This window comes from Mycolicibacter heraklionensis (assembly GCF_001021505.1).
Classification (GTDB): domain Bacteria; phylum Actinomycetota; class Actinomycetes; order Mycobacteriales; family Mycobacteriaceae; genus Mycobacterium; species Mycobacterium heraklionense.
Genome location: NZ_LDPO01000001.1, coordinates 228,660 through 452,627, shown reverse-complemented (window position 1 = coordinate 452,627; position 223,968 = coordinate 228,660). Strand labels below are relative to the sequence as shown.

Sequence of the window (223,968 nt, the reverse complement as noted above, 5' to 3'; positions counted from 1 at the left end):
TCGAGTACCACAGCCCGATCAGGCCCAGCAGCGCCGGCGCGTTGGATTCCAAAGGCGCGGTGCGGAAGTGTTCGTCGACGATATGGAAGCCGGACAAGAACTCCGCGAAGCGCTCCCGGCCGATGACGGCCATCACCGACAGCCCGATCGCCGAGTCCACCGAGTACCGTCCGCCGACCCAGTCCCAGAAGCCGAACATGTTCGCGGTATCGATGCCGAACTCCTCGACCAGCGCAGCGTTGGTGGAGACCGCCACGAAATGCTTGGACACGGCCGCGTCGCCCAGCGCGTCGGTCAGCCAGCGGCGGGCCGCGGTGGCGTTGGTCAGTGTCTCCAGTGTCGAGAACGTCTTGGAGGCGACGACGAAAAGCGTGGTGGCCGGATCTAAACCGGCCAGTTTCGCGGTCAGGTCGGCCGGGTCGACGTTGGAGACGAACCGTGCCGAGATGCCGGCGTCGGCGTAATGGCGCAATGCCCGGTCCACCATCACCGGGCCCAGGTCCGAGCCGCCGATACCGATATTGACCACGCATCTGATGCGTTTCCCGGTGGCACCGACCCATTCGCCACTACGCAGCCGGTCGGTGAAATCGCCCATCGCGTCCAGCACCGCGTGCACGTCGGCGACGACATCCTGGCCGTCGACGTGCAGATCGGCGTTGCGCGGCAGCCGCAACGCGGTGTGCAGCACCGCCCGATCCTCGGAGGTGTTGATGTGGACCCCGGCGAACATCGCGTCGCGCCGGTCCTCCAGGCCCGCCGTCCGGGCCAGATCGACTAGCAGCCGCACGGTCTCGGCGGTAATGCGGTGCTTGCTGTAATCGATATAGAGATCACCGACGGTGACGGTGAACCGTGCGCCGCGTTCGGGATCGTCGTCGAAGAACTGACGCAGGTGGGTGTCGCCGATCTGCTGGTGATGCTTGCGCAACGCTTCCCAGGCCGGGGTGGTGGAGATGTCCGGGATCTGGGTAACGGAGCTCATACCCCGACATTAGCGGCGGGGCCCGGCGGCCGGCTTAGTGGCCGAGCCGGCCGCGGCCCATCCGCAGCAGCAGCATGGCCAGGTCCTTGCCCTCCTGGCCGAGCTCGCTGTAACGCTCGATGACCGTCATCTCGCGGCTGTGCACCAATCGGGTGCCGCCGGAGGCCATCCGGGCCTTGCCGATCTCCTGCGACACCTCGGCGCGGCGCTTCACCGCGGCCAGGATCTCGGCATCCAGACGGTCGATCTCGTGGCGCAGCTCGTCGATGTCGGGCAGCTGTTGGGGTTGGGCAGACATGATCAAAACTCCAGGTTCTCGCTGTTGGTGGTTTCTGGTCCCATCGGCGATCCGGCCTCACACAACAGACGAGCCCCGGGTCGGCGAAGCGGACCGCGGGGCTTGGCGTTGCAGCTAAACCACGGGCACCGCTGACCGGTACCCGTAGAAAAATCGACGCTGCATGTCGAGCACGAACCGAGTGTGCCACTAAGGGCCGTGCCAGCGCAAAGACTGTCGTCGGGCGGCGGTACGTTGGGTTGCGATATGACAGTGCACGCGACTCCGCAGACCGACCACCTCCTCGACGGGCTCAACCCGCAGCAGCGCCGCGCCGTGCTGCACGAGGGCTCGCCGCTGCTGATCGTGGCCGGGGCCGGCTCGGGCAAGACCGCGGTGCTCACCCGGCGCATCGCCTATCTGCTGGCTGCCCGCGACGTCGGGGTGGGCCAGATCCTGGCGATCACCTTCACCAACAAGGCCGCCGCCGAGATGCGCGAGCGGGTGTCGAGCCTCGTCGGACCCCGGGCCCGGGTGATGTGGGTGTCGACGTTTCACTCCACCTGTGTGCGGATCCTGCGCAACCAAGCCTCGGTGGTCCCCGGGCTGAACTCGAACTTCTCGATCTATGACGCCGACGATTCGCGGCGGCTGCTGCTGATGATCGGCCGAGACATGGGCCTGGACGTCAAACGGCACTCGCCGCGGCTGCTGGCCAGCGCCATCTCCAACCTGAAGAACGAACTGATCGACCCGGACCGCGCACTGGCCGACCTCACCGAGGACTCCGACGACCTGAGCCGGGTGGTGGCCACGGTCTACGCCGAGTATCAGCGCCGGCTGCGGTCGGCCAACGCGCTGGACTTCGACGACCTGATCGGCGAGACGGTCGCGATACTGCAGGCGTTCCCGGAGATCGCCCAGCACTACCGGCGCCGGTTCCGGCACATCCTGGTCGACGAGTATCAGGACACCAACCACGCCCAGTACATGCTGGTGCGCGAGCTTGCGGGGCACGGCGGTTCCGTCGAAGGCGGGCAGTCCGACACGGACATCCCGCCGGCGGAACTGTGCGTGGTCGGTGACGCCGACCAGTCGATCTATGCCTTCCGCGGCGCCACCATCCGCAACATCGAGGATTTCGAACGCGACTACCCCGACGCGACCACCATCCTGCTGGAACAGAACTACCGCTCCACGCAGAACATCCTCTCGGCAGCCAACGCGGTGATCGCCTACAACTCAGGGCGCCGGGAGAAGCGACTGTGGACCGACGCCGGCGACGGAGAGCTGATCGTCGGCTACGTCGCCGACAACGAACACGACGAGGCACGCTTCGTCGCCCAGGAGATCGACGCCCTGACCGATGCTGGCACCGTCAACTACAGCGACATCGCGGTGTTCTACCGCACCAACAATGCGTCCCGGTCGCTGGAAGAGGTGTTCATCCGCAGCGGCATCCCGTACAAAGTCGTTGGCGGCGTGCGCTTCTACGAACGCAAAGAGATCCGCGACATCATCGCCTACCTGCGAGTGCTCGACAATCCCGGCGACGCGGTGAGCCTGCGGCGCATCCTCAACACCCCACGCCGCGGTATCGGCGACCGTGCGGAGGCGTGCGTGTCGGTGCACGCGGAGAACACCGGCACCGGGTTCGCCGCCGCGCTGGCTGCCGCCGCCGAGGGCGGCGTACCGATGCTCAACAGCCGTTCGCAGAACGCGATCGCGGCCTTCGTGGCGATGCTCGAGGAGCTGCGGGCGCACCTGAACACCTGCGACGACGACCTCGGCGGCCTGGTGGAGCTGGTGCTGGACCGGACCGGCTACCGCGCCGAGTTGGAGGCCTCCACCGACCCGCAGGAACTGGCCCGGCTGGACAACATCAACGAACTCGTCAGCGTCGCACACGAATTCAGCATTGACCGGGCCAACGCGCTCGCCGACCAGGACGGCACCCTCGAGGAGGAGGATGTGCCCGACGTCGGGGTGCTGGCGGCGTTTTTGGAGCGGGTCTCGCTGATCGCCGACACCGACGAGATCCCCGAGCACGGGGCCGGCATGGTCACCCTGATGACCTTGCACACCGCCAAGGGGCTGGAGTTCCCGGTGGTGTTCGTCGTCGGCTGGGAGGACGGCATGTTCCCGCACATGCGCTCGCTGGGGGATGCCCGCGAGCTGTCCGAGGAACGCCGGCTGGCCTACGTCGGCCTGACCCGGGCGCGGCAACGGCTGTACCTGAGCCGGGCCAAGGTGCGTTCGTCCTGGGGCCAGCCCATGTTGAACCCGGAGTCGCGATTCCTGCGGGAGATCCCCCAGCAGCTCATCGACTGGCGGCGCACGGACGCCACCGCATCACCGAGCGCCCCGGTCAGCGGCGCCGGCCGGTTCGGAACCCCGCGGCCGGCACCGAGCCGATCGAGCAACCGGCCGCTGCTGGTGCTGGCGCCGGGGGATCGGGTGACGCATGACAAGTACGGTCTGGGCCGGGTGGAGGAAGTCTCCGGGGTGGGGGAGTCGGCGATGTCGCTGATCGACTTCGGCAGTTCCGGGCGGGTCAAGCTGATGCACAACCACGCGCCGGTGACCAAGCTCTAGCCTTAGCCGCTCTCCGCCCAGCGCCTGGTGGCCGGGTGCAGTGCCGCCGCGACGGTGGCGACCTCGATGACCGGGATGACGTGCACGATCCCCGGCACCCGGGCACCCGCGAGGAACAGGCTGCCGAAAGTCAGCAGGGCGACCACGGCTCCGACCGCGATCAGGTAGCGGCCGAGCGGGCGCCGCAGCAGCAGCATGATCACCCCGGACACCGTCGTCCCGGCGAACACCAGGCTCAAGAAGCCGACCGCGACGCAGAACAGCCGGTCGGTGTGCCACCAGCTGGCGATCAGGTCGGTGGACACCACCGAGGTGGCCCAGCAGCCGACCAGGGCGAGCACGCAGACGCCGATCGCGACGCCCGCCGCCGGGTATCGCACCGGCAATGGTGCTGGGGTGGGTTGGATGGCCGGCGGTATCCGCCCAGAGTTGGTGACGATCGGGATGGCGCCGGTGGGCGCCCGGCGGATGATGCGGCTGGGAGAACTGACGCCGGTCGGTGGATGGTGGCGGTCGCTCACCGTTCCAGGCTAGCGGCGACTGCAAGCGCGGCGAAGCCGTGCGTGGCAGGTCGACGCCGTCGTATCAGGCGAAATTGATCCCGCGCTTGGCGAGCCAGGAAGCCGGGTCGATCCGGTTGGTGCCGTTCTGCAGCACCTCGAAGTGCAGGTGCGGACCGGTCGAGTAGCCGCGATTGCCCATCTCGGCGATCTGGTCGCCCGCCATCACGCGCTCACCGACGCTGACCAGCGACCGGTTGATGTGGCCGTAGAGGGTCACGGTGCCGTCGGAGTGGCGCAGCTTGACCAGCATGCCGTAACCGGCGCTGGGACCCGACTCGATCACCACGCCGTCGGAAGCCGCCAGGATCGGGGTGCCGATGGCGTTGGCGATGTCGATGCCGGCGTGCAGCACACCCCAGCGGTAGCCGAAGTTCGACGTGAACGCGCCCTGCGTGGGTGCGACGAACAACGGACGCTGCAGCCGGGCTTCACGCTCGGCGCGCTCCTGCGCGAACGCCACGCCCTTGGCCAACTCCTCGTTGTGCACGACGACGTTGGCCGCAGCTTTGACCGTGATCATCTGCAAGCCGTGGCTGGAAGTCGTGGTGGTGCCGTCGTTCAGCGTGGTCTTGCTGGCCGCCAGCACGGCCGGCCGGGCGACGGTGTCGCCGGACGGGTGGGTGGCGGCGTGCGCGGCGGCAGCGGCCGCACCGGCGGCCATCGCCGCGATCATCACGCGACTCTTGACGGCACTGGCGGGCTGACTACGGTGTCTGCCGCCGCGCGGGGGCAGCTGAGCCGCCTCGTGCGGGTGGTAGGAGCGCTCCGGGTAGCCGCCGCGGGGGAATGCCAGCCGCAGGACCGGCATGTTGTCGGTGTCGGTCATGTCGTCGAGCTCAGGGGCCAGCAGCACGTCGGACGCTTCGTCGAACGTGTCGTCGCTGAATGCGTCGTCGGGCCAGCCGAACGCGTTGAACGGAATGATGTCGGTGACCTCGGCGGGGCTGGGTTCCGGAGACCGGATCGCAGCAGCCGTGGCGCCGTTTCGACGTCGAGGGAGAGCCCCGCCGGAAACCGGACGCATCGGTGCACCGTGCTGCATCAGCCTAGAAGTTCCTCTGGTCGTGATCAGAACGTTATAAAGACCTGGACCTGGTGACGGTAACCACTCCCCCTGGGGCCTGGCAAGCTATCGGCCAAATCCCGTCGTTAATGTGAAGCGAATCACGTTTTTCTGGCGGTGAGATGTGCCACAGCAGTGGTACGCGAGGAGGGAACCCCGCCGCACTCTCGATACAGTGCCTCGGGAGCTAAATCTCTCACAATCCGACAGCGCCGGCTTGCCGGCGACCCGCAATAAGACAGTGAGCCCATGGATCTTTTCGAGTATCAGGCGAAGGAGCTGTTCGCCAAGCACAACGTGCCCACCACGCCGGGCCGGGTAACCACCTCCGCTGAGGACGCCAAGGCAATCGCCACCGAGATCGGCCGGCCAGTCATGGTGAAGGCCCAGGTCAAGGTTGGCGGCCGCGGCAAGGCCGGTGGCGTCAAGTACGCCGCCACCCCGGACGACGCGTTCACCCACGCGCAGAACATCCTCGGTCTGGACATCAAGGGCCACGTTGTCAAGAAGCTGCTGGTAGCCGAGGCGAGCGACATCGCCGAGGAGTACTACATCTCCTTCCTGCTCGACCGCTCCAACCGCACCTTCCTGGCCATGTGCTCGGTCGAGGGCGGCATGGAGATCGAAGAGGTCGCCGCCACCAAGCCCGAGCGGCTGGCCAAGGTGCCGGTCGACGCGGTCAAGGGTGTGGACCTGGCGTTCGCCCGCTCGATCGCCGAGCAGGGCCACCTGCCCGCCGAGGTGCTCGACGCCGCCGCGGTCACCATCCAGAAGCTGTGGGAGGTCTTCGTCGCCGAAGACGCCACCCTGGTCGAGGTCAACCCGCTGGTTCGCACCCCCGACGACCAGATCCTGGCGCTGGACGGCAAGGTCACCCTGGACGGCAACGCCGAGTTCCGTCAGCCCGGCCACGCCGAGTTCGCCGACCTGGACGCCACCGACCCGCTGGAGATCAAGGCCAAAGAGCACGACCTGAACTACGTCAAGCTCGACGGCGAGGTCGGCATCATCGGTAACGGCGCCGGCCTGGTCATGTCGACGCTGGACGTCACCGCGTACGCCGGTGAGAAGCACGGCGGCGTGAAGCCGGCCAACTTCCTCGACATCGGGGGCGGCGCCTCCGCCGAGGTGATGGCCGCCGGCCTGGACGTCATCCTGGGTGACAAGCAGGTCAAGAGCGTGTTCGTCAACGTGTTCGGCGGGATCACCGCCTGCGACGCGGTGGCCAACGGCATCGTGGCGGCGCTGGGGATCCTCGGTGACGCCGCGACCAAGCCGCTGGTGGTGCGCCTGGACGGCAACAACGTCGAGGAGGGCCGGGCGATCCTGGCCGAGGCCAACCACCCGCTGGTGACCGTCGTCGCCACCATGGACGAGGCCGCCGACAAGGCCGCCGAGCTGGCTTTCGCAGCCGGAAAGGACGCTTAAGTCATGTCGATCTTCGTCAACAAGGACAGCAAGGTCATCGTCCAGGGCATCACCGGTGCCGAGGCGACCAAGCACACCGCGCGGATGCTGGCCGCCGGCAGCCAGATCGTCGGCGGGGTCAACGCCCGCAAGGCCGGCACCACCGTCTCGCACAAGGACAAGGACGGCAACGACGTCGAGCTGCCGGTGTTCGGCAGCGTCGCCGAGGCCATGAAGGAGACCGGCGCCGACGTGTCGATCGCCTTCGTGCCGCCGAAGTTCGCCAAGGACGCGATGATCGAGGCCATCGACGCCGAGATCCCGCTGCTGGTCGTGATCACCGAGGGCATCCCGGTGCAGGACAGCGCCTACGCGTGGGCCTACAACGTGGACAAGGGTGAGAAGACCCGGATCATCGGGCCGAACTGTCCCGGCATCATCACCCCGGGCGAGTGCCTGGTCGGCATCACGCCGGCCAACATCTCCGGCTCCGGCCCGATCGGTCTGGTGTCGAAGTCCGGAACCCTGACCTACCAGATGATGTACGAGCTGCGGGACTTCGGTTTCTCCACCGCCATCGGCATCGGCGGCGACCCGGTGATCGGCACCACCCACATCGACGCCATCGAGGCGTTCGAGAAGGACCCGGACACCAAGGTCATCGTGATGATCGGCGAGATCGGCGGCGACGCCGAGGAGCGGGCCGCGGCCTACATCAAGGCCAACGTCACCAAGCCGGTGGTCGGCTACGTGGCCGGGTTCACCGCGCCGGAGGGCAAGACCATGGGCCACGCCGGCGCCATCGTGTCCGGCTCGTCGGGTACCGCGGCCGCCAAGCAGGAGGCGCTGGAGGCCGCCGGGGTGAAGGTGGGCAAGACCCCGTCGGCCACCGCGGCTCTGGCACGACAGATCCTCGAGAGCCTGTAGCTGTTTCTCGCGCGAGCAGACGTGAAAGCACCCAAGTTCGTGGCTTTTTGGGGGCTTTCGCGTCTGCTCGTCGTAGAAGGGTGAGCACATGAGCATCGATCCGCGCACTCCCGTCGTCGTCGGCGTCGGGCAGGCCGCCGAGCGTATCGACGACGCCGACTACCGCGCGATGTCGCCGGTGGAGCTGGCCGCGGCCGCCGCTCAGGCGGCCTTGGCTGACTGCGGGGCGAACACAGACCAGGTCGCGTCGGCCATCGATGCGGTGGTGGCCACCCGCCAGTTCGAGATCTCTATTCCGAAAGCCCCTGCGCCGCTGGGCAAGTCGAACAACTTCCCCCGGTCTGTTGCGCGCCTGATCGGCGCGGAGCCGGCGCGGGCGGTGTTGGACAAAGTAGGCGGTCAGGGGCCGCAGAAGCTGCTCACCGAGTTCGCCGGCGAGATCGTGGCGGGCACCGCCGACGTGGTGCTGCTGTGCGGATCCGACGCGACTTCGACGCTGCGCCACTTCGCCAAGGCCGACAATAAGCCGGACTTCACCGAGACCATCGACGGGCAGCTCGAAGACCGCGGCTTCGGTCTGGACGAGTTCGTCGAGCGCTACACCGTGATCCACGGCTTGACCGGTGCGCCGGTGCAGTACGGCCTGCTGGAAAACGCCCGCCGTGCCCGGCTGGGCCTGAGCACGGCCGACTACCTGCAGGCCATGGGGGAGCTGTTCGCCCCGATGACCAAGATCGCCGCGAAGAACCCGTTCTCGGCTTCCCCGGTGGAGCGTTCGGTCGATGAGCTGACCACCATCAGCACCGACAACCGAATGATCTGTGACCCCTACCCGCGGCTGCTGGTGGCGCGCGACCAGGTCAATCAGGGTGCCGCGGTGCTGGTGATGTCGGTGGAGGCCGCCCGCCGCCTGGGTGTGCCCGAGGACCGCTGGGTGTACCTGCACGGTCACGCCGACATGCGTGCCCAGCGGCTGTTGGAGCGGCCTGACCTGAGTGCCTACCCGGCCGCCATCACGGCTACCACCGAGGCGCTCGAGATGGCCGGGATCGGCTTCGGGGACGTCGCGGCCATGGACCTCTACAGCTGCTTCCCGGTGCCGGTGTTCGCCATCTGCGATGCCTTCGGCCTGGTGGGCGATGACCCGCGCGGCCTGACGCTGACCGGTGGACTGCCCTTCTTCGGCGGCGCCGGCAACAACTATTCGATGCATGCGATCGCCGAGGCTGTCGCTTCAGCCCGAAGTGTCCCAGGGCAATTCACGTTCGTCGGGGCCAACGGCGGCATGATGAGCAAGTACGCGGCCGGGGTGTACTCGACCACTGCGGTGCCGTGGAAGCCGGATCGCAGCGCCGAACTGCAGGCCCGGGCCGATACCGCACCGGCCGTGGCAGTCACCGAGAGCGCCGAGGGCCCGGCCACCATCGAGACCTACAGCGTCCGTTACGACTGGGAGACCCGGACCGGAATCGTCATCGGCCGATTGGATGCCGACGGCACCCGGTTCCTGGCGACCACCGAAGACGACGACCTGGTGGCCTTGTTGTCCGACGGCGACCCGCTGGGCGCTGCGGTGACGGTGCACGCGTTCGACTACGGCAACCGCTGCTCGTTGCGCTGATTCCCCACCACCGTCCCGCCGTGAGGGTGCGCAGAATGCCAGCACAACTGGCGTGTCGCCGGACAAACACGCACCTTCGCGCGGAGTGGGGCTCCCGCGTTAGGTGCTGAACGCTAGGTGCTGAGCCCCAGCTTGCCGGCCAGCCGTTCCACGTACGCCGCCACCTCGGACTCGGAGCGGTCCGGCAACCCGAACAGGGTTTCGGTCACGCCCAACTCGGCCCAGTGCGCCAGCTTCTCGGGAACCGGCTTGAAGTCCAGCGCTACGATCGCAGGCGCTCCGTCGCGGCCCGAGGCCGCCCAGGTGTCCTGCAGCAGCTTGACCGGCGCGTCGATGTCGAAGTCACGCGGTGTGGTGATCCAGCCGTCGGCGCTGCGGGCGATCCACTTGAAGTTCTTCTCGGTCCCGGCCGCACCGACCAGCACCGGAACGTGCGACTGCACCGGCTTGGGCCAAGCCCAGCTCGGGCCGAAGTTCACGAACTCGCCCTCGTAGGACGCTTCCTCCTGCGTCCACAGCGCCCGCATCGCCTCCAGGTACTCCCGCAGCATGGTGCGCCGCCGTCCGGCCGGCACGCCGTGATCGGCCAGTTCATCAGTGTTCCAACCGAATCCGACACCCAGGCTCACCCGGCCGCCGGACAGATGGTCCAGTGTGGCGATTGATTTCGCCAGCGTGATCGGATCATGCTCGACCGGCAGCGCCACCGCAGTCGACAGGCGCACTCGCGAGGTCACCGCGCAGGCGGCCCCCAGACTGACCCACGGGTCCAGGGTGCGCATATAACGGTCATCGGGCAGAGACTCGTCCCCGGTGGTCGGGTGGGCGGCTTGCCGCTTCACCGGAATGTGCGTGTGCTCCGGCACATAGAACGTGGTGAAGCCGTGATCATCGGCGAGTTTGGCGGCGGCAGCCGGGTTGATTCCGCGGTCACTGGTGAACAGCACGAGCCCGTAATCCATATCCGTGATTAGAACGTGTTCCTGTTCGACGGGCAACGGGGGGGTCCGGATCGCGCGGTGTTGTCCCACCGAGTAGCCCCGCATGTGCGCTAGCGTGGATGGTCGAAGAGCGCCGCACCGCCCAGAAGCGCCCTGCCCACAAGCACAGGAGAGGTCATGACCTACTCGCCCGGGACTCCCGGCTTCCAGCCTTCTCAACCGTCAGGCTCATACGGACCACCGACCCCGTCGTTCGCCAAAGCGGGCGGCGATGCCGAGAGCAAACTGCCGCAGTATCTCCGGATCGCGGTGGTTGCGCTGGGGCTGGGTGTCTACTTGGCCAACTTCGGGCCGATCGTGACGATCACCGACGTCGACTACCCGCTGGTCCTCGGCGACGCCGGCCACACCGTTCCGCTGGCGGTGCTGGCCGCACTGCTGGCCGCGGTCAGCCTGCTGCCCAAGGCGAAGGTCTACACGGCGGTGGTCGCCGTGGTCTCGGCGTTGGGTGCCCTGCTGGCCATTTCGACCGTCGCCGACGCCAGCGGCGACTACACCATCGGTTGGGGGCTGTGGCTGATCCTGACCTTCAGCGTCCTGCAGGCCGTCGCCGCGGTCGGATCGTTGCTGCTGGAGGCCGGCGTGGTGACTGCGCCGACTCCGCGTCCGAAGTACGACCCCTATGCCCAGTACGGGCTGCCGCCGGGCGGCAACTACTACGGCCAGCAGGGCTACGGACACCAGGGACACCAGGGCCAGCAGGCTCCGCAGCAGCCTGGTTACCCGTCGTCGTACGGCAGCTACCCGTCCGCGCCGTCCAGCGGCGGCTTCGGCGCCCAGCAGGCACCGTCGTCGGGTGCCTACTCCTCAGGCGCCCAGCAGTCGGCACCGCAGGGGCCGCCGACTCCGCCGACCGGATTCCCCTCCTACAACCCGCCGTCGTCCGGTGGTTCGGGGAGTTCATCGACCGGTGGCCACAGCGCATCCGGTTCGGACCAGAGCTCGACGGGCGGCCAGCAGTCGCAGGGCGGCTCCGCCTCGTCGGGGCCGGCGCAGCCCTAACCCGCGCCCGCGCGCCGAGTTGAACGTGCTCGCAGCGTGACATCGGTGACCGGCGGCAAACCAGGCTCGAACCCGACCCGCGACCTGGTACGGGTCGCGTTCGGCCCGTCCGTCGTGGCGTTGACGGTCATCGCAGCGGTGACGCTGCTGCAGTTGCTGATCGCCAACAGCGACATGACCGGGGCGTCGGGTGCCATCGCCAGCATGTGGCTGGGCGTGCACCAGGTGCCGATTGCGATCGGCGGCCGTGACCTGGGGGTGTTACCGCTGCTGCCGGTGCTGCTGATGGTGGCCGGCACGGCACGAACCACCGCGCAGGCCACCGCCCGTGGTGCCTCGTGGTTCGTCATCCGCTGGATCGTGGCCTCGGCTCTGGGCGGCCCGCTGTTGATCGCGGCGGTCTCGCTGGCGGTCATCCACGACGCGGCATCGGTCATCACCGAGCTGCAGACCCCGCATGCCCTGGGTGCCTTCGCGCACGTGTTCGCTGTGCACGCGATCGGCGCGGCACTGGGAGTGGGGACCAGGGTTGGCCGGCGTGCGCTGGCCGAGACGCGGCTGCCGAGCTGGCTGGCGGACTCGGTGCGGGCCGCGATCACCGGCATGCTGGCGCTGTTCGGCCTGTCCGGGGCGGTGACGGTGGTCTCGCTGGTCTGGCACTGGGGCACCATGCACGAGCTCTACGCGATCACCGATTCGCTGTTCGGCCAGCTAAGCCTGACGCTGTTGGCGGTGCTGTATGTGCCGAATGTCCTGGTCGGCGCCACGGCGATGGCGGTCGGCTCGAGCGCACACATCGGCCCCGCGCTGTTCAGCGCGTTCACCGTGCTCGGCGGCGACATCCCGGCGCTGCCGATTCTGGCTGCGGCACCCACGCCGCCGTTGGGCCCGGCCTGGGTGGCGCTGCTGATCATCGGGGCGGCTTCCGGCGTGGCCGTCGGGCAACAATGCGCCCGCCGGCCGCTACCGCTGCTTCCGGCGCTGGCCAAAGTGGCGGCGGCGGCATTCATCGCGGCGGTGTCGATGGCCGTGCTCGGGGCCGCCGGTGGGGGACGGCTGGGCAACTTCGGTGACGTCGGGGTGGATCAGCTGACCTTCGGCCCCGCGGTGTTCGGTTGGTTCGCCGCGATCGGAGCGCTGACGGTGGTGATGATCGGCGGGGTCCGGGCTGATGCGATGGCCGGGACGCAGCGGGTGCTGCCGCCCGGCCCCGCGCGGCCCGCGGAGCCCGAAGGGGTCGCCGAACCGATCCCGGCGCCGATCGTGGACGTCGACCCCGAGGATCTCGTCTCAGCCGGGGAGCTCTTCGAACCGGACGAGCTGTTCGACGCCGACTTCGAACCGGGCTTCCAATCAGACGAGGTCACCGACGGCGGCGAGTTGAATTGGACGCCAGAACCCGAGCCGCCGCGAACGTTTCGGTCGCACGCGCCGACGCAGCCGCCGGGCCCGCTGGAAGACCCCGAAGACCTGATGTTCACCGACGACGACGGGTACGACCGCTAAATCGAGGACTTCAGTCCCTTATATATGTCGCCTGCGGCTGATCGGATGGGAAGTGCCGCCCGTCCGAACTCCAAGGGGACGACATGACCGACGTCGTGAGTACCGAGTCCGCCGGCCAGAACCTCCCGCCTGGCGTGCCGAGGCGGCGGAACCTGCACATGCTGGCCGGCGTCCGGGCCGAAAAGCTGACCGGGCTGATCCTGCCGCCGGGCCATGAGCGGGTGCTCGACGTGGCGGTCCTGATCTGGGTGGACGGCGTCGAGGCCGGCATGCAGATGATCGAGCCGTCGCCGCAGTCGGGCACCATCGGCTTGACCGACGACCTGGCGGAGTCCCTGTACGACGAGCTGGAGAGCGCGGGGTTCTGCAGCGAGTACGACGAGTTCCCGGAGTTGGACGACCCGGACTTTCAGGACCTGGCGTACGGGCGGGTCGCCAAGCTCGGCAAGATGGCCCAGCCGATCGGTCACCCCGAGGTGACCTGGGACATGGTCGAGATTTGGACGGACGGCGTGGCGGCCGCACTTCGGGTAGCCCGCGACCGAGCGCAGCGGTCCGCCTGATCGTCGGGGCCGCATCGTCGCCGGAGGCCAGATCACCATTAGGCTCAGTCACCGTGCAACCGATCCACGTGGCTCCCAGCGTCCCCGCCCGGCTGGTGGTGCTGGCTTCGGGCACCGGGTCGCTGCTCGAGTCGCTGCTGGCCGCAGCGGTGGGGGACTACCCGGCCCGAGTGGTCGCCGTCGGCGCCGACCGGGACTGCCGGGCGGTGGAGGTCGCCGCGGCGGCCGGGTTGCCGGTATTCACCGTCCGGATGGCTGACTATCCGAACCGGGCGGCATGGGACCTCGCGTTGACCGAGGCCACCGCGGCCCACAGTCCCGATCTGGTGGTCTCGGCGGGGTTCATGAAAATCCTGGGATCGCACTTCCTCAACCGTTTTCTGGGACGCACCATCAACACCCACCCGGCGCTGCTGCCCGCGTTCCCGGGAGCGCACGCGGTGCCCGAGGCGTTGGCCTACGGAGTCAAGGTCACCGGCTGCACCGTGCACCTGGTGGATGCCGGAACCGACACCGGTCCGGTGCTGGCCCAGGAACCGGTCGCCGTGCTCGACAGCGACGACGAGGACTCTTTGCATGAACGCATCAAGACAGTGGAGCGCAAGCTCCTGGTTGACGTGCTGGCCGCATTGGCGACCGGCGGCGTGACCTGGAACGGACGAAAGGCAACCTTAGGATGACCGACGGCAAGCGACCGATTCGTCGCGCGTTGATCAGCGTCTACGACAAGACCGGACTGGTCGACCTGGCCGCCGGATTGCACGCCGCCGGCGTGGATATCGTCTCCACCGGGTCGACCGCCAAGTCGATTGCGGCCAAGGGCATTCCGGTGACGCCGGTGGAGCAGGTGACCGGCTTCCCGGAGGTGCTCGACGGCCGAGTGAAGACGCTGCACCCCCGGGTGCACGCCGGTCTGCTGGCCGACCTGCGTAAACCCGAGCATGCTGCGGCCCTGGACGAGCTGGAGATCGCGGCGTTCGAGCTGGTGGTGGTCAACTTGTACCCATTCAGCGAGACCGTGGATTCCGGTGCCGGCGTGGACGAATGCGTCGAGCAGATCGACATCGGCGGACCGTCGATGATCCGGGCGGCCGCCAAGAACCACCCCAGCGTCGCCGTGGTGGTCGATCCGCTCGGCTACGACGGTGTGCTGGCCGCGGTCAACGCCGGCGGATTCACTCTGGCGGAGCGGAAACGTTTGGCGTCACTGGCATTTCGGCACACCGCCGAATACGACGTCGCCGTCGCCAGTTGGATGTCGTCGACGCTGGCGCCCGAGGAGCCCCGGCAGGCGCTGCCGGAGTGGTACGGGCGCACTTACCGCCGGGCCACGCAGCTGCGCTACGGCGAGAATCCGCACCAGCAGGCCGCTCTCTACTGTGACGGCGGTGCCTGGCCGGGCTTGGCTCAGGCCGAGCAGCTGCACGGAAAAGAGATGTCCTACAACAACTTCACCGACGCGGATGCCGCTTGGCGGGCGGCATTCGATCACGAAGACACCTGCGTGGCCATCATCAAGCACGCCAACCCGTGCGGCATCGCGATCTCGTCGACCTCGGTGGCCGACGCCCACCGCAAGGCGCACGAGTGCGACCCCCTGAGTGCATTCGGCGGGGTGATCGCGGCCAACACCGAAGTCAGCGTGGAGATGGCGGAGTACGTCAGCACCATCTTCACCGAGGTGATCGTCGCGCCGGCTTACGAGCCCGGTGCCGTGGAGATCTTGTCGCGCAAGAAGAACATCCGGGTGCTGCTGGCCTCCGAGCCGCTGCGCGGCGGCACCGAATGGCGCCAGATCAGCGGTGGTCTGCTGATGCAGAGCCGCGACGGCCTCGACGCACCGGGAGACAACCCGGTGAACTGGACGCTGGCCACCGGGTCGCCGGCCGACCCGGCCACGCTGGCCGACCTGGTCTTCGCCTGGCGGGCCTGCCGCGCGGTCAAATCCAACGCGATCGTGGTCGCGGCCGACGGTGCCACCATCGGTGTGGGCATGGGGCAGGTCAACCGGGTGGACGCGGCCCGGTTGGCGGTGGAGCGCGGTGGCCAGCGGGTGGCCGGTGCGGTGGCGGCCTCCGACGCGTTCTTCCCGTTCCCCGACGGTCTGCAGACCCTGACCGCGGCCGGGGTGAAGGCGATCGTGCACCCCGGCGGCTCGGTGCGAGATGACGAGGTCACCGCGGCGGCCGCCGAGGCCGGGATCACGCTGTACCTGACCGGGGCACGGCACTTCGCGCACTAGGTGAGCTACTGCAGGGGCGAGCCGCTCGGTGTAGTTAACGACATCAACGTGGAACGGTCGCGGCGGTGGTAAGAGCTCAATCTGCGGCGGCCCGGTAGTGGCAGATCTTGAACCGGTGTCGGAGGCATGGGCGGTCCCGGTGGTGGTGCCGTCACGCCAGCCAGTTGGCGAACGCGATAACGCCCGCGACGACGGCGATACCGCCCAAAATGCCTACCGTGACAGCGCTGAGCGTCGCAGGAAAACCCATGGGCTGCGATTCCGCTTGCCATTCCGGGGAGAGAACTGACTTTTGTGGTTTTGCTGGAGGCGGCTTCAGGGGCGCGACTCCGACTGTGACGATCAGGCCGATAAGGCCGAGAAAAAAGCCTAAGCAGACGCCTTGTCCCCATCCCCGATTTTTGGAACTAGTGATAATCCCTCCACCTAGACCGCAGATCAGCGAATAGAAGATCAGCGATACCCACCAAGCCCACGGCTCCATTGCCAACTCCTTCCTTCGCGCGCAACATTAGGGCAGACTGCGAGGATTTGGCTCGCCGTTGGCTGTGCGGCTTCCAGTTGCCCGATACGGTTGTTGGACTGACTGCGCTGCAGTCTTCGATTCGGTAGATGGCGCGGTCCATGGCTGCGCTGACACGGCGGATGGTTTGGACTGAATGTAAGCCTTGACAAAAAGATTGCAGGCACTCACTATTTATCTCAACTTCGAAGTGGGGAGACGTCGTGGGCTATGACCTGATCATCCGCAACGGACTGTGGTTCGACGGCCTGGGCAACGCCCCCCAGGTGCGCACCCTGGGCATCCGCGACGGCGTCGTCGCCGACATCGTGTCGGGGGAGCTGGATGAAACCGGCTGCCCGGACGTGATCGACGCGGCCGGCAAGTGGGTGGTCCCGGGCTTTATCGACGTGCACACCCACTACGACGCCGAGGTGCTGCTGGACCCGGGGCTGCGGGAATCGGTGCGCCACGGCGTCACCACGGTGTTGCTGGGCAACTGCTCGCTGTCGACGGTCTACGCCGAGTCCGAAGATGCCGCCGACCTGTTCAGCCGGGTGGAGGCGGTGCCGCGCAAGTTCGTACTGGATGCGCTGCAGTCCAAAAAGACCTGGTCGACGCCCGCCGAGTACGTGCACGCCCTCGACGAGTTGCCGCTCGGGCCCAATGTCAGTTCCATGCTTGGTCATTCGGACCTGCGGACCGCGGTGCTCGGCTTGGACCGCGCCACCACCGACGGCGTCGTCCCGACCGATGCCGAGCTGGAGAAGATGGCCACTCTGCTCGACCAGGGGCTCGAGGCCGGACTGCTGGGCATGTCCGGGATGGACGCCCCCATCGACAAGCTCGACGGCGACCGGTTCCGGTCCCGGGCGCTGCCGTCGACGTTCGCCACCTGGCGTGAGCGGCGACGGTTGATCAAGGTGTTGCGCAAGCGTGGCCGGATGCTGCAGAGCGCACCCGACGTCCGAAACCCGTTGACGGCCTTGAACTTCTTCCTGACCAGCAGCGGGATCTTCGGCCGGCGGCGCGGCGTTCGGATGAGCCTGCTGGTCTCCGCCGACGCCAAGTCGGCACCGGGCGCGGTGCGGGTCTTCGGTCCGGGTGCTCGGCTGCTCAACGCCGTGCTCGGCTCCAGCGTGCGGTTCCAGCACCTGCCGGTGCCGTTCGAGTTGTATTCCGACGGAATCGATCTGCCGGTCTTCGAGGAGTTCGGCGCGGGAACCGCCGCGCTGCACCTGCGCGACCAGTTGGAGCGCAATGCGCTGCTGGCCGACACCGAGTACCGCCGCCGGTTCCGCAAGGCCTTCGACCGTAAGAAGCTGGGCCCGAGCTTGTGGCACCGTGACTTCCACGACGCGGTGATCGTCGAATGCCCGGACGCCAGCCTGATCGGCAAGAGCTTCGGGCAGATCGCCGAGGAGCGCGGGCTGCACCCGCTGGATGCGTTCCTCGATGTGTTGGTGGACAACGGTGAACGTAACGTCCGCTGGACCACGATCGTCGCCAACCACCGGCCCAAGCAGCTGGACAAGCTGGCCAACGAGCCGGTGATCCACATGGGGTTCTCCGATGCCGGAGCGCACCTGCGCAACATGGCCTTCTACAACTTCTCGCTGCGCCTGCTCAAGCGAGTCCGCGACGCCGAGGCGGCCGGGCGTCCGTTCATGAGCGTCCAGCGGGCGGTCTACCGGTTGACCTCCGAAGTCGCCGACTGGTTCGGGTTCGACGCCGGCACATTGCGCGAAGGCGACCGCGCGGACTTCGTGGTGATCGACCCGGCGGGCCTGACCGACGCCGTGGACGCCTACCACGAGGAGAAGGTGCCGTTCTATGGCGACCTGAGCCGGATGGTCAACCGCAACGACGACGCGGTGGTCGCCACCGGCGTGGGCGGCACCGTCGTGTTCCGCAACGGGCAGTTCTGCGACGGCTACGGCACCACGGTGCGCTCCGGCCGTTTCCTGCGCGCCGGATCCCGTGAGCTGCAATCGGTCTAGAACCATGGCCAGAACCCAACAGGAGCGCCGCGAGACCACCGTCGCCAGGCTGCTCGACGCCAGCATCGCCACCATCGCCGAGATCGGCTATGCCCGGGCGTCGGCCAAGGTGATCGCCGCGCGCGCCGGGGTCTCCGACGGGGCGTTGTTCCGTCACTTCGGCACCATGGGCGACTTCATGGCGGCCACCGCCCAGGAGGTGCTGCGACGTCAGCTGGAGCTGATCGGTAAGCAGGTAGCGGAGATCCCGCCCGACGGACCGGCGCTGGAGGCGATATTGACCCTGCTGCGTGATCTGACGGCAAACTCCAATAACGCGGTGGTCTACGAGCTGCTGATCGCCGCCCGCACCGACGAGAAGCTGCGGTCCACGCTGTCGGAGGTGTTGGACGAATACGGTGCCAAGATCTACGACACCGCCCGTGGATTTCCCGGTGCCGACGCGTTTCCCGAGGAGCTGTTCCCCAACATCGTTGCGCTGCTTACCAACACCTTCGACGGCGCGGCGATCGTGCGGGCCGTGCTGCCGCAGCCCGAGATCGAGGCCAACCGGATTCCGCTGCTTTTGGCCCTGTTGCAGGGGCAGAGCTAGGCGCCGAGAGTCGACTCGGCGCTCGGCGCAGCGTTGGCCACGGCGTACTCGACGAAGTCGGCGATCTCGGCGACCGCCCGGCGAGCGTCGGGGTTGAAGTCGAAGGTGAGCTGGAACATGTGCAACGCGCGGTCCCACACCTGAACCCAGTTCGGCACGCCGGCGGCGGTCAACTTGTCAGCCAGCACGAAGGTGTCGTTGCGCAGCATCTCGTTGTTGCCGACCTGCAGCAGGAACGGTCCCAGCCCGCGCAGCTCCGCTTCGGGCGGCATCACCGGAAGCTCGCGGGTGCCGTTCACGGTGGCGAATACCCGGTAGATGAACATGAAGGCCATGAACGGGAAGAACGGGTCCCGGTGGGTGCGTGCGGCCTCGCGCTTGATCGCCATGTCTGACGAGGTCAGCGGTGACATGAGCACTTGGCCTGCGGGTGCCGGCAACCCGGCATCGCGAGCGGCCAGGGCGGTGTTCACCGCCATCAGCCCGCCGGCCGAATCCCCGGCCACCACAACGTGGTCCGCGGTGAACCCGGCGTCCAGAACGCGACGGTAAGCGCACAGGCCGTCGGCGACGGCCTCGTCGATCCCGGCCAGCGGCGCGAAGCGGTAGCCGACGTTGAACACCTTCGCGCCGGTGACCGCGGAGAGCTTGCTGGCAAAGCGGCGGTGCGAATTGAGGCCCAGCGTCACCAGTGCCGAGCCGTGGAAGTAGACGATCACCCGGTTTGAGTCGCGGGCGCCCGGGGCCACCACCCACTCCGCCGGGCAGTCGGTCAGCCGCTCCCGTACCACCTCGGTGCCCGGCAGCGCCCGGATGTAGCGCATCGGTTGGTCGATGAGGTCGAGGCGTGCTCGCTGCAGAGCCGCGGGCCAGAACCGGTTGACGACCATGCCGACCAGCGTCAGCACGGCGATCGAGGTGCGCAAAAAGATCGCTGCGGCCGCAGCCAGCAGCTGGGCCTGCCAGGACGCCGGGCCGAAATACGTCTGAGCCGGTCGTTCACGCCATTCCGGAAAGTTCACAGTACCCAGGGTATCGGGTATTGGGTGGCCGATAAACGCAGGACATCGTGACGGACCATCAGACCCGTCGTAGCGTGGAGTGGTGACCGCGCCGAATGCCCCGCACGATCTGCCCAAGACTCTCGGTGAGCTGCGTGCTGCCGGCCACCGGGAAAGGGGGGTCAAACAGGAGATCGCCGAGAACCTGTTGGCCCGGCTCGGCGACGGTGACGACGCCGCGGCCATCTGGCCCGGCATCTTCGGGTTCGAGGAGACCGTGCTGCCGCAACTCGAGCGCGCGCTGATCGCCGGTCACGACATCGTGCTGCTCGGCGAACGCGGCCAGGGCAAGACCCGGCTGCTGCGAGCGCTGACCGGATTGCTCGACGAGTGGACACCGGTGATCGCCGGCGCCGAGCTCGGTGAGCACCCGTATTCGCCGATCACGCCCGAGTCGATTCGACGGGCCGCCGAACTCGGCGACGACCTGCCGGTGGCGTGGCGGCACCGCAGCGAGCGCTACACCGAGAAGCTGGCCACCCCCGACACCAGCGTCGCCGACCTGGTCGGCGACATCGACCCGATCAAGGTGGCCGAGGGGCGCAGTCTGGGCGACCCCGAGACCATCGCCTACGGGCTGATCCCGCGGGCGCACCGCGGCGTCGTCGCCGTCAACGAACTGCCTGACCTGGCCGAGCGCATCCAGGTGGCGATGCTCAACGTGATGGAGGAACGCGACATCCAGGTGCGCGGCTACACGCTGCGGCTGCCGCTGGACGTGCTGGTGGTCGCCAGCGCCAACCCGGAGGACTACACCAACCGCGGCCGCATCATCACCCCGCTCAAGGACCGCTTCGGTGCCGAGATCCGCACCCACTACCCGCTGGAACTCGACGCCGAGGTGGGCGTGATCGCCCAAGAGGCGCACCTGAGCGCGCAGGTGCCCGACTATCTGCTGGCCGTGCTGGCCCGCTTCGCCCGCTACCTGCGCGAGTCCCGCTCGGTGGATCAGCGCTCCGGTGTCTCGGCGCGCTTCGCGATCGCCGCCGCGGAGACGGTGGCGGCGTCGGCCCGCCACCGCGGCGCGGTGCTGGGCGAAACCGATCCGGTGGCCCGGGTGGTGGACCTGAGCACGATCGTCGACGTGCTGCGCGGCAAGCTGGAATTCGAGTCCGGCGAGGAAGGTCGTGAACAGGCGGTGCTGGAGCACCTGCTGCGCCGGGCCACCGCCGATACCGCGGCGCGGGCGCTGGGTGGGATCGACGTGGGCCCCCTGGTGGCGGCGGTCGAGAATGCGACGGTGACGACGGGGGAGCGGATTTCGGCCAAAGCGGTGCTGGCGGCGCTGCCGGATCTGCCGGTGATCGATGCCGTCGCGCAGCGCCTGGGTGCGGAGTCCGACGGGGAACGCGCCGCGGCACTCGAGTTGGCTTTGGAGGCACTGTATTTGGCCAAGCGCATCGATAAGACGTCGGACGAGGGCGAAACCGTCTATGGCTAGACGGCACGCCTCCCGGTATTCGGCCTACACCGGTGGGCCGGATCCGTTGGCGCCGCCGGTCGACCTGGCCGAGGCGCTGGAGGAGATCGGGCGCGACGTCATGGAGGGGACGTCACCGCGGCGGGCGCTGCAAGAGCTGCTGCGCCGCGGCACCAAGAACCTGACCGGGGCCGACCAGCTGGCCGCCGAGGCGCAACGGCGGCGTCGGGAATTGTTGCGCCGCAACAACTTAGACGGAACCCTGGCCGAGGTCAAAAAGCTGCTCGACGAGGCGGTGCTGGCCGAACGCAAAGAGCTGGCCCGCGCGCTCGACGATGACGCGCGCTTCGCCGAGATGCAGATCGAGGGGCTGTCGCCGTCGCCGGCCAAAGCGGTGCAGGAGCTGTCCGACTACAACTGGCGCAGCGGCGAGGCCCGGGAGTCCTACGAGAAGATCAAGGACCTGCTCGGCCGAGAAATGCTGGACCAGCGTTTCGCCGGCATGAAGCAGGCATTGGAAGGCGCCACCGACGCCGACCGGCAACGGGTCAGCGACATGCTCGACGACCTCAACGACCTGTTGGACAAGCACTCTCGCGGCGAAGACACCGCGCAGGACTTCCAACAGTTCATGGATAAGCATGGCGAGTTCTTCCCGGAGAACCCACAGAATGTCGAGGAGTTGCTGGATTCGTTGGCCCAGCGTGCCGCGGCCGCGCAGCGCTTCCGCAACAGCCTGAGCGCCGAGCAGCGCGCCGAGCTGGATGCGTTGGCGGAGCAGGCATTCGGCTCCCCGGCACTGCAGCAGGCGCTGGGCCGCCTGGACGCGCACCTGCAGGCGGCCCGGCCGGGTGAGGACTGGTCCGGCTCGTCGGAGTTCTCCGGCAACAACCCCCTCGGCATGGGGGAGGGCGCCCAGGCCCTGGCCGATATCGCCGAGCTCGAGCAGCTGGCCGAGCAACTGTCGCAGGCGTATCCGGGCGCGAGCATGGACGACGTCGACCTCGACGCGCTGGCCCGCCAACTCGGCGACCAGGCCGCCGTCGACGCGCGTACCCTGGCCGAGCTGGAACGTGCGCTGCTCAACCAAGGGTTCCTGGACCGCAGCTCCGACGGGCAGTGGCGGCTGTCGCCCAAGGCGATGCGCCGGCTCGGCGAAACCGCGCTACGCGATGTGGCGCGGCAACTTTCGGGGCGCCGCGGCGAACGCGACCATCGCCGGGCGGGGGCGGCCGGCGAGTTGACCGGGGCGACCCGGCCCTGGCAGTTCGGCGACACCGAGCCGTGGAACGTCACCCGCACCCTGACCAACACGGTGCTGCGGCAAGTCGCCGAACCGCACGAACCGGGCACCGCCGTCACCCGCGGTCGCCTGTCGATCAGCGTTGACGACGTCGAGGTCTCCGAGACCGAGACCCGTACCCAGTCCGCCGTTGCGCTGCTGGTGGACACGTCTTTCTCGATGGTGATGGACAACCGCTGGCTGCCGATGAAGCGCACCGCGCTGGCGTTGAACCACCTGATCAGCACCCGGTTCCGTTCGGATGCGTTGCAGATCATCGCTTTCGGCCGCTATGCGCGCACGGTGACCGCCGCGGAGCTGACCGGTCTGGAGGGTGTCTACGAGCAGGGCACCAATCTGCACCATGCGCTGGCTTTGGCCAGCCGGCACCTGCGTCGTCACCCGAACTCCCAGCCGGTGGTGCTGGTGGTCACCGACGGGGAGCCGACCGCGCACCTGGAGGACTTCAACGGCGCAGGGGCGGGTTCTACGGTGTTTTTTGACTACCCTCCGCACCCACGAACCATCGCCCACACCGTGCGGGGCTTCGACGACGTAGCCCGGCTCGGCGCGCAGGTGACGATCTTCCGGCTCGGCGACGATCCCGGGCTGGCCCGCTTCATCGACCAGGTGGCGCGACGGGTGCAGGGCCGGGTGGTGGTGCCCGAACTCGACGGACTCGGCGCGGCGGTGGTTGGCGACTACCTGCGGTCGCGCCGCCGTTAGGTGGCGCGCCCAGCGGTCACCGGGACAGCAGCCGGCGCTTCTGCGCGGCGAACTCCTCGCCGGTCAGATAGCCGGCGTCGTGCAGTTCGCCGAGCTCGCGGATTCCGGCCGCCAGCTCCACCACCGAGGTCAGCGGGGAATGCGCCGCCGCCACCGCTGTCTGTTCCGCCGACTCCGACGACGGCTTGCCCGATCCTGAGGAGGCCGTGGCCGCAACCGCCTTCCCGGACTCCGAGCGGCGCTGGTTCATGGCGCCGGCCAAGGCGCTGCCGCCCATGCCGGCCAGGGCCATCTGGCCGAACGCCGTTCCCAGCCCAGCGGGCGTGGTGCCGGCGCTGAGCGGCGTCGAGAAACTGGCATGGCGGATCTCCGGGGCCGCCTCGGCCCAACTGATGGGCGTCGAGAGCGTCCCGAGCGGGAACGACTCGCCCATGGCGACCACCACCGCTTCGTGGGGAACTCGGAGGTTTTCGATCGACGGCAGTTCCTCGTGCACCCCCAGTTGGTCCAGAGCGTTCAAGATGCGTTGCTGGCCGGCGCGGAGCACATCCTGGGTGTCGAAGATCTCTTGGGAGTCCTGCTCCGCGAAATGCATCGCCGCGCCCGCCAGGAAGACACCGATGATCGACAACGGCAGGGCAACGCCGACACCGAGCTCGTCGGCGATCACCCCGAGCCAGTCAAACGGCCCGGTCGGGATGTCGGCCTCCGCCGGCAAGGCCGCCAACGGCGACGAGGCGTCGGACGATCCGGGACCAGACAGCGCCGACGCCAGCCGTGACGACACCGTCTGTGCGAGGTTGCCGGCGGAGTCGCCCTGCGCGCCGCTCTGGCTCAGCGGGCCGGCGGGGTTGGCGGTCTGCGGCGGCGGCGAGAACGGCTCCAGCTCGGAGGCGGTGGTCGACAGGGCCGAGTAGCTGTACATCGCGGTGGCGTCCTGTGCCCACATTTCGCCGTACTGGGCTTCGGTGGCCGCGATCGCCGCGGCATTCTGGCCCAGCACATTGGTGGCCAACAACGTCAACAACTGGGCGCGGTTGGCCGCGATGACCGGCGGGGGCACGGTCAAGGCGAACGCGGCCTCGTAGGCGGCCACCGCCGCTTTGGCTTGCAGGGCAGTCTTTTCAGCCTGAGTCGCGGTGGTGTTCAACCACGCCACGAACGGCGTAGCCGCGGCCGTCATCGCCGCCGAAGACGGGCCGGTCCATGCCACGCTGGTCAACTCGGCGACCACCGATTCGTAACCTGCTGCCGCCGTGTGTAGTTCGGCCGCCAGTCCGCTCCAGGCAGTCGCCGCGGCCAGCATCGGCCCTGCGCCGGCGCCGAGGTACATCAGACCGGAGTTGACTTCCGGCGGCAACGCCGCGAAATTCATTGGCTGTGCACCCCGGGTGCAGCGGGACGCCGCGCTCGGGCAGAGCGGTCCATTGCAGTTGCATCCCTCCGGTCACGGGTCGGTGGTGGTGTGATCCGTCGATCTAACTCGCCCGGCGCTCCACCAGGGGGCTCGACACTCCGGGGCGGCAAACATCTCGACCATGGCGCCAAAGCCCACGATGCGCTGGGCGTACCACCATTCTCCGAGCCCGAACCGGTGACTCGCCATGGTGTTTGACACCCATTCGCACGCCGCGCCAACCCGTATGGACATTGTGTGCCGCGCAGACCAGGGTGGTGGTATGAGCCGTTGGACAGGGCTCGTCGACCGGTTTCGGCGGCGGGCGAGCGCTCCCGCGCGGGGGTTGTTCCGGCGCGTCGTCCTGATCAATGGTTTGGTCTTCACCTTCGGCACCCTGGTGCTGGCCATGTCACCGGCCACCGTTTCGGGGCCCGTCCGACTGGCCGAGATCCCGGTCCTGATGGTGGGACTCGCCGTCGTGGTGGGCGCCAATGCCCTGCTGTTGCGGTCGAGCCTCGCCCCGCTGGACCGGCTTGCCGCGTCCATGCGACGGGTTGACCTGCTCCGGCACACCGACCGGGTGCACGACCCCGGCGCCGGTGACCTGCACCACCTCATGGCGTCGTTCAACGCGATGCTGGACCGGCTGGAGACCGAACGCGCCTCCTCGAGCGCCTTGGTGCTGGTCGCGCAGGAGAACGAGCGGCAGCGGATCGCCAGGGAGTTGCACGACGAGATCGGTCAAACCCTCACCGTGGCCCTGCTCACCCTCAAGCGCGCCGTCGACGCCGCGCCGGAAGGAATACGGGGTGACCTCGCGGACGCTCAGGAGATCGTGCGGGCCAGTCTCGACGAAGTGCGCGGCATTGCGCGACGGCTGCGCCCGGATGCCTTGGAAGACCTCGGCCTCCAGAGCGCCCTGCAGGCACTGTGCAACCAGTTCACCCAGGCGAGCGGCATAGACGTCGTCAAAGACATTGCCCCGCAAGCGGAACGACTCAACCCCAACGTGGAGTTGGTGTGCTATCGCATCGTCCAGGAGAGCTTGACCAATATCGCCCGGCATTCCGGAGCGCAGAAGGTATGGGTGGACCTGCATGTCGATGCGGCAGGAGAGCTGACACTGCGGATCTCCGATGACGGCACCGGCGGCCTGAACGTCGAAGGAGCCGGAATCACCGGAATGCGCGAGCGAGCACTGCTGGTGCACGGCACCCTGACCATCACCTCCTCAGCCGAGCAGGGCACCGAAATCCGGCTGGTGGTACCGGCAGCATCAGGGACGGGACCGTCATGATGCCGACACAGCCGGCGCGCATCCTGCTCGCCGATGATCACGCCCTGATGCGCAGTGGGCTGCGGATGATCCTGGACGCCGAGCCCGACCTGTCCGTCGTCGCCGAGGCCGCCGACGGTTCCGAGGCGCTCGCAGCGTTGCAGGAAACCCCCGTCGACCTGGCCATTCTGGACATCGCAATGCCGCGGATGACCGGATTGCAGGCCGCCCGCGAGATCAACCGCAACCATCCGCACGTGCGGGTGCTGATGCTGTCGATGCACGACAACGAGCAGTACTTCTTCGAAGCCCTCAAAGCCGGCGCGTCGGGCTACGTCTTGAAGTCGGTGGCCGACCGCGACCTGCTCGAGGCCTGCCGGGCGACGATTCGCGGTGAGCCGTTTCTGTACGCCGGGGCGGTGACCGCGCTGATCCGGGACTACCTGCATCGGGCGCGGCACGGCACTACGCTGCCGGAAACCATCCTCACCCCGCGCGAAGAAGAAGTCCTCAAGTTGATCGCCGAGGGCTTCTCGGCGCGAGAAATCGCCAAGACCCTCGGGATCAGCGCCAAGACAGTCGACCGCCACCGGACCAATACCCTGCAGAAGTTGGGCCTGCGCGACCGCCTCGCACTCACCCGGTACGCGATCAGGACCGGGTTAATCGAGCCGTAACGGGGCGCCGCCCTCAATCGTCATGGGTGTTTAACCCCCCGCCGAATGGGGGTTGCATTCCATGGCGCGCGGCCGCTGCACCACAGAGACTGGTTTCAGTGGTGGTGGGAGATGGGTGCGGACGTGTTCTGGGCGCGTCCGCGGTCTCCTCACGATTAGTGCCACGACTGAACGCATCGACTTAAACGAAACGGCCCGTGGAGCGTGATGCTGGCGATACTGCTTGCCCATGTTGTTGGCACGGCTGCGGCACCAGCGTTGGTGCGCAGGTGGGGCAGGGCGGCGTTCTATCCGCTGGGATCGATCCCGCTGGTATCGCTGGGCTGGGTGGTGGCGAACTGGCCGACCGGGCCGGCCGACGACCACCGCGTCACGGTGCCCTGGGTGCCCGGACTGTCGATGGACATCGCGCTGCGGTTCGATTCGCTCAGCGCGATCATGTGCGTGCTGGCGTTGGGGATCGGCGCCCTGGTCTTGTTCTACTGCGCCGCCTACTTCCGGCCGGTCGGGTCGCACACCGAAACCGATCCGCGGCTGCCCAGCTTCGCCGCGAAGATGGTCGGCTTCGCCGGAGCCATGTTCGGGCTGATGGTCGCCGACAACGCGTTGGTGCTCTACGTGTTCTGGGAAATGACGACAGTGTTGTCGTTCCTGTTGATCGGCCACTACGCCGAACGTGCCATCAACCGCCGGGCCGCCACCCAGGCATTGCTGGTCACCACTGCCGGCGGGCTGGCCATGCTGGTCGGCATCATCATGCTGGGCAACGCCGCCGGCAGCTACCTGCTGTCGGATCTGGTGGCCCATCCGCCGTCGGGGACCGTCGTCACCGTCGGGGTGCTGCTGATCCTGGTCGGTGCGCTCAGCAAGTCGGCGATTGTGCCGCTGCATTTCTGGCTGCCCGGCGCCATGGCGGCACCGACACCGGTCAGTGCCTACCTGCATGCCGCGGCGATGGTCAAAGCCGGGATCTATCTGGTGGCGAGGCTGGCTCCGGGGTTCGCCGATTCGCCCGGGTGGCGACCGACGCTGGTGATTCTCGGACTGGCCACCGCACTGTTGGCGGGCTGGCGGGCGGTGCGCGAGTACGACCTGAAGCTGCTGCTGGCCTACAGCACCGTCAGCCAGCTGGGCTTGATGATCGTGCTGGTCGGAGCCGGTACCGGTGATCTGATGCTGGCCGGGTTGACCGCCATGTGCGCGCACGCGGCGGCCAAGGCGACGCTGTTCATGGTGGTCGGGATCATCGACCACGCCACCGGCACCCGCGACCTGCGCGAATTGGCCGGGTTGGGGCGCCGCTGCCCGGGGCTGTTCCTGGTCGCCGCCGCGGCCGCCGCCAGCATGGCCGGAGTGCCGCCGTTCGTGGGCTTCATCGCCAAAGAGACCATCTTCGGAACCGAGGCACATTCCCCGGTCCTGGGTTCCGCCGGTCCGTATGTGCTGGCCGCCGGCGTGCTCGCCTCGATGTTCACCGTGATCTACAGCGTGCGGTTCATCTGGGGCGGCTTCGCCGGCAAGGGCCGGTCCGCGCCGAGCGCCGCCGTGGCGGGCCTGCACCGCCCCGACGCGGCTTTCCTGGCGCCGCCGGCGGTGCTGGCCGCCACCAGCCTGGCCCTGGGGTTGTGTGCGCTCACCCTCGACACCGTTTTGCGCAGCTACGCCGACACCATGCCCGGCGGAACGGGCTATCACCTGGCGCTGTGGCACGGGGTGGGGCTGCCGGTGTTGCTGTCGGCGTTGGTATTGGTGGTCGGCGCCGGTGTCTTCACCGCGCGAGGCCCGCTGCGGCTGTCCCGGCTGCGCCGGCTGCCGGTGGGCAAGGCCGACCGGATCTACGACGACGTACTGCGGCTGCTCGACGTGGCGGCGGTACGGCTGACCGGGATCACCCAGCGCGGCTCCCTGCCGATCAACCAGGCGATGATCTTCACGACGCTGGTGGTGCTCCCGCTGACGGCGCTGGCGCTGGGCGCGCGCAATCAGGTCGAACTGCACCTGTGGGATACGCCGCTGCAACTGACGGTCGCCGTGCTGGTGGTCGCCGGAGGGATCGGCGCGACCATGGCCCGCAACCGGCTGTCCGCGGTGGTGATGGTCGGGGTGACCGGTTACGGCTGCGCCGCGGCATTCGCCTTCCACGGCGCGCCCGACCTGGCGCTGACCCAGCTGCTGGTCGAAACCGTGACCATGGTGATCTTCGTGCTGGTGCTGCGCACGCTGCCGGCGGAAGCGGAGCGGCCCACCATGGCGCTCCACCGGCTGCCGCGCATCCTACTGGCCGGTGCGGTCGGTGTCAGCGTCGCCGTGCTGGCGGCCTTCGCGATGGCGGCGCGCACCCGAGACGGTGTGTCCGAAGCGTTGCCCGAGGCCGCCTACGTCCGTGGCCACGGCGCCAACACCGTCAACGTGCTGCTGGTCGACGTCCGGGCCTGGGACACCCTCGGGGAGATCTCGGTGCTGCTGGTCGCCGCGACCGGCGTGGCCTCGATGGTGTTCCGCAACCGCCGGTTCGGCCGGGCGCCACGGATCGCCGACGCCGGCAGCCCGCGCAAGACCGTGGGCATCACCACCCCCTACAGCCCGGCCATCGGGTCCACCACCTGGCTGCGGGGCAGCGCCTACCACGATCCCAATGAGCGGTCGCTGGTGCTGGAGGTCGCGACCCGGATCATCTTCCCGCTGATCATGGTGGTCTCGATCTACTTCCTGTTCGCCGGGCACAACTATCCCGGCGGCGGCTTCGCCGGCGGCCTGGCCGCCGGACTCGGGCTGGCGTTGCGCTACCTCGCCGGCGGCCGTTACGAACTCGGCGAGACGCTGCCCCTGGACTCCAGCAAGATCCTGGGTGTCGGGCTGGCTCTGGTCGGAGGCACGGCGCTGGGATCGCTGTTCCTGGGGGCGCCGGTGCTGTCCTCGGCGGTGCTGAGCTTCACGCTTCCGGTGCTGGGCCACGTCAACGTGGTGACGTCGTTGTTCTTCGATCTGGGCGTGTATCTGGTGGTGGTCGGCATGGTGCTCGACGTGCTGCGCAGCCTGGGAGTGCGATTGGACCAGGAGCTTGAATCGCAGCCCCCGACCCGACCGCTGGCAGGAGTGTCATGACCGCCCATCTGGTTCCACTGCTGATGGCCGCCGGGCTCACCTCCTGCGGCGTCTACATGCTGCTGGAGCGCAGCCTCACCCGAATGTTGTTGGGCCTGATGATGATCGGCAATGCCGTCAACCTGTTGCTCATCGACGTCGGCGGGCCCGACGGGAACCCGCCGATCTATTGGGCCAGCTCCGGCAAGGCCACCGACGCCGATGCGCTGGCTCAGGCCATGGTGCTGACCTCCATCGTCATCACGATGGGTGTGGGCGCGTTCGTGCTTGCCCTGACCTACCGCTCCTACAACCTGACGACCACCGACGACATCGGCGACGACCAGGAAGCCACCCGCGTCTCGCAGCTGTCCGACGAAGAGGTCATCGCCGCCGAACCCGACCAGGGCGTGCCGGTGGCGGCCGGTGAGCTCGACGCCGTTCCCGAAAGCGAGGTGTCACGGTGAGTCTTGCCGCCGTCTTGATGCCGCTGCCGGTCTTGCTGCCCACGCTGGGCGCGGCGCTGACCCTCATCGTTGGTCGTCGCCCCCGGCTACAGCGGCCGATCACCATCGGTGTGCTGTGCGCGGTGGCCGCGGTCAGCGCGGTGTTGCTGTACCTGACCGACCGCAACGGCACGCTGGTGCTGCATGTCGGAGGCTGGGGGCCGACCGAGCAGGGGTTGGGACCGCTGGGCATCAGCCTGGTCGTCGACCGACTGTCGGCGCTGATGCTGGTGGTGTCGGCGATCGTGCTGCTCGCGGTCATGGTCTACGCCATCGGGCAGGGTGTCCGCGACGGTGACGACCGCCAGCCGGTGTCGATCTTCCTGCCCACCTACCTGACCCTGGCCACCGGCGTCTCCCTGGCGTTTCTGGCCGGTGACCTGTTCAACCTGTTCGTCGGGTTCGAGATGCTGCTGTCGGCGAGCTTCGTACTGCTCACCATCGGCGCCAGTGCCGAACGCATCCGTGCCGGCATCGGCTACGTGATGGTCTCGATGGCCTCGTCGTTGGTCTTTCTGTTCGGCATCGCGCTGGTCTACGCGGCCACCGGCACGCTGAACCTCGCCGAGCTGGCGACGCGGACCGGCGACCTGCCCGGCGGCACCCGCAGCGCGGTGTTCGCGGTGCTGCTGGTGGCGTTCGGCATCAAGGCCGCGGTGTTCCCGCTGTCGGCGTGGCTGCCCGACGCCTATCCCACCGCGCCCGCCCCGATCACCGCGGTGTTCGCCGGGATCCTGACCAAAGTCGGTGTATACGCGATCATCCGGGCGCACTCACTGCTGTTTCCCGACGGGGGACTGGACTCGGTGCTGCTGGTCGCGGCTCTGTTGACCATGCTGATCGGGATCTTCGGCGCCATCGCGCAGAGCGACATCAAGCGGGTGTTGTCGTTCACGCTGGTCAGCCACATCGGCTTCATGATGTTCGGGGTCGCGTTGTCGAGCCAGCTGGGCATGTCCGGCGCCATCTTCTACGTGATGCACCACATCATCGTGATGACCACACTGTTCCTGGCGGCCGGACTGATCGAACGCCAGGGCGGCGCTTCGTCGCTGCACCGGCTGGGCGGTCTGATCGCCAACCCGCTGCTGGCTTTCGTGTTCCTGGTGCCGGCGTTCAATCTCGGTGGTATTCCGCCCTTTTCGGGCTTCATCGGTAAGACCGCCGTGCTGCAGGCCGGTGTGGGTGACGGGTCCGTGCTGGCCTGGTGCCTGGTGGGCGGCGCGGTGGTGACCAGTCTGCTGACGCTGTATGTGCTGGCGCGGGTGTGGACCATGGCGTTCTGGCGCCGCCGCGTCGACGCACCCGAGGGAGAGCTGGTGCTCGCCGCCCCGCCGGTGCTGCTCGACGACGTCGGCGACGTCGCCTATGACGACCGTGATGACGTCGGAAAGATGCCGACGTGGATGGTGGTCCCGACGCTCGCGCTGATCGCGCTGGGCTTGTCGCTGAGCGTGCTGGCCGGCCCGATTTTCGCCTACACCCAGCGGGCCGCCGCCGAGGTTTTGGACCGGGGCGAATACATCTCGACCGTGCTGTCAGTGGGCACACCATGAGGGCCGTCGCATTGAAGATGTTCGCGGTGTCCGCGCTGGCGACGGTATGGGTGCTGTTGTGGGGCCGTTTCACGATCCCCAACATCGTCACGGGGATCGTGGTCGCGGTGGTGATCCTGGTCCTGCTGCCCATGCCGCCCGTGCCGGTACAGGGCCGGGTGCATCTGGTGCCGCTGGTGACGCTGATCGGGCTGTTCACCTGGTATCTGATGGAGTCCAGCGTTCAGTTGATGTGGCTGGCGATCCGACCCGGACCGCCGCCGCTCACCGGGGTGCTACGGGTGCCGCTGACCATCAAGTCCGACCTGGTTCTGGTGCTGGCCGCCAACATCACCACGCTGATTCCCGGATCGATGGTGCTGGAGATCGATCAGGTGCGCCGCATCCTGTACTGCCATGTGATCGATGTCGGGTCCGCCCAGGCGGTCGAACGTTTCTATCAGCAGGTCGCGCAGGTGGAGCGACTGTTGATCGCCGCCTTCGAGCGTGACGACGAGTGGCAGCCCGCGGGAGTAGGCGCATGAACGTGATCTGGGGAACGGCGGGTGTGCTGTTGGGCGTCGCCGCCGTCATCACCATGTATCGGCTGCTGGCCGGACCTTCCACCTTGGACCGGCTGGTGGCGCTGGACACGCTGGCCGCGATGACCATGTGCGGTATCGGTATCTGGGCCGCGGTCAGCCGGGACACCACCGTGACCTACAGCCTCGCGGCGCTGGCGCTGGTCGGCTTCATCGGGTCGGTGAGCGTGGCACGTTTCCGGGTTCCCGACGACGCACCTGATCTGGGGAGGCAGCCGTGATCGTGCTCGACGTGCTCGCCGGGGTGCTGGTGCTCGCCGGGTCGGTGCTGGCGCTGACGGCGGCCATCGGAGTGGTGCGGTTCCCCGACACCTTGGCCCGCATGCATTCGGCCACCAAACCGCAGGTGTTGGGCCTGTTGCTGGTGCTGTTCGGTGCGTTGATCCGGCTGCGCGGCAGCCACGATGCGGGGATGGTGACGGTGAGCATCCTGTTCACCCTCATCACCGCGCCCGTGGTGGCGCACCGGGTGGGTCGGCTGGCCTATCAGGAGCAGGACATGACCGAGGTGCTGACCGTTGACGAGCTCGGCGAGCTGAGCGAGGACGATCAGCTGCCGCTGTGAGCGGGGCGCAGCACCGCGACCAGGAAATCGGAGTTCTCGGTGAACGGCCGCAGGTCCCAGGTGGCCAGCAGTAGATCGGTCGCGAAACCGGCGGCCGACGCGTCGCGCAGGAACTGATCGAAGTCGTAGTCCCGGTCGGCACCGAAGCCGATCACGGTCCGGCCGTCGTCGGCGCAGTGGGCGCGCAACCGGCGCAGGATCTCGACCCGTGTGCTCGGGGCCACGAACGTCATGACGTTGCCCGCGGACACGATGATGTCGAACGGTTCGGAGATGCCGCGGGCGGGCAGGTCGAGTTCGGCGAGGTCGCCCACCAGATAGCGCGGCCCGGGATAGTCCTGCCCGGCGGCCTCGATGAGCTCCGGATCGACATCGACACCGACCACGTCGTGACCACACTTGGCCAGCACGCCGGCGACCCGGCCCGGGCCGCAGCCGGCGTCGAGGATGCGTGCACCGCGTGCGGCCATCGCGTCGATGAAGCGCGCTTCGCCGGCCAGATCCTTACCGGCGCGGGCCATCTCGCGGAAGCGTTCGATGTACCACTGCGAATGTCCCGGGTCGCCGGCGACTTTCTGCATCCAGAGGCTCTGCTCGACCATGAGTGCATTCTCCCAGGGGCGTCACGGGGTGGGCAGGTGGACTTCCAGGGAATCCAGCAGTGCCTGCTTAGCGGCGATGTAGTGGGGGTTGTCGGCGTCGGTGGTCTGCAGGGTGAGCGTGATCGCCCAGATCCGGTCTGCCGTGTTCTGCACCGCGACGAGCAGGCCGGTCGCGGGTCGGCCCTGCAGGTTGTAGGTGATCGTTCTGCTCGGAAAGCCCGACACCGTGCCTGCGACGTCGGTGTCGAGGTCACCGACGAGGTCGATGACCGCGGCGCGCTCCTTGGCCAGGGCCTGCGATGGCAGTCCCACCTGGCCGGTGAGCTCTTCGCACGTCACCACCGCGTTGGGCGTGAAGCCGTGCCGCCGCAGCTCCTGGTTGAACAGGATGCCGCGGATCGACGTCTCGTCTTTGCCCGGCATGAACCCCCAACCCGGCGGCCGGGGGAGGGTGATCGTCGGTTCGTCGGGCGTGCGGGGATCCAGCTGGATGAGTCCCTCGCTGGCTGGCTGACTCTCGGGTTCCACGTCAAGTCCTTTCCGTGCGTCAGGAACGAGAACCAGGCCAGCGCCCGATCGGCCAGCGTTTGCGGACGTAGACGGCGCCGAAGCAGAGGTAGGCGAAGAACGTGCCGCCAGCGACGGCGCTGAGTAAGTCCGACGTTTCGGGGTTCTTCACTGAGCCGTAGAGCGCGACGGCGAACAATGCGGCGCACACCATCGGGCCGATGACCCAAAACAGCCACTTCGACTTCGCGTCCTTGCGTGGATCCACCGGAATTGCGATGAGAAGCCCGACTACCCCGGCGATGAAGATCATGCGCTCTGCGTTGCTGATGGTGATCGTTCTCCCTTACCTGTGGCCCAGCTCAGCCGAAGAGGCTACGCCAAACACTGTGTGACAAATCCGAAATCTCTTCGCCCATCTTCTTTCCGATGTCGCTGCCGATCACGCCGCCGACCACCGCTCCGACGCCGGCGCCGATGACGGTTCCGGCCCCCGGGACGATCATGGTCCCGATCCAGGCCCCCGCTTCGGCCCCAGTGGTGGCGCCGACCAAGCCACCGCCGATATCTCCCACGGTTTTGGCGCCGACGTCGACCAGGGTGGTGCTCAGGGCGGCACCGTTGCTCACGTCGTTGGCGCCCTCGACGATCCCGTTCACGCCGGTGACGAAGTTTCCGACGAAACCCAGCCGTTTGCCGAACCTCTCGACGGTCTCCAACGCAGTACCCATCGGGACGCCGCCCGGAATTGCGGCGCTCGGCGATCCGCCCGGGACGAACTTCCCAACATTGGCGGGTACGTTCGCACGTTCACCTGCCGCCGCGAGGCCGTCGCCGACGTTGCCCCATTTGCCGTTGACCTGGGTGGGTTGGCTCGGCCGGGCCGGCGGACCCCCGGGTGGAATTATCGCCGGGGTTCCGGACGTCAGCCAGGGCGCGATGACCCCGGCGGCGCCGTTACCGTCGGCGCCCGTGGGCGTGCCGGTGGGAGTCGCCCCGGCGCCACCGTCGCCACCGGCGGCGCCCGCGGGCGGGCCGGTGGGAGCCGCCCCGGCCCCGCCGTCCGCCCCGCCGGCCGGTTGGTTCTCGGCGTCGTACTTGCGGATATCGGGGTTATAGCCGTCCTTGACCCGCAGGTTGGTCAGGGCCTGCTTCAGGGTCTTGGAGTAGTCGTTGCGGAAAAACGTCTCGTTGTGCAGGGCCGTCTCGGTGTCGGCCTTGGCTGCCTGACGAACATTCTCGATATCGGCGTCGCGATCCAGGCCCTGGTTCTCCAGGTCGAGGTAGTGGCCGATCAGATAGTCGGCGGTCCCCAGGTTCTCATTGAGTGACTTGATGTTGCCCCGCGAGGTTGCCCGGGCCTGAGCCAGGGCGGCAGCGATGGTCTCCAGGTCGGCGGCGATCTGACCGAGCTGCTCATTGGTGGCATGCAGGCTGTCTTTGACGCGCTGCACCTCGGCCCCGTTGTTGATGGGTTGCTCGCCGTTTTCGCGGTTGTACTGCGTGAAGTGTTCTTGGGCGGCGCGGAAGGACTCTTCGGCGGCGGTGGCCGAACCCGCAGCAGAATGGAAGGCCTGGGCCAAGAAGTTGATCTGGGTGGGGCTGCCGGCCTGCAGACTGTCATCGATCGCCCACGGATCACCACCGGCCTGCGCGACGAGGTCGTCGACGTTCAGGTGCTGCAGCGTGGGACGACTCACTGCTGCGGGCCGGCGACGTCTCGCAACAGTGTGGCGTTGTGGTTGTCCATCTGGGTGAAGCCGGCGGCGGCGGTGCGCACGTTCTCGGCGATGCCGGTGAGGTTCTGGTGGTGGCCCTGCAGGGCGTCGCGATGACTGTCCTTGGCGCTGCCCAGCGCGGCGTGGAAACCGTGTGCGTCGTCGAAATCGCCGAACATCTTGGCGGTCACGCCGGCCACGTCGAGGCGCTGGGCGCCCTCGTTGGCGTGCCCGCCGGCGTCGTCGGACACGTTTGCCCCGGTGCGCAACGCATGGGGGATGACGTGCATCGCCTGTCACCTTCCGTCCGCTGGTGTCGGGATAAAAGCCTACCGACGGGCGCCGAACCGTCAATTCACCCGCAAAACCAAGGGAAAACCCTGTTTCGCCACCGTGCCGCCGAATCCTAGATTCAGCCAAGGGGCCTCCGGGAGGAAGGCCGGGAGGAAGGAGTGAGGCCGTGTGGTTCAAGGGTCTTGCTGTTGCTGCGGGCCTGATCGGGGCCGCTGTCGAATCGGTCGGCCCCGGGCGGCCCGCGCCGCTTTCGGGGACCTACACGATGACCATCACGGACGGCGCCGGCATAGTCCGAGCCGGATCCGCCTATACCTGGTTCCTGGCCCCGTGCGGTGCCGACTGCCTCAACATCCATGACACCGACATCGGCTGGGACAGGGACGCCCACCTTGAGGGCAACCGGTGGGTGTGGACCCTCGATGAGGGCAAATTGACCCATTCCTTCGACCAGAAGACCCTGGCCGGGACGCTGGCCGGCTCGTCAGCCACCATCTGGTGGGTGTTGACCAAGAACGCCTGACGGCGGCGGCGTCACACCAGCGGGCGACCGGCGCGGATGCGACGGTCGAGGTCCCACAGGATCAAGTTGAACGGGAAGCCGCGCAAGAACTGCGGCAGCAGATTGTTGACGCCGCGAAGAGCGCCCATCAACCGGTCGAACCGACGTTGCTTGTCGGCGTCCCACGGCAGCTGCATCTCGTCACGGAAGCGCTGCGGAAGGAAGCCGGTGGTGATCAGCAGCGCGAGCCGCTCGTTGGCCCGCTGCAAGGGGCCGGGCAGGGTCAGGCCCCGCAACCGGCTCGCGGCGATCGGCTTCAGGTATTCGCGGACGGCGTCGTCGATGTGCACTTTGTCCAGCTGCTCCTGCCAGTACTGGTCAAAGGCGGCCCGGTCGGCAGGCCACATGTCCTCGGGCACCTGCAGCATGGTGGCCATCGCCTTGCCCTCATTGTGGTAGTGCCGGTCGGCGTGCTCGTCGTCCATCTCGCCGAGGAAGATCCGGTGGATGTCGACGTTGCCCTTGTACAGGCAGGCCCCCACCCACAGCTGCAGGTCACGGTCGAACGCGTTGTACTTCACCGGGCTGTCAGCGGTGGACCGAACCTGACGGTGCGCACTGTTCACCGCTTCACGGAAGGCGGCCTTCTGCTCGTCGCTGCCCTGGGTGGAGACCACCAGGTAGGTGAACGTGGTGCGAGCTCGCTTGATCGGATGCAGGTCAACCCGGCCGCTTTCGACCTTGCTCTCCATCACGCCGTAGCCCACCCCGGGCCGGGCGAGTTGCATGATCACGTTGGCGGGTCCGGCCAGCAGCGCCACGCCCATCATCATGTTGTCGTCGCAGGTGACCTGCGGCAGCCAGGAACGTCTGGAACGCCTGGGTGGCGCGGGGTGCGCGCCCAGCGAGTCGTTCACCGAACGCTCCACCAGGGGAACCGGCTCGCTGATTGTCATTACTGCACCTCGCTGATTGTGAGAACGTCGGTTTCCTGATATTGCCCAGCTGAGGGCCCGGTGTCAAGATGGTGAACGTGGTTTCTGCCGTGCCCGAGCGCCCCTACCGGGGTGTGCAAGCAGCCGACCGGCTGGCCGAGCGCCGGGAGCGCCTGCTGGCGGCCGGGCTCGACGTGCTGGGCGCCCGTGAGTTGGTCGAGTTGACCGTGCGCGGGATCTGCCACCGGGCCGGGGTGGCGTCGCGGTATTTCTACGAGAGCTTCGCCGACAAGGACGAGTTCGTGGCCGCGGTGTTCGACCGAGTGGTCGGTGACCTGGCGGCCAGCACCCAGGCCGCGGTGGCTGCGGTGCCCTCGGCCGAGCAGACCCGCGCCGGGATGGCTCACTTGGTGGCGGCCATCGCCGGGGACGCTCGCGTCGGCCGGATGCTGTTCAGCACTCAGCTGACCAACGCGCTACTGGTGCGCAAGCGCGCTGAATCCAGCGCGCTGTTCGCCATGTTGTCCGGCCGCCACGTGCAGAACGTCTTGCGGGTGCCGGGCAACGAGCGGATCAAGGCGGTCGCGCATTTCGTGGTCGGCGGGGTGGCCCAGACGATCAGCGCCTGGCTGGCCGGCGATATCAAGCTGGCGCCGGAGCACCTGGTGGACCAGCTGACCGCGCTGCTGGGCCAACTCGATGACCCGGCCCTGTTCCGGGGCTGAGTCCGATGGCGATGGCCCGCTGCTAGCCGAGTTCCCGCGCCATCGCATCGAAGGCACGCAGGGTGTCGGAGAACATCCGCGAGTCAGCCGCGTAGGACTGGGTGGACAACTTGGCGCCGACCACCTCCGCGGCGCGGTTGATATAGATCAGCTGGCCGCACATGCCCTGGCACAACACCACATTGCTGCCCGGGTAGGGGAACCACACCTGATTGCGGTACATCCCGCCGGGCATTCCGGTGTCATCAGGGCTGGCGGCGAACGCCTGACGCGAGTCGGGACCGCCGTCGAGGGTGTCGGCGATCCACGCCGCCGGCACCACCCGCCGGCCGGTCAACGAAACCCCGCCGCGTAAGAACAGCGACCCGAACCGGATCAGGTCGGTGAGGCAGGCGCTGATGCCGCCGTCGAAAAACCCGGTGCCGACCGGGTCCACGCCTATGGTGGCGTCGCATTGGGCACCGATGCGGCTCCACACCAGCTCCGACATCAGTTCGGGCATCCGCTGGCCGCCGGCGACCTCGCAGATCCAGCCGAGTACGTCGGTTTCGCACGAGCGGTACTCGAACGGGCCGCCGTGCGCCGACTTCTGCCGCAACGTCAGCAGGAAATCACACAGAGTGGCCGGACTGTCCGTGCCGCTGCCGGGGGCCCACCCGACCGCCTCGTCGAGGGTGTGTATCTCCGCGGTCGGGTGCAGGTAGTTGTCCGAGAAGGCGATACCCGAGCGCATATCCAGCAGGTGGCGCACCGTCGCGCCGGCGTAGCCGCAGTCCGCCAGTGCGGGCACGTACGCGGTGACCGGTGCCTCGAGGGCGATGGCCCCCGCCCCGTGCAGCGCGCCGACGACGGCGGCCACCATCGACTTGCTCACCGAGAACAGCAAGTGCCGGGTGCGTGCTCCCAGTGCGCCCAGATACACCTCGGCCACCAGCGCGCCGCGGTGGGCGACGGCCCACCCGTCGGTCGCGGTGGCCTCCATGACGGCGCCGACGGCGGCGACGGCTCCGTCCGTCGTGGTCACCGGGACCGAGGCCAGCTCGCCGCCGGTCGTGGGCAGCACCGCGGCGGGCCCGGTCCCACGCGCAATCACCGCGGTCGGCACGAAGTCCTCAACGTGCTGAAACGACCACCGCGAATACGGTTCAGACAGCCAGTTGTCCAGGGAGATCCCGTCCGGGATGCGGCCCGGCGCGGCGTCGCTCACGCGCGCGCGACGAGCCGGGAGACGATCGGCGTGGCCGGTGTCAGGGGTGTTGAGACAAATTTCGCTCTCATGCCTTTGACCCAGCGCTGGCAGCGTTCGGTCAGTCGATAATCGGTGGTCTGCAAGTGTCCGCGGGTGACGAGTACGCCGAGTTGGGCGCCTTCGGAACGCAAGTCGCCGGGTGCCGCGACGCGCATGTAGAACGCCTCGGACCCGTCGAGCAGTGTGGCCCAGTCGTTGGCGGACCGCGCAAAGGACACCCGGCCGTCGTCGTCGATGCGCCACACCCCGGTGCGCGGCGTCGCGGTGAAGAGCTCGACCTCCGGCGAGGTCTCGTTGATGATCACCTGGCCCCAGACCTCGTCCTCTCCATAGCCGCGCTCCCAGCGCGCGTTGATCTCGTCGATGTCGAGCTCATACTCCACGTCCATGTACTCCAGCAGATGGAACAGGAACAGCGGCATGTCGGCGTAGGCCTCGGTGGTCAGGTTGGTCATCGGGCTGGCGCCGGACAGTCGCGGGTTGACCTCGCCGAGGTAGAGCTCGTCGGAGTCCAAGTCGTGCAGCAGGTCCACTTCGAAATAGCCGCGATAACCTTCCCGGCTCAGGATGTCGCCCAGCTTTCGCACCATTTCTCGCGCGGCGTGCGTCTGGTCTGGCGGGAGTACTTCGCGCCAGATGTCGTTGCCGCACCAGGCGCCGGGATTCGGAGTCAGCTCTGAATAACCGACCAGACTGGTCATCGCGGGGCCGATTACGGTGCCGTGGCGGGTCACCGCACCTTCGATGCACACCTCGACATTGCGGATCCGCTTCATGGCTTTGAATTCCTGCTCCGCGGTCAGCTCAGCGGCGTGCTGGTCCCAGTCGGCCTGACCGCGCACAAAGAACGTCCCGCTGCCAGCGTTGCCATAAGGGATGGAGATGACGAGGTCATCTCCTAATCCGGCGTCCCGCGCCAGCGTCAGCAGTTCTTCGTAGGAGCCGGCCCGCCCCATCACGTGCGGCACACTCGGCACGCCCGCCGAGTCGGCCAGGCGCGTCATGATGGTCTTCGAGCCCAGGCGATTGCGCACCGCCACCGAGGGGTGCATGACCTCCAGACCGGCCTGCCGCGCGAGCGTTTGCGTTTCTTCTTCCATCATCACGAAGCAGGCTTTGCCACCGGGGCCCCGGCCCGCGATGAACTCGAGTGTCTCGGGATCGGACAAGAGGTGATTGCACACATCGCCCATGGAGTCGAAATCAAGGCGGTCCCGTCGCCGGGGCACGAACACCCGCGAATGCGTGCCCTCGAACGAGTCGAAGTAGGTCAGGTAGAAGAAGTTTCGAACCCAACGGTCGATGCCCAGCAGGTTGAACGGGGTCGGCGAGATGAAATACAGCGGCGTGGTGTTGGTGTGGAAGAACGCGCGTACGTCAGAGATGCCGGTCAGACAGCGGCGCGGTGTCTCCATGCCCAAAGTGTGCCCTTGCTCCGGCGCACATGTCGAGACCGCCGCGGCTGGTCTCAGCCGCGCGGTTTGCGGTTCTTGCGGCGGATGCCGACCCCGCCCCACAGCGAGAAACCGCGCACCTTGACCGTCGGTGCACCCGGGGTGCCGGTGCCCTCGACCTGCTGGTCGAAGCCGCCCATCACGCCGTAACCGTGGATGTCCACGTTGACCTCCGGCGGCAGCAGAATGGTCTGTCCGCCCATGATGGAGTAGGCGTTGATCTCGACGTCCGGCGAGGTGAAGTCGGCGTAGCGCAGGTCGATGACGCCGCCGCCCCACAGGGAGAATGTGGTCAGCCGCTTGGGCACGTTCCACCGACCGCGCCGCTCGAAGGAACTCATGATCGCCAGCAGCAACGTGGACGGGGCGGGTTTGCAGTCACCGCCGCGGTGCGGGCACACCGAGGAGCCCGGCAGGTCGGCGCGCAGACGGTCGAGCTCGTCGTAGGTCTGCGCCGCGTAGGCCTTGGCGAGCCGGGCCTCGTACTCGCTCATCGGCAGTTGGCCTTGCGCGACGGCGTCGCCCAGCACCTGCGCCAACTGGATCCGGTCGGTGTCAGCGGCGCGCGACTGGGTGCCGTTCGAGTCGACGCCACGCCGGGTTGAGTTCCTCATCGGATACGTAGCCTACGACTAACCGCGTTTGCCGCAAGCTGGGTTGCCCAAAGTGGAGTCAGCCGGCCCAGCTGGGTGGGCGCTTCTGCAGGAATGCCAGCATCCCTTCCCGAGCTTCGTCGGAGACGAACATCCGCGCCGACGCGACGCTGAGCGGTTCGGCGTCCCGGTCGAAACCGGCCAGCACCGCCGCGGTGGTCAGGGCCTTGGACGCCGCCAACCCCTGCGGGGACCCGAGCCGCAGGTTGGCAACCAGACCGGCGACTGCGGCGTCGACGTCATCGGCGGCCAGGGTGATCAGCCCGATCGCCGCGGCTTCGGCGGCGCCGAACTTCTCGCCGGTCAGGTAGTAGCGGGCCGCGGCTCGCGGCGAGAGCTTGGGCAGCAGCGTCAGCGAGATGATCGACGGCGCCACCCCGATGCGGGCCTCGGTCAGGGCGAAGGTGCTGGCCGGCCCGGCGACCGCGAGGTCGCAGGCGCCGACCAGCCCCATGCCGCCGGCCCGCACGTGGCCGTCCACCGCCGCGATCACCGGCCGCGGCGACTCGACGATCGCGCGCAGCAGCGCTGCCATCTCACGGGCCCGGTCCGCGGCCAGCTCGCCGGGTCCAAGCGGCGGTCCCAGCTTCGCCTCTCCTCCGTCGAGCCTCGCTGAACCGCCGGGGTCACCCCCGCTGGCCTCACTCAGGTCCGCACCGGCGCAGAACGTGTTGCCGGTGTGGCCCAGCACCACCACCCGCACGTTCGGGTCGGCCGCGGCGTCGCGCAGCCCGGCGTGCAGCTGGGCGACCAGCTTCGACGACAGCGCGTTGCGGTTGTGCGGCGAGTCCAGGGTCAGCCGGGCCGAACCGTCGCCGGTGTGTTCCGGCCCGGTGTAGGAGACCAGCGTGTCCATCAGTACGACCGCGGCAGGCCCAGCGAGGTCTGCGCGACGAAGTTGAGGACCATCTCCCGGCTCACCGGGGCGATCCGCGCCAGCCGGGACGCGGTGACCGCCGCGGCGATGCCGTACTCCTTGGTCAGGCCGTTGCCGCCGAGGGACTGCACCGCCTGGTCCACCGCCCGGGTCGACGCCTCACCGGCGGCGTACTTGGCCATGTTGGCCGCCTCCGCCGCGCCGAAGTCGTCGCCGGCGTCATACAGCGTCGCCGCCTTCTGCATCATCAGCTTGGCCAGCTGAATCTCGATGTGGTTCTGGGCCAGCGGGTGCGACAGGCCCTGGTGCGCGCCGATCGGGGTCTTCCACACCTGGCGGGTGGTGACGTAGTCCACGGCCTTGCCGATCGCGAAACGGCCCATGCCGACCGCGCTGGCCGCGCCCATGATGCGCTCCGGGTTCAGCCCGGCGAACAGCTGGGCGATGGCGGCGTCCTCGGAACCCACCAGCGCGTCGGCCGGCAGCCGGACGTCGTCGAGGAACACCTGGAACTGGCGCTCCGGGCTGATCAGCTCCATCTCGATGGGCGTGTAGCTCAGCCCCGGAGCGTCGGTGGGCACCACGAACAGCGCGGGCCGCAGGTTGCCGGTCTTGGCGTCTTCACTGCGGCCGACCACCAGCACCGCCTGCGCCTGGTCGATGCCAGAGATAAAGGTTTTCTGGCCCTTGAGGATCCAGTCCGACCCGTCGCGGCGCGCGGTGGTGGTGATCTTGTGCGAGTTGGACCCGGCGTCGGGCTCGGTGATGGCGAAGGCCATGGTCAACGATCCGTCGGCGATACCGGGGATCCAGCGCTGCTTCTGCTCGTCGGTGCCGAACTTGGAGATGATGGTGCCGTTGATGGCGGGCGAGACCACCATCATCAGCAGCGCGCAGCCGTTCGTCGCCATCTCTTCCATGACCAGCGACAGCTCGTACATACCGGCGCCGCCGCCGCCGTACTCCTCGGGCAGGTTCACTCCGATGAAGCCGAGCTTGCCCGCTTCGTTCCACAGTTCGTCGGTGTGCTCGCCGGCGCGGGCCTTCTCCAGGTAGTAGTCCTGGCCGTAGTCGCGGGCCATCGCCGCGACTGCCTCGCGCAGGGCGCGCCGTTCGTCGCTTTCGATGAAGCTGGTGTCGCTCTTGGAATCGGTCACAGTGGATCTCCTTCTGCTTGCGTTGTCTCGGGCTGTTCGACACGGGCCAGCACGGCACCGACCTCCACTTGGTCGCCGGGCTTGACGTCGAGCTGGGTGAGCACACCGTCGGTCGGTGCGCTGATGGTGTGCTCCATCTTCATGGCTTCCAGCCAGATCAGGGGCTGGCCGGCGGTCACCTGGTCGCCGACGGCTGCGCCCAGCCGGATCACGTTGCCGGGCATGGGCGCCAGCAGTGACCCCTGCGCCACCGCCGACTCGGGGTCGGGGAACCGAGGCAACGCCACCAGGTGGACACCGCCGGCGGGGGAGTCCACCCAGATGTCGGCGGAGCCGACGTCGCCGTAGCGGGCGACGGTGAACGTGCGGGCGACGCCGGCCGGGTCGGCCAGTACCACTTCGTCCGGGGTCGACGACACCAGGGTGACGTCGTCGTTGATGATCAATCCCGTTCGGGTGAAACGGTATTCGACGCGGTGTTCGGCCCCGGTGTCGTCGAGGTAGCCCTTGGACTGGAATCCCGACGCCAGGTTGCGCCAGCCGCCGGGAATGGAGCCGAACGCCTGGGCGGTGGCCCGATTATGGGCGGCGTCGGCCAGGGCGGCCGCGATTGCGCTGGCCCGCACCGTCGCGGCGTCGGCCAGCGGCGCCGACAGTTCCGTCAGACCGTGCGTATCGAAGAACGCCGTGTCGGTGGCGCCGTCCAGGAAGGCTGGATGCCGCAGGACGTTGACCAGCAGGTCACGGTTGGTGCGCAGCCCGTGCAGCCGGGTGCGCGCCAGCGCGCCTGCGAGCACGGCCGCCGCCTGCCGGCGGGTCGGCGCGTAGCTGATCACTTTGGCCAGCATCGGGTCGTAGTAAATGGAAACGGTCGACCCGCCGACGATGCCGGAGTCCAGCCGGACGCCGGTGCGCCGGGACAGCGTCTCGAACTGAATCGTTACGCCCGGAACGTCGAGGGCGTGCACCGGCCCGGCCTGCGGCTGCCACCCGTGGGCCGGGTCTTCGGCATAGAGGCGCACCTCGATCGAATGCCCGTGTGCGGCCGGCGGTTCGGCGTCCAGGCGAGCCCCGTCGGCCACCGCGATCTGCAGTTCGACCAGGTCGACACCGGTGGTCTCCTCGGTGACCGGGTGCTCGACCTGCAGCCGGGTGTTCATCTCCAGGAAGTAGAACTCGCCGCGGGAGTCGGCCAAAAACTCCACGGTGCCGGCGCCGGTGTAGCCGATCGCGCTGGCCGCCAGCCTGGCGGCCTCGAACAGCTTGGCGCGCATCCCGGGGGTGCGTTCCACCAACGGCGACGGCGCCTCCTCGATGACCTTCTGGTGGCGGCGCTGAATCGAGCATTCCCGTTCGCCGACCGCCCACACCGTGCCGTGCTGATCGGCCATCACCTGGACCTCGATGTGATGCCCGGTCGGCAGGTAGCGCTCGCAGAACACCGTCGGGTCGCCGAACGCCGACGCGGCTTCGCGCTGAGCGGCCGCCACTTCGCCTGCCAAGGCTGACAATTCGCTGACCACCCGCATGCCGCGGCCGCCACCACCTGCGGAGGCCTTCACCAGCACCGGCAGTTGGTCGGCGGTGACGGTTTCCGGGTCGAGTTCTTCCAGAACCGGCACCCCGGCCGCGGCCATCATCTTCTTCGACTCGATCTTGGAGCCCATCGAGGTCACCGCGGCCACCGGCGGCCCGATCCAGGTCAGCCCGGCGGCCTGCACGGCAGCAGCGAATTCGGCGTTCTCGGAGAGGAATCCGTAACCGGGATGGATGGCGTCGGCGCCGGCCGCCTGGGCTGCGGCGATGATCGCCTCGGCGGACAGGTAGCTGGTGGTCTCCGGCAGGCGTACCTTCGCGTCGGCTTCGGTGACGTGCGGCATGCCCGCGTCGGGGTCGGTGTAGACCGCGACCGTGCCCAGGCCCAGTCGACGGCAGGTGGCGAAGACCCGTCGAGCGATCTCGCCGCGGTTGGCCACCAGAACAGTGCTGATCATCGGCGGTATCCCCTACATCCGGAAGACGCCGAAGTTCGACGTCCCCTCGATCGGGCCATTGGCGATGGCGGACAAACACATTCCCAATACGGTGCGGGTGTCGCGGGGGTCGATCACCCCGTCGTCGTAGAGCATCCCGGACAGCACGAGCGGCAGCGACTCGGCTTCGATCTGCCCTTCGACCATGGCGCGCATGGCGGCATCGGCCTGCTCGTCGACCTGCTGCCCGCGGGCCTCGGTGGCCGCCCGGTTCACGATGGACAGCACGCCCGCGAGCTGTGCCCCGCCCATCACCGAGGACTTGGCCGACGGCCAGGCGAACAGAAAGCGCGGATCGTAGGCGCGCCCACACATGCCGTAGTGCCCTGCCCCATACGACGCGCCGAGCAGCAGCGAGATGTGCGGCACCGTCGAGTTGGACACGGCGTTGATCATCATCGAGCCGTGCTTGATCATGCCGCCCTCTTCGTAGTCCTTGCCCACCATGTAGCCGGTGGTGTTGTGCAGGAACAACAGTGGGGTGTTGGAGCGGTTGGCCAACTGGATGAACTGGGTGGCCTTCTGGGATTCCTCACTGAACAGCACGCCTCGCGCGTTGGCCAGGATGCCGATCGGATATCCGTGTAGCCGCGCCCAGCCCGTCACCAACGACGACCCGTAGAGCGGCTTGAACTCATCGAAGTCGGAGCCGTCGACGATCCGTGCGATCACCTCTCGCGGGTCGAACGGGATGCGCAGGTCTGCGGGCACGATCCCGATCAGCTCTTCGGCGTCGTAGTTGGGTTCGACGACGGTGGCCGGCTTCGGGCCTTTCTTGGTCCAGTTCAGCCGGGCCACGATCCGCCGACCGATCCGCACCGCGTCAAGCTCGTCGTTGGCGAGGTAATCACCCAGTCCCGAAGTGCGCGAGTGCATCTCGGCACCGCCGAGCGACTCGTCGTCGGACTCCTCGCCGGTGGCCATCTTCACCAGTGGCGGCCCGGCCAGGAATACCTTGGACCGTTCCTTGATCATCACCACGTGATCGGACATGCCGGGCACATAGGCCCCGCCGGCAGTGGAGTTGCCGAATACCAGCGCGATGGTCGGGATGCCGGCGGCCGACAGTCGAGTCAGGTCGCGGAACATCTGGCCGCCGGGGATGAAGACTTCCTTCTGGGTGGGCAGGTCCGCTCCGCCGGATTCCACCAGGGAGATCACCGGAAGCCGGTTTTCCAAAGCGATCTTGTTGGCCCGCAGGATCTTGCGCAGCGTCCACGGGTTGGAGGTGCCGCCTTTGACCGTCGGGTCGTTGGCGACGATCATGCACTCCACGCCTTCGACCGCGCCGATCCCGGTGACCAGGCTGGCACCGACCTGGAAGGCGCTGCCCCAGGCAGCCAGCGGGCACAGCTCCAGGAACGGTGAGTCGGCGTCGATCAGCGCTTCGATGCGCTCCCGGGCGGTGAGCTTGCCGCGGGAATGGTGGCGGTCCACGTACTTGGGTCCGCCGCCGGCGAGTGCCTTGGCGTGCTCGGCATCGATCTCGGCGAGTTTGTCGGTCAGCGCGGACGCCGCGTCGGTGTAGGCGGGGGAGTTGGGGTCCAGGGTGGACTTCAGGGTCGTCACGATTGGTATCCCAGGGTCTTGGCGGCCAGTGAGGTCAGGATCTCGGTGGTTCCCCCGCCGATGCCGATGATGCGCATATCCCGATACTGGCGCTCCACCTCGGACTCGGCCATATAGCCCATGCCGCCGAACAGCTGCACCGCCTGGTTGGCCACCCACTCACCGGCCTCCACCGCGGTGTTCTTGGCGAAACACACCTCCGGGATGAGGAAGGCTTCGCCGGCTAGCTGCCGCTCGACGACGTGGCGGGTGTAGACCCGGGCCACATCGATGCGGCGGGCCATCTCGGCCAGGGTGTTCTGCACCGCCTGCCGCGAGATCAGCGGCCGGCCGAAGGTCTCCCGGTCCCGGCACCAGGTCAGGGTCAGATCCAGGCAGCGCTGCGCGCTGGCATATGCCTGCGCGGCCAGCCCGACCCGCTCGGAGACGAACGCCGCGGCGATCTGGGCGAAGCCGGTGTTCTCGACGCCGACCAGGTTGGCCGTCGGCACCCGGGCGTCGACGTAGGACAGTTCGGCGGTGTCCGAGGATCGCCAGCCCATCTTCTCCAGCTTGCGGCTCACCTCGAAGCCCGGTGTGCCCTTCTCGACCACCAGCAGCGACACCCCGGCCGCTCCCGGCCCGCCGGTGCGGACCGCGGTGACGACATAGTCGGCGCGCACCGCGGAGGTGATGAAGGTCTTGGAGCCGTTGACCACGTAGTGGTCGCCGTCAAGGCGCGCCGTGGTGCGCAGGTGCCCGACATCCGAGCCGCCGCCGGGCTCGGTGATGGCCAGCGAACCGATCTTCTCGCCGGCCAGCGTGGGGCGGACGAACTCCTCGATGAGTCTGGCGTCGCCGGAGGCGATCATGTGCGGCACCGCGATACCGCAGGTGAACAGGGAGGCGAATACGCCGCCCGGCGCCCCGGCGTGGTGCATCTCCTCGCAGACGATCACCGCGTCGGCGCCGTCGCCGCCACTGCCGCCGACCTCCTCGGGGAAGCCCGCGCCCAGCAAGCCGACCTCGGCGGCCTTGCGGTGCAGTTCGCGCGGCAGCTCGCCGGAGCGTTCCCACTCGTCGACGTGCGGCAGAATTTCGCGTTCGACGAAACCGCGCACGGTCTTGCGCAGCGCCTCGCGTTCGGGGGTGGTCCAGATACTCACGGGGTCCCTTCTGGTAGGAGTCGTTCGGGTATCTCGAGATGACGGCTGCGCAGCCATTCGCCCAGTCCCTTGGCCTGCGGGTCGAATCGGGCTTGGTAGGCCACGCCCTGCCCGAGGATGCCCTCGATCACGAAGTTCACCGCGCGCAACTTCGGCAGCAGGTGACGGGTGACGGGCAACTCGGCGGTTTCCGGAAGCAGCTTCCGCAACATCTCAGTGGTCAGCGTGTGGGCCAGCCAGCGCCACTGTTCATCGGTGCGCACCCAGACCCCGACGTTGGCCGAGCCGCCCTTGTCGCCGCTGCGGGCGCCGGCGATCGCCCCCAAGGGCGCCCGACGGCTCGGTCCGGCCGGTAGCGGCTCGGGCAGCTCCGGATCGGCGGCCGGCGCCAGCTCAAGAGTTTCCGAGGCGGACGGGATGTCCACCCGGGTGCCGTCGGCGTGCACGGCGACGTGCGGCACCTGCGTGGCATCGACATAGCCCGGGGTGAACACCCCGTAGACCTGGCCGTCACCGGGTGGGGCGGTGACGCAGAACCCGGGATAGCTGGCCAGCGCGAGCTCGATGCCGGCCGCGGAGAACTTGCGGCCCACGTTGGCCGGGTCCGGGTCGCGCACCACACAGTGCAGCAGGGCACTGGCGGTTTCCTCGGTGTCGGCGTCGGGGTGGTCGGTGCGCGACAACGTCCACTCCAGCTCGGCCGGCCGGACGGTCATGGCCGCCTCGAGCTGGGTGCGCACCAGCTCGGCCTTGGCCTCGATGTCCAGGCCGGTCAACACGAAGGTGGTGGAGTTGCGGAACCCGCCGATGCTGTTCAGCGAGACCTTGTAGGTGGGCGGCGGCGCCTCGCCGGTCACGCCGGAGATCCGCACCCGGTCCGGGCCACCGGTCTTGTCCAAGGCCAGTTCGATGCTGTCCATGCGCGCGGTGACGTCGGGGTTGGCGTAGCGCGCGCCGGTCACCTCGTAGAGCAGTTGCGCCGTCACGGTGTCGACGCTGACCAGCCCGCCGGTGCCGGGATGCTTGGTGATCACCGACGACCCGTCGGCGTGGATCTCGGCGAGCGGGAACCCGGGGTGCAGCAACTTCTCGGTGGGTATCTCGGTGAAGAAGGAGTAATTGCCGCCGCTGGCCTGGATCCCGCACTCGATGACGTGGCCGGCGACCACGGCCCCGGCGAGCTGGTCGTAGTCGGTGCGTGCCCAGCCGAAGTGCGCGGCGGCGGGTCCCACGATGACGGAGGCGTCGGTGACGCGCCCGGTGATCACCACATCGGCACCGCCGGCCAGGCACTCGACGATGCCCCAGGCGCCCAGGTAGGCATTTGCGGTTAGGGGACTGCCCAATCCCAGCTCAGCGGCGCGCGGGAGCAGGTCGTCGCCTTCGACGTGGGCGACGCGGGCCGGGATGCCCAGCCGCTGTGCCAGCTCGCGCACCGCGTCGGCCAGGCCGGCCGGGTTGAGCCCGCCGGCGTTGGCCACGATGCGAACGCCCTGGTCGAGGGCCAGTCCGAGGCATTGTTCGAGCTGGGTCAGGAAGGTCTTGGCGTAACCGCGTTCGGGGTGCTTCATCCGGTCGCGGCCCAGGATCAGCATGGTCAGCTCGGCCAGGTAGTCACCGGTGAGGTAGTCCAGTTCACCACCGGTGAGCATCTCGTGCATTGCGGCGTGACGGTCGCCGTAGAACCCCGAGCAGTTACCGATCCGAACGGCTGCTGTCATCCCCAATTCCCATCCCTCAACCAACCGGTAGGTTAGCCGGTACCGCCGGTGTCGCGTCAAGGCGCATCGTCACCGATCGGAGCTATTTTGGAGCCGACGCTGGTCACCGGCTATCCTTTCGGATAGTCCCGCCGCTGGTATCGAGCGGCACTATGCCCACAACAGGAGAGGCTCGACCATGGCCGTGCCGAAACGCAGGATGTCGCGTGCGAACACTCGTAGTCGCCGCGCGCAGTGGAAGGCTGAGGCAACCGGCCTGGTCAATGTGACGGTCGCCGGCCGCGCGCACAAGGTGCCGCGCCGCCTGCTCAAAGCCGCGCGTCTGGGCCTTATCGACCTCGACCGCCGCTAAATAGGCTCCGACACGACCTGCTCTGACCCTCCAGATCGCCTTTCGGATGATTGGATAGCACCCATGGCTACCCGGGTACTGGTTGTTGATGACGATCGCGCTGTGCGCGAGTCGTTGCGCAGGTCTCTGTCGTTCAATGGTTACTCGGTCTCGCTGGCCACCGACGGCGTCGAGGCGCTCGAGGCGATCACCAGCGACCGTCCGGACGCGATGATCCTGGACGTCATGATGCCGCGGCTGGACGGACTGGAAGTCTGTCGTCAGCTGCGTAGCACCGGTGACGACCTGCCGATCTTGGTGCTGACGGCCCGGGACTCGGTCTCCGAGCGGGTCGCCGGCCTGGATGCCGGCGCCGACGACTACCTGCCCAAGCCGTTCGCGCTGGAGGAACTGCTGGCGCGGATGCGGGCGCTGCTGCGCCGCACCACCGCCGAGGACCTGTCCGAATCGGTCGCGATGTCGTTCGAGGACCTGACGCTGGACCCGGTGACCCGCGAGGTCACCCGCGGCGACCGGCAGATCAGCCTGACCCGCACCGAGTTCGCCCTGTTGGAGATGTTGATCGCCAACCCGCGCCGGGTGCTGACCCGCAGCCGGATCCTCGAGGAGGTGTGGGGCTTCGACTTCCCCACCTCGGGCAACGCGCTGGAGGTCTACATCGGGTACCTGCGTCGTAAGACTGAAGCCGAAGGCGAGCCGCGGCTGATCTACACCGTGCGCGGGGTGGGTTACGTGCTTCGCGAGACTCCTCCCTGATGCAATCCTTCCGCCGTCGACAGGGTGAAGAGGCGAAGAAGACCTCCCTGTCGCTGCGCTGGCGGGTGATGCTGCTGGCGATGTCGATGGTGGCATTGGTGGTGGTGTTGATGGCGGTGGCCGTCTACGCCGTTATTTCGGCTGCGCTCTACAACGACATCGACAATCAGTTACAGAGTCGCGCGGAGATGCTGATCGCCAGCGGCTCGCTGGCCGCCGATCCGCGCAAGGCGATCGAGGGCACCGCCTACTCCGACGTCAACGCCATGCTGGTCAATCCGGGCCGGTCGATCTACACCGCCAATCAGCCCGGCCAGCGGCTGCCGGTCGGGCAGCAGGAGAAGGCCGTCATCCGCGGTGAGCTGTTCCTGTCGCGCCGCACCGCATCCGGCCAGCGGGTCTTGGCCGTGCACCTGCCCAACGGCAGCACGCTGTTGATCTCCAAGAGCTTGGCGCCCACCCGGGCGGTGACGATGAAGCTGCGGTGGGTGCTGCTGGTCGTCGGCGGGGTGGGTGTCGTGGTGGCCGCGGTGGCCGGCGGGATGGTCACCAGAACGGGCCTCCGGCCGGTGGGCCGGCTGACCGAGGCGGCCGAACGGGTGGCGCGCACCGACGACCTGAGACCGATCCCGGTCTATGGCAGCGACGAATTGGCCCGCCTCACCGAAGCGTTCAACGCCATGTTGCGGGCCCTGGCCGAGTCGCGGGAACGGCAGGCGCGGCTGGTCGCCGACGCCGGGCATGAGTTGAAGACCCCGTTGACGTCGCTGCGCACCAACGTCGAGCTGTTGATGGCGTCCGCGGCGCCGGGCGCCCCGCAGCTGCCCGAGGAGGAGATGGCCGAACTGCGTGCCGACGCAATCGGTCAGATCGAGGAATTGTCCACGCTGGTTGGCGATTTGGTGGACCTCACCCGCGACGACCAGCGTGAGGTCGCCTACGAACAGGTCGACATCACCGAGGTCGTCGACCGCAGCATGGAGCGGGTCCGGCGGCGCCGCAACGACATCGAGTTCGACATCCAGGTGGTGCCCTGGCACGTGTACGGCGACGCCGCGGGTCTGTCCCGTGCGGTGCTCAACCTGCTCGACAACGCGGCCAAGTGGAGCCCGTCGGGCGGGGTGGTGGGATTGCGGATGCGCCAGCTCGACCCGACGCACGTGGAGATGATCGTGTCGGACGAAGGGCCGGGAATCCCGGAGAACCAACGGGAGTTGGTCTTCGAGCGCTTCTACCGGTCGGACTCCGCACGTGCCATGCCTGGATCCGGGCTGGGGCTGGCGATCGTCAAACAGGTGGTGCTCAAACACGGTGGGGCGATCACCATCGGAGAGACCGTCCCCGGCGGGCATCCGCCCGGCACATCGTTCCGGATGGTGCTGCCCGGCGGGCCCACGTCGGCGGAACAAGTACCGGCCGCAGCAGTCACAGGCGCTTCTCAGTCCACGTAGGCATGGTGGTGAGGCAACGTCGCCGCAGTCGTGTCCCTAGGAGTAGGCAACAAACATGACGAATTACCCCGGGTACCTCCCGCCGCCTCAACAACCGGAACGGTCCAACCCGACCGGTGCACCGGTGGCGGACCAACGCGGGCAGTCCGGTTATCCGGGCCGGGCCGCGCAGGGCTCGTACCCGCCGCCCTACGACTGGCGGTACGCCCCGCACCAGGGCCAGCAGCAGCATCAGCAGTCCGCCTATCGCGCCGCCTATGACGCCTCCTACGGCCGTCCCGGGGGCCCAAGCGGTCCGGGTGGTCCGGGCGGGGCACAGCCGAAGCGTTCCCGCGCCGGGGGCTTGGTGCTCGGGGCGGTAGCGATCGCGGCGATGTCCGGCGTGATGGGCGGTGTGGTGGGTTCCGCGCTGCACTCCGATCACAAGCCGGCCGCCACCGGAAGCCACCCGCCGAGCATTCAGGCCCCGGGTGTGCCGGCCGCGGTGAATCTGCCGGACGGCTCGGTGGAGAAGGTCGCGGCGAAGGTGGTGCCCAGTGTCGTCATGCTGGAGACCGATCTGGGACGCCAGTCCGAGGAGGGGTCGGGCATCATCCTGTCGGCTGACGGGCTGATCCTGACCAACAACCACGTGGTGGCCGCCGCTGCGGCTAAGCCAGACCCGGCCAACCGGCCCGACCCGGGCAGCAAGCTTGACCCGGGCAAGCCCGACAGCGGCGCCAAGGGGGCGCCGAGGACCATGGTGACCTTCGCCGATGGCCGCACAGCGCCGTTCACGGTGGTGGGCATGGACCCGGCCAGCGACATCGCCGTGGTGCGCGTCCAGGGCGTCTCGGACCTGACTCCGATCACAATCGGGTCCTCGGCGGACCTGCGGGTGGGCCAGAACGTGGTGGCGGTCGGGTCGCCCCTCGGCCTGGAGGGCACGGTGACGACCGGGATCGTCAGCGCCCTCAACCGGCCCGTCTCCACCAGCGGCGAGGCGGGCAACCAGAACACGGTGCTCGACGCGATCCAGACCGATGCCGCCATCAACCCCGGCAACTCGGGCGGTGCTCTGGTCAACATGAACGGCGACCTGGTCGGGATCAACTCCGCGATCGCCACCATGGGCGGCGACTCCGCCGAAGCCCAGAGCGGCTCGATCGGCCTCGGCTTCGCGATCCCGGTGGATCAGGCCAAACGGATCGCCGACGAACTCATCAACTCGCCGGACCACACGGCGTCGCACGCCTCGCTGGGGGTGCGCGTGACCAGCGAGCGCAGCCTGCACGGCGCCAAGGTGGTCGAGGTGGTGCCCGGCGAGGCGGCCGCGAAGGCCGGACTGCCCGAGGGTGCGACGGTGACGGCGTTCGACAAGCGCCCGATCGGCAGCGCTGACGCGCTGGTGGCCGCGGTGCGCTCCAAGGCGCCCGGCGACCAGGTGACGCTGACCTATCTGGATGCCAGCGGCACGTCCAAGACTGCGCAGGTCACGCTGGGTAAAGCGCAGCAGTGACGGGTTGGTGAGTTCGGTGTCGGAAACCGGATATACGGTTGCACCCATGGAGCAGTCCCGAGAACTCGCCGGCCGCGCCCTCGTCGTCGTTGTCGACGACCGCACCGCCCACGGCGATGAGGACCACAGTGGCCCGTTGGTCACCGAATTGTTGGCCGAGGGCGGGTTCATGGTCGACGGTGTGGTTGCCGTCGCCGCCGACGAGGTGGAGATCCGCAACGCGCTGAACACGGCGGTGATCGGCGGGGTCGACCTGGTCGTTTCGGTGGGCGGTACCGGGGTCACCCCGCGCGACGTCACCCCCGAGGCCACCCGCGAGATCCTGGACCGCGAGATCCTCGGCATCGCCGAGGCACTGCGGGCCTCCGGGTTGTCCGCCGGGATCGCCGACGCCGGGCTCTCGCGTGGTCTGGCCGGGGTCTCGGGCAGCACCCTGGTGGTCAACCTGGCCGGGTCCCGGGCGGCGGTGCGTGACGGGATGGCGACACTGAACCCGCTGGCCGCGGCGATCATCGGCCAACTGTCCAGCCTGGAGATCTAGGGCCATGCCCGGACTCGAAGAGCATCAGTCGTCGTCGGACGAACGCGACCCCGACGAGGTCCGAGAAGCCGAGGAACGCGAGCGCTGGTTGCGAGACAACATCCCGCCGCATCACGGTTGAGGTTCGACTTCACGAAATCCCCCGTACGGACTCCGCAGCGGCTATTACGGTTCGCCGTAGGCGGCGTGGCGCCGCTTCGCAGTGCATCCGTACGGAAGGGGAGTTGCGGTGCTCAAGGGATTCAAGAATTTCCTGATGCGCGATGACGTCATCACGGTGGCCATCGGTTTGGTGGTGGCGTTGGCGTTTTCCAACCTGGTCAAGGCTTTCACCGACAGCGTGATCAACCCGCTGGTCTCGGCCGCGCAGCCCGACACTGCCGGGCTGGGGCTGGGTTACCAATTGGGGGCGGAGGGTAACGAGGCGACATTCATCGACCTCGGCGCCTTCATCTCGGCGATCATCTACTTCGTCGTGTTCATGGCCACGATCTACTTCTTCATCGTGTTGCCCTACAAGCACATCCAGAAGCGACGTGGGAAGACGGTGTTCGGCGACCCGGCGCCCACCAAGACCTGCCCGGAGTGCAAATCGGAGATCGATCCCGAAGCGACAAAGTGCAAGTTCTGCGCCAGCGTGCAGCCCGCTGCGGCCTAACGGTGTTCAGCGCAGGGTAAGCGTGACGGCCTGACCGAGCGTGGCGCCGGCCACCACCACCGCGGCGGTGGCCGGCAACGCCACCAGGACCACCCGGTCATCGTGATTGTGCTTGTCGGACACCAGCACCACGATCCCGCCGGTGGCGAGCACCCGGGCGGCGCCCGGCGGACCGGCGGCGTCCTCGGGGGCGACCGTCACGACGTCGACGACGTCGCCGGGGCGCACCAGATCGATCAGGGCGGCGTCGGCCGGGTGCACACCCACGATGCGGGCATCGGGTCCGGCGGCGGCCTCGGTGAGTCGGCTGCCCAGCAGACGGACATCGGTGAGTATTTCGCCACGGCGGGCCGGGCCCGCCAGCGTGGTCTGCGCCACCGCCGCCATATCGGTGGCGGCTCCGTCGGGAACCATTTGGGCCAAACGGCTTTCGAGAGAAACATCGTCGACGGTCAGGGCTGTTCCGGGCGCGATGTCGCGGCTTGCCACCACGACGTCGAGCCGGTCGCCTCGCGGGTCGGAGCGGATCGCCGCGACGCCAGCCAGCACCACCAGGGCGGCTGCGGTCACGCGCCGGGCGCGCACGGTGCGGGTCCAGTCCGGGCGCAGTGCCTGCGATATCCGGCTGCTCAGGGTGGGGTTGAGCGAGTCGCCCATGGCGGCACGCTAACCGGTAGGTTCACCGGGCGTCGTCGACCCGGGCGCCGGGCTGTGGATAACGAGCTAGCTGGAGGTGGTCGCCGGGGTTGACGACGCGGTGCTGGCCTTGGCGCTGTCACTGGACTTGGTGCCGCTGTCGGCCGACTTGGTTCCGCTGTCGCCCGAACCGCTGCTCGAGTCGCTGGAGGTGCTGGAGCTGGCGGTGCCGCTGCCGTTGCTGGAACCATTGGACGTTGACTTCCCGGACTTGCCCGATTCCCGGCTGTCGGTGCGGTAGAAGCCGCTGCCCTTGAAGACCACGCCGACCTTGCCGAAGATCTTGCGCAGCCGGCCGTTGCACTCCTCGCAGGTGGTCAGCGCGTCGTCGGTGAAGGCCTGGACCACGTCGAAGCGGTTGCTGCACTCGGTGCAGGCATAGCTGTAGGTGGGCACGCGAAACCTCCGTGGATCGAACAATCGGATTAGCACTCTACCGTGCTAAGTGCTAGAACCACTATGTGGCCTTCCTCATTCCAAGGCCACTTCGGTGTGGGTTCGCCCCGCGGCGGAGCAGGTCGCAACGCCCCGACCGTACCCGGTCCGCCGGACTACCGCGGACGAGACCGCGTGCGATCGTGCGTCCGGCATTGTCGGCGGGCGAGCCGCCGGGCCAGCACCTGCTGCCCGGGGCCGTCCAGCTCCCCGATGGCGCTCTGCCGACCGGAGACCGCCATGAGCACGGCTTCAGCCGGTCCGGTCAGCTCTGGTCCCCTGCCGTGACTCCAGTCCAGGTCGGTCGTTGTCAGGCGTACGCCGCGGGCGAGGTGCCACCCCGGCAGCTCGGGGGTGTGCAGGCTGTCACCCAGCACACAACGCAGCCGCTCGGCCGGGATCTGGCGCGGCAGACCGAGCGGGCGGCGGATGTCTTGATGATGGATGGTGACGTCGAGCAGCGCGAGCCGGCCTCCGAAGGTCGTGGCCAGCCCCTGCGGACGCAGCCGAGCCTGCAGTCGGTCGAGGAGCTGTTCGGTGCTGAGCAATGCGAGTTCGTCGACCCACACTTGATTGGCGTCAATGATCCGGCCGCGAATGACACGGCCAAACATGCCGAGCAGACTGACGCCGTCGAAGCTCATCACATGAGCGACCACGTCGCGCACCCGCCAGCGCTCACACAATGACTGCGCCTCCCACTGGTCGGGCGTCAGAGTCGCCAGCAGATCGGCCAGGTCTCTCCGCTCGGCGGTGGCCATCTCGAGACCGTCCACGGGATCAACTCCTCCTGACCCTGTGTTGACCGGTTCACCGATCATGTGACCTCAGCACTGGAGACGCCAACATGCCGCCGCTCGGAGTCACGCCGGCCGTAGCTGCAGAGCGACTACGAAGCGCGTTGTTGGCCCGGTAACGTTCGATATCCCCAATATTGGTTCGGCCCTTATCGAGATGGGACCATCTTGTCACCGCGCGCCGGGTCGGGCTTGGAATTCTGGGAACGGCGCCGAAGGTTGTCGCCGCTCACGAGCCAGTTCTCACAACACGTTGAGAACCTACATCCGGGGACGTCCCGGGGCCGTTCCGGGCCATTGCGGGTCAGCCCAGTGCCACCAGACCGAGCCCGGGCGTCAGGGCATGGGTCATCGGTACGTCGTGAGCCTCCGCGGGCACCTCGTCGAGAAGCTCCGCGTCACGGACCACCGCTACCAGCGGAATCTGCGGCCGGCGCCACTGCAGCGAGCGGTCGTAGAAGCCGGCGCCGCGCCCCAGCCGCGCCCCCCGACGGTCCACGGCCACCGCCGGCACCACGATCACGTCCGCCTCGGCCAGTGCGTCGGCGGCCAGCCACGGCTGTGGCGGTTCGAGCAGACCGAACCGCGCGGTGGCCAGGGTTTCGGGCCGGTACTCGCCCCACAACAGCGCCATCGGGGTGCCGTCGTCCTCGGTGCGCACCACCGGCAACAGCACCCGCACGCCACGACGCGCCAGGCGGGCCAGCATCGCGGTGGAGCCCGGCTCGCTGCCCACCGGCACATAGGCGCAGACCGTGGCGACGTCGCCCGCCAGGTGCTCCAGATGCTCGGCCAACGCTGCGGCCTCGGCCTCGTGCACATCGGGGGGTACGGCGCGCCGGTCGGCGAGCAGTCGGGCCCGCAACGCGGACTTGGCGGCCACTACCGCGTCGTCGGTCACGGCAACCAGACTGTCAGCAACGGCTCGCCCACCGCCAGCCGAAGAGGTGAAGTGGTTTGCGGTTATCGTGTGAGCAATGCCCACGCCGAAGGTCCCGATTCCGCGCACCGCCATTGTGCCCGCGGCAGGTTTGGGCACCCGCTTCCTGCCTGCGACCAAGACCGTGCCCAAAGAGCTGCTGCCGGTCGTTGACACCCCGGGAATCGAGCTGGTCGCCGCCGAGGCAGCCGAGGCGGGCGCGGAGCGGCTGGTGATCATCACCTCCGAGGGCAAGGACGGCGTGGTCGCGCACTTCGTCGAAGACCTGGTGCTGGAAGGCACGCTGGAGGCCCGCGGTAAGAAGGCGATGCTGGCCAAGGTGCGTCGGGCCCCGCAGTTGATCAAGGTCGAGTCGGTGGTGCAGGCCGAGCCGCTGGGCCTGGGGCATGCCATCAGCTGCGTCGAACCGGTGTTGTCCGCCGATGAGGACGCCGTCGCGGTTCTGCTCCCCGACGACCTGGTGCTGCCCACCGGCGTGCTGGAGACCATGTCGAAGGTGCGTGCCCGCCGGGGCGGCACCGTGCTGTGCGCGATCGAGGTCAGTCCGGAGGAGGTCAGCGCCTACGGTGTCTTCGACGTCGAGCCGCTGACCGACGGCGACAACCCGGACGTGCTGCGGGTCAAGGGGATGGTCGAGAAGCCCAAGGCCGAAGACGCACCGTCGATGTATGCCGCGGCGGGCCGCTACGTGCTGGACCGGGCCGTGTTCGACGCGCTGCGGCGCATCGACCGTGGGGCCGGCGGCGAGGTGCAGCTCACCGACGCCATCGCCCTGCTGATCGCCGAGGGCCATCCCGTGCACGTCGTCGTGCACCGGGGGTCGCGACACGATCTGGGAAATCCGGGCGGCTACCTCAAAGCTGCGGTTGACTTTGCCCTGGACCGCGATGACTACGGTCCGGACCTGCGCCGGTGGTTGGTGGCGCGGCTGGGCTTGGCGGAGAACTGAGCTGACGTCTGCCCTAATCGGACCGAGGCTGCAACGGAGAAAGGCACACCGTGCGTTCGGTTGAGGAGCAGCAGGCCCGGGTATCGGCAGCCGCCGTGGCGCCCCGCCCGGTCCGGGTGGCGATCGCCGAGGCGCAGGGCCTGATGTGCGCCGAAGAGGTGGTCGCCGAGCGACCGATGCCCGCCTTCGACCAGGCCGCCATCGACGGTTACGCGGTGCGCAGCGTCGACGTACTCGGTGCCGACGCGATCGGCGACAGCTCCGACGGGGCCGGGCGCGACGATGCCGTGGTCACCCTGCCGGTTTTGGGCGTCATCGAAGCCGGCGCCCGCACGCCCACCCGGCTGCAACCCAAGCTGGCCACCCGGATCCAGACCGGGGCGCCCATGCCCACCCTGGCCGACGCGGTGCTTCCGCTGCGCTGGACCGACGGCGGCAGCTCCCGGGTCCGGGTGCTGCGCGGCGTACGTCCGGGCGACTACGTGCGCCGGGTCGGCGACGACGTGCAGCCCGGTGACGTCGCGGTGCGCGCCGGCACGGTGGTCGGGGCAGCCCAGGTTGGGCTGCTGGCGGCCGTCGGCCGCGACCGCGTGCTGGTCCACCCGCGTCCCCGACTGTCGGTCATGGCGGTGGGCGGCGAACTGGTGGACGTCAATCGCACACCCGGCAACGGGCAGGTCTACGACGTCGACTCCTACGCGCTGGCCGCGGCCGGTCGTGACGCGGGCGCGGAGGTCAACCGGGTCGGCATCGTCAGCAGCGACCCCAAGAAGCTGCGCGAGGTGGTCGAGGGACAGCTCAACCGCGCCGAGGTGGTGGTGATCGCCGGCGGGGTGGGGGGCGCCGCGGCCGATGAGGTGCGCGCGGTGCTGGCCGATCTCGGTGACATGGAGGTGGCCCGGATCGCGATGCACCCGGGTTCGGTGCAGGGCTTCGGCCAGCTCGGCCCCGAAGGGGTGCCGACATTCCTGTTGCCCACCAACCCGGTGAGCGCGCTGGTGGTGTTCGAGGTGATGATCCGTCCGCTGATCCGGCTGTCGCTGGGCAAGCGCGAGCCGATGCGCCGGATGGTGCGGGCCCGCACGCTGGGGCCGATCGCTTCGATGCCCGGCCGCAAGGGGTTTTTGCGCGGCCAGTTGATGCGCGACGAGGACACCGGCGAGTACCTGGTGCAGGTGCTCGGGGCCACTGGCGGCACTGCGTCGCACCTGTTGGCCACGCTGGCCGAGGCGAACTGTCTGGTGGTGGTTCCCGAGGAAGTCGAGCAAGTAGCCGCCGGCGATTTGGTGGACGTCGCCTTCCTGGCTCAGCGGGGTTGAGCCCGGGTCCATGTTGGTCAACCTGTGGCCGTTCAAAGCCGTTGAGCACCCCGGCTGGCCGAGTGTGCTCGGGCCCCTGCGGGTGGCGGCGGGGGTGATCCGGCTGCGGCCGGTGCGGATGCGTGACGGCGTCGCGTGGAGCCGGATCCGGTTGGCCGACCGCGCCTACCTGGAGCAGTGGGAACCCAGCGTGGAGGTGGACTGGGTGACCCGGCACGGCAGCGCCTCCTGGCCGCCGCTGTGTTCGAGCCTGCGCACCGAGGCCCGCTACGGGCGGATGTTGCCGTACGTGATCGAACTCGACGGCCGATTCTGCGGCCAGCTGACGGTGGGCAACATCGCCCACGGGGCGCTGCGCTCGGCCTGGATCGGCTATTGGGTGTCCAGCGCGGTGGCCGGCGGGGGAGTGGCGACCGGGGCGGTGGCGCTCGGGCTGGACCACTGCTTTGGGCCCGTTCGGCTGCACCGGGTCGAGGCCACCGTCCGGCCGGAGAACGCGGCCAGCCGGGCGGTGTTGGCGAAGGTCGGCTTTCGTCAGGAGGGGCTGCTGCAGCGCTACCTGGACGTCGACGGGGCGTGGCGTGATCACCTGCTGGTGGCGATGACGGTCGAGGAGGTCGCCGGGTCGGTGACCTCGGCGCTGATTCAGTCCGGCCGGGCTTCGCGGGCCTGACGAATATTCGGGCGCGATGTTACCCGTGTGGTAGTTGTGACTAACGAGGTCAGCGAGTAAATTACATCTGTGTAATTGGTTCGGCGCGTCGTCCGAGGTCGTGTGGCTCACACACCTAGCCTTGGCTCGGAAAGGAGCAGGCCAACCATGCCCAGCATCCCGCAATCTTTGCTCTGGATCTCACTGGTCGTTCTCTGGCTGTTCGTACTGGTGCCGATGCTGGTCAGCAAGCGTGACGCGGTCCGTCGTACCAGTGACGTGGCCTTGGCGACCCGGGTCTTGACCAGTGGGTCCAGTGCCCGGCTGCTCAAGCGCGGCGGCCCGGCCGCCGGTCACCGCAGCGATCCCGACTGGCAGCACAGCGCCGACGACCTCGAGGAGCCCGACGACATCGATGATGTCGACGAGGTCGAGGGCGAACCCGCCGAGGGTGGTTCCCGGGTGTTCGTCGCCGCGGCGGCGGTGTTCGTCGCCGCCTCGGAGACGCAGGTGGGCCAGCAGGCCGAGCTCGACTATTTGGACGTCGACGTCGTCGCCGACGACTCCGATGTGCTGCCGCTGTCGGAAGCGGGGCTGGCCGCCGAGGTTGAGGCCGAGGCGCGCGCCCAGGCCGAAGCTCAGGCCGCCGCCGAGGCGGAAGCGCGCGCTGCGGAGGAGGCCGCCTTGGCGGCCGAGGCCTTGGCCGCCAAGGCGGAAGCCGAGGCCGACGAGGAGCCGACTGCCGGCGCCGACGGCCAAGCCGAGGCCGAGGGCTACGAGTATGAATACGTCGAGGACAGCTCCGGGCTGGAACCCGAGGCAGAGTCCACGCGGGCGGGCAGGGCCGGTCTGTCGGCCCGTGGTCGCCGCCCCCGTATCGACACCGCGGCCGCCGTCAGCGCACGCAAGTACGAGTTCCGCAAGCGGGTGCTGATGTCACTGGCGGTCATCCTGGTGCTCTCGGCGCTCACCGCCTTCACCGTGGCGCCCACCGCGTGGTGGATCTGTGGTGGCGCGGCCGGCGCGACCGTGCTCTATCTGGCCTACCTGCGGCGCCAGACGCGTATCGAGCAGCAGGTGCGGGCGCGGCGCGCACGGCGTTCCGAGCGGCCTCGCATGCAGCGCGAGAGTCTGCACACCGACGCGTTCGAGGTGGTGCCGTCACGACTGCGCCGTCCGGGTGTGGCGGTGCTGGAGATCGACGACGAGGACCCGGTGTTCGAGCACCTCGAGTACACGTCGAGCGCCGGCCGGTACGACTGGCGCAGTGACCTGGCGCGTGCCGCCGGTCAGTAGGTCTCGGTTTCAGGGGGCCGGCCGGGGGCTGGTAATCTCCTAGCGGTCAGGGGCTATAGCGCAGTTGGTAGCGCGTCTCGTTCGCATCGAGAAGGTCAGGGGTTCGATTCCCCTTAGCTCCACAGAGAACAGGCTGGTTGACGCGTTGACCAGCAAAGACGCTTCCGGTGGCGTAACAAACGGCGTAACATCGGGGTATGTCGCAACCCGAAAACACCACGTCCGGCGTCCGCTATTACGCCAAACGTGACGATGAACTCACGGGGCCGTTCCCGACCTACGCCGACGCGATCGGTGATCATGTCGGCGTTGCGCGGCGCATTGCGGGCGGCCTACCCGCCGCGCAGGTGCTGCTCGATGTCGGCAGCGTCGGGATGCTGAACGAACGCGCAACCCGGCGACTGCTGATGACCGATCCGTTTCTGTCCGCAGTGTTCGAGCTCGGTCGGCGGCACGAACGTACGACGGATGCACAACACCACGACGACGGCGCGGCGATCGACCGAATGGTGCTCGCCGGCGTCATCCCGGCGCAGGATGTCACCGCGATAGGTCAGCGGCTCGGACTGCCAGCGCCAGAACGTGAGGGCATCGTCTCGGCGATCCGCGCATACGAGTACGCAGGGGACGATCCGCCGCTGGGCACCGACTTCACAATCCATCCGACGACGAAGCCACTGGGGCTCTGATGGCCGCGCACCTCGACCCGGAGATCGGCGCCGCGGCGATGCGGACGCTGCTCGTAAGCGACGACCCGATCGTGGTGTTCGACGCGTTCGTCGTGCTGAACACCGACCCGTCGCTGCACGCTCACTTCGCCGACAACGACACCAACGACGCCGAGCGTGTGCGGGCCGCGATCCGCCGGGCGATCGCACCGACGACCCTCTCCGGCGGCGCTCGGTATCCCCGCGATTCCGGCGGGACGGCGCGATGAATGATCTGGGGCTGGCGCCGGAGGTCGCCGACGCGATCATGCGGCGACTCGTGACGCCGACACCGTCGACCATGCTGCCGCCGATCGCCGCGCCGCGACCGCTGCAGATCCCGTCGACGATCCCGATGACGCCGTGGCAGCGAGCCGTGCTGGCGTACATCACGGCCAAGGCCGCCGAGGGCTGGCGCCTGCCGCCGGGCGGCGTAACGCTGTCGAGCTGGCGCCCGGAGGTGCCATGAGCGGCGTGACCGAGCCACTGCAGCCGTGGGCGGACCCCGACCACGATATCGGCGCCGATCTGCGCCGTGCTTTCGAGGACTCGCGCGAGCAATACTCTCGACCGCCCGAGACCGAATGAGCGTCCATAAGCAGTCGAATCGTCACGGTGACAGTTGGCGCGTGTTCTGGCGGGAAAACGGCAAGCAGCGCAGCCTGTCGTTCGCCGACGAGGACTCAGCGCAACGCTTCCAGACCAACGTCACCGTCCACGGGCCGGCCGAGGCGCTGCGTCTCGTTGAGATCGCCGAGGCCGGTGTGAGCGTGATGTCGCTCGTCGAGTGGCTCAGGACGCACTGCGACAGTCTCACCGGCATCGAGGACGGCTCGGTGAAGCGGTACCGCCGCTACATCGATCTCGATATCGAACCGTTTTTCGACGCCATGCCGATCGTCGCGGTCACCGAGAACAGCATCGGCAAATGGGTGCAGTGGATGGCGGCCAAGCCGGGCCGCAAGGTCAACGGCGAGCAACGGCCGATCTCGGGCAAGACGATTCAGAACAAACACGGCTTCCTGAGCGGCGCGCTCAACGCCGCGGTCGCGCACAAGCCGCCGATCATCGAGTCGAATCCCTGCCTGGGTCGCAAGCTGCCGACGACGGTCGTCGAGGACATGGTGTTCCTCGAGCCCGAGGAGTTCATGCTGATCCACGACTGCATCACGCAGGAGCGTTATCGCAAGCTCGCGTTGTGGTTGGTGTCGACCGGAATGCGGTTCAGTGAAGCGACCGCGCTCGAGCCGCGCCATATCGACCCGAAGACGAAGATCGCGCGGGTCCGGCAAGCCTGGAAGTACGCGCCGAAACGGGGCGATGTGAAGCTCGGGGCGCCCAAGACCAAGCGGTCTCGGCGCGACGTCAGCGTTCCGCAGAGTGCTATCGATGCCCTCGACCTCACCGCGCCGGGGTACCTATTCACCAACGGCGTCGGAAACCCGGTGCGCGCGCAGGAGTTCTACAACCTGGCGTGGAAGCCGGCCCGTGACGCGGCGATCGCGCAGGGGCTTACCAAGGTGCCGCGCGTGCACGATCTGCGGCACACCGCGGCATCGTGGTGGATTCAGGACGGCGTACCGCTGGCGGTGGTGCAGGCGCAGCTGGGGCACGAGTCGATCACGACGACGGTCAACCGGTACGGCCACATCGATCGGCGCAGCGCGGACATCGCGGCCTCAGCCATGGACCGTCGACTGACGAGCGGCAAGCCCGGTGACGCACCCGAGGGTGACGACGGCGGCGGCGACGGCGACGAGTAGAGCCGGAGGTTGCCAGCGCGTGACGTGCTGACTTCGTGACGGTGCCGATTCGGTTGAGATTGTGTCTTGATCCGATGTTTTTGCGGTAACGAACCGTGCAAATTAATGCTTATTCCGGCTATGTTTCAAGGTGTTTCGGGGGCGTCTGACCTGTTGGGAGGCAATGAAAGTGACAGAAGCTCGACGCCTACGCGGTGAGTTGCTTCGACGGCTTGACGCGTTCCCGTTTACGGAGTGGTCAGCCGCTCTGCTTATCGCGGTTATCGGCGTTATTGACCTCGCGGAGCCGTTCTCGATGCGCTCCGAGTCGTCGAGTGACTGTCACCTCACTGTCGTCCGCTGACCTGCGCGGCTTCCCCTTTTTGGGGTCGATGAACGTGAGGATGAGCAGCTCGCCGGGATCGACTCCGTAGACCTCAGCGGCACGAACAACGGTCTCGGCGCGTGGTGGGCGGCCGTATCGCCAGCCGGTGACTGCGCCGGGTGAGACGCCGAGCGATTCGGCGATTTCCTGCTGAGTGTGGTCGCCGTGGAGTTCCGCGAGCGCCGAGATGCGTTTCCACCAGCGGGTTTTCTGTGGCTCAGCCATCCAGCAAATTTACCGCGGTGAATGCAAACTCGCAAAGTTTGTACTGCAATGTTACAAACCGACACGCCGACAGCCCGATGTTGCTGCACTTTACTAAATCGCAGGTCGCCACCCAAAAACCCCACATAATCCCACGTCGCACACCATCTTTCGGATATGCAAACGTGCACCAAGGCATTGCAATCGTGCATCAGATTCACTACGGTGAACTGAACCACAAGCCCACAGGAGCCCGCCGTGCGACGACCGACCCTGACGCCCAACGCTGAGGGATTTAGCCGACTAGCGGCACACGCCGGCATCGCCGACAACTACCTCGCACTCGCCAACCGGATCGGCGTCAACGCCAGCACCGTCTCGCGGATCATGCGCGGCCAGCACGAACCGAGCGGCCGATTCATCGCCGCCGTCCTCAACGAATTCGGCATCAGTTGGTTCCACGAACTGTTCGACGTCCATGGAGGCAAAACCGCATGAAAAAGCAGTTCCACCAGGTACTCGAGTCGCTGATCGCTCAGCAGAAACGCTGCCGCGCGCTGCCCGACGACCACAAGCCGCACCACTGCGCACGCTGCCGGCGCCACATCCGGCACGCCAAGCTGCGCACCATCTCGCAGCGCCGCCAGGACGGAGCCGCACGCAATGCCGCCTGAGATCTACACCGTCGACGAGGCCGCCAAGATCCTCAACGTCTCCGGCACCTGGCTACGCCAGCAGCTCCGCGCCCGGCGATTCACTGCACTAAAAATCGCGGGCCGTTGGCGCATGACCGGCGAGCAGATCAACGAGGCGCTGGCTCAGATGACCAGCACGGCCCTGCCGCCCGCACCGGCGTCACCGTCCGGTCTGGTCCGCAACAGCCGATTCCGGCGGCGCACCGGCAGCACGCGGGCCAGCGCATGAGCCACGACCAGTTCGACGTCCTTACCCGAACACTGTCGGAGATCCGCGAGCACGTCGCCGACCTCGCGCAGCAGGGCGCAACACCCGAGATGCTCGCCCGCAGCGTCCGCTGGCTGCGCCACGAAGCCGACACCGCGCCCGGCGTCGACCACCAGCTCTACCGCACCCTCGCCGACACCATCGAACTCGAAATCGCGGCGATACAGAGACGTCAACCAGTCCAGTAACGCGAAAACCGGCCGCTGCAACGACCGGCTTTCACAACCAACCAGAAAGGGACACAACACGATGCGCACTCGCCCCACCAGGGTAACAGCCCAACACCGCATGCCGCCGCCACCACACACGAAGCTGATCGAGAAGATCGCCCTCGCCGTCACCGGCGCCGCGGCGCTGCTGATCCTCTCGTATGCACTGAGCGGCCTGATCGCACGCGCCGACACCGCGGCCGAGCAGCCCGGGCGCGCGACCTGCAGCACGGTCGACGTCCGCGAGCTGGCCGCGTGACCCCCGCCGACGACGCCATCGTCGACGTCGACGCGCCCGTCGAGCACATGCTGACGCCGTCCGCTGCTCTGCTGATCGACTACGCGCCGACCCGCAACATCGACCGCGTCGCCGACGATGCAGTCGAGATCGCCGAGAAGATCCGCCGCGTCGACCACTACCAGCTCTATGGCGAGCTGGTCGAACTGTGCGCCATGCACCCGGCCAAAGGCGCGCAGTTGCTCATGGCGTTCGCGGCATGGTTCGACCTCGACATGACCATGGTCGACCTACAGATCCGCGCCGAGCAGACCGCCGCCGAGGCGCAGAGCCGGACAAAACGATGACCGCGCACACGTTCTTCTGCGACCTGTGCGACGCGATGTACGTCATCGACGCCGACGACAAGTCGCGGCTCTGCGATCGCTGCTACCTGGTCTGCAACCCGCACCCGCCGATCGGGTCGCTTGTCCGATACGCCGACTGCATGGGCCGAGTCGTCGTCGGCGCCGTCATCGACTACCGCGGCCGCGGGCTGATGGTCCAGCAAAAGGGGCGCATCGGACACTCGATCATCACCCGTTGGGAGCGGGTCGACACATGACGAAACGAAGCCCGCGGCAGCTGGAAGCGTCACGCCGCAACATCCGAATCGCAATGGCGGCGCGCATCGAAAAAGCAGGGGCCTTCCAGGACCGCGCCGACTGTTTCGAGGCCGGACTCGCGGCGGGAATACCCGTATCGGCAGCTCTCGCTGACGGCGGCTGGACCAACGTCGAGGCCGCCAACCGCGCCTACAAACGCCACCGCCGACCGCAACCGACCGCGCTGCGCGCTGCCTACAACGAATGGCAGAACGACCAGGCCAAGGCACGTAGGCGCAGGGGGTGCAGTCGATGACATGCGAGGACGGACACCACGCCTGCGGACCGGACCAAATCTGCTGGCGCTGCGGCGAATACCAAGGAGACGAACAACCATGACAGCTCTCATCGAGCCGGGCAGCCCGGAATGGCTGCAGATGATCACGCCGAGCAAGGTCGCCGCGATCCTCGGCGTCTCGCGCTGGGAGTCGCCGTTTCGACTGTGGCATCGGATGAAGGGCAACCTGCCGCCCGAGCCACCGAAGGACATATTCGAGGTCGGCCACGATTTCGAGCCAGCGCTCGCGGCGATCTGGCGCCGTAAGAACCCCGCATGGCGCCTATCGCGCGGTGAGGTTCAGATCAGCAACCCGGACCTGTCGTTTCCGAACGTGGCGACCCTCGACCGGCGCGCCGTGCGCGGCAGCCTACGTCGGGTCGTCGAGTTCAAAACCGCTCGCCGCATGGAGGACTGGGGCGACGAGTTCACCGACCAGGCACCCGCCGACTACGCCGCGCAGGTCACGTTTCAGATGATCGTCACCGGCTACACCCGGTATCCGGCGCATCTGCTGGTCATGGGTCCGTACTTCAACGATCACGTCTACGAGATCCCCTACGACGAGGACATCGCCTGTCGAATCGTCTACCGCTGCAGTCAATTCTACGAGTCGCTGAAGTCCGACGCACCGCCACCGCTCGACGATTCAGTCGCAACCTACGAGGCCGTTCGACAGCTGCACCCGGACATCAACGCCGGCGAGATCGCCGAGATTGCACCGGCGCTCGCGTGCAACGTCGTCGACTGGCACCGCGAGCACGGCAACGCCGAGAAGTCACTGCTCGGCTACAAGACCGCACTGCTCGACGCGATGGGTAACGCGCAGATCGCCGAGTGCGGCGGCATCACCGTCGCCAAGCGCACACCAGCAGCCCGCGGCGCCGTCGCGCTGCGCATCGAAGCCAAGAACCACGAAGCCCTGCACGACGCCAACCGTGGCGCCTGGTAACCCACAAAGGAGACACCACCCCATGAACCCGATCGACACCACCGATACCCCGAACGTCCACATCGACGGTCCCGGCGTCACCGGCAACACCGCCCGCGCGGTCACGATCCCCGAACCCACCACAACCACCGTCGCGCCCGTAATGTTCGGCGGCCGAAGCGAGTTCACGCCGCACGAGATCGCGATGCTCAGGCAGATCGGCGTCGAGGACGCCGAGCCCGCCGACCTCGACTTGTTCTTCCACATCTGCCAACGCACCGGCCTCGACCCGTTCGCCCGGCAGATCTACATGATCGGCCGCGAGACCGACGTCAAGGTGCGCGTGCAGCTCGAGAACGGCAACAGCCGCGTCGAGACACAGCGGATGATGAAGTTCACCATTCAGACCGGCATCGACGGCTACCGACTCATCGGTGAGCGCGCCGCCCGCGCATTCGGCGACGAACTCGAACACGACGACCCGATGTGGCGCGGCAAACCCGGCAGCGACTACGACCGCTGGCTCGACTACTGGCCCGAGAGCGCCGGCCAGCCCGCCGCCTGCCGCTACACCATCCGCAAGAACGGCCGCCGCTACACCGCCACCTGCAACTTCAACGAATACGTCCAGTACAAGGGCAGCGGCGAGATGACGTCGATGTGGAAGAAGATGGGCGCCAACCAGATCGCGAAGTGCACCGAGGCCCAAGCGTGGCGCAAAGCCTATCCCGCTGATTTCTCCGGCGTGATCCTCGAGGACGCCGCGCAGCCGACCGTCATCGACGCCGACATCGAACCGCCGCGATCGCAGCCACGCAAGGGCGGCCGCGGACTCGACGGCCTCCGCGACGCCGTCGCCGATGACGAGGCAGCACCAGCACCACGAACTGTGGACTCGAAACGCGCCGACGCCGAGGACCGGCTCGCGGAACTGCTCACCGGTACCGAATGCCGCGACCGTCGCGAGGAAATCGTGCTGATCACCGCACTACTCGGTGAACCGTTCGAGCCGCTCGGTCTCCACGGTTTCGACAACCTCACCGACGACCAGATCGTCAAGATCGGCACGAAGCTCGCCGCCTGGGAGAAAGCCGGACGCCTGGCCGACGAAGCCAACGAGGTGCTGAACGCAGCACTGCTCGCCACCGAGGACGGTGCGGAGTGAGCAAATCACCGGCAGGGCACATCGCGCCCGACGATTTCGCGAACCGGTGCACCGTCACGCAGCTCGCATTCCGGCAGCACTTCACCACCCACGAGGTGCAGGAAGCCGCGAGCAGAGCGCTCGCCGCGCTCGACGACGTGACGCGGGCCGTTGATCGTGCCGCACTCCGAAGCCGAATCGACATGAACGAGCGGCAGATCAAGATCGACCGCCGCAAGCTCGCCGAACTCACCGAAGGGACCGAAACCTAATGCGCCACATCAAGATCGCGGCGGCCGCACTGGCATTGGGCGTCGCACTCACCGGTTGCTCAACGCTCAACCGCCAGGAACACCACGCGTGCCTGGTCACCGACAAGACGGTGCTCTACACGACCGTCGACGGCAACAGCAGCCGCACCAAACGCCTCGACACCAGCTGCGGCAGCTTCAACGTCACCGACAGCATCGGCGCCGGCTGGCAATCCTGGGACATCTGGCAACAACTGCACGTCGGCCAGACCTACGACATCACCACCGGCGGCTACCGATTCGCCGGCATGTTCCCGACCGTCGTCCGAGTCCACCGCGTCGAATCGAGAATCGTATGACCGACGACCCCGTCGAAGCGCTCGTGGACGCGCTGGTCGCTGCTGAACCTATTATCCGGCACATCAAGCCGCCCGACGAGATGCGGCAATGGGTGCTCGACGCGCTCGCCTCAATGGACCGGACGCTGCTCGTCGGACTGCCTGAGATCGACGTCATCAACGAGGGCGGTATCGCGTTCTGGTGGACGCCCGCGCAGGTCTACGGTCTACCGCCGCATGTGGGCGCGTCCGACGGCGGCGTTAGCGTTGGCGGTCTGCCACTAATGTCGGCGGACGAAGCCGTCAAGCTCGGTCTCGCGATCCTGGCCGCCGGCAATCACTGCCGGGGAGTCGAACGGCGCTCCGCCCGCGAGCGGTCCCGGCTCATCGGCCGACTGCGCGCCGACTACCGCGAGATCCTGGCCGATGGCGGCGACATCACACCCGGTGCCGACTCGATCGTGATGGCACTCATCGACCGGGGCTGGCGCCCCGCCGAGGACGCATCGTGACCGCGCCCGACGTCTCGTTGTTCCCGGAGATCCCCGCCGACGCCGGACTCTGGACTGCACCCATGCGCCGGCCAGCACCACCAGCACCGACCGTCGACTGCCACATCGCGGACTGTCAGCGATGCCTGGTCGAGCAGCTCGCCGCCGAGCTGGCCCTCGCCGACCCCTACGTCGACGCCGGCTGGTCGGCCGACGTCGTCCACCACTTCCGCGCCCGCAAGCTCATCGAACGCGGCTGGCGCCCAACACAGGAGGACCGATCGTGAACGCTCCCGAATGGGCGGCCGACGCCCACGACCCCCGCACACTCGCCGCACTCGCCAAACGCTGCCCACAATGCGCAGCCACACCCGACCAGCACTGCCGGCCCTACAACCGTGAGCGCATCGTCCACGAGCAACGCGTACCGGCCGGTGCGGCATTCCACCCGGACGGGACGCTCGCATGAACGCCGACATCAACCGCGCCCGCGCAATGCTCCAACGAGTCAACCCGGGACCGTGGTGGTGGGGCGGCAACACCGCCGGCCACGGCGACGTCGCGCTGCACTCCCGCGCGCCCGGTTACGGCGTCATCGACATCATGCGAACCTGCACCGACCACCGCACCGCCGAGGAAATCGGCGCGGAATGGGACCGAACCGGCGAACTGCAGGACTGCATCAGCCGCGACGACTACATCGAACACGAGACCGACCACCCGCAGAAATACCTCGCGTTCATCGAAACCGAGCACATGACCGTGCAACTCGGCCGCGATCACGCAACCTACGAGGTCGCCCGCAACCAGGGACTGCCCGACGACACACCACGCGATCATCCGAAGGTCTACCGCGCCGACGTCGTCGCCGTCCGCAACGCACACGCCGAATTCATCGCCGCCAGCCCGCAACTCGTCGCCGGCCTACTCGCCGCCATCGACCGCGTCGCGGCCGTCGTCGAGGATCTCCGAGCGCACCGCGCCACCACGCCCGATGACGACGACCACGAGATCATCTGCGACGTCGAGAGCACCATCGCCGACCGCATCATGCAGGCACTCACGGGCGGTGACGCCGCGTGATGACCGATCAGCGCGACGAGCGTCTCATCGCCGCCGAGCAGCTGCTCAAGGACGGCAGCGGCTACCGCGAAGCCGCACGCACCGTTCACGTCTCCCGGGGCCAGCTCGCGCAGATGTTCCCCGGATACGGTCTGAGTCTCGCCGACAGTGCGCGACGTGCTCGGCTCGCCCGCGATTTCAATGCCGCACTGCGCGACGCACACACGCAGCGAGCCGCCCATGACTGACTGTCGCGAGCTGGGCCCGACGTCGTGGTGCGCGGCGGGGCGCCATGATCGTTGCGAGCATCGTCCCGGCGGCGCGCAGCACGGCGGCGTCTGGCTGCCCGGCGGCTACGTGTCCATGCCGCCCATGCGCGGCCGGACCGGCACCGACCCCTACCCGGACACCAACGTGGCCGTCGTCGACCGCATCGTGCACCCGAGTCGCACCTACCACTGCCCGTGCGACTGCCACCAACAAGAGCCGACCGGCCAACTCGAACTATTCGGAGCGGCGTCGTGAGCCACTGCGCGACGAACTTCGACGAACTCCGCATCGACCAGGACGTCGCCGTCGTGTTCGGAGCCGGCGACGTCCGGCCCGGCTACGTCGAACGCATCACCGGCGCATTTGCCTACGTCCGACTCAACGACGGCAGCGTCGCCGAATGCCGCCCGTATGCCGTGATAGTCGCCGACCACACCGGGCCGCCGCCGGGGCTGCCGCTGCCGATGCAACTCGATCTATTTCAGGGGATGCCATGACCGCGCCGACGATGACCACCCGCGAGCTGATGGACCGGCTGCAGCGGCATTACATCAAGCCCGGTGCGCCGCTGCCCGGCGGGATCTTCCTGCCCGAGGTCGGCTGGAATGGTGCGGCCGGCGGCGGCTGCGACGCTATCTATGTCGGATTCACCAGCACCAGCGGCCGTATCCTCGTCGGCCACGAGCTCAAGGTCAGTCGCGCCGACTGGCTCAACGAGCTACGCAAACCCGGCAAAGCCGACCGGTGGGCCGACCAATGTCACCAGTGGTACCTGGTCGTCAACGATCCCACGATCGTTCAGGACGGTGAACTACCCGCCGGCTGGGGACTGATGGTGCCCGGCCCGTCGAAAACCCGGATGCGCGTGCTGGTCAAGGCCGAGACCAAGGTCGATCACACGCCGGCGTGGCATGCCGTCCGGTCGATCATGGCCCGACAGGACACCCTGCGCGCCGAAGCCATCCTGAACGGTCAACGTCGCGCCGACGAGCGCGCACGCGCAGACATCCGCGAACAGGTCAATCAGGAAGTCGGACGCCGCGCCGGCATCACACCCGAAGTCCAACGTGCCCGAGAACTAGTCGCCGTCATCCATGACCGATGCGGATACCTGCCAACCGACACCGAAGAACTCGCCGATGCCATCGTCGAAACCCTCAATGGCAAACGCACCCTCGACGACGTAAAGCACCTCGCGCGCAATCGCCTAGCCGCCATCAAACAGGCGACCGAATCCCTCGAATCCAGTTACCAATACCGCGAGCTGAAACGCCGACTCGGCGAGATCGCCCGAGACGAGCGCAGCGCATGACCGGCCCGGATCTCGCCGACTGCGATTTCTACGCCGAGTTGAACGATGCCGGCTATTTCGTCGGCCGCTGCCCGCAATACCCCGACGTCCACGGCCGCTCACGCCGCAACCGGCTCGACGCCCTCGACGACATCATCACCAGCGTCCGCGACCACATCCAACGCCAAACCGACAGGGAAACACCATGAGCGAGAATCGCATTGTTACCCCGCAGGTCGCCGAACTGGTCGACCGCTACGCGGAGCGCGAACTCGACGACGCCCGGAAATTCGACAACAGCACACCGCTCGACGAGTCGGGTATCTACTCGCTGCACATGCTGGCCGCGCGGATCTACGCGTACGGATTCAGCGACGGTGAGCGCGTCGCGATGACACGGCACCAGGGCGAACGACAGCGCGCCCGGAACGCAGAAACGGCCCACGTCTGATGGGCGACTGGCCTGGACACACCACGCGGCCGTGTAAGGCCTGCGGGCACCCCGGCGGTCATCATCAGCCGTCGTGCATGTTCATCATCAACGACGAAGGCCTCGGCCGTTACTGCTGCTGCACCAGCTACAGCTGCCCGGACACACAGCAGCTCGGACTGTTCGAGTCGGCCGAATCCACCAGCTCTGCGGTGATCAGCGACTGCGGCCTGTACCGGTACGAACTGATCCGGCGTTGGGGTGCGGGCAAGCTCGTCGAGTTCATCATGCTCAACCCGAGCACTGCGGACGCTGCGGCTGACGATCCGACCATCCGGCGCTGCATGGGGTTCGCTCGAGCGTGGCGTTACGACGGCATCATCGTGCGCAACCTGTATGCGTATCGCTCGACCGACCCGCGGGGCCTCGTCGCGATCGACGACCCGATCGGGCCACGCAACCGCGAGTTCCTGACCGCCGGCGGCGCCGGCCTCACGATCGTGGCGTGGGGTTCTCATCCTGCGGCATCGCATTGGTGGCACAACTGTCACGGTGACGTCACCGACACCGCGGGCGCGCTACGTCAGCGGGAACTGTGGTGTCTTGGCATCAACGGCAATGGCTCACCGAAACACCCGCTGTACATACCCGGCCGCGTTGCGCCGCGGCGATGGACACCAGCATGAGCGATCCGGCAGTCGAGGCCGCACGACGGGCGTGGAAGGGACGACAGATCCCTATGCCACCCGACCTGATCGTCGCTGCCCGTGAGGCTCTAACGCCGATACGGGAACTGCACCGCCCGTTCACCCGCGACTACCTCGGCGGGGATGGACGCACCGTGTGCGACCACTGCCTAGGCCCGGTCGACTGGCCGTGCCTGACGGCGCGGTTTGCCTACGCCAGCGAGGAACTGCCGTGATCACATGGCTGTCCGACAGGAACGACCCGCGCGTGCAGGCCGCTCTCGAACGATCGTGCGGTGTCTGCACCGCGCCGGCCGGCCACGACTGCCACACGATCATCGCGCCCTGGCGCGCGCTGTCGACCGGCATCGTCCACATGACTCGCGTGCCCAAGCGCGCCCTATTCGGAACGGAGAACCCCGCTACATGACGACCCGCGAGTTCGCGAAGAACCTGTTTTCGCAGTGGTCCGACGACGATTTCACCGCGCAGCCGGTGTTCGACAAGCTGCTGTTTCAGGTGCTCAGCGGTCAGCGTGCGGTGAACGCGGCCGGGGTGCAGCCGATCAACTTCACGCGGTGGGCGAAGGCCATGCGGGACGGTGACCGGCTGCCGACGACCGATGAGCTGCGCGCGGCCCTGGCGCGCATGGAGGCCCGTCGGTATGTGTTCCTCGACGAGGACACCGGAGAACTGTTGATTCGCACGCGGATGCGCAACGACGGGCTCGAGAAACAGCCGACGGTGTTCCTGTCGGCGCTGCGGTTCCTGTCGGTGTTCGACTCACCGAAGTTCGCGACGGTGATGTACGGCGAACTCGAGCTGATGTCCGTGCCTGAGGTGCGCGGCGAGTCCGATCACGCGCAGCGTCTGCGTACGGCGCTCGAGCTGGCGTGCATCGCGGCCCGTGAGCACTTGGCTTCCCTCGCCGAACGGTATGAGATACCCAATGCGGCACCCAACCCGATACCCAATCGGGTACCCAATGAGATACCCAATGCGCGACCTGCGGAAACAGGTGCTGACCCGATACCCAATCGGATACCCAATCCCATACCCTCAGTTTCTGTTTCAGGTTCTGTTTCTGTTTCAAACCCACCTACCGATGTTGGTCCGGTGGGTTCGCGCGAGCGCGCACGCGAGGCCGGCGACGGCGACACGGCCAGCGTTCCCGGCCCGGACGACGAACCCCCCACGCGATGCAAACAACACGCCGAACTACCCGCTGACGCCGAGATCCCCAACTGCGGACCGTGCGCGAACTTCCGGCGAGCCAACGAACGCTGGCACGACCGGCAGCGCCGCCGGCACGCTCAAGCCCAATCCGACGCAGCACACGCAGCCGCCGCGCTCAAAGCCCGCGATATCGCCGACTGCACGCTGTGCGACGCCGACGGCTACCGCAACGGCCGCGTCTGCGGACACAACCCCGAACAGGACGCGATCAACGAAAACGGCTCAGCGGCCGCCAGAGCCGCGCTAGCTGCCAGCCGGGCACAACCACGCCCGGATGACCCCGAAAGCTCGTCCACGCCGCCACTAGCCGACAAAAACATGCCGGAGGATTTAGTTTAGTGAACGAAATCCGACCCGAGGACGTCCTCGCGCGACTCGACTGGCAGACCCTCACCTGCCAATCCGCCCGCGGCTGCAAGAACCCCGCGAAATACGCGATGGAGATCCACGCCATCGACTGCTGCGACGCCCAAGCCACCAACGATTTCGGCAACGTCGTCGTCATCCTGTGCAAGCCCTGCTACGCCGCGCTGATCCGCGATACGAACCGACTCCTGGGCAAGCTCGCATACTTCGGCAGACCGCACTGCATGACCTGCCACGCGCCGCTACGCGCCACCACCGACGCGCTTCGAGCGGCGGTCGCCCTGTGAGCCAGTGCCCGATCCCAAAGTGCGACAACGCCACCGGCACCCGGCGGCGCATCTGCCGCGTGCACGCCGACGAGCTGCGCGACATGCTGCGCTCACTCGTCAGCACCGCAACCCACAGCGGACACCGCGGACCCGGCGCACTCGACTACCTCGACGACGCCTGCAGCGGTGCAACAAAGCTCGGCGAGCAGGCACGCCACATCACCGAGCACGACGCGCCAATGCCGGTCAACTTCAACGCCAACAGCCTGCAGAAAAGCACCGCGATCACCATCATCTCGTGGGCGATCATCCTGCACGCCGACATCCGCACCGACCTGACCATCTGGGGCGGCCACAATGCCGCACGCCAAGCTGCGACGTGGCTCGCAGACAACATCGAAGCCATCGCCTACAACGAGCACGTCGCGCAGCTGCACGCCGACATCAAACGCACCATCACCGCGATCGAGCACTCGATCAACCGGCGCCGGCCGCCGCGCTACTGCGGACCTTGCCCGGCCCCACACCCCGAGACGCCCGACCGTCGCTGCGATGCCGAGATCACCGCACACCGACGCGCCAAGACCATTCGCTGCCGGCAATGCAAGACCGAGCACCAGGTCGACGAGCTGATCCGCGAGAACCTGGACGGCCTCGGGCACTGGCACTTCCACGCCCACGAGGTGCTGCGCATTCTCGACGGTTTCGAGATCCCGATCAGCAAGACGACGTTCTACCGCTGGCGCCGCGAGGGCAAGCTGCAACCCGCGCACTACGACGGCGCCGGCAAGCCGCTGTTTCTGTTCGCTGACGTGCAGAAACTCGTCGAACAAAGCGCCAACAAACGCACCAGCAACACGCCGATACACACGACAGGAGCATGACAATGGACCAACCCGCTGCTACCGTGGCACCTCGAGATGCCAGCGGCACCACTATGTCCGAAGACGAACGTAGTGCCGCAGTCCTCATCGAGAACAACCTCGGCAAGCTACCCGGACGCGACGGCAACGTCATTCGCCTGATGCAGTTCTCCACATTCGGCCGCAGTGACATCGCCGCCGGGCGCATCAACGAAGCCCGACGCGACACCGCCGAAGCGATCGTGCGGTTACTGACCGAACACGGCTATCGAGTTTCGCGATGAACATATTCCAGCCCGGAACTTCTCCGCGGAAACTGACCAACGACCAGGCAATAGAATTCGTTCGCGCCCTGGTTACCGCCATAAACCGCTCCAAAAACGTGCCACTACAAGGAGAACTCAGGTGCGCCGATAACGGCGACTTGATCGTGACTCTTACGCCGACTAGCGGCTGAGAAAACATGGCGCCCAACAAGCGCACCACCAAAGAGAAGGGGCTCGGCCACGCACACCGCGTGCAAGCCGAATACCTCAAGAGCCGGCACATTGAGGGCACGCTCTGCTGGTGGTGCGGCGAGCCCATGTACCTCGTGCAGGGACTCCAAGCAGACCACTCGATTCCGCGCTCGCAAGGCGGCACGGTAGCCGACCGTCTGCTGCATGGTCCATGCAACGGTGAGCGCGGCGACGGCAGCCGCGACCACTTGCGACCCGCGCTCGTGGGACGCAAGCCGCCGACCAACCTCGACGAACTCGGACCGTTCGTCATGCGTTGGCCCTGGTCACAGCAAGATCAGCCCGCGTAAGGCATCAGCATGCCAGCGAACCCTCTCGCCTCAATGACCAGCGGAAACGCCGGACCAGCAACCCCCCCGAACATTTGTTCGACCCCGGGGGGGTGCCGCGACGCCTCGCCCCACGTCGTGCGCCCCCCTCCGTAACGAAAAAAATGGAAAAATGGCAGGTCAGCGGCATTTTTGACCGAAATCGCGCTGACCAGCTTAAATGCCGGAATTGGTGCTGATTTCGATGGAAACGACGCCGCTCGACGACGATGATGACGTCACCGACGTCCGCGACACCATCGACCCCGAATCGGTGCTGCGGAAGTTCCTCGCGGGCGCGACGTACCACGATCTCGCCGAGGATCTCGTCGTCAGCGAGCAGGTCGTCGAGGATGTGCTACGCGCGGCGATGATCCGGCGGGCGCCGCGACGTGAGTTCCTGGCCGAGAACGCCGAGGCCGTCGAGCTCGAGCGTCGCGAGGCGCTGTTCCGATCGCAGTATCGCACCGCGATCGGCATGGGCGAAGATGCGCCGGCGGCGGCCCGGATCTGCCTGAAGCTGCTCGACGGGATGCGCGACAGCCTGGCGGCAGTCGGCGGCGGTGTCGCGGCCAGCACGACCACCGAGGACGCGCTGCGAGCGTTGAAAGTGAAGCTGGCGACGGAGATCGACGCCTGCCGGGACGCCCGCAAGCTGACATCGCTGACGCGGCAACTGCTGACGGTGATGGCCGAGCTGGACGCGAAGTCCCCGCCGCCGCATTCCAAGCGTGACGAGGTGAAAGCGCAGCGTGACAAGCGACGACGAGACGCCGCGCGGCGATCAGACACCCCGGATTCTGGTAGCACCACCGGCTGAGACCAGCGCGGCCCCCGAGGCGATCGCGTTCGTCGAGCAGCTCGGGATGGAGCTCTACCCGTGGCAGAAACTCGCCCTGCATCACGCGCTAGGGGAGACCGACCAGGGCCTGTGGTCGGCGTTCGAGGTTGGGTTGACGGTCCCTCGGCAGAATGGCAAATCCGCGATTATCGAAGTAATGATGATCGCCGGGCTACTGGTGTTCGACGAGGAATTGATCGTCTATTCGGCGCACGAATTCCGCACGGTCAAAGAGATCATGCGGCGCGTCGAGTCCCTGCTGAAAGCATCGGGGGAGAAGTACAAGCCGAAACGCTCGCACGGCGAGGAGGGTTTCGTTCTCGGACCGGACGCGCACGACCCTGAGGCGCCGCGAATGCTGTTCGTCTCGCGAACAGGGGCCGTAACGCGTGGTCTGTCGGGCGATCGGGTGATCCTCGACGAGGCGATGATCATCAAGCCGGAAACGGTCGGCGCGATGATGCCGACGATGAGCGCGCGGCCGAATCCGCAGATCGTCTACGCGGGCAGTGCGGTCGACCAGATCGTGCACGACCACGGCCACGTCTTCGCCGGCGTCCGCAAGCGCGCGATCGACCGCAGCAGCCCGCGCCTGTGTTACCTCGAATGGGGTTGTGAGGACGACGCCGACCCGACGAGCACACGGGAGCGGCTGCGGTCGAATCCGTCTGTCGGGTATGGGTTTATGACTCTCGATTACATCGAGAACGAATACCAGGCGATGCGGTATACGCCGAAAATCTTCTTTGTTGAGCGGCTCGGCGTCGGTGACTGGCCGACCCTCGAGGATCTACAGAAACCGCCGATCACCCCGGAGCTGTGGGGCCGGCTGCACGACATGACGCCCGGCCTGGTGACGCCCGGCCCCGGTGCGATCGCCATCGACCGCGGGCCGTCGTCACGGACATGGGTCATCGTCGGCGCGCAGCGTTCCGCGGGGAAGACGGTCGCCGTCGAGGTCGGGTTCTGCCAGAACGCCAGCGCTACCGATGTCGTCGAGAAGATCGTTGCGATTGTCACCGAATGCGATCCGGCTGTGATCGTGATTGACCAAAAGTCGCCGGCGGCGATCCTGAAGCCGTTCCTGATCGAGGCCGGTCTCGAGCCGCACATGACGAACTTCGGTGAATACCTGGTCGCGTGGGAGGGAATCCTCGAGGCCGTCGATCAGCAGCAGTTGAGTCACAGCGGTCAGCGGGTGCTCGACCAGGCGGTGCTGACGACGCTGAAAAAGGATCTGCCGGACGGTTTGCGGTCGGTGCCGACGCCGTCGGCCGGCTCGTGGATGGGGCCGACGGTCGCGATGATGCTCGCCCACTGGGGTCTGCTCAATTTCTCGGAGCCGCCGCGCAATTCGCCGCCGCCGATGCAGGACACGGGACCGGAGCACGACCGCGGCGACAGTGATCTCGACGTAATGAACGCGCCTTTCTAGCGGCGCCCGATAGCGAAAGGTGGTCGTAGGCAGTGGCTTCGATGACCACCGAACTTGGGTTCACGAACGCATTTCCCGGACTGCTGTCGGCTTACAGTCAGTGGGACCAGTTCGAGCAGGTACCCGAACTACTGTGGCCCGACGCGATCCGCACCTACACACGGATGTGGCGCGAGGAATCGCGGCTGGCGAGCGTCTACTACGCGATCGCACTGCCGATCATGCAAACGCAGTGGCGTATCGACCCCAACGGCGCGCCGGACGCGGTCGTTCAGCACGTCTCAGACGACCTCGGGCTGCCGGTCGTCGGCGAGGACGCCAATAAGCCCCAGCCGCGCACGAAGGGCCGTTTTTCGTGGCTCGAACACCTGCAGTGGGCGATGCGTCACCTGCACTTCGGGCACGCTGTTTTCGAGCAGGTATACCGGCTCGACGACAAGGGCAAGCTGCGACTGCGCAAGCTCGCGCCTCGCCCGCAATCGACCATCGCGTTCTGGAATGTCGACGCCGACGGCGGACTGATCGGCATTCAGCAGTGGCCGCCCGGTACCGGATTCGGGGCCGCCGCCGGCGCCCCGAACTTCCTCGGCGCCTGGGCGCAAGAGATCCCGGTGAACCGGCTCGTCGTCTACACACGCGACCGCGATCCCGGAGTCTGGACCGGCAACAGCATATTCCGGCCGGCATACAAGAACTGGCTGCTCAAAGACGAGCTGATCCGCATCGAAGCCACAGCCGCCCGACGTAACGGCGTCGGTGTCCCGGTCGTGAAAGCGCCGCAATCGGTGTCGGCCGCCCTCGGCTCCGAAGCACTGGCCCCGTACCTGAAGATCGCGCAGCAGTACCGCGGCGGCAACAACGCCGGTGTCGCGCTCCCTGACGGCGCCGATTTCGAGCTGGCCGGTGTTAAGGGCAACCTGCCGTCCGGCTTCATCCGGCAGGCGATCGAATACCACGACAAGCAGATGGCACTCGCGGCGCTGGCGCACTTCCTGAACCTCGATCGCGGTGGCAGCTTCGCCCTGGCCTCGGTGCAGGCCGATACGTTCTCCCAGGGCGTGCAGCAGACCGCCGAAACCGTGCGGGATGTCGCGCAGGCGCACATCGTCGAGGACATCGTCGATACGAATTTCGGCGAGGACTCACCGTCCCCGAGGATCGTGTTCGACGCGATCGGATCGCAGCAGGACGCATCGGCCGCTGCCCTGCAGATGCTGGTCAACGCCGGAATCATCACGCCCGACCCGCAACTCGAGGCGTTCGAGCGGCAGTCGATGGGCCTGCCGGGAGCCGATCCCGACGCGCAGGACGGCGACGACGAGAAGCTGCCGGTTCCCGACAACCGACCGCCGGTCACCGTGCCGATCGCGACCACGCACACGCCCGACGGCATGGCGTTCACCTCGCGGGCACGCGTCACCGCCAGCCGCCGGCCGCGCGCCACGATCTCGAGCGACGGAGAGCTGACGCTGTGGTGAACACGCTCATCGACTACCTGACCTGGCTGCTGCGCTGGCCGCTGTGCCGACTGTTCGACTGCCACGGTCTCGCGTGCCGCGACCGAGAGAATCACGACCCCGAATCTGGAAGGTGGACGACCCGATGGTGAGCCACAACCCCGAAAAGACCGGCTTGACAGTCAACGTCGCGCCCGTGCTCAACGTCGAGGAGCTCGAGGCGATCGCCGAGCAGATCGAGCAGCGCATCGGCGCCGCGGTCGCGGCCGGTCTGCAGCTCGGCTTCGCCACGCTGTTTGCGGCGCTCGGCGTCGAACCCGCGGCGCTCGCCGATAACGAGAACGGTGCGGGCTGATGGTGAACCTCAAGACGGTCAAGGACCGGGAGCTGATGCGCGTCGGCAACTACAAGCTGCGTTCGGGTGATTTCTCGGTCACTCGCGAGACGATCGCCGCCGCGGTGGCCGCGCACGAGGCAGGCATCCTGCGCAAGCCGACGATCCGGCTCGGACACGGTGACCCGCGATTCACCGGAGATCCGGCCGTGGGCTTCGTCGACAACCTGTCCACCTCGGAGGACGGCGACGTGCTTTACGGCGACCTGGCCGGCGTGCCGGAATGGCTGGCCGACATCATGCCGAGCGCGTACCCGTCGCTGTCGATCGAAGGCCAGGAGGACTACACCGACGCCGCCGGCGAGCAGCACGATTTCGTGCTGACCGGCCTGGCGCTGCTCGGCGCGACACCGCCCGGCATCGACACGCTTAAGAGCGTGCAGGACGTCGCCGAGCTGTACCAGGTCGCCGCCGCGCGTGAGATCGGCGGCACCGCTGTCGCGTTCACGGTCGAGGCGTCCACGTTCCGCGACCGCACCGACGCCAAAGAGCCGTGGGGTGACGTCGACTACGCGGACCCGGGCTACCTCGACCGCGACGACCAGCCGGCCGAACCCGGTCACGGCGTGAAGCGGTACCCGCTCAACGATCGCGACCACGTCAAGAGCGCGTGGTCGTTCATCAACGAGAAAAAGAATCAAAAGCCGTACACCGCAACGCAACTCGATCACATCAAGTCGGCGATCGAGAAGGCAGCGGCGAAGTTTTCCATCAAGATCGAAGCCGCAGCCGCGGTTTCCCAACAGGAAGGGGCCGCAATGGCTCTCCCCGAGAAGATCGCCGCGGCACTCGGCATCGCCGCCGACGCTGACGAGGACGCCGTCACGGCTGCCTGGGACGCGCACGTTGCGGCCACCGAAGCCGAGGCCGCGCAGCGCGTGGCAGCGGCCGCCGCGCCGGCCGCCGGCGTGATGCAGATCGAGGCATCGGTGTACGACCAGCTGCGGTCGGACGCCGAGGCCGGGCGCGTGGCGCGTGATCAGCAGATCGCCGACGAGGACACGCGCACCGTTGAGGCCGCGATCGCCGCCGGCAAGATCGCTCCGGCCCGCAAGGATCACTGGCTCGAGGCGCTCAAGGCTGACCGCGAGGGCAACAAGCAGGTGCTGGCGGCGCTGGCGCCCGGCCTGATCCCGGTCGCCGAGATGGGCCACAGCATCCCCGCACCCGAAGGCGGTGAGGACAACGTCGCGCAGCAGGGCTACGAGACGTTCATGAGCAAGCTCGGCTTCAACCCGAAGGGCGGTAACTGACATGGCCGGCACGGACTACATGCCGAAGTTCCTCGGCGGCTGCACGATCACCTGCATCGCGACCGCGGACATCACCGCCGGTCAGCTGGTGGTGAACAGTGGCGACTACAAGGTGGCGCCGGCCTCGGCGGCCGCCGCCAAGCAGTTCGGCGTCGCCGTCCGCACGGTGAAGGCCGGCCAGAAGGTCGCCGTGTGGTTCGAGGGCGTGCACCCGCTGGCGGCGTCCGGGGCGATCGCGGCCGGCGCTCCGGTCATCGCCGCGGCCAGCGGTGCTGTCGCCGCGGCCGCCGTCGACACTCCGGTCGGCCAGATCGTCGGCTACGCGATGGCCGCCGCCGCCAACAGCCTGGTCGACGTCCGACTGTCCTACTGACCCCACCCCCCAATCGAACGGCACCGGATCGTTTCCTCCTTGGCGATCCGGTGCCGTTCTCACTACCTGAAAGGTAAACGGCCATGACCGTTTTGAACCCTCCCGGCGCGCCGACGGGTGATCTGACTACGCAGGACATCATCGCGATTTCGCGGTTCCTCAACGACCCGACCATGCTCTACCGGGCGCTGCGCACCATTGCCGACCAGATGTACGTCTCCGACAAGATCCTCAAGTCGCAGATCTACACCGATTCCGGCTCGATCCTGTACGAGCAGATCGAATCGATCTTCGCTGGCCGGCAGCCGCAGGCGATCGAGCCCGGCGGTGAATACCCGCTGGCCCCGATCCCCACCGGCCCGGCGCAGATCGCATCGACCGTGAAGTGGGGCCTCGACACGCTGATCTTCGACGAGTCGATCGCACGCCAGAACTGGCAGCCGCTGCAGGTATCGCTGGTCAAGCTGATCAACAGCATGGTCGACACGATCGACAGTGTCGCGATGTCCGCGATCGTCGCAGCTATCACCCAGCAACAGGCCGCCGGCGCGAACTCGATCACCAGCACCGCGCCGACCACCAAGCGGTACTGGGACGGCTCGGGTGATGCGGCGGCGAACATTCTGCGCGACGTGATGATGGGCGACCAGGTGCTGCGGAAACTCAAGCAGGGGTACGTCGCCGACACGGTGCTCTGCGACCTCGAGACGTTCGCGCTGGTGTTCAGCGACGAAGCGCTTAACGCGCGGTGGGCGCGTGAGGACATCGGCAGCAGCGGCGTTACCGCGATGCCGGTGTTCGAGGGCCTCAACTCGAGCATGGCAGGGAAGCTGGCCGGCAAGCTGTGGCTCGGCTCCCCGAACCTGCCGACGTCGCCGTACGCGGCTGTGATCGACACGAAGGTGTTCGGCGGCATGGCCGACGAGAAGCTGCCGGCGCCCGGCTACACCGGGGCAACAACGCCCGGTGCCGACGCCGACGGTGGCGCCGGTGCTGGCCGTTCGTTGGTGCAGACGAAGTCGATGCGCGAGGACTCGAACGACCGGTGGCGTGTTCGTGCCCGCCGGATCACGACGCCGTTCATCGTCGAGCCGTTGGCCGCCGTTGAGATCACCGGGATTCTGCCCTCGTGAGCGGTTACGAGGTTGTCGCTCCGATGGTCAACGCAGCCGACCCGGATGGTCGACTGCAGCCGTACTACGCCGGTTCGGTGATTCGGTGGCTCAACGACGTGCAGCGAGCGCATTTCGTGCGTCTGGGGCTCGTCGTGCCGCTCGGCGACCACGACGCCGACGGGCTGCGGGATGACGTCCCGCAGCCCACGGTGCCACCGGGTGCATTCGCGCAGGAGCCGACCACCGAAGCGGCTATTGAGCCGGTCGATCGGCCTGCGCAGGTCGCGTCGAAAGAGCAGTGGGTCGCCTACGCGGTCAGCCAAGGCATGGAGTTCGCCGAGGCCGACGCGATGAGCAAGGTCGATCTCATCGCCAAGTACCGCGACTGACGATGGTGGGGTGAGCGGCGGTGACCAGTCCCGTGCAGCCGTTTCTGGACATCAGCGGGTTTCTTGCCCTGTGGGATGGTCCGCCGCTCACCCCGCAACGTCGCGCGATGGCGACGCTGCTGCTCACCGTCGCGTCGTCGTGGATCTACGACCACAAACCCGGCATCAGCTCCGACGATCCGGCGGCGCAGTTCGTCGTCTACGACGTCGTCAGTAATGCCGTGCGTTACCAGCGCTACGGCAAGCTGCAGACCTACTCGAAGACGGCCGGACACCGCATGGACGCCGGCAGTTTCGCCGAGCCCATGAAAGCGCTCGAGTTCACCGACACGCACAAGCAGCTGCTCGGCATCCCGCTCGAGGCCGTGCCGATGTCGAGTTGCGTGCCGAACGATTTCGACGCCGACGACCGTCACGCGGGCTGGCCTACGCCGTGGTCTGGCGTCGGCACGCCGTGGACGTACCCGTGAGCGGCGAATACCCGGGCGGCGACACCGTTTACGTCGTCACCGACGTCGCCACCGGCCAAAAGGACGGTCTCAACCAGCCGAAATTCGGTGAATCGGTCGCCGAGGTGTTCGGTTGCGTGTTCGACGTGGTCTCGACAGGTCCGACCGAAGAACAGTCGGACACCACGACCAACAGTGAGCGCGCGTGGGTGTTCCTACCGATCGTCGACGGCCAGGGCATCCCGACCGTTGACTTCGACCAGGACGGCGAGCTGGTGTACATCGCCGAGATTCCGAACACGGCCCGGTTGCGGCCGGAGCGCGGCACCGCGCTCGGCCAGCGGGATTACAAGATCATCGGCCGACCCGAGGTGCAATACGACCTCGACGGCCAACCCGACCACGTGTGGATCGTCTGCGAATGGCGCGGCGGCGGAAAGCCGACCGATGGCGGATAAGGCTGAATCAGTAGCCGCGCTCGAGGCGGCGATCGAAGCGGTAGCCGCGCTGATGTTCGACGACGACGAGGTCGTTACCGATGCCGTATTGGTTCTCGGCGCGCAACGCATCGATGACGCCGGCGACCGGATCGGACGCATCGGCAATTTCCCGCGACACGGACCGCAACCGCCATACATCACTGCCGGTCTGCTCGTCGGGGCGATCGACCTGATGAAGAGCCCGAACCGTGGAAGCGATGCCGACTGATGGCGGGTGAGATCGAGGCGATTCTCGCCGCCGCCGGCGCGGCCCTGACGGCGCGCGAGGTCGAGGACGGCCTCGATCACTTCGCCGGCGAGGTCTGCGAATACGCGCGGTCGATTGCGCCGGTGTTCGGCGACCGGCCACCGAAACGCGATGCGCCGCCGTTCGACGAGCCGGGCGGTTTCCGCGATTCGATCCACGTCGAGCACCCGCGGCGGGGTGTGCGGCGTGTGATCTCGCGACTCGATCCGCTCGCACTGTGGCAGGAGTTGGGCACGATCCACATGCCTGAGTACGCGGTGTTCAGCCGGACGGCCGAGCACTTCGGCGGTACAGCACCGGTGATCGGCGATGACGGCGTGATGCACGCGCAGTCGCACCTACGCAAGGCACTCGTCCGGCTCGCCGAGCTGCACGCGGCCGGAGCCGGGGCCGACGAGATCGCCGTGCAGCAGACCCGAGTCCGCATGGCACGTCAGCAGCGATCCGCGGAATTCCGTCGCGGCCAGAACGAACGACGCCGCAGCCGCCGCGCAGCGGGCCGGCCCGGCAAGGGGAGACGGCACCGATGATCGACTACGGCAAGTCCATACCGCCGGAGGCGTTCATCATCGGCGCGCTGATGCCGCTCGGCTACTTCGTTGGGCCAGAGCACGGCAGTGACGACGACCTGCCGGCGTTCGTCGTGACGTCCCTGCACCCGCATAGCGACCGCGTGATGCAGCGGGCGTTGGTGTCGGTCGCGACGCTCGGCGAGACCCGCGATAAGGCATTGGATGTCGCGCTCGAGGGCGACCGCAGGCTGATGTCGCTGACCGCCGGCGACGACGTGGTGCTGCCGAGCGGCCTGGTCGTGCAGGGCCGCGTCGAGCCGCACATGGGGCCGAGGTTCGACAAGTACAGCGACCCGTTCGTCAAACGCTACATCGCGCGCTACGTCGCGGTCCTGCGCAACCAACCAGGCAACTGACCTGTCCACGGCCCAACCGGGCACACATCGAAGGGAATCCATCATGTCTCTGCCCGCTGAAGGCGGTACCTACACCGAGATCGTCGAGCCGAACGTCAACCCGCTGGCGCAGCGGTACTGGCAGACCACAGACGTGTTCATCCGCGACTACTGGAATCCGGACGGTTCGACGTTCGACTGCTCCGATCCGGCCGTTGGCCTGGGCAACCTGGGGCTGCTGACACCGTTCGCGGCTGACGGCTCGATCCGTTCGGATCTGTTCATCACCTCGGACGGCCCGAACCTCGGTTTCTATCACCCGGGAGAACTCGAGCCCGACACCACCGAGATCGCCCCCGACATCACCGTGCAGCAGACACCGACCGCGCAGTCAGTGCGCACTACCCGCAACGTGATCACCAAGCTCGACGACGCGCTGAGTTTCACGCCGCTCGAGGCGAACCCGGTGACCGATGCGCTGCACTTCGAGCTGCCGCTGTACAACCTGCCGGCGATCGGCACGCCCGGCTATCAGGTCAAGCGCGGCCCGATGGATTACCTGCAGGATCGCGTGATCATCGCATTCGGCACCGACGGCAGCGGCCAGCTCATGGCGCGTGTTCTGCCGCGTTGCCAGACCAACAAAAAGGGCAAGATCGACCTCGGCCGTAAGAAGACCGAGTCTGGGCAGCTCACGTTCAATCCGCTGTTCGACCCGAACACCGGTGAGGTCATGTGGATCTGCCGTGACGGTGTGCAGTGGCGCGGCCTGGGTGGCGCGCCGACGTTCTCGTCCACCGCACCGGTCGCCACCGCGGTCAGCGGCGATAAGGCGACCGTGGCGTTCACCACGCCGACCGGTGACGAACCGTACACCTACACGGTGCTGCAGCAGGTCGGCGGTGCGGGCGAGTTCACGTCGGCGACGCTGCAGGGGTCGCCGACGGTCAACGGCAGCACGACCACGCTGACCGTGTCCGGGCTGACGACCAGCAGTGCCTATGTGTTCAAGGTCGTGGCCGAGGGCGCCAACGACCAGACCGCGACGTCGACGGCATCGAACTCGATCACCGCGGTCGCCTGATCCATCGACTCGAGGCGCACCCCACTCCCCGAGGGTGCGCCTCGGGTCGATTCACGAAAACGCAACACCCACAAGGAGATTAGAAAATCATGAGCCAGTACAACAGTGTCGCCGAGGCCCGCGAGCAAGCCGCCGACTACCTCGGATTCGCGGCATCGGTGCGCATCGTCACCGATGGCGGTGTGTTCGAGATCCCGAACCCGTCGCTGCTCGACGACGACCAGCAGCGCCGCTACGACCAGCTCAAGCTGGAATCCGAGGGCTGGGACAAGGACGAGGACGGCAACCTGCTCGAGCCGTACCGCAAAAACGGTGAGCTGGTGGAGCACTACCACATTCAGCTCGCCCGGGCGATCCTCGGCGACCGCTACGAGGCGTTCGTCGCCGCCGGTGGCCGCGGCAACGACGTCAACGTCGCCTGGTGGAAGATGCAGACCGAGCTGGCCCGGCGCCGCCGGGAGGACTCGAAAAGTGCGGGAAGCCTTGGCACTGTGGCGCCTACTCCCGCGGGAGACGGAAGCGGCGCTTAGCCGCTACCACCCCGGACGTCACATCCGGGAATGGCACACCGGAGCCATGAGCAGTCGGGAGCTGCTCGCGCTGCTGTCGGACCTGCCCGAGACGAGCTCATTCCGTGAGCGCGTCGAGCGCACGCACCGGCTCGTCGAGGTCATCGAAGACGGCCAGTCGAGCCTGCGGCTGTATTCGGTGCTGACGCCGCTGCCGGACGGCGCGGTGGTCGAGGCGGAGTTCGTCGACTGGACGTATGACCGCAAGATCGCCGCCCGGACAGCCCTCGAGGTCGCATTGTCACGCGCCGACCGCGGCGGCGAACCGCCGTCGCGGGACGGCCTCGACGAGCCGCTCGTCGAGGCGCTGCGGCGCCGCGAACAACGAAAGCAAGCCGAGATCCGTGACCGCTACCGCTCGTCGGTGCGTGACGCCATCAACCGCGGGAAACGAAGGGAGTAGGGCCGATGCCGATCTACATCGACGTCATGACCCGACTCTCACGCACCGCCGCGATGGAAGCGGCACGCGAAGCCGAAGCAATCTTCGGCCGAGCTGGACGCGCCATCAGCGACGATTTCGCGCGCGCAACCGGTTCGTTGTTCGACGGTGTGCTCGGCCGTGCCGATCGGGTGCGCCGCGACCTCGATGGTTTGCAGGCGACCTATTCGGCGACCGCTGACGCCGAGGCCGCCGCCGCGTCCCGCATGGAACGGTCGCGGCGGCAGGCCGAGATCGCCGAAACGCGTCTGGCCGAGGTTCGCGGTAAGCACGGTGACCTGTCCTCGAAGGCGATGACGGCCGAACTGGCGCTGGCCGACGCCCGGGCGCGCTCCGGCCGCGACGCACGCAACTACGTCGACGCACTCAACGACACCGAGGCCGCGCACCGCGCCGTCACGGACGCGACCGCCAAGAGCGCCGAGTCGGCTGGCCTGTTCGGCGGCGCATTCGCCGGCTTGAGCGGCACGGCGCTCGCCGTCGGTGGTGTCACCGCCGCAGTGGCTGGCCTCGGCATCGCGATCGCCAAGAGCGTTCCACCTGCCGCTGACTTCCAGGCCGAGCTGATGAAGCTGCACACTGCGGCCGACATTCCCGTCGACAAGCTGCAGTCGATTCAGAACATGGTGCTGTCGATGGCGCCGCAAGTCGGCATCGACCCCGGTGAGCTGATGAACGGCGCCTACTTTGTTGCGAAGGCAGGGCACCGCAACGCCGGCGATATGGGTTCGGTGCTCAAGGCCGGTGCGCAGATGGCGGCCATCGAGGACGTGCCGCTGGAAACAGCCCTGTCGGCGATCACCACGCAGATCAGTGATTACCAACTGAAGGCATCCGATGCGGCGTCGGTGGGGTCGCAGATCGTCACCGGCGCCGGCGCTGCCAAGGTGCCGCTGGGCGAGTTCGCGGGCGCGATGCACATCGTCGAGCCGGTCGCGTCGAGCATGGGAATCGGTGCGCCGCAGTGGATGGCGATGGTCGCGCAGATGACGCAGTCGGGGATGCACGCCGACAACGCAGGCCAGGACGTGCTGCACCTGATTCAGAAAATTCAGGCACCGACTAACCAGATGCGAGCCGAATGGGGCGCGCTCGGCCTGGACCCGATGCAGGTCAAGACCCAGTTCTCCGCGGACCCGCTGGGCACGATCCAAAAGCTGGCCGACGCGATCACCGCGCACACCGACAAAAACGGCATGGTCAACATCGACGCCAACTACCAGAACGCGCAGGTACAGCAGTCGATTCAGCAGATGCTCGCGGCGATGAACCCCGAGCAGCGCAAGGTTGCCGATGAGATCCGTTCGGGTGAGCTGACGTTCAAGCAATACCGGAAGTCACGCGGCGACATCGACGACGATGACGTCAAAAAGGTCGAGCAGTTCAACACGCTGTTTCAGCAGTCGCGCGGGTTTTCGCAGTTGCTGGCGTCCGGGCAGGGCTCGCAGCAGACACGGCAGCAAGCGATTCAGGCGCTCATCGGCGACCAGGTGTCGGGGCAGGCGTTCCAACAACTCACCGGTGAAGCCAACGCGTCGGCGCAGCGCACGGCCGCCAGCATCGCGGGCTCCAAGCCCGACGACAAGGGCAACGTCGAGGGCAGCGCCGAAGCCCTCGACACCTACCAGGGCAACATCAAAAAGCTCGGTGCGGCCTGGGACTCGTTGAAAGTGTCGATGGGCACTGCGTTCTTGCCGACGGTCACGTCCGGGCTCGAGAAGCTCAACACGGCGATGAACTGGATAGTCCAGCACCGCGAGGGAATCGGGCAAGCGTTCGGCATCGTGTGGAAGTCGATCGAGCAGGTCGCCCGGCCGGTCACCGGCGCCTACGACAGCTTCATGCACCTGTGGCACGCAGTGAACGACACCTGGCACGCGCTCGACGATTTCGGTCACAAGGTCGGTCACGTGATCGAGACGGCGAAGGCCGATTTCGAGAAGATCAAGGACGCGCACCCGTTTCAGGCGATCAAGGACGGCGTCGATGGGCTGCTGCATTCGCTCGGCGACATCCCCGGTGCGGTCGGTAAGGCGGTCGGCGCGCTCGGTCATATGGCCGCGGACGGTTTCGGTAAGGTCGAGCACTTCCTGCACATTCCTGGTCACGCCGGCGGTGGTCCGATCCGCGGTGACGGACCGGATGGTGTCGACTCCGAGCTGTCGCTGCTGGCGCCCGGTGAGCACGTGTGGACCGCGGACGAGGTCAGCGCTGTGGGCGGCCAGAACGCGATGCTGCGGCTGCGCGCGGCGGCCCGCGCCGGGATGCTCACCGGGTACTCGACCGGCGGTAGCCGCCGCGCTCCCGGCCCCGGTGAGGGCGGCATCGTGCTCACCGACCCGAACGCGCCGCAGGGGCCAGTTGGCACGCGCAACGACCCGGTTTTCATCAAGTCCAGCGACGAGGACAGCAACGCGCATCGCCGGCACCGCAACAGCAATCACGGTGACGATGTCACGCCCGGCCCCGGTAACGACGGTATGGGCGGTATGCAGCGGCACAACGGCCGCCAGGATCTGCCGGCGATGGATTTCGGCGCCGAGATGGACGACGCGTTTGGTCTCAAAGACGGTCTGCCGGGCCTGGCGAAGTGGGTCGTGACGTTCCTGGGCAACATGGCGATCGCGCCGATGGAGGGCGCGATGCTCGGCTCGCTGCTGCGGCCACCGAACGCGCAAGATACTCAGTTGTCGTGGCTGCAGCCCGGCGAGTTCGTGGAGCCCAAGAGCGCCGTTAACGCCGTCGGCATGGACGGCATGAACCGGCTGCGTAACGCCAAGCATTACGCCGGCGGCGGCCCGGTCACTGAGGGCGATGAGCCGGCGTCGACAGCACCGGGGCAGCCGATGGGGTCCACTGGTGGCGGAAAGCCCGGCTTGTCGATCTCCGGCGGCGCGCTCGGCGCTGCCGAGGGTGCCGGTGCGATGGCCGCTGACATGTTCGCGCCCGGCTCCGGTGCGGCCGTGCAGATTCTGTCGCAGATGATGAACCGCACCATCGCCTACGGCGGCCAGCTCGCCGCGATCGGCGTCGAGGGACTCATGAGCACGTTCATGCCGTCCGACTCGCCGTTGTCCGATTTCGGCAACACGCTGCCCGGCAAGATCCTGTCCGGTATCGCCGGGGCCAAGCCCTCATCGCCGATCGTGGCCGGCAACGCGAAGCGTCCGCTCGAGAACGAGAGTGTCCGCAATCAGCAGGAAGATGCGGCCGAGGCGGCAGGTGGCGACACCCACGTGCACATGTACAACCCGACGATCAAGGCCAAGAACGTCGATGACTTCGCCGAGCAGTCGCAGCGACTCGCGCAGACCGCGGCCGGCGGCACGAAGTTCCCGGTAACGAGCCGCATCAAATGATCTTCCCCGACGGCCCGGTAAAGCGTTGGGGTGCACGCGAACTGGTCAAGGGCGACCACGAGATGCTGTATTACACGTCGTGGGACGGCGTCACGAAGTTCCACGTCGCGGGTCCGACGGCTCCGACGCCTGGCGTGCAGGACGGCGTCGTGCTGGTCGGCGACATCAAGAACCTGATGCCGGGTTTCGACCACATCAGCCAGAAAACGGCGCGGCAGGCCGGCTCGACGTGGATGGGCGCGGTCTACGACGAACTGAAAGCATCGTTCAAGGTGCAGGTGCATTCGCGGACCCCGCGCGGCCTGTCCGAGGCTCTGTCGCAGTGGAAAGCGGCGTGGCGACCGGATCGCACCGGCAAACTCGAGTGGATCACGCAGGACCGCGGCTACTGGTACTGCACACCGCGTCTCGGCGCGCCGTGGGCCGACGCGCAGCAGCGGATGCGAGCGGTCGCCGGCGAAGTCGAGCTGACCCACCAGATTCTGCACGACGAGGCATTCTGGTTTGGGATGCCGTCGTTCTCGACGTTCGCGCCCGGCGTCTCGGATGCGCAGGGGTTCTTGACGCTGGCGAACATCGGCGACCAAGACGCGCCCGTGCAGCTCTTGTGCTACGGCCCCGGCTTGTTCTCGTTCAGCAACGGCCCGTCGACGGGCACCGAGACCCCGATCACGTTCGGGCCGCTACTGCCCGGCCAGATCGCGCTGATCGACACCCGGGCGCGTGTCACGCAGGTCGTCGATATCACCGCCGGGACACCGCAGCTCGCGGTGACGCCCGATCAGAAATTGATCGAGTCGATTGTGAATTTCGTGACGAACAACAACGTGCCGCCGGTGCTGCGACAGTTCGAATCGGAGTTCGGTATCGCGCCGCCGCAAGGACCGCTGTACAGCCTGCTTAACGGCCTGTTCACCAACCTCGTGCCGGGTGTCGCGCAGCCGCGCCTGGCGCAGCCGCAGCACATCGCCGTGTCGATCACCGCCGGCTCACCGGCCTCGAAGGTTGTCGCCCGACTAGACCCGATGCGGGTGTCGCCGGAATGAGCGGCAGCGGCGAGCAGCTCGCGGCGATCCTCGGCGATGACCCGGTCGCGGCGTCGCAGGCGGCACGCGAGATCGCCGAGGTCGCGCAGCGGCCACCGACGAACCTGTCGCTGACGGTCTATGACCGGCTGTATCGCGAGCTGGGTCGGCCGAACAACTACATTCGCACGACGGTGAAGCTGCCGCGCCGGGAGATCCCGACCGGCAGCCTGACGCTGCTCGGCAACGACCCGCTGGCCGATGTGGTGCTGGCCTGCGACAAGACGGTCGTGCCGATCAACGTCGACCTGGACGGGCAGCGGGTCTGGAATGGCCGCGTACTCACCGCGCACGACAAGATCAACGAGGACGGCAGCGAGACCGTCGACTGCGACCTGATCCACAACCTCGCGATCCTCGACGCGATCCTCGTGTTCCCGGACCCCGGCTTGCCGATCGAGTTTCAGCCGCTCGAGGCTATGTACACCGGCCCCGCGATCACCGTCATCAAGACCATGGTGGCCGAGAACGCATTTCGCATTCAGTCCGGTCTGAACGAATTCTTGAATCAGCTCGGCTCACTCGACCCGGACTGGCGCACGTGGCTCGGCACGCTGCTCGCCGACTACCAGATCAACCTGACGCAGCTGGCTCAAATGTGCACGACGCCAGTGTGTGTCATCTGGGATGACGAGCTTACCGACACGTCGAATTGGATCAACATCCACGGCAAGATGGATAGCTGCTGGAAGCTGATGAAGGAGCAGCTCGACGAAAACGGGCTGTACGCCACGATCGACCTGTGGATGCCGGGCGACCCGCAGCCGGCCGGCCGCATGTTCGACCTGACAGTGCCCACGTACATCTTCAATGTTCGCGATTACAGCAATGTCACAGGGCCGACGGACACGGTGCTAGATGGCGGCATCAAAAACGCTGTGAGCCTTACCGATTCGGTGTACGGCAAGGTCGCGCAGATGTTCCTGAACCCGAACAACGAGTATGTTCCGCCGGGTTCAAACATCGAGATCGCGCCGGTTATCGGTGTGAATTTCGTGCCGCCGTGGACGATATTCAACGCCGACATAAAAGTCGGCGGCATCGTGAAACTCGATGTGGCACACCATCATCCGCTCGCATGGAAAACGGTCATCGGTGGACGCAGCCCGCAGTGGTTGAACGCGTTCTTCAACGCAACGAGCGCGTACCTGATAGATCTGCTAACTATCGCGATCGGAGTCTCGGGGATTCCGTCGGACATGCTCGACGGAATCATCGATAACGCCGTGCTCGCATTCGAGAGTTACGAAAACTTCGACATGCGAGTCGAAATGGGACCGTACGGCTTCCCGGAAAAGTTCTTCCCGACTCAGTCGACCTACAACGTAGACGCGACGTTTGCCGCGCTCGATGCGCAATATCAGTGCCGCGGGTACCCGGTCGCAAAGCTGACGTTCTACAACGGCCAGCCGTTCCGCCTGTTCCGTGATATCTGGCCGGCCGCGATGTCGTCGGTCGTACGACGCAGCGTGCTCTACACCGACGTCGTCGACGAGATCGAAATCGAGGACTCGCGTGAGCAGTGGGCGCGAGTGACCGCGACCATCGGCGATGGCCGCCGCGATGACTCCGCGGCCATCATCGCGCAACGAAAAATCGTTGAGGCCGAAGAAAACATCAACCTGCTGTTGCTCGCCAGCCCCGGAGGATAGAACGTGACTGCACCCGAGATGAGCGGCGTCTGGGACTTCTCGCCTGTCGGCTATCCAGCAGGCGCCGTGATGTACCGCGGAGACGTGCTATTCCCGGCCGGCATCGAACCCGGCACCACGCAGACCGCAGTGTGCGTGTTCGGACCCGGCGGCGCGTTGATCAACATCCCCCCGCTCGCGGAGGGCCGGCCAGGGCCGTCACCGCAGTTCCGCAAGCTCGACGTCATACCCGTGCCATACGGGCAGCCGCTACCCGACCCGGCCGGCCAATTCATCCCGGTCAGCCCCGGCGGCCCCGGCATCCCCGCGGTCTACGACGTCGTCATCTACATGAACCAAGGGCAGCCCGGCGACCCCGGCCCCGGCAACGACCTGACCAGCGCGCCCGACGTGAACGGAACACCGACCGCCGACGGTTGGACGCTGGCGTGGAACGAAGCCACGAACATGTTCGACTACGTGCCGCAGCTCATCACCGACATCTTCACCGGGCAGCCGATCTCGACGCCGGCGTCGTCGCAGGCGTCGCGCACCCTGACCGAGCTGGCACTGCCGGCGCGGCCCTACGCCTGGTATCCGCAGCCTCACGGGCAGTGCGTGGTGTCCGGTACGCAGAACACACTGATCACGTTGACGGCGAACCTCAACAGTCCGACGGGTCCGCAGGTCGGGGTCGGTTGGGCGATCGGCGGCCAGGCGCAGATCGCGATCAACCTGACGCCGCAGCTGCCGATCCCCGCGACACCGGCCAAGGTCGCGGCCAATGAGACGGCCACGATATTTTTCGTTGCCACGCAGTCGAACCCGACAAACGACACCTGGTCGACGGCGGCATCGCAGACGGCGTTCACCTGCAACCAGATCCCCGCGTTGCTGTGAGCCAATACCCGAAAGCGACGACGCCGGTGCCGTCGGTGCACCGAACTGTGCCGGCGAAGACGCCGCCGTTCAACTCGCCGCAGACGAAGGCGTTCGGCGAGGCAATCGTCGACGAGGTGCTCGCACAGGTGGCGTTCGCGCTCGCCAGCGTCGACGTACTGGGCATGAAGCCGTTCGCGTTCCTGCAGCAATACGGCGAGGAGATGGAAGCGAAAGCGCAGGCCGCTCTGGCAGCAGCGGAGGGCGCCCAAACCACGGCCGCCAACGCGCAGACCACCGCCGACGATGCGCAGACGGCAGCCGGTGAGGCGCAAACCGCCGCCGAAAAAGCCAGCACCGACCTGCAGACACTGATCGATGACGGTCTCGCCGCGATGGGTCTATCGCAGACCGGAGACGCCGCCGATTTCACGCACGCACTTAACGTGTTCATCGGTGACCTGTTCGGTCCGGGCGCGGTCGTCGGCACCAACACGTCGAATATTCAGCACTCGGCTCTGCCGTCGAGCTACGACAACATCCATGTCGACCTGCAAAACCTGTTCAACGACGTGGTTTTCGCCGACGGCCGCGGATGGGAAGACATCGGACCGGATGTGCAGCAGCTCGCCGTCGACATGATCGGCCCGGGCGCCACGGTCACCGTCAACGCGCCGTCGCAGATCCCGCACACCGTGGTCTCGTCGACATCGGGCAACGCGAGCCTCGGCGACGACGTCGCGGGCGCGGTGGCGAGTGCTGCGACCGCGACCGGCACGGCCAGCGCGGCGGCCAGCACCGCCGACGACGCGCACGCCGCGGCCACCGGCGCGCAACAGACCGCGAACACCGTCACCACCGCGGCGAACAATCTGATCAACGGCATCGGCGGGTTCTTCGGAGCCAGCCCGCAGACCGTGGCCGACATCGAGGCCGGAGTCGATCCCGTCATCGACGGCCTGTCAACGTTCTTCACGAACCTGTTCAACCCCGGCGCGGCCAGCACACCGAACCCGGCGACATCTACACAGATCGCGGTGCAGACCGTGCCGGATCTGACGACACCCGGCTCGGAGAACGCCAGCGGTGTACCGGCGATCGCCACCAACGCGGCCACCGCCAGCGCATCAGCGCAGGCCGTCGCCGACGGTATCCACCAGGCCGTCTACGGCGGCAACGCCACCGGCGTCGTGCCCGACACCGCGGCCGTCGTGCAGGCACTGCAGAAGATCCCGCAGCAGAACATCGTCGTCAACACCGCCGCCGGCAGCGACGCCGCGATCACGTTCGACGCCGCGGCCAGCGCCGGCGCATCGACCGGCAGCTACACCGGCACCACGAAGACAATCACCTGGTCGCACACCGTCAGCGCCGCAGCGAACTACCTGCTGATCGGCGCGATCTTCGACAACCCTGAGAACGTCGCGATCGCCCGATTCAGCGCGACCGCCGTCTCATCCGACGGCCTGGTGAACGTGCCTGTGCTGCAGTTCTCGTCGCCCAACGACGTGGTCGGTGTGCTGCTCGGCGCGTTCGTCAACCCGGGCACGTACACGGTGTCACTGACCGTCGAGACCGAGACCAGCGCGACATGGAACGGCTTCGCCGCCACATCGGTCAGCTACTGCGATGTCAACTCGGTCGGTGTCGGTGGCTTCAACCACGGCGGCCAGAGCACGGCCAGCCTGTCGCTGACGACCGGGCAGACCGTCGACGATCCGCGGTCGTTGTCGGTGGCACTGTTCGTCAACCGGGCCGCATCATCGACGGCTGCGGCCCTGTCATCGATGACGGGCGCCACGCAGCGCACCACGAAGGCATGGGCGTCGACGCACGGCCTGGCGGTCGCGATCGGTGATGTCGCGGCCAGCTCGGCGAACAACACGTTCGGGATGACCGCGGCGTCGGGGTCGGGCAACTCGTGGGTCGTGCTCGAGATCCTGCTGCAGGCACCGGACACCGAGGTCGGCTCGTTCGGACGACTCATCCGTGAATCGACCACTCCGGTCACGCTGACGGCGTTCGGCGCCGACAGTAACGGCGTGCCGCCGTTGCCGGCCAACACGTTCGACAATGTGCAGTCGCTGACCCCGGACCTGTCGGCGCCGAACATGAACTGCTTCAAAGTCAGTCTGGCCGGCGCTTATTGGGTCCGCGGCCGGTATGAGCCGACGGCCGCCGACGCCGGCAGTACCACCATCAACAGTGACGGCAGCATCGACGGCACCATGTTCACCGCGAACATGTACGTGGTCGTCAACGGCATCATCCGCACCTACGCCGCGGGCGTGACCACGGCGGCCGGACTGGAATATCAGACCGTTGTGGATCTGAAGCCGGGCGACACGGTGGCGGTCATTCCGGGCGGCTCGTTGACGTCCTACCACACGACCGCGCCCGCGCCGCCGACCTACACCGGCACAACGACGCTCGGGACGCCCGGGTCGTGGCAGATCATCGGCGATTCGAAATGGTTTACGGTCATGGAAATCGCGCTGGCCAACCGAAGTCTGCTGTAGCACAACAATATTCACGAGCCGAAGGCCATCACATGACTTTCTCGCAGGGTCCGAGTGCGAAACTCGACTACACGGTCGACTGGGCGAAGTGGTTGCCGGATGGCGACACGATCGCCGAGTCGGAATGGTCTGTCGAGAACCTGACACCGCCGGTCGCGCTGACGCTGGTGGGCACCGCTAATACCGGGGGTGTGCTGCCGGCGGGCTCCCGTTATTGGGTGATCACCGCGGTCGATGCTAACGGTGAGACCACCGCGTCCAACGAGGTATCGGCGACGTGGGCCGACGCGAACGGGCTGGCGCAACTCGCGTGGCCGAGGGTGCCGAACGCGACCGCCATCAAGGTCTACGCCGGCACAGAATCCGGGCAGGAAAACAAGCTGCTCGTCACGCTTGGGCCGTCGGTTGTCAGTTTCACCGATGACGGCCGGGCGGCGGCCACGACGGCGTCGCCGCCGCTGACCAACACCGCGGCGCTCGGCGTGACGATCGCCGACTCACCAACGCCATCGTCCACCGACACCACAGCGACGGCGTTCGTCGAGGGCGGCACGGTCGGCGTCGTCTACGACGTGACGAACCACATCACGACCGCGGCTGGCCGCGAGGAGTCGATGTCGATTCAGATTTCGATCAACGAGCAGTACATTCCATGACCTGCTGCGCGACTCGGCCGCGCATTGTCACCGTCCCGGCGCCTGCTGGTCGTTCGGCAACGGTCACCGCGGCCGATCGCGACCTGACTGTCGAGGCGCCGCGACCGCGTGTCGTTGCTGCACTGCTGTCGCAGCCGCGCACCGTTGAAATTCCGGTAGTTGATCGTGTTTTCGCGGTTGCGGCGTCCCGACTGCGCGTGTCCGTCGTGCAGGCCGCCGAGCGGATCGCCGAGGTCGCCGCCCGGTCGCGGACGTTCGAGGTCTGCGGACCCTACGGCAGCCTAAACGTCGACGTCGCGGTGCCGACGGCCGAGCTGACGGTGGCAGCGCCGGCCCCGACAGTCGAGCGGTCGACGTCGTTGTTGGTGCCGACCGCGGTGGTCGAGGTGGCTGCGCCGGTTCCGACTGTGATCGTCGGCGTCGACGCCGAGGTTCCGGTTGCCACGGTTACCGTCGCGGCGCCAGCGCCAGCCGTATCAGGTTCGGCCGTCGCCATCGTTCCGACCGCCGCCATCACCGTGCAGGCGCCAGCACCGACCGCCGAGACTCTCACGACCGCGGCAGTACCGACGGCCGCCGTCACTGTGTCCGCGCCGACACCAGTCGCCGTCACCGGCTCGGCTGTGGCCGCGGTCCCGACCGCGACCGTCGAGGTCGCTGCACCCGTACCCGCTGTCGCGGCCATCACCGCCGTCACCGTCCCGACAGCGACCATCACGGTCGCTGCGGACGCGCCGACGGCCAGCGGCTCGGCCGACGTTGAGGTGCCGAGCGCCACCGTCCTCGTCGAGGCCGGTGAAGCCGGCTTCGCGCAAGGTGTTGTGCTTTCCGTGCCGACTGCCAGCATCGAGGTCGCTGCACCCGTGCCGGATGTTGCGGCGATCACCACGATCACCGCACCCAGCGCAGCGGTCATGGTGGCCGCGCCGGCACCGGAGGTCAGTGGATCGGCCAGCATCGTCGTGCCGACCGCAGCCGTCACCGTCGCGGCACCGGCACCGGAGGTCAGTGGATCGGCCAGCATCGTCGTGCCGACCGCAGCCGTCACCGTCGCGGCACCGGCACCGGCGGTCTACATATCGGGCAGCAGCACGATCGATGCACCGACCGCCGAGCTGTCCGTCACCGCTCCGGCCCCGACTGTCACGGGTTCCGCGGTGATCGCAGTGCCTACCGCTGCGGTTACGGTGGCCGCGCCCGCGCCGGCTGCTGTTTCTGGCTCGGCGGTGGCCGCGGTGCCGGCCGCCAGTGTCAGCGTGCAAGCGCCGGTCCCGGCGGTCGCGGCGGTTACATCGATCGCGGTGCCTGCCGCCAGTGTCACCGTCGACGCGCCCGCTCCGGCGGTCGCGGCCATCACAGCGGCCACGGTGCCGACTGCTGCCATCGAGATCGCTGCGCCAGCACCGACCGTCACCGCAGTCACCGCGGTCACCGTCCCGACAGCGACTGTCACCGTAACCGGCATCGGCCCGACCGCGACGGGATCGGCACTCATCGAGGTTCCGGCCGCCACCATCGCCGTCGAAGCCCCGGCACCGGCCATCGCGATCGGAACGCAGACCTACATCTACCTGACCGACACCGACGTCTACGAGATCGACGACGTGGGCGTGAAGACGCAGCTGCCGTTCAGCCTCGCGCTGCCGCTCGGCATCGCAGTCGACACTGCCGGCAATGTGTACGTCGCCGACCAGAGCACCGTAGCGGTCTACACCATCGAGAACGGCGTTCAGACCAGGCTGCCCTTCACGGGGCTCTCATCGGTGAACGGCATCGCTGTTAACTCGATGACCGGCGACGTCTACGTCGCGTCTTATGCCAATGGCGCGGTCTATCGACTGTCGCAGGCTGGCGTGCAATCCACCGTTCCGTTCACCGGACTCGGCAGACCCGAAGGCGTCGCGGTCAACTCCGCGACTGGCGACATCTACGTCTCCGACGTCAGCAACGCCGCTGTTTACGAGCTGTCGGCGGCCGGTGTGCAAACCACCGTTCCGTTCACCGGACTCCTGCAGCCGTTCGGCGTCGCGGTCGACCCATCAACCAGAGACGTCTACCTCGCCGACTCCGGTAACCGTGCCGTCTACAAGATGTCGGCGGCCGGTGTGCAATCCACCGTTCCGTTCACCGGACTCTCGCAGCCGCAGAGCGTCGCGGTCGACCCGAACGGTGTGGTCTACGTCGCCGACATCAGCGACGGCGCCATTTACGAGATGTCAACAGTTGGCGTGCAATCGACGGTCTACACGGCGCCCGACGGCACGCTTGCGTGGATCGCGCTCCGATTCGCCGGTGCAACCTCGGCAACTGCACTGGTACCGACCGCGACGGTGTCGGTTACCGCACCAACTCCGAGCTTGATCGTCACCGACCAAATCGACGACACGGTGGTCGTGCCGACGGCTACGGCCACGGTGTCGGCGCCAGCACCGACCGTCACCGGTTCGGCCACGGTGGTCGTGCCAACGGCTACGGCATCGGTGTCGGCGCCAGCACCGACCGTCACCGTCCACAGCGTCATCAACGTCACTGTGACGGTTCCGACCGCACAAACGGTCACGATCGCCGCGCCGGCTCCGACCGTCACCGCGATCACGCCGTTCGATCCGTTCAACGAGGAAAACGTCACCCACACCAACCAGGACGTGCCCGCTGGCTGTTCCGGTGTGTACGTCACGGCGATCGGCCAGGGCGGCAACGGCAGTTCGGTCAACAACGGCGGTGGTGGTGGCGGCGGCGCCTACGTCGCCCGCACGTTCATTCCCGTCGCGTCACTCGGCTCGACCTACACATGCAGTCGTGGCCGGTTCACCAGCGGATCACTGACGGTCATCGCCGGCAACGGCGGCAGCAGCACCACGACGTCGGGTGGCTACGGGGGTCTGCTCAACGTGGTCGGTGTCACTGCTGCAACCGGATCGGGTCCGGGCGGCGTGGGTGGCAACGGCGGCGGTGGAGCTGGCGGTAGTGCCGCCGGCGCCGGCGGTGGTGGCGGCGGCACAGCGGCATCGGTCGCCGGGACGCTCACCGGCGGCAGGGGCGGCAGTTCCACCACGTCCGGCGGCGGGGCCGGCGGCGCCGGCAGCGCGCCGACGACGAGCTCGCGGCCCAAGGCCGGAAACGGCACCAACGGCACCACATCGCCGGGGCGGCCCGGCGGTGGCGGTGGCGGTGCGGGCACCGTCAACAACTTCGGATTCCAGCAATCCGGCGACGCCGGTGACGGTGGCAGCTACGGCGGCGGCGGCGGCGGCCGCGGCTCCGGCACCGGCGGCACCACTGGCGTCGCGGGCGTCGGACAGCCCGGATACCTACTTCTCGAATGGATCTGATCCCAACCAGTCCCGAAAGGACACAACCAATATGACCATCACAAACACCGTCCCGGGCGGCTTCCTGCAGTCGCTGGCCGCCAAGCAGATCAACCTGTCCAGCGACACGCTGAAGGTGATCCTGCTCGACAACGGCTACACATTCTCGGACTCGCACCGCTACCAGTCCGACCTCGGCGCCCACGAGATCCCCAACGGCAACGGCTACACCACCGGCGGTCAGGCACTCACCAACCAAGCCGTCAGCTACGCGTCGAAAACGTTGTCACTCACGGCCGACAACCCGGTATGGAACGACTCGACGATCACCGCCTACAAGGCCGCGGTCGTCGACACCACACCGGGCACCGCGGCTGCCAACCCGATCCTGACGGTCATCGACTTCGGTGGTGCCGAATCCGACACCAATGGCACCTTCCAGATCACTTGGAATGACGGCGTCGTCCTCACCATCAGCCACCCGTAAGGAGCACCGATCGTGATGAAGCTCGGAAAGCGACCCGCTCGTCCCGGCGCGGTGAAGCTGCGTTTCAGCGATTTCGCCGACACCACCAAACTCGACGAGCCGCCAGCCGATTTCGGCCACGAGCGGCTCATCGGTTGGGACTGGGGCATGTTGGGCAACGACCAGGTCGGCGACTGCTACGAAGCCGGCGCCCTGCACGAGATCATGCTGTGGAACGCCGAGGCTGGCCGCAGCGTGCCCGTCGACGCGGCCACGGCGATCGCCAACTACCGCGAGCTGACGGGCTACGACCCCAACGCCGCCGTCGACCCCGCGACGGGGGAGAACCCGACCGACAATGGCACCGATATCGCCGCCGCGCTCGCGAAACGTCGCAGCACGGGACTGTCCGACGCCGCAGGGCGCCGGCACCCGATCGGCGCCTACGTGGCGCTGGACCCCGGCAACTGGGAGCAACTACGCTACGCCGCCTACTACTTCGACGGCGTCGGCCTCGGCCTGCAGATGCCGCGACAGTGGATACAGCAGTTCCCGAAAACCTGGGACGCCGTGACACGTCCGCAGCCAGCCGGCGGCCACTACGTGCCGTGTGTGGCGTTCCGGGACGGCAACGCCGTGCTGGTGTCGTGGGGCTCGCTCGTCGAGATCACGCAGGCCGGCTACGAACAGGCATCCGACGAGGCGTACGCCTACCTGACCGTCGAGAAGTTCCGCACCGGCGTCGCCACCGCGACCGGCATCGACGTCGAGGCTCTGCGCGCACAACTGCAGGCGCTGACGAGCGTCGAATAACAGGCCGGTGAGCCTGTACGCGCCACCCGAGGTGACATCGGCGGCGATCTACGCAGGCCCCGGCGCGGCGCCGCTCGAGCAGGCGGCGCTGGCATGGCAGCAGCTCGCCGACGAACTGCACGCCGCGGCACAAGCCGTGACTGCGGTGACGGCTGGCATCCCGTGGCACGGCTCGGCTGCGACGTCCATGCGCACCACCGTCGGCAGCTACGTCGCGCTGCTGACCGAACTGGCAACTTCGGCGGCCAACACCGGCCAAGTTGCCACCGCGGCGGCGACCGCATTCCAGCAGGTGCACGCCGCCGTCGCCAGCCCGGCCCACATCGCCGCGAACCGGCAGCTGTGGGCGATGCTGACCGGCCTCAACATCCTCGGTCAGTACAGCACCGCGATCGCGCTGCTCGAGTCCGCATACGAGCAGATGTGGGCGCAGGACATCGCTGCCATGCACGCCTACGCCGCAGCGGCGGCCACCGCGACCGGGCAGCTGCAGGTTCCGGCCGCCGGACAGCAGGTCGGCGTCGATACTGCCACCGACCCGGGCGCGTGGCTCGACGAGACGTTTCAGTCGCTGCTGAGCGACGCGCCGTACGAGCTGCCGACGAGTGTGCTGGCGCTGATGACCGGGCTGTGGGCCGCCAGCAGCGTCGCGGCCGTGCCCGATGTGCTCAACCGCGTGCGCAACATCATCGAATCACCCGCAGTGGCCGCGCCGACGCCGAGTGTCCGCACCGCGGTCGCTGTGCGCGTCGGTGCTGGCGGTCGCATCGGCGGTCTGACGGTCCCACCGAACTGGGCGCAGCCACCGAAAACGGCCGAAAAAATACCAGATTTCATACCAGGCCCGACCGGCACAACGCCACTACCAGCACCGATACCGCTGGCGCTGCCGAACATCAACCAGCGCAGCCGCGACCAACACGCCGCCGCGCAACCACGCTACGGCGACCAACCGACCGTAATGCCCAAACACCCCGCAGGAGGATGACGTGACGCTCTATGGCCCGGACCTGTCCAACAACAACTGGGCATCGTTTGCCGAGATCGCCGGCTGGCTCGACGACTGCTTTCACCGCGAGGGCTACACGTGGATGGAGCACAAGGTCAGCGAAGGCAACTACTACCGCGACCCGTACTGGCCGACCGTCCGAGATTGGTGCAACGCCAACAACGTTCCGGTGATCGGCTATCACTACGTCACCACCAACGACCCGGCATCGCAGGCTGCGAAGTTCATCGCCAACGGCGGCGGCGCGAACGTGATGCTCGACTTCGAGGCTAATTCCGGTGGCATCGACAATTTCTGGGCGGTCGTGCGCGCGTTCAACGCCGTCGGCGTCAACGTCGCGCTGTCCTACTTGCCGCACTGGTACTGGCAGCAGATCGGCTCGCCGTCACTGGTCGGTGTACCCGGCCTGGTGTCGTCGTCCTACTTCGAGCGTGGCACCTACGGCTCGATCGAGTACCAGGACGCCCGCGGCGATTCCGGTATCGGCTGGCTCGGCTACGGCGGCGTCTCGCCCGTTATCTGGCAGTTCAGTGACGGCGCCATCATCGACGGCAAATCGGTCGACGTCAACGCATTCCGCGGCACCGTCGACGAACTCCGCACGCTACTCGGCTACGCGCCCGCGCAGCCCGACCCCGCATCACCGACCGGAGGAAACACTGTGGAACACAACCCGCCCGCCGTACCCAAGCCTGCCGACGAGGCTGGCGAGGTCTCCGAAGTATGGGACCAGGAGCTGATCCGCTGGGACTTCAACGGCGGACGCACCAACGCCGAGATGCTCGGCGCGCTCGGCGCCCATTTCGGCATCTCCGGATGCGTCGACGTGCTCGCCACCACGAACGAGGAGAACTGACCATGAGCTACCACGAATCGCCCGCCGACATCGATCGACGATTCGGATATGCGCTCACAAGCGACGGCGCGTCGATTGGCCAAGATGTGAAGCCGCTGGCGCATCGGATCGACCGCGAGATCCCGCCTGGCCGCGAGAAGTCACTCGCGCTGACCAAGCTCGAGGAAGTGATGCAGTGGATCGACGCGGCCGTCGCTCGTGCAGCTGCAGATGAGGTCGGCCGATGACCGCCGATCAGGACGTTTTCGCGCACCTTGGCGGCGTCGGCCCGGACGGCTCGGTGCTCGGGTACCAGTACACGCCCGAGGCGCTCGGCCGCTGCACGTACGGCAACGCCGACGGCATCAAGCCGTACCAGACCGAATTCACACCCGGTCACCCCGTCGTCGGCTCGGCCGCGACCTACGACCAGGTCACCGCAGATCTTCGCCTGCAGGGTGGCCGGCACGTCGACCCGCTCGGCAACGTCGCGGACCCGAAAAAGGCGTGGCTGCTGCAGTGGTATTGGATGCTCGACGGTTGCCCGACGCCGCTGTCGCGTGACCGCCTCTGGCTGTACATCCAACTCGCGTCCGAGCTGCGGCCGTGGCCGACCAGCTACGCCGGCGCGATGGACGGCGAACCGACGGCCGACTACTCGAGCGTCGACCCGACCGCCACGCTCGACGAGCTGACATGACCTCGAGCCTGTTCGTCGACATCCGCGCGAAGCTCAACGGCCGCACCTACCGGCCCGCTGGCTATTTCTACGCCGTCGACGGCACCGTCTACCCGGGCGCACCGGCCCCACCGCAGCCGATCATCGACGACGGCCACGGCTGGTGGTCCGGGTTCAGCTCGGGCATCGTTGGCGGCCTGACCAACCTGGCCGATGGGCTCTGGCAGTCACGTTGCATCGGCTACCCGGCAGCCACGCTGCCGATGTGGCCGAGCGTGCAGACCGGCCGCGCCAACCTGGTCGCCGCGATCCGCACGGACGCCAACGTCTACCAGGCGCTGCACGGAACCCTCGAAGGATTCGTGATCGCCGGCAGCGGCTACAGCCAGGGCTCGATGGTCTGGGACCAGGTCTACGCGCTGGACATGCTGCCGGATAACGGTGTGCTGCACGACCTGCTGCCCTACGTCTACCGGATCTACCAGTTGGGCCACATTTTCCGAACGCCGGGCATCGCGCACGGCAACGCCCTGGCCGGACTGCCCGAGTCGATCGAGCAGGACGGTGTCGAGACCGGCGGTATCGGGCTCGAGCTGGACCTGACCGCCGAGCAGACGAACCGGCTCGCACCGGACGGCCGGCCGATCGTGCACTCGTGCGCGAACAAGGGCGACATCTACACCTGCTGCAGCGTTGGCATCAACCCGTGGTCAGCGCCAGCCGCCGAGGGCAAGGTCGGCCGCACGTTCATGAAGATCGTCATGCAGCCGACGTTCTCCGACGTGGTCGCTGCGGCCGGCGTGCTCGGCGAGCCGATCGCTGGCGTGATGGAGCTGTTCCACGTGATGGTGTTCTTCGCCGCCGGCCCCAACTCGCCGCACTACCAGTATTTCCCGCAGATGGACGCCTGCATCGACGACGCCCACAAGCTCGGCCTGTCATTGCCGCACGAACTCGGCGTTTAGCAGCCGATACGATTCAATTTAGTGAACTGAAAGGAACCACCGTCATGGCTCTGAAGCTCCCCACCGGCATCCACAAGGATCTACAGTTCGTCATCGCTGCCCTGACTGGCTTGGGTGCCATCATCACTGGCATCCTGCAGTCTCCGATCGGGCCGCTGGTACCGACGACCTGGGGCGCGGTACTGACCGGCGCACTGACGGCGATCGCGACAGTCTCCGGCTTCCTCAAGAAAGCCGACACGGTCCTCGCCAGCGTTGACGCGCTGCCGTGAACTCTGCGCTGCAGGTCGCACTGACGAGCGGCCTGTCGGGCATGGTCGGGGCGATCGTCGTTGCGGCGATCGCCTACCGGCCGGCCAAGCGCAGCGCTGACGCCGAGGTCCGCGGCGCGACGTCGGTCGACTGGTCGAGGTACGCCGACGGCCTGAAGGGCCGACTCGAGACGGTCGAGCATCGTCTCGACAACGCCGAAGCCCGGACCCGCAAGGCCGACCAGCGCGCCGACCGCGCCGAGCACCTGCAGGTCGTCACCGTGTCGTACCTGCGGCAGATCCTCGATTGGGTACAGCAGCGATTCCCCGAGGCCACGCCACCGCAGGCACCGCCCGAGCTCGACGGGATGCTGTAATGCGGCCGGCGGCGAAGGCATGGATTGCGCTCGCCGCTGGCGTCATCTGGTGGGACGTGACCTGCCCGCCCGGCGAGACACTGTCGGCCGGTTGTCGAGACGCTCGACGGCTGGCCCCGGTGCCGGTCATCAGCGGCGTCATCTACCTCGTGCTGCACCTGCTCGGCTGGCTGCCCGCCGAGGCCGATCCGCTGCAGCGACTACCGGACTACTGGAAGCGGTAACATCGAGAACGCACGGGCACTATCACACCCCGTCGCACCAACAACGCGCCTCGGTACTGGGAGAAATCCCGGCACCGAGGCGCGTTTTTGCGTTTCAGCCCGGCTCGGAAATCAGCTGTTGCGCCCGCTGAAACGAGACGTGCAGCACCTCGCCGACGTCACGGACAGCGACGCCATGTGCAGCGAGTCCCCGCGCGAGTAGACGAGCTGTTGCCTGGGCCGAAGCTGAATGGGCCTCGGCTAGCTCACGCTCGACCGCCACTTTCTTGGCCTCTGCAGTGACGTCGATGTCGGCGACCTTGATCGAGATCCTCAACTGCACGGTGGACGGCGCGGAGTCGGTAACGGTGCAGATGAAGTCAGCGGACTCGCTAGGCACGTCAGCGAGTCGGCGGGCTTGGGTGGTAGTGCTGAGGTTGATCGCACCGTCAGCACCGACGTACCCGGCGAGTTCGGGCACGTCGATCATCCACCACCGGTCGTCGCGGGTGACGTTGACCTGATAGGTGTGCATGTCAGACCTCTCTTTCGCAGTTGGTTGCGCAAGCCTGGATCGCCTCGTTGACCTGGCGGCGCACGCCCGGGCTGATGGTCCGGTGACCGTCGGGCAGCGAGACGTCATATTTGCCGTGGGGGCAGATCCACTTGGTGTGACTGCCCTTGCCGTCGCGACTGGTGAAGCCCAATTTCTTGAGCTGCTTGACGATCTCTCGTGTCGGTGCCGGTGCGATCATGATATTAGTCTAGCGCGCTAGACTCATTCTAGTCAAGCATACTAGACAAAATTGTGTGACTTGGTGCGGCGTTAGCTCGTGCCGTCAGCGCCGGGCTGGTACAGCGGCACGAACCGCGGGCACATGATCCCGACCGCCATACCCTCGAAGGCGCCGACGTCGCTGCTGTTGAACCCGGGATACAGGCCCTGGACGAAAACGTCCTGATCATGCAGCGTGCGGTGCCCGGTGGCGAGATAGTCGCAGAACGCCCGCGCGTTGACGACCGTCATCGCGGCCTCGGTCGAAACTGGGAGCTGATTGGACCGCACGGTGTCGAGCAGCTTGTCGTTCTGCGCATTGATCACCTCGGCGGCCGACGGCGCCTCGGTGACAGTCGTCGTCTCGATGATCGGCGCGAGATCCGCGACGTCGACGTGGCGCTCGACGCGAGTGCCGGTGACGTACGCACCGAGCACCAGGCCGCCGACAGCGACGAAGCCGAGCAGGCCGAGCAGCGTGCGGGGGAGCGGCTGCCGCTCGGCCTCGGTCTCGGTGCCAACGACTACGTCGACGTCTTCCCATGCACGCTCAAGCGGCGGGTAGTCGCCGAGACGGTCGGTATATGCGGGCGCGATGTAGGCGGTCGCGCCGAGCTGGGTCTCGGTGTCGCTCATTGCTGGGCGCCGCCGCATCCGCCCGGGGGCGCTGCGGGCGGCAGCGGTGATCCGTTGTCGATCACGCACTCGGCGCCGTTCGGGCCGCCGTGGGTGCCGGCCAGACCGTTCTGGTTGCCGTAGATCGGGATACCCCACTGCCGGGTGTGCCAGTAACTGCCGTCGGGGTAGTGCTCGCCGTCGCAGTACCCCATGTAGATCGGCGAACCTGCGCTGCCGCCGGCGCAGTCACCGGTCGACGGGTTGGGGATGTGGGGGTCCGCGTTCGCCGTCCCTGCCATGGCGACGGCCAGCGCGGTCGCGCCGAGCACCAGCGCCAGCCGACCGGCGACGCGATTCTGCCGTGCTGCAAACATGCCGCATCCCCTTCGTTTGGAGTGCTTTGGTGCTCGGAATGTATCGCCGCGCGTGGCATCAGATCAAGGGGTTACGGTTTACGTGCCTGCGCGCCGACGATACGACGACGCACTGTTTGACCCGCTGGCGCCGAGCCGCCCGGGCGTCGTTGGACAGCACCCGATCGACCACCAGCGAAAGCCAGCAACGTTACGTGACGTAACACACGCACGTATTTCGCCTGTTCGGCGCTGCGCGATGGCACTATCTACACCAGTGTGTTTTCCCAGCTCGCCACCTAAACATCCAGGTCAGATCTGGGGTTCGATTCCCCTTAGCTCCACAGAGTTGGTGTAGTTCAGATTGTCGAGCCCGGTCAGTTCAGTCGATCGGCTCTGCGCACATGTTGATCCGCCAGCGCCGCCGCGATTTCGAACAGTCGTAGCCGGCTCTGCGGCCGAAGCTCGTTCTGTGTGTCGATAATCCCGCCTTTGGCAAGGTGCGAGTCGTACGGCATGTATTCGGCACGGATCTCGGCCTCGGTGAACAGATCGGTGAGGTAGCGTCGCGCATTCGGAGTGGCGTGGTTCCGGCTGTTGTTGAGGATGACCATCGAACGCGCCAACAGTTCGTCGTAGTCCATTGAGCGCAGTAGATCGATGCAACGGGCGACCGGCAGTGCGGTGTCGCCGGTGAGTCCGGACACAAAGATCAAGGCGTCGCAGGAGTTGAATACCGCCTTCATCACCGGATGCTCCGGATTGTCCGACGTGTCGATCAGGACGACCTGATGAGTGCGGCGCAGGCGGGCAAGCGCCTCGTTCAGCATCGACGGCACGAGCGGACGAGGCTGGTCGGATGTCCGATTGCCCGACAGCACATCCAAACCGATGTTGTTGTGGCCGAGATGTTCTCGGATATCGGTGTAGCCCCGAACGTCGGCCTTGAAGATGATCTCGGTGTAGCCGTCAGGTGAGCCGGCGTCGATCCGGTCGGCCAACGTCCCGAAGCCGGGTGTGGCGTCGATCGCCACCACGTTGTCTGACCGACATTCCCGGAATACGCCGCCGATACACGTGGTCATCGTGGTCTTGCCGACGCCGCCTTTACCGGAGACCACGCCGATCACCAAGTTCTTGTGCATACGCTGACGGATCTGGTCGCGGAGTCCACGGAAATGCTGTTCAATCGGTGATTCTCCGGCATTGATGCCGTGGAATGAGGCGGCATAAACGAGTCTGCGCCAGCCGGAGGCCGGTGCGGCCTTTCGCGGAGCGGGCAGATCCGGCATATGCAGGATTTCGGAGATCGGGTAATACCGACGGGGACGGCGGCCCGCCTCGTTTCCGATCCGGTGGGCACCCGCCTGATTCGGACGCCGATGCGAACCCCGGTTCGTGCTGGCAGTGCTCCAATCGGGCAGCTTCGGTGACGGTTGGTCCAGGTCGGTCACGATGCATTAGTAGCACGGGTGGTCAATTGCATATCAGCAATCTTGGGCAGCACAACAGAACTGTTTGCCGGCCGTTACAGTTCTGCGGCTGATCCGCTACGGCGGAAATCGATGTCGCAGCAGAAAATGGGTGCGGGTCGAGAAGCGGGCGAAGTCGACCGCTAAGGCGCTGGGTGCGGACGTGACGCCTGCCGGCTGGTGGCGTGCTCTGTCGTCTGCTCGTCTGCGGCTGCCGCGACCAGGAGCAGGCCGAGGGGAATCGCGAGGTAGCTGAGCACGAGGCCCGAGATACCTTGCACAAGCGCTGTCGCACCGTCAGTCAGCGTCCAGGCGAACGCGAGAAGTAGATAGAGCAGTAGCGTGGACGTGCACAGACGGACGAACCCGTCCCGTTGTTCGGCAGGCTTCGCCAAATCCGCCAGGATGCTCCAGATCGCCCCCACCGCCGCGGTGACGAGGGCGAGCACCGCCAGCCACAACTTGAGCGACGGCGGATTCGGCATCAGACCGCCGAGCAGCGGCAACTCGATGAGGAAGAACGTCACGGTCATGGTGGCCGCGATCTCGAACGGGTCGATCGGGCCTCGGCGTCCGGCCGCCCAGAGCGCCGCGGTGGCCGTCAGTACCGCAGTCAGTACCAGGTCGAAGTTGAGGTCGGTCATCTCGGGGGCCACCTTCGGCGCCACCAGGTATCTGCTGAGCAGCCAAACCAGTACCGCCGTCAGATAAACCCCCAACGACTTGCGCCCGCTCGCAAATGTCGCGACGAGCAAAGCGACCACACTGACGGCGAGCACAGCCTCGATGATCTCCAAAGCCGAGCCGACGGTGATGGGCTGCGCCGTTTGCGCCGGCGGGTTGGAGACCTCCCGAAGGCTTCTCACCACGGTGGATTCCGGCCTAGTCCCGCCGATCTGCCGCGGCAGGAGCCAGAGCGAGGAGAATACGGCTAAAGCTAGGGTGGCGGCCACCGCGGCTATCCTTTGGCGTCGCTGCTCCATTCGGCTCGCGACCACCGCCGCGATGATGACGATCGCGATGGCGATGATGGTCAGCAGTTTGTCGGGCCGGGTAGTGCGCACTCCGCTGACGAAGGCGACAACCACGATGGGGATAAGAGCTGCCCCAACGAGCAGGCCCGTGGTGCGCGACACGGTGAGGTGGTCGGAGTCGGAGAAGGTCAACCGCCTGTTCACTGAGAACAGAGTCATCACCAGTAGAGCCAGCGCCACTCCGGCTATCCACGCCGACCACGACGTACCCACTTTCGATCCTGACTGCCCTTGGCTCCGGTACGCCAGCCACAGCCAGGTGATGATCGCGAGTTTCGCAAGGCCCATACCGAACAATGTCCACGGCCTGACCCGTACCTTCTCGGCCACTTTCGTGCCTCGATTATGGAGTGTCTCAAGACCTTTGGCGGCACCGACAGTGGACAGCGCGGGCAGTACGGCGACCGCGCTGAATGCGACCAGGATGAGCGTCGGCGCCAGCACCCATTCCACGATCCACGTCGATCGCCCGACAACGGCCGCTAGGGCCGCCAACAGCAACAGCAAGGCTGCCGGGACGAGTACCTTCATAGCCTGACTGCGTTCTAGCAGTCGGGCCGGGAGTGTCGGGGCGCGTCTGACAGCCCACAGGCAACCGGCGGCCAGGCAGATCCAGAACGCTAGCGCCAGCATCGTCGACGCAGCGCCGAGCGACGTCAGATCGAGGAACAGCACGGTGAGACACAGCGCAGCGAGTCCACCGTAGGGCAACGCCGCGGCGGTCGCCGTCAACACCCGACCCGACGCTCCCGACTTCTCGCTCGGCCGCAAGGCAGCGGCGAGCAGCGATGTCGATACAGCCAAGCCACCGAGGATCATCACACCGTTCACGCCGTGCCACGTCGGTTCGGATTTGACATCGACGGCACTTTTATCGAAAACCATGAGAGCAGAGATGAATACGGCAATACCGCTCATGCCGATTAGGAGCAGCACCGCGGCCCGTTCGCCGCGGGTCAATCCTGTCAACCGCCGCTCCGCGATCCCGTGCGCAAGGCGTTGATACCGACTTTCCGGCTGCGGCGACTCCATGCCTCCTCCTTCACCGGCGATGAATGCTTCAACATCGACACCTTCTGGTCATTGGAACTGGCCCCAGTTTCGCGGTGCTGGCAGGTCTGCCGGGTAGGGCGCTCGCAGCGCCTCGGTCGCGATGAGACGGCCGACTTCGATGTACGCATCGAACTGAGCTTCGGTGAACCACTGGTTTTCGGTGCTGTCGTGCGGAAAGGCGTCGTTACCCTTCGAAGCGGCGTGAGTCAGGACCCAATCGGGTAACTGCTGCCACAGCGTCGCTTTGGCGAGGATCAAGATGCCCGTGCCCTCCCGCAGGCCGGCGGCGGCGGGATAGGTGATCTTGGCCCGCAATACCGCCCCAGCGGTCAAGCGTCCGTTGAGGCGCTCGAAGGGGTGCGACCGCGGAAACCGGGTGCCGGAGCCGGGGGCAAGCTCGGCCTCCGAGAATGCCACCGTACCGTCGGTTTGCTCGGCTCGATCAGCAGGTGGCGCAGCGGTGGAAGATGACACCGGATACGGGGAGATCTCCACGCCGAGTTCGCTTCTGGCCAACCGCGTCGCATCGGCTAGCCCGGACAGCAGCGGCGGGGTGTCGCCGCCACCGTCGATGCAGTAGATGAGTCGACACCTGCGTCGCAGTGCCTCGACCAGCCCCAGATTCTCGTAGTGACCGCCGTCGGTCACCTGGACCAATCGGGCGTCGGACTTGTTGATGCCGAACAGTTCTCGGTAGAAGTAGCTCGCCCCGCGCACCGACGGCAATGCCTTTGGGAATGCCCTGTTCGATTGGTTGTGCTCGAGGTCTCCGACGAACACCGGGTTCGGCAGCCAGGTTCCCAGCCGTGCCCCCGAGGCGGCCAGGAGGGCCTGAATTCCGCTGGTCTGCCGGCCCATCGACGAGGCGAACGCTGCGCCGCTGATCGCCATCGCCGCCTGGACAGTAAGGTCGCGCTGAATGCGGGCAGGTGCCAGTTGCCGCAAACCCGCGGTGCGAAGCCAGCCCAGTGCCGGGCCGCCGATGTGGTCAGCTCCAAGGACGAAGGAGACGACGTTTTGGCCTGGCCCGGGTTTACGTTCCCCGGACACCGCTGCCGCAGCGGCGAACACGAATTCCGGTCCACCGGCGGCAGACCGGCCATAAGTGTCCAGCCAGGTCGGCTCCGTCTTGGGGTAGGGCTGCGCGCTTCCAGACAGCCGGCGTACGGCGAACGCGCGAGCAATCCTGGTGCGGTAGAACGGATGCAGGCTCAGCGATGTGACATCGCAGAAGCCGAGGAAGAGTGCCACTCCGACGACGGCCAGCCAGCATTCTTTCCAATACGGAACGGAGTGCAACGTGGTGCCATCATGGGTGGCGTAGTTGAAGACCCATGCGCCGGCGGTTCCCAGGATCGCGAACCACACCGCGGCCAGCATGGTCAGGGTCAAGGTGGTCAGGAGCAGTTGGAGCACCGACGGGGGCAGCATCTTCTTGATCCATGACCAGAGCCCGGAGTCATTCTGGGAACTGCCGGAGTCCTTCGGTCGTACCATCGACACCACTGCGGTGGCCAACTGCACGACCGCGATGGCGGCTGCTCCACCTAGCGCCCCTGCAAACGCTCGGCTCGAATGGCCCTCGGGAATGGCGGGAGTGATGGGCGAGCACCACGCGAGAAGTTGCGGTAAGGCCGCGGCCAGGATGAAGAACATCAACGCATAAAGCATGATGGCCTCTGCAATCGTGCCCAACCGCTCCTTCCAGCGTGTGGCTTCAGGCTGCACCGAACGCCACTCCGCGATCAGGGCGCCGGCGGCAACCAGCAGCGCTGCGCCGAGAATAATCAAGAGCGCCACCCAGATTGGCGGCGGGTAAGGGTTGAGGGCAATCAGCTGTCCCGCCCGATTCGTTCCCGGGACTCTGGCCGCGATCGGGATGATGGCGTAGAGCCAACCCGCCAGCCAGCCGATCAGGATCGCAGAAGAAAAGAGCATAGCCAACGAGGCCAAAAGATTTCGAACTACCTGAGCCAACGCCATGAGCAGAGCCGGCACGGTGTCGGCGATATAGCTGGAATGTCTTCGCAGGTAATTGAACTCCGGAGAGCCGGGTGCGAAGCGCGCCGATATGGGCAAAGATATCGTCTCGGGATTTTCGGGCTGCCCTTCCGATCTTGGCGGAGGCTGTACGGCTAGAAGGCGTGCGCCGGCACTGAAACCGCCCCCGGACACCGATATGATGTAAGAAAAGTCGTCCAATAACTTGCGATCGCTACCGGGCAGTTGCTGACTCGAGAAGACCTGCATCGCTCCCATTGCTACGCAAGCCGACCGCACCCCTCCTCCGGACAAGCACAACGCGGTCCCTCCGGCATGTTTGCCCGAGCCAGGCACATTGTAGGCAAGGCGCCACGCTCGCTCGTCCGCGTCGGCATGCTCGGAAATCTGTGGAATATCAAGCGGCGCAAGCAATCCAGTCCACCACGGTCGGCCGCTGTGCAGGTCCGAGCGCCGCCGGATCAAGTACTGGGACATATAGGACTTAGCCAACCGAGTCACCAATGCTGCGGTGACCGCGACTACCAATGCTGCGGCGACGAATGCCGCCCACTTCGTTGCCGCGGTGACGGTCACCCAGAAACGTAGACCGGGATGCGCCAGGGAGAGATACAGCAAGGTGTTCTCGATGGCGTTGGCCGCGACGGCGAGAACGGCGATACCCCACACCAGCGGAATGGCTCGTCGGCCTGCCGCGGAGAAGGTAAGCATCTGATAGATCACCGCGCAGGCTGCCAACACGAGGCCATAGCCTGCGATGACCGACCAGCCTTGGGCTACCGCGCTGCGGACCAGTTCGCTGTCGCCGGGCAAAAAGGCCACCCGGGAGTCGTGAACGAGTTCGGCTAGGCGAGCGGAGGCGATCTTCGTATCGTCCCGGCGCTGCCACAGCAACGCGCCATAGGCGAACGCGAGGCCGCTGATAATCGATAGGACTGTCGGTATAACTCGGCCAGTCCTGGACTGCTTGACTGCCATATCTGTTGTCTACAGCAACGCGTTCGCCGGTGGACTCGTTTGCTCCATCGCGTCGGCTGCTACTGCAACGTCACCGCAATGACGGCTTGGGCGTCGGAGTTTCCCCGCTCAACCCTGGGGGCCGGTACGAGTGATGTGGTTGCTCAGTCGCGGTCCGGCGGCATCTGGGGCGCAGAGCCGTCGGGCGGAGGGGGTAGCGGCGCCGGGTCAGGCATGTGCCCGGGCTCGTCGGGCAGGACGTTGTCGGCGCGGACCTCGTAGGTGTCGTGACTTGATACCTCGGCGTCGACCCAGCCACCGGGGTAGTACGTGCAGTTGCTGTAGTACTTGCTGTTAGAGCAGCGGCTGGTCGCGTTTTGATAGTGGGCGGGAAACCCGATGATCCGCTGGCGCGTCCAATAGCCGTCTGGCCGGATCGGCGAGTCGCAGATAACCCGCGTCTGTCTGCCCAGAAAGCCCCAGGGGCGGACATCGCAGTTGGCGGGGTGGTCGGCACGGGCGACCGGGGGGCTGTAGGCGCCCGTGAAGGCGACTGCGCCGAAGGTGACGATGCCGATGATCGCCCTGATGATCAGATGAGTGGACATGGGGAAGTAATCCTTCGAACTCGGCTTACGACAACACACGCTCTGACGGGACCGGCAAACGTCAGTTCACCTTCTGTTAACCGTACCGTCACTTTGCGTACACGTCGATTCGAAGGCAGCCTGGTGGGCGGAGGGGCCGAGAGTGAGGTATGGGAGGTAGTGGAATGACCATGCTCATGTCAGTTCGCGCCACACAATCCGGCGGCCACCGTGTCTAGCGCTCGGGAGGCCTGGCGGCTGCTGGAGCCCCTGCACGCGGTTGTCTACTTCTCACCGGAGCCTCTGGCCGCGCTCGACGCCGCCGGCTATCGCGGATTCTGGATGGGCTACTTCGCGGGCCGCGCCGCTCCCCTGGGTGCGGTCGGCGCCGAAGTCGTGCATGCGGTGTTCTACAACTTCTCCTTCGAACGTGTCGCCAAGGCGCTGCCCGCCGCGTGGCAGTTCGCGCCGCCCGAAGCTGCCCTCGAGGCACGTCAAGCGGGCGCAGTCGCCGCACTGCGGCGCCACCTCGCGGATCTGGCGGACGGCCCGGAGGTGGCCCGCGCGGCCGAACTCGCCGCACGGGTGGCGTCTGCGGCGCCCCTCGCCGGCCGTGTTCTGGGTGCCGCCAATCATGCACTGCGGCTGCCGGAGCAGCCCTTGGCAAAGCTGTGGCACGCGGCCACCGTGCTGCGCGAGCATCGCGGCGATGGTCACATCGCGGCCCTTCTGGCTGCCGGTATCGAGGGCCGCGAATCGCATGTGTTCCACGCGCTGGCCTCGGGGACCCCACGCCATACCTACACCGTCGCCCGCGAATTCACCGATGACGAGTGGAACCGGCTGGCGAACGCGCTGCGCGACAAGGGTCTTGCCCGAGCCGATGGGCTCACCCCGGAAGGCGTCCGGCTCAAAGCGCAGATCGAAGAGCAAACCGACCGGCTCGCCGCCCCGGGGTATGAGGCGCTGAGCGATACCGAACGGCACGACTTGATCCGTATGCTGCACCCGCTGACCCGGGCCGTCGTCGCCTCGGGTGAGATCCCTCTTGATTCGCCGATGGGGCTTGATCTTCGCCAATTCCTCGACCGGCAGTGACCGGTAGGATTTCCCACGTGGCTCAGTCTGGTCGGCCGGACATGTCCCCCTATGAGCGCAAGGCTTGGGGCGTGCTGTTGGACGCGGCTACCGGCGCCGAACCGCCCGGATGGTTCGAAGGCCTCAGCCAGGGCATCACGGATCGCGCCAAAGACGTGGTTTCCCAAGTCCGCTCCGGGGTCGAACAGGTCCCGGGCGCCACGGCAGCCATCGGCAAGGTGGACCAGCTCACCACCAAGGCATTGGAGACCCTGCACGCCGTTCTGGTAGAGCGGGGACTCAATTCGGTCAAGCCGGCCAACGTTTTCGCGATGTTCGCCGAAGAAGGCGTCGCGGTGCAGTCCTATGACGAGGTGAAGACGCTCGACCTGAAGCACTGCGACCGCTCGATGCCGCGCCGCAAAGAGCGCTACATCGCCTTGGCAGTGGCCGAAGGCGCGGCGTCGTCACTGGCAGTAACGGGCTCGGCGGTCACGAGTGCGGTCACCGGCGGTACGACCATGACGGTCGCGGCCTCGGCCGTCGTGGCTGACGTGACCGCGGTGCTGGTCGGGATGGGCCGCATCGTGGCATTGGTTGCGGCACACTACGGTTACGACGTCCGCGAGCCAGATGAGCAGGCGTTCGCCTCGGGGGTGATCGCCTATTCCGCCGCCGGCAACTCCGCGGAGAAGGCTGCGGCATTGGCTTCGCTGTCGCGCCTGACGCAGCAGATGATGCGTCAGGCGTCGTGGCACCATCTGCAGCCGCAGCAGGCGGATAACGTGATCCGTCAGGTCTCCATGGCGCTGGGATTCCGGCTGGCCAAACGCAAACTGGCGCAGGCGGTTCCGATCTTGGGCGCGGTGGTCAACGGCGGACTCAACGCACGCATCGCGCATCAAACATTCGAACGCGCCCAGCAGGCCTATCGGCTGCGGTTCCTCACCGAAAAGCACGACCTGGACGCCGGCCAGTGGGCGCCGGTGGTGGCTTCTGACGGTGCTGTCGACATCCCACTGATCGACGAGATACTTGCGAAATCGGGCGACGAAGGCGCTGCCCCGGACTGATTCACCGGTCCACCGACTCCAGCCCGGCGATGAAGACTCGCAGCAGTCGCCCGACGGTCGACTCGAAGTCGGTGACGATCGGCCGGATCGAATTCGGATTCGTCCAGGCCCAGGCGGTGCCGGTGAAGGCGTGCACCGCCGCCGTCAGGGCGCTGAGCTGGTCGTCGGAGAGCGGCAGCGAGAGCCGCAGGGCCGAACCGAGGCGCTGCTGAGCGTCGCGGGCCTGGGTCATCAGGACACCCATCTCGTCGGGACTGAGCTTGGCGATCAGCGCTGGCGAAGCCGCGATGAGCTCGCACAGTACGGGCCGCGCCGCGAGGGTGCGGGCCAGGGCTTCCGCCGGCGTCCTGCCCGGCAGTTCGCGGGCCAGTGTGTCGATCCAGGCCAGGTGTTCGTCGTGCATCACTCGCAGCAACAGCGCTTCGCGCGAACCGGCGTAGCGCAGGATGCCCGACTTCGCCAGACCGGCCGCTGTCGCCACGTCGCCCAGCGTCAGTGCGGTGGCCCGCGTGTGGGTCAGCAGTTCGCGGGTGGCGGCGGTGAGCCGCGTCAACCGGTCCTGGCGCTGCGCCTCGTTGCGGGCGCGCGCGAACGGCAGGGGACGGGGTATCGACATGACCCCTATAATAGAACAGCGTTCTGTTATTGTGTCGGCCATGATGCGCCGCTACGAGTGTGTGGTCCGGAGTCGCACCACGGCATCGCCGCAGACCCTGTTTGCCCTTGTCTCCGACGGCGCCCGGTGGTCGCAGTGGGCCGCGCCGTTGATCCCGTACTCCACATGGGAGTCCCTGAGCCCGACCGGCGACGCCGGTGTGGGCGCAATCCGGGCCGTCGGGCGGCGCAGACGGCCGACCCGCGAGATGATCACCATCCACGAACCCCCCGGCCGACATGGCTACACCATGCTCACCGATGGCCCGATCCGCGACTATCAGGCGCGGGTGACCTTCGTCGAGGACGCCGACGGCACCCGGGTGACGTGGCGCGGCCGGTACGAGACACGTTGGCGCGCAGTGGGTGTGGCTTACTGGCTGGTCCTGCGGGTGGTGCTCGGAACGCTGATGCGCAAGCTCGTCGCCGCCGCTGAACGCAAGGCGGGATAACCCGAAGAATCAGTGCAGGGTGTCAGGGCACAGTTCGTGCTGCGCGATGTCGATCACCGGGCGCAGGTTGACCGTCAGATCGTCGACCATGGACGGCCCGCCGAACGACGGCCGACGCACGTAGTCGTCGACGACTTGGTCGACCGTGGAGCCGCTGCGCAATTGGTTGCAGAACCGGTGTCCGGCCGACAGGCGTGCGTTGGGCGGACCGGACCGGAAGACGCCGTTGGCGTCGAGTGCCGCCAGATAGCTGGCGTCGTCGGCGTAGGCCGGTGCGCTGCCGAGCAGGGCGATGGCGGCGGTCCCGACGAACACGGCTACACCCAGAATCCGATTCATACCGGCGATGCTAGGCGATAAGGGGTCGAAAGCACGTCGACTCTGCGTCCATGGCGGAGAAGTGCGAGTGCACCCCGCCATGGACGCAGAGTCATCAGGCGCTAAATGAGCCCCAGCGCGGTCATCGCGTCGGCGACCTGGATGAAGCCGGCGATGTTGGCGCCCAGCACGTAGTTGCCCGGGGCGCCATACTCATCGGCGGTGACCAGGCAGCGGTGGTGAATGCTCTGCATGATCGCGGCCAGCCGCTGCTCGGTGTACTCGAAGCTCCACGAGTCCCGCGACGCGTTCTGCTGCATCTCCAGCGCGCTGGTGGCCACACCACCGGCGTTGGCCGCCTTGCCCGGCGCAACGGTCACGCCGGCCTCGGAAAACAGCTTGACGGCCTCCGGGGTGCACGGCATGTTGGCGCCCTCGGCGACGATCTTGCAGCCGTTGCGGGCCAGCGTGGCGGCGTGGTTGCCGTCCAGCTCGTTCTGGGTGGCCGACGGAATCGCGATCTGGCAGGGCACGTCCCAGATGGAACCGCCGCTGTTGACGAACTGGGTCGTGCCGCCGCGGGTCTTGGCGTAGGCCTCGATGCGCTCGCGCTTGACCTCCTTGATCTCCTTGAGCAGCTCCAGGTCGATGCCCTTCTCGTCGACGATGTAGCCACTGGAGTCCGAGCAGGCCACCACGGTGCCGCCCAGCTGGTGGATCTTCTCGATCGCGTAGATCGCCACGTTGCCCGAACCCGAGACCACGGCCCGCTTGCCCTCGAAGGAGTCCTTGGCCGTCTTGAGGATCTCGTCGGCGAAGAACACCGCGCCGTAGCCGGTGGCCTCGGTGCGGACCTGCGACCCGCCCCAGGTCAGGCCCTTGCCGGTCAGCACGCCCGACTCGTAGCGGTTGGTGATGCGCTTGTACTGGCCGAACAGGTAGCCGATCTCGCGCCCGCCCACGCCGATGTCACCGGCGGGGACGTCGGTGTACTCGCCCAGGTGGCGGTAGAGCTCGGTCATGAAGGACTGGCAGAACCGCATGATCTCGTTGTCGGAGCGGCCCTTGGGGTCGAAGTCCGACCCGCCCTTACCGCCGCCGATCGGCAGGCCGGTCAGGGAGTTCTTGAAGATCTGCTCGAAGCCGAGGAACTTGATGATGCCCAGGTAGACCGAGGGGTGGAACCGCAGGCCGCCCTTGTACGGGCCCAGAGCCGAGTTGAACTCCACCCGGAAACCCCGGTTGATCTGCACGTCGCCGTTGTCGTCGAGCCACGGCACCCGGAAAATGATCTGGCGCTCGGGCTCGCACATCCGCCGGATGACGGCGCTGTCCACGTACTCCGGGTGCTTGGTCACCACCGGGCCGAGGCTGCTGAGCACCTCGAAAACGGCCTGATGGAACTCGGCCTCACCGGGGTTGCGCCGCAGCACCTCGTCGTAGATGTCGTGCAGCTTCGGGTTCAGTTCGGTCATAATGTGTGATCTCTTCCTCGCGTGTCGCTGTCGCGGGCACAGGCTAGCGGCCTTAATCGCTAACGCCGAATCCTGGCCGTTACGGCATTGTTAAATCATTAACATTCGCGGGGCACTGGTTAACCTTGATTGGCGAACAAGGGGCGGAGCACTCGATGGTGAAGTCGCGGCGGGACCCGCTCGCCACGGTGCCTGACCAGGCCTTACCCGCCGCTGACCTCGCGGAGATGGAGATCTTCGCCGACTGCTCGGCGGCTGATCTGGCGCCGCTGCTCGCCGGGTTGCGACCGCTGCAGGCCCCGGCCGGTGCCGAACTCATGCGGCAGGGCGAGCAGGCTGTGTCATTCCTGCTGATCTCGTCGGGATCGGCCCAGGTCAAGCACATCGGCGACGACGGCGCCGTGGTCGTCAACGAGGTGACGGCCGGCATGGTGGTCGGTGAGATCGCGCTGCTCCGCAAGGGCCTGCGAACGGCGACGGTCACCACCTCGACGCCGCTGACCGGCTGGATCGGTGACGAGCAGGCCTTCCACGAGATGGTGCATGTTCCCGAGGTCATGGGAAGGCTGGTGCGCATCGCGCGCCAGCGCCTGGCCGCCTACCTCACCGCCGTACCGATCCAGGCCCGCGACGGCACCGACCTGCTGTTGCGGCCGGTGCTGCCCGGCGACAGCGCGCGAACCGTGACAGGGCACGTCGAGTTCTCCGGGGAGACGCTCTACCGGCGGTTCCAGACCACCCGGACCCCGAGTCCCGCGCTGATGCACTACCTGTTCGAGGTCGACTACGTCGACCACTTCGTCTGGGTGATCACCGAGCTCGACGGCTCGTTCGTCGCGGACGGGCGATTCGTCCGCGATCCCGAAAACCCAACCTTCGCCGAGATCGCGTTCATCGTCGGCGACAGCTACCAGGGCCGCGGGATCGGCACCTATCTGGTGGGAGCGGTGGCGGTCATCGCCCGGCTCGAGGGCATCGAGAAGTTCACCGCGCGGGTGCTCTCGGAGAATGCGCCCATGCGCGCAATCCTCGATCATCTGGGCGCCTACTGGGAGCGCGACGACCCCGGCGTCGTCACCACCGTCCTCGACGTACCGGGCGAGGACCAGCTGCCGTTCGACCGCGTGACTGCCGATCGGATCAAAGAGGTTGGCCGCCAAGCCATCCAAGCCGTGGGGTAACCGCTGGCCGCGGCCCAGGTCGCGTTGGGTAAATTGGCTGCGATGTTGACCCTTCGCGCGGTGCTGGCCATCGGCTGTGTCTGCCTGCTCGCCGCTTGCAGCTCCCGCCCCGCCGAGGTGTCCGCCGACATCGACAAGGTGGTCGACCTCAAGTCGTCCTTCGGCCCGGAATTCGAGGCCAAGGCGATCTCGCGCACCGGGATCGACCCCAAGCTGCTGGCGGGCACCGCGCTGCCCCCGGGCCTGACCTTCGACCCGGCCGACTGCTCGAAGTTCGCCATCAGTCAGCAGCTGCCGCAGGGTGTGCAGGGCAACATGGCCGCCGTCGCCGCCGAAGGGAAAGGCAACCGCTTCATCACCATCGCCCTGGAGACCTCAGAGCCGGTTCCGGTCAATGAGCCGGGCCGCACCTGCCGGCGAATCGGCTTCTCCGGAGGCCAGATGCGCGGCTTGATCGAAACCGTCGACGTGCCGCATATCGACGGGGTGAAGACCCTGGGCGTGCACCGGGTGATCGAGGCCGTCGCGGCCGGCAAGTCCCGCGTCGGCGAGCTCTACAACTACTCGGCCTACTTCGGCCCCTACCAGGTGCTGGTCACCGCCAACCCGCTGGTGCGGCCGGGCCAGCCCGTCACCCCGGTCGACACCGCCCGGGCCCGCGAGCTGTTGGTGGCCGCGGTGGAAGCGATCCGGAACTAGCGGAGCCGCCGGTTCGGCTACCGCACGCCACGCGGGCGGAACTGAATGCTGATCCGCGGGCCGGTGGGCGTGGCCGTCTTGGGGATCGAGTGCTCCCACGTCCGCTGGCATGAGCCACCCATCACCACCAGGTCGCCGTGGTGTTGAGCCAACCGCAGGGCGGGACCGCCCCCGCGTGGCCGCAGGGCCAGCGTGCGGGTGGCGCCGACGCTGACGATTGCGACCATGGTGTCCTGGGTGGCGCCGCGGCCGATGGTGTCCCCGTGCCAGGCCACGCTGTCGCCCCCGTGACGGTAGAGACAGAGCCCCACCGTGGTGAAGGGCTCGCCGAGTTCCCCGGCGTAGATGTCATTGAGCCGGCGGCGCAGTTTCGCGATCGCCGGGTGCGGTGCTTCCCCGGTCGTCAGGTCGTGAAAGCTGACCAGCCGCGGGACGTCGAGCACCCGGTCATACATCCGGCGGCGTTCGGCTCGCCAGGGAATGACCGTCTGCAGCTCGCCCACCAGTTCGCTGCTGGCGTCGGACAGCCAGCCCGGACGTACGTCGAGCCAGGCGCCGTCGCGGAGCTGTCGGCGTTCGCTGAGGTCGAACAGCGACTCCTGAACCGGTATCGCCACGATACGCAGACTATCGCACATCCGTTCGATTCGTCGAGGTTGCCGTGAGGGTTGTGACCAGTCCGGCGATCACAGCCCTGGCGGCAATCTCAAGTCCGATCGTCGCGCAAGGGCCTCACGAGCGCGCGCGACGATGACGGCAGGGTGATCCTCCTTGATCACCCTGATCACCCACCATCCGAGGTCTCGAATCATCTCGCCACGGCGGACGTCCTTCGCATACTGCCGCCGGTCGGTCCGATGGTGCTCTCCGTCGTATTCGACGGCAACCATCGCGTCCCGCCACCCCATGTCCAGATAAGCCACACAGGCGCCGTCGCCGACACGTATCTGCGTAACCGGCGGGGTGAGCCCACCGTCGATCAGCACCATCCGCAACCAGCTCTCCTTTGGTGACTCGGCACCCCTGTCCATCAGATCGAGTGCGACTTTCGATCGGCGCAGTCCTCGGGCCCCAGGGTGACGTTTGGCCAACAGCAGGGCTTCGCCGGCACTCACGCCGGTGGCACGGCTCAACGAATCGAGGTGCCGCACGGCCAGGTCACGGGGTAGATGCCGGCCGAGGTCTAGAGCCGTACGTGCCGGTCCGGTCACCAACATCCCGTCGATGTCGACCAGCTCGTCGGCGTCGATGCGTTCATTGCGCACGATGATTCCCGTCGGTGGCCGTCCGTTGCGCCAGATCATCTCGATCGGCGTAGTCGCGTCGATCCACCGGGCGCCGTGCAGTGCCGCCGCGGCACGGCCCGCGATCACGCCCTTGCGCCCCGACCAGAGCCAGGCGCCAACGGTATTGGCGCGCAATGTCGGTGGCGCTTCCTTTGACAGGTAGACGTCGGGAAAGAGTGCGGAGTAGTTCCACCGCAAGTTGCCGCGAGTGAGGCCGCCGGCGAGCGCCTCGGTTCCTTTGAACACCTCGAACATGGGTCGATGGTGATGAGCGGCACCGACATCCAGCGGTCCGCGCGTTGAGATTGCGCCCACGGCTGTGGATAGGCTCCGCCAACAGCCCTGGGCGCAATCTCGGGGGCAGGGCGCTGCGAGGCCGGGCTACGACCAACTGGGCAGCCAGATCTCCATATTCCAGGTGGCCGGCGAGATCGGCACGCCGGTCAGAATCGGATACAGCCAGGCGAAGTTGGTCAGCACCAGTGCCACGTAACCGGAGACCGCGAGCAACCCGAGCGCCCAGCGCTCCTCGGTGCCGGTTCTGCCGTCGTTCACGATGTCGACGCAGATCAGGGCTAGCAGCATCGCCAGGAAAGGCGCCATCGGCACCGCGTAGAAGAAGTACATCTGCCGACCGATATCGGCGAACCACGGCAGCCAGCCCGCGCAGTAGCCCACCAACGCCGCGGCGTAGCGCCAGTCGTGGTGCACCAGGCTGCGCCACAACGCATAGCCCAGCACCGGCACGGCCAGCCACCACATCGCCGGCGTGCCCACCATCATCACGGCTTTGACGCAGGACTGCGCGCCGCAGCCGGGGACGTCATGCTGGTCGATCGCATAGAGCACCGGGCGCAGCGACATCGGCCACGTCCACGGCTTGGACTCCCACGGGTGGTGGTTGCCGGCGGCGTTCGTCAGCCCGGCATGGAAGTGATACGCCTGGTAGGTGTAGTGCCACAGCGAGCGCAGCGCGTCGGGCACCGGGAACCGGCTCTGAAGCCCGATCGACTGGCCGACCTCGTGCCGGTCCACGCCGGTCTCGGAGGCGAACCACGGCGCATACGACGCCAGATACACCCCGAACGGGATGAGCACCATCGCGTAGGCGGTGGGGCCGAGGTCGCGGCGCAGCGTCCCCAGCCAGGGCCGCCGCACGCGGTACTGCCGGCGGGCGGCCACGTCGAACGCCAGCGACATCGCGCCGAAGAACACCACGAAGTACAGGCCGGACCATTTGGTGGCGCAGGCCAATCCGAGCAACACCCCGGCGCCGAACCGCCACCAGCGCACCCCGAGCCGAGGGCCCCAGGGCGTCGCGCCGCAGCGACCGTCGGTCAGCACGGTGTGCATGCGCATGCGCACCTGGTCGCGGTCGACGATCAGCGCCCCGAACGCGGCCACCACGAAGAACGTCAGGAAGCCGTCCAGCAGCGCGGTGCGCGCCGCGACGAAGCTGACGCCGTCGCCCACCAGCAGCAGTCCGGCGATCCCGCCGGCCAGCGTCGAGCGGGTCATCCGCCGCACGATCCGCACCAGCAGCACTATCGCGAGCACCCCGAGCAGCGCACTGGTGAACCGCCAGCCCAGCCCGTTGTAGCCGAACAGTGCCTCACCGATCGCGATCAGCTGCTTGCCCACCGGCGGGTGCACCACCAGGCCGTAGCCCGGATTGTCCTCGACACCGTGGTTGTGCAGCATCTGCCAGGCCTGCGGCGCGTAGTGCTTCTCGTCGAAGATCGGGGTGCCGGCGTCGGTCGGCGTGTACAGGCTCGAAAAGCGGGTCACCGCGGCCAGCAGCGTCACCGCCGCGGTCACGGCCCAGCCCCGGGCCCGGTCGGTCGGCCCGAAATCGGCGACCGGCACCAACAGCCCAGGGCTGATCACCGGAGCACTGCGCTCCGGCACGGCCGCGGGCCTGGTAGCGGTCGGAGCACTCATTCCGACGATCGTAGGCTGTGCGCCATGCCCGATGGTCGATTGCTGCTGGGTGCCACCCCGCTGGGCCAGCCCTCCGATGCCTCGCCGCGGCTGGTCGAAGCACTGAGCACCGCCGACGTGGTGGCCGCCGAGGACACCCGGCGGGTGCGGACGCTGGCCAAGGCGCTCGGCGTGCAGATCGCCGGGCGGGTGGTCAGTCTGTTCGACGCCAACGAGGCGGCGCGGGTGCCGGCGCTGCTTGCCGACATCGACGCCGGGGCCACCGTGCTGGTGGTCAGCGACGCCGGGATGCCGTTGATCAGCGACCCGGGCTACCGGCTGGTGGCCGCGTGCGCCGACGCCGGGTTGCCGGTGACCTGCCTGCCCGGCCCGTCGGCGGTGACGACCGCTCTGGCGGTGTCCGGACTGGCCGCGGAGCGGTTCTGTTTCGAGGGCTTCGCGCCCCGCAAGAAGGCGGCGCGACGGGCCTGGCTGGGGTCACTGGCCGACGAACGACGCACGTGTGTGTTCTTCGAGTCGCCGCGGCGGCTGGCCGACTGCCTGCGCGACGCGGTCGACGAGCTCGGCGGCCAGCGCCGCGCGGTGGTGTGCCGGGAGCTGACCAAGACCCACGAAGAGGTGCGGCGCGGGACCCTGGCCGAGCTGGCCGACTGGGCGGTCGACGGCGTGCTGGGGGAGATCACCGTGGTGTTGGCCGGGGCCACCCCGCGCGCCGACCTGGCAACCCTGGTGGGCGAGGTGATCCGGCTGGCGGGCGAGGGCATGCGCGTCAAGGACGCCTGCGCGCGGGTGATCGCCGACGTGCCGGCCGCGGTATCGCGACGCGAGCTGTACGACGCGGTGCTGCGCTCCCGGGAGTGAGGGGATATCGGATTCGTCCCGGCGTCGTTAAGCTTTGCTGCAGTAGCTTCCTGGCCTCGGGAGGGCGCGTATGACGTCGAATGACACGACCGAATCGACACCGCTGAAGGTTGCGCTGACCGTCGTCGGCCTGATCTTCATCGTCGGGATCTATCCGCTGACCGTGATCTGGCCGGCGGGCTGGGCCTGGGGTCACGCCGGCGCGGACTCCTCGCACTACCTGGTGATGATCCTCGGCATGTACGCCACGCTCGGGGTGTTCCTGTTGTTCGCCGCGCGTGATCCGCTGGCCCACCGCAGCCTCATCTGGTTCACGGTGGCCTCCAGTGTTGTGCACGCCGCGATCATGACGGCGCAGGCGATTGGCGACGCTGCCGAACGCGGTCATCTGCTCGGCGACGTGCCGGCGCTGTTGATCGTGGCGCTGGTGCTGGCATTGCTGATGCCGCGCCGCGGCGCAACGGTTTGAGGGTTTACGACGCGGTGCTGCGTTGCCGGGACTGACCGGCGGCGACGATCGGGGCGGCCTTGTGCAGGCACTCCTGCCACTCGGCGTCGACGTCGGAGTCCGCGGTGATACCGCCGCCGACCCCCAGCACGGCGCCACCGTCGGCGTCGAATTCCACGGTGCGTATCGCGACGTTGAGTTCGCAGCCGGCCACCGGTGACGCCAGCCCGACGGTGCCGCAGTAGGCGCCGCGGCGCGACAACTCCCACTCCGAAAGCAGCTGGCGGGCACGGTGTTTGGGGGTTCCGGTCACCGATGCGGGCGGGAACGTGGCGTCCAGCAACGCCGCCATGGGCAGCTGATCCGGCACGCTGGCCGAGACCGTGGACACCAGATGCCAGACCCCCGGGGCGGGGCGCACCGCCAACAGTTCGGGCACGGTGACCGTGCCGGTGGTCGCCACCCGGCCCAGGTCGTTGCGGACCAGGTCCACAATCATGATGTTCTCCGCCACGTCCTTGGTCGAAGCGCGCAGCGCCGACGGGCGGGCGTACAGCGGCAGGGTGCCCTTGATCGGGCTGGAGTCCACGACCTGACCGCGGCGGCGCAGGAACAGCTCCGGTGACAGCGAGGCCACCGCGCCCCAGTCGCCCGCGACATAGGCGGCACGCGCCGGCCCGGTGCGCGCCACGGCGTCGGCGAAGAAGTCCAGCGGTGCGCCGGTGACGGTCCCGGTGAATCGGGTGCACACGCAGGCCTGATAGACCTCACCGGCCCGGATGGCCTCCAGGCAGGACAGCACCCCGGCGCGGTGGGCCTGCCGGTCCGGGGTCTCCCAGTAGATGTGGCATCCCTGGGCAGGGGCGGGCGTCGTCAGTGCCTCGGCCAGCCAGCTCGGCATCGCCGCGCCGGACAGGCTCTCGAACCACCACTGGCCCTGGTCGTCCTGACGCAGCACGCAGTCGGTCCAGCCACCGGCAGCTTCCGGGATGCGGGGGCCCAGGCCGTCGGCTCCGGCATCGGGGTAGGACAGATACCCGATCCAGCCGCCACCCACCGCGTCGGACTGGGCGCCTGGAGCGACGTCGAACACCTCGCCGGGGCCCACCGGCTCGACCGCCACGCTGGGCGCGATCACTGCCCGTGACCCGAACCACTCGCCGGTCAGCGCGGCCGGCGGGGGCAGCCCACGCCGGTCGGTGGCATCGCCGACCGCGCGCAGCACCTCCGGTGCCGCCCCCACGTCGCCGAGCCGCTCGATCCGCACGGCACTAGCTTGTCAGACGTCGGCGCCGCGGGTGATCTCCCGGGCAGCCGCCACCGCCGCCAGCTTGTCCGGGTTGCGCATCGCGTAGAAGTTCGTGATCAGGCCGTCGACGATCTCGAACGTGAACACACCCTCCAGCCGGTCGGCATGAAAGAGCAGCACCGCGGGCGCGGAGTTGCAGACGCCCATCTCCACCCGGACGTCGGGCATCTGCGCCCCCTGCCGCAGCAGCCCGATGACTGTGCGGGCGACCTTGTCGGCTCCGACGATCGGCCGCCGGGCCGCGCTGGCCTTGCCGCCGCTGTCGGCGGTCCACACCACATCGGGTGCCAGCATCGACAGCACGGTCGTGAGGTCGCCGCCGGCCGCCGCGGTCATGAACTCTGCGGTGACCCGAGCGCTTTCCTCCGGGTCCACCGGGGTGTAGCGCGGCCGCCGGGCCTGGACGTGGCCACGGGCCCGATGCGCGACCTGACGGGCCGCGGCCGCCGATTTGCCGACCGCGGCCCCGATCTCGTCGTAGCCGAACCCGAACACTTCGCGCAGCACGAACACCGCGCGTTCGTCCGGGCTGAGGGTCTCCAGCACCACCAACATCGCCATCGAAACCGATTCGGCCAGCACGACATCGGCAGACGGGTCATGTTCGGTGAGCAGCAGCGGCTCGGGCAGCCACGGCCCGACGTACTCCTCGCGCCGCCGGGCGTCGGCCCGCAGCGCGTTGAGTGCCTGCCGGGTGACCAGGCTGGCCAGGTACGCCTTGACGTCGTGGACTTCGGCCAGATCGACCTCGGCCCAGCGCAGGTAGCTGTCCTGCAAGACGTCGTCGGATTCGGTTGCCGAGCCCAGGATCTCGTAGGCGATGGTGAACAGCAGTGGCCGCAGCTCGGTGAACCGCTCGGCGTGTCCCCCGCAAGCGGGAGGTGCCCCCTCGCTTCTCACACCGCAGCCCCCCGTTCCACGTGCCCCGGTGCGATTTGGGCCGCCCGGCCGCCCTTCATCCAACGGTACGAGCCCGGCTTGGTGGCCTCGCCCCGAATCCACTTCACCGTGTACTTGCAGATCGCCTCCTTGACCACGGTGCCGAGCCGCCCGCCGACGAACGCCTTGATCGGGGTGTCGTCGCGGCGGGACAACTGGACGGTCGCCGCGTTCCGGCCCACGCTGATGCACTGCGCGGCGAACGACTGGTCCAGCGGTGCCGGTGAGGTGCCGGCGATGCGGGCCAGCACGGTGTTGGCGGCTTGGGCGCCCAGCGGCAAGGCGGCCTGGCAGCTCATCCGCAACGGCTGGCCCGAGGGGGCGACGGCATCTCCGGCTGCCATGATCCACGGGTTGTCGATGCTGGTCAGGGTCTCGTCGGTGAGCAGCCGGCCCACTGCGTCGGTGGCCAGTCCACTGGCCGCGGCCAAGTCCGGGACGCCGAAGCCCGCCGTCCAGACCGTCACCGCGCTGGGCAGCACGGTGCCGTCGCGCAGCTCCAGTGCGTCGGCCCGCACCTCGGCGACGACCGCGGCCTCGCGTACGTCGACACCCAGCTTGCGCAGCGCCTTGGCCACCGAGCGACGGCCCGCCGCGTGCAGCGACGGTCCGAGCATTCCGCCGCAGACCAGGGTCACCGGACGACCCTGCCCGGCCAGTTCAGAGGCCGCCTCGATTCCGGTCAGTCCACCGCCCACCACGGTCACCGGTGCGTCCGGCGCCACCTCGGCGAGCCGGCCCTGCAGCTGGACTGCGGACTCGAATTCACAGATGGAGTAGGCGAATTCGGCGGCACCGGGAACCGCCGCGGTGATCGCGCCGGTGCTGCCCACCGCATAGATGAGGTAGTCGTAGCGCAGCACGGTGCCCGATGCCAGCTGGATGCGTCGATTGGCGGCGTCGATCCGGGTGGCCTCATCGACCAGCAGCCGGACCCCGTCACCGAGTAGGTCGTGGTAGTCGATGTCGGCTCGGTAGGTGCCGGCCACATGCTGGTGCAGCCGGATCCGTTCGACGAACGCCGGCCGCGGATTGACCAGGGTGACGTCGACGTCCGGACGTGCCCGTAGGCGGTTGGCCGCCATGGTGCCTGCGTAGCCGCCGCCGATGACGACGACGCGGGTGCGGGTGCTGGGGGAGTTGTGTGTGTTGGTCATGCCCTCAAGACACCGCGGACGGCCCGAACGTGACAGCCTGTGGCCCACATCACGCCCGCCCGATGCGGTGGCGGCCGGGCCCCTGGCGCGAAATATACCCCCGGGGGTAATATGGCTGGCGTGGCCGGCAGTCGTGGAGCAGCACCCGCAAGCCCGGGCCACCAGGGAGAGGGAGTACCGATGACGCGAACCGTTATCCTCGGGGCCGGCATCGCCGGGCACACCGCCGCCTTGCATCTGCGCCGCATGTTGCCGCGTCAGCACGAAGTCGTTGTGGTCTCACCCGAACCGGACTGGAACTGGATCCCCTCCAACATCTGGGTGGGCGTGGGCCGGATGGACGCGGCGAAGGTGCTGATTCCGCTCAAACCGATTTACGACCGCAAACACATCGGGTTCCGTCAGGCGTGGGCGACCACCATCCACCCCGAAGGCACCGCCGAGGAGGCGAAGCCGTCGGTGGACTTCACCTACACCGACCCCGCGCGCCGCGGCGAGACCGACAACCTCACCTACGACTATCTGGTCAACGCGACCGGTCCGCTGCTGAACTTCGCGGCCACCCCCGGGCTTGGTCCGGGCGGTCACTCCTGGTCGGTGTGCACCGCCGGCCACGCCGTCGAGGCCGGCCAGGCGTTCGACCGGGTTATCGCCAAGCTGAAGGACGGTGTGCCGCAACGCCTTGTGGTCGGCGTCGGGCATGGCACCTGCACCTGCGAAGGCGCGGCGTTCGAGTACACGTTCAACGTGGAGCGCGCCCTGCGCGATGCCGGCGTGCGCGACCTCGCCGAGATCGTCTACCTGACCAACGAGTACGAACTCGGTGACTTCGGCGTCGACGGTTTGGATTTCGTCGACAAAGGCTTCACGCAGTCCAGCCGGCTGTGGACCGAGTCGCTGTTCCGCGAGCGCGGCGTCAAGGCGGTCACCCAGGCGCACGTGCACGAGGTGATGGACGGGCAACTGCGCTACGAGCAACTCGACGGCACCGAACACCAGCTCGACTTCGACTTCGCGATGTTGCTCCCGCCGTTCAAGGGTGCCAACCTCACCGCCTACGACCGGGCCGGCACGGACATCACCACGACGCTGTTCGCGCCGTCCGGGTTCATGAAGGTCGACGCGGACTACTCGGGCAAGCCCTACGAAGAATGGTCCGCCGAGGACTGGCCGCACACCTACCAGTCGCCGGCCTACCCGAACGTCTTTGCGCCCGGCATCGCGTTTGCGCCGCCACATCCGATCTCCCGGCCTCGCACGAGCCGCAACGGCACGGTCATCACGCCCAGCCCGCCGCGCACCGGGATGCCGTCGGGGATCATGGCGAAGACGATCGCTCGGACCATCCGCGACCGGATCATCCGGGGCGTCGATGCACCCGCTCACCGCGCGTCGATGGCGACCATGGGTGCGGCCTGCATCGCTTCGGCGGGCACCGGTTTGCGGCAGGGCTCGGCAGCGGCGATGACGATGTTTCCGGTGGTGCCCGACCCGGCGCGCTACCCGCAGACCGGCCGCGACCTCGCCGGTACGTCCGGCGAAATCGGCCTCGCCGGCCACTGGATGAAACTGCTGCTGCATTACCTGTTCATCTACAAGGCCAAGGCACGGCCGTTCTGGTGGCTGATCCCGGAATGACTGGAAGGGAAGGCTCACTCATGGACGACTCCATCAACGACGACGCCACCAACACAGCGGCGAACCGCCAGACCGCCGAGCGCATCGCCGATGCCCCGCTGCCGACCCGTCGGACGTTGCGGCTGCGGCAGAGCCTGCTGGTGCAGTGCTGGCGTTTCGTCCGCATCAACCTCAAGATGGTCGGGGTCATCGCCCGCGGCCACGATGGCTAGCGCCTCGCGCTACTGGGGCTGGTAGCGCGGAAACACCCCGGACGGCGCCGGGAGCGTCAGACCCGGCGCCAGGCGCTCGGGCACGGCGGTGAACATCCGCTGCTCGTCGGTCTGGCCCAGCAGATCCAGCAGCTTGGCTGCCGAGTCCGGCATCACCGGTTGCACCAGCAGCGCCGCGATCCGCACCACCTCCAGCGTGGTGTACAAAACCGTGCCGAAGCGGGCCTGATCGGCCGCCGACTCGCTCTTGGCCAGTTTCCACGGCTCGTTGGCCGAGAAGTAGCGGTTGGCCGCGCCCAGCATCTGCCAGATCGCCTCCAGGCCCAGGTGCATGGACTGCGTTCCGAACGCGGCCCGCATCTTCTCCAGCAGCTCGTCGGCCAGTGCCAGCAGTTCCTCGCCGTCAGCGGCTTGGGCGGTCGGCTCGGGCACCACCCCGTCGAGGTTGCGGGCCACCATCGACAGCGAGCGCTGCGCCAGGTTGCCCAGCTCGTTGGCCAGGTCGGCGTTGACGCGGCCGATCATCGCCTCATCGGAGATGCTGCCGTCCTGGCCGAACGGGATCTCACGCAGCAGGAAAAAGCGCACCTGATCGACCCCGTACTTGTCGACGAACTCCACCGGGTCGATCACGTTGCCCACCGACTTGCTCATCTTCTCGCCGCTGTTGAGCAGGAAGCCGTGCGCAAAAACTCGGCGCGGCAACTCGATTCCGGCCGACATCAGAAACGCGGGCCAGTACACGGTGTGGAACCGGATGATGTCCTTGCCGATCATGTGCAGATCGGCGGGCCAGTACCGGCGAAACGACTCCGAGTCGGTGTCGGGATAGCCGACCCCGGTCAGATAGTTGGTCAGCGCGTCCACCCAGACGTACATGACGTGATCGGGGTGTCCGGGAACCGGCACGCCCCAGTCGAACGAGGTGCGCGAGATCGACAGATCCCGCAGCCCGCCGGAGACGAAGCTGACCACCTCGTTGCGGCGCACCTCGGGAGCGATGAAGTCCGGGTTGGCCTGGTAGTGCGCCAGCAGCCGGTCGGCGTAGGCCGAGAGCCGGAAGAAGAAGGTCTGCTCCTCGGTCCAGGTGACCGGCGCGCCGGTCTCGGCCGCCACCCGGGAACCATCCTCGGTCAGCCGGGTCTCGCCCTCGGTGAAGAACCGCTCGTCGCGCACCGAATACCAGCCGCTGTAGGCGCCGGGGTAGATGTCACCGGCGTCGACCATGCGCTGCCAGATCACCTTGGACGCCTCCAGGTGATCGGCGTCGGTGGTGCGAATGAACCGGTCGAAGGAGATGTTGAGCTTCTCCTGCAGCCGCTGGAAAACATCGGAGTTGCGCCGCGCCAGCTCCGCGGTCGGAATGCCTTCGGCGGCGGCGGTCTCGGCCATCTTCAGCCCGTGCTCGTCGGTGCCGGTCAGGTACCGCACGTCGAATCCGTCGAGTCGGTGGAACCGGGCGATCGCGTCGGTCGCGATGTACTCGTAGGCGTGGCCGATGTGCGGCTCACCGTTGGGGTAGGTGATCGCGGTGGTGACGTAGAAAGGCTTCATCACCGTTCACCCTATTGTGTGCGGGTGAGCTCGAAACGATCAGCCAAAACTCCGCCGCCCGCACCGGAGCCGCTGAGCCCGCTGGTCGACGCCCACACTCACCTCGACGCCTGCGGCGGTGCCGACGCGTCTTCGGTGCGCGCGATCATGGACCGGGCCGCCGCGGTCGGGGTGCAGGCGGCGGTGACCGTCGCCGACGACCTGGCTTCGGCTCGCTGGGTGACCCAGGCCGCCGACGCCGACGACCGGGTCTACGCGGCGGTCGCGCTGCATCCCACCCGGGCCGGCACCCTCACCGACGCGGCCCGCGCCGAGATCGAGGCGCTGGCCGCCCATCCGCGGGTGGTGGCGATCGGGGAGACCGGTATGGACCTGTACTGGCCCGGGCGCCTCGAGGGCTGCGCCGATCCGCAGACCCAGCGCGACGCCTTCGCCTGGCATATCGACCTGGCCAAACGCACCGGCAAACCGTTGATGATCCACAATCGCGACGCCGACGGCGCCGTGCTCGATGTTTTGCGCGCCGAAGGTGCTCCCGGGACGGTGATCTTCCACTGTTTCTCCTCGGGTCCCGAAATGGCTCACACCTGCGTCGACGCCGGCTGGATCCTGAGCCTGTCCGGCACGGTCAGCTTCAAAAACGCCCGTGACCTGCGGGAAGCGGTGGCATTGATTCCCCATGCGCAGCTGCTGGTGGAGACCGACGCACCATTTTTGACTCCACATCCGTACCGCGGTTCACCGAACGAGCCCTACTGTCTGCCATACACTGTCAGAGCGCTGGCCGAGCTGTTGGCAACATCGGCAGCCGAACTGGCGCAGGTGACGAACCGCAACGCCCGTCGGGTGTACGGGTTGGACTGAAGGTCGAGCAGGTCACATTCGGTTGCCGACTGCCGGTCGGGTTCGTTACCGTTCCGTTATCGAACCTGGGGCAGACAATGCCCCATTGCCGTGCCTTCAACGTCGTTAGGTTTTCTGCCTTGAACACTTTGACCAGGCTGCATCAGGCGCCATCGCCGATGCTGCGGGTGCTGGTCGGCGCGCTGTTACTGGTGCTGACCTTTGCCGGCGGCTTCGCGCTCGCCAGCGTCAAGACCGTGACGCTGGATGTGGACGGAACTCCCATCACCGTCACCACCATGCGGTCGCGGGTGATCGACGTCGTCGCCGAGAACGGCTTCGACCTCGGCGACCGCGACGATGTGAGCCCCGCCCGCAATGCTCAGGTGCACGACTCCGACACGATCCTGGTCCGTCGTGGCCGGCCGCTGCAGGTGTCCCTGGACGGTCGCGAGCCCCAGCAGGTGTGGACAACGGCGCTCTCGGTGGACGAGGCGCTGGCCCAGCTGTCGATGACCGACACCGCCCCCGCCGCGGCGTCCCGCGGTAGCCGGGTCCCGCTGGCCGGGATGGCGCTGCCGGTCGTCAGCGCCAAGACCGTCACGATCGACGACGGTGGCGTCGTGCGCACGGTGCACCGGGCCGCGCCCAATGTCGCCGAGCTGCTGGCCGCCGACGGCGCCCCGCTACAGCAGGCCGACAAGGTCACCCCGGCGGCGTCGACGCCGATCAGCGAGGGCATGCAGATCCAGGTGACGCGGATCCGGGTCAAGCAGGTCACCGAGCGGGTGCCGCTTCCGCCGCCCGCCCGTCGCATCGAAGACCCGACCATGAACATCAGCCGGCAGGTCGTCGAGGACCCGGGCACCCCGGGCACCCAGGACGTGACCTACTCGGTGGCCACCGTCAACGGCGCCGAGACCGGTCGTCTGCCGGTCGCCAACGAGGTGGTGGCCCCGGCCCGTGACTCGGTGCTGCGGGTCGGTGCCAAGCCCGGCACCGAGGTGCCGCCGTCGGTCTACGGAGCCGCCTGGGACCGCATCGCCAACTGTGAGTCGCACGGAAACTGGGCGATCAACACCGGCAACGGCTTCTACGGCGGCGTGCAGTTCGACTACGGCACCTGGGTGGCCAACGGCGGTCTGAAGTACGCACCGCGCGCGGATATGGCCACCCGTGAAGAGCAGATCGCGATCGCGGAGGTCACCCAGGCCCGCCAAGGCTGGGGCGCCTGGCCGGTGTGCAGCGGGAGACGCTGACCATCGGGCTACTCGGGGCCGGTGACATCAGGGCCCTGGCGAACGAACTCGACCTGCGGCCCCGGAAATCACTGGGGCAGAACTTTGTTCACGATGCGAACACCGTGCGCCGGATTGTGGACGGCGCCGGAATCACCGCCGACGACCATGTCCTCGAAGTCGGGCCTGGGCTCGGGTCGCTGACCCTGGCGCTGCTCGAGCACGGCCCGACGGTGATCGCCGTCGAGAAGGATCCGGTGCTCGCCGCGCGGTTGCCGCAGACCATCGCCGAACACGCACCCGCTGATGCGACCCGTTTGGAGGTGCTCGGCGCCGATGTCTTGACCCTGCGCCGGGACGAGCTGGCGACCGCGCCGACCGCGGTGGTGGCAAATCTGCCCTACAACGTGGCGGTCCCGGCGTTGCTGCACCTGCTGTCGGAGTTCGACTCCATCCGCACCGTGACGGTCATGGTGCAGTTGGAGGTGGCCGAGCGGCTGGCCGCCGAGCCGGGCGGCAAGGACTACGGGGTGCCCAGCGCCAAGGCCCGATTTTTCGGTGCGGTGCGTCGCTGCGGCACCGTGCCGCCGAGTGTGTTCTGGCCGGTACCGCGAGTGAATTCCGGGCTGGTGCGCATCGACCGGTACGACGCCGCTCCGTGGCCGGTCGACGACGCGTTCCGCCGGCAGGTCTTCGCTCTGGTCGACGTCGCATTCGCCCAGCGCCGCAAGACCTCCCGCAACGCGTTCGCCGACTGGGCTGGGTCGGGTGCGCGATCCGCCGAACTGTTGGGGGCGGCGGGTATCGATCCGATGCGTCGCGGCGAGACGCTGGCGATCGCGGATTTCGTTCGCCTGCTTCAGGTTTCGACGGCCTTGGCGGGCCCGGCGTGCGACAGCAGCGCGCGGGACAACTCTTCGACGAAGTCGGCGCAGGACTCGTAGCGGCGCGCCGGAAACTTCGCCAGCGCACGTTGCACCACCACGTCGGCGGCCCGCGCCGCCGGACCGAGTGTGTCGGACAGGGGCGGCGGCAGCAGGCGCAGATGCGCATCGGCCAGATCGGCCGCGTTCTGGGCGGCAAACGGTGGTGCCCCGGTGAGCAGCTCGACCGCCGTGCAGGCCAGGGCGTATTCGTCGGTGGCCGCCGATGGGGCCTTGCCCTGCAGGATCTCCGGCGCGGTGTAGGGCAGTGAGACCTCGGGGTTTCCGGTATGTCGGGGCCGGTGCCACACGTCTTCGACGACGGCGTGGGCCGTCCCGAAGTCGGTCAGCACCGCCCCGGCGCGCCCGAAATCCGCGGGGATCAGGATGTTGGCGGGTTTGACGTCAGAGTGCACGATGCCGCGCCGGTGTGCGTAGTCGAGCGCGGCGGCCACCTGGGTCAGCGCGGCCAGGCGATCCTCGAGCGTTCGCAGGCCGGTCGCCTTGCCCCCGTCGATGTACTGCATCGCCAGCCAGAACGGCCCGTGCCGGTACACCGCGACGATATTGGGGTGCTTGAGCGCGTTCGCGAAGGCGAACTCGCGGTCCAGCCGGCCCTGCTCGGCGGGGGAGCGGTGCCACTCGTCGAGGACCTTCAGCGCCACGATCGTGTCGGGGTCGCTGCGGTGATGGGCCCGGTACACGCCGGCGTGCCCGCCACGCCCGACCTCGCGCTCGATCAGGTAGCCGCCGTAGTCGACGCCGACTCCAGTCATGGGCCCAGGTTATGGCGCTGGAGCGGTCTTCGGCGCGGTTAGGGGACGCCTCGCAGAAAACTAAGAACAACATGATTGAATAGCCAAAAATCGATGACATTTCGCTGGTGCGAGGTGATAATCGTCCGCATACGTCACCCCGGGAGGCCGCCATGACAACTCTGTCCCATCGCAACCTGACTTCCTTCGGTGCGGTGCCGCTGACCCTGGCCGCCATTGCCGCACTGGGCGTCGCGCCCGTGGTGGCGCCCGAGCTGGCCGCGACCGCCAAGACAGTGATCGCCCAGACGACCCTGCTGGACACCGAGTCCTGGATCATGGGTGGCAGCGGACTCCCGATCCCACCGCCGCAGTACCTGACCGCCCTCACCGACCGGTTCATCGACCCGTCGACCCCGAAGTTCGAGGGTCAGCCGACTTTCCCGGTGGACGCCACCAACCCGCTGTTCACGCCGGAGGGCCTCTACCCGCTCACCGGCGTGAAGACGCTGCCGCTGGACACCTCGCTGCAGCAGGGCTCCACCATCCTGTACCAGAAGATCCTGGAAGAGGTCGGCAAGGGCAATGACCTTGTCGTACTGGGCTATTCGCAGAGCGGTGTCATCAACGGACTGGTGATGGACCAGCTGCTGGCTCTGCCCGAGGACGAGCGTCCGACCTCCGACCAGCTGTCCTTCGTGACGCTGGGCAGCCCGGCCAACCCCAACGGCGGCCTGCTGTCCCGCTTCGACGTTCCCGGTGTCCCGCTGAGCCTGCCCGCCCTCGGGGTCACCTTCAGCGGAGGCGCGCCGTCCGAGACGCCCTGGGAGACAGCGAATTACATCCAGGAATACGACGGCTTCGCCGACTTCCCGAAATACCCGCTGAACTTCCTGGCCGACATCAATGCCTTCCTGGGCATCATGTTCATCCACGGCACCTACCCGTCGCTGACCGACGCCCAGCTGGCGACGGCCATCGAGCTGGACACCTCCGGCGACTACACCGGTAACAACCAGTACTTCATGATCCCCACCGAGAACCTGCCGCTGCTGGAGCTGTTGCGCGGCAACGCCTTCGGCAATGCGTTCGCTGACCTGTTGCAGCCGGCCCTGCGGGTGCTGATCAACCTCGGCTACGGCGACATCGAACACGGTTGGGACCAGGGCCCGGCGGACGTCTCCACGCCGTTCGGGGTCTTCCCCGACGTCAACCCGATGGACGTGCTCACCGCTCTGGTGAACGGTGCCGAGCAGGGTTGGAACGACTTCATCGCGGACCTGCAGAACATCGGGTCCGGCAGCGCGACGGATCTGTTCGGCCTGGACAGCGGCCCCGCGGACTTCTCCCTGCCGAGCCTGATGGACGTCGTCAACACGCTCAGCGGCGCCGCGGCGACCTTGTACGCGACTCTGCTCCCGACCGCCGACATCATCAATTCGCTGATCACCACGCTGCCGGCCTACGCCGCGAGCCTGTTCTTCAACGAACTGATGTCGGGTGATCTGCTGGGCGCGATCGGGATGCCGCTGGCGGCCACCACCGGGCTGGTCACCATGGCGGGCGGGTTCGAGTTGGAGGTGCTGATGAACGCGTTCAGCTCGATCAGCTCCGACTTCTCCGACCTGTTCTCCTCCTGATCGAACCTGATCGAGTAGGCGTACCCAGTCCGAGCCCTGGCACTAAGCCCCCTCGGAGCCGGTGTGGACCGATAGTCTCATCGGCGTGACCGCATCCGACGGCAATACCGCCACCGACTGGTCCCCGACCGGTTCGGTCACCGTGCGGGTACCGGGCAAGCTCAACCTCTACTTGGCCGTCGGTGACCGTCGCGATGACGGCTACCACGAGCTGACCACCGTTTTCCACGCGGTTTCGTTGGTCGACGAGGTGACCGTCCGCGACGCCGACGTGCTGTCGTTGCGGGTCAGCGGCGAGGGTGCCGATGTGCTGCCGACCGATGAGCGCAACCTGGCGTGGCAGGCCGCCGAGCTGATGGCCGAGTATGTGGGCCGCGCTCCGGACGTGGCGATCAGCATCGACAAGTCGATCCCGGTGGCCGGCGGCATGGCCGGCGGCAGCGCCGACGCCGCGGCGGTGCTGGTCGGCATGAATGTGTTGTGGGAACTCGGCGTGCCGCGTCGCGACCTGCATTCGCTGGCCGCCCGGCTGGGCAGTGACGTGCCGTTCGCGCTGCACGGCGGTACCGCGTTGGGCACCGGTCGCGGCGAGGAACTGGCAACGGTGCTCACCCGGGAGACGTTCCACTGGGTGCTGGCGTTCGCCGACCGTGGGCTGTCGACGCCGGCGGTCTTCGCCGAGCTGGACCGGCTGCGCGACACGGGGCGCAAGTTGCCGGAATCGGGTGAGCCCGAGCCGGTGCTGGCGGCGCTGGCCGCCGGTGACCCGCAGCGGCTGGCCGGATTGCTCGGCAATGACCTGCAGGCGGCGGCCGTCAGCCTCAACCCGGGCTTGCGCCGGACCCTGCGCGCCGGCGTGGAGGCCGGTGCCCTGGCCGGTGTGGTGTCCGGATCCGGCCCGACATGTGCGTTCCTGTGCCTGTCGGCGCAGTCGGCGGCCGACGTCGCCGTCGAACTCTCGGCGCTCGGCGCGGGACGGGCGGTGCGGGTGGCCAGCGGCCCGGTCTACGGCGCCCGAGTGGTGCCGTCGTCGGTGAGTGGGGCCTAGCCGCGACACCGATCCGCTGGCAGATTTGCCCGCGGATTAAGAGGAGTTTAAGATGGCCCGCGGTGACTATTTGCGGCCAGGACAGCCCTGCCACCCAGACGCTCGCCGCTCTGGTGGGCCGCGCATTACGGTATCGAGATCTAACCGCCACCGAATTGTGCGCGCGTGCCTGTCGCGATGTGGTCTCCAGCAGGTGGAGCATGAAATCTGAGCCCGTATGGAAAGTACCGGTGCCGGCTAGGAGGCCGTCGTGAGCAGGTTTACCGACAACATGTTCCGTAGTGCCCGGGAGTCGTCCAAGGGCATGGTTACCGGTGAACCGCACGCCCCCGTCCGACACACCTGGGGCGAGGTCCATGAACGCGCCCGGCGCATCGCCGGCGGGCTGGCCGCGGCCGGGGTCGGCCCGGGAGACGCGGTCGGGGTGCTCGCAGGCGCCCCGGTCGAAATCGCTCCCACCGCCCAGGGCGTGTGGATGCGCGCCGCCAGCCTGACCATGCTGCACCAGCCCACCCCGCGCACCGACCTGGCGGTCTGGGCCGAGGACACCATGACCGTCGTCGACATGATCGACGCCAAGGCCGTCATCATCTCCGACCCCTTCATGGCAGCCGCGCCGGTGCTGGAGGAGAAGGGTCTGAAGGTGGTCACGGTCACTGACCTGCTGGCCGCCGAGCCGATCGATCCGGAAGAAGCCGGTGAAGACGATCTGGCGCTGATGCAGCTGACGTCCGGGTCGACCGGGTCGCCGAAGGCCGTGCAGATCACCCACCGCAACATCTACTCCAACGCCGAGGCGATGTTCATCAGCGCCGAGTATGACGTCGAGAAGGACGTCATGGTCAGCTGGCTGCCGTGCTTCCACGACATGGGCATGATCGGCTTCCTGACCGTGCCGATGTACTTCGGCGCCGAGCTGGTCAAGATCACCCCGATGGACTTCCTGCGGGACACCCTGCTGTGGGCCAAGCTGATCGACAAGTACAAGGGCACCATGACCGCGGCCCCGAACTTCGCCTACGCGCTGTTCGCCAAGCGGCTGCGCAAGCAGGCCACGCCGGGACAGTTCGACCTGTCCACGCTGCGGTTCGCGCTCTCGGGTGCTGAGCCGGTGGAGCCGGCCGACGTCGAGGACCTGATCGATGCCGGTAAGCCGTTCGGGCTGAACCCGGCCGCCATCCTGCCGGCCTACGGCATGGCCGAAACGGTGCTGGCGGTGTCGTTCTCCAAGTGCGGCGCGGGCCTGGTGGTCGACGAGGTCGACGCCGATCTGCTGGCCGCGTTGCGCCGGGCGGTGCCCGCCACCAAGGGCAACACCCGGCGACTGGCCTCGCTGGGGCCGCTGCTGGAGGGCATCGAGATCCGGATCGTCGACGAGCACGGCAACTCGTTGCCGCCGCGCGGGGTCGGCGTGATCCAGCTGCGCGGCGAGCCGGTGACCCCGGGCTATCTGACCATGGCGGGCTTCCTGCCGGCGCAGGACGAGCACGGTTGGTACGACACCGGCGACCTGGGCTACCAGATGGAGGACGGCCACGTCGTGGTGTGTGGCCGGGTCAAGGACGTCATCATCATGGCGGGCCGCAACATCTACCCGACCGACATCGAGCGGGCTGCGGGCCGGGTCGAGGGTGTGCGCCCGGGCTGCGCGGTCGCGGTACGCCTGGACGCCGGGCACTCCCGGGAGACGTTCGCGGTCGCGGTGGAATCCAACGCCTGGCAGGACCCTGCCGAGGTACGCCGCATCGAGCACCAGGTCGCCCATGAGGTGGTCACCGAGGTCGACATGCGGCCCCGCAACGTGGTGGTGCTCGGGCCGGGCAGCATCCCCAAGACCCCGTCGGGCAAGCTGCGCCGGGCCAACTCCGTCGCCCTGGTCACCTAGCGCGCCTGCCGCGTTTCCTCTTTCCGCGAGGGTGCGTGTTTGTACGCCGACACGCCGGAATTTGCCGTACAAACACGCACCCTCGCGGGAGGTGGCGGGCCCGTTAACCCCAGGCGTGCACGACGTTCTGGGCCGGTTCCAGCCCGAGCTCGATCAGCAGCTCGGTGGCGTCGGCGGCCTGCTCGCAGATCGTGGGCAACTCGTCGCGCTCTTTGGCGGTGAATGCCTGCAGCACGAACGCCGCCGGATCCTGGCGGCCGGGCGGCCGGCCGATCCCGAAACGGACTCGCTGAAAGTCCTTGCTGCCCAACACGGTCGCGACCGAGCGCAGCCCGTTGTGACCGCCTTCGCCGCCGCCCTGCTTGAGCCGGATCCGGCCGAAGTCCAGGTCGAGGTCGTCATGAATCACCACGACGCCGCCGGTGGGCACCGAATAGAACTTGGCGAGTGGGCCCACCTGGCGGCCCGACTCGTTCATGTAGCAGCGTGGTCGCGCCAGCACCACCGAGCGCCCGCTCAGGCGCCCGGTGGCCACGTCGGCCCCCGACTTCTTGTGCAGCTTGAACGCCGACCCGATCCGCTCGGCCAGCAGGTCGAGAACCATGAAGCCGACGTTGTGCCGGGTGCGGGCGTAGTTCGGGCCCGGGTTGCCCAGGCCGACCACCAGTATCGGCGGTGACTCGGCCACGCCGTGCTCGGCCTACTCGGCCTCGCCGGCTTCGGCCTCGCCGGCCTCCGCCTCGGCTGCCTCGCCCGCGGCTTCGGCTTCGGGCTCCTCTTCGGCCCGCGGCTCGACCACGTTGACCAGCAGCAGGTCCGGGTCGGACACCAGCGTCACGCCCTTGGGCAGCTCCAGGCCGCCGGCGGTGAACTGGGTGCCGGCCTCGGCGCCCTCGATGGAGACGGTCAGCTGCTCGGGGATCGACAGCGCCTCGGCCTCGATCTCCACGGTGGTGGCGTCCTGGGTGACCAGGGTGCCGGACATGGCGTCGCCCTCGATGACGACGTTGACCTCGACGACGACCTTCTCGCCGCGTTTGACCACCAACAGGTCGGCGTGCTGGATGGTGCGACGGATCGGGTGCACGTCCAGCGCCTTGGTCAGCGCCAGCTGCTCCTTACCCTCGATGTTGAGGGTGAGCACCGCGTTGGTGCCGGAGTGGCGCAGCACGGCGGCGAAGTCGTGGGCATTGAGCTCCAGGTGCTGCGGGTCGGTGCCGTGGCCGTAGAGGACCGCGGGGACCTTGCCTTCGCGGCGGGCCCGCCGGGAGGCGCCCTTACCGGTCTCGGTCCGCACCGAGACGGTGAGCTGGTTGGTGGTCTGGGACTTGGCCATCGGAACTCCTTGGTTGCTGCGGCGTGCATGAGGCACGGCCAGATCGCGACAACCATCCAGGAGGTCCTCGTCGATAACGGCGGCCGAATTGGGTGGCCGCCCTCGCCGTGACGCCTGGTCAGGCTAGCGCATCCGCACCTCAGAGCGGAAATTGAACCCCGGTGAGCTGCGCAGACAGCTCCCACAGCCCGGCGGCGGTGGAGCCGCGCTTGGCCAGCAGGCTGCGGCCCACCGACCCGGTGCGGCCGATGAAGGCGAACCGCGGACCGACGAAGGTATTGCCGGACAGATCCTGGGACGCGGCATACAGGGTTTGGCGTGCACCGAAATCGGGGCTGGTGGCCAACAGGCCGTTGCCGAGCGTGCGCATCAGCACGTCGCCGACCCGATTGCCGGTGTGGCCCTGCAGATTGGTGCTCGAGTAGCCGGGGTGGGCGGCCAGCGCCCGCAGGGGTGAGCCCGCCGCCACCAGTCGGCGCTGCAGCTCGCTGGTGAACAGCAGGTTGGCCAGCTTGGACTGGCCGTAGGCCAGCCACGCCGAATACCGCCTCGACTCCCAGTTCAGGTCCTTGAGGCTGACGTAGCCCATCCGGTGCAGGAACGACGACACCGTCACCACCCGGTCGGTGAGCTTGGGCAGCAGCAGGTTGGTCAGGGCGAAGTGACCCAGATGGTTGGTGCCGATCTGGCTCTCGAAGCCGTCGACGGTCTTGGCGTAGGGCACGGCCATGATCCCGGCGTTGTTGATCAGCACGTCGACCCCCGGTGTCTCGTCGGCGAACCGCCGCACCGAGGACAGGTCCGCCAGATCCAGGGCACGCACCACCACGTTGCCGGGCATGCCCGCCGCTGCGGCCTGGCCCTTGGCGGTGTCGCGGACGGCCAGGGTGACGGCGGCGCCGACGCGGGCCAGCTCGCGTGCGGTGACGACGCCCAATCCGCTGTTGGCGCCGGTGACCACAACGGTGCGGCCGGCGAAGGACGGTAGATCGGCGGCGGTCCAAGAGCTCATGGCTGCCACCCTAGATCGCTGCGGCGCTCAGTTGCAGTTGTTGGCGTGCACCCAACGCCCGTTGTAGCCCACGCAGGTGTTGACCGGGGGAGGTGGCGGTGGCGGAGGTGGCGGCACGTCTTCGGGCAGCGGCGCGTAATAGGACGGCGGGGGCACCGGGTCGGCGCATCCGCTGACGTAGACGCGGCGGCCCACACCGACGCAGCCCTGCGCCGTGGCGCTGCCGGCCGGTGTGAACACGACGACGACCCCCGGCAGGCTGGTCAGTGCCAGTGCGGCGATGACCCAGACCCGGCGTGTCATCACTGGTCCAGCAGCGGGTGCTCGGGTTGGGGCAGTCCGCAGCGGGCGCGGAAGTCAGCCAGCGGCTGGCGCAGCCCCAGCAAGTCGGCGTGGGCTTGTGGTTTGTCGGCGAAGAAGCTGCGAATCGCCTCGGGCACTTCGTCGTCGGGCCGGTTGCGCAGGTCGGTGTAGAACTCGTTGATGTCGGGATGCGCGTAGAGGTATCCGGATGTCGACGCGGCGACGCCGGTCAGCACGTTGGCCATGTCGGCGGCGGTGCAGCCGGGCGGGTCTGCCAGCGCCACCGGTGCCAGCAGGCCGGTAGCGACTGCGGCGACGCCGAGGCCCGCAAGGCTCAGCGATGACAGGCGAATAAGGGGCATGGTGGAACTCCCTTCGACGGGTGCGTCGCACTGTAACAAGCCCGGGGCCGGTGGGGACTCACTTGGCGGCGACGGTGAACCCCTTCATGATCGCCTCGACGTCGGTGGCATGTTTGGGCGCCTCGTCGGCCGGGGCGGTGACCGCCAACTGCACCAGGTAACGCTGTTCCGCCGGCCCCGAACCGGTGGCGATCACCATCCGGAACCAGCTGTGCAGGCGCTGGCCGTCCATGTCGTAGGTGCCCTGCACCATCGAGGACGGGAAGCCTTGGTAGTCCTCGTTGGAGGCGTCCAACAGCCGGAAGTTCGGCGAGAGCTGGGCGTCCACCACACCGTGGCGGATGGCTTCTTTCGAGTCGAAGTTCCCGTTGAGCTTGACCACACTCAAGATCGCCCGCGGGAACTTCTCGCCCTTGCCCAGGACCAGGGTGGTGGCCGGCAGCATCGGGTTTTCTTTCTTCGTCCAGCCCGGCGGCGTCGGGATCGACACGGTCAGGTCGGTCGGTGCGTTGGGGGCCACCGCCTCAGCGGCCACTCCCTGATCCTCCAGGTAGCGCCCCACGGTGACCGGGGCCTCCGGCTCCGATGAGGTGGTGGTCGTACTGCCGTTGCCCCAAATCGAGTGATAGTCCGGGGTTTTGGCGCCGCACCCCGACGTTGTGCTCACCACGGTCGCGCATGCCAGGGCCGCGGCGGCCAAGCGCAGCGGGGTCACAGGATCTCGCGGACCGCGTCAATCGGACGGGCCAGCCGGGTGCCGTTACCGGTGACGACGAACGGCCGCTGGATCAGGATCGGGTTGGCGGCCATCGCGTCGAGCAGTTCGTCATCGGTTGCATCGGCCAGGTTCAGCTCGGCGTACACCGCCTCGCCGGTGCGCACCGCGTCGCGCACACCGATCCCCGCGGCACTGATCATCTCCGCCAGCTCGGCACGCGACGGCGGGGTCTTCAGGTACTCCACGACCGTCGGCTCGATACCGTTCTCGCGCAGCAGATCCAGCGTCTTGCGTGAGGTCGAGCAGCGCGGGTTGTGATAGACCACCGCGTCAGCCATGTCAGGCGTCTCCGTCGAAAAGGCCGGTGACCGAGCCGTTTTCGAACACTGCGCGGATGGTGCTGGCCAGCAGCGGAGCGATCGACAGCACGGTCAGCTGCGGGAACCGCTTGTCCTCGGGGATCGGCAGGGTGTTGGTGACGATCACCTCGCTGGCCCCGCAGGCCGCCAGCCGCTCGGCAGCCGGGTCGCTCAACACCCCGTGAGTGGCGGCGATGATCACGTTGCGGGCGCCGTCTTCGCGCAGCAGGTTGACCGCCGCGGCGATGGTGCCGCCGGTGTCGATCATGTCGTCGATCAGCACGCAGGTCTTGCCCGCCACTTCACCGACCACCCGGTTGGACTTGACCTGGTTGGGCACCAGCGGGTCGCGGGTCTTGTGAATGAAAGCCAGCGGTACGCCACCTAACGAGTCCGCCCACTTCTCGGCGATGCGCACCCGGCCGGAGTCGGGGGAGACCACCACGACATCGGAGTTGCCGTAGTTCTCCTTGATGTAGCCGATCAGCAGCGGCTGGGCCCGCATGTGGTCCACCGGGCCGTCGAAGAAGCCCTGGATCTGGTCGGTGTGCAGGTCCACGGTGACGATCCGGTCGGCGCCGGCCGTCTTGAGCAGGTCGGCCACCAGGCGAGCCGAGATCGGCTCACGGCCGCGGTGCTTCTTGTCCTGGCGGGCGTAGGGGTAGAACGGCAGGATCGCGGTGATCCGCTTGGCGCTGCCGCGCTTGAGCGCATCGATCATGATCAGCTGTTCCATCAACCACTGGTTCAGCGGCGCCGGGTGCGACTGCAGCACGAAGGCGTCGCAACCCCGCACCGACTCGTCGAAGCGCACGAAGATCTCGCCGTTGGCAAAGTCCCGGGCGGTCTGCGCCGTCACTGGTACGTCCAGTTCCTTGGCGACCTGATCAGCCAGCTCCGGGTGCGCACGACCAGCGAAGAGCATCAGGTTCTTGCGATTGTCTGTCCAGTCGTGGCTCACGTGCTGCCCCCGCCGTAGGAGATTGTGGATTTCGGTCGAGTTAACTCGGGCCTTATGGTACGTAGCCCGGTGCGCGATTTCGCCTCGGGCTGCCTCAACGCGATCAACCTCACGATGACCGATCGGGTGGAGTGTGCCCGGATTCTTCGGCGCTGTTCGCGGCGTCGGCCGCCGCGGCGGCCTGACTGCCGGGCCGCTTGCGCTGCACCCAGTTCTCGATGTTGCGTTGCGGGCCGGCCGAGACGGCCAGTGCGCCCGGCGGCACATCGTGGCGCACCACGGTCCCGGCGCCCGTGTAGGCGCCGTCGCCGATGGTGACCGGTGCGACGAACATGGTGTCCGAGCCGGTGCGCACGTGCGAGCCGACCGTGGTCCGCCGTTTGGTCTGGCCGTCGTAGTTGACGAACACGCTGGAGGCGCCGATGTTGCTGTGGTCGCCGATATCGGCGTCGCCGACGTAGGTCAGGTGCGGAACCTTGGTCCCGGCGCCGATGGTCGAGTTCTTGGTCTCGACGAACGCGCCCAGCTTGCCGTCGGCGCCCAGCACGGTGCCGGGGCGCAGATAGCTGAACGGCCCGACCGTGGCGCCGGCGCCGACCGACGACGAGGTGGCGTGGCTGCGGATCACCGACGCGCCGTCGCCCACCGTGACATCGGTCAGAGTGGTGTCGGGTCCGATCGTGCAGTGCGCGCCGACGACGGTGCGGCCCAGCAGCTGGGTTCCGGGCGCGACGGTGGTGTCGCGCCCGATGGTCACGTCCACGTCGATCCAGGTGGTGGTGGGGTCGACGATGGTGACGCCGGCCCGCTGGTGGGTGGCCACCAGGCGGCGGTTGAGTTCGGTAGCCAGCGCGGACAGTTGCACCCGGTCGTTGACGCCGGCCACCAACGCCGCGTCGTCGACGTGGCGGGCGTGCACCACCTGGCCGTCGCCGCGGACGATGCCGATCACATCGGTGAGGTACAGCTCGTGCTGGGCGTTGTCGGAGCCCAGCCGGCCCAGCGCGGAACGCAGCGCGGCGATGTCGAAGGCGTACACCCCGGCATTGACCTCGCGGATCTCCCGCTGCGATTCGGTGGCGTCGGCCTGCTCGACAATGGCCGTCACTTCACCGTCCTGGGTGTGCAGGATGCGGCCGTAGCCGGTGGGGTCGGCCAGCGTGGTGGTCAGCACCGTGACCGCGGCAGGGGCGGTGCGATGGGTGTCGATCAGCGCCTGCAGCGTGGCGGTGTCCAGCAGCGGGATGTCGCCGGAGGTGACGACGACGGTGCCGGTGAAGTCGTCCGGCAGGGCGGCCAGGCCGCACAGCACCGCGTGCCCGGTCCCGAGCTGCTGGTCCTGCAGGGCGATGTCGATGGGAAAGTCCAGGGCCTGCGCCAGCTCGGCGACCGGGCCGGTGATGCGCCCGTGCTCGTGGCCCAACACCACCACCAAGTGGCGGGGCCCGACGCCGGCGGCCGCGGACAGGCAGTGCGCCAGCATGCTGCGCCCGCCCAGCTCATGCAGCACTTTGGGGGTGTCGGAGACCATCCGGGTTCCGGCCCCGGCCGCCAAGACGATGACGGCGTCCTGCGTATCCGGGCGCGACTTGGGGGTACCTCCCGCTTGCGGGGGAGCGTGTTTGTGCGTCGACACGCCGCCTAGCCTGTCACTCTGCGCACGTTCGCGGCAAAAAGTAAGAGCAAATCCGTGAGCTCCGTCGCCAGGACTCGAACCTGAACTATCTGAACCAAAATCAGAGGTGCTGCCGATTACACCACGACGGATCGGTGTTCCGCAGTGACTCTAGTCCAACGGACTACCCTGGTCGCGTGGCTGGTCTGGACAAGGACGGCCGGGCGCCTCGAGCCCGGATGACAGGTAGCGAGCGTCGTCACCAACTCATCGATGTCGCCCGCTCGCTGTTCGCCGAACGCGGTTATGAGGGCACCTCTATCGAGGAGATCGCGCAGCGCGCCAACGTGTCCAAGCCCGTGGTCTATGAGCACTTCGGTGGCAAGGAGGGGCTTTACGCCGTGGTGGTCGACCGCGAGATGTCGGCATTGCTGGACGGCATCACCACGTCGTTGACCAAGGCCACCAACAACCAGTCCCGGCTGCGGGTGGAGCGCGTCGCGCTGGCCCTGCTGACCTACGTCGACGAGCACACCGACGGATTCCGCATCCTGATCCGCGACTCTCCGGCGTCGATCAGTTCCGGCACCTACTCGACCTTGCTCAACGACGCGATCGGCCAGGTGTCGTCCATCTTGGCCGGCGACTTCGCCAAACGCGGCCTGGACCCCGAGACCGCGCCGCTGTACGCCCAGGCGTTGGTCGGGTCGGTGTCGATGACGGCCCAGTGGTGGCTCGACGTACGCGAACCCAAGAAAGAAGTGGTGGCCGCGCACCTGGTCAACCTGTGTTGGAACGGATTGACTCACCTGGAGTCCGACCCGACCCTGCACGACGAATAAGCTCGAATACCGAATTGCCCGCACCGATGGCTGGGCGTAACTTGTTTAACATGAGTACACACAGCTTGCGTGAGTTGCGCGCACAGCTTGGTGCCATCGTCCGCGAGGTGGCCACCACCGGTGAAGAGGCGATCATCACCGACAGTGGCACCGAGATCGCCGTCCTGATTTCGATGGCCGACTACGAACGGCTGCACGAACACGCCGACGTCGCCGACACACTCCGGCTGCGAAGCGTTCGGGAGCACGAGTTCACCACGATGTCATTGGGCGAGATGCTCGACGCACTGGGTGTGGACGCCGAGGCATTCGTCGCGTCGTGAGGGTCGAATTCCACCCTGACATCCTCAAACAGCTGCAACGTCTGCCGCGCGACGCGTTCGAGACCGCATTACAGGCGATCATTGCCCTCGCTGACGATCCGCGTCCGGTCGGGGCGCGAAAGCTCGTCGGCCCGCACCACGATTGGCGTGTCCGGTTCGGGCAATACCGCATCATCTACCAGATCGACGATGCCGCCGGTGTCGTCATCATCTTCGCCGTCGTCAAGCGCAGCGATGCGTACCGCTGAATAATGCGGCGCCGCCTGCCCTCGGGTTGACCAGTGCCGCAACGTGAATCGGGCAGCGCCTAGAATTGTCCACATCATGACCGCACCGGGGTACCAGACTGTCCAAAACCCGATTGCGGGCCTCGTAGACCTGGCGCTGGGCGCGCCCGCCTTCGCCGAACTCATCGAGCGCGCCGGCGACCCGCCCGCCGAACTCGCGCTGGTGGGCCCGGTCGGAGCGCGTCCGTTCACCGCGGCAGCCCTGGCCCGCAGCAGCGCGCTGCTGGTGGTCACCGCCACCGGCCACGAAGCCGACGACCTGACCGCGGAGCTGCGCGGGGTGTACGGCGACACGGTGGCACTGTTTCCGTCCTGGGAGACGCTGCCGCACGAGCGGCTCTCGCCCGGGGTGGACACCGTGGGCGCCCGCCTGCTGCTGCTGCGCCGGCTGGCCCGCCCCGACGACGCCCGGCTGGGGCCGCCCCTGCGCGTGGTGGTGACCACGGCCCGGTCGCTGCTGCAGCCGATGACCGGCCAACTGGACGCGATCGAGCCGGTCATGCTGGCCGTCGGTGACGAGATTCCGTTCGAGGCGGTGATCGCCCGGTTGGTCGAGCTGGCCTACACCCGGGTGGACCTGGTGGGCAAGCGCGGCGAGTTCGCGGTCCGCGGCGGGATCCTCGACCTGTTCCCGCCGACCGCCGAGCATCCGGTGCGCGTCGAGTTCTGGGGTGACGAGGTCACCGAGATCCGGCCGTTCTCGGTGGCCGATCAGCGCTCCATCCCCGAGGTCGAGGTCGGCACCGTGGTCGCGGTGCCCTGTCGGGAGCTGCTGCTCACCGACGAGGTCCGGGCGCGCGCGGCCGAGCTGGCACGCGATCAGCCGCACGCCGACAACGCCGTGTTGGGCACCGTCGGCGACATGCTGGCCAAGCTGGCCGAGGGCATCCCGGTCGACGGCATGGAGGCGCTGGGCCCGGTGCTGCGGCCCGGCCCGCAGGCGCTGCTGACCGATCAGCTGCCCGCCGGTACCCCGGTGCTGGTCTGCGATCCGGAGAAGATCCGCGCCCGCGCCGCCGACCTGATCAAGACCGGACGCGAATTCCTGGAGGCGTCCTGGTCGACAGCGGCGATCGGCGGTGAGGCGCCGATCGACATCGAGCAGCTCGGCGGATCGGGATTCCGTGAGTTCGCCCAAGTGCGCCAGGCGGCCCTGGACACCGGGCATCCGTGGTGGACGCTGAGCCAGCTGCCCGACCCGGAGGCGGTCGAACTCGATGTGCGCGCGTCGCCGTCGGCACGGGGGCGGCAGCGCGACATCGACGAGATCTTCGCCATGCTGCGGGCGCACATCGCGACCGGGGGGCGTGCCGCGGTGGTGGCCCCCGGCGTCGGCACGGCGCGGCGGATCGTGGAGCAGCTGGCCGAATCCGAGACTGCGGCAACACTGTTGGATGCGGGTGCCGCGCCGCAGCCCGGCGTGGTCGGGGTGCTGAAGGGCCCGCTGCACGAGGGTCTGATCATCCCGGGCGCCAACCTGGTGGTGGTGACCGAGGCCGATCTGACCGGCAACCGGGTGAGCGGGCCGGAAGGCAAGCGGCTGGCAGCCAAGCGCCGCAACGCCGTCGACCCGTTGGCGCTGACCGCCGGCGACCTGGTGGTGCACGACCAGCACGGCATCGGCAAGTTCGTGGAGATGACCGAGCGCACCGTCGGCGGGGCGCGGCGCGAATACCTGGTGCTCGAGTATGCGTCGGGCAAACGTGGAGCCAACGGGACCGACAAGCTCTACGTGCCGATGGACTCCCTGGACCAGCTGTCCCGCTACGTCGGCGGCCAGGCCCCGGCGCTGAGCCGGCTCGGTGGCAGCGACTGGGCCCAGACCAAGACCAAGGCCCGCAAGGCCGTCCGCGAGATCGCCGACGAACTCGTCGCGCTCTACGCCAAACGCCAGGCTGCGCCCGGCCACGCGTTCGCCCCGGACAGCCCGTGGCAGGCCGAGATGGAGGACGCCTTCGGGTTCACCGAGACCGTCGACCAGCTCACCGCGATCAGCGAGGTCAAGGCCGACATGGAAAAGCCCGTCCCGATGGACCGGGTGATCTGCGGCGACGTCGGCTACGGCAAGACCGAGATCGCGGTGCGAGCGGCGTTCAAAGCCGTCCAGGACGGCAAGCAGGTCGCGGTGCTGGTGCCCACCACGCTGCTGGCCGATCAGCACCTGCAGACGTTCAGCACCCGGATGGCCGGCTTCCCGGTCACCGTCAAGGGGCTGTCGCGGTTCACCGACGCCCGAGAATCCAAGGCGACTATCGACGGCCTGGCCGACGGCTCCGTCGACGTGGTGATCGGCACCCACCGGCTGCTGCAGACCGGGGTGCGCTGGAAGGACCTCGGCCTGGTGATCGTCGACGAGGAACAGCGGTTCGGCGTCGAGCACAAGGAGCACATCAAGGCCCTGCGCACCCACGTCGACGTGCTCACCATGAGCGCCACGCCGATCCCGCGCACCCTGGAGATGAGCCTGGCCGGCATCCGGGAGATGTCGACGATCCTCACCCCACCCGAAGACCGCTATCCCGTGCTGACCTACGTCGGCCCGCACGATGAGAAGCAGGTCGCCGCGGCATTGCGGCGCGAGCTGCTGCGCGATGGCCAGGTGTTCTACGTGCACAACCGGGTCAGCTCCATCGACGCGGCCGCCGCCCGGGTGCGTGCGCTGGTGCCCGAGGCCCGGGTCGTGGTCGCGCACGGCCAGATGCCCGAGGAAATGCTGGAAACCACGGTGCAGGGCTTCTGGAACCGGGAGTACGACATTCTGGTGTGCACCACGATCATCGAGACCGGCCTGGACATCTCCAACGCCAACACGTTGATCGTGGAGCGTGCCGACACCTTCGGGCTCTCCCAGCTGCACCAGCTGCGGGGCCGGGTGGGCCGCAGCCGGGAGCGCGGCTACGCCTACTTCCTCTATCCGCGGGAGAGCCCGCTGACCGAGACCGCCCACGACCGGTTGGCCACCATCGCCCAGAACAACGAACTCGGCGCCGGGATGGCGGTGGCGATGAAGGACCTGGAGATCCGCGGCGCCGGCAACGTGCTGGGGGTGGAGCAGTCCGGGCACGTCGCCGGGGTGGGCTTCGACCTGTATGTGCGGCTGGTCGGCGAGGCCGTCGAGGCCTATCGGGCGGCGTTCAACGGCGAGACGATCACCACCGAGGAGGTCAAGGACGTCCGGATCGACCTGCCGGTCGACGCGCATCTGCCGCCGGAGTACATCAACTCCGACCGGCTGCGGCTGGAGGCCTACCGACGGCTAGCCGCTGCGCCCGACGACGCCGCGATCAACGCTGTCATCGATGAGCTGACCGATCGCTACGGGCCGCTGCCCGAGCCGGCCGGGCGGCTGGTGGCGGTGGCCCGGCTGCGGCTGCTGTGCCGAGCAGCCGGGATCACCGAGGTGTCGGCGGCGTCGGCGACCACGCTGCGGCTGGCCCCGATGACGTTGCCGGACTCCGCCCAGTTGCGGCTCAAGCGGATGCATCCGTCGGCCAGTTACCGCGCCACCACCGCCACCGTGCAGGTGCCGATCCCGCGGGCCGGCGGCGGCGTCGGCGCGCCCCGTATCCGCGACGTCGAACTCGTCCAGATGGTGGCCGATCTGATTTCCGCGCTGGACGGCAAGCCGCAGGGTCTCATCGACGTCACCGGCGCGGCGCCCGCAGTACGGTAACCACGATGACCGTCGTCCTGGTGGACCCCCGCCGGCCCTCGCTCGTGCCGGTCGAAGCCCTCGCGCTGCTTGCCGGTGAGGTCGCCTACACCGAGGAACTGCCGATCGTGGTGCCCTGGTCGTTGCCGGCCGCACGATCGGTGCTCTCAGACGTGCAAGCGCCCGTGCTGTTGTCTTCGGACCGCAACCATCCCGACGTTGTTGCCCGCCTGGAGGCCGGCGAAGCCCTGATCGCGGCGCCGGATGCGCCGCCGGGGGAGCGGCTGATCGACGCGGTCGCGATCATGGACCGGCTACGCACCACCGGCCCGTGGGAGAGCGAACAGACCCACGACTCGCTGCGCCGGTTCCTGCTCGAGGAGACCTACGAACTGTTCGACGCGGTCCGCAGCGGCGACGCCGACGAGCTGTGCGCGGAACTCGGCGACGTGCTCTTGCAGGTGCTGTTCCACGCCCGCATCGCCGAGGACGCACCGGAGAACGCGTTCGGCATCGACGACGTCGCCGACTCGCTGCTGCGCAAACTGATCAATCGGGCGCCCGCGGTGCTCGCCGGCGAGGAGATCTCGCTTGCCGAGCAGGTGGCGCAGTGGGAAGAGCGTAAGAATCTCGAGAAGAAGTCGCGTGACTCGATTCTCGATGACGTGCCGACCGCGCAGCCGGCCTTGGCGTTGGCCCAGAAGGTGCTGCAACGGCTCGCGCGCGCCGGCGTACCCGCCGACCTGATCCCCGAGGCCGTCACCACCGTCACCGTTGCCGCCGACATCGATGCGGAAAACGACTTGCGGACAGCGGTTTTGGAACTCATGGACACCGTCCGTGCGGTGGAAAAGGCGATCATCGGCGAGCCCACCGAAGATCAGTGGCGCGCCCACTGGCCGCAGCCCTAGCGCCCCGCGCCGCAACCGGTCAGTTCGGGTTCTCGCCCCAACTGCCCGGCAGCATCGGGATCCGCGGTTCGGTGTCGAGCCCGTCACCGGTGAGCACGGCGATTCCGGACGCCTGTCGGCCGGTCCCGGCGGCCGTGCCGGCGAAGCCCAGCGGGCCGGCCCCGGAATCCGAGGCGCTGGCGCCCGGGGGCGTCTCCCACTCCGGCGTCACACCGATGTTCATATCCATGTATTCGTCGCCGAATCCGCGCTGCTTGGCGCGCTGGCGCTGCCGGCGCTTGGCGGCCAGCGCCTGCGCCGTCGCCTCACCGGGGGCGCCCTGGCTCTCCGAGGCCTCTTCGTCGGCACTGCGGGAACGTCGCGCACCGCTGGAGCAGCGCGCCGACGAGGAGACACTGCTCACCAGGTACAGGCAGGAGGTCGGCCCGAATCCGACGCCCGGCCCGCCACCCGCCGCGCCGCCGGCCGGCATGCCGGCGCCTGCGGTGGCCGGAGCGGTGGTTCCCGCCGAGGAGATCGGGTCCGCGCAGGCGCACGCCTCGGCGCCCGCCGGCACCGGGGCACCCGCGGCGACCGGGGCGCCGACGCTGCCGCCCACCGGCATCGGCGGGGTCGGCTCGACGGTCTGGTCGAGCCCGACCGCACCGATAGCGCCGAGCGCACCGAGTCCGGCGGCGGCGGCCAGAGCGGGCAACGCGGCCATCACGATCGGGATCGCCATCTGCAGGGCAATCTGCCCGATCGGCCACAACAGCATCAGCGTGTGAAAGGTGAACCAGCCGAAGGCCCCGGCCAGAATGGGGGACATCCCCGGGATCTGCAGCAGCATCTGGGTGACCGAGCTGGCAAACGGAAACGCCTCGATCGGATATCCGTCGAAGCCCAACTGCGACCACAGCCACTTGGCGATCGGGTCCGCAAAGCCCATGTTGTACTGCGTGATCAGGTCCTTGAGCTGCTGCTCCCAACTGGGCGCGGCAGCGGCCTCGGCGGCCCCCGGGGCCATGATCGGCGGCGCGGGCGTCACAGGCGGAACCGAGGCCAGCGCCGCTCCCGCGACGCCCTGGTAGACAGTCATCATCTCCGCGGCCTGGACCCACATCCGGGCATAGTCGGCTTCGTTCAGCGCGATCGGGATGGTGTTGACGCCGAAGAAGTTCGTCGCCACCAGCGCCGCGTGCACAGCGTGGTTGGCGGCCAGTTCGGCCAGCGTGGGCATGCCGGCCAGCGCGGCGGTGTAGGCCGTGGCCGCGGTTTGATGCAGGCCGGCCGCGGCGGTGCTCTTGGCGGCGCTCTCGGCCAGCCAGCTCAGATACGGGCCGTGCGCGGCCGCGTACTGCTGGGCGCTGGGGCCCTGCCAGGCACCGGCCTGCACTCCGGCCAGCACCGCGTCGAGTTCGGCCGCCACTTCGGCGTATTCCGCGCTCAGCACCGAGTACGCCGACGCCGATTCCAGCAGCGGCCCGGGGCCGGGCCCGGCGTTCAGCAGCGCCGAGTGCACCTCCGGCGGCGACGCCAGCCAGACCGGTGCGGTCATCGAGCACCTCTTCCCAACGTGATCTTGTTCGGTCAACCAATTGGTCGCGGCGTGGCCCGGTTTGGTTCCCTGCAGACGAATCTTTGTATCCGGGCGCCGAATGAGCGACTATGGCGGCATGCGGTGCGAGGTGGTGCGCGAGACCCTGTCGTCGCTGCTCGACGGCGAGCAGCAGGAGCTGCCGGCGCAGCAGGTCGACGCGCACCTGGCATCGTGCCGCAGTTGCCGGCGCTGGCTGGTCGGCGCTGCCGCCCAAGCCCGCCGGCTGACCGACATCAACAGTGACGCCGACGGCGACGCCGGCCCTGACCTGGCCGCCCAGATTCTGGCGGCCGCCGGGGTGACATCGGTCACCGCCGAGAGCTCCGGCGGCAGCCTGTGGTCGCGGTGGGGTTTTCGGCGGCCGGCGCTGATAGCCGTCGGGGTGCTCCAGGTGGCGATGGCGGCGGTGCAGATCGCCGGCGTGGACTTCGGCATGGTGTCGGCGCACGGACACGGGCACGGCGCCGCCACCGGAGCGCATTTGCTGCATGAGTCCACCGCTTGGTTGCTGGCGCTCGGCGGGGCGATGATCGCCGCCGGTATCTGGCCGTCCGTGGCGGTCGGCGTTGCCGCGATCGCCGGAGTGTATGCCCTGGCATTGGGCGGTTACGTGGCTGTCGACGCCTACCACGGTCAGGTGACGGCAGCTCGGATCGCCAGCCACCTGCCGGTGCTGATCGGCTTGGTATTCGCTTTGCTGGTCGCGCGCCAACGCATCGGTGGCGCAGGCCCGCGCCCGGCCCGGTGGGACGTCGACGGCGCTGCGGATGGGGCTGGCCCGGCGGCGTCCGGCAGTCGGGGCCGGCGCCGCCATCTGCGGTCGGTCAACCGCTCCGACGGCTCTACGACCATGCGTCGTAATAGCGTCGCGACCCCGGGTCTAAGGTGGATGTTCATGGCGGGAGCTGACCGGGTCGACGACGATGCTGTCACCGCTCTCGCCGTCGCCGCCGCAGCCGGTGATGCCAGCGCGCTGGAGGCTTTCATCAAGGCCACTCAGCACGACGTCTGGCGATTCGTGGCTTACCTTTTCGACGGTGTCAGCGCCGACGACCTGACCCAGGAAACCTTCCTGCGAGCCATCGGCGCGATCCCGCGGTTCGCCGGCCGTTCCAGCGCCCGGACCTGGCTGCTGGCCATCGCGCGCCGGGTGGTGGCCGACCACATTCGGTACCTCAAGTCGCGTCCGCGCACCGCGCCGGGCGCCGACCCCGAGCTGCTGCTCGACCGCGACCGGCCCGCCCGCGGCTTCGAGGACGTCGTCGAGGTGACCGCGTTGATCGCCGGCCTGTCGACCGATCAGCGCGAGGCATTGCTGCTGACCCAGCTCTTCGGCCTGTCCTATTCCGACGCGGCCGCGGTCTGTGGTTGCCCGGTGGGGACTATTCGGTCCCGAGTCGCACGCGCGCGTGACGCGCTGCTGGCCGATCCGGAACGCGGTGAGCTCACCGGTTAGACCGGCTTGGATTCGCGCTGGCAGAGCCGGTTTTTACCAGGTGTGCAGGCGGCGCGGGCAGTCGGTGGTGCCTCGCTCTTGGACCGGTCATGGAACGATGGACGCAAAACCATAGCTTCGAGGTTGGGGAGAGCGGTGTCGGCGCTACGTTGGCTGCGGACGGCCGCCGTCGTCGGCGCGACGGCTGTGCTGCTGGCGTCCAGCTGCAGCTGGCAGCTCGGTAATCCCATCCCGCAGGGCGTGCCGCCACCCCCCGGAGACCCGGTGCCGCCGGTGAGTACCGACGTCGCCTCGGGCCGGCCCGCCGACCAGCTCTATCAGTGGGCCGCCGAGCGGGCCCCGATGCTCGGCATCCCGATCACCGCGCTGGAGGCCTACGCCTACGCCGCACGGGTCGCGGAGGTGGAGAACCCCAACTGTCATCTTGGCTGGACCACGCTGGCGGCCATCGGCCAGATCGAGAGTCATCACGGCCACTACAACAACGCCACGGTGGCACGCAACGGCGACGTGCGACCCAAGATCCGCGGCGTCCGGCTCGACGGGTCCGGCGGCAATCTTCACATCGTCGAGGACGTCCAGCCGGAGCTGGCCGACGACGACGGCGTGGTCCGCGCGATGGGCCCGATGCAGTTCATTCCGGAGACCTGGCGGCTCTACGGCGTCGACGCCAACAACGACGGCGTCGTCAGCCCGGACAACATCGATGACGCCGCACTGTCGGCGGCCGGCTATCTGTGCTGGCGCGGCAAAGATCTGGCCACACCCAAGGGCTGGATGACGGCGTTGATGGCCTACAACGAGTCGGAGATCTACGCCCGCGCTGTCCGGGATTGGGCCGCCGCGTACGCGGCCGGTCGCCCGCTGTGAGGCGTCTGGTACGGGATAGGCTCCCAACAGGCCATCGATAGGACAAGACGGCCGGCCCCACCCACGCTCAAGGAGAAGTCAGTGTCCATCATCCAGCAGGTCGGCGCCCGCGAGATTCTCGATTCCCGCGGCAACCCCACGGTCGAGGTCGAGGTCGCGCTGGAGGACGGCACCTTCGCCCGGGCCGCGGTGCCCTCCGGCGCCTCCACCGGCGAACACGAGGCCGTGGAACTGCGCGACGGTGGCACCCGCTACGGCGGCAAGGGTGTGCAGAAGGCGGTCACCGCGGTACTGGACCAGATCGCGCCGGTGGTGATCGGGATCAGCGCGGACGACCAGCGGCTGGTGGACCAGGCCCTGGTGGACCTCGACGGCACCCCGGACAAGTCCCGGCTGGGCGCCAACGCCATGCTGGGGGTGTCGCTGGCGGTGGCCAAGGCCGCCGCGGACTCCGCGGCGCTGCCGCTGTACCGCTACCTCGGCGGCCCCAACGCCCACATCCTGCCGGTGCCGATGATGAACATCCTCAACGGCGGCGCGCACGCCGACACCGGTGTCGACGTCCAGGAGTTCATGGTCGCCCCGATCGGCGCCCCCAACTTCGCCGAGGCGCTGCGCTGGGGTGCCGAGGTCTACCACTCGTTGAAGTCAGTGCTCAAGAAGCAGGGCCTGTCCACCGGGCTCGGTGACGAGGGCGGTTTCGCTCCCGACGTCGCCGGCACCACCGCCGCGCTGGACCTGATCAGCACCGCGATCGAGGCCACCGGGCTCAAGCTGGGCACCGATGTCGCGCTGGCGCTGGACGTCGCGGCCACCGAGTTCTACACCGAGGGCAGCGGCTACGCGTTCGAGAAGCAGAACCGCACCGCGGCCCAGCTGACCGAGTTCTACGCCAAGTTGCTCGACAACTACCCGCTGGTGTCGATCGAAGACCCGCTGTCCGAGGACGACTGGGACGGCTGGGTGTCGCTGACCTCGGCGATCGGGGACCGGGTGCAGCTCGTCGGCGACGACCTGTTCGTCACCAACCCCGAACGCCTCGAGGAGGGCATCGAGCGGGGTGCGGCAAATGCATTGCTGGTCAAGGTCAACCAGATCGGCACGCTGACCGAAACCCTGGACGCCGTCACCCTGGCCCACCACAGCGGTTACCGCACCATGATGAGCCACCGCAGCGGCGAGACCGAGGACACCACCATCGCCGACCTCGCTGTGGCCGTCAGCAGTGGCCAGATCAAGACCGGTGCCCCGGCCCGCAGCGAGCGGGTGGCCAAGTACAACCAGCTGCTGCGCATCGAGGAGGAACTCGGCGACGCCGCCCGCTATGCCGGCGAGCTGGCCTTCCCCCGCTACGCGCCGGAGAGCAAGTAGCAGCCAGGGGGCGCTGCCATGTCCGATCCGAAACGGCCCGACAAGCGGCGCGCCGCGAAATCACGGCCGGGCCGGGCCGGAGAGACGCGACGTGCACGGCCGCGTCCTGCAGCGGTGGTGCGCCGCGCGACGGGCAGCTCGCGCACGCCGCCGTCACCCGCCGGAGCGGTCAAACGAGCCATTGCCGCGGCGGCCGAGCAGAGCTCGGAGCTGCGGGTCGGTTTCACCGCCCGGCGGGCGGTCATCCTGGCCGCGGTGATGTGCGTGCTCACGCTGACCGTCGCCGGGCCGGTCCGTACCTTCTTCGCCCAGCACGCCGAGATGAAACAGCAGTCCCAATTGGAGACCACCCTGCACCGCCAGATCACCGACCTGCAGCAACAGAAGGCCAACCTGGACGACCCCGCGCACATCCGGGCGCAGGCCCGCCAGCGGCTCGGCTTCGTCATGCCCGGCGAGATCCCCTACCAGGTCCAGCTGCCGGCGTCGCCGGAGGTGCCGGGCGAGCCGGGCGCCGAACCCCTGGCCGCCCCCAGCGGTGATCCCTGGTACACCGCGCTGTGGCACACCATCGCCGACGCGCCGCACCCTCCTCCGCCGCCGCCGGCACCGCCGTGGGTTCCGGTTCCGCCCGCACCGGTGGTGCCCGGTGGTTGATCCCGCCGACCTGGACGCGGTGGGCCGGCAATTGGGCCGAGAGCCTCGCGGCGTCCTGGAGATTTCCTATCGGTGCCCCAATGGCGAGCCCGCCGTGGTCAAAACGGCCCCGAAGCTGCCGGACGGGACACCGTTTCCCACCCTGTACTACCTGACCCATCCGGCGCTGACCGCCGCGGCCAGCCGGTTGGAGTCCTCGGGCTTGATGGCCGACATGACCGAGCGGCTGCAGCACGATCCCGAACTCGCCGCCGGCTACCGGGCCGCCCACGAGTCCTATCTCGCCGAACGCGACGCGATCCAACCGCTGGGAACCACGTTCACCGGCGGGGGCATGCCCGACCGGGTGAAATGCCTGCACGTGCTGATGGCGCATTCCCTGGCCAAGGGCCGCGGCGTCAACCCGTTCGGCGACGAGACGCTGGCCATCCTGGCCGCCGAGCCCGCGATGGCCGGGATTCTCCGGCCGGAGGAGTGGCTGTGACTCGTCTGGCCGGAATCGATTGCGGCACCAACTCGATTCGGCTGCTGATCGCTGAGCCGGTCGACGGCCGGCTGCGCGACATCCACCGGGAGATGCGCATCGTCCGGCTGGGCGAGGGCGTCGACGCGACCGGACAGTTCGCCCCCGAGGCGTTGGAGCGCACCCGCGCGGCACTGGCCGACTACACCGAGTTGCTGGTGGCACACGGTGTTTCACGAGTGCGGATGGTGGCGACCTCGGCTACCCGCGACGCGGCCAACCGCGACGTGTTCTTCGCCATGACCGCGCAGGTATTGGGACAAGCCGTTGCGGGGGCGGTCGCCGAGGTGATCACCGGGCAAGAGGAAGCGCAGCTGTCCTTCCGCGGCGCGGTGGGTGAGTTGGACAGTGCCGACGGGCCATTCGTGGTCGTCGATCTCGGTGGCGGATCCACCGAGGTGGTGCTGGGCGATCCGGACAACGGGGTGTCGGCGAGTTACTCGGCCAACGTCGGCTGTGTCCGGTTGACCGAACGGTGCCTGCACTCCGACCCGCCGACCACCGAGGAAGTCTCGGCCGCTCGCGAGGTGGCTCGCGAGCTGCTCGGCGAGGCGGTGCAGGCGGTGCCGGTGCAGCACGCCAGAACCTGGGTGGGAGTGGCGGGGACCATGACCACGCTGTCGGCCCTGGCGCACGGGCTGCCCGAATACGATTCGGCCGCAATACATCTGTCGCGGGTCGGCTTCGACGATCTGACGGCGGTCTGCGATCAACTGATCGGCATGAGCCGTGCCGAGCGGGCCGCCCTGGGGCCGATGCACCCCGGCCGCGTCGATGTCATCGGCGGCGGGGCGATCGTGGTCGAGGAGCTGGCCCGCATCTTGGCTGAGCGCGCCGGAATCGCGGAGCTGGTGGTCAGCGAACACGACATCCTGGACGGCATCGTGCTGTCGATCGCCTGACGGCCGTAAAGGCGTAAAAGTCACCTCGCCGAGCGTAAAGAAAGCGTCAACGGCCGCCGCCGTGCCTGCTCACCGGGTCTAGCTTCGTCGCAGACCCGATCGGGTTCTCGAGAACGGAGAACGCGTGGCTGTAGTGACCTACCTGCTGCTGACGGTGGCGATCTTCGCCCTGCTCGGCGGGGTGTTGAAGTTGGTTGAGCGACTGTGAGCCTTACCAATGCCGTCGGTCTGGCGCTGGCCCTTGCGGTGGTCGTGCTGTTGGTGGCCGCACTGCTGTTCCCGGAACGGTTCTAGTTGAGTACGACAGCCGCGGGCGTGTTGTTCCTGGCGTCGTTGGTCGTGGCGCTGGTGGCGGTGCACGTACCTTTGGGCGACTACATGTATCGGGTCTACACCCGTGAAACACACTCCCGCAGTGAGCGATTCGTCTACCGGGCGATCGGTGTCAACCCGGAGTCCGAACAGACCTGGGTCGGCTACGCGCGCAGTGTTCTGGCGTTTTCGGCCGTCTGCGTGGTGTTCTTGTTCGTTCTGCAGCTCATTCAGGGCGCACTTCCCCTGCATCTGGATGATCCGGCGACATCGATGACGCCTGGGTTGTCGTGGAACACCGCGGTCAGCTTTGTCACCAACACCAACTGGCAGGCCTATCCCGGCGAGTCGACGCAGGGCCATCTGGTGCAGATGACCGGCCTGGCGGTGCAGAACTTCGTCTCCGCCGCGGTCGGCATGGCGGTAGCCGTCGCCTTTGTCCGCGGGCTCGTGGGCCGGCGCACCGCCGTGCTGGGCTCATTCTGGGTTGATCTGGTTCGTGGCACCCTGCGCATCCTGCTCCCGATCGCGGTCGTCGGCGCGACGGTGTTGATCGCCGGCGGGGTTGTCCAGAACTTTCACCTCAACGACCAGACAATCACGACCCTGACCGGTGCGCCGCAGACCATTCCGGGTGGCCCGGTGGCCAGCCAGGAAGTGATCAAGCTGCTGGGCACCAACGGGGGCGGCTTCTATAACGCCAACTCCGCGCATCCGTTCGAGAACCCGACCGCATGGACCAACTGGGTCGAGATCTTCCTGCTGGTGGTCATCGCGTTCTCGCTGCCCCGCACGTTCGGCCGCATGGTGGGCAACACCAAGCAGGGTCACGCCATCGCCGCCATCATGGCCGTGATCGCCCTCATCAGCGTCAGCCTGCTCGGCTGGTCGCAGCTGGCGCATCACGGCACCGTCCCGACCGCCGTGGGGGCCGCGAGTGAGGGGATCGAGCAGCGGCTCGGCGTGGCCGACTCGGCGGTCTTCGCCGCGGCGACCACGCTGACCTCCACCGGCGCAGTGGATTCCACGCACGACTCCTACACCAGTCTGGGCGGCCTGCTGACGATGGTCGACATGCAACTGGGGGAAGTCGCTCCCGGCGGTGTCGGCTCGGGCCTGTACGGCATCTTGATCCTCGCGGTGATCACGGTGTTCGTCGCCGGGCTGATGGTCGGCCGTACGCCGGAATACCTGGGCAAGAAGATCAGTGCACGCGAGATCAAGCTGGCGGCAAGCTATTTTCTGGTGACTCCAGTGGTTGTGCTGTGCGGAACGGCAATTTCGATCGCCTTGCCGGGCCTGCGCTCGGCGATGGCCAACACCGGACCGCACGGGCTCTCCGAGGTGCTCTACGCGTTCACCTCCGCGGCGAATAACAACGGCTCCGCGTTCGCGGGCTTGGCAGCCGACGGGACGTGGTACGAGACCGCACTGGGCATCGCGATGCTCATCGGCAGGTTTCTGCCGATGATCCTGGTGCTTGCGCTGGCCGGGGCGCTCGCGGCGCAGGGGCAGACTCCGGAATCCCTTGGCACGCTGCCCACTCACAAGCCCCAGTTCGTCGGCATGGTCGTCGGGGTGACGCTCATTCTGGTTGCCCTCACCTTTCTGCCGGCACTGGCGTTGGGGCCACTCGCTGAAGGGCTGCACTGACATGCGCTCGGCTACAACTGTCTCGCTTGCGTCACTGCCCGCGGCGTTGCGCAAGCTCGATCCCCGTACCCTGTGGCGCAACCCGGTGATGTTGATCGTCGAGGTCGGCGCCGTGTGGTCCACGGTGCTGGCCATCGGCGAGCCGACATGGTTCGGCTGGCTGATCGTGTGCTGGTTGTGGCTGACTGTCGTCATCGCCAACCTGGCCGAGGCCGTCGCCGAGGGCCGCGGTAAGGCGCAGGCCGACGCTCTGCGAAAGTCCAAGTCCGACACCGTCGCACGTCGGCTGCGCGGATGGACGCCCAACACGCCCGGAGTCGAAGAGGCGGTCGCGGCACCGCTGCTGCAACGGGGTGACATCGTCGTGGTCGAAGCGGGCCAGGTCATCCCGGGCGACGGTGACGTGGTCGAGGGCATTGCGTCCGTGGACGAATCGGCGATCACCGGCGAATCAGCCCCGGTGATCCGCGAATCCGGCGGTGATCGTTCCGCGGTCACGGGCGGGACGCTGGTGTTGTCGGACCGGATCGTAGTCCGGATAACCCAGAAACCCGGGCAGAGCTTCGTCGACCGGATGATCGCGCTGGTCGAGGGAGCCAACCGGCAGAAGACTCCGAATGAGATCGCGCTCAACATCCTGCTGGCCGCGCTGACCCTGATCTTCGTGGTGGCGGTCGCAACCCTGCAGCCGTTGGCGATCTATTCCAAGGCCAACAACCCGGGTGTCGCGGATACGGCGGCGCTCGACGGTAACGGCGTCACCGGCATCGTCTTGGTGGCACTGCTGGTCTGTCTGATCCCCACCACGATCGGTGCGTTGCTGTCCGCCATCGGAATTGCCGGCATGGACCGGCTGGTGCAGCGCAATGTGCTCGCCATGTCCGGGCGGGCGGTGGAAGCCGCCGGCGACGTCAACACGTTGCTGCTGGACAAGACCGGCACGATCACGCTGGGCAACCGGCATGCCTCGGAGTTCCTTCCGCTCACCGGGGTGACCGCCGCCGAACTCGCCGATGCCGCACAGCTGTCCAGTCTCGCCGACGAAACCCCCGAAGGCCGCTCAATCGTGGTTTACGCCAAGGAGGCCTACGGCCTGCGAACCCGGACGCCGGGTGAGCTCACGGCCGCGTCCTGGGTGGAGTTCACGGCGGTGACGCGCATGTCCGGCGTCGACATCGCCGGACGCCAATTGCGCAAGGGCGCCGCCAATTCCGTCAGCGACTGGGTGCGCGGCCACGGCGGTGACATCCCCGCCGAGCTCGGCCGGATCGTCGACGGCATCAGCGCCGCCGGCGGCACACCGCTGGTGGTCGGCGAGGTGCTGGTGGGCGGGCCCGCCCAGGTGCTCGGTGTCATTCACCTGCGAGACGTGGTGAAGCAGGGCATGCGCGAGCGGTTCGACGCGATGCGCCGGATGGGTATCCGGACCGTGATGATCACCGGCGACAACCCGTTGACCGCCAAGGCGATTGCCGACGAAGCCGGGGTCGACGACTTCCTCGCCGAAGCCACCCCCGAAGACAAGCTGATGCTGATCAAACGGGAGCAGCAGGGCGGTCGGCTGGTCGCGATGACCGGCGACGGCACCAACGACGCACCGGCGCTGGCGCAGGCCGACGTCGGGGTGGCGATGAACACCGGCACCAGCGCCGCCAAAGAGGCGGGCAACATGGTGGACCTGGACTCCGACCCCACCAAGCTGATCGAGATCGTGGAGATCGGCAAACAGCTGCTGATCACCCGGGGCGCGCTGACCACCTTCTCGATCGCCAACGACATCGCCAAGTACTTCGCCATCATCCCAGCGCTTTTCGTGACGATCTTCCCGGGCTTGGGTCTGCTCAACGTGATGAGGTTGCACAGCCCGCAATCGGCGATCCTGTCGGCGGTGGTCTTCAATGCGGTGGTCATCGCCGCACTGATCCCGTTGGCGCTGCGCGGGGTTCGCTACGTTCCGGGCAGCGCGTCCAAGCTGCTCAGCCGCAACCTCGCGGTCTACGGCCTGGGCGGGATCGTGGCCCCGTTCGTCGGGATCAAGCTCATCGACCTGCTGGTTCAACTACTGCCCGGGATGGCGTGACATGAGATTCGCGAGCCTGATTCGCAGCCACTGGGCCGCGCTGCGTGCGCTGCTCGTCCTGACCGTCGTGCTCGGTGTCGGCTACCCGGTGTTCGTCTGGTTGGTGGCGCAGATCCCGGGTCTGCGCGAGCGCTCCGATGGCTCATTGATCGAAAACGAAGGCCAACCGGTGGCCAGCGCACTGATCGGGCAGTCGTTCACCGACACCGCCGGCCTACCGCTGCCGCAGTACTTCCAGAGCAGGCCGTCGGGCGCCGGGGCCGGCTATGACGCCTTGGCCAGCGGGGCAAGCAATCTGGGTCCGGAGAGCATCGTCGATATGCCCGGTCAGCCGAGCCTGCTCACCCAGGTCTGCGCCCGCAGCGTGGCGGTCGAGGAGGCGGAGGGGCTTGACGCGGGAGCCGGGTCGCGGCCGTTCTGCACCCCCGGTGGGAAGGGTGCGGTGCTCGCGGTGTTCGGCCCGCGCGACCGCAGCGGCACCGTCGCCCATCCGGCACGCGTGGTCAGTGTCAACGAACCGTGCGTCGCCGGCCACGGGCCGTTTCTGACCAGCTATCGCGGTGTTCGGGTGGAATGCGCCCGGCCGGGTGAGGACTACTCCGCCGGCCAGATCGTGCCGATCCGGGGGACGGCGCCCGAACACCCGCGGGTTCCGGCCGACGCCGTCACCGCCAGCGGCAGCGGCCTGGACCCCGACATCTCACCGGACTACGCCGATCTTCAGGTCGACCGGGTTGCAAGGGCCCGGGGGATCAGCGCCGAGCAGGTCCGTGCCGTGGTGCGCGCTCACCAGAGCGGCCGACTGCTCGGATTCCTCGGTGAGGCCCGCGTCAACGTCGTCGCGGTCAACCTGGAACTAGACCACGAGCATCCTGTCCCCGGCTGCTGTTCCGATGGATGATCGTCCGGTGAGCGATTACGGCACCCGCGGCAAGCGTGGGGAGTTGCGCATCTATCTGGGTGCGGCGCCTGGCGTCGGCAAGACGTACGCGATGCTCGGCGAGGCTCACCGGCGGCTGGAACGAGGCACCGACCTGGTGGCGGCTGTGGTCGAGACACACGGTCGGAGAAAGACAGCCGAACTGCTGCAGGGAATCGAGGTCGTCGCGCCCCGTTGGATTGACTACCGGGGCAAGTGCTTTCCCGAGCTCGACGTCCCCGCGGTGTTGGCGCGACGGCCGCAGGTGGTGCTCGTCGACGAGTTGGCCCACACCAATACGCCGGGCAGCGTGAACCACAAACGGTGGCAGGACGTCGAAGAACTGCTCGCTGCGGGGATCACGGTGATCTCTACGGTCAACGTGCAGCATTTGGAGAGCCTCAATGACGTCGTCGCTGAAATCACCGGGGTTGAGCAGCAGGAGACGGTGCCGGATTCGTTCGTCCGTCAGGCGTCGCAGATTGAACTCGTCGACATCGCGCCGGAGGCGCTTCGCCGAAGGCTCGCCCACGGCAACGTGTACGCGCCGGAGAAGGTCGACGCGGCGTTGTCCAACTACTTCCGCAGCGGGAACCTCACTGCGCTGCGGGAACTGGCGCTGCTGTGGGTGGCCGACCAGGTCGACGCCGCACTGGCGAAGTACCGCGCGGACAAGAAGATCACCGCCACCTGGGAAGCCCGCGAACGCGTGGTGGTGGCCGTCACCGGCGGCCCGGAATCGGAGACGCTGGTTCGGCGTGCCTCGCGGATCGCATCGAAGTCCAGCGCCGAGTTGCTGGCGCTTCATGTGCTGGCCGGCGACGGACACCCCGCCGTACCGAGTGCGCGGATGGGAAAGATCCGCGAGCTGGCGGGCAGTCTCGGTGCCTCGCTGCACATCGTCGTCGGCGACGACGTACCGACCGCGCTGTTGGACTTCGCCCGGGAAGTCAACGCCACCCAGCTGGTGATCGGGACGTCGCGGCGGTCGCGCTGGGCGCGCTTGTTCGACGAGGGCATCGGCGCGGTGGTGGTGCGGCGGTCCGGCAAGATCGACGTACACATCGTGACTCATGAAGAGTCCAAGCAGGGCTTCCGAATCGCACCGATCTCGCCGCGACAACGTCGTGCGCTGCCGTGGCTGGCGGCGCTGCTCGTACCGTCGGCGGTCTGCGCGATCACGGCGACATGGCTGGATCCGGTACTGCGCTTGGGCGGAGAGAGCGCACTGTTCTTCGTCAGCGTGCTGGCGGTGGCCCTGCTCGGCGGCGTCGCCCCCGCAATTCTTTCGGCCCTGATATCCGGCTTGCTGCTCAACTACTTTCTGATTGAGCCCCGGCACAGTTTCACCATCGCCGAAACCGACTCGGCGGTCACCGAGATCGTCCTGCTGCTGGTTGCGGTCGCGGTATCGGTGCTGGTGGATCGCGCCGCCGAACGCGCCAGGGAAGCCGGCCGTGCCTCCCAGGAGGCGGAGTTGCTGGCTCTGTTCGCCGGGTCGGTGTTGCGGGGCGCCGACCTTGAGACGCTGCTGGAACGAGTCCGGGAGACCTACGCCGTACGGGCGGTGAGCATCTTGCGGATGCGCACCCTCGACGGCCGGCAGGCCGGCCAGACGGTCATCGCCGCGGCGGGCAGTGAGCCGTGTACGACGGTCGAGTCTGCCGACACCGCCATCGATGTCGGCGATCACGAGTTCTGGATGCTGATCGCCGGCAGACAGTTGGCGGCCCGCGATCGGCGGGTGCTGTCCGCAGTGGCCAAGCAGGCCGCCGGCTTGGTCCGGCAGCGTGAACTGACCGACGAGGCAAGCCGAGCCGACGCGGTCACCCGGGCCGACGAGCTCCGCCGTTCCCTGCTGTCGGCGGTCAGCCACGACCTGCGTACGCCGCTGGCGGCTGCGAAAGCCGCGGTGTCGAGTCTGCGCGCCGACGACGTCGACTTCTCCCCCGACGACACCGCTGAACTGCTGGCCACCGTAGAGGAGTCGATCGACCAACTCACCGCGCTGGTCGGTAACCTCCTCGACTCTTCCCGGTTGGCCGCCGGCGTGGTGCGCCCCGAGCTGGGCCGGGTGTACTTGGAAGAAGCCGTGGAACGGGCCCTGGTCAGCATCGGTCGCGGCAACAGCGGCTTCGTCCGCTCCGGCATCGACCGGGTCAAAGTGGACGTCGGTGACGCAGTGGTGCTGGCCGACGCCGGACTGCTGGACCGGGTGCTGGCCAACCTTCTCGACAACGCGCTGCGCTACGCCCCCGACGGCCCGATACGGGTCAGTGCGTGTCAGTTCGGCGATCGGGTTCTCATCAACGTCGCCGACCAGGGGCGCGGCCTACCGTCGGACGGTGAGCGTCTGTTCGAGCCGTTCCAGCGGATCGGCGACCAGAACAACACCACCGGTATCGGCCTGGGCTTGTCGGTAGTGCGGGGGTTCGTCGAGTCGATGGGCGGGACGATCTCCGCCACGGAGACGCCGGGGGGCGGACTCACCATGATGGTGGATCTGGCCGCCCCCCAAGCGACGTGACCAGGACGGGATTGTCAGTGCTTCCAGACGACCTTGTCGACTCCGGCGGCGTCGCGGTAGACGACGCTGTCCGGCGCGGTGCCGTTCTTGACGTCGAAGTAGAGTCGCCCGCTGGTCTGGCTGCCTGCGGCGATCGGCCCGTTGGGCAGGCCGTCGACCTCATTGCCCTTCATCACCGCGAATGTTGAACTGTTGACGGCACGCGCATTGAAGTCAGCGATATTGGGGGTGGGGGATCCGCTTACCGCCTGCGCCGTCACATCCGCGTACCAAATACCGTCATTGTGGCCGCTGGGTTGCAGATTCTTGACGGTGTAATCGATGGCCCCGCCTGGACTTTGAATCTCCTGCGTCTGGCCGAATCCGACGACCGTTGGGTCTGCAGAAGCCGGCGCCACCGCCAGCATTCCGGCCGTGGCCAGGCCGGCTGCTGTTACCGCCGTCTTCTTGGCGATTTGGGAGAACATCACGGCAAACTCCTTCCGCTAGTGTCTCCACGGCATATCCGAACCGGCGGATTTCAAAACCTCAAAAATTCACACTTCGAATCGGTAGCCCATCCCCGCCTCGGTGAGCAGGTGCTTGGGGTTCGACGGATCGTTTTCGAGTTTGCGCCGCAACTGCGCCAGATAGACCCGCAGGTACTGCGTTTCCTTTGCGTATGCCGGGCCCCATACCTGGGTGAGTAACTCGTCGCGTCCGACCAGCTTTCCCCGGTTTCGCACCAGCATCTCCAGCATGCCCCATTCGGTGGGGGTCAGGTGGACCTCGCCGCCGTTCTTGGTGACTTTCTTGGCCGCCAGATCCACGGTGAACGAGGCGGTTTCCACTATTGGCTGGTCGATTTCGGCGGTCGCGGCGTTGCGCCGTGCGGCGGCACGCAGCCGAGCCAGGAACTCGTCCATTCCGAACGGCTTGGTCACGTAGTCGTCGGCGCCGGCGTCGAGCGCCTCCACCTTGTCGGCCGAGTCGGTACGGGCGGACAGCACGATCACCGGCACCGTCAGCCAGCCGCGCAGCCCGGCCAGCACCTCGATGCCGGAGATGTCGGGCAGCCCCAGATCGAGGATCACCACGTCCGGGCGCTGCTCGGCGGCGGCACGCAACGCGCCGGCGCCGGTCGCCGCGGTGACGACTTCGTAGCCGCGTACCGACAGGTTGATCTTCAGCGCGCGCAGAATCTGCGGCTCGTCGTCGACTACCAGAACTCGTGTGGTCATCAGCTCTCTCCTGCCGGTGCGGCCAGGTCCACCACCATGGTCAACCCGCCGCCTGGTGTCTCTGTCGCCGAGATGGTGCCGCCCATCGCCTCGGTGAATCCCCGTGCGACCGACAGCCCGAGGCCGACGCCGCTGGTGTTGTCGCGGTCGCCGAGGCGCTGGAACGGATCGAATACGTGCGCCTCGCCGCCACGGGGCAGCCCGCGGCCCTCGTCGGCGACGTTGATCAGGACCCGGTCGCCGACCCGGCCGGCTGTCACCCGCACCACGCTGTCGGAGGCGTAGCGCAACGCGTTGTCGATCACGTTGGCCAGCACGCGCTCCAACAGTCCGACATCGGCCATCGCCACGGTCGGGCCCACCTCGACCTTCACCTGGTCGAGGCCACGGCCGTGGCCGAAGGTGTTGCTGCGCTTACCGATTCCGATCAAAGCGCGCTGCACCACCTCTTCCAGGTACACCTTGGTCAACTCCGGCCGGATCACGCCCGCGGCCAGTCGCGAGGAATCGAGCAGGTTGCCCACCAGGCCGGTGAGCTGATCGACCGACTCCTCCACCGTGGCCAGCAGTTCGGCGGTGTCGTCGGGGGAGAAGTCGACGTCGTCGGCGCGCAGACTCGACACCGCTGCCTTGGCTGCCGCCAATGGGGTGCGCAGGTCGTGGCTGACCGCCGACAGCAGGGAACGGCGCAGCTCGTCGGTCCGCATCACCGCGTCGGCCCGGCTGGCCTCGGCGGCCAGTTCCTCCTGCCGGACCAGTCCGGCCGCCTGCCGAGCCACCACCGACAGCACCCGGCGGTCACGCGAGGCCAACTGCCGGCCGGCCATCAGCATCCAGAACTCGTCATCGCCGACATCGATCGAGGTGTCCGCGAGAGCTACCGACGTGCACGGGTTTTCACCGACCGAGGCGACGACTTCGGGCGTCGCGGTGCCGCTCGGTACGCGGACCAGGCTCACGGCTCGTTGCGCATAGGTCTCGCGAACCCGCTCCAGCAGGGTGTCCAGGTCCGCGCCGCGCAGCACCGAGCCGGCGAACAGCGTCATCAGCTCGGCTTCGCGGGAGGCACGGCCGGCCTCCCGAGTGCGTTTGGCCGCGCCGTCCACCAGGGCCGCCACCGCGACGGCCACCAACAGCAGGACGACCTCGGTCACGGCGACGTCGTGCTCGGCGATGGTGAAATCACGTCGCGGAGCGAGCACGAAGTAGTTCAGCAGCACTCCGGACAGCAACGCCGAGAGCACCGCGGGGGCGATACCGCCGAGCAGCGCCACCAGCAGCACGCCCACAAAGAACAGTGCGCTCTGTCCGGCGTCGAAGTAGCGGTCCAGCCAGCCCACCATGATCGCGCACATCAGGCACGGCACCACCACGGCGGCCAGCCAGGACACCGCACGTCGCTCCCGCGGCGACACCGTCAACCCACGGAAACTCGGCTTGGCGTCCTCGTAGGTGACGATGTGCACGTCGATGTCGCCGGACTGCTGCACCACGGCCGCGCCGACACCTTCGTCGAGGATCCGCGCCCAGCGGGAACGGCGCGAACTGCCGATCACCAACTGGGTGGCGTTGACGTCACGGGCGAAGTCCAGCAGCGCGGTCGGCACGTCGTCGCCGATCACGGTATGCAGCGAGGCGCCCAGGCTGATCGCCAGTTGGCGGATCTTGCCCACCCGGGGTGCCGGCGCGCCAGAGAGCCCATCGCCACCCAGGACATGCAGCACCAGCAGGTCGCCGCCGGCCTTCGACGCGATCCTGGAGGCCCGCCGGACCAACGTCTCGGATTCCGGGCCACCGGTCACCGCGGCCACGATGCGCTCCCGCGCCTCCCAGGTTTCGGTGATCTTCTTGTCGGCACGGTAGCGGGTGAGTGTCGCGTCCACCTGCCCGGCCAGCCACAGCAGCGCCAATTCCCGCAGCGCGGTTAGCGTCTCGCCACGGAAGTAGTTGGCCAACGCCGCGTCGACCTTTTCCGGCGGATAGACGTTGCCGTGGGATAGCCTGCGGCGCAAGGCTTCCGGTGCCACATCGATGAGTTCGATCTGCGCTGCTTGGCGCACGACGGCGTCCGGCACGGTGTCGTGCTGAGTGGTCCCGGTGATCTTGGTGACAACGTCGCTCAGACTCTCCAGCTGCTGCACGTTGACGGTGGAGACCACGGTGATCCCGGCGGCCAGCAACTCCTCGATGTCCTGCCAGCGTTTGGCATTTCGGCTGCCCGCGGGGTTGGTGTGGGCGAGGTCGTCGATCAGGACCACTTCGGGGTGACGGGCCAGCACCGCATCGACATCGAGTTCGCCGCCGGGCTCGCCGATGATCTCGATGCCCTGCAGCAGCTCCGCGGTCTTGCTGCGGCCGTGGGTCTCGACCGCCGCGGCGACCACATCGGTGCCGCGATCGGCGCGGCGGTGCGCTTCGCCGAGCATCGCGTAGGTCTTTCCGACCCCGGGCGAGGCTCCGAGGTAGATGCGCAGTTCTCCGCGTGGTTCTCCGCGCTCGCCGCGCTGGCTCACGAGACTCACCAGACCATCATCGCGGCAACCGACGACATCAGCCAGCGACGACAGGCCGCACCATCACGGTGGGTTTGAACCCGTACCTCGGGTTGCTCAGACCGGAGCCGCTGCGACCCGCTGATGCCACACCTGGCATCCCGGCGCCCACGGTGTTGACCGTGCCGGCCTCCTCTGCCTCGGTCCAGCCGTGGCTCACCAGGGTGGCAGTGCTGTCGGGGATCGAGGTGGCCGTTGTCGGGACGGCCGCCGGCCAACTCTGGGGCACCGACAGCCCGCCCACCGGGGCGGCCTTGCCGACACCGGCCAGCACCGGGGCGCCGCCGGGTGCGGCTCCGGCCGGTGTCGTCACCGCGTCCGCCAAAACCATCTCCGGCCAGACCGGTGGCGCCGTCGGCCCGGTGGCGATGGCGTATGCGCTGGCGATGCCGGCGAACAGGTGCCAGGCGCCGGCGTTGCTCAACGCCGAGCTGTAGGTCTGCAGCCCGTTCCAGATCCCGATGTTCTGGGTGGAGTTGACGAAGTTGGACAGGAAGTCGGTGATGCCACTCTGCGCCGGTTGTGATGCCGCGGCCGGCGCCGCCAGGGTTTGCATGGCCGAGGGCAGTCCGGATACCAACTGCGACAACCCGTTCTGCGCGCTGCTGGTCGAGGCCTGGGCGACGGCTGCGCCCTGACCGGCGATCCCGGCCGGGTTGGTGCTGGGAGCGGGCGAGCTCAGCGGTTGCAGTACCCCGGCAAGCGATGACGACACCGCGTAGCCGTACATGGCCATGGCGTCCTGTGCCCACATCTCGGCGTACTGCGCCTCCAGCGCCGCGATCGCCGCGGTGTTGAACCCGAGGAAGTTCGTCGCCACCAGCGCCGCGAACTGTGCCCGGTTGGCGGCGACCACCGGTGGTGGCACCGTCATCGCAAACGCCGCCTCGTAGGCGGCGGCCGATGCCGACGCCTGGGCGGCGGCGTGCTCGGCGGCCGCGGCCGTGGTGTTGAGCCACGCCACGTAGGGCCGCGCCGCGGCGGCCATCGCCGTTGCGGCCGGGCCCCGCCACTCTTCGTCGGTCAACGTCGAGATCACCGACTCGTAGGAAGCCGCGGTCGTGGCCAGTTCGGCGCCCAGCGCATTCCATGTGGTCGCGGCGGCCGTCATGGGCGCGGCCCCGGCGCCCGAGTACATCCGTGCGGAGTTGATCTCCGGGGGCAGTGCTGCGTAGTCCATGTCGTGGAAGTCCGTTTCCTCTGGTGGGTTTCGGCCTGGCGTTGGTCGCCGCTAGACGATCGGCTTGCGCGGCATCACGACGGGCTTGACACCGTAGCGAGGTCGGCCGAACCCGGGGCCACCACGATCCGAGGAGGCCACCGCCGGCGCTCCGGCGGGCACCGTGGCGGCGCCGTGCGGCTCGGCCTCGGCGGCACCCGCCGCGACGAGCGGGCGCGACTCGGCCGCCGGGGCGGCTTCGCCGGCCCAGTTCGGCGGTGCCGACATCTTGTTGAGCGGGGCTGCTTGGCCGGCAGCGGCCGCGGCCACCGGGGCGGCGGGGCCTGGCGCGGCCTGCGAGATGAGGTGGGCGTGCTCGGCGGCGCCTTCGAGGTGGTGGATGACGCCCGGCGGGTTGGTGATGTAGCCCTTGCCCAGGCCGGTGAACTCCGAGGCGGCCGAGCCGAGGTTGGTGGCCTGCATGGCGGCCAGGATGGCGGAGTTGCTGGCGATTCCGCCCAGCCCGAATGTCGGGTCGGCGGCGGCTCCGGCGCCCACGGTCCCCAGGCCGGTAGCCGTGCCCAGCCCCGCCGTGGTGGTCGCCGCCGCCGAGTTGGCGGTCTCGGTCTCTCCGTAGGAGTCGGCGCTGGCGCGCAGGGTGTGGATGAACATCTCCTGCATTGCCGCAGCCTGCGCGCTGATCTGCTGATACAGCGTGCCGTAGGCGGAGAACTGGGTGGCCTGCAGTGCGGAGACCTCGTCGGCGGCGGCCGGGGCCAGCCCGGTGATCGGGCGGGCGGCGGCCGCGTTCTGGGCGTTGAGCGCCGCGGCGATCGTCTGTAGGTTGCCGGACGCCGCAGCCAGCGCCTCGGGGTGGGTGGTCAGGAACGACATGACATCTCCTCGGCGGATACGAGCCGGCCCCCAGCTGGGCTCGGTCACCGCTCCACTGTTTCGTCGGACTCCCGACGGCCAGAGGTCGTTAACGAGTTCTTTACGGTCTCGTACGGATTATTGACGGTTTGCTTTCAGGCCCAGCTGGAGCCCACGGCGGCGTCGGTGTTGGCCATGTTGTTGCCGGCCGTCTGGACCTTCTGGCCGTGGGCGTTGGCCTGTTCGTAGATGACCTGGAAGTTCCGCCCGAGCGCGGTGATGAACTCCTGGCAGGCCACCGAGCCGGCGCCGCCCCAGAAGTCCCCGGCGGCCAGCACGTCTTGCACGATCGCCTGGTGCTCGGCCTCCAGGGCGGCGGCCTGGGCGCGAATCAAGGCGCCGTGGGCGTCGACGTCGCCGAACTGATAGTTGATGGACATCTCGATCATTACTCCCTGGGGTAGCGGTGTTGTTAGCTGCTCAGGATCTGCTGCGAGGCAGCTTCCTGCTGTTCGTACTGGTTGGCGTCCCGGATAAGTCCGTCGCGGACGCTATGCAGCATGGTGACGATGTTGCTGAATGCGGTTTGCATCTGGCCCATGGTGTCGTAGGACGTGCGTTCGGCCAGGCCGCCCCAGCCGGAGCCGGAGATGCTGGTCGACGACGCCCACATCCGCCGGGCTTCGTCCTCCACGGTCTGCGCGTGCGCGTCGAAACGGGCCGCAGTTGAACGCATGGCGTCCGGGTCGGTCATGAAACGGGTGGTCATTGCCATAGCTCCTTGGTTGTTGGTTGTGGTCTTCCGGCGTCAGCCGGCCAGGACCGGGTGTGCGACGACGCTGGGTTTGAACCCGTACTGCGGCAGATTCCCGCTGGGGCCACTGCGCCCGCCGAGCGCGCCGATCGGCATGCCGGCCGGTACCGCCGACGTCCCGTTTGCTGCGGGCACGTTCAACCCGGCGCCCGGCAGTGCCGACACGGTGCTGGCGGCGGTTCCGGCAGCCCAGCTCGGCGGCACCGACAGCATGCCGAGCGAGCCGGCCTGACCGAGGGCCGCCGAAACCGGCGCACCGCCGAATGAGCCCAGCCCGCCGAGCCCCGCGAAGCCCGCCGTACCCAGCGAGGCCATTGGTGCCACCGCGCCGACGGCCGAGCTCAGCCCGCCGGCGGCCGCGGAGCCCGCCGTCCCCATCGACGATCCCGCACTGCTGCCGAGACTGCTCAAGAAGCCGACTGCGGTCGACAGCGTGCTGGCGACGTTCCAGGCTCCGGTGTTGACCATTCCGTTGATGCTGTCGGTGATCTGGCTGTTGTCGAACAGGCTGCCCAGAATCCCCGACAGACTCGACGACGCCGATGATGGCGAGCTGCCCTGGGCCGGCGACGCCAGACTCTGCAGCACGCCGGGCAACACCGAGATCAGTTGGCTGCTCGGGCTGTTGCCCGCCGCCGAGCTGCCGGCGGCCTGGGTGACCGCGGCGGCCTGGCCGGCCAACCCGGCCGGGTTGGTGGTCTGGGCGGGTGGGCTGAACGGCGTTATCTGCGACGCGGCGGCCGAACCGCTCGCGTAGCCGTACATGGCGGCGGCGTCCTGGGCCCACATTTCGGCGTACTGCGCCTCGGTGGCCGTGATCGCCGGGGTGTTCTGCCCCAGGAAGTTAGTCGCCACCAGGGCCATCAGCAGGCTGCGGTTGGCCACGATCACCGGCGGAGGAACCGTCATGGCGAACGCGGTCTCGAAGGCGGCCGCGGCCGCGGTGGCCTGGGTGGCGGCCTGCTCGGCCTGAGCGGCGGTGGTGTTCATCCACGCCACGAAGGGCGCCGCCGCGGCGGCCATCGACGCCGACGCCGGACCGGCCCACACCTCACCGGCCATCCGGGCGATCACCGCCTGGTAGGCGGCGGCGGTCGACCCCAGCTCCGCGGCCAGTCCGCGCCAGGCCGTGGCGGCGGCCATCAGCGGCGCCGCTCCCGGCCCGGTGTACATCCACGCGGAGTTGACTTCCGGTGGCAACGCACCGAACTCCATCATGTTCTCGAGTTCCTTTGTCTTGCTTGTTTTTTGCTGAACTCAGCGCGCTGCGATCGCGTTGGCGGCCTCGGTCGCCTGGTACGCTGCCGCGCTGGTCGTCAGGGTGGTGACGAACATCTGGTGAATCGCATTCGCCTGGGCACTGACCGCTTGGTACAGGCCGGCGTGCGTGACGAACTGTGCTGCGGTCAACGCCGACACCGGGTCTGCCGCAGCGGGGATCACGCCAGTAGTCGCAGGGGCGGCAGCCGCGTTCTGGGCGGCCATCGCCGAGCCGATACCGGTCAATTCGCCGGCCGCGGCCGCCAGCTCTGCAGGCTGGGCGCTCACGAACGACATCAACGGCATCACCATCTCCTAACCGATCGAGCCGGCGCGGTGCCGGCCACGAGATCCACCGTGCCGCAACGGTGCTCGGTTAGCTGTTGCCCTTACGTGCTCTTAACGGAGCGGAATCGAACCTTGATGGATCCTTGATGCCCGGGAACGGAAAAACCCGACGCAGCCCCCTCTGCTGCGTCGGGTTTCCCGGGCCTTGCCTGACGTTACGCCCAGCTGGAGCCCACCGAGGCGTCGGTGTTGGCCATGTTGTTGCCGGCCGACTGCACCTTCTGACCGTGAGAGTTGGCCTGCTCGTAGATCACCGCGAAGTTGCGGCCCAACTGCGCCACAAACTCCTGGCACGCCACCGAACCCGCACCACCCCAGAAGTCACCGGCAGCCAGCACATCGTGCACGATCGCCTGGTGCTCAGCCTCCAACGAAGCAGCCTGCGCACGAATCAACGCGCCGTGGGCATCCACATCACCGAACTGGTAGTTAATCGACATCTGCGGTTCTCCTTCTAGCTCGACAGGATCTGCTGAGAAGCAGCTTCCTGCTGCTCGTAGTGGTTCGCGTCGCGAATCAGCCCATCCCGCACCCCGTGCAGCATGTTCACGATGTTGCGAAACGCGGTCTGCATCTGACCCATGGTGTCCATCGAGGTCCGCTCCGCCAGACCACCCCAGCCAGCACCGGAGATGTTGGTCGACGACGCCCACATCCGACGCGCCTCGTCCTCCACCGTCTGCGCATGCACATCAAAACGGCCCGCCATCGAACGCATCGCGTCCGGGTCAGTCATAAAACGTGTTGCCATGATTTCTCTCTCCTTATCTGCGGGTTCCGTCCTGCGGTGAGGGGTCTTAGCCGGCAACCACTGGCCGGGCCATCACGGTCGGCTTGAAGCCGTAGCGGGGAGTGCCGAGGCCGAAGCCGCCCCGTTCGGCGCCCATCGGCATGCCGCCGGGCATGGCCGCCATCGACTCGATCTGTTCCGGGGCGGCCGCCCAGCTGCTGCCCTGTAAGGCGCTGGCCGTATCGACGGCGCTGGCAGCGGGCGCGGCCGCGGCCCATGCCGACGGCGCGGACAACTCCCCGACCAGGGTGGCCTGGCCCACCCCGGCCGTCACGGTCGGCGCGCTCGCCGCGAAAGCCGATGCCGCGCCGCCGCCCAGCGCACCCAGGCTGCTCAGCGGACCACCGGGGGCCAGCAGGGCGCCGATACCGGCACCTGCCGCACCACCGCCGAGGGCGTTGAAACCGCCGCCGGAGAAGAACGTGGTCATGGTCGGGATCAAGCTTGCCGGGGTGAACGCCGCCGAGGTTCCCGTGAAGCTCATCACGCCGTTGAGCGGGTAGGTCACCAGCGACACCACACCGTTGATCGACGCGTTGCGCCCGATGGCTTCGAGGAGCCCGGCCAGGGTGGGCGGAGGCAGGCCGGCGTCAGCGGGACCGGGCGAGGTCAGGGTCTGCAGGGTGTTCGGCAGCGACGAGATCGCCTGCGCCGTCTGTGCGGCGTTGTTGCTGGCGGCCGTGCCGTTGGCTTGACTGACCGCGGCGGCTTGGTTGGCTGTTCCGTCCGGATTCGTGGTCTGGTTGGGCTCGCTGAACGGCGTCACCTTGGTCGCCGCGGCCGAGGACGCGGCGTAGCTGTACATGACATCGGTGGCCTGGGCCCACATCTCGAAATACTGTGCGTCGCTGGCCATGATCGCGGCGGAGTTCTGGCCGACGACGTTGGTGGCCACCAATTGCTTCTGCTGAGCGCGGTTGGCGGCGATCACTGCCGGGGGAGGGGTGGCCGCGTGGGCCGCCTCGAACGCGGCCGCTGCGGCGGTGGCCTGGGTGGCCGCCTCCTCGGCCTTCGCCGCCGTGTCGGCCATCCAGGCCAGGTAGGGCTTGGTGGCGGCGGTCATCGATGCCGATGCCGGGCCCATCCACTCTTCGTCGACGAGCTGGGTGATCGTCGTTTCGCACGACGTCAAAGCCGAGGAGATCTCCGCGGCCAGTCCGCGCCACGCGGAGGCGACCGTCATCATCGGCGTGGAGCCGGGACCGGCGTACAGACGACCGGAGTTGATCTCCGGCGACAGCAGGGCGTAGTCGATCATCGTTGCTCCTAGACCACCATCGGCTTGGGCATGAATTTGGGCCGGAACCCGTAACGCGGCGTGCCGTAGTTCATGCCGCGCTGCCCGACGCCGGCCGGCACCGGCGGGGGCACGGAGGCCATGTTGTTGTGGGTCTCCGAGGGGACCGCCCAACCGCCGGGCCCGCTGGTCAGCGCCGCGGCGCCGGGGGTGGCTGCCGTCCAGCCCGCTGGCGCCGAGAATGACGTCCCGACCAGCGAGGCTTTACCCATGGTGGCGGTGACGGCCGGGGTGACCGCGCTGACCCCGAATGCGCTGCTGACGCCGCTGGACAGGCCGCCGCCGAGCGCACCCAGGGCACCGAGTGCACCTCCGGGGCTCAACGCCGCGCCCAGGCCACTTCCGAGCGCACTGCCGGTGGTGCCGCTGAAGCCACCGCCGGTCATGAAACCGATAAGGCTTGGCAGCAGAGCCGACGGGATGAAGGCCGCGCCGGTGCCGGCGGTGTTGAACAGGTTGTACAGCGGGGTGCCGACCATGAACGCGTAGCCGTTCACCGTGTCGTTGTAGAGGAACTCGATGACCTGCTCGATCCAGTCGGTCGACGCTGCCGGCGAGGCCATGCTCTGCAGGGCGTTCGGCAGCGACGAGATCATCTGCGCCGTCTGCGCGGTGCTGTTGGCGGTGCTGCTGCCGCCGGCTTGGGTGACCGCAGCACCCTGGTTGGCCAGCCCGGCCGGGTTGGTGTTCTGGGCCGGCTCGTTGAACGGGGTGACCTGCGTCGCGGCAGCCGAGCCGCTGGCGTAGCCGTACATCGCCGCGGCGTCCTGCGCCCACATCTGCGCGTAGTTGGCGTCCAGAGCCGCGATCGCCGGGGTATTGATGCCCAGGATGTTGGTCGCGACCAGCGCCGCCTGCTGCACCCGGTTGGTGGTGACCGCCGCCGGGGGCACCGTGGCCGCCCGCGCCGTCTCAAATGCTGCGGCGGCGGAGGTGGCCTGGACTGCGGCCTGTTCGGCCAGTGCGGCGGTGTTGTTCATCCAGGCGATGTAGGGGGCCGCGGCGGCGGACATCGATGACGATGCCGGGCCGAGCCATTCCTCGCCGGACAACTCGCTGATCACCGTCTCGTAGGAGTGGGCGGCCGCGCTCAGTTCGGCGGCCAGTCCGCGCCAGGCCGCGGCGGCCGTCATCATCGGCGTCGACCCCGGTCCGGTGTAGATGCGCCCGGAGTTGATCTCGGGGGGCAGGGCTCCGTAATCCCACATGTCTGCCGCCTAACCCGCCGCCGCCGCGTTCGCGGCTTCGGTGGCCGCGTACGACTCGGAGCTGCTCTTAAGCGTGGCCACGAACATCTCGTGAATGGCCGAAGCCTGCGCGGCAACCGTCTGATACAGGCTGGCGTGCGCGGCGAACTGCGCCGCGGTCAACGCCGAGACCTCGTCAGCGGCCGCAGGAGCGACGCCGGTGGTGGGGGCGGACGCCGCGGCGCTCTGGGCGTTGAGCGCGGCGCCGATCGCCTGCAGGGTGCTGGCCGCCGACGCCAGCGCCTCCGGCTGGGTGGTCACGAAAGACATGGGATTCTCCTTACGAAGCCCGGTGATGAATCGGCTCCGGGCACCACAGTTCCGCATGACTGTGCGATTGTGAAAGCTGGTTAACCGCTTCTTAACCGCGGTGTCGGAACTCTTTACATGCACCTCAGTGCGGGCGCGTCGCAGGTGTGTGCGGCGTCACGATTTCGCGCCCCGGAGGCCGAACGGGGGCATGGACGCAAAAGCCGTGCGTGGCGGTATCGGGTGTTCGCCGAAGGGCTTTCGCGTTGCAATGAAGTGGTCTAGCTCACAATGACCCGCTGTGCGTGGGCGCCGCCATTTCGGCGTCCTGCGGCTGGCTGTCAATCAGGTTGATGGACAACATTTTTAGCGCTGGGTAAGCGGTAGTGCCAGCAGTTCGCCCGGGGGTGGTGAGGGCCCGGTAACACGGATTTAACATCCGGATCCGGGGGAGTAAACGGTGCGTAACACGTTATTAACGAACGCTCAGCACACTACGAGCTATGAATCGGTTTCTGCTGCTGGCGGGCATCACCGCCATGGTCGGTCTGGCTGCGCCGGCGCACGCAGAGCCGGTCGGCAGCGACGCCGCCTTCCTGACCCAGCTGTCCGGGGCCGGTTTGAGCCACCGGGGCTCGGACCAGGTGGCGATCTCGGCCGGTCACTCAGTGTGCCAGCTGATGGACGCCGGACTCACCCCGATGGACACCGTGGTCGCGGTTCAGACCACCAACCCCGGCTTCACGCTGCAGCGTGCCGCGGAGTTCGCGCGGATCGCCGCGCAGAACTACTGCCCCGAGCACGCCTGACTTCTTCCCGGGAACACCCTCCGCCTGATTGGCTCCGTGCCGTAGAGCCGGGTGTCCTGCTGTCGGCATTGCCGGGCGTTGACTTTAAAAGTAGTTTAGATGTCATGGATGTGGTGTCGTTTTCCGATCTGCAGCTGCGGGGGAAAGCCACGGTCGAGGCCTGGCTGCGCCGGTCGGCGAACCGTGTCCTGGTGGTGCGCCGGCGTGACGCCGAAGACCTGGTGCTGACAACCGCCTCGCGGGCCGCGCAGGCGCGCGAAGCATCCTCGTTGACGTCTCGACTGTTTGTCGCGTTGATTCAGCAGGGTGGTCCGCACGTTCAGGATCTGATCGCCGATGTAGTTCCCGAAGTGTTTCCCTGGGTGGCGTTTCTGTCGCCCGATGAGGTCCGTGAGTTCGTTGTCGAGCTGGTGTCGACGATGAAGGCGGCTGAGTCGATCGACAACCCGGCGCCGGTGACCCAGGTGATCCACGCTTGGCGGCACACCGCCGAGGTACTGGCCGACCCTGAACTCGCGGGCGTTCTGTCCGCGCCCAGTGACGAGGACTTCGGCCCCGTGCCAGAGCCGGTAGCCCGTACGTAGGTGGCACCAAAGCGTGGAGATCGTGTCGCGCCGCCCGCCGCTGGTGGTGAGTGGGAGCTGCGGTTCGCCACCAGCGAGGCCGCCAAGGGCTGGGAAGCGCTGAGCCAGCAAGCCGCCGCCAACACCGCAGTGGCCTGGCGCGAACTTCGGGCACGTCCCCAGCGGCCGACGCCGGCCGGTAGGCATCACCAACTCAAGGGCCGGCTGGCCACCGCGGCTCACCGCGGTGTCGACATGGAGCAATGGCAGTACGAGGTGACAGGCGCCGGCCGAATTTGGTATCTCGTCGATGTCGCCAATCGCACGCTGTGGCTGAGGCACGCCGGCCCCGGCCACCCGAAGGAGACTGAGTAGCCGGTGGTCACGCCGACGCCAGTACGCTCTGAGCTGCAACGCCCCCATAGCCCAATTGGCAGAGGCAGCGGACTTAAAATCCGCACAGTGTCGGTTCGAGTCCGACTGGGGGCACGGTGTTTGGCCTGGTCAGAGCGTTTCTAGGTCATTAGATCGACTAGGTACCGGACTTCCCTTACGCAACCGTTACGCAATGGCGCGGGTGCGTAGCTCGACTAAGTTCTCTGTAGCAAACTTGGCGGACCGGCCTCGGCTACCAGCACGAACGCGGCGGAAGCGTCGCGAGCGGACTACCCTCGCGGGCGACACGGGAGACGGGCAGATGAGCAGATTGCCGGGCGACACCTCGACGCCGGAAGCGGATTTTGCGTGGGCGTTGGCGCGCCTCGATGAGACCGGCGGTGTGCCGACAGAGTTGAACCTCGGCAGTGGCATCTGCACGGCGCTGAACCTCTACGCCTTCACTCGTGACCCGGCGTACCTCGCCAAGGCCAAGCGGCTACTGCGGCGGCAAGTCAGGGGCCGGTAACGCGCACGCCCCGGCGTGTCGTAGTGCGTTAGATCGAACAACCGTGCGAATATGGGGAGAACATGAACCCACGACCGGGAACGGGGGAAACATGACGCCATACGAACATCCGACCAAGCGATGCTCCCGGTGCGGCGCGCCGATGCTTGTGCTCAGTGAAAGTGACACGGGGGCATGGGGCGGCAGCAGTCTTGTGTCGCTGCCAGACAAAATGGTTTGCGCGGACCGCTGTCACTTGCGGGGCAGCCCCTAGCAGAGCGGCGGCACGCGCAGCGCTGTGCGCGGCTAGGTGCCGGTCTAGCGGCGCGGGGTGGGCTGCCGCCCGGCTACGGGCTCACCGGGGTAGCCGGTACGCACCGGCTGGCCGTGGCGTGGTGACCGCCCCGCGTACATGCCGCCGCGGGCCGGTGAGGCGTTCCGGGCACAGCGTGGCGACAACCCTGGCCCCCAGCTGTACTCGCTCGGCTCGGTGTTCCCAACTGCCCACGGATTGCCGACGCCGGGCGGCTGCGGGTGGCTGTCGTCGTCGGGCCGGTAGTTCGGCATCGCGGAGCCCCTAGAAATTGAGTTCCGGCGCGGTGTAGCTGGCGTTCGCGGTGACCTGGCAGACCGCCGCCGCGCCGCGGTGCCGGGTGCCGACCCCGATAGTGCGGGCCATGAAGGTCTCTTGCAGCGGGTAGCCGGGTACCGGGCCAGGGATGGCGCGCAGGCCGCGGTAAGCGGGGTTCTCGTGATGCCGGACGGCAAGCGGGTTGCTGTCGCTGTTCGGCCCACTCGTCGCCACAACGGCTACGTACCCCGCGGGGATCAACTCGGAGCAGACCAGAAGCGCGGAACCGTAGCTACCTTGAACGGCCAGGCCGTGAAAGTCAGCGTTCGGCACTGCGCCGTGGATGGCCTCGTTGGAAATCCACGCAGGCATCAGAGCCGAGGGGACAAAATCCCATTTAGCCTCAACGCTATTCGCGTTCTCAACGCCCGCGCGCCAGGTCGCCACCTCGTCCCCATCGGTTGGGTTCGTCAAAATTACCAACTGCGACTTGGGGTCTACCCCATATCCGTGCTCTTTCACATGAGTGATCAAGCTCTCGACGTCGCCTGAATCCAGTTGCGCTGCACCAGATGTCAGGTAGTGGGAGTGGTCGCCGGTGAAGGTCTTGCCCATGTAGGGCGGGGGCACGATGCCATCCCCGGACCAAAGCCCAAACACTCGGTTTTGCCATTCGTTCGCCTCTTCGGTGGGGTCGAATAGCCGCCCAAATACCAAGCCCTGCCGTAGCCGCCGGTCGCCCTCGATTAGGCGGGTGATCTGAGCGCGGACCTGTTCGGCCGAGCTGTCCCGGAGGAAGCGCCACGAAAGGCGGCTGGCCTTGTCGTAATCCCCAAGGGTGTACCCCAATTTCAGGTACGACGGGGGCACAGCCGAGCCCGTTGGGACGCCGAACTCGCTGGCGCGGTCGAACTGTTCGGCGATCATGCTTTGCGGCACGGCGTCAGCGGGCACCGTCACGTCGAACGCCATCAGCGACAACAGCGCGTCTTTGTGGTCGTTGTAGAGCCGGGTCACGTCTTCCAGCTCTGCCCACAGCGATTGCAGCGGTACGCCGTCGTTCGTCTTGTTCACCAGCACGTCACCGCTGGCGGCAATTCCGCCTTGGCTGTCGCCGCCGGTCAGCCGGACGGCTACGAGGTTCGCCATGTCGTTTCTCCCGTCAATCACGTTGCAACAAGCGTACAGACGAAACCTGTTGGGCGCGTTCACGTGAGCATGTTGGTGCAGTAGGTGAACAGCTGCGGTCAGCCGGAAACTGGCTGCGGCCGTTCAAAAGTGCGACGCGGTCAGTCCCGCGGTAGTCTCCGGTTTATGTCCCGAGTGCTGAAATTGCCCGAGCCGCCAGCCGAGCTACAGCTAGATCCGGTGCCGCGCCTACGTGGTCAGGAGGCCGCGGCGCGGTGGTGCCGGGAAACGCTCGGCATCCCGGCGGTGTCGCCCCGGCTCGTCAAGAGCGCCACGGTTTCCCGCGATCTGGAATCCGCCGTGATCGGCGGGGCCGTCCACTACTCGACACTTGGGCTGTGGCGCTGGCTGATGTCCCGCGTCCGGCCCGCAACGACGAATCGTTAAACACCAACCGATTTCGAGAGGACACGTTCGCAATGACTGACCTAATGGAAACGTACCCCGGCGGGCCGTGCGTGACGCCAGCAGAGCGCGCCGCAATCAAGGCCAGCGCCGAGCAGCATGTGGAGGCTCGCCGCGAGACTGACAGGGCGGTGCGACATACGTTCAGCCGCTTTAGTTTAGGCAACTACTTCGACCTGTTCGACCCAAGCACCATGCCGCACATGTACGAGCGTGCCAACGCTGTCATGCACCACCTACACACGTCGCATGATCTTGAATATGTCGACCAAAGCCCAGCGGGCACTGCGAAATACGATCCGGACAACCCGAGCATGCAGGCCGCGATGTTCGTCCACTTTGTCAATCGGCCCAACTCTGTCCACGTGTTTCGGGATGACGCTGCGCTGCACGACTGGTTTTGGGTGACTGCCTGGCCGCTGGACCGCTGCACGATGCACGACAGCGCAGCGTGCACAGGTGACGGGGTGTACACGGTGTTTGTGCCGGTGCAGCGCGGGCAATTCCTGCTGATCTTCGAGGCGTGTTTGCCGTGCGCCGAGTACCTGTGTGACCTGCGGCTCGGCGAGGACATCCTGGCCGAGGCGGACGCCCGTGTTGCGTTCGATGCCGTGAGAACCCAAATGGTCGAACGCTGGCGGTCGATCCGCGCCGAGCAGGAGCGCGAGCAGTGAGCGCCCCGAAGCCCAAGCGCCGCAACCCGACGACCGGCCGATATGCGCCGAGCGTCAACAGCCCGGAGCTGCGGGCGGTGATCCGGCAGCGGCGCGCGAACGCCTCGGCGAACCGGCAGGGCCGCGGGCTGGCCGGGCAGGTCGGGGCGGCTCGCGGTGCTGACGGCATCGGGGGCGGGGCACCGCCCGAGCCCGGCAGCGCGTCGAGCCACAGCTTGCGTAAGTACCTGCCGAAGCTACCCGAGCAGGCATCCGGCGATGCCTCGACGTAACCGGGAACGCAGGGCCACGGCGGCGCAGATCGAGCGGGATGCCCGGAAGCTGCGCGCGGCCGCCCAAGAGCCCCAGCAACAACGGCCCAATACCCCTCGGCGTGCGCCGGGTCAAGCAGACCGCGGCGGCGCTCGTGGTGCCAGTGGGACTGCTGTACACAAATAGCCCTAATAGGGTTGTAAACCCATTGCACTGCAATCGGATTCATTGGCGGAGCCGAGGCGGTAGGGGTAGCGTGAGCGCATGATGATCTGAACATCATCCGGCCACAACTGAATGACCGCATGGACGGCAAGAGCAACAGCGCACGGCCCGGTATCGGGTCTGCGAGCCTTGCCGTCTTTGTGTTTTCACGGGCAACCGCACATACAGGGAAGAGGGGAACCGATGAGCCTCATGGGAATTGAACGGCCATACATGACCGAAGCGGAGTTTTTCGACAAGGCCAACGCCGAGGTCGGGGGATGGATGACCCGGAACGTTGTCCGGGTTGCCGTGCGGGATGGCCGGGTCCAGCCGACCCGCGTCGGGCACCGCAACCTCTACAGCGATCAGGACGTAATCGACCTCTTGCGTTCGCTGAAAACCACTGTCTAGCAAAAGGTGCCCCGGCCATCTGCTGCTGATGACCGGGGCAGGGCGCGGAAAGGGGCGCAATGTCGACATTACCCGAGCTGACGAACAGCGGCCAGGATGACGAACAGGCCGCCTGGCCTGATGTCCGCAGTATGTCGAACGCTGATGCTGCGGAGGTCTACGCCAAGGCGGGGGTGCCTGTCGTCCCGGTGTGCCCCGGCACGAAGAACCCCGGTAGCTATCTTGGGCTCGGCTGGCCGCAACGGGCAACGACCGACCTCGACACGATTCGGGACTGGTGGCGACGGTGGCCCGATGCCGGGATAGCGATGCACCCCGGCGGCGCGGGATTGCTCGTGCTCGATGTCGACGCGCCGGAGCACGTGCCGGAATGGCTGTGGGGTCACCTTGAGCGGGCAGTGTTCCGCCGCACAACGGCCGACCCGAACAACCGGCGCGGCCACTACATCTGGCGGCTACGCCCCGGCGAGCGGTTCGGCTGCAGTCTCGGCAAGCTGAAATCGCCGAGGGGCTCGGAGGTATGGGGTCAGGTCCGCTGCTACGGCGGCGCGGTCGTGCTCGCACCGACGACGCACCCGACCGAGGGTCACGCCTACACGAGCGGGCCGTCTGAACCAATCCCATTGCTGCCCGACGAGATCGCAGCGAAGCTCAGCGCGGCCCCGGACCCTGCCGAGTCCCGGACCCTGACACCGTCCGAGCTGGACACGAACGCCGAGGCGTTTCTCGACACCTACGCCGACAACCGTGAGCCGTACGCCCTGGCCCCGATCCTGGCCGACTTCGATCCGGCACCCGGCGGTCGTCACGAAAGCATGTGGAATGCGGTGTGCTGGGCGCTGCGGGAAGCCAAGGCCGGGCGGTTCCCGGCCCGGCACGCTGTCGGCGAGCTGCGGACGATTTGGGAGGCGGCGATCGGCGGCGAACACCGCAACGGCGACACCGACGAGTTTGAGCGGATGGTGCGCGACGGGGTGCCCGTCGCCGACGAAGACAGCGCCGAAGGGCTGTGGGCGCGGGCGCACCGGAATCGCTGGCCTAACCCAGGCCAGCCGCAAAGGGTGGCCCAAGAGGTCGTGACACGAGCCAAGCAAGATTGCCGGCCGATTGCGTATTGGCGGGGTGATTGGTTTCGGTGGGATCGGAGGTGCTGGTACCCGACGAGTGAGGATCAGATACGCCAGCAGCTCTACCGGCAACTTGAACATGCGAACTACGAAAAAATCGCCGCCAACGGGATCAGGATCGAAATCGCGTGGAACCCCGACAAAGCCAAGCTAACCAACGTAATTGACGCGCTCAAGGCGGAGACGCTGTGGCCGGATGACGTGGAAGAGGGCACTTGGCGCGACGGCCGCACATGCCGCGTGCTGCCATTTATTAACGGGCTGTTGCGAATTGACGACCGGGTGCTGATGCCGCACACGCCGGACTACTTCAACACCGAGTGCATCGACTGTGACTACGAGCCCGATGTGAAGCTGGTAGCGGGGCAAAAGTTCCTGAACGACCTGACCGGCAACGACCCGGAAGCGATCGAAACGCTGATGGAATTCGTTGGTACGCGGCTCGTCGGTGACGACCGCTTTCAGAAAATGCTCGTCATAGTCGGCCCGTCCGGGTCCGGCAAAGGAACATTCGACCGGCTGCTATCTAGAATGCTCGGCCGGAAACACGCAGGCGTGCGGATGGACGACTACAAGAACAACGGCTTTCCGATTGAGCCGCTGCTTGGGAAAACCCTCGTGACGTTCTCCGATCAACGCGTGCAACTGGACATGAAACGGTTCACCGACCTACTGCTACAGGTTGTCGGCGGGGACGCGATCAGCGTGCGCCGCCCCTACGACCGGCGCTCAGTCAGCGTGCGACTTCCGTTGACATTCATCATGTTGAGCAACGAGGCCCCGGTACTGCCCGACAACGCCGGGGCGATGCGCCGCCGCCTGCTGGCGATCGTCACCCCGAACAGCTTCGCCGACAACGCCGATTACGACCTGGACGACAAGCTCACCGCCGAGCTGCCCGCGTTCGTGGACCTGGCGCTGGCGGCATACCGGCGGCTCGTGAAACGCGGGCGGTTCGTACAACCGGAATCGGGGCAAGAGATCCTGACCGTGATCCGGGAGAACGCCAGCTACCTCGCCAGCTTCATTGACGAGTGCTGCCATGTCGGCCCCGATCTGATGGAACCGAAAGACGACCTCTACACGCGGTGGAAGGCGTGGTGCCAGAAGAACGGTCACACCGCCACCGCCGCGAACAAGTTCGCGGGCGATCTGTACTCACTGCCCCTGCCTGGCGGGCACAAGATCACGCAGACAAAGCGCACTGTCGACGGCGACCGCGTGCCGTGCTTCCGCGGCGTTGCACTCAGGTGCGGAAACACGTCTGGCGTGAAATTGCGGGTGGTGCCGAGTGATTAGGCCGCTGCCCTGTCCGGGTTCGACGGCCGGGGGCCGGGCTAAGTCCGGGTATCGGGCCGGGCAAAAGGTTCCCTCTACCTGCGGTGTCCGGGTAGTCCGGGTTCGTTTTAGAACTTTAAAGATGAAGAGAGATAAAGAGATAGCGCCCTACGCGTATAGGGCAAGGGCGCCCGAAAGTAGCCCGGACACCCGGACAGTGCAGGTAGAGCCCGCTTTTTTACCCGGACAGCCGCCCGGACACCCGGACACCTACCCGGACAGCGCCGCGAGCCCGGCGACGGGCCGAAATCGTGACTGCGCCGAGTGCGCCGACTGCGCCACCGACTGCGCCAGCCGCGTAGTCCCACCGCCGACCGAGGGGGCACCCGTGAACGCCTACACCGAGCCGACGCCGCCGTATTGGTGGGCACCGCAGCACCGAACCCGAGGCGGGCACCCGACCCGGCCGCGCCGCAACCCCGGCGCACCGCCCCGGCCCGTCGAAAACACCAGACCACCCGGAACCCGATGAACGGAGCCCGCGATGACCGACAAACCTCAAGACCGCCGCGACCTCTTGAGGGAGCTTGCGACGGGCGAGACGCAATGCACGGCGCGCAGCAAGCGAACCGGCAAGCGGTGCCGACTGCCGAGCATGATCGGGTCGAACGTTTGCCGCAGTCATGGCGGCGCGGCAAAGCAGACCCGCGCCAAGGCGCAGCGGCGACTACAGCAAGCCGCCGACGTGCTCGTGCAACGGCTGCTCGGCCTGGCGCTCGACGGCGACGCACCCGACACCGTGGCCCTGGCCGCGATCCGCGACGCGCTCGACCGGGCGGGCATGAGCGCCAAGCAGGCCGTCGAGGTCAGCGTCGAGCCGCGCCCGTGGGAGAAGATTTTCGCCGGGATCGAGCGCAAGCCTCGCGAGGACAGCCAGCGCGCCGAGCCGCCCGCCCTGGCTGCGAGCGCCGAGCCCGCGGTGATCGACGCCGAGCTAGTCGAGCCCGACGCCGCCGCTACACCGCCTGAGCCGACCGCGGCGCCGCGAAAGCCCCCGCCGTGGCAGGGCGACCTGGCCGAACCGGCAGACGGTCGTACAGCAGCGCCGCGAAAACGGCCGGGTACTGGGTTGATGACCCTTGAAGAGGCCGCAGCCGAGCAGGCGGCGATCCCGCAGGGCACTCGCCGGACACGTGGCCGCCGTGTGTAGCCACAGTGGCCCCGGCCTGCCCGCTGTGCGCCCATGTGCGCCCATGCGGCCCCGCCCGCGGGTAACCGGACGCCCGCAACGGCACAGCCACGCTCAGGCCGCGCGATGACGGGAACGGATGGGGGCTGGCCGGACCGCTGGCAGCCCGCGAAGGGCGAACGCACCGCCCGGCCCGAGGTCACGCTGCTCGGCTACGGCGACCTCGTGAGGGTCAACGCGCCGGGGGCACCGCACTTCGGCGAGGTCGGGACGGTGCGCAAGGTGCGGCTCGACGGCGGCGAGCTGATGCACCGGGTGCGGTTCGCAGACGGCCGTGAGCAGGAGTTTTACGTCGATGAGCTGCGCCGGGTAAACCGTGAATAAGCCCAAACCCCATGTGTTGCATGGGCGATGGGTGGCGTAATGGTGTGTGGGACAACGTGTTTCGTCGTCGCGAGACGTTGCCAGGTGACTGATCGGGGCGTAGCTTTATTCCTAGATACAGCTACACCGCAGGTCAGCGGCCTAACGAAAGGGGCATCGTGCGAGTAATCGGATACGTGCGGACATCGACCGCACGCCAACAAGAGGCATTCGGGCCGGACGTTCAGCGCGACGCCATCAGGCAGTGGGCCAGGGCGAACGGGCACCGGGTCGTCGCGTGGGAGACCGACACGATTTCGGGAACCTCCGAGCTGGCGAGCCGCTGCGGATGGCGCACCGCTGCTTCGGCCGTGAAGTCAGGCAGGGCAGACGGTGTTGTCGTTGCCCGCATTGACCGGCTAGCCCGTGACGTGATGGTGCAAGAGCTGTTGCTACGCAACCTCACTGAGTTCGGCGGCGTCGTGCTGTCGACCCGGGCCAACGAAAACGAGATGCTGACCGGCGCGTCAAAAGACCCGAGCCGCAAGCTAGTTCGCACGATCCTCGGCGCGATCAGTGAGTACGACCGCGAGATGATAACCGACCGGCTGGCAGCGGCCCGCAAGGCCAAGGCGGCTCGCGGTGGCTACGCGCACGGCGCACTGCCCTACGGCTACCGCTCACGCGGCGGCAAGCTAGTGCCGGTGCCCGCCGAGCAGCGCGCGCTGTCGCTGATGCGCCAGCTCGACGCACAGGGGGCATCGACGCGGGCGATAGCCGACGCGCTGACCGCCGAGGGCCACCCGACAAAGCGCGGCGGCAAGTGGTGCGCGGCGACAGTGGCCCGAATACTCAAGCGGCACAACACCGAGGCGGTGCCAGCATGAGCACTCACAACTGCCCGCGCTGCGGGTATCAGCAGCACTATCGGCTGGCCCGCTGGACTGACCGGCACCCGGGCGCAGCCGTGGCCCTGGCCGTCGTCGGCCTAATCTCGGTCACCGCTTACCCCTGGCTGCTGGCCGTGTTGGCAGCCGCCGGGCTGGCCTACGGCATCGATCGCGAGCGCCAGCGCCGCACCGCCGTGGCTGCCCGCGCTGACTACGAGCACGCCGCCCTGCTGGCCGCGCCAGCACCGCCAGTCTGGCAGGTGCGACGCCTGCCGCAGGTGCCGAACTCGGCGGCACGCACCATGCCCCAACGAGCAGTAGGGAAGTGAACACATGGCACACGTGAAATCGGTTGTGACGCGCCAGCGTAAGGACGGGAAGCTGATCCGCAAGTTCCGCGTGCTGTGGCGCGAGCCGAAGCGCGATGACTTCGGGGTGCAGATCAAAGGCCAGTACCGCACCCGCAGCGAGACCTACGGCGACTACGACGCCGCCACCGCCCGCCGCGACGAGCTGAACGCCGCCCGACACACCACGGGCACCTCGGCCCTGGCCGAGGCGAAAAAGGCCGGACAGTTGCCGTTCGGGTACTACGCAAAGGCGTGGCTCGACCAGCAAGCGGTCAAGGTCAGTCAGGGCAAGCTCAAGAGCGGTACCGCCGACGAGTACGGGCGACTGCTGCGGTGTTACGTGCTCGGCGAACTCGGCGGCACCGCCATAGCCACGATCACCGGCACGCGCTGTGAGCAGCTGCTCGCCTCCCTGGTTCAGCGGGCGTCAACGCAAGGCAATCGCCAGCCGCTCACCCCTGGCACCGTCAAGCACGCGTGGGACGTGACGCGGCGAGTGTTCAAGTACGCCGTGCAGCACAAGGCGATCCCGGCGAGCCCGTGCGACGCGGTCGATTTCAGCGCGGCCCGTGCAACCGGAGACCGCCCCGCCTTTGAGCACCACCCGCTGACCGCCGAACAGGTCGGGGCGCTGAGCGCCGCCATTGCCGGTGTCCCGCCCGCTGGCTATACCGGCCCGGCGCTACCGGCGTACCCGGTGTACGCGTTGATGGTTGAGTTCATGGCCTACACCGGATTGCGCGCCGCCGAGGTCAGCGGGCTAGAGGTCCGTGATCTGGTGTTCGTCCCCGGCCCGCGCTGCTCGGTGAACGTGCGCCGTACGAAAGGCCGCAAGGGCGGCGCGTGGGTAGACGGGACGCTCAAGAGCAAGCGCAGCCGCCGGACTGTGCCCCTGCCGGACTGGCTGGCCGTGCGGATGGCCGACTACCTCACCGACGTGCACGAGCGCGCCGACGAGCCGACCGCCCCGCTGTGGCCGAGCCGGAAGAACGGCGGCGGTTACCGGGCGACCGGGCAGCGGTATGCCGTGCCGTTGGACTGGTCGCAGCCGCTCGCGCTCGGTGCGTTCTACGACACGATCGTGAAACCCGCGCTCGATGCGGTCGGACTACCTGCCAGCCGCCCGGCCACCGCGACAACGCCCGCCGCTCGCGGGGTGCGCCTACACGACCTGCGCCACACGTTCGCGGTGTTGCAGCTCTCGGCGGGGGTGCACTTCATGCAGGTGTCCAAGTGGCTCGGCCATTCGACCTACACGCTGACGTTGGACGTGTACGGCGACTACATCCCCGAGCAGGACGGCGGCGCGCTGAACGCCCTGCCGGAGCCACCCGCCCCGGCCAAGGCAGCACGCCCGGCGACCAAGCGGACGGGGAACGTGATCAAACTATTCGGCTGAACGGCAGAGCCGGTCAGGTAAGCCCCCAGGAATGCTCAATATCGGCAATCTCAACGGCTAACGCATCGGCAACTTCACGGTCACAGTGAACGGTATCGCCGCTGCGGAGCTTCATCGTCTGGCCGCTCGCAGACAGATGCGGCCGGAGGCTCTGAAACCAAGGCGCGCTTACGATGTTCGGTTCAGGTATGAATGCGAAACTGGCTGGCTTCGGTCCTGAGCGCCTGTCAATCACATCCCATTTTTCGAACTCCTCATGGGATGCGGCTAGACCTTCGCGCCACCGACGTATTTTCTCGGCACGTTCGGCGCGCAGTGCAGCACGCTGGTCCCGTTCACGTTGCTCCGCTTCGCGTTGTCGCCGAGCTTCGGCCTCGGCAGCTTCATGTTCCCGCTGCGCTGTTTTCTCAGCTGCCTTGGCCTCCCGCACCGCCTTCGCCTCGGCCGCCTCATCGACGCGCCTTTCGGCGTCGGCCTTGCGCTGTTGCCTACCTGCGGTCGCGGCCTTCGCCAGCTCGACCACACCGTTTCCGACTGCGCCGATAGCGGCACCGATTCCGGTACCGATCACACCAACCCAAGCAGCATCCAGAGGCACCTAGTCATGATCCCATCGGACACCGACAAGCTCGGGCGTGTCGTCGGCCGTGTCCGCCGCCTCGGCTGCCGCCCCCCGCGGCCAGCTGCCGCCGCTGGGCCAGCAAACACGGAAAATCCGAGTTCCGTTACGCAACTCTTACGCAACCCCGAGGGGGATAACCCTGAAAAGGCACCCAAAGGTCAGGTAGCTAGAATCGACCAAATATGTTCAGTACCAGCCCCTTTAGGGTCACATCGGGTTGCTAACGCCGAGGTCAAAACGGCCACCGCCCCGTTCTTAAAATCCGCACAGTGTCGGTTCGAGTCCGACTGGGGGCACGCCATTTCCCCTCGATGAACGACCTGCGGCGGCTACTGTTTGCCGGCATGCGGAGACAGATCGTGCTGACAGTCGGCATCGCTGCCGCGCTTGCGCTCGCTCCAGTGGCCGGCGCCGTAGCCACGTCGCAGCAGCAGGAGCCGCAGTGCGATTCCAACTACGCGGGCGCCTGTGTGCCGATCGCGCGTGACGTCGACTGTCAGGGGAAGGGTGGCAACGGTCCGGCGTATGTCCAAGGCCCCGTCTCGGTCGTCGGCAACGACATCTACCAACTTGATCGAGACGGCGATGGTGTGGCGTGCGAATCCTAGGTTCGCGGGCCCCCGTCGGCCCCGGCGGACCGCCTGACCGGCGCCTTTGTCTGGCCTATACCCGCCCACCGGAGAATTTGCAAGGGCGCTGCGACGAGAAGCGCCGAATTTCCTGGTGGGAGTTCTTAAATTCTTATTCAATGTTAATCGCGACGCGGATCACAAGTTGTCCAATAACGGTAAAAAACCTGTTCAGGCCGTATCGACGGGGTTGCTGAAGCGTTCGGATCTTGCGGTTTCGCCCGCCCCAGCGTGGGGCAGTTGGGATTAGCCTGCGACCTCGATCACAATAATTACGACATTTTCCTGTTACTTCGAATTCACCGCTAGGATCGACCAGACGCCCCGCCTCGGCATCCCCGGTCTCGACCGGGCCGCGCTGCGGTAGCCACGGGGAGCGTGGGCAGTGACGAGACGAAACGAAACGATGCGAACAGTGGTCGATAGGAGCGATGTGGACGACGTGCCGGCTTATAGATTGGCCAACTCTGCAGCCCGCGTCGCCAACACCGTGACACTGGATCGCGGCCCGATCGGCGGCATCGCGGTCACCGCGGACGGCCGACGACTGCTGGCCACCAACTACGGCGACGACACGGTCTCGATCATCGACACCGCCAGCTGCAAGATCGTGAACACCGTGTTCCAGGCCGACGAGCCCTTCTCGATCGCCGCCGGCCCCGCCGGCACCGGCTGGGCCTACGTCACCGCGGGTTCGACCGCACTGGACGCCGTGCTGGCGATCGACGTCGACACCGCCGAGATCGCCGGGTGCTACCCGGTGGCCATGGACATCGGTGACCTGGTCGCCGACCCGGCCAGCAGCCGCGTGTACCTCACCCGTACCGGCTCGGCCGGCGTCGACGTGGTCGTGCTCGACGCGGCCATGCGTCTCGCCGGGTCCGTCACGGTCTCCGGTGACCCCGCGGCGGCGGCAGCCGGCCTGCGGATCAGCGCGGACGGCCGGCGTCTCTACGCGGCGGTCCGCCAGCCCTCCGGCGACACGGTCACGGTGCTGGACCGCGACCTGAACGTCGTCGACACCATCAAGATCGGCGCGAGCATCATCGATGTCGCGGTCAGCCCGGAAGGCGCTCGGCTGTACGTGGCGACATCCGGTCCCGACGGCCGCAGCCGGGTCCACGTCGTCGACGCCCGCACCCACGCGGTCAGCGCCGGTCGCGCCCTTGAGGCCCAGCTGATCCAGCTGATCGCCGGGCGCGACGGCCAGCGGATTTACCTGGTGACCGAGGGCGCCGTTCTGGTGCTGTGTGCGCGCACCAGCGAGACCCTCGGCACGCTGACCGGCATCACCGAGCCTTCCTGCGCCGCCGAGAGCCCGGACGGCAGTCGGCTCTACATCGCCGGACTCGACGGCAAGGTGACCATCGCGTCGCTGGCCGACCTGCCGGCGCCGTCAGCGTCGCTGCACGAGCAGCTGGAGCTCGACGACGCGGTCACCCGAATGCTGCAACTCGAACCCGCGTTGTAACCCACGCCGCATTCCAGGTGCCGGCGTGATCGAATAGGTCGATGCAGAGCACCATGCAGCACTGGCCGCTGACGGTCGGCGCCATCCTGAACCACGTGACGACTGTCCACGGTTCTCGCACTGTCACCACCGTGGCCGACGACGGGTATCGGAGCACCACCTACCGGGAGCTGGGTAAGCAGGCGGCCCGGCTGGCGAATGCCCTGCGGCGCCTGGGCATCACCGGCGACGAGCGGGTGGCCACCTTCATGTGGAACAACACCGAACACCTGGCCGCCTACCTGGCGGTGCCGGCGATGGGCGCGGTGCTGCACACGCTCAACATCCGCCTGTTCGCCGAGCAGATCGTCTTCGTCGCCAACGAGGCCGAGGACCGGGTGGTCCTGGTCGACGCGTCATTGGTGCCGCTGCTGGCGCCGGTACTGGCGCAACTGGAGACCGTGCACACCGTGATCGTCGTGGGCGACGGCGACACCGCCACGTTGGAGGCCTCCGGCAAGACCGTGCTGGGCTACGCCGACCTGTTGGCCGCCGAGGCGTGCGAGTTCGACTGGCCGGTCATCGACGAGAATTCGGCGGCCGCCATGTGCTACACCAGCGGCACCACCGGCAACCCCAAGGGCGTGGTGTACAGCCACCGGTCCAGCTACTTGCACGCCATGGCCGGATGCACCACCAACGGCACCGCGATCGGCGCGATCGACTGCGTGCTGCCGATCGTGCCGATGTTCCACGCCAACGCCTGGGGACTGCCGTATTCGGCGCTGATGGCCGGCGCGGACCTGGCGTTGCCCGACCGGCATTTGGACGCCAAGTCGTTGGTCGCCCTGATCGAGACCCAGCGGCCCACGGTGGCCGGCGCGGTGCCGACGATCTGGAACGACGTCCTGCACTATCTGGAGCGCGAACCCGGCCATGACATTTCGTCGTTGCGGATGGTGGCCTGCGGCGGCTCGGCGGTTCCGGTGTCGCTGATGCAGGCGTTCGAGCAGCGCCACGGTGTGCAGGTGCGACAGCTGTGGGGCATGACCGAGACCTCGCCGATGGCCACCATGGCCTGGCCGCCGCCGGGCACCCCACCCGAGCAGCACTGGGCGCTACGCGGCACCCAGGGGCGGCCGGTATGCGGTGTCGAGACCCGAATCGTCGACGACGAGGACCGGGTGCTGCCCAACGACGGCGAGGCGGTCGGCGAGCTGGAAGTGCGGGGCGCATGGATCACCGGCGCCTACTTCCGCGGCCAGGATGAGTCCAAGTTCGCTTCGGGCTGGCTGCGCACCGGCGACGTGGGCCGCATCGACGAGCAGGGCTTCATCACGCTGACCGATCGGGCGAAAGACGTGATCAAGTCCGGCGGGGAGTGGATCTCCTCGGTGGAACTGGAGAATGAGCTGATCGCCCACCCCGACGTCGTCGAAGCCGCGGTGGTCGGGGTGCCCGACGAGCGTTGGCAGGAACGGCCGCTGGCCGTGGTGGTGGCCCGGGCTGGTGCCTCGGTCACCGGCTCCGAACTGCGAGCGTTCTTGTCCGACAAGGTCGCCCGCTGGTGGCTGCCGGAGCGCTGGACCTTCATCGAGGCGATCCCGCGCACCAGCGTTGGCAAATACGACAAGAAGACCATCCGGGCCCGGTATTCCGAGGATCAATACCAAGTGAGCGAGGTGCGTGACTGATGAGCCTGCGTGTCATCCAATGGGCAACCGGAGGAGTCGGCGTCGCCGCGATCAAGGGCGTGCTTGAGCATCCCGATTTGGAGCTGGTCGGTTGTTGGGTGCACTCGAAGTCCAAGAGCGGCAAGGACGTCGGGGAGATCATCGGCACTGAACCGGTGGGTGTGACGGCCACCGACAGCGTGGACGAGATCCTGGCGCTGGATGCCGACGCGGTGATCTACGCGCCGCTGCTGCCCAACCCCGACGAGGTTGCGGCGCTGCTGCGTTCCGGCAAGAACGTTCTCACCCCGGTCGGCTGGTTCTACCCGTCCGAGAAGGAGGTGGGACCGTTGGCGGCTGCGGCGCGCGAAGGTGGCGTGACCCTGCACGGTGCCGGTATCGGCCCGGGCGCGGCCTTCGAGCTGTTCCCGCTGCTGCTGTCGGTGATGTCCACCGGCGTGACATTCATTCGCGGCGAAGAGTATTCGGACCTGCGCACCTACGACGCGCCGGATGTGCTGCGCCACGTGATGGGATTCGGCGGCACCCCGGATCAGGCCCTGAGCGGCCCGATGCAGAAGCTGCTCGACGGCGGGTTCCGTCAATCGGTTCGACTGTGCGTGGACCGGCTGGGCTTCGCCGCCGACGAGCACATCCGCTCATCGCAGGAAGTGGCGGTGGCCACCGCGCCCATCGACTCTCCGATCGGTTCCATCGAACCCGGTCAGGTGGCCGGTCGCCGGTTCCACTGGGAGGCGACCGTCGGCGACGAGGTGGTGGCACGGGTCACGGTCAACTGGATGATGGGTGAAGAAAACCTTGACCCCCCATGGACTTTCGGTCCGGCAGGGGAGCGTTACGAGATGGAGGTGCGGGGCAATCCCGACACGTTCGTCACCGTCAAGGGCTGGCAGCCCGAAACCGTCGAAGCCGGGCTGATCAGCAATCCCGGTGTCGTGGCGACCGCGGCGCACTGCGTCAACGCCATCCCGGCGACCTGTGCGGCCCCGGCCGGGTTCGCCGGGTTCTTCGACCTGCCGCTGATCACCGGTCGGGCCGCTCCGCACCTGGCGCGCTGAGCGCTACCCTCGGCTCATGGCCCTGGTTGTCGAACAGTCCCGGACGGTGTCCGCCACCGTCGCGGACGCGTTCGCCGGAACGCTGCCGCTACCCCTGCCGGAGCTTTTCCGCCGCTGGTACGGGCCGATTCCGCCGATCAAAGAGATCCGGGACCAGACCGGCGACTGGGCGAGCGCCGGGCAGACCCGCACCGTCGTGCTGACCGGCGGCGGCAGCATGCGGGAGGAGTTGACCGAGGTCGATCCGCCGCTGTCGTTCGGATACCGGCTTACCGACATCACCGGCCCGCTGGCCGTACTGGTGGCCCACGTCGAGGGTCGTTGGCAGTTCGCACCCGTCGGTTCCGGTACCACGATCACCTGGAGCTGGGTGATCCACCCGCGGTCAAAGGTGGCCGCGCCGCTGCTGCCGGTGCTGGGCCGGCTGTGGAAGGGCTACGCCCGTCAGGCGTTGGCGCGACTGTCCGCCCTGTTGGCGGGCTGACCTCGCCGATGTGCCGACTTTTCGGGCTGCACGCCGGGACCGACGTCGTCACCGCCACGTTCTGGCTGCTCGACGCTCCGGACAACCTCGCCGAGCAGAGCCGGCGCAACCCGGACGGCACCGGCATCGGCGTCTTCGACACCAACGGACTGCCGCAGCTGCACAAAGAGCCGATCGCGGCGTGGCAGGACGCCGAATTCTCCACTGAGGCACACGAGCTGACCGGCACCACCTTCGTCGCGCATGTGCGCTACGCAACCACCGGTGTGCGGGACGTCGCCAACACCCACCCGTTCCTGCAGGACGGCCGCATCTTCGCGCACAACGGCGTGCTGCATGGCCTCGACGCCGTCGAGGAACGACTCCGCGAACTCGGAACCGCGGACCTTGTTGCGGGACAGACCGATTCGGAACGGGTCTTTGCACTGATCACCGGTTGTGTCCGTGCGCATGACGGCGACGTCGGCGCCGGGCTGCGCGACGCGGTCGGCTGGCTGGCGTCCAACGTGCCGATCTACGCGCTCAATATCCTGCTGAGCACCGCCACCGACATGTGGGCGCTGCGCTACCCCGACACCCACGAGCTGTACCTGCTGGACCGCCGCGACGGAGCCGCGCCGGCGGGACTGGACCTGCAGACCCCGCGGATCCGGGCGCACTCCGAGCAGTTGCGGGGCCGTCCGGCGGTGGTGTTCGCCACCGAACCGATGGACGCCGATTCGCGCTGGCGGTTGATCGACCCGGGGGAACTGGTTCACGTCGACGCCGAGCTGACCATCACCGGCGAGTTGGCTTTCCCCGATTCTCCTGCCCGGCAACTGCGCCGGGACGATCTGACCGCCGCTGCCCAGGAGGCTCAACACCCCTGGAAAGGAATGACATGACAGTCAAACGCGCCCTGGTGCTCGGCGGTGGCGGGGTAGCCGGCATCGCCTGGGAGACCGGTGTGCTGTGCGGCATCGCCGACGAGTCGCCCGACACCGCGCGGGAACTGCTCGAATCCGCGGTGCTGGTGGGGACATCGGCCGGGTCGGCGGTGGCCGCCCAGATCGGCAGCGGGCTGGGGCTGGCGGAGTTGTTCGCCCGGCAGGTGGCCGAGACCTCGTCGGAGATCGATCCCGGTGTCGGTGCCGATGCGTTGACCGACCTGTTCATGGCGGCGATCACCGAGCCCGACACCACCACCGCGCAGAAGCTGCAAGGTATCGGCGCGGTTGCCCTGGCGGCGCAGACGGTTGCCGCACCGGTGCGGCGGGGCATCATCGCCGCCCGTCTGCCCTCACACGACTGGCCGGATCGCACGCTGCGGATCACCGCGATCGACATCGACACCGGGGAGCTGACGGTCTTCGACCGCGACTCCGGGGTGGAGCTCATCGACGCCGTCGCGGCCAGTTGCGCGGTACCCGGTGCGTGGCCTCCGGTGGTGATCGGCACCCACCGCTACATGGATGGCGGCGTGCGCAGCACGATCAACCTCGATGTCGCCGCCGATTGCGACGAGGCCGTGCTGCTGGTGCCCACCGGTGGCGGCGTCGACGGGGAGATCGCGGCGTTCGACGGTCGAGTGTGCGCGGTCCTGGCCGACGATGACGCGCTACGTGCCTTCGGCGGCAATCCGCTCGACCCGGCGTGCCGGTTGCCGGCGGCGCAGGCCGGACGCGAACAGGGCCGACGGCAGGCCGGCGCCATCGCCGAGTTCGTGGCCGAAGGCTAGAGCGCTAAAGCGATTTCGCCGCGTCGAGGGCGCGGGCGGCGAGTTCCCGGCCCACGTCGACCAACTCGGCGGCGCGGTGGAAGTCCAGGCTGCGGCAGGCGACGCGAGGCACTTCGATGAGCAGATCGGGCGGGTGCGACGCCAGCTGATGGCGGGCCAGCGCCGCCTGGGCAATGTCGATGGTCCGGTTCATCACCTCGAAACTGCCGAGTTTGGGCACCTCGGGCGCGAAGTCCTCGTCCTCGCCGGGCCCATGCGGCGGTCCCAGCTTCGCCTCTCCTGCGTCGAGACTCGCTGAACCGCCGGGTTCGGACTCCCCACCGCTGAACCGGTCCAGGATCGCTCGGGCCGTCGGCCGGTCCAGCAGGGATCGCGCCCCGCTGGTGTCCAGCAGCGCAGACGTACTGCGCCACATGCGATTCAATCGACCGGCCGGCGCGCCCCGCTCGGAGTCTTCGGCCGCCGGGCCGGCGGCCGTGGGGTCGCCGCCGTTGAGGCTTACTGCCAGCGTCAGGTCGGCGTTGACGGAGCTCAACGGGGCCATCGGCAGCGGGTCGAGGATGCCGCCGTCGGCGAGCAGGCGTCCGTCGACCACATGCGGTGCGATCACCCCGGGGATGGCGATCGAGGCGCGGATGGCGGTATCGACCGGGCCGCGCTGCAACCACACCGACCGGCCCGCGATCAGATCGGTCGCCACCGCGGTATAGGGAATCGGCAGCTCTTCAATATCGATATCGCCCAAGATGTCGCGGACGACATCGAGAATCTTCTCCGCCCGCAGCACGCCCGCCGCGGTGAACGACGGATCCAGCAGGCGCAGTACCGCGCCCTGGGTCAGCGACTTGGCCCACTCGGCGAAGTCGTCGAGCCGACCGGCAGCCTGCAGCCCGCCCACCAGTGCACCCATCGACGATCCGGAGATCCCGACGATGTCGTAGCCGCGGTCGCGAAGCTCGGCGATCACCCCGATGTGGGCGTAGCCGCGCGCGCCGCCACTGCCCAGCACCAGGGCCACCCGGGGTGCCCGGGCCGCGCGGGGTTCCGCAGCAGAGGTCATGTCCACCATTTTGCGGGCAATGCCGCGCCGGTTCTTTCCGTCATTGCGATTACAACCGTAGTACCGTCGGGAACGAGCAGGTCAAAGTGGGTATTGCCGCGCCGGGACGCCGGAATTCCCGCTCCGGCGAGTGACCGGCCGGCGCGTCGGGCGTCGCACCCGCATAGCATGGCCGTTGTGATGGAGCACGTCGGATTCCAGGGTTGTTGTTGCCGCAGCTGAACGCTGCCGCCGACCCCTTTCCTGAATCCACCCCATCCGCTCTGGAGTTTTCAACATGGTTATCGCTGATCCCATCGCGCTGCGGCGCCCGGCCGCCCGGCCACGCTCGCTGCGCCTGCCCGACCTCTTACAGACCACCGACCTGGCCGCCGACGCGGTGCTGCAAGGCCGCTACAACCACTTGCTGCCCGCATCGGGGCTTCCCGAGGACCAGCGCTGGTTCGCCCGAATCCACGGCGACGAGCGGCTCGACATCTGGCTGATCAGCTGGGTGCCGGGGCATGCCACCGAACTGCACGACCACGGCGACTCGCTCGGCGCGCTGACGGTGCTGTCCGGCTCGCTGGATGAATTCCATTGGGATGGTCGCCAGTTGGCGCAACGACGGCTCGACGCCGGAGACCAGGCCGCGTTCACCCGGGGCTGGGTGCATGATGTCGTCTGGGCGCCCCCGACCACTGGGTCTGAGCCGGTCCAGCTGCCGACCCCCACGCTGAGCGTGCATGCCTACTCGCCGCCACTGGCGGAAATGTCCTACTACGACGTCGCGCAGGACCATACTTTGCGTAGGCAGCGCACCGAACTCACCCAACATCCGGAGGCGTCATGACCACAACCCACGTCACCAGCCGCATCGACCATATGCTCGAATCGGCTCGGGCCAAGCTGCGCCGGCTGACCGCTGATGAGGTCCCTGAGGCACTGCGCGATGGCGCATACCTGGTCGACATCCGGCCCGCGGCCCAACGCGCGGCGGAGGGCGAGGTGCCCGGCGCGCTGGTGATCGAACGCAACGTGCTGGAGTGGCGCTGCGACCCGACCAGCGATGCCCGGCTGCCACAGGCGGTCGACGACGACGTGCAGTGGATCATTCTGTGCTCGCAGGGCTACACCTCGAGCCTGGCCGCGGCCGCGTTGCAGGACTTGGGGCTGCACCGCGCCACCGACGTCATCGGCGGCTATCAGGCCCTGGCCGCCGTCGGGGAGCTGGTGGAGCCGGCCCCGCTTGCCGCACTAAGCGTTGGAGTGCAGCAGGGGGCGGAGTCGTTCAGTTTTCTCCGGGGTCCACGCCGCTGGATGTAGGATCGCCGCCCACGCATTGGCGGCATCGGCGACGTAGCTGTGGCCGTGGCCGTCGGGCACGTCGACCGCCACCGCCATGTCGGCGGAGACCTGCAGGAACGTCACAATCGGGGTCCAGTGCACCTGCGGCAGCACGTCGTAGCCGCGTGGCTCTCTCAACCAGTCCGGCTTGTGGTACAGCAATGACGGATGCCACCAGGCGATCGGGTCGGAGGCGTGCTGTAGATACACCACTCGCGGTGTATCCGGTGCACCCCAAGGGCCTTCGGGGCGCGCCAGGTCAGCCGAGCGAGCGACGAACCGCACCGCGTGGCCGTCGTGGTAGATCGGCAGCCATTGCGGGGAACCGGGATCGCGGTTGATGGTCAGGTCGGTCCAGATGGTGTTCTGAAACGTCGGCCCGGAGAACAACGCACCGTCGGTACGCGCCAGCACGTTGTTAAGGCTCATGAAGGAGGCTTCGCCACCGAACGAGCCGAGACTTTCGCCGAACACCACCAGTTTGGGGCGCTTGGACTCTGGCAGGGCCCGCACCTGTTTGTCGACGGCTTCGAACAGGGCCTGGCCGGCCTGGCGAGCGTTCTCCTTGTCGACCAGGAACGACAACCAGCTGGGCAGGAACGAATACTGCATGCTCACGATCGCGGTGTCGCCGTTGAACATGTACTCCAGGGCCGAGGCCTCCGCCTCGTTGATCCAGCCGGTGCCGGTCGTGGTGGCCACCGCCACCACCGCGCGGCTCAGTCCGCCGGTACGGGCCAATTCGGCCGCGGCCAGCTCAGCGGTCGCCTTGATCCCGTCGGCGGAATTCAGGCCGGCGTAGGCGCGGATTGGCTCGGTGGCCGGTGTGCCGTTGAATGCGCTGAGTTGCTCGACGGTCGGTCCACCGGCGATGAAGATGCGCCCCTGATGGCCCAGCGACGCCCAGGAGGCCAGCGACTCCGGCCCGCCGGAGCGCAGCCGGGTCGACGGGGCGGCCCGGTCGGGGCTGGTCTCCTCGTTGACCGCGGCGAAGGTGCTGTTCATGACGTGCATCGCGGTCTTGAGCACCACGCCGTTGAGCACCGCCACAAACAGGGCCACCAGCAACGCCACCGCGACCACCGCCGAAACCCGCGGCGGGGCAACCCTTTCGAGCTGGCGCATCAGAAAGTTGATCAGCATCCTGATCAGTTGGCCGACCTCGACCAGGACGAACAGTGTGACCACCGCTATCGCACCGGCTTGGGGGTAGTTGTACCAAGTCAGCCGCGGCACACCCATCAAGTCGCGCATCTGGTCCTGCCAGCCGTGGATCGTCCACACCACCCAGAGATGGATGATCACCGCGGCGGGAATGAGCACTCGCCAGGCCCACGGCGGGGCCGGCGGGCTGGTGTCCTTGGAGCGCATGTAGCGCACCAGCCAGACGCTGAACACCCCCAGGGCATAGCCGATGGCGCCCGAGCCGCCGCTGACCAAACCCTGGAACAGCGGTCCGCGCGGCAGCAGCGACGGCGTCAGCGACAGCCACAGGAACACCAGGCCCACCGCGGTGCCGGTGAACGTGTAGTGCCGGACCCACCACGGTGGGCGCGCGGTCGGTTCCACGGTCGCTTCCGCGGTGGCGGTGTCGGTGGCTGTCGCGCTCATCGGGATCTACTCAGCGGCGGGTCTACTCAGCGGTGGGTGAAATTCGGTGCGCGCTTCTCGGTGAAGGCGGTCATGCCTTCGGTTTGGTCTTCGGTGGCGAACGCCGAGTGGAACAGCCGGCGCTCGTAGAGCAGGCCTTCGGCCAGGGTGGATTCGAAGGCCCGGTTGACCGCTTCCTTGGCCATCCGGGCGGCCGACAGGCTCATCCCGGCGATGGTGGCGGCGACCTTGCCGGCCTCGGCGAGCAGGTCGTCGGCCGGCACCACGCGCGACACCAGGCCGGACCGCTCGGCTTCGGCGGCGTCGATGGTGCGGCCGGTCAGGATCAGGTCCATCGCCTTGGCCTTGCCGATGGCCCGGGTCAGGCGCTGGGAGCCGCCCATGCCGGGCAACACGCCCAGCTTGATCTCGGGCTGGCCGAACTTGGCGGTGTCGGCGGCGATCAGCAGGTCGCACATCATCGCCAGTTCGCAGCCGCCGCCCAGGGCGTGCCCGGCCACCGCGGCGATGGTCGGGGTGCGCACCGCGGCCAGTTTGGACCAGGCCGCGAAGAAGTCGGCGGCGAACACGTCGGCGAAACTCTTCTCGGCCATCTCCTTGATGTCCGCGCCGGCGGCGAACGCTTTGGCGTTGCCGGTGATGATGATCGCCCCGATGCCGGGGTCGGCGTCAAATTCAGCTGCGGCGGTGGTGACTTCGTTCATCACCTGGCTGTTGAGGGCGTTGAGCGCTTGCGGCCGGTTCAGGGTGATGGTGCCGACGCGGCCGTCGCGGGTGACGAGGATGGTTTCGTAACTCATGGTGTCTCCTTAGAAGGTCAGGTCGGGTTCGGCGGGAACGAAGTACGACTCGATGTCGGCGGCGGTCACCTCGGCCAGCGTGGCCGGCGACCACTGCGGGTTGCGGTCCTTGTCGACCAACTGGGCGCGGATGCCCTCCACCAGGTCATGCGAGCGCAGCGACGCGCACGACACCCGGAATTCCTGCACCAGGACGTCTTGCAGGGTGGCGAGCTGGCCGGCCCGACGTACCGCCTCCAACGTCACCGCGCACGCGATCGGGGAGCGGGTGCCGATCAGTTCGGCGGCGGCGTTGGCGTCGGGGCTGGCGTGGCCGGCCAGCGCGTCCACGATCTCGGCGACGGTGCCGTGTGAGTAGCACTCGTCGATCCAGTCACGGTGTGCGGCAAGCTGACTCGGCGGCGGCTCGATCGCGTGTGCCGCCAGGGCGCGGTCCACGCCGTCGGCGATGATCGCCGCGGTGAAGGCCTCCAACGCCGTGTGCGGCACGTAGTGGTCGGCGAAACCCAGCGCAATGGCATCCGGACCGGAGAACGGTGCGCCGGTCAGTGCCGCGTGCAGGCCGAGCCGGCCGGGGGCGCGGGAGAGCAGGTAGGTGCCGCCGACATCGGGGATGAACCCGATACCGACCTCGGGCATGGCCATCTTGGTGGTGTCGGTGACTACCCGGGTGTTGGCGTGCGCCCCGACTCCGACGCCGCCGCCCATCACGATGCCGTCCATCAACGACACGTACGGCTTGCCGAATCCGCCGATCTGCGCATTCAGCAGGTACTCGTCGTACCAGAACCGGCGTGCTTCGGCGCCGTCGGCTTTGGCGCTGTGATAGATCGCGACCACGTCGCCGCCGGCGCACAGACCGCGCTCGCCGGCCCCGGCGAGCACCACCGCCGTCACCGCCGGGTCGTCGGCCCAGGCAGAAAGTGCCGCGGTCATCGCGGTCACCATCGGAAGGTTCAGCGAGTTGATCGCCTTCGGACGGTTGAGTGTCAGCAGACCGACACCGTTGTCAACGTGGGCCAGGACGTCGGGATTCAGGACGTCGGGATTCCGGGCACCGTCAGATTCGCCTGTCACGCCTTCGCAATGTAGATCCTTACCCGCCGTCAACGTTCCGCGGGTAAGGTTTGGCAGCAGAGCGGCCGCTAGTCCGTTGGGAACTTCGACGGGTCGTGGACCGTTGAGCAAGTGTTCGCACAACTTCGTGTCCGAGCACGAGACAGCATTAAGAAAGGATCGGGACGGTGCGGGAGACCAGCAACCCGGTATTTCGTTCGTTGCCCAAACAGGGCGGCTACGCGCAGTTCGGAACCGGCGTCGCCGGTGCGACTCAGCAGGTGGGACAGACCTACCAGGCCGACCCGTCGCTACAGCAGTACCAGCGGGAGGTCACTCGCCCGCTGACCATCGATGACGTCGTCACCAAGACCGGCATCACGCTGGGGGTGCTCAGCGTCGCAGCGATCGTTTCTTTCTTCCTGGTCGCGGGCAATCAGGCGCTGGCCGGGCCGCTGACCTTCGTCGGCGCATTCGGCGGACTGGCCCTGGTTCTGGTGGCCACGTTCACTCGCAAGCAGGACAGCAAGGCCCTGGTGCTCAGCTACGCGGTGCTGGAGGGCATGTTCCTCGGCGCCATCTCCTTCGTGCTGACCGCGGTCACGGTCGGCACCAGCAACGCCGGCTCGATGATCGGCCAGGCCGTGATGGGCACCCTCGGTGTGTTCGGCGGCATGCTCGTCGTCTACAAGACCGGCGCCATCCGGGTCACCCCGAAGTTCACCCGGATGCTCGTCGCCGGCATGTTCGGTGTGCTGGCCCTGATGATCGGCAACCTGGTGCTGTCGCTGTTCGGCGTCGGCGGTGGCGAAGGCCTGGGCCTGCGCAGCGGTGGGACGCTGTCGATCATCTTCTCGCTGGTGTGCATCGGTATCGCCGCGTTCAGCTTCCTGATCGACTTCGACGCAGCCGACCAGCTGATCCGCGCCGGCGCGCCGGAGAAGGCCGCCTGGGGTATCGCACTGGGCCTGACCGTGACCCTGGTCTGGCTGTACCTGGAGATCCTGCGGCTGCTCAGCTACTTCCAGAGCGAGTGACCCGCTAGCTTTTCCCCGTTGACTCTGCGCTGACCAGGCAGGCTACTCGCACTTTCGCCTGGTACGCGCAGAGTCAACTGCTATCTGGGGTGCTGTCGGAGACCGCTGGCAGCATGCCGGCATGGAAGGTGAACCATTCCTCGGTAGCGAGGCATTGGCGGCCGGTGCGGTCACCTGGCACGAGCTGGACAAATACCACACGGCGATCATGCCGAACGTCTACCTGGACAGACGCGTCAAGCCGACGTTGCGGCACCGCACTGAGGGCGCCTGGCTGTGGGCGCATCGCCAAGCAGTCGTCAGCGGTCTTGCCGCCTCGGCCCTGCATGGGGCGAACTGGGTCGACGACGACGTGATCGTCGAACTGATCTGGCGCAACGCGCGAGCCCCGCACGGCGTCAAGACCCGTGCGGACCTGATCCTGGACGGCGAATCCCAGCGTCTTGGCGGCGTCGTCGCCACCACTCCCGAGCGCACCGCCTTCGACCTGGGCCGACGCGGCCCGTTGCGTCAGGCGGTCGCCAGACTGGACGCGCTGGCCAACGCCACGCATTTCAAGATCGACGATGTGGCGCAGCTGGCGGCGCGGCATCGTCATACCCGCGGGCTGCGTCAACTCGAAGCCGCGCTGTACCTCGTCGATGCCGGCGCGCAGTCACCGAAGGAGACCTGGTTGCGGCTGCTGCTCGGTGACGCCGGCTTTCCCAGGCCGCAGACCCAGATCCCCGTACTCGGCGAGGACGGCTACCCCAAGTACTTCCTCGACATGGGGTGGGAGGACATCATGCTCACGGTCGAGTACGACGGCGATCAACATCGCACCGATCGGCTGCAGTACGTCAAAGATGTGGAGAGGCTGGAGTACATCCAGAGCGTCGGCTGGACGCACATCAAGGTGCTTGCCGAACACCGGGGCTACGACGTCGTTCGACGCGTCCGCCAGTCATGGGGCGCCCTAAAACGCCGTTGACTCTGCGCTGACCAGGCGGGGTACTCGCGCTTTTGCCTGGTAGGCGCAGAGTCAACGGCAAAGGGAGATCAGGAGAGGCGCTCGACCACCATGGCCATGCCCTGGCCGCCACCCACACACATGGTCTCCACGCCGAAGGTCTTGTCGTGGGTCGCCAGGTTGTTCAGCAGGGTGGCGGTGATCCGGGCGCCGGTCATACCGAACGGGTGGCCCAGGGCGATCGCCCCGCCGGACACGTTCAGCTTGTCCTCGTCGATGCCCAGCTCGCGGGCCGAGCCGAGCACCTGCACCGCGAAGGCCTCGTTGATCTCGAACAGGTCGATGTCGGAGACCGACATCTTCGCGTTCGCCAGCGCCTTCTTGACGGCCTCGATCGGGCCCAGGCCCATGATCTCCGGCGACAGGCCCGACACCCCGGTGGACACGATCCGGGCCAGCGGCTGCAGGCCCAGCTCCTTGGCCTTGGTGTCGCTGGTGATGATCACCGCGGCGGCGCCGTCGTTCAGCGGGCAGGCGTTGCCGGCGGTAATCGTGCCGTTGGGCCGGAACACCGGCTTGAGCTGGCTGATCTTCTCGTAGGTGGTGCCGGCGCGCGGGCCGTCGTCGGTGCTCACCACGGTGCCGTCGGGCAGCGTGACCGGCGAGATCTCGCGGGCGAAGAAGCCGCTCTTGATGGCCTCCTCGGCGCGGTTCTGGCTGCGCACGCCCCAGTGGTCCTGGTCTTCGCGGCTGATTCCGGTGTGCAGCACCACGTTCTCGGCGGTCTGGCCCATCGCGATGTAGACGTCGGGCAGCAGGCCGTCGCCGCGCGGGTCGTGCCACTCGGTGGCACCGGCCGCAGCAGCCTCGGAGCGGGCGACAGCGTCGTTGAACAGCGGGTTCTTGCTGTTCGGGGCACCGTCGGCGGCACCGATCGCGAACTGCGAGACGGTCTCGACACCGGCCGAGATGAACGCGTCACCCTCGCCGGCCTTGATCGCGTGGAACGCCATCCGGGTGGTCTGCAGCGACGACGAGCAGTACCGGTTCACCGTGGTGCCGGGCAGGAAGTCGTAGCCGAGCAGCACCGAGACCACCCGCCCGATGTTGTAGCCAGAGGCGCCGCCCGGCTGGCCGCAGCCCATCATCAGGTCGTCGATCTCGCGTGGGTCCAGCGCAGGCACCTTGTCCAGGGCGGCGCGCACCATCTGGGCGGCGAGGTCGTCGGGCCGCATGGTGACCAGGGATCCCTTACCGGCCCGGCCGATCGGCGAACGCGCAGTTGAGACGATGACAGCTTCAGGCACTTCTGGCTCCTAGAGATCGGGTAATAGAGCCGAATCTAGTCCGAAGAGGCCACCACGCGGGAATCGGGCCGGTCCAGCGCTGCGCAGAGCGCCGGGATCATTTGGCCCGCCGCCAGGGCGTAACCGGCCGCCGACGGGTGGTACTGGTCCGCGGCGAACAGCAGGTGCGGGCTGTCATGGAACTCCCGCGCTCGGAAGTCGGCGAAGGGCACGGCGATACCGCCGACAGCCTTGACCGCCAGGGTCTGTGCCCGGGCGAGCTGGCAGGCCCGGACGTGCGCGACCCAGCGCAGCGGCCGCGGTATCGCGCTGATCGCGCCGAACTTCGGGCATGTGCCCACGATCACCACCGCGCCGCTGGCGCGTAGTCGCTTCACCGCGGCACGCAGTCGCTGCACCGAGCCGGCGATGCTGTTCAGTGCGGTGACGTCGTTGGCGCCGATCATGATCACCGCCACATCCGGCGGCGGACCCGCGACGAACATCGCGTCCACCTGACCGGCCAGGCCCTTGGAGGTGGCACCGACAATTGCCTTGGTGCTCAAGCGAACCCGCAATCCGGTGCGCTGCGCCAGCGCCTTGGCGATCAGCGCGCCGGGAACCTCTCCCGCCGAAAGACAGCCATAGCCGGTCGCGGTTGAGTCGCCGAAAACCATCAGGTGCAGATCGACGTTCGCTCCGCGGTGGAAGGGCTGAACTTCAGTGTCGTCGGCACCGTATAAACCGTCAGCACGGGGTGGAAGGTCCCACGCTTTGGGGATCGTCTGGCGGGCCCGGTCGGCCTGGCCCGCCAGAAGATTGCGCACACCCAGGTAGAGGGTGCCGCTGAAAGCGAACGCGCCCGCAGTGCCCAGCGTGACCGCTGAGCGTCGCGTTGCCCGGATCGCCATGTCTCGATTTTAGGGAAAGGACTCGCCTGTCGCCTGAGCGCAGCAAACAAAAATGGTCACGAAGCGGACCCGATGCAGTATCGGAACGAATCATAAGATTTCTTCTCAAATTTCCGCGTGTGACGATACTTGGTACCGCGTTGGCTGTGCCGGCCCGGGCCGGCTGGAGGGAGTGTCCATCATGACCGCACCCGACACAATTCCCAGCTCGTTACGTGTTCGCACCCGTCTCTATCCCACCTCGCGACCCCACCGTTACGGCCGTCATGACGGGCTGCCCGTCGAGGTCTTCGAGGAGTCAGCCAGCGTCGAGGGACGGCTCGCGTGGCTGGCGGCCCGGGCCACCATTCGGCCGGTTCTCTCGGTCGGCAGCTATCTACCGCGGATGCCGTGGCCGTTCGGGCTGCTCGACTTCGCCGCCAAGGCGATGTTGCCGGCGCCGGGCACCATCCGCGCCACCATCCGGCTACCGCGCTGCAAGGCGCAGATGGTGCGTGCCGCCGGCGTCCTGCCGGCCGACGGCACCCGCCGCGTCGTGCTCTACATGCACGGCGGGGCCTTCCTGACCTGCGGGGCCAACACCCACGGCCGGCTGGTCACCAAGCTGTCGAAGTATGCCGACAGTCCGGTGCTGGTGGTGGAGTACCGGATGATCCCCAAGTACTCCATCGCGGATGCGATCGACGACTGCTACGACGGCTACCGCTGGCTGCGCCGGCAGGGCTACGAACCGGACCAGATCGTGCTGGCCGGCGACTCCGCCGGCGGCTACCTGTCGCTGGCGCTGGCCGAACGGTTGCTGGAGGAGGGCGAGGAAGACATGCCGGCGGCGATCGTCGCGTTGTCGCCACTGCTGGAGATCGCCAAGGAAGCCAAGAAGGCGCACCCCAACATCCACGCCGGTGCGGAGTTCCCACCCAAGGCGTTCGACGCGTTCGTCGAACTGATCGAGGCCGCGGCCCGGCGCGACCGCACTCACGGCAGCCAGGTCCTCGAACCCCTGCAACACGTCAAGCCCGGGCTTCCGCGCACCCTGATCCATGTCTCCGGCTCCGAGGTGCTGCTGCACGACGCCCGGCTGGGGGCCAAGGTGCTCGCGGCCGCCGGGGTTCCGGTGGAGCTGCGGGTGTGGCCCGGCCAGATCCACGTCTTCCAGATCGCGGCACCGTTCGTGCCGGAGGCCACCCGTTCGCTGCGCCAGATCGGCGAATACATCCGCGAGGCCACCGGTTAGGCAGGCCATGGGCTGCTGAACCGAGCCGCCTGAGACGATGTCAGGCATGCGGATAGCGCGCCACATCAGTGACCTGATCGGCAACACCCCACTGGTCGAGCTGACTTCGATCGTTCCCCCCGGGGCCGGCCGGGTGGTGGCCAAGGTCGAGTACCTCAACCCGGGTGCGAGCTCCAAAGACCGCATCGCGGTGAAGATGATCGACGCGGCCGAGGCCAGCGGAGCGCTCAAGCCCGGCGGCACGATCGTCGAACCCACCTCCGGCAACACCGGTGTCGGCCTGGCGCTGGTGGCCCAGCGCCGCGGTTACAAGTGCGTGTTCGTCTGCCCGGACAAGGTCAGCGAGGACAAGCAGAATGTGTTGCGGGCCTACGGCGCCGACGTGGTGGTGTGCCCGACTGCGGTGCCACCGGACGACCCGGCCAGCTACTACAGCGTCTCCAACCGGCTGGTCGAAGAGATCGACGGCGCCTGGAAGCCCGATCAGTACTCCAACCCGGCGGGCCCGGAGAGTCACTACGAGACCACCGGTCCGGAGATCTGGTCCGACACCGACGGCCAGGTCACCCATTTCGTCGCCGGGATCGGCACCGGCGGCACCATCACCGGCACCGGCCGCTACCTCAAAGAGGTGTCGGGCGGCCGGGTGCAGATCATCGGCGCCGACCCGGAAGGCTCGGTGTACTCCGGTGGTACCGGCCGGCCGTACCTGGTGGAAGGGGTCGGCGAGGACTTCTGGCCTGACGCCTATGACCCGAGCATTCCCGACGAGATCATCGCGGTGTCCGACGCGGACTCGTTCGACATGACCCGGCGCCTCGCCCGTGAGGAAGCGCTACTGGTCGGCGGGTCCTGCGGAATGGCCGTCGTGGCGGCGGTGGAGGCGGCGGTCAAAGCCGGGCCCGACGCACTCGTCGTCGTCCTGCTGCCCGACGGCGGACGTGGCTACATGTCGAAGATCTTCAACGACGCCTGGATGTCGTCCTACGGGTTCCTGCGGTCCCGGCTGGACGGCTCGACGGTGCAGCCCACCGTCGGCGACGTGCTGCGCGCCAAGTCCGGGATCCTGCCGGACCTGGTGCACACCCACCCCTCGGAGACGCTGCGCGACGCCATCGGGATCCTGCGGGAGTACGGGGTGTCGCAGATGCCCGTCGTGGGTGCCGAACCGCCGGTGATGGCCGGTGAAGTGGCCGGCAGCGTGTCCGAGCGCGAGCTGCTGTCCGCGGTGTTCGAGGGCCGCGCGAAGCTTGCCGACGCGGTGTCGCAGCACATGGGCCCGCCGCTGCCGCTGATCGGATCCGGCGAGGTCGTCGGCGTCGCCGCGACCGCGCTGGCCCAGGTGGACGCGGTGATGGTGGTCGAGGACGGCAAACCGGTGGGTGTCATCACGCGCCACGATCTCTTGGGCTTTTTGTCCGACGGGCCACGCCGTCGATAAGGGCGCTTGCGTTCACTGTCCTGCGGTAGCGTTTGGACCGTTCACCGACCCGACCCGAAAGGGTGGAGATGACCGACTTTCCCCCGCCTCCGCAGGGCAACTACCCACCGCCGCCTCCCGGCTACGGCGCGTACCCGGGTGCGGTCGGCAGCCCGGTGGGCCAGCTGCCGCAAGAGGCTTACACCTCCTGGCTGACTCGCGTGGGCGCCTACTTCATCGACTTCCTGCCGATCCTGGTGCTCTACGGCATTCCGTCGATGATCGCCGGAACCACCGCCGACCGGGAGTGCATCACCAGCTCCGACGGATTCGCCTGCACGGTCACGCCGTCCAGCACCGGCGCCGCGCTGATGTTCATCGGCTGGCTGGCCGCGCTCGCCTACGGGATCTGGAACTTCGGCTATCGGCAGGGCACCACCGGGTCGAGCATCGGTAAGTCGGTGCTGAAGTTCAAGGTGGTCTCCGAAGCGACCGGCCAGCCCATCGGGTTCGGGATGTCGATCGTGCGCCAGTTGGCCCACATCATCGACGGCGCGATCTTGTGCATCGGCTACCTGTTCCCGCTGTGGGACGCCAAACGCCAGACGATCGCCGACAAGATCATGACCACCGTCTGCCTGCCGATCCGTTGAGCCAGAAGCAACCGCACCGCAGTACTGGTCTGTCCACCACGGCGATCCATGCCGGATACCGTCCGGACCCGGCAACCGGAGCCGTCAACGCACCGATCTACGCCAGCAGCACCTTCGCCCAGGACGGCGTCGGCGGTCTGCGCGGCGGGTTCGAGTACGCGCGCACCGGCAATCCGACCCGGGCCGCACTGGAGACCGCGCTGGCCGCGGTGGAGCGGGGCCGGTTCGGCCGGGCGTTCGGTTCGGGGATGGCCGCCACGGACTGCGCGTTGCGGTCGATCCTGCGCCCCGGTGATCACCTGATCATTCCCGACGATGCCTACGGTGGCACCTTCCGGCTGATCGACAAGGTCTTCACTCAGTGGGGGGTGGCGCATACCCCGGTGGCGCTCTCCGACCTGGATGCGGTCCGCGGGGCGCTCACCGACAAGACCCGGCTGATCTGGGTGGAGACCCCCACCAACCCGCTGCTGTCGATCGCCGACATCGCGAGTATCGCCGCCATCGGCAAAGAAGCCGGCGCGAAGGTGCTGGTGGACAACACCTTCGCCTCGCCCGCGCTGCAGCAGCCGTTGACGCTGGGCGCCGATGTGGTGCTGCATTCGACCACCAAGTACATCGGCGGCCACTCCGATGTGGTGGGCGGTGCGCTGATCACCGACGACGAAGAGCTCGACGCGGCTTTCGCCTTTCTGCAGAACGGAGCGGGGGCGGTGCCGGGCCCCTTCGACGCCTACCTGACCATGCGCGGCCTGAAGACGTTGGTGCTGCGGATGCAGCGGCACAGCGAGAACGCCGCCGCGGTCGCCGAATTCCTCAACGGGCATTCCGCGGTGAGCCGAGTGCTTTACCCGGGGCTGCCGGAGCATCCCGGCTACGATGTCGCCGCGGCGCAGATGCGCGGGTTCGGCGGCATGGTGTCGGTCCGGATGCGTGGCGGCCGGGCGGCCGCTGAGAAGCTGTGCGCCGGAACCGAGATCTTCATCCTGGCCGAGTCGCTGGGCGGGGTGGAGTCGCTGATCGAACTACCGGGCGCCATGACGCACGCGTCGACGGCGGGTTCGCAACTCGAGGTTCCCGACGACCTGGTGCGCCTGTCGGTGGGCATCGAGGACATCGACGATTTGATCGCCGACCTCAAACAGGCGCTGGACTGAGCCGCGAGATGGGCTCAGGAGTGGTAGGGCTCCGCGCTGACCAGGGTCACCTTGACGGTCTTGCCGCTGGGCACGGTGTAACTGCGCTCCTCGTCCACCTTGGCGCCGAGCAGGGCGTGGCCGAGCGGCGAGTTCGGTGAATACACCTCGAGCTTGTCGTCGTTGACGCCCTCCTGGCGAGTGGCGATCAGGAAGGTCTCGGTGTCGGACTTGTCGCCGTCGTAGAAGACCTTGACCACCGAACCCGGCAGTGCCACGCCGGACTGCGTCGGAGCCTCACCGACCTTGGCGTTGTTGAGCAACTCCTGCAGCTGCCGGATACGGGCCTCCTGCTGGCCCTGCTCCTCACGCGCGGCGTGGTAGCCGCCGTTCTCGCGCAGGTCGCCCTCTTCGCGGCGGTCGTTGATCTCCGCGGCGATCACCGGACGGTTCGCGATCAGCTGGTCGAGCTCCGCCTTGAGCCGGTCGTGTGACTCCTGCGTCAACCAGGTCACCTGGGTGTCCGTCATCTCACTGTGCTCCTTGTGTCGTCGGATCCGGCGCCATCGGGCAGCGGGGCGACATCGTTCTCGTGCATCGTTCTAATGCAGCAATACACGGTCCCAGCTGGAACCGTGTATCCGTACAGGGTACCACCGCGGCATCAGGCCGATCGTAGGTAATCGGGGACGTCGCTGCCGCAACCGTAGACGTCGCCCATGACAGGTGGCTGGGAAGATTTCACGGTCGTCGTCACCTGTACGGTGGCCGACTCCGACGGCGGAATCAGCACTTCACGCCGGCCAGTCTCGCTGCCGTCGCTGGAGCGGACCCGCACGATGCACGCCGCAGGGCGGGACGGATCCGATCGAGTCACGCTGAACTTAACCGAGACCGTCTGGTCGTCGAGCACCTCGTAGCCGTACAGCTCGCCTTTGACCTCGGCAGTCGCAAAGCGCTGGTAGCCCACCACCGCGAGGGCGGCGACGGTGGCGATCGCCAGCGCGCCCAGTGCGATCGCCAGCAGCCGACGGGGCAGGGCACTGCCCTGGGTATCCCCGTAACGGGCCGGCTTGGAGTCGGTCATCGTGAGGTGTGTCCCATGGTCGCCGGTGGAGTCGGGAGCGGTTACCGCACCCGCCGTAGGTGGTGTAACGATGGTGGCTGGAAACCATCTGGAACTATAGGCGTCCGGTCCGGGGTTCCGGCAGGAGGAACCTGGAGGGAACGGGGAATGTGCGCATGAGTGGACTGCGGTTGATGGCGGTGCACGCCCACCCCGACGACGAGTCCAGCAAGGGCGCGGCCACGCTGGCCCGCTACACCGCCGCCGGGCACCGCGTGATGGTGGTGACGCTGACCGGTGGCGAGCGCGGCGACATCCTCAACCCCGCGATGGACCTGCCCGATGTGCACGGTCGCATCGCCGAGGTCCGGCGTGACGAGATGGCCAAGGCCGCCGAGATCCTCGGGGTCGAACACCATTGGCTGGGTTTCGTCGACTCCGGCCTGCCCAAGGGCGACCCGCTGCCGCCGCTGCCCGAGGACTGCTTTGCGCTGGTACCGCTGGAGGTGTCCACCGAAGCCCTGGTGCGCGCGGTGCGCGAGTTCCGGCCGCATGTGATGACCACGTACGACGAGAACGGCGGCTACCCGCACCCCGACCACATCCGCTGCCATCAGGTGTCGGTGGCCGCGTTCGAGGCGGCCGGCGACCATCGACTTTTTCCCGACGCCGGTCAGCCCTGGACGGTCGCCAAGCTCTACTACAACCACGGGTTCCTGCGGCAACGGATGCAGCTGCTGCAGGACGAGTTCGCCCGCAACGGCGAGGTCGGCCCGTTCGCCAAATGGCTGGAACACTGGCAGCCGGATCATGACGTGTTCGCCGACCGGGTGACCACCCGCGTCGAATGCGCCGACTACTTCGGCCAGCGCGACGACGCGCTGCGCGCGCACGCCACCCAGATCGACCCCAACGGCGACTTCTTCGCCGCGCCGATCGAGTGGCAGCAGCGACTCTGGCCGACCGAGGAGTTCGAGCTGGCCCGCTCTCGGGTGCCGGTTACTCTGCCGGAGACGGACCTGTTCGCCGGGATCGAGGACAACGGATGAACCACGCTGTGTTGACTGCGCTGTGGATGGCGGCCGACGACATCTTGGCCGACAACTTCTTGGCGGACGGTGTGCCGCGCGATACCGGGCCGGATTTCGGCAAGGCGAGCCCGTTCGGGCTGTTGGTCATCGTGCTGTTGATGCTCGGCACGTTCGGGCTGGTGTGGTCGATGAACCGGCAGCTCAAGAAGCTGCCGGAAACCTTCGACCCGGATCACCCCGACCCGGACCAAGCCGCCGACGAGGGGACCGTCGGGTCCGCTTCGTCCGGAGATCTCCCGGGCGACGACGGGCCGGGATCAGCGCCCAAGTAGTCGCCGAGCCAACAGTTCCCCAACGCCGGGTTTCGGGAACGCGACTGCCGGATTAACCTTTGCCCCTTAGGGTTTCGTCGGCAGCGTGCGTATCGCCGACGCCAGTGCAGCGTGCGATGATTGCCCTGACCGCGGCTTGGGAGAAAGGTTCGGGGTTGGCCATGCTCGCAGATCGCTCACCCGGGTTGGCGGTATCGCCGGTCATCTTGACGGTGCTACTGGCCGGCCTCATCAAGGTTCCGGCTGTGCACGCCGATGCGGTCGACACGACTTTCCTCGGCGCCCTCAACTCCAAGGGCATCGACTTCGCCAATGGGCAGTCTGCGGTCATCGCCGGCCATGAGGTCTGCGACGAGCTCGACAGCGGTCGGCAGAAGAACGACGTGGTGTCCGAAGTGATGCAAAGCAGTCAGCTCGACGGCTACCACGCCGGGTTCTTCGTCGGGGTCAGCGTCAGTGCGTTCTGCCCGAGGCATCACGGTTAGTGCTGCTCAGCCGGCAGACGGCGGCTTCGGCATGACCGGGCCGCGTAGCTCCAAACCGACTTCCAGATCCTCGTACTTCTGCTGCTTGCGCTTGCGCCAGCCACTGCCCGCGGAATTCGATGGGGGCACCATCGGCGGCATGATCGGCGGGACGCCGGCGAACGTCGTGGACTGGCTTGCGGGCAGCGGTGCCGCCGACGACGCCAGCTGAACCGGCGCCTGCGTGGCGGCCCCAAACCCCGCTGCGGCGGGCGGCACGGTCAGCGGCCCCACCTTCAGTCCGACACCGATTGCCGCCGAGGGCATTTCGCTAAGTCCGGCGGCGCCAAGTGCGCCCAGTCCGCCCAGTGGGATTGCGGGGGTCAGGGCCGCCTCGCCCTCGGCAAGGCCCTGTGCCATCGCGGCGTTGACGTTCTGCAACGCCTGCGCCGACGTGTTCTGGGCTAGGTAGCTGAGCAGGTTGATCGGAAATCCGGACGACACGAACTGGTTGGCATAGGTGTTCGCCAGGCCGGTCCAGCCGTTGTTGGGGTCGAACGCGGTCAGCGAGGACTCCAACGACGCCGAAGTCGAATCAGCAGAGGTGGTTCCGGTGTCGGCGGTCGCCGGTGTCGGTGTGCTGAACGAGGGAAGCGCGGTGGCCTGCGCCGAGGCCGCCTGATAGCGGGTCATCGCGGCGGTGTTGGTGGTCCACATGCTCAGATACTGGCTCTCGTTCTCCGCGATCGCCGCCGAGTTGGTCCCGAACCGATTGGTCGCCAGCAGTTGCACCCGGCGAGTGCGGTTGGCCTTGATTGCCGCGGTCGGGGTCACCGCGGTACGGAGCGTTTCGAAGGCCGCTGCGGCGTGCTGAATCGACGCTGCGGTCCGCCGGCACTGCTGTGCGGTGGCGCGCAGCCACACCAGGTAGGGCTCGGCGGACTGCACCATGGCAGCCGCGGAGTGACCACGCCACGAATCCACCAACGACGACAGCGCGGCAACGTAGTCGTCGGCGTATTCATCCAGGTACGTACCAAGCTGTCGCCACGCGCTCGACGCCTCGACGAGGGATCTCGCGCCGGGACCGGTGTGGACCAGCGCGGAGGTGACCTCGGGGGGCGCGGTTATGGATCGCATGCCATGTGGAGGTAGCGGTACGGGCTCATTTAGGCGATCGCGCTGATAGCGGCCGATAAGCGCGGCTTGAACGCATCGGGGATGGGGACGTAGCCGTGCTCGGCCAGATCGATCTGGCCGTCGCCGATCGCGCTTTGCAGGAAAGCGCGCACCGCAGTTCCGACCTGTGGGTCGGGATACTTCGAGCAGACGATCTCGTAGGTGGCCAGCACGATCGGGTAAGCGCCGGGCTGGTTCGGCCGGTAGAAGGAGATGGTGTCCAATGCCAGGTCGTTGCCTTCGCGGATAAACCAGGCCGACGAAATCGTCTTGCCGACCGAGTCCTCGCTGATCGCGACCGGGTCCGGGCCGGCCGAGGTGATGACGTTGGCCATGCCGAGGTGGTGGCTCTGAGCGAATGACCACTCGGTGTAGGTGACCGATCCCTCGAGATCGGCCGCGGCCGCGGCGACGCCCTCGTTGCCGTGCGCGGTCTGCCCGGCAGCGCCGTTGAACGTTCGTCCGGCCCCCTTGCCCCAGGTACCTGCGGATGCGGTGTCCAGGTAGCGCTGAAAGTTGTCCGTGGTCCCGGACTCGTCGCTGCGGGACACCACCCGAATCGGCAGGTCGGGCAGATCGGTGCCGGTGTTCAGAGCGGCGATCGCGGGATCGTTCCAGGTGGTGATGGTGCCGTTGAAGATCTTGGCCGCGGTGGGGCCGTCCAGGTTCAGCGATGTCAGGCCGCCCAGGCGGAACGCGATGGCGATAGGGCCGAACACCATCGGCAGGTTCCATACCGGCGCGCCGCAGCGCTGCTGGGCCCGGTCGTATTCCCCCTTGCTCAGCGGCGAGTCGGAGCCACCGAAATCGGTTTGGTCGGACATGAATTCGTCAATGCCCGCACCGGAACCGTTCGCCTGGTAGGTCAGGCTCTGGCCGGGGCAGGCCTGGCTGAACGTCGCGACGAACCGGGTCATCGCGTTGGCCTGAGCGGTGGAACCGCTGGCCTTGAGGTTCGGGTCTCCGCCACAGTCCACCCCGGACACCGCAGCCCGTGTCGCATGGCTCGGTGGTGGTGGTGCGTCATGGCCGCCGCCGCACCCGGACAGCAGCGCAGCGCTCACGGCCAGCAAGCTCGATACGGCACGTCGATTGATGTCAATCACATCCCTCGGGTCATCTCATCGGCGAATGCTAGCAATGGCGCGGACCGGCAACAGTGGTGCTTTGCAGGCGAATTCAAGAGTTCAGCAACCGTTTTCGATCTGGTCACCAGCCGGGCAGACGGCGTCTGCCTGCGGGTCCGGGGGGCTGCGGATGGTGATCGGGATTAGCGTGGATGGATGGCCAACCGTCTCGCAGCGTCCGCCAGCCCCTATCTGCGCCAACACGCCGACAACCCAGTGCAGTGGTGGGAATGGACACCCGAGGCGCTGGCCGAGGCCGCCGAACGCGACGTGCCGATCCTGCTGTCGGTCGGCTACGCGGCCTGCCACTGGTGTCACGTGATGGCGCACGGCTCGTTCGAGGACGCCGAAGTCGCCGCGGCCATGAACGCGGGCTTCGTGTGCATCAAGGTGGACCGGGAGGAGCGCCCGGATATCGACGCTATCTACATGACCGCCACCCAGGCGCTGACCGGGCGAGGCGGCTGGCCGATGACCTGTTTCCTGACCCCGGATGGCCGGCCGTT

Annotated in this window: 247 protein-coding genes, 3 tRNA genes and 1 pseudogene (2 of these 251 running past the window's edge); 166 read left to right on the top strand and 85 right to left on the bottom strand. The window is 67.7% G+C overall.

The annotated features are described in order from the left end of the window. Nucleotides 1–985: the 5' portion of a glucose-6-phosphate isomerase gene (gene pgi / locus ABW16_RS02270; protein ID WP_047317451.1), read on the bottom strand. Its footprint begins 680 nt before the window's first position; the window shows 985 of its 1,665 coding nt (coding positions 1–985); the start codon lies at nt 983–985; the stop codon falls past the left edge of the window. A gap of 34 nt (nt 986–1,019) precedes the next feature. Next, a complete protein-coding gene (locus ABW16_RS02265) occupies nt 1,020–1,283 on the bottom strand; it encodes a chorismate mutase (protein WP_047317450.1) in 264 nt (87 codons plus the stop codon). A 246-nt stretch (nt 1,284–1,529) separates the two neighbouring features. Between ABW16_RS02265 and pcrA the strand changes: the two genes are divergently transcribed. Next, nucleotides 1,530–3,857, top strand: coding sequence for a DNA helicase PcrA (gene pcrA, locus ABW16_RS02260; protein WP_047317449.1), 2,328 nt, complete (start codon nt 1,530–1,532; stop codon nt 3,855–3,857). 2 nt (nt 3,858–3,859) lie between these two features. Here the strand turns inward: pcrA and ABW16_RS02255 are convergent, their stop codons facing one another. Together ABW16_RS02255 and ABW16_RS02250 are read right to left on the bottom strand one after the other, a co-directional pair. Beyond that, on the bottom strand, nt 3,860–4,378 hold the full coding sequence (locus ABW16_RS02255; RefSeq protein WP_047317448.1) for a hypothetical protein: 519 nt from the start codon (nt 4,376–4,378) through the stop codon (nt 3,860–3,862). A gap of 64 nt (nt 4,379–4,442) precedes the next feature. Next, complete coding sequence (locus tag ABW16_RS02250) at nt 4,443–5,444, bottom strand: M23 family metallopeptidase (protein WP_047317710.1); 1,002 nt, start codon at nt 5,442–5,444, stop codon at nt 4,443–4,445. 288 nt (nt 5,445–5,732) lie between these two features. Between ABW16_RS02250 and sucC the strand changes: the two genes are divergently transcribed. The 3 genes from sucC (at nt 5,733) to ABW16_RS02235 (ending at nt 9,438) form a co-directional block, all read left to right on the top strand. Continuing rightward, nucleotides 5,733–6,911: an ADP-forming succinate--CoA ligase subunit beta gene (sucC, locus tag ABW16_RS02245; protein WP_047317447.1), complete on the top strand. Its 1,179-nt coding sequence runs from the start codon at nt 5,733–5,735 to the stop codon at nt 6,909–6,911. Between the two features lie 3 nt (nt 6,912–6,914). Continuing rightward, nucleotides 6,915–7,817, top strand: a complete 903-nt coding sequence (gene sucD / locus ABW16_RS02240; RefSeq protein WP_047317446.1) for a succinate--CoA ligase subunit alpha — start codon at nt 6,915–6,917, stop codon at nt 7,815–7,817. A gap of 88 nt (nt 7,818–7,905) precedes the next feature. Further along, the gene (locus ABW16_RS02235) at nt 7,906–9,438 is read left to right on the top strand and encodes an acetyl-CoA acetyltransferase (protein ID WP_047317445.1); all 1,533 of its coding nucleotides are present in this window, start codon (nt 7,906–7,908) and stop codon (nt 9,436–9,438) included. A gap of 113 nt (nt 9,439–9,551) precedes the next feature. Here ABW16_RS02235 and ABW16_RS02230 read toward each other — a convergent pair whose 3' ends face one another. Next, nucleotides 9,552–10,400 carry an LLM class F420-dependent oxidoreductase gene (locus ABW16_RS02230; RefSeq protein WP_047317444.1) on the bottom strand — a complete coding sequence of 283 codons (849 nt, stop codon included), beginning with the start codon at nt 10,398–10,400 and terminating at the stop codon, nt 9,552–9,554. 156 nt (nt 10,401–10,556) lie between these two features. On the opposite strand from ABW16_RS02230, the gene ABW16_RS02225 reads away from it, so the two are divergent. The 5 genes from ABW16_RS02225 (at nt 10,557) to purH (ending at nt 15,752) form a co-directional block, all read left to right on the top strand. Beyond that, nucleotides 10,557–11,441, top strand: coding sequence for a DUF5336 domain-containing protein (locus ABW16_RS02225; RefSeq protein ID WP_047317443.1), 885 nt, complete (start codon nt 10,557–10,559; stop codon nt 11,439–11,441). Between the two features lie 45 nt (nt 11,442–11,486). Beyond that, complete coding sequence (locus ABW16_RS02220; protein ID WP_047317709.1) at nt 11,487–12,947, top strand: cell division protein PerM; 1,461 nt, start codon at nt 11,487–11,489, stop codon at nt 12,945–12,947. Between the two features lie 83 nt (nt 12,948–13,030). Continuing rightward, complete coding sequence (locus tag ABW16_RS02215; protein WP_047317442.1) at nt 13,031–13,510, top strand: hypothetical protein; 480 nt, start codon at nt 13,031–13,033, stop codon at nt 13,508–13,510. 53 nt (nt 13,511–13,563) lie between these two features. After that, on the top strand, nt 13,564–14,190 hold the full coding sequence (purN, locus tag ABW16_RS02210) for a phosphoribosylglycinamide formyltransferase (protein ID WP_047317441.1): 627 nt from the start codon (nt 13,564–13,566) through the stop codon (nt 14,188–14,190). Further along, the gene (gene purH, locus ABW16_RS02205) at nt 14,187–15,752 is read left to right on the top strand and encodes a bifunctional phosphoribosylaminoimidazolecarboxamide formyltransferase/IMP cyclohydrolase (RefSeq protein ID WP_047317440.1); all 1,566 of its coding nucleotides are present in this window, start codon (nt 14,187–14,189) and stop codon (nt 15,750–15,752) included. Before purN ends, purH begins: the two co-directional genes overlap by 4 nt. Before the next feature lie 151 nt (nt 15,753–15,903). Here the strand turns inward: purH and ABW16_RS25935 are convergent, their stop codons facing one another. Continuing rightward, nucleotides 15,904–16,236 carry a hypothetical protein gene (locus ABW16_RS25935; protein ID WP_131721463.1) on the bottom strand — a complete coding sequence of 111 codons (333 nt, stop codon included), beginning with the start codon at nt 16,234–16,236 and terminating at the stop codon, nt 15,904–15,906. Nucleotides 16,237–16,478: 242 nt separating this feature from the next. Here ABW16_RS25935 and ABW16_RS02200 point away from each other — a divergent pair, with 242 nt between their 5' ends. Further along, nucleotides 16,479–18,254 (top strand): N-acyl-D-amino-acid deacylase family protein, encoded by a 1,776-nt coding sequence (locus ABW16_RS02200; RefSeq protein WP_047317439.1) that lies wholly within the window; start codon nt 16,479–16,481, stop codon nt 18,252–18,254. A gap of 4 nt (nt 18,255–18,258) precedes the next feature. After that, the gene (locus ABW16_RS02195; protein WP_047317438.1) at nt 18,259–18,846 is read left to right on the top strand and encodes a TetR/AcrR family transcriptional regulator; all 588 of its coding nucleotides are present in this window, start codon (nt 18,259–18,261) and stop codon (nt 18,844–18,846) included. Here the strand turns inward: ABW16_RS02195 and ABW16_RS02190 are convergent. Continuing rightward, nucleotides 18,843–19,868 (bottom strand): alpha/beta hydrolase, encoded by a 1,026-nt coding sequence (locus tag ABW16_RS02190; protein WP_047317437.1) that lies wholly within the window; start codon nt 19,866–19,868, stop codon nt 18,843–18,845. The genes ABW16_RS02195 and ABW16_RS02190 overlap by 4 nt on opposite strands. A gap of 82 nt (nt 19,869–19,950) precedes the next feature. Here ABW16_RS02190 and ABW16_RS02185 point away from each other — a divergent pair, with 82 nt between their 5' ends. Together ABW16_RS02185 and ABW16_RS02180 are read left to right on the top strand one after the other, a co-directional pair. Then, nucleotides 19,951–21,348 carry a sigma 54-interacting transcriptional regulator gene (locus tag ABW16_RS02185; RefSeq protein ID WP_412178172.1) on the top strand — a complete coding sequence of 466 codons (1,398 nt, stop codon included), beginning with the start codon at nt 19,951–19,953 and terminating at the stop codon, nt 21,346–21,348. Then, the gene (locus ABW16_RS02180; RefSeq protein ID WP_047317435.1) at nt 21,341–23,335 is read left to right on the top strand and encodes a vWA domain-containing protein; all 1,995 of its coding nucleotides are present in this window, start codon (nt 21,341–21,343) and stop codon (nt 23,333–23,335) included. Before ABW16_RS02185 ends, ABW16_RS02180 begins: the two co-directional genes overlap by 8 nt. Nucleotides 23,336–23,351: 16 nt before the next feature. Here the strand turns inward: ABW16_RS02180 and ABW16_RS27965 are convergent, their stop codons facing one another. After that, a complete protein-coding gene (locus ABW16_RS27965) occupies nt 23,352–24,710 on the bottom strand; it encodes a PPE family protein, SVP subgroup (RefSeq protein WP_047317434.1) in 1,359 nt (452 codons plus the stop codon). Between the two features lie 304 nt (nt 24,711–25,014). Between ABW16_RS27965 and ABW16_RS02170 the strand changes: the two genes are divergently transcribed. The 8 genes from ABW16_RS02170 (at nt 25,015) to mnhG (ending at nt 32,979) form a co-directional block, all read left to right on the top strand. Beyond that, nucleotides 25,015–26,031 (top strand): HAMP domain-containing sensor histidine kinase, encoded by a 1,017-nt coding sequence (locus ABW16_RS02170; RefSeq protein ID WP_047317708.1) that lies wholly within the window; start codon nt 25,015–25,017, stop codon nt 26,029–26,031. Continuing rightward, nucleotides 26,031–26,687 carry a response regulator transcription factor gene (locus tag ABW16_RS02165; RefSeq protein ID WP_047317433.1) on the top strand — a complete coding sequence of 219 codons (657 nt, stop codon included), beginning with the start codon at nt 26,031–26,033 and terminating at the stop codon, nt 26,685–26,687. Before ABW16_RS02170 ends, ABW16_RS02165 begins: the two co-directional genes overlap by 1 nt. Nucleotides 26,688–26,894: 207 nt before the next feature. Further along, on the top strand, nt 26,895–29,792 hold the full coding sequence (locus tag ABW16_RS02160; RefSeq protein WP_047317432.1) for a Na+/H+ antiporter subunit A: 2,898 nt from the start codon (nt 26,895–26,897) through the stop codon (nt 29,790–29,792). After that, complete coding sequence (locus tag ABW16_RS02155) at nt 29,789–30,238, top strand: Na(+)/H(+) antiporter subunit C (protein WP_047317431.1); 450 nt, start codon at nt 29,789–29,791, stop codon at nt 30,236–30,238. The genes ABW16_RS02160 and ABW16_RS02155 overlap by 4 nt, the downstream gene beginning before the upstream one ends. After that, nucleotides 30,235–31,833: a Na+/H+ antiporter subunit D gene (locus ABW16_RS02150; RefSeq protein WP_267878348.1), complete on the top strand. Its 1,599-nt coding sequence runs from the start codon at nt 30,235–30,237 to the stop codon at nt 31,831–31,833. The genes ABW16_RS02155 and ABW16_RS02150 overlap by 4 nt, the downstream gene beginning before the upstream one ends. After that, a complete protein-coding gene (locus tag ABW16_RS02145; protein WP_047317430.1) occupies nt 31,830–32,357 on the top strand; it encodes a Na+/H+ antiporter subunit E in 528 nt (175 codons plus the stop codon). The genes ABW16_RS02150 and ABW16_RS02145 overlap by 4 nt, the downstream gene beginning before the upstream one ends. Then, nucleotides 32,354–32,635: a monovalent cation/H+ antiporter complex subunit F gene (locus ABW16_RS02140; protein ID WP_047317429.1), complete on the top strand. Its 282-nt coding sequence runs from the start codon at nt 32,354–32,356 to the stop codon at nt 32,633–32,635. The genes ABW16_RS02145 and ABW16_RS02140 overlap by 4 nt, the downstream gene beginning before the upstream one ends. Next, on the top strand, nt 32,632–32,979 hold the full coding sequence (gene mnhG, locus ABW16_RS02135) for a monovalent cation/H(+) antiporter subunit G (protein ID WP_047317428.1): 348 nt from the start codon (nt 32,632–32,634) through the stop codon (nt 32,977–32,979). The genes ABW16_RS02140 and mnhG overlap by 4 nt, the downstream gene beginning before the upstream one ends. Here the strand turns inward: mnhG and ABW16_RS02130 are convergent. Genes ABW16_RS02130 through ABW16_RS02110 form a run of 5 tightly spaced genes read right to left on the bottom strand, consistent with a single transcriptional unit; the run spans nt 32,964 to nt 36,096 of the window. Then, nucleotides 32,964–33,581, bottom strand: a complete 618-nt coding sequence (locus tag ABW16_RS02130; protein WP_047317427.1) for a class I SAM-dependent methyltransferase — start codon at nt 33,579–33,581, stop codon at nt 32,964–32,966. The genes mnhG and ABW16_RS02130 overlap by 16 nt on opposite strands. Nucleotides 33,582–33,602: 21 nt before the next feature. Continuing rightward, entirely contained in the window at nt 33,603–34,109 is a 507-nt protein-coding gene (locus ABW16_RS02125) for an LpqN/LpqT family lipoprotein (protein WP_052956755.1), read from the bottom strand. A 19-nt stretch (nt 34,110–34,128) separates the two neighbouring features. Continuing rightward, nucleotides 34,129–34,401 (bottom strand): hypothetical protein, encoded by a 273-nt coding sequence (locus ABW16_RS02120; protein WP_047317426.1) that lies wholly within the window; start codon nt 34,399–34,401, stop codon nt 34,129–34,131. Nucleotides 34,402–34,450: 49 nt separating this feature from the next. Further along, the gene (locus ABW16_RS26340; protein WP_052956754.1) at nt 34,451–35,788 is read right to left on the bottom strand and encodes a putative alpha/beta hydrolase; all 1,338 of its coding nucleotides are present in this window, start codon (nt 35,786–35,788) and stop codon (nt 34,451–34,453) included. Next, entirely contained in the window at nt 35,785–36,096 is a 312-nt protein-coding gene (locus tag ABW16_RS02110; protein WP_047317425.1) for a DUF2563 family protein, read from the bottom strand. Before ABW16_RS02110 ends, ABW16_RS26340 begins: the two co-directional genes overlap by 4 nt. A gap of 170 nt (nt 36,097–36,266) precedes the next feature. On the opposite strand from ABW16_RS02110, the gene ABW16_RS02105 reads away from it, so the two are divergent. Beyond that, the gene (locus ABW16_RS02105) at nt 36,267–36,623 is read left to right on the top strand and encodes a hypothetical protein (RefSeq protein ID WP_047317424.1); all 357 of its coding nucleotides are present in this window, start codon (nt 36,267–36,269) and stop codon (nt 36,621–36,623) included. A gap of 11 nt (nt 36,624–36,634) precedes the next feature. On the opposite strand, the gene ABW16_RS02100 is transcribed toward ABW16_RS02105, so the two are convergent. Then, on the bottom strand, nt 36,635–37,558 hold the full coding sequence (locus tag ABW16_RS02100; protein WP_047317423.1) for an oxygenase MpaB family protein: 924 nt from the start codon (nt 37,556–37,558) through the stop codon (nt 36,635–36,637). A 68-nt stretch (nt 37,559–37,626) separates the two neighbouring features. On the opposite strand from ABW16_RS02100, the gene ABW16_RS02095 reads away from it, so the two are divergent. Next, the gene (locus ABW16_RS02095; protein ID WP_047317422.1) at nt 37,627–38,262 is read left to right on the top strand and encodes a TetR/AcrR family transcriptional regulator; all 636 of its coding nucleotides are present in this window, start codon (nt 37,627–37,629) and stop codon (nt 38,260–38,262) included. Between the two features lie 22 nt (nt 38,263–38,284). Here the strand turns inward: ABW16_RS02095 and ABW16_RS02090 are convergent, their stop codons facing one another. From ABW16_RS02090 to ABW16_RS02050, 9 genes are read right to left on the bottom strand one after another with little or no spacing between them, the layout of a single operon-like run. After that, nucleotides 38,285–39,445 (bottom strand): serine hydrolase domain-containing protein, encoded by a 1,161-nt coding sequence (locus ABW16_RS02090; RefSeq protein WP_412178174.1) that lies wholly within the window; start codon nt 39,443–39,445, stop codon nt 38,285–38,287. Nucleotides 39,446–39,465: 20 nt separating this feature from the next. Continuing rightward, nucleotides 39,466–40,926 (bottom strand): biotin carboxylase, encoded by a 1,461-nt coding sequence (locus ABW16_RS02085; RefSeq protein ID WP_047317420.1) that lies wholly within the window; start codon nt 40,924–40,926, stop codon nt 39,466–39,468. A gap of 53 nt (nt 40,927–40,979) precedes the next feature. Further along, nucleotides 40,980–41,579 (bottom strand): DUF1707 SHOCT-like domain-containing protein, encoded by a 600-nt coding sequence (locus tag ABW16_RS02080; protein ID WP_047317419.1) that lies wholly within the window; start codon nt 41,577–41,579, stop codon nt 40,980–40,982. Between the two features lie 58 nt (nt 41,580–41,637). Continuing rightward, nucleotides 41,638–42,474 carry an enoyl-CoA hydratase family protein gene (locus ABW16_RS02075; RefSeq protein WP_047317418.1) on the bottom strand — a complete coding sequence of 279 codons (837 nt, stop codon included), beginning with the start codon at nt 42,472–42,474 and terminating at the stop codon, nt 41,638–41,640. After that, on the bottom strand, nt 42,474–43,652 hold the full coding sequence (locus ABW16_RS02070; protein ID WP_082133905.1) for an acyl-CoA dehydrogenase family protein: 1,179 nt from the start codon (nt 43,650–43,652) through the stop codon (nt 42,474–42,476). The genes ABW16_RS02075 and ABW16_RS02070 overlap by 1 nt, the downstream gene beginning before the upstream one ends. Continuing rightward, nucleotides 43,649–45,646, bottom strand: coding sequence for an acetyl/propionyl/methylcrotonyl-CoA carboxylase subunit alpha (locus ABW16_RS02065; protein ID WP_047317417.1), 1,998 nt, complete (start codon nt 45,644–45,646; stop codon nt 43,649–43,651). Before ABW16_RS02065 ends, ABW16_RS02070 begins: the two co-directional genes overlap by 4 nt. A gap of 12 nt (nt 45,647–45,658) precedes the next feature. Continuing rightward, on the bottom strand, nt 45,659–47,254 hold the full coding sequence (locus ABW16_RS02060) for an acyl-CoA carboxylase subunit beta (protein ID WP_047317416.1): 1,596 nt from the start codon (nt 47,252–47,254) through the stop codon (nt 45,659–45,661). After that, complete coding sequence (locus ABW16_RS02055; RefSeq protein ID WP_047317415.1) at nt 47,251–48,399, bottom strand: acyl-CoA dehydrogenase family protein; 1,149 nt, start codon at nt 48,397–48,399, stop codon at nt 47,251–47,253. The genes ABW16_RS02060 and ABW16_RS02055 overlap by 4 nt, the downstream gene beginning before the upstream one ends. After that, nucleotides 48,396–50,120: an acyclic terpene utilization AtuA family protein gene (locus ABW16_RS02050; protein ID WP_047317414.1), complete on the bottom strand. Its 1,725-nt coding sequence runs from the start codon at nt 50,118–50,120 to the stop codon at nt 48,396–48,398. The genes ABW16_RS02055 and ABW16_RS02050 overlap by 4 nt, the downstream gene beginning before the upstream one ends. Nucleotides 50,121–50,298: 178 nt before the next feature. Here ABW16_RS02050 and rpmF point away from each other — a divergent pair, with 178 nt between their 5' ends. From rpmF to ABW16_RS02020, 6 genes are all read left to right on the top strand, one after another. Continuing rightward, nucleotides 50,299–50,472: a 50S ribosomal protein L32 gene (rpmF, locus tag ABW16_RS02045; RefSeq protein ID WP_024442852.1), complete on the top strand. Its 174-nt coding sequence runs from the start codon at nt 50,299–50,301 to the stop codon at nt 50,470–50,472. A gap of 63 nt (nt 50,473–50,535) precedes the next feature. Continuing rightward, nucleotides 50,536–51,228, top strand: coding sequence for a response regulator transcription factor (locus ABW16_RS02040; RefSeq protein WP_024442851.1), 693 nt, complete (start codon nt 50,536–50,538; stop codon nt 51,226–51,228). Then, the gene (locus tag ABW16_RS02035) at nt 51,228–52,679 is read left to right on the top strand and encodes a HAMP domain-containing sensor histidine kinase (protein ID WP_047317413.1); all 1,452 of its coding nucleotides are present in this window, start codon (nt 51,228–51,230) and stop codon (nt 52,677–52,679) included. Before ABW16_RS02040 ends, ABW16_RS02035 begins: the two co-directional genes overlap by 1 nt. Before the next feature lie 55 nt (nt 52,680–52,734). Beyond that, nucleotides 52,735–54,177, top strand: coding sequence for a S1C family serine protease (locus ABW16_RS02030; protein ID WP_047317412.1), 1,443 nt, complete (start codon nt 52,735–52,737; stop codon nt 54,175–54,177). Nucleotides 54,178–54,223: 46 nt separating this feature from the next. Then, on the top strand, nt 54,224–54,718 hold the full coding sequence (locus tag ABW16_RS02025; protein ID WP_047317411.1) for a MogA/MoaB family molybdenum cofactor biosynthesis protein: 495 nt from the start codon (nt 54,224–54,226) through the stop codon (nt 54,716–54,718). 229 nt (nt 54,719–54,947) lie between these two features. After that, a complete protein-coding gene (locus ABW16_RS02020; RefSeq protein ID WP_047317410.1) occupies nt 54,948–55,376 on the top strand; it encodes a large conductance mechanosensitive channel protein MscL in 429 nt (142 codons plus the stop codon). A 6-nt stretch (nt 55,377–55,382) separates the two neighbouring features. Here the strand turns inward: ABW16_RS02020 and ABW16_RS02015 are convergent, their stop codons facing one another. The 4 genes from ABW16_RS02015 to ABW16_RS02000 form a co-directional block, all read right to left on the bottom strand. Continuing rightward, nucleotides 55,383–56,033: an SAF domain-containing protein gene (locus tag ABW16_RS02015; protein ID WP_047317409.1), complete on the bottom strand. Its 651-nt coding sequence runs from the start codon at nt 56,031–56,033 to the stop codon at nt 55,383–55,385. A gap of 66 nt (nt 56,034–56,099) precedes the next feature. Further along, nucleotides 56,100–56,468, bottom strand: coding sequence for an FmdB family zinc ribbon protein (locus ABW16_RS02010; RefSeq protein WP_047317408.1), 369 nt, complete (start codon nt 56,466–56,468; stop codon nt 56,100–56,102). Between the two features lie 155 nt (nt 56,469–56,623). Next, nucleotides 56,624–57,283 (bottom strand): maleylpyruvate isomerase family mycothiol-dependent enzyme, encoded by a 660-nt coding sequence (locus tag ABW16_RS02005; RefSeq protein WP_082133904.1) that lies wholly within the window; start codon nt 57,281–57,283, stop codon nt 56,624–56,626. A 325-nt stretch (nt 57,284–57,608) separates the two neighbouring features. Then, nucleotides 57,609–58,205, bottom strand: a complete 597-nt coding sequence (locus tag ABW16_RS02000; protein ID WP_233424665.1) for a 5-formyltetrahydrofolate cyclo-ligase — start codon at nt 58,203–58,205, stop codon at nt 57,609–57,611. A gap of 76 nt (nt 58,206–58,281) precedes the next feature. Here ABW16_RS02000 and ABW16_RS01995 point away from each other — a divergent pair, with 76 nt between their 5' ends. The 9 genes from ABW16_RS01995 (at nt 58,282) to ABW16_RS01960 (ending at nt 64,930) form a co-directional block, all read left to right on the top strand. Then, on the top strand, nt 58,282–59,193 hold the full coding sequence (locus ABW16_RS01995; protein WP_047317406.1) for a UTP--glucose-1-phosphate uridylyltransferase: 912 nt from the start codon (nt 58,282–58,284) through the stop codon (nt 59,191–59,193). A gap of 50 nt (nt 59,194–59,243) precedes the next feature. Beyond that, nucleotides 59,244–60,512, top strand: a complete 1,269-nt coding sequence (glp, locus tag ABW16_RS01990; RefSeq protein ID WP_047317405.1) for a molybdotransferase-like divisome protein Glp — start codon at nt 59,244–59,246, stop codon at nt 60,510–60,512. A gap of 10 nt (nt 60,513–60,522) precedes the next feature. Next, nucleotides 60,523–61,185: a GNAT family N-acetyltransferase gene (locus ABW16_RS01985; protein WP_047317404.1), complete on the top strand. Its 663-nt coding sequence runs from the start codon at nt 60,523–60,525 to the stop codon at nt 61,183–61,185. Nucleotides 61,186–61,332: 147 nt separating this feature from the next. Continuing rightward, the gene (sepX, locus tag ABW16_RS01980; protein ID WP_047317403.1) at nt 61,333–62,460 is read left to right on the top strand and encodes a divisome protein SepX/GlpR; all 1,128 of its coding nucleotides are present in this window, start codon (nt 61,333–61,335) and stop codon (nt 62,458–62,460) included. 49 nt (nt 62,461–62,509) lie between these two features. Next, nucleotides 62,510–62,582, top strand: a tRNA-Ala gene (locus tag ABW16_RS01975). Between the two features lie 75 nt (nt 62,583–62,657). Continuing rightward, the gene (locus tag ABW16_RS23770; protein WP_052956753.1) at nt 62,658–63,149 is read left to right on the top strand and encodes a hypothetical protein; all 492 of its coding nucleotides are present in this window, start codon (nt 62,658–62,660) and stop codon (nt 63,147–63,149) included. Then, nucleotides 63,149–63,397 carry a hypothetical protein gene (locus ABW16_RS23765; protein WP_052956752.1) on the top strand — a complete coding sequence of 83 codons (249 nt, stop codon included), beginning with the start codon at nt 63,149–63,151 and terminating at the stop codon, nt 63,395–63,397. The genes ABW16_RS23770 and ABW16_RS23765 overlap by 1 nt, the downstream gene beginning before the upstream one ends. After that, the gene (locus tag ABW16_RS01965; protein WP_047317401.1) at nt 63,394–63,636 is read left to right on the top strand and encodes a hypothetical protein; all 243 of its coding nucleotides are present in this window, start codon (nt 63,394–63,396) and stop codon (nt 63,634–63,636) included. Before ABW16_RS23765 ends, ABW16_RS01965 begins: the two co-directional genes overlap by 4 nt. Nucleotides 63,637–63,796: 160 nt before the next feature. Then, nucleotides 63,797–64,930 carry a tyrosine-type recombinase/integrase gene (locus tag ABW16_RS01960; RefSeq protein ID WP_052956751.1) on the top strand — a complete coding sequence of 378 codons (1,134 nt, stop codon included), beginning with the start codon at nt 63,797–63,799 and terminating at the stop codon, nt 64,928–64,930. 238 nt (nt 64,931–65,168) lie between these two features. On the opposite strand, the gene ABW16_RS01955 is transcribed toward ABW16_RS01960, so the two are convergent. Continuing rightward, entirely contained in the window at nt 65,169–65,519 is a 351-nt protein-coding gene (locus ABW16_RS01955) for a helix-turn-helix domain-containing protein (protein WP_047317400.1), read from the bottom strand. Between the two features lie 237 nt (nt 65,520–65,756). On the opposite strand from ABW16_RS01955, the gene ABW16_RS01950 reads away from it, so the two are divergent. From ABW16_RS01950 to ABW16_RS01640, 63 genes are all read left to right on the top strand, one after another. After that, entirely contained in the window at nt 65,757–65,996 is a 240-nt protein-coding gene (locus tag ABW16_RS01950; RefSeq protein WP_047317399.1) for a helix-turn-helix domain-containing protein, read from the top strand. Next, a complete protein-coding gene (locus tag ABW16_RS01945) occupies nt 65,993–66,172 on the top strand; it encodes a hypothetical protein (protein ID WP_047317398.1) in 180 nt (59 codons plus the stop codon). The genes ABW16_RS01950 and ABW16_RS01945 overlap by 4 nt, the downstream gene beginning before the upstream one ends. Further along, nucleotides 66,162–66,422 (top strand): helix-turn-helix domain-containing protein, encoded by a 261-nt coding sequence (locus ABW16_RS01940; protein ID WP_047317397.1) that lies wholly within the window; start codon nt 66,162–66,164, stop codon nt 66,420–66,422. The genes ABW16_RS01945 and ABW16_RS01940 overlap by 11 nt, the downstream gene beginning before the upstream one ends. Beyond that, entirely contained in the window at nt 66,419–66,649 is a 231-nt protein-coding gene (locus ABW16_RS01935; protein WP_047317396.1) for a hypothetical protein, read from the top strand. The genes ABW16_RS01940 and ABW16_RS01935 overlap by 4 nt, the downstream gene beginning before the upstream one ends. A gap of 61 nt (nt 66,650–66,710) precedes the next feature. Continuing rightward, entirely contained in the window at nt 66,711–66,929 is a 219-nt protein-coding gene (locus ABW16_RS01930) for a hypothetical protein (protein WP_131721461.1), read from the top strand. After that, the gene (locus ABW16_RS01925; protein WP_200900598.1) at nt 66,926–67,255 is read left to right on the top strand and encodes a hypothetical protein; all 330 of its coding nucleotides are present in this window, start codon (nt 66,926–66,928) and stop codon (nt 67,253–67,255) included. Before ABW16_RS01930 ends, ABW16_RS01925 begins: the two co-directional genes overlap by 4 nt. Next, nucleotides 67,252–67,512 (top strand): hypothetical protein, encoded by a 261-nt coding sequence (locus ABW16_RS01920; RefSeq protein ID WP_047317394.1) that lies wholly within the window; start codon nt 67,252–67,254, stop codon nt 67,510–67,512. Before ABW16_RS01925 ends, ABW16_RS01920 begins: the two co-directional genes overlap by 4 nt. Continuing rightward, nucleotides 67,509–67,808, top strand: a complete 300-nt coding sequence (locus tag ABW16_RS01915) for a hypothetical protein (RefSeq protein ID WP_047317393.1) — start codon at nt 67,509–67,511, stop codon at nt 67,806–67,808. Before ABW16_RS01920 ends, ABW16_RS01915 begins: the two co-directional genes overlap by 4 nt. 79 nt (nt 67,809–67,887) lie before the next feature. Further along, a complete protein-coding gene (locus ABW16_RS01910) occupies nt 67,888–68,781 on the top strand; it encodes a YqaJ viral recombinase family protein (protein WP_047317392.1) in 894 nt (297 codons plus the stop codon). A 22-nt stretch (nt 68,782–68,803) separates the two neighbouring features. Next, nucleotides 68,804–69,925 (top strand): recombinase RecT, encoded by a 1,122-nt coding sequence (locus ABW16_RS23760; protein WP_052956750.1) that lies wholly within the window; start codon nt 68,804–68,806, stop codon nt 69,923–69,925. Then, complete coding sequence (locus tag ABW16_RS01900) at nt 69,922–70,176, top strand: hypothetical protein (RefSeq protein ID WP_047317391.1); 255 nt, start codon at nt 69,922–69,924, stop codon at nt 70,174–70,176. The genes ABW16_RS23760 and ABW16_RS01900 overlap by 4 nt, the downstream gene beginning before the upstream one ends. Then, complete coding sequence (locus tag ABW16_RS01895; RefSeq protein WP_047317390.1) at nt 70,176–70,514, top strand: hypothetical protein; 339 nt, start codon at nt 70,176–70,178, stop codon at nt 70,512–70,514. The genes ABW16_RS01900 and ABW16_RS01895 overlap by 1 nt, the downstream gene beginning before the upstream one ends. Next, nucleotides 70,511–71,005 (top strand): hypothetical protein, encoded by a 495-nt coding sequence (locus ABW16_RS01890; RefSeq protein WP_047317389.1) that lies wholly within the window; start codon nt 70,511–70,513, stop codon nt 71,003–71,005. Before ABW16_RS01895 ends, ABW16_RS01890 begins: the two co-directional genes overlap by 4 nt. Further along, nucleotides 71,002–71,271 carry a hypothetical protein gene (locus ABW16_RS26710; protein ID WP_047317388.1) on the top strand — a complete coding sequence of 90 codons (270 nt, stop codon included), beginning with the start codon at nt 71,002–71,004 and terminating at the stop codon, nt 71,269–71,271. The genes ABW16_RS01890 and ABW16_RS26710 overlap by 4 nt, the downstream gene beginning before the upstream one ends. Further along, on the top strand, nt 71,268–71,453 hold the full coding sequence (locus tag ABW16_RS25230; RefSeq protein ID WP_233424664.1) for a hypothetical protein: 186 nt from the start codon (nt 71,268–71,270) through the stop codon (nt 71,451–71,453). The genes ABW16_RS26710 and ABW16_RS25230 overlap by 4 nt, the downstream gene beginning before the upstream one ends. Further along, the gene (locus tag ABW16_RS01880) at nt 71,450–72,067 is read left to right on the top strand and encodes a hypothetical protein (RefSeq protein ID WP_047317387.1); all 618 of its coding nucleotides are present in this window, start codon (nt 71,450–71,452) and stop codon (nt 72,065–72,067) included. The genes ABW16_RS25230 and ABW16_RS01880 overlap by 4 nt, the downstream gene beginning before the upstream one ends. Then, entirely contained in the window at nt 72,067–72,294 is a 228-nt protein-coding gene (locus ABW16_RS01875) for a hypothetical protein (protein ID WP_052956749.1), read from the top strand. Before ABW16_RS01880 ends, ABW16_RS01875 begins: the two co-directional genes overlap by 1 nt. Continuing rightward, the gene (locus ABW16_RS25930; protein WP_131721460.1) at nt 72,287–72,571 is read left to right on the top strand and encodes a hypothetical protein; all 285 of its coding nucleotides are present in this window, start codon (nt 72,287–72,289) and stop codon (nt 72,569–72,571) included. The genes ABW16_RS01875 and ABW16_RS25930 overlap by 8 nt, the downstream gene beginning before the upstream one ends. After that, on the top strand, nt 72,568–72,813 hold the full coding sequence (locus ABW16_RS01870; RefSeq protein WP_047317386.1) for a hypothetical protein: 246 nt from the start codon (nt 72,568–72,570) through the stop codon (nt 72,811–72,813). The genes ABW16_RS25930 and ABW16_RS01870 overlap by 4 nt, the downstream gene beginning before the upstream one ends. Next, nucleotides 72,810–73,628, top strand: a complete 819-nt coding sequence (locus ABW16_RS27050) for a hypothetical protein (protein ID WP_233424663.1) — start codon at nt 72,810–72,812, stop codon at nt 73,626–73,628. The genes ABW16_RS01870 and ABW16_RS27050 overlap by 4 nt, the downstream gene beginning before the upstream one ends. Continuing rightward, nucleotides 73,625–73,816 (top strand): hypothetical protein, encoded by a 192-nt coding sequence (locus ABW16_RS01860; protein WP_047317385.1) that lies wholly within the window; start codon nt 73,625–73,627, stop codon nt 73,814–73,816. The genes ABW16_RS27050 and ABW16_RS01860 overlap by 4 nt, the downstream gene beginning before the upstream one ends. Beyond that, on the top strand, nt 73,813–74,058 hold the full coding sequence (locus ABW16_RS01855) for a hypothetical protein (protein WP_052956748.1): 246 nt from the start codon (nt 73,813–73,815) through the stop codon (nt 74,056–74,058). Before ABW16_RS01860 ends, ABW16_RS01855 begins: the two co-directional genes overlap by 4 nt. Before the next feature lie 77 nt (nt 74,059–74,135). Further along, nucleotides 74,136–74,723, top strand: a complete 588-nt coding sequence (locus tag ABW16_RS01850) for a DUF1643 domain-containing protein (RefSeq protein ID WP_082133902.1) — start codon at nt 74,136–74,138, stop codon at nt 74,721–74,723. Next, the gene (locus tag ABW16_RS24135) at nt 74,720–74,959 is read left to right on the top strand and encodes a hypothetical protein (RefSeq protein ID WP_047317695.1); all 240 of its coding nucleotides are present in this window, start codon (nt 74,720–74,722) and stop codon (nt 74,957–74,959) included. The genes ABW16_RS01850 and ABW16_RS24135 overlap by 4 nt, the downstream gene beginning before the upstream one ends. After that, on the top strand, nt 74,956–75,153 hold the full coding sequence (locus ABW16_RS01840) for a hypothetical protein (protein ID WP_047317384.1): 198 nt from the start codon (nt 74,956–74,958) through the stop codon (nt 75,151–75,153). Before ABW16_RS24135 ends, ABW16_RS01840 begins: the two co-directional genes overlap by 4 nt. After that, nucleotides 75,150–76,298 carry a hypothetical protein gene (locus ABW16_RS01835; protein WP_082133901.1) on the top strand — a complete coding sequence of 383 codons (1,149 nt, stop codon included), beginning with the start codon at nt 75,150–75,152 and terminating at the stop codon, nt 76,296–76,298. Before ABW16_RS01840 ends, ABW16_RS01835 begins: the two co-directional genes overlap by 4 nt. Further along, nucleotides 76,298–76,612, top strand: a complete 315-nt coding sequence (locus ABW16_RS01830) for a hypothetical protein (RefSeq protein WP_047317383.1) — start codon at nt 76,298–76,300, stop codon at nt 76,610–76,612. Before ABW16_RS01835 ends, ABW16_RS01830 begins: the two co-directional genes overlap by 1 nt. Continuing rightward, nucleotides 76,609–77,478, top strand: a complete 870-nt coding sequence (locus ABW16_RS01825) for a helix-turn-helix transcriptional regulator (RefSeq protein ID WP_047317382.1) — start codon at nt 76,609–76,611, stop codon at nt 77,476–77,478. The genes ABW16_RS01830 and ABW16_RS01825 overlap by 4 nt, the downstream gene beginning before the upstream one ends. 2 nt (nt 77,479–77,480) lie before the next feature. Then, on the top strand, nt 77,481–77,741 hold the full coding sequence (locus tag ABW16_RS01820; protein WP_047317381.1) for a hypothetical protein: 261 nt from the start codon (nt 77,481–77,483) through the stop codon (nt 77,739–77,741). A gap of 179 nt (nt 77,742–77,920) precedes the next feature. Further along, on the top strand, nt 77,921–78,265 hold the full coding sequence (locus ABW16_RS01815) for an HNH endonuclease (protein WP_047317380.1): 345 nt from the start codon (nt 77,921–77,923) through the stop codon (nt 78,263–78,265). A gap of 223 nt (nt 78,266–78,488) precedes the next feature. Then, a complete protein-coding gene (locus ABW16_RS01810; RefSeq protein WP_131721459.1) occupies nt 78,489–79,103 on the top strand; it encodes a hypothetical protein in 615 nt (204 codons plus the stop codon). Next, a complete protein-coding gene (locus ABW16_RS01805; protein WP_131721458.1) occupies nt 79,036–80,559 on the top strand; it encodes a hypothetical protein in 1,524 nt (507 codons plus the stop codon). The genes ABW16_RS01810 and ABW16_RS01805 overlap by 68 nt, the downstream gene beginning before the upstream one ends. A 41-nt stretch (nt 80,560–80,600) precedes the next feature. Further along, nucleotides 80,601–82,037, top strand: coding sequence for a phage portal protein family protein (locus ABW16_RS01800; protein WP_047317377.1), 1,437 nt, complete (start codon nt 80,601–80,603; stop codon nt 82,035–82,037). 112 nt (nt 82,038–82,149) lie between these two features. Continuing rightward, nucleotides 82,150–82,371: a hypothetical protein gene (locus tag ABW16_RS01795; RefSeq protein ID WP_047317376.1), complete on the top strand. Its 222-nt coding sequence runs from the start codon at nt 82,150–82,152 to the stop codon at nt 82,369–82,371. After that, entirely contained in the window at nt 82,371–83,663 is a 1,293-nt protein-coding gene (locus tag ABW16_RS23755; RefSeq protein WP_052956747.1) for a DUF6582 domain-containing protein, read from the top strand. The genes ABW16_RS01795 and ABW16_RS23755 overlap by 1 nt, the downstream gene beginning before the upstream one ends. 1 nt (nt 83,664) lies before the next feature. Beyond that, nucleotides 83,665–84,036, top strand: coding sequence for a capsid cement protein (locus tag ABW16_RS01785; protein ID WP_047317375.1), 372 nt, complete (start codon nt 83,665–83,667; stop codon nt 84,034–84,036). Nucleotides 84,037–84,119: 83 nt separating this feature from the next. Beyond that, complete coding sequence (locus tag ABW16_RS01780) at nt 84,120–85,169, top strand: phage major capsid protein (protein WP_047317374.1); 1,050 nt, start codon at nt 84,120–84,122, stop codon at nt 85,167–85,169. Beyond that, nucleotides 85,166–85,540: a hypothetical protein gene (locus tag ABW16_RS01775; RefSeq protein ID WP_047317373.1), complete on the top strand. Its 375-nt coding sequence runs from the start codon at nt 85,166–85,168 to the stop codon at nt 85,538–85,540. The genes ABW16_RS01780 and ABW16_RS01775 overlap by 4 nt, the downstream gene beginning before the upstream one ends. A gap of 20 nt (nt 85,541–85,560) precedes the next feature. Further along, the gene (locus ABW16_RS01770) at nt 85,561–86,010 is read left to right on the top strand and encodes a hypothetical protein (protein ID WP_052956746.1); all 450 of its coding nucleotides are present in this window, start codon (nt 85,561–85,563) and stop codon (nt 86,008–86,010) included. Further along, complete coding sequence (locus tag ABW16_RS01765) at nt 86,007–86,447, top strand: hypothetical protein (protein ID WP_047317372.1); 441 nt, start codon at nt 86,007–86,009, stop codon at nt 86,445–86,447. Before ABW16_RS01770 ends, ABW16_RS01765 begins: the two co-directional genes overlap by 4 nt. Continuing rightward, nucleotides 86,437–86,697: a DUF7213 family protein gene (locus tag ABW16_RS01760; RefSeq protein WP_052956745.1), complete on the top strand. Its 261-nt coding sequence runs from the start codon at nt 86,437–86,439 to the stop codon at nt 86,695–86,697. The genes ABW16_RS01765 and ABW16_RS01760 overlap by 11 nt, the downstream gene beginning before the upstream one ends. Continuing rightward, entirely contained in the window at nt 86,697–87,266 is a 570-nt protein-coding gene (locus tag ABW16_RS01755) for a hypothetical protein (RefSeq protein ID WP_047317371.1), read from the top strand. Before ABW16_RS01760 ends, ABW16_RS01755 begins: the two co-directional genes overlap by 1 nt. After that, nucleotides 87,263–87,664 (top strand): hypothetical protein, encoded by a 402-nt coding sequence (locus ABW16_RS01750; RefSeq protein ID WP_047317370.1) that lies wholly within the window; start codon nt 87,263–87,265, stop codon nt 87,662–87,664. The genes ABW16_RS01755 and ABW16_RS01750 overlap by 4 nt, the downstream gene beginning before the upstream one ends. Before the next feature lie 43 nt (nt 87,665–87,707). Further along, a complete protein-coding gene (locus tag ABW16_RS01745; RefSeq protein WP_047317369.1) occupies nt 87,708–88,727 on the top strand; it encodes a fibronectin type III domain-containing protein in 1,020 nt (339 codons plus the stop codon). Nucleotides 88,728–88,816: 89 nt separating this feature from the next. Beyond that, complete coding sequence (locus tag ABW16_RS01740; protein WP_047317368.1) at nt 88,817–89,257, top strand: hypothetical protein; 441 nt, start codon at nt 88,817–88,819, stop codon at nt 89,255–89,257. A gap of 46 nt (nt 89,258–89,303) precedes the next feature. Beyond that, nucleotides 89,304–89,699 carry a hypothetical protein gene (locus tag ABW16_RS01735; RefSeq protein WP_047317690.1) on the top strand — a complete coding sequence of 132 codons (396 nt, stop codon included), beginning with the start codon at nt 89,304–89,306 and terminating at the stop codon, nt 89,697–89,699. Nucleotides 89,700–89,704: 5 nt separating this feature from the next. Next, a complete protein-coding gene (locus tag ABW16_RS01730; RefSeq protein WP_047317367.1) occupies nt 89,705–93,097 on the top strand; it encodes a phage tail tape measure protein in 3,393 nt (1,130 codons plus the stop codon). Continuing rightward, on the top strand, nt 93,094–94,143 hold the full coding sequence (locus ABW16_RS23750; RefSeq protein ID WP_052956744.1) for a hypothetical protein: 1,050 nt from the start codon (nt 93,094–93,096) through the stop codon (nt 94,141–94,143). Before ABW16_RS01730 ends, ABW16_RS23750 begins: the two co-directional genes overlap by 4 nt. Continuing rightward, nucleotides 94,140–95,834, top strand: coding sequence for a Gp37-like protein (locus ABW16_RS01720; RefSeq protein WP_052956743.1), 1,695 nt, complete (start codon nt 94,140–94,142; stop codon nt 95,832–95,834). Before ABW16_RS23750 ends, ABW16_RS01720 begins: the two co-directional genes overlap by 4 nt. A gap of 3 nt (nt 95,835–95,837) precedes the next feature. Further along, complete coding sequence (locus ABW16_RS01715) at nt 95,838–96,713, top strand: hypothetical protein (protein WP_131721457.1); 876 nt, start codon at nt 95,838–95,840, stop codon at nt 96,711–96,713. Nucleotides 96,714–96,748: 35 nt separating this feature from the next. Continuing rightward, nucleotides 96,749–99,211, top strand: a complete 2,463-nt coding sequence (locus tag ABW16_RS01710) for a hypothetical protein (protein ID WP_131721456.1) — start codon at nt 96,749–96,751, stop codon at nt 99,209–99,211. 32 nt (nt 99,212–99,243) lie between these two features. Continuing rightward, nucleotides 99,244–99,867: a phage fiber-tail adaptor protein gene (locus ABW16_RS01705; protein ID WP_047317364.1), complete on the top strand. Its 624-nt coding sequence runs from the start codon at nt 99,244–99,246 to the stop codon at nt 99,865–99,867. A 197-nt stretch (nt 99,868–100,064) separates the two neighbouring features. Further along, nucleotides 100,065–103,199: an SMP-30/gluconolactonase/LRE family protein gene (locus ABW16_RS26335; RefSeq protein ID WP_157864225.1), complete on the top strand. Its 3,135-nt coding sequence runs from the start codon at nt 100,065–100,067 to the stop codon at nt 103,197–103,199. 31 nt (nt 103,200–103,230) lie between these two features. Beyond that, entirely contained in the window at nt 103,231–103,665 is a 435-nt protein-coding gene (locus tag ABW16_RS01685) for a hypothetical protein (RefSeq protein ID WP_047317360.1), read from the top strand. A 15-nt stretch (nt 103,666–103,680) separates the two neighbouring features. Then, the gene (locus ABW16_RS01680; RefSeq protein ID WP_047317359.1) at nt 103,681–104,457 is read left to right on the top strand and encodes a hypothetical protein; all 777 of its coding nucleotides are present in this window, start codon (nt 103,681–103,683) and stop codon (nt 104,455–104,457) included. A gap of 7 nt (nt 104,458–104,464) precedes the next feature. After that, a complete protein-coding gene (locus tag ABW16_RS23740; protein ID WP_052956741.1) occupies nt 104,465–105,445 on the top strand; it encodes a PPE family protein in 981 nt (326 codons plus the stop codon). 1 nt (nt 105,446) lies between these two features. Continuing rightward, nucleotides 105,447–106,322: a glycoside hydrolase family 25 domain-containing protein gene (locus ABW16_RS01670; protein WP_052956740.1), complete on the top strand. Its 876-nt coding sequence runs from the start codon at nt 105,447–105,449 to the stop codon at nt 106,320–106,322. Nucleotides 106,323–106,324: 2 nt separating this feature from the next. After that, nucleotides 106,325–106,549 (top strand): Acb2/Tad1 domain-containing protein, encoded by a 225-nt coding sequence (locus ABW16_RS01665; RefSeq protein WP_052956739.1) that lies wholly within the window; start codon nt 106,325–106,327, stop codon nt 106,547–106,549. After that, nucleotides 106,546–107,001, top strand: coding sequence for a hypothetical protein (locus ABW16_RS01660; protein WP_047317358.1), 456 nt, complete (start codon nt 106,546–106,548; stop codon nt 106,999–107,001). The genes ABW16_RS01665 and ABW16_RS01660 overlap by 4 nt, the downstream gene beginning before the upstream one ends. Next, nucleotides 106,998–107,945 (top strand): hypothetical protein, encoded by a 948-nt coding sequence (locus ABW16_RS23735; protein WP_052956738.1) that lies wholly within the window; start codon nt 106,998–107,000, stop codon nt 107,943–107,945. The genes ABW16_RS01660 and ABW16_RS23735 overlap by 4 nt, the downstream gene beginning before the upstream one ends. Before the next feature lie 44 nt (nt 107,946–107,989). Then, nucleotides 107,990–108,217 (top strand): hypothetical protein, encoded by a 228-nt coding sequence (locus ABW16_RS01650; RefSeq protein WP_047317357.1) that lies wholly within the window; start codon nt 107,990–107,992, stop codon nt 108,215–108,217. Beyond that, nucleotides 108,214–108,573, top strand: a complete 360-nt coding sequence (locus ABW16_RS01645) for a hypothetical protein (RefSeq protein ID WP_047317356.1) — start codon at nt 108,214–108,216, stop codon at nt 108,571–108,573. The genes ABW16_RS01650 and ABW16_RS01645 overlap by 4 nt, the downstream gene beginning before the upstream one ends. Beyond that, entirely contained in the window at nt 108,573–108,797 is a 225-nt protein-coding gene (locus ABW16_RS01640) for a DUF7427 family protein (protein WP_047317355.1), read from the top strand. Before ABW16_RS01645 ends, ABW16_RS01640 begins: the two co-directional genes overlap by 1 nt. 94 nt (nt 108,798–108,891) lie before the next feature. On the opposite strand, the gene ABW16_RS01635 is transcribed toward ABW16_RS01640, so the two are convergent. From ABW16_RS01635 to ABW16_RS23730, 8 genes are all read right to left on the bottom strand, one after another. Beyond that, nucleotides 108,892–109,311: a hypothetical protein gene (locus tag ABW16_RS01635; RefSeq protein ID WP_047317354.1), complete on the bottom strand. Its 420-nt coding sequence runs from the start codon at nt 109,309–109,311 to the stop codon at nt 108,892–108,894. A 1-nt stretch (nt 109,312) separates the two neighbouring features. Then, complete coding sequence (locus ABW16_RS01630; protein ID WP_047317353.1) at nt 109,313–109,531, bottom strand: type II toxin-antitoxin system HicA family toxin; 219 nt, start codon at nt 109,529–109,531, stop codon at nt 109,313–109,315. A gap of 71 nt (nt 109,532–109,602) precedes the next feature. Further along, the gene (locus ABW16_RS01625) at nt 109,603–110,187 is read right to left on the bottom strand and encodes a DUF732 domain-containing protein (RefSeq protein ID WP_047317352.1); all 585 of its coding nucleotides are present in this window, start codon (nt 110,185–110,187) and stop codon (nt 109,603–109,605) included. Then, nucleotides 110,184–110,543, bottom strand: a complete 360-nt coding sequence (locus ABW16_RS01620; RefSeq protein WP_047317351.1) for a hypothetical protein — start codon at nt 110,541–110,543, stop codon at nt 110,184–110,186. The genes ABW16_RS01625 and ABW16_RS01620 overlap by 4 nt, the downstream gene beginning before the upstream one ends. 356 nt (nt 110,544–110,899) lie before the next feature. Then, nucleotides 110,900–111,976 (bottom strand): MinD/ParA family ATP-binding protein, encoded by a 1,077-nt coding sequence (locus ABW16_RS01615; protein WP_233424662.1) that lies wholly within the window; start codon nt 111,974–111,976, stop codon nt 110,900–110,902. 161 nt (nt 111,977–112,137) lie between these two features. Beyond that, nucleotides 112,138–114,060 (bottom strand): hypothetical protein, encoded by a 1,923-nt coding sequence (locus ABW16_RS01610; protein WP_047317350.1) that lies wholly within the window; start codon nt 114,058–114,060, stop codon nt 112,138–112,140. A 48-nt stretch (nt 114,061–114,108) separates the two neighbouring features. After that, entirely contained in the window at nt 114,109–117,060 is a 2,952-nt protein-coding gene (locus tag ABW16_RS25915) for a hypothetical protein (protein WP_131721455.1), read from the bottom strand. Between the two features lie 143 nt (nt 117,061–117,203). Then, complete coding sequence (locus tag ABW16_RS23730; RefSeq protein WP_052956737.1) at nt 117,204–117,647, bottom strand: CDGP domain-containing protein; 444 nt, start codon at nt 117,645–117,647, stop codon at nt 117,204–117,206. A gap of 210 nt (nt 117,648–117,857) precedes the next feature. Between ABW16_RS23730 and ABW16_RS01595 the strand changes: the two genes are divergently transcribed. Together ABW16_RS01595 and ABW16_RS01590 are read left to right on the top strand one after the other, a co-directional pair. Further along, complete coding sequence (locus ABW16_RS01595; RefSeq protein ID WP_109519442.1) at nt 117,858–118,724, top strand: SCO6745 family protein; 867 nt, start codon at nt 117,858–117,860, stop codon at nt 118,722–118,724. A gap of 17 nt (nt 118,725–118,741) precedes the next feature. Further along, on the top strand, nt 118,742–119,776 hold the full coding sequence (locus ABW16_RS01590) for an EcsC family protein (RefSeq protein ID WP_131721454.1): 1,035 nt from the start codon (nt 118,742–118,744) through the stop codon (nt 119,774–119,776). A gap of 1 nt (nt 119,777) precedes the next feature. Here the strand turns inward: ABW16_RS01590 and ABW16_RS01585 are convergent, their stop codons facing one another. Continuing rightward, nucleotides 119,778–120,392, bottom strand: a complete 615-nt coding sequence (locus ABW16_RS01585; RefSeq protein ID WP_109519441.1) for a TetR family transcriptional regulator — start codon at nt 120,390–120,392, stop codon at nt 119,778–119,780. 40 nt (nt 120,393–120,432) lie between these two features. Here ABW16_RS01585 and ABW16_RS01580 point away from each other — a divergent pair, with 40 nt between their 5' ends. After that, nucleotides 120,433–120,882 (top strand): SRPBCC family protein, encoded by a 450-nt coding sequence (locus ABW16_RS01580; protein ID WP_047317679.1) that lies wholly within the window; start codon nt 120,433–120,435, stop codon nt 120,880–120,882. 9 nt (nt 120,883–120,891) lie between these two features. On the opposite strand, the gene ABW16_RS01575 is transcribed toward ABW16_RS01580, so the two are convergent. Continuing rightward, nucleotides 120,892–121,221 carry a DUF732 domain-containing protein gene (locus ABW16_RS01575; protein WP_047317347.1) on the bottom strand — a complete coding sequence of 110 codons (330 nt, stop codon included), beginning with the start codon at nt 121,219–121,221 and terminating at the stop codon, nt 120,892–120,894. 101 nt (nt 121,222–121,322) lie between these two features. Further along, nucleotides 121,323–122,675, bottom strand: a complete 1,353-nt coding sequence (gene gdhA / locus ABW16_RS01570; protein WP_047317346.1) for an NADP-specific glutamate dehydrogenase — start codon at nt 122,673–122,675, stop codon at nt 121,323–121,325. A 155-nt stretch (nt 122,676–122,830) separates the two neighbouring features. On the opposite strand from gdhA, the gene ABW16_RS01565 reads away from it, so the two are divergent. Beyond that, complete coding sequence (locus ABW16_RS01565; protein WP_047317345.1) at nt 122,831–123,856, top strand: GNAT family N-acetyltransferase; 1,026 nt, start codon at nt 122,831–122,833, stop codon at nt 123,854–123,856. Between the two features lie 42 nt (nt 123,857–123,898). After that, the gene (locus ABW16_RS01560; protein ID WP_047317344.1) at nt 123,899–124,555 is read left to right on the top strand and encodes a DUF5642 family protein; all 657 of its coding nucleotides are present in this window, start codon (nt 123,899–123,901) and stop codon (nt 124,553–124,555) included. Between the two features lie 17 nt (nt 124,556–124,572). Here the strand turns inward: ABW16_RS01560 and ABW16_RS01555 are convergent, their stop codons facing one another. The 3 genes from ABW16_RS01555 to ABW16_RS01545 all read right to left on the bottom strand — a co-directional run bounded on the left by ABW16_RS01555 (nt 124,573) and on the right by ABW16_RS01545 (nt 127,782). Then, complete coding sequence (locus tag ABW16_RS01555; RefSeq protein WP_200900597.1) at nt 124,573–125,172, bottom strand: alpha-ketoglutarate-dependent dioxygenase AlkB; 600 nt, start codon at nt 125,170–125,172, stop codon at nt 124,573–124,575. A gap of 69 nt (nt 125,173–125,241) precedes the next feature. Further along, nucleotides 125,242–126,096: a hypothetical protein gene (locus tag ABW16_RS01550; RefSeq protein WP_047317342.1), complete on the bottom strand. Its 855-nt coding sequence runs from the start codon at nt 126,094–126,096 to the stop codon at nt 125,242–125,244. A gap of 126 nt (nt 126,097–126,222) precedes the next feature. Beyond that, complete coding sequence (locus ABW16_RS01545; protein ID WP_047317341.1) at nt 126,223–127,782, bottom strand: dolichyl-phosphate-mannose--protein mannosyltransferase; 1,560 nt, start codon at nt 127,780–127,782, stop codon at nt 126,223–126,225. Nucleotides 127,783–127,806: 24 nt separating this feature from the next. On the opposite strand from ABW16_RS01545, the gene rsmI reads away from it, so the two are divergent. Both rsmI and ABW16_RS01535 read left to right on the top strand, forming a co-directional pair. Continuing rightward, entirely contained in the window at nt 127,807–128,643 is an 837-nt protein-coding gene (gene rsmI, locus ABW16_RS01540; RefSeq protein WP_047317340.1) for a 16S rRNA (cytidine(1402)-2'-O)-methyltransferase, read from the top strand. Nucleotides 128,644–128,713: 70 nt separating this feature from the next. After that, a complete protein-coding gene (locus tag ABW16_RS01535; protein ID WP_047317339.1) occupies nt 128,714–129,112 on the top strand; it encodes a DUF6632 domain-containing protein in 399 nt (132 codons plus the stop codon). A 4-nt stretch (nt 129,113–129,116) separates the two neighbouring features. Here ABW16_RS01535 and ABW16_RS01530 read toward each other — a convergent pair whose 3' ends face one another. Genes ABW16_RS01530 through ABW16_RS01520 form a run of 3 tightly spaced genes read right to left on the bottom strand, consistent with a single transcriptional unit; the run spans nt 129,117 to nt 132,496 of the window. Then, a complete protein-coding gene (locus ABW16_RS01530; RefSeq protein WP_047317338.1) occupies nt 129,117–130,358 on the bottom strand; it encodes an aminodeoxychorismate synthase component I in 1,242 nt (413 codons plus the stop codon). A 12-nt stretch (nt 130,359–130,370) separates the two neighbouring features. Next, nucleotides 130,371–131,300, bottom strand: coding sequence for an RNA polymerase sigma-70 factor (locus ABW16_RS01525; protein WP_047317337.1), 930 nt, complete (start codon nt 131,298–131,300; stop codon nt 130,371–130,373). Next, entirely contained in the window at nt 131,297–132,496 is a 1,200-nt protein-coding gene (locus ABW16_RS01520; protein ID WP_047317336.1) for an NAD(P)/FAD-dependent oxidoreductase, read from the bottom strand. The genes ABW16_RS01525 and ABW16_RS01520 overlap by 4 nt, the downstream gene beginning before the upstream one ends. A 180-nt stretch (nt 132,497–132,676) precedes the next feature. Between ABW16_RS01520 and ABW16_RS01515 the strand changes: the two genes are divergently transcribed. Both ABW16_RS01515 and ABW16_RS01510 read left to right on the top strand, forming a co-directional pair. Beyond that, entirely contained in the window at nt 132,677–134,134 is a 1,458-nt protein-coding gene (locus ABW16_RS01515) for an NAD(P)/FAD-dependent oxidoreductase (protein WP_047317335.1), read from the top strand. Between the two features lie 20 nt (nt 134,135–134,154). Beyond that, nucleotides 134,155–134,346 carry a hypothetical protein gene (locus ABW16_RS01510; protein WP_047317334.1) on the top strand — a complete coding sequence of 64 codons (192 nt, stop codon included), beginning with the start codon at nt 134,155–134,157 and terminating at the stop codon, nt 134,344–134,346. A gap of 9 nt (nt 134,347–134,355) precedes the next feature. Here the strand turns inward: ABW16_RS01510 and metG are convergent, their stop codons facing one another. Beyond that, entirely contained in the window at nt 134,356–135,900 is a 1,545-nt protein-coding gene (gene metG / locus ABW16_RS01505; RefSeq protein ID WP_047317333.1) for a methionine--tRNA ligase, read from the bottom strand. Nucleotides 135,901–135,918: 18 nt separating this feature from the next. Here metG and ABW16_RS01500 point away from each other — a divergent pair, with 18 nt between their 5' ends. The 3 genes from ABW16_RS01500 (at nt 135,919) to rsmA (ending at nt 138,925) form a co-directional block, all read left to right on the top strand. After that, nucleotides 135,919–136,764, top strand: coding sequence for a TatD family hydrolase (locus ABW16_RS01500; RefSeq protein WP_200900596.1), 846 nt, complete (start codon nt 135,919–135,921; stop codon nt 136,762–136,764). Between the two features lie 119 nt (nt 136,765–136,883). Then, nucleotides 136,884–138,002 carry a resuscitation-promoting factor gene (locus ABW16_RS01495; RefSeq protein WP_082133899.1) on the top strand — a complete coding sequence of 373 codons (1,119 nt, stop codon included), beginning with the start codon at nt 136,884–136,886 and terminating at the stop codon, nt 138,000–138,002. Beyond that, nucleotides 137,975–138,925, top strand: coding sequence for a 16S rRNA (adenine(1518)-N(6)/adenine(1519)-N(6))-dimethyltransferase RsmA (gene rsmA, locus ABW16_RS01490; RefSeq protein ID WP_082133898.1), 951 nt, complete (start codon nt 137,975–137,977; stop codon nt 138,923–138,925). Before ABW16_RS01495 ends, rsmA begins: the two co-directional genes overlap by 28 nt. Here the strand turns inward: rsmA and ABW16_RS01485 are convergent. After that, nucleotides 138,841–139,680 carry a serine/threonine-protein kinase gene (locus ABW16_RS01485; protein WP_047317330.1) on the bottom strand — a complete coding sequence of 280 codons (840 nt, stop codon included), beginning with the start codon at nt 139,678–139,680 and terminating at the stop codon, nt 138,841–138,843. The two genes, rsmA and ABW16_RS01485, sit on opposite strands and share 85 nt — an antisense overlap. Before the next feature lie 152 nt (nt 139,681–139,832). On the opposite strand from ABW16_RS01485, the gene ABW16_RS01480 reads away from it, so the two are divergent. The 3 genes from ABW16_RS01480 to ABW16_RS01470 all read left to right on the top strand — a co-directional run bounded on the left by ABW16_RS01480 (nt 139,833) and on the right by ABW16_RS01470 (nt 144,232). After that, nucleotides 139,833–141,299 (top strand): PE-PPE domain-containing protein, encoded by a 1,467-nt coding sequence (locus tag ABW16_RS01480; RefSeq protein WP_047317329.1) that lies wholly within the window; start codon nt 139,833–139,835, stop codon nt 141,297–141,299. 85 nt (nt 141,300–141,384) lie between these two features. After that, nucleotides 141,385–142,347: a 4-(cytidine 5'-diphospho)-2-C-methyl-D-erythritol kinase gene (locus tag ABW16_RS01475; protein ID WP_047317328.1), complete on the top strand. Its 963-nt coding sequence runs from the start codon at nt 141,385–141,387 to the stop codon at nt 142,345–142,347. Between the two features lie 250 nt (nt 142,348–142,597). Further along, nucleotides 142,598–144,232 carry a fatty acyl-AMP ligase gene (locus tag ABW16_RS01470; RefSeq protein ID WP_047317327.1) on the top strand — a complete coding sequence of 545 codons (1,635 nt, stop codon included), beginning with the start codon at nt 142,598–142,600 and terminating at the stop codon, nt 144,230–144,232. Nucleotides 144,233–144,335: 103 nt separating this feature from the next. Here ABW16_RS01470 and pth read toward each other — a convergent pair whose 3' ends face one another. From pth to ABW16_RS01420, 10 genes are all read right to left on the bottom strand, one after another. Beyond that, complete coding sequence (pth, locus tag ABW16_RS01465) at nt 144,336–144,920, bottom strand: aminoacyl-tRNA hydrolase (protein ID WP_047317326.1); 585 nt, start codon at nt 144,918–144,920, stop codon at nt 144,336–144,338. A gap of 12 nt (nt 144,921–144,932) precedes the next feature. Beyond that, nucleotides 144,933–145,568 (bottom strand): 50S ribosomal protein L25/general stress protein Ctc, encoded by a 636-nt coding sequence (locus ABW16_RS01460; RefSeq protein ID WP_047317325.1) that lies wholly within the window; start codon nt 145,566–145,568, stop codon nt 144,933–144,935. Nucleotides 145,569–145,707: 139 nt separating this feature from the next. Further along, nucleotides 145,708–146,580 carry an oxidoreductase gene (locus ABW16_RS01455; protein WP_047317324.1) on the bottom strand — a complete coding sequence of 291 codons (873 nt, stop codon included), beginning with the start codon at nt 146,578–146,580 and terminating at the stop codon, nt 145,708–145,710. Between the two features lie 27 nt (nt 146,581–146,607). Then, on the bottom strand, nt 146,608–146,883 hold the full coding sequence (locus tag ABW16_RS01450) for a hypothetical protein (protein WP_047317323.1): 276 nt from the start codon (nt 146,881–146,883) through the stop codon (nt 146,608–146,610). Next, the gene (locus ABW16_RS01445) at nt 146,883–147,245 is read right to left on the bottom strand and encodes a heme-binding protein (RefSeq protein WP_047317322.1); all 363 of its coding nucleotides are present in this window, start codon (nt 147,243–147,245) and stop codon (nt 146,883–146,885) included. The genes ABW16_RS01450 and ABW16_RS01445 overlap by 1 nt, the downstream gene beginning before the upstream one ends. A gap of 58 nt (nt 147,246–147,303) precedes the next feature. Then, the gene (locus tag ABW16_RS01440) at nt 147,304–147,960 is read right to left on the bottom strand and encodes an LpqN/LpqT family lipoprotein (RefSeq protein WP_047317321.1); all 657 of its coding nucleotides are present in this window, start codon (nt 147,958–147,960) and stop codon (nt 147,304–147,306) included. Further along, nucleotides 147,957–148,301: an arsenate reductase (glutaredoxin) gene (arsC, locus tag ABW16_RS01435; protein WP_047317320.1), complete on the bottom strand. Its 345-nt coding sequence runs from the start codon at nt 148,299–148,301 to the stop codon at nt 147,957–147,959. The genes ABW16_RS01440 and arsC overlap by 4 nt, the downstream gene beginning before the upstream one ends. A gap of 1 nt (nt 148,302) precedes the next feature. After that, nucleotides 148,303–149,283, bottom strand: coding sequence for a ribose-phosphate diphosphokinase (locus ABW16_RS01430; protein ID WP_047317319.1), 981 nt, complete (start codon nt 149,281–149,283; stop codon nt 148,303–148,305). 109 nt (nt 149,284–149,392) lie between these two features. After that, the gene (glmU, locus tag ABW16_RS01425; protein ID WP_047317318.1) at nt 149,393–150,919 is read right to left on the bottom strand and encodes a bifunctional UDP-N-acetylglucosamine diphosphorylase/glucosamine-1-phosphate N-acetyltransferase GlmU; all 1,527 of its coding nucleotides are present in this window, start codon (nt 150,917–150,919) and stop codon (nt 149,393–149,395) included. 59 nt (nt 150,920–150,978) lie between these two features. Beyond that, a tRNA-Gln gene (locus tag ABW16_RS01420) sits at nt 150,979–151,050 on the bottom strand. Between the two features lie 87 nt (nt 151,051–151,137). Here ABW16_RS01420 and ABW16_RS01415 point away from each other — a divergent pair. From ABW16_RS01415 to ABW16_RS01395, 5 genes are all read left to right on the top strand, one after another. Beyond that, nucleotides 151,138–151,740, top strand: coding sequence for a TetR/AcrR family transcriptional regulator (locus ABW16_RS01415; RefSeq protein WP_024442510.1), 603 nt, complete (start codon nt 151,138–151,140; stop codon nt 151,738–151,740). A 50-nt stretch (nt 151,741–151,790) separates the two neighbouring features. Continuing rightward, nucleotides 151,791–152,063, top strand: a complete 273-nt coding sequence (locus ABW16_RS01410; protein ID WP_047317317.1) for a type II toxin-antitoxin system Phd/YefM family antitoxin — start codon at nt 151,791–151,793, stop codon at nt 152,061–152,063. Continuing rightward, a complete protein-coding gene (locus ABW16_RS01405; RefSeq protein WP_047317316.1) occupies nt 152,060–152,311 on the top strand; it encodes a type II toxin-antitoxin system RelE family toxin in 252 nt (83 codons plus the stop codon). The genes ABW16_RS01410 and ABW16_RS01405 overlap by 4 nt, the downstream gene beginning before the upstream one ends. 76 nt (nt 152,312–152,387) lie before the next feature. Further along, nucleotides 152,388–156,023, top strand: coding sequence for a transcription-repair coupling factor (gene mfd / locus ABW16_RS01400; protein WP_047317315.1), 3,636 nt, complete (start codon nt 152,388–152,390; stop codon nt 156,021–156,023). A 5-nt stretch (nt 156,024–156,028) separates the two neighbouring features. Then, nucleotides 156,029–156,913: a nucleoside triphosphate pyrophosphohydrolase gene (locus tag ABW16_RS01395; protein ID WP_047317314.1), complete on the top strand. Its 885-nt coding sequence runs from the start codon at nt 156,029–156,031 to the stop codon at nt 156,911–156,913. Nucleotides 156,914–156,932: 19 nt separating this feature from the next. On the opposite strand, the gene ABW16_RS01390 is transcribed toward ABW16_RS01395, so the two are convergent. Beyond that, a complete protein-coding gene (locus ABW16_RS01390; RefSeq protein ID WP_047317313.1) occupies nt 156,933–158,450 on the bottom strand; it encodes a PPE family protein in 1,518 nt (505 codons plus the stop codon). A 100-nt stretch (nt 158,451–158,550) separates the two neighbouring features. Between ABW16_RS01390 and ABW16_RS27045 the strand changes: the two are divergent. The 12 genes and pseudogenes from ABW16_RS27045 to ABW16_RS01340 all read left to right on the top strand — a co-directional run. After that, nucleotides 158,551–159,240 (top strand): annotated as a pseudogene (locus tag ABW16_RS27045) (DUF2275 domain-containing protein); the annotation flags it as partial. A gap of 147 nt (nt 159,241–159,387) precedes the next feature. Further along, entirely contained in the window at nt 159,388–159,948 is a 561-nt protein-coding gene (gene sigC / locus ABW16_RS27040; RefSeq protein ID WP_233424689.1) for an RNA polymerase sigma factor SigC, read from the top strand. 135 nt (nt 159,949–160,083) lie between these two features. Beyond that, complete coding sequence (locus tag ABW16_RS01380) at nt 160,084–160,818, top strand: lytic transglycosylase domain-containing protein (RefSeq protein WP_047317312.1); 735 nt, start codon at nt 160,084–160,086, stop codon at nt 160,816–160,818. An 81-nt stretch (nt 160,819–160,899) separates the two neighbouring features. Beyond that, a complete protein-coding gene (gene eno / locus ABW16_RS01375) occupies nt 160,900–162,189 on the top strand; it encodes a phosphopyruvate hydratase (RefSeq protein WP_047317311.1) in 1,290 nt (429 codons plus the stop codon). An 18-nt stretch (nt 162,190–162,207) separates the two neighbouring features. Then, nucleotides 162,208–162,846 (top strand): FtsB family cell division protein, encoded by a 639-nt coding sequence (locus tag ABW16_RS01370; protein ID WP_047317310.1) that lies wholly within the window; start codon nt 162,208–162,210, stop codon nt 162,844–162,846. Further along, nucleotides 162,839–163,330, top strand: a complete 492-nt coding sequence (locus ABW16_RS01365; protein WP_047317309.1) for a DUF501 domain-containing protein — start codon at nt 162,839–162,841, stop codon at nt 163,328–163,330. Before ABW16_RS01370 ends, ABW16_RS01365 begins: the two co-directional genes overlap by 8 nt. Then, nucleotides 163,321–164,271: a Ppx/GppA phosphatase family protein gene (locus ABW16_RS01360; RefSeq protein ID WP_109519440.1), complete on the top strand. Its 951-nt coding sequence runs from the start codon at nt 163,321–163,323 to the stop codon at nt 164,269–164,271. Before ABW16_RS01365 ends, ABW16_RS01360 begins: the two co-directional genes overlap by 10 nt. Before the next feature lie 204 nt (nt 164,272–164,475). Further along, nucleotides 164,476–164,565 carry a potassium-transporting ATPase subunit F gene (locus ABW16_RS27035; RefSeq protein WP_109519438.1) on the top strand — a complete coding sequence of 30 codons (90 nt, stop codon included), beginning with the start codon at nt 164,476–164,478 and terminating at the stop codon, nt 164,563–164,565. Then, on the top strand, nt 164,566–166,236 hold the full coding sequence (kdpA, locus tag ABW16_RS01355; protein WP_047317307.1) for a potassium-transporting ATPase subunit KdpA: 1,671 nt from the start codon (nt 164,566–164,568) through the stop codon (nt 166,234–166,236). It abuts the gene before it with no gap. A gap of 1 nt (nt 166,237) precedes the next feature. Further along, on the top strand, nt 166,238–168,316 hold the full coding sequence (kdpB, locus tag ABW16_RS01350) for a potassium-transporting ATPase subunit KdpB (protein ID WP_082133897.1): 2,079 nt from the start codon (nt 166,238–166,240) through the stop codon (nt 168,314–168,316). A 1-nt stretch (nt 168,317) separates the two neighbouring features. Next, a complete protein-coding gene (locus tag ABW16_RS01345) occupies nt 168,318–169,217 on the top strand; it encodes a potassium-transporting ATPase subunit C (RefSeq protein ID WP_047317306.1) in 900 nt (299 codons plus the stop codon). Next, nucleotides 169,210–171,762: a sensor histidine kinase gene (locus ABW16_RS01340; protein ID WP_047317305.1), complete on the top strand. Its 2,553-nt coding sequence runs from the start codon at nt 169,210–169,212 to the stop codon at nt 171,760–171,762. The genes ABW16_RS01345 and ABW16_RS01340 overlap by 8 nt, the downstream gene beginning before the upstream one ends. Before the next feature lie 14 nt (nt 171,763–171,776). Here the strand turns inward: ABW16_RS01340 and ABW16_RS01335 are convergent, their stop codons facing one another. The 14 genes from ABW16_RS01335 to ABW16_RS01270 form a co-directional block, all read right to left on the bottom strand. Then, on the bottom strand, nt 171,777–172,232 hold the full coding sequence (locus tag ABW16_RS01335; protein WP_047317304.1) for a DUF1942 domain-containing protein: 456 nt from the start codon (nt 172,230–172,232) through the stop codon (nt 171,777–171,779). Nucleotides 172,233–172,298: 66 nt separating this feature from the next. Then, nucleotides 172,299–172,982: a response regulator gene (locus tag ABW16_RS01330; RefSeq protein ID WP_047317303.1), complete on the bottom strand. Its 684-nt coding sequence runs from the start codon at nt 172,980–172,982 to the stop codon at nt 172,299–172,301. Beyond that, nucleotides 172,982–175,504, bottom strand: a complete 2,523-nt coding sequence (locus tag ABW16_RS01325) for a sensor histidine kinase (protein ID WP_047317302.1) — start codon at nt 175,502–175,504, stop codon at nt 172,982–172,984. Before ABW16_RS01325 ends, ABW16_RS01330 begins: the two co-directional genes overlap by 1 nt. A 28-nt stretch (nt 175,505–175,532) precedes the next feature. Continuing rightward, on the bottom strand, nt 175,533–176,714 hold the full coding sequence (locus tag ABW16_RS01320) for a PPE family protein (RefSeq protein WP_047317301.1): 1,182 nt from the start codon (nt 176,712–176,714) through the stop codon (nt 175,533–175,535). A gap of 51 nt (nt 176,715–176,765) precedes the next feature. After that, nucleotides 176,766–177,587, bottom strand: coding sequence for a PPE family protein, SVP subgroup (locus ABW16_RS27960; protein WP_047317300.1), 822 nt, complete (start codon nt 177,585–177,587; stop codon nt 176,766–176,768). Nucleotides 177,588–177,721: 134 nt separating this feature from the next. Continuing rightward, the gene (locus ABW16_RS01310) at nt 177,722–178,006 is read right to left on the bottom strand and encodes a WXG100 family type VII secretion target (protein ID WP_047317675.1); all 285 of its coding nucleotides are present in this window, start codon (nt 178,004–178,006) and stop codon (nt 177,722–177,724) included. 32 nt (nt 178,007–178,038) lie between these two features. Next, the gene (locus ABW16_RS01305) at nt 178,039–178,335 is read right to left on the bottom strand and encodes a WXG100 family type VII secretion target (protein WP_047317674.1); all 297 of its coding nucleotides are present in this window, start codon (nt 178,333–178,335) and stop codon (nt 178,039–178,041) included. A gap of 39 nt (nt 178,336–178,374) precedes the next feature. Continuing rightward, nucleotides 178,375–179,598 (bottom strand): PPE family protein, encoded by a 1,224-nt coding sequence (locus ABW16_RS01300; protein WP_047317299.1) that lies wholly within the window; start codon nt 179,596–179,598, stop codon nt 178,375–178,377. Between the two features lie 39 nt (nt 179,599–179,637). Next, complete coding sequence (locus tag ABW16_RS01295; protein ID WP_047317673.1) at nt 179,638–179,937, bottom strand: PE family protein; 300 nt, start codon at nt 179,935–179,937, stop codon at nt 179,638–179,640. A gap of 206 nt (nt 179,938–180,143) precedes the next feature. After that, complete coding sequence (locus ABW16_RS01290) at nt 180,144–180,428, bottom strand: WXG100 family type VII secretion target (RefSeq protein WP_047317298.1); 285 nt, start codon at nt 180,426–180,428, stop codon at nt 180,144–180,146. Nucleotides 180,429–180,442: 14 nt separating this feature from the next. Next, nucleotides 180,443–180,739, bottom strand: a complete 297-nt coding sequence (locus tag ABW16_RS01285; protein WP_047317297.1) for a WXG100 family type VII secretion target — start codon at nt 180,737–180,739, stop codon at nt 180,443–180,445. Between the two features lie 46 nt (nt 180,740–180,785). Beyond that, nucleotides 180,786–182,033, bottom strand: coding sequence for a PPE family protein (locus tag ABW16_RS01280; RefSeq protein ID WP_412178173.1), 1,248 nt, complete (start codon nt 182,031–182,033; stop codon nt 180,786–180,788). Nucleotides 182,034–182,044: 11 nt separating this feature from the next. Next, nucleotides 182,045–183,283, bottom strand: coding sequence for a PPE family protein (locus ABW16_RS01275; RefSeq protein WP_047317295.1), 1,239 nt, complete (start codon nt 183,281–183,283; stop codon nt 182,045–182,047). Between the two features lie 9 nt (nt 183,284–183,292). After that, nucleotides 183,293–183,592, bottom strand: coding sequence for a PE family protein (locus tag ABW16_RS01270; protein WP_047317294.1), 300 nt, complete (start codon nt 183,590–183,592; stop codon nt 183,293–183,295). A 482-nt stretch (nt 183,593–184,074) separates the two neighbouring features. Between ABW16_RS01270 and ABW16_RS01265 the strand changes: the two genes are divergently transcribed. The 5 genes from ABW16_RS01265 (at nt 184,075) to ABW16_RS01245 (ending at nt 185,847) form a co-directional block, all read left to right on the top strand. Then, nucleotides 184,075–184,380: a DUF732 domain-containing protein gene (locus ABW16_RS01265; RefSeq protein WP_047317293.1), complete on the top strand. Its 306-nt coding sequence runs from the start codon at nt 184,075–184,077 to the stop codon at nt 184,378–184,380. 104 nt (nt 184,381–184,484) lie between these two features. Further along, nucleotides 184,485–184,964: a hypothetical protein gene (locus ABW16_RS01260; protein ID WP_047317292.1), complete on the top strand. Its 480-nt coding sequence runs from the start codon at nt 184,485–184,487 to the stop codon at nt 184,962–184,964. After that, complete coding sequence (locus tag ABW16_RS01255; RefSeq protein WP_047317291.1) at nt 184,965–185,318, top strand: hypothetical protein; 354 nt, start codon at nt 184,965–184,967, stop codon at nt 185,316–185,318. A 40-nt stretch (nt 185,319–185,358) separates the two neighbouring features. After that, nucleotides 185,359–185,432: transfer RNA gene (locus ABW16_RS01250), tRNA-Leu, on the top strand. A 208-nt stretch (nt 185,433–185,640) separates the two neighbouring features. Beyond that, a complete protein-coding gene (locus ABW16_RS01245; protein WP_047317290.1) occupies nt 185,641–185,847 on the top strand; it encodes a hypothetical protein in 207 nt (68 codons plus the stop codon). Nucleotides 185,848–186,144: 297 nt separating this feature from the next. Here ABW16_RS01245 and ABW16_RS25910 read toward each other — a convergent pair whose 3' ends face one another. Together ABW16_RS25910 and ABW16_RS01240 are read right to left on the bottom strand one after the other, a co-directional pair. Further along, nucleotides 186,145–186,393, bottom strand: coding sequence for a hypothetical protein (locus ABW16_RS25910; RefSeq protein ID WP_131721453.1), 249 nt, complete (start codon nt 186,391–186,393; stop codon nt 186,145–186,147). A 10-nt stretch (nt 186,394–186,403) separates the two neighbouring features. Further along, nucleotides 186,404–187,609 (bottom strand): hypothetical protein, encoded by a 1,206-nt coding sequence (locus tag ABW16_RS01240; protein WP_233424659.1) that lies wholly within the window; start codon nt 187,607–187,609, stop codon nt 186,404–186,406. Nucleotides 187,610–187,923: 314 nt separating this feature from the next. Between ABW16_RS01240 and ABW16_RS01235 the strand changes: the two genes are divergently transcribed. From ABW16_RS01235 to ABW16_RS01195, 9 genes are all read left to right on the top strand, one after another. Then, a complete protein-coding gene (locus tag ABW16_RS01235; protein WP_131721452.1) occupies nt 187,924–188,664 on the top strand; it encodes a hypothetical protein in 741 nt (246 codons plus the stop codon). After that, entirely contained in the window at nt 188,661–188,936 is a 276-nt protein-coding gene (locus ABW16_RS01230) for a hypothetical protein (RefSeq protein WP_047317287.1), read from the top strand. The genes ABW16_RS01235 and ABW16_RS01230 overlap by 4 nt, the downstream gene beginning before the upstream one ends. Before the next feature lie 388 nt (nt 188,937–189,324). Next, a complete protein-coding gene (locus ABW16_RS01225; protein ID WP_131721451.1) occupies nt 189,325–189,534 on the top strand; it encodes a hypothetical protein in 210 nt (69 codons plus the stop codon). 59 nt (nt 189,535–189,593) lie between these two features. Continuing rightward, nucleotides 189,594–191,960, top strand: coding sequence for a phage/plasmid primase, P4 family (locus ABW16_RS01220; protein ID WP_052956735.1), 2,367 nt, complete (start codon nt 189,594–189,596; stop codon nt 191,958–191,960). A gap of 523 nt (nt 191,961–192,483) precedes the next feature. Beyond that, the gene (locus ABW16_RS23725; protein ID WP_131721450.1) at nt 192,484–193,149 is read left to right on the top strand and encodes a hypothetical protein; all 666 of its coding nucleotides are present in this window, start codon (nt 192,484–192,486) and stop codon (nt 193,147–193,149) included. A gap of 105 nt (nt 193,150–193,254) precedes the next feature. Continuing rightward, complete coding sequence (locus ABW16_RS01210) at nt 193,255–193,512, top strand: hypothetical protein (protein ID WP_047317285.1); 258 nt, start codon at nt 193,255–193,257, stop codon at nt 193,510–193,512. 158 nt (nt 193,513–193,670) lie between these two features. Next, complete coding sequence (locus ABW16_RS24125; protein ID WP_047317284.1) at nt 193,671–194,378, top strand: recombinase family protein; 708 nt, start codon at nt 193,671–193,673, stop codon at nt 194,376–194,378. Further along, nucleotides 194,375–194,710 carry a hypothetical protein gene (locus ABW16_RS01200; RefSeq protein ID WP_047317283.1) on the top strand — a complete coding sequence of 112 codons (336 nt, stop codon included), beginning with the start codon at nt 194,375–194,377 and terminating at the stop codon, nt 194,708–194,710. The genes ABW16_RS24125 and ABW16_RS01200 overlap by 4 nt, the downstream gene beginning before the upstream one ends. A gap of 4 nt (nt 194,711–194,714) precedes the next feature. Further along, the gene (locus ABW16_RS01195; protein WP_047317282.1) at nt 194,715–196,130 is read left to right on the top strand and encodes a tyrosine-type recombinase/integrase; all 1,416 of its coding nucleotides are present in this window, start codon (nt 194,715–194,717) and stop codon (nt 196,128–196,130) included. Between the two features lie 13 nt (nt 196,131–196,143). Here ABW16_RS01195 and ABW16_RS25905 read toward each other — a convergent pair whose 3' ends face one another. After that, nucleotides 196,144–196,728, bottom strand: a complete 585-nt coding sequence (locus tag ABW16_RS25905; protein WP_131721449.1) for a hypothetical protein — start codon at nt 196,726–196,728, stop codon at nt 196,144–196,146. A gap of 368 nt (nt 196,729–197,096) precedes the next feature. Here ABW16_RS25905 and ABW16_RS01190 point away from each other — a divergent pair, with 368 nt between their 5' ends. The 7 genes from ABW16_RS01190 to ABW16_RS01160 all read left to right on the top strand — a co-directional run bounded on the left by ABW16_RS01190 (nt 197,097) and on the right by ABW16_RS01160 (nt 203,784). After that, nucleotides 197,097–197,360 (top strand): excalibur calcium-binding domain-containing protein, encoded by a 264-nt coding sequence (locus ABW16_RS01190; protein ID WP_047317670.1) that lies wholly within the window; start codon nt 197,097–197,099, stop codon nt 197,358–197,360. A gap of 478 nt (nt 197,361–197,838) precedes the next feature. Beyond that, complete coding sequence (locus tag ABW16_RS01185; RefSeq protein WP_233424658.1) at nt 197,839–198,852, top strand: YncE family protein; 1,014 nt, start codon at nt 197,839–197,841, stop codon at nt 198,850–198,852. 41 nt (nt 198,853–198,893) lie between these two features. Beyond that, nucleotides 198,894–200,525 (top strand): long-chain fatty acid--CoA ligase, encoded by a 1,632-nt coding sequence (locus ABW16_RS01180; RefSeq protein ID WP_047317280.1) that lies wholly within the window; start codon nt 198,894–198,896, stop codon nt 200,523–200,525. Beyond that, nucleotides 200,525–201,583, top strand: a complete 1,059-nt coding sequence (locus tag ABW16_RS01175; protein WP_047317279.1) for an NAD(P)H-dependent amine dehydrogenase family protein — start codon at nt 200,525–200,527, stop codon at nt 201,581–201,583. The genes ABW16_RS01180 and ABW16_RS01175 overlap by 1 nt, the downstream gene beginning before the upstream one ends. Nucleotides 201,584–201,599: 16 nt before the next feature. Continuing rightward, a complete protein-coding gene (locus tag ABW16_RS01170; protein ID WP_047317278.1) occupies nt 201,600–202,067 on the top strand; it encodes an SRPBCC family protein in 468 nt (155 codons plus the stop codon). A gap of 8 nt (nt 202,068–202,075) precedes the next feature. Next, a complete protein-coding gene (locus ABW16_RS01165; protein ID WP_047317277.1) occupies nt 202,076–202,951 on the top strand; it encodes a class II glutamine amidotransferase in 876 nt (291 codons plus the stop codon). Beyond that, nucleotides 202,948–203,784 carry a patatin-like phospholipase family protein gene (locus ABW16_RS01160; protein WP_047317276.1) on the top strand — a complete coding sequence of 279 codons (837 nt, stop codon included), beginning with the start codon at nt 202,948–202,950 and terminating at the stop codon, nt 203,782–203,784. The genes ABW16_RS01165 and ABW16_RS01160 overlap by 4 nt, the downstream gene beginning before the upstream one ends. Before the next feature lie 4 nt (nt 203,785–203,788). Here ABW16_RS01160 and ABW16_RS01155 read toward each other — a convergent pair whose 3' ends face one another. Then, a complete protein-coding gene (locus ABW16_RS01155) occupies nt 203,789–204,844 on the bottom strand; it encodes a patatin-like phospholipase family protein (protein ID WP_047317669.1) in 1,056 nt (351 codons plus the stop codon). Between the two features lie 277 nt (nt 204,845–205,121). Between ABW16_RS01155 and ABW16_RS01150 the strand changes: the two genes are divergently transcribed. Then, nucleotides 205,122–205,676, top strand: a complete 555-nt coding sequence (locus ABW16_RS01150) for a cysteine dioxygenase (RefSeq protein WP_047317275.1) — start codon at nt 205,122–205,124, stop codon at nt 205,674–205,676. Beyond that, complete coding sequence (locus ABW16_RS01145; RefSeq protein WP_047317274.1) at nt 205,673–206,149, top strand: rhodanese-like domain-containing protein; 477 nt, start codon at nt 205,673–205,675, stop codon at nt 206,147–206,149. The genes ABW16_RS01150 and ABW16_RS01145 overlap by 4 nt, the downstream gene beginning before the upstream one ends. Here ABW16_RS01145 and ABW16_RS01140 read toward each other — a convergent pair. The 3 genes from ABW16_RS01140 to ABW16_RS01130 are packed head-to-tail and all read right to left on the bottom strand — an operon-like array spanning nt 206,081 to nt 209,658. Then, on the bottom strand, nt 206,081–207,781 hold the full coding sequence (locus ABW16_RS01140; RefSeq protein ID WP_082133896.1) for an alpha/beta hydrolase: 1,701 nt from the start codon (nt 207,779–207,781) through the stop codon (nt 206,081–206,083). The genes ABW16_RS01145 and ABW16_RS01140 overlap by 69 nt on opposite strands. Before the next feature lie 26 nt (nt 207,782–207,807). Continuing rightward, nucleotides 207,808–208,581, bottom strand: coding sequence for an enoyl-CoA hydratase (locus ABW16_RS01135; RefSeq protein ID WP_047317273.1), 774 nt, complete (start codon nt 208,579–208,581; stop codon nt 207,808–207,810). A 9-nt stretch (nt 208,582–208,590) separates the two neighbouring features. Beyond that, nucleotides 208,591–209,658: an enoyl-CoA hydratase/isomerase family protein gene (locus ABW16_RS01130; RefSeq protein ID WP_233424657.1), complete on the bottom strand. Its 1,068-nt coding sequence runs from the start codon at nt 209,656–209,658 to the stop codon at nt 208,591–208,593. Nucleotides 209,659–209,825: 167 nt separating this feature from the next. Here ABW16_RS01130 and ABW16_RS01125 point away from each other — a divergent pair, with 167 nt between their 5' ends. After that, the gene (locus ABW16_RS01125; RefSeq protein ID WP_047317272.1) at nt 209,826–210,674 is read left to right on the top strand and encodes a Bax inhibitor-1/YccA family protein; all 849 of its coding nucleotides are present in this window, start codon (nt 209,826–209,828) and stop codon (nt 210,672–210,674) included. A 121-nt stretch (nt 210,675–210,795) separates the two neighbouring features. Beyond that, the gene (locus ABW16_RS01120; protein WP_047317271.1) at nt 210,796–211,644 is read left to right on the top strand and encodes a hypothetical protein; all 849 of its coding nucleotides are present in this window, start codon (nt 210,796–210,798) and stop codon (nt 211,642–211,644) included. Between the two features lie 68 nt (nt 211,645–211,712). Here ABW16_RS01120 and ABW16_RS01115 read toward each other — a convergent pair whose 3' ends face one another. Then, entirely contained in the window at nt 211,713–212,930 is a 1,218-nt protein-coding gene (locus ABW16_RS01115; protein ID WP_047317270.1) for an acetyl-CoA C-acetyltransferase, read from the bottom strand. Nucleotides 212,931–212,965: 35 nt separating this feature from the next. Next, the gene (locus ABW16_RS01110; protein WP_047317269.1) at nt 212,966–213,820 is read right to left on the bottom strand and encodes an SGNH/GDSL hydrolase family protein; all 855 of its coding nucleotides are present in this window, start codon (nt 213,818–213,820) and stop codon (nt 212,966–212,968) included. 181 nt (nt 213,821–214,001) lie between these two features. Here ABW16_RS01110 and ABW16_RS01105 point away from each other — a divergent pair, with 181 nt between their 5' ends. From ABW16_RS01105 to ABW16_RS01090, 4 genes are all read left to right on the top strand, one after another. Continuing rightward, nucleotides 214,002–215,054, top strand: a complete 1,053-nt coding sequence (locus ABW16_RS01105; RefSeq protein WP_047317666.1) for an alpha/beta hydrolase — start codon at nt 214,002–214,004, stop codon at nt 215,052–215,054. 46 nt (nt 215,055–215,100) lie between these two features. Next, nucleotides 215,101–216,495 (top strand): cystathionine beta-synthase, encoded by a 1,395-nt coding sequence (locus ABW16_RS01100; protein WP_047317268.1) that lies wholly within the window; start codon nt 215,101–215,103, stop codon nt 216,493–216,495. A gap of 68 nt (nt 216,496–216,563) precedes the next feature. Continuing rightward, nucleotides 216,564–217,127 (top strand): RDD family protein, encoded by a 564-nt coding sequence (locus tag ABW16_RS01095; RefSeq protein ID WP_047317665.1) that lies wholly within the window; start codon nt 216,564–216,566, stop codon nt 217,125–217,127. After that, nucleotides 217,124–218,284 (top strand): cystathionine gamma-synthase, encoded by a 1,161-nt coding sequence (locus tag ABW16_RS01090; RefSeq protein WP_047317267.1) that lies wholly within the window; start codon nt 217,124–217,126, stop codon nt 218,282–218,284. The genes ABW16_RS01095 and ABW16_RS01090 overlap by 4 nt, the downstream gene beginning before the upstream one ends. 14 nt (nt 218,285–218,298) lie before the next feature. Here ABW16_RS01090 and greA read toward each other — a convergent pair whose 3' ends face one another. Beyond that, complete coding sequence (gene greA / locus ABW16_RS01085; RefSeq protein WP_024441085.1) at nt 218,299–218,793, bottom strand: transcription elongation factor GreA; 495 nt, start codon at nt 218,791–218,793, stop codon at nt 218,299–218,301. A 134-nt stretch (nt 218,794–218,927) separates the two neighbouring features. Further along, nucleotides 218,928–219,350 (bottom strand): DUF4307 domain-containing protein, encoded by a 423-nt coding sequence (locus ABW16_RS01080; protein WP_047317266.1) that lies wholly within the window; start codon nt 219,348–219,350, stop codon nt 218,928–218,930. A 155-nt stretch (nt 219,351–219,505) separates the two neighbouring features. Between ABW16_RS01080 and mca the strand changes: the two genes are divergently transcribed. The 3 genes from mca (at nt 219,506) to ABW16_RS01065 (ending at nt 221,177) form a co-directional block, all read left to right on the top strand. Further along, nucleotides 219,506–220,378, top strand: coding sequence for a mycothiol conjugate amidase Mca (mca, locus tag ABW16_RS01075; RefSeq protein ID WP_047317265.1), 873 nt, complete (start codon nt 219,506–219,508; stop codon nt 220,376–220,378). Nucleotides 220,379–220,404: 26 nt separating this feature from the next. Then, nucleotides 220,405–220,692: a hypothetical protein gene (locus ABW16_RS01070; protein ID WP_047317664.1), complete on the top strand. Its 288-nt coding sequence runs from the start codon at nt 220,405–220,407 to the stop codon at nt 220,690–220,692. A 116-nt stretch (nt 220,693–220,808) separates the two neighbouring features. Next, nucleotides 220,809–221,177: a DUF732 domain-containing protein gene (locus ABW16_RS01065; protein ID WP_230987445.1), complete on the top strand. Its 369-nt coding sequence runs from the start codon at nt 220,809–220,811 to the stop codon at nt 221,175–221,177. 6 nt (nt 221,178–221,183) lie between these two features. Here the strand turns inward: ABW16_RS01065 and ABW16_RS01060 are convergent, their stop codons facing one another. Then, the gene (locus tag ABW16_RS01060) at nt 221,184–222,296 is read right to left on the bottom strand and encodes a PPE family protein (protein WP_047317264.1); all 1,113 of its coding nucleotides are present in this window, start codon (nt 222,294–222,296) and stop codon (nt 221,184–221,186) included. A gap of 29 nt (nt 222,297–222,325) precedes the next feature. Continuing rightward, the gene (gene pstS / locus ABW16_RS01055) at nt 222,326–223,438 is read right to left on the bottom strand and encodes a phosphate ABC transporter substrate-binding protein PstS (RefSeq protein ID WP_047317662.1); all 1,113 of its coding nucleotides are present in this window, start codon (nt 223,436–223,438) and stop codon (nt 222,326–222,328) included. Between the two features lie 180 nt (nt 223,439–223,618). Between pstS and ABW16_RS01050 the strand changes: the two genes are divergently transcribed. Then, nucleotides 223,619–223,968 carry the beginning of a thioredoxin domain-containing protein gene (locus ABW16_RS01050; RefSeq protein WP_047317263.1) on the top strand. 1,726 nt of this gene lie beyond the right edge of the window, so 350 of the gene's 2,076 nt are visible here — the first part of the coding sequence; the start codon lies at nt 223,619–223,621; its stop codon lies off the right edge, out of view.

Bases quoted from the DNA above. Each gene is read 5' to 3' on its own strand.
- ABW16_RS01140 (WP_082133896.1), bottom strand. From the start codon at position 207,781: ATGAGCGCGACAGCCACCGACACCGCCACCGCGGAAGCGACCGTGGAA.
- ABW16_RS01665 (WP_052956739.1), top strand. From the start codon at position 106,325: ATGAGCTACCACGAATCGCCCGCCGACATCGATCGACGATTCGGATAT.
- ABW16_RS01290 (WP_047317298.1), bottom strand. From the start codon at position 180,428: ATGTCGATTAACTACCAGTTCGGTGATGTGGATGCCCACGGCGCGTTG.
- ABW16_RS02230 (WP_047317444.1), bottom strand. From the start codon at position 10,400: ATGGATTACGGGCTCGTGCTGTTCACCAGTGACCGCGGAATCAACCCG.
- mca (WP_047317265.1), top strand. From the start codon at position 219,506: ATGAGTGGACTGCGGTTGATGGCGGTGCACGCCCACCCCGACGACGAG.
- gdhA (WP_047317346.1), bottom strand. From the start codon at position 122,675: ATGACCGAACTGAACCCGAAGCTGCACGACATCTACGACGAGGTGCTG.
- ABW16_RS02225 (WP_047317443.1), top strand. From the start codon at position 10,557: ATGACCTACTCGCCCGGGACTCCCGGCTTCCAGCCTTCTCAACCGTCA.
- ABW16_RS01895 (WP_047317390.1), top strand. From the start codon at position 70,176: ATGCGCCACATCAAGATCGCGGCGGCCGCACTGGCATTGGGCGTCGCA.
- metG (WP_047317333.1), bottom strand. From the start codon at position 135,900: ATGAAGCCTTTCTACGTCACCACCGCGATCACCTACCCCAACGGTGAG.
- ABW16_RS01080 (WP_047317266.1), bottom strand. From the start codon at position 219,350: ATGACCGACTCCAAGCCGGCCCGTTACGGGGATACCCAGGGCAGTGCC.
- ABW16_RS02040 (WP_024442851.1), top strand. From the start codon at position 50,536: ATGGCTACCCGGGTACTGGTTGTTGATGACGATCGCGCTGTGCGCGAG.
- ABW16_RS01660 (WP_047317358.1), top strand. From the start codon at position 106,546: ATGACCGCCGATCAGGACGTTTTCGCGCACCTTGGCGGCGTCGGCCCG.
- ABW16_RS01445 (WP_047317322.1), bottom strand. From the start codon at position 147,245: ATGCCCCTTATTCGCCTGTCATCGCTGAGCCTTGCGGGCCTCGGCGTC.
- ABW16_RS01150 (WP_047317275.1), top strand. From the start codon at position 205,122: ATGGTTATCGCTGATCCCATCGCGCTGCGGCGCCCGGCCGCCCGGCCA.
- ABW16_RS01285 (WP_047317297.1), bottom strand. From the start codon at position 180,739: ATGGCAACACGTTTTATGACTGACCCGGACGCGATGCGTTCGATGGCG.
- ABW16_RS01945 (WP_047317398.1), top strand. From the start codon at position 65,993: ATGAAAAAGCAGTTCCACCAGGTACTCGAGTCGCTGATCGCTCAGCAG.
- ABW16_RS02095 (WP_047317422.1), top strand. From the start codon at position 37,627: ATGGTGAACGTGGTTTCTGCCGTGCCCGAGCGCCCCTACCGGGGTGTG.
- ABW16_RS25930 (WP_131721460.1), top strand. From the start codon at position 72,287: ATGACTGACTGTCGCGAGCTGGGCCCGACGTCGTGGTGCGCGGCGGGG.
- ABW16_RS23765 (WP_052956752.1), top strand. From the start codon at position 63,149: ATGGCCGCGCACCTCGACCCGGAGATCGGCGCCGCGGCGATGCGGACG.
- sucC (WP_047317447.1), top strand. From the start codon at position 5,733: ATGGATCTTTTCGAGTATCAGGCGAAGGAGCTGTTCGCCAAGCACAAC.
- purH (WP_047317440.1), top strand. From the start codon at position 14,187: ATGACCGACGGCAAGCGACCGATTCGTCGCGCGTTGATCAGCGTCTAC.
- ABW16_RS01345 (WP_047317306.1), top strand. From the start codon at position 168,318: ATGAGATTCGCGAGCCTGATTCGCAGCCACTGGGCCGCGCTGCGTGCG.
- ABW16_RS01915 (WP_047317393.1), top strand. From the start codon at position 67,509: ATGACGAAACGAAGCCCGCGGCAGCTGGAAGCGTCACGCCGCAACATC.
- pcrA (WP_047317449.1), top strand. From the start codon at position 1,530: ATGACAGTGCACGCGACTCCGCAGACCGACCACCTCCTCGACGGGCTC.
- greA (WP_024441085.1), bottom strand. From the start codon at position 218,793: ATGACGGACACCCAGGTGACCTGGTTGACGCAGGAGTCACACGACCGG.
- ABW16_RS01745 (WP_047317369.1), top strand. From the start codon at position 87,708: ATGTCTCTGCCCGCTGAAGGCGGTACCTACACCGAGATCGTCGAGCCG.
- ABW16_RS01330 (WP_047317303.1), bottom strand. From the start codon at position 172,982: ATGACCACACGAGTTCTGGTAGTCGACGACGAGCCGCAGATTCTGCGC.
- ABW16_RS23770 (WP_052956753.1), top strand. From the start codon at position 62,658: ATGTCGCAACCCGAAAACACCACGTCCGGCGTCCGCTATTACGCCAAA.
- ABW16_RS02215 (WP_047317442.1), top strand. From the start codon at position 13,031: ATGACCGACGTCGTGAGTACCGAGTCCGCCGGCCAGAACCTCCCGCCT.
- ABW16_RS01560 (WP_047317344.1), top strand. From the start codon at position 123,899: ATGTTGACCCTTCGCGCGGTGCTGGCCATCGGCTGTGTCTGCCTGCTC.
- ABW16_RS01890 (WP_047317389.1), top strand. From the start codon at position 70,511: ATGACCGACGACCCCGTCGAAGCGCTCGTGGACGCGCTGGTCGCTGCT.
- ABW16_RS01755 (WP_047317371.1), top strand. From the start codon at position 86,697: ATGGCGGGTGAGATCGAGGCGATTCTCGCCGCCGCCGGCGCGGCCCTG.
- ABW16_RS01120 (WP_047317271.1), top strand. From the start codon at position 210,796: ATGGAAGGTGAACCATTCCTCGGTAGCGAGGCATTGGCGGCCGGTGCG.
- ABW16_RS01535 (WP_047317339.1), top strand. From the start codon at position 128,714: ATGACGTCGAATGACACGACCGAATCGACACCGCTGAAGGTTGCGCTG.
- ABW16_RS02110 (WP_047317425.1), bottom strand. From the start codon at position 36,096: ATGCACGTCATCCCCCATGCGTTGCGCACCGGGGCAAACGTGTCCGAC.
- ABW16_RS01450 (WP_047317323.1), bottom strand. From the start codon at position 146,883: ATGACACGCCGGGTCTGGGTCATCGCCGCACTGGCACTGACCAGCCTG.
- ABW16_RS01855 (WP_052956748.1), top strand. From the start codon at position 73,813: ATGAGCGAGAATCGCATTGTTACCCCGCAGGTCGCCGAACTGGTCGAC.
- ABW16_RS01820 (WP_047317381.1), top strand. From the start codon at position 77,481: ATGGACCAACCCGCTGCTACCGTGGCACCTCGAGATGCCAGCGGCACC.
- ABW16_RS02170 (WP_047317708.1), top strand. From the start codon at position 25,015: ATGAGCCGTTGGACAGGGCTCGTCGACCGGTTTCGGCGGCGGGCGAGC.
- ABW16_RS01625 (WP_047317352.1), bottom strand. From the start codon at position 110,187: ATGAGCGACACCGAGACCCAGCTCGGCGCGACCGCCTACATCGCGCCC.
- ABW16_RS02120 (WP_047317426.1), bottom strand. From the start codon at position 34,401: ATGATCTTCATCGCCGGGGTAGTCGGGCTTCTCATCGCAATTCCGGTG.
- ABW16_RS02085 (WP_047317420.1), bottom strand. From the start codon at position 40,926: ATGGAGACACCGCGCCGCTGTCTGACCGGCATCTCTGACGTACGCGCG.
- ABW16_RS02065 (WP_047317417.1), bottom strand. From the start codon at position 45,646: ATGATCAGCACTGTTCTGGTGGCCAACCGCGGCGAGATCGCTCGACGG.
- ABW16_RS01225 (WP_131721451.1), top strand. From the start codon at position 189,325: ATGAGCCTCATGGGAATTGAACGGCCATACATGACCGAAGCGGAGTTT.
- ABW16_RS02265 (WP_047317450.1), bottom strand. From the start codon at position 1,283: ATGTCTGCCCAACCCCAACAGCTGCCCGACATCGACGAGCTGCGCCAC.
- ABW16_RS02035 (WP_047317413.1), top strand. From the start codon at position 51,228: ATGCAATCCTTCCGCCGTCGACAGGGTGAAGAGGCGAAGAAGACCTCC.
- arsC (WP_047317320.1), bottom strand. From the start codon at position 148,301: ATGGCTGACGCGGTGGTCTATCACAACCCGCGCTGCTCGACCTCACGC.
- ABW16_RS25915 (WP_131721455.1), bottom strand. From the start codon at position 117,060: ATGGCAGTCAAGCAGTCCAGGACTGGCCGAGTTATACCGACAGTCCTA.
- ABW16_RS25910 (WP_131721453.1), bottom strand. From the start codon at position 186,393: ATGCCGAACTACCGGCCCGACGACGACAGCCACCCGCAGCCGCCCGGC.
- ABW16_RS01510 (WP_047317334.1), top strand. From the start codon at position 134,155: ATGGACGACTCCATCAACGACGACGCCACCAACACAGCGGCGAACCGC.
- ABW16_RS01195 (WP_047317282.1), top strand. From the start codon at position 194,715: ATGGCACACGTGAAATCGGTTGTGACGCGCCAGCGTAAGGACGGGAAG.
- ABW16_RS01070 (WP_047317664.1), top strand. From the start codon at position 220,405: ATGGCGGCCGACGACATCTTGGCCGACAACTTCTTGGCGGACGGTGTG.
- ABW16_RS27960 (WP_047317300.1), bottom strand. From the start codon at position 177,587: ATGTCGTTCCTGACCACCCACCCCGAGGCGCTGGCTGCGGCGTCCGGC.
- ABW16_RS01480 (WP_047317329.1), top strand. From the start codon at position 139,833: ATGACAACTCTGTCCCATCGCAACCTGACTTCCTTCGGTGCGGTGCCG.
- ABW16_RS01910 (WP_047317392.1), top strand. From the start codon at position 67,888: ATGACAGCTCTCATCGAGCCGGGCAGCCCGGAATGGCTGCAGATGATC.
- ABW16_RS01835 (WP_082133901.1), top strand. From the start codon at position 75,150: ATGACGACCCGCGAGTTCGCGAAGAACCTGTTTTCGCAGTGGTCCGAC.
- ABW16_RS01160 (WP_047317276.1), top strand. From the start codon at position 202,948: ATGACAGTCAAACGCGCCCTGGTGCTCGGCGGTGGCGGGGTAGCCGGC.
- ABW16_RS02180 (WP_047317435.1), top strand. From the start codon at position 21,341: ATGGCTAGACGGCACGCCTCCCGGTATTCGGCCTACACCGGTGGGCCG.
- ABW16_RS02160 (WP_047317432.1), top strand. From the start codon at position 26,895: ATGCTGGCGATACTGCTTGCCCATGTTGTTGGCACGGCTGCGGCACCA.
- ABW16_RS01815 (WP_047317380.1), top strand. From the start codon at position 77,921: ATGGCGCCCAACAAGCGCACCACCAAAGAGAAGGGGCTCGGCCACGCA.
- ABW16_RS01760 (WP_052956745.1), top strand. From the start codon at position 86,437: ATGGCGGATAAGGCTGAATCAGTAGCCGCGCTCGAGGCGGCGATCGAA.
- ABW16_RS01935 (WP_047317396.1), top strand. From the start codon at position 66,419: ATGAGCCACGACCAGTTCGACGTCCTTACCCGAACACTGTCGGAGATC.
- ABW16_RS01780 (WP_047317374.1), top strand. From the start codon at position 84,120: ATGACCGTTTTGAACCCTCCCGGCGCGCCGACGGGTGATCTGACTACG.
- ABW16_RS01750 (WP_047317370.1), top strand. From the start codon at position 87,263: ATGATCGACTACGGCAAGTCCATACCGCCGGAGGCGTTCATCATCGGC.
- ABW16_RS01145 (WP_047317274.1), top strand. From the start codon at position 205,673: ATGACCACAACCCACGTCACCAGCCGCATCGACCATATGCTCGAATCG.
- ABW16_RS01065 (WP_230987445.1), top strand. From the start codon at position 220,809: ATGATTGCCCTGACCGCGGCTTGGGAGAAAGGTTCGGGGTTGGCCATG.
- ABW16_RS27965 (WP_047317434.1), bottom strand. From the start codon at position 24,710: ATGAATTTCGCGGCGTTGCCGCCGGAAGTCAACTCCGGTCTGATGTAC.
- ABW16_RS01515 (WP_047317335.1), top strand. From the start codon at position 132,677: ATGACGCGAACCGTTATCCTCGGGGCCGGCATCGCCGGGCACACCGCC.
- ABW16_RS23725 (WP_131721450.1), top strand. From the start codon at position 192,484: ATGACCGACAAACCTCAAGACCGCCGCGACCTCTTGAGGGAGCTTGCG.
- sigC (WP_233424689.1), top strand. From the start codon at position 159,388: ATGGCGGGAGCTGACCGGGTCGACGACGATGCTGTCACCGCTCTCGCC.
- ABW16_RS01175 (WP_047317279.1), top strand. From the start codon at position 200,525: ATGAGCCTGCGTGTCATCCAATGGGCAACCGGAGGAGTCGGCGTCGCC.
- ABW16_RS23755 (WP_052956747.1), top strand. From the start codon at position 82,371: ATGGTGAACCTCAAGACGGTCAAGGACCGGGAGCTGATGCGCGTCGGC.
- ABW16_RS01200 (WP_047317283.1), top strand. From the start codon at position 194,375: ATGAGCACTCACAACTGCCCGCGCTGCGGGTATCAGCAGCACTATCGG.
- ABW16_RS01095 (WP_047317665.1), top strand. From the start codon at position 216,564: ATGACCGACTTTCCCCCGCCTCCGCAGGGCAACTACCCACCGCCGCCT.
- ABW16_RS02130 (WP_047317427.1), bottom strand. From the start codon at position 33,581: ATGGTCGAGCAGAGCCTCTGGATGCAGAAAGTCGCCGGCGACCCGGGA.
- ABW16_RS01995 (WP_047317406.1), top strand. From the start codon at position 58,282: ATGCCCACGCCGAAGGTCCCGATTCCGCGCACCGCCATTGTGCCCGCG.
- ABW16_RS01630 (WP_047317353.1), bottom strand. From the start codon at position 109,531: ATGATCGCACCGGCACCGACACGAGAGATCGTCAAGCAGCTCAAGAAA.
- ABW16_RS01295 (WP_047317673.1), bottom strand. From the start codon at position 179,937: ATGTCGTTCGTGAGCGCCCAGCCTGCAGAGCTGGCGGCCGCGGCCGGC.
- ABW16_RS01270 (WP_047317294.1), bottom strand. From the start codon at position 183,592: ATGTCTTTCGTGACCACCCAGCCGGAGGCGCTGGCGTCGGCGGCCAGC.
- ABW16_RS01585 (WP_109519441.1), bottom strand. From the start codon at position 120,392: ATGTCGATACCCCGTCCCCTGCCGTTCGCGCGCGCCCGCAACGAGGCG.
- ABW16_RS02075 (WP_047317418.1), bottom strand. From the start codon at position 42,474: ATGGACACGCTGGTCTCCTACACCGGGCCGGAACACACCGGCGACGGT.
- ABW16_RS01620 (WP_047317351.1), bottom strand. From the start codon at position 110,543: ATGTTTGCAGCACGGCAGAATCGCGTCGCCGGTCGGCTGGCGCTGGTG.
- ABW16_RS01635 (WP_047317354.1), bottom strand. From the start codon at position 109,311: ATGCACACCTATCAGGTCAACGTCACCCGCGACGACCGGTGGTGGATG.
- ABW16_RS01965 (WP_047317401.1), top strand. From the start codon at position 63,394: ATGAATGATCTGGGGCTGGCGCCGGAGGTCGCCGACGCGATCATGCGG.
- ABW16_RS01260 (WP_047317292.1), top strand. From the start codon at position 184,485: ATGGATGTGGTGTCGTTTTCCGATCTGCAGCTGCGGGGGAAAGCCACG.
- ABW16_RS02155 (WP_047317431.1), top strand. From the start codon at position 29,789: ATGACCGCCCATCTGGTTCCACTGCTGATGGCCGCCGGGCTCACCTCC.
- sepX (WP_047317403.1), top strand. From the start codon at position 61,333: ATGCCCAGCATCCCGCAATCTTTGCTCTGGATCTCACTGGTCGTTCTC.
- ABW16_RS01170 (WP_047317278.1), top strand. From the start codon at position 201,600: ATGGCCCTGGTTGTCGAACAGTCCCGGACGGTGTCCGCCACCGTCGCG.
- ABW16_RS02030 (WP_047317412.1), top strand. From the start codon at position 52,735: ATGACGAATTACCCCGGGTACCTCCCGCCGCCTCAACAACCGGAACGG.
- ABW16_RS01165 (WP_047317277.1), top strand. From the start codon at position 202,076: ATGTGCCGACTTTTCGGGCTGCACGCCGGGACCGACGTCGTCACCGCC.
- ABW16_RS01860 (WP_047317385.1), top strand. From the start codon at position 73,625: ATGACCGGCCCGGATCTCGCCGACTGCGATTTCTACGCCGAGTTGAAC.
- ABW16_RS01880 (WP_047317387.1), top strand. From the start codon at position 71,450: ATGAACGCCGACATCAACCGCGCCCGCGCAATGCTCCAACGAGTCAAC.
- ABW16_RS01920 (WP_047317394.1), top strand. From the start codon at position 67,252: ATGACCGCGCACACGTTCTTCTGCGACCTGTGCGACGCGATGTACGTC.
- ABW16_RS01730 (WP_047317367.1), top strand. From the start codon at position 89,705: ATGCCGATCTACATCGACGTCATGACCCGACTCTCACGCACCGCCGCG.
- ABW16_RS01410 (WP_047317317.1), top strand. From the start codon at position 151,791: ATGAGTACACACAGCTTGCGTGAGTTGCGCGCACAGCTTGGTGCCATC.
- ABW16_RS02080 (WP_047317419.1), bottom strand. From the start codon at position 41,579: ATGAGGAACTCAACCCGGCGTGGCGTCGACTCGAACGGCACCCAGTCG.
- ABW16_RS01520 (WP_047317336.1), bottom strand. From the start codon at position 132,496: ATGACCAACACACACAACTCCCCCAGCACCCGCACCCGCGTCGTCGTC.
- ABW16_RS01210 (WP_047317285.1), top strand. From the start codon at position 193,255: ATGACGGGAACGGATGGGGGCTGGCCGGACCGCTGGCAGCCCGCGAAG.
- ABW16_RS02250 (WP_047317710.1), bottom strand. From the start codon at position 5,444: ATGCGTCCGGTTTCCGGCGGGGCTCTCCCTCGACGTCGAAACGGCGCC.
- ABW16_RS02235 (WP_047317445.1), top strand. From the start codon at position 7,906: ATGAGCATCGATCCGCGCACTCCCGTCGTCGTCGGCGTCGGGCAGGCC.
- ABW16_RS23750 (WP_052956744.1), top strand. From the start codon at position 93,094: ATGATCTTCCCCGACGGCCCGGTAAAGCGTTGGGGTGCACGCGAACTG.
- ABW16_RS01680 (WP_047317359.1), top strand. From the start codon at position 103,681: ATGAAGCTCGGAAAGCGACCCGCTCGTCCCGGCGCGGTGAAGCTGCGT.
- ABW16_RS01485 (WP_047317330.1), bottom strand. From the start codon at position 139,680: ATGACTGGAGTCGGCGTCGACTACGGCGGCTACCTGATCGAGCGCGAG.
- ABW16_RS02140 (WP_047317429.1), top strand. From the start codon at position 32,354: ATGAACGTGATCTGGGGAACGGCGGGTGTGCTGTTGGGCGTCGCCGCC.
- ABW16_RS01955 (WP_047317400.1), bottom strand. From the start codon at position 65,519: ATGGCTGAGCCACAGAAAACCCGCTGGTGGAAACGCATCTCGGCGCTC.
- ABW16_RS01550 (WP_047317342.1), bottom strand. From the start codon at position 126,096: ATGTTCGAGGTGTTCAAAGGAACCGAGGCGCTCGCCGGCGGCCTCACT.
- ABW16_RS01460 (WP_047317325.1), bottom strand. From the start codon at position 145,568: ATGGCCAAGTCCCAGACCACCAACCAGCTCACCGTCTCGGTGCGGACC.
- ABW16_RS01155 (WP_047317669.1), bottom strand. From the start codon at position 204,844: ATGACCTCTGCTGCGGAACCCCGCGCGGCCCGGGCACCCCGGGTGGCC.
- ABW16_RS01785 (WP_047317375.1), top strand. From the start codon at position 83,665: ATGGCCGGCACGGACTACATGCCGAAGTTCCTCGGCGGCTGCACGATC.
- ABW16_RS01810 (WP_131721459.1), top strand. From the start codon at position 78,489: ATGGAAACGACGCCGCTCGACGACGATGATGACGTCACCGACGTCCGC.
- sucD (WP_047317446.1), top strand. From the start codon at position 6,915: ATGTCGATCTTCGTCAACAAGGACAGCAAGGTCATCGTCCAGGGCATC.
- ABW16_RS01100 (WP_047317268.1), top strand. From the start codon at position 215,101: ATGCGGATAGCGCGCCACATCAGTGACCTGATCGGCAACACCCCACTG.
- ABW16_RS01940 (WP_047317397.1), top strand. From the start codon at position 66,162: ATGCCGCCTGAGATCTACACCGTCGACGAGGCCGCCAAGATCCTCAAC.
- ABW16_RS01305 (WP_047317674.1), bottom strand. From the start codon at position 178,335: ATGACCACCCGTTTCATGACCGACCCGGACGCCATGCGTTCAACTGCG.
- ABW16_RS01640 (WP_047317355.1), top strand. From the start codon at position 108,573: ATGCGGCCGGCGGCGAAGGCATGGATTGCGCTCGCCGCTGGCGTCATC.
- ABW16_RS01265 (WP_047317293.1), top strand. From the start codon at position 184,075: ATGAATCGGTTTCTGCTGCTGGCGGGCATCACCGCCATGGTCGGTCTG.
- ABW16_RS02145 (WP_047317430.1), top strand. From the start codon at position 31,830: ATGAGGGCCGTCGCATTGAAGATGTTCGCGGTGTCCGCGCTGGCGACG.
- ABW16_RS01985 (WP_047317404.1), top strand. From the start codon at position 60,523: ATGTTGGTCAACCTGTGGCCGTTCAAAGCCGTTGAGCACCCCGGCTGG.
- ABW16_RS02050 (WP_047317414.1), bottom strand. From the start codon at position 50,120: ATGACAGCAGCCGTTCGGATCGGTAACTGCTCGGGGTTCTACGGCGAC.
- ABW16_RS01390 (WP_047317313.1), bottom strand. From the start codon at position 158,450: ATGACCGCACCGGTCTGGCTGGCGTCGCCGCCGGAGGTGCACTCGGCG.
- ABW16_RS02100 (WP_047317423.1), bottom strand. From the start codon at position 37,558: ATGACAATCAGCGAGCCGGTTCCCCTGGTGGAGCGTTCGGTGAACGAC.
- ABW16_RS01105 (WP_047317666.1), top strand. From the start codon at position 214,002: ATGACCGCACCCGACACAATTCCCAGCTCGTTACGTGTTCGCACCCGT.
- ABW16_RS01275 (WP_047317295.1), bottom strand. From the start codon at position 183,283: ATGTGGGATTACGGAGCCCTGCCCCCCGAGATCAACTCCGGGCGCATC.
- ABW16_RS01370 (WP_047317310.1), top strand. From the start codon at position 162,208: ATGTCCGATCCGAAACGGCCCGACAAGCGGCGCGCCGCGAAATCACGG.
- ABW16_RS23760 (WP_052956750.1), top strand. From the start codon at position 68,804: ATGAACCCGATCGACACCACCGATACCCCGAACGTCCACATCGACGGT.
- mfd (WP_047317315.1), top strand. From the start codon at position 152,388: ATGACCGCACCGGGGTACCAGACTGTCCAAAACCCGATTGCGGGCCTC.
- ABW16_RS01190 (WP_047317670.1), top strand. From the start codon at position 197,097: ATGCGGAGACAGATCGTGCTGACAGTCGGCATCGCTGCCGCGCTTGCG.
- ABW16_RS01875 (WP_052956749.1), top strand. From the start codon at position 72,067: ATGACCGATCAGCGCGACGAGCGTCTCATCGCCGCCGAGCAGCTGCTC.
- ABW16_RS01340 (WP_047317305.1), top strand. From the start codon at position 169,210: ATGGATGATCGTCCGGTGAGCGATTACGGCACCCGCGGCAAGCGTGGG.
- ABW16_RS01705 (WP_047317364.1), top strand. From the start codon at position 99,244: ATGACTTTCTCGCAGGGTCCGAGTGCGAAACTCGACTACACGGTCGAC.
- ABW16_RS01110 (WP_047317269.1), bottom strand. From the start codon at position 213,820: ATGGCGATCCGGGCAACGCGACGCTCAGCGGTCACGCTGGGCACTGCG.
- ABW16_RS01685 (WP_047317360.1), top strand. From the start codon at position 103,231: ATGACCATCACAAACACCGTCCCGGGCGGCTTCCTGCAGTCGCTGGCC.
- ABW16_RS01310 (WP_047317675.1), bottom strand. From the start codon at position 178,006: ATGTCCATCAACTATCAGTTCGGCGACGTCGACGCCCACGGCGCCTTG.
- ABW16_RS01180 (WP_047317280.1), top strand. From the start codon at position 198,894: ATGCAGAGCACCATGCAGCACTGGCCGCTGACGGTCGGCGCCATCCTG.
- ABW16_RS02195 (WP_047317438.1), top strand. From the start codon at position 18,259: ATGGCCAGAACCCAACAGGAGCGCCGCGAGACCACCGTCGCCAGGCTG.
- ABW16_RS01580 (WP_047317679.1), top strand. From the start codon at position 120,433: ATGATGCGCCGCTACGAGTGTGTGGTCCGGAGTCGCACCACGGCATCG.
- ABW16_RS01135 (WP_047317273.1), bottom strand. From the start codon at position 208,581: ATGAGTTACGAAACCATCCTCGTCACCCGCGACGGCCGCGTCGGCACC.
- ABW16_RS01455 (WP_047317324.1), bottom strand. From the start codon at position 146,580: ATGAGCTCTTGGACCGCCGCCGATCTACCGTCCTTCGCCGGCCGCACC.
- rsmI (WP_047317340.1), top strand. From the start codon at position 127,807: ATGCCCGATGGTCGATTGCTGCTGGGTGCCACCCCGCTGGGCCAGCCC.
- ABW16_RS02165 (WP_047317433.1), top strand. From the start codon at position 26,031: ATGCCGACACAGCCGGCGCGCATCCTGCTCGCCGATGATCACGCCCTG.
- ABW16_RS27050 (WP_233424663.1), top strand. From the start codon at position 72,810: ATGACCGCGCCGACGATGACCACCCGCGAGCTGATGGACCGGCTGCAG.
- ABW16_RS01575 (WP_047317347.1), bottom strand. From the start codon at position 121,221: ATGAATCGGATTCTGGGTGTAGCCGTGTTCGTCGGGACCGCCGCCATC.
- ABW16_RS01930 (WP_131721461.1), top strand. From the start codon at position 66,711: ATGCGCACTCGCCCCACCAGGGTAACAGCCCAACACCGCATGCCGCCG.
- ABW16_RS01735 (WP_047317690.1), top strand. From the start codon at position 89,304: ATGAGCAGTCGGGAGCTGCTCGCGCTGCTGTCGGACCTGCCCGAGACG.
- ABW16_RS01610 (WP_047317350.1), bottom strand. From the start codon at position 114,060: ATGGAGTCGCCGCAGCCGGAAAGTCGGTATCAACGCCTTGCGCACGGG.
- ABW16_RS01245 (WP_047317290.1), top strand. From the start codon at position 185,641: ATGAGCAGATTGCCGGGCGACACCTCGACGCCGGAAGCGGATTTTGCG.
- ABW16_RS01565 (WP_047317345.1), top strand. From the start codon at position 122,831: ATGGTGAAGTCGCGGCGGGACCCGCTCGCCACGGTGCCTGACCAGGCC.
- ABW16_RS25935 (WP_131721463.1), bottom strand. From the start codon at position 16,236: ATGGAGCCGTGGGCTTGGTGGGTATCGCTGATCTTCTATTCGCTGATC.
- ABW16_RS01415 (WP_024442510.1), top strand. From the start codon at position 151,138: ATGACAGGTAGCGAGCGTCGTCACCAACTCATCGATGTCGCCCGCTCG.
- ABW16_RS01650 (WP_047317357.1), top strand. From the start codon at position 107,990: ATGGCTCTGAAGCTCCCCACCGGCATCCACAAGGATCTACAGTTCGTC.
- ABW16_RS23735 (WP_052956738.1), top strand. From the start codon at position 106,998: ATGACCTCGAGCCTGTTCGTCGACATCCGCGCGAAGCTCAACGGCCGC.
- rpmF (WP_024442852.1), top strand. From the start codon at position 50,299: ATGGCCGTGCCGAAACGCAGGATGTCGCGTGCGAACACTCGTAGTCGC.
- ABW16_RS01720 (WP_052956743.1), top strand. From the start codon at position 94,140: ATGAGCGGCAGCGGCGAGCAGCTCGCGGCGATCCTCGGCGATGACCCG.
- ABW16_RS02025 (WP_047317411.1), top strand. From the start codon at position 54,224: ATGGAGCAGTCCCGAGAACTCGCCGGCCGCGCCCTCGTCGTCGTTGTC.
- ABW16_RS01850 (WP_082133902.1), top strand. From the start codon at position 74,136: ATGTTCATCATCAACGACGAAGGCCTCGGCCGTTACTGCTGCTGCACC.
- ABW16_RS24135 (WP_047317695.1), top strand. From the start codon at position 74,720: ATGAGCGATCCGGCAGTCGAGGCCGCACGACGGGCGTGGAAGGGACGA.
- ABW16_RS01740 (WP_047317368.1), top strand. From the start codon at position 88,817: ATGAGCCAGTACAACAGTGTCGCCGAGGCCCGCGAGCAAGCCGCCGAC.
- ABW16_RS23730 (WP_052956737.1), bottom strand. From the start codon at position 117,647: ATGTCCACTCATCTGATCATCAGGGCGATCATCGGCATCGTCACCTTC.
- ABW16_RS01800 (WP_047317377.1), top strand. From the start codon at position 80,601: ATGACCACCGAACTTGGGTTCACGAACGCATTTCCCGGACTGCTGTCG.
- ABW16_RS01300 (WP_047317299.1), bottom strand. From the start codon at position 179,598: ATGATGGAGTTCGGTGCGTTGCCACCGGAAGTCAACTCCGCGTGGATG.
- ABW16_RS01220 (WP_052956735.1), top strand. From the start codon at position 189,594: ATGTCGACATTACCCGAGCTGACGAACAGCGGCCAGGATGACGAACAG.
- ABW16_RS01060 (WP_047317264.1), bottom strand. From the start codon at position 222,296: ATGCGATCCATAACCGCGCCCCCCGAGGTCACCTCCGCGCTGGTCCAC.
- ABW16_RS01395 (WP_047317314.1), top strand. From the start codon at position 156,029: ATGACCGTCGTCCTGGTGGACCCCCGCCGGCCCTCGCTCGTGCCGGTC.
- ABW16_RS02015 (WP_047317409.1), bottom strand. From the start codon at position 56,033: ATGGGCGACTCGCTCAACCCCACCCTGAGCAGCCGGATATCGCAGGCA.
- kdpB (WP_082133897.1), top strand. From the start codon at position 166,238: ATGCGCTCGGCTACAACTGTCTCGCTTGCGTCACTGCCCGCGGCGTTG.
- ABW16_RS01320 (WP_047317301.1), bottom strand. From the start codon at position 176,714: ATGGACTACGCAGCACTGCCCCCGGAGATCAACTCCGCACGGATGTAC.
- ABW16_RS01545 (WP_047317341.1), bottom strand. From the start codon at position 127,782: ATGAGTGCTCCGACCGCTACCAGGCCCGCGGCCGTGCCGGAGCGCAGT.